Source organism: Rhizobacter sp. P2_G4 (genome assembly GCF_056403575.1).
In genome coordinates this window covers 113,238-336,496 of sequence record NZ_JBFUFG010000007.1, presented here as the reverse complement: position 1 = coordinate 336,496, position 223,259 = coordinate 113,238, and the positions used below count along the sequence as shown (strand labels likewise).

The window sequence follows — 223,259 nt, the reverse complement described above, 5'->3', positions numbered from 1 at the left end:
GTGTTCTCCAGCGTGTTGGCGGCCAGGGTCAGGTCGGCGTCGGAGACGGCTTCGTCTGAGTAGAAGGCGAAGTGGGCGGATTCCTTGACGAGCCTGAAGCCGGATTGCTCGGGGTTGGGGCCGGCTGCGCGCCAGGTGCCGGGGGTCACGGTGGGCTTGGTGGGGGTGCCGGTGGCCCAGGTGGTCAGGCTGGTGCCTTGGTCGACCACTGGGGCGGGTGCGGGTGCGGGAGCAGGAGCAGGAGCAGGAGCAGGAGCAGGAGCAGGAGCAGGAGCAGGTGCTGGAGCAGGTGCTGGAGCAGGAGCAGGAGCAGGTGCTGGAGCTGGAGTTGGAGTTGGAGTTGGAGCTGGAGCTGGAGCTGGAGCTGGTGCCGGTGCCGGTGCCGGTGCCGGTGCCGGTGCCGGTGCAGGCGTGCCACCGACAGGCGCGCCGGACTTCTGGTCGTCGGCACCGCCGCACGCCGCCAATGCGAGCGACATCCACAGTGCGCTGGCTGTGTGCAGGCGCCTCGATCCCTTGTTCATGTTCATCCTCCCTGTGTTGTTTTGGTCCGCGTCAGCCGGGTGGGTCACTTCGCGACGTACACCTTCGGCTGCGCGGGTTTGGTCATGCCTGCGCCGAGAAAGAAGCTTGTGTTGGGCGGCTGGTTGTAGGCTGAGTTCTGGTTGGCGATGGCCGAGCGGTATTGCGTGTCGTGCATCAGCGTGCGCAGGCGCTCCGTGGTCGGGATCGTGGTCGTGAAGATCAGCAGCTCGGTGTTGTTGCCGTTGCGCCAGATCACTTCTTCGCGCCAGTCGCCGAAAAGGTCTGCCGACAGGTTCGGCGTGGCCTTGGTCGTGTTGTTGGAAGCTGCGCCGAAGTCGTAGGCCGTCAACAGCCGTTCGAGCTTTTCCGTGGCGGGGTTCCACTTGTCGATGGTCGTGCCGTCGAGCAGCTCGCGCAGCAGGTCGCCGTCCCAGTACACGCCGAAGTTCACGCGCGACGGGCGCTTCGCCGAGATGGACTCACCCTTTGCGCTGGTCAGACCGCCGACGGTCGCCCAGCTCTCGGCGCCCGGGTAGCGCGCATCGATGTCCATCACCACGCCGCGGCCCACGTCGGCACCGCCGCCCGGCAGGCTCCACAAGATCTTGCCGGTGACCGCGTCGTGCATCTCCACGCCATGTGCGCCGTAGGACCCGGGCTCTTCGTGAACCATCATCACCTCCTTGCCGGGGTGGTTCGGGTCGAAGTCGGACACATGCAGCGCGTCCCCGTGGCCGAGGCCGGTGGAGTAGAGGCCCTTGCCGCTGGAATCGATGGTCGCCGCACCGAAGACGATGTCGTCCTTGCCATCGCCGTTCACATCGGAGATGACCAGGCTGTGTGCGCCCTGGCCGCGATAAGCCGAGTTGCCACTGGTGTTCGAGTCGAAGGTCCAGCGAGGGGTGAGTTGGCCGTCACGCCAGTCCCACGCTGCGATCACTGCTCGCGTGTAGTAGCCGCGGCTCATGACCAGGCTCGGGCGCTGACCGTCGAGGTAAGCCACGCCTGCGAGGAAGCGGTCGACACGGTTGCCGTAGCTGTCGCCCCAGGCCGATACCGTGCCACGTGCGGGCACGTAGGCCGTGGTGGCCATGGCCTTGCCGGTCAAGCCGTTGAACACCGTCAGGTACTCGGGGCCGCTCAGGATGTAGCCGGTGCTGTTGCGGTGGTCGGCGGTGGCATTGCCGATCACGGTGCCGGCGCCGTCGATCGTGCCATCGCCGGTCTTCATTGCGAGTTCGGCCTTGCCGTCGCCATCGAGGTCGTACACGATGAACTGGGTGTAGTGGGCCCCGGCTCGGATGTTTCTGCCGAGGTCGACGCGCCACAGCCGTGTGCCGTCGAGCCTGTACGCGTCGACGAACACATTGCCGGTGTAGCCCGATTGGGAGTTGTCCTTCGAGTTGGACGGATCCCACTTGACGAACAGCTCATAGCTGCCGTCACCATCGACGTCTCCCACGCTGACGTCGTTCGGGCTGTAGTCGTAGGCCACGCCGTCGGGCGTCGTGCCGCCGGCAGGGCGCTGCAGCTTGACGGTGAGGTACTGCTGTGCCCACACGGCGCTGGCGCTGCTCAATGGTTGTTCGACACCGCCGACGACAGCGGCCACGCTGTACGTGGCGGTGGCGTTGCCCGCCGTGTCGATGTAGTTGGTGCTGTTGGCAATCGGGCTGGCGGTGAGCTTGATGCCGTTGCGGTAGACGTTGTAGGTGACGTTGTCTGCCTCGATGCCGAGCATGCGCCAGCTGACGAACGCGCCGTTGCTGGTAGCAACAGCGACCACGCCACGGTCCAGGAACTCGATCTGGCGTGAACCGGCGACAGGAGCAGGAGCAGGAGCGGGAGCGGGAGCGGGAGCAGGGCTGGGAGCTGGTGCTGGTGCTGGTGCTGGTGCTGGTGCTGGGCTCGGCTTACCAGACAAAGGCGTGGACGCTGCGTCGTCGGATGAGCCGCCGCAGGCCGTCAGCAACAACGACATCAGCAATGTGCCGACCGCACGCGATCGGATGGACCCCTTCCCCTGGTTCATTCTTTTCTTTCATCTTGTGAGGCATCGCGAGGCGGCGCTGATGGCCCGTGCCGTGTCTTTTGGCTGCTAGCTGGCGAGCCGATTTCGCACCGTAGCACGGCGCCGACAGGTGTCGGTGTCCAATGATTACAAGACGGGAGGCGGATTCACGCCTTCACGGGGGCGCGCGTCCTGTGCGGGCATGACTCTGTGGAGGCGGCCTCTGCGACGAGGCTGAGAGATGCAACCGGCTACATCTGGTTCGCGGCATCCGAGCGGCCGGGGTGCGCCAAGCGTTGACGCACGGCCGAGTCGCATTTACCGGCGATTGCAAATTGGTGAGACGAACGCGCGAGCGCCCGCTGCTGGCTGTTGAACGCCGGCCAGTGCGATGAATGTCATGCGATGGATGCGAGGCGTCAGCGCTCCTTCTTGGGTTCCGCAGGCTTGCAGGCACCTGGCTTCAAGGTCCAGTCGACGGCATCCTTGGCCGTCTCGATTCGTTTCTCGGCGGCCATGGCCGCGGTCGGTGAAATGGGATCGCTGGCAGGGAAGGTCTGGTCGAGGGCGTCATCGAGCAGTTCCTGGTAGGTGGGTACTTTCTCTGCGGCGTCTGCGGCTTTGCCGTCGAGCCGTTCCTCCACTTTCTTGACGGAACGCGGGTCCTTGCGGGCGGTTGGTTTGGAAGAAGAACTGGTAGTGCGACGTGCGGTCATGGCAGAACTCCATGCTGTATGGGTTGCTTGCTGCGCTGGTCCACTCGCGCGAGGGCGAGGAAGGTCCAGTGCAGTCCTTGCTCGGGCAGCAGCTTGCTGAGAACCCCGGCATATCGATAACTCAATGCAGCAACCGGCGTGCCCGTGGAGTCGACCGCCGGCGGAAGGCCATGCCGTCAGCAGCGCGCTTCGCGCACAGGCGTCACCGGGGCAGGATGTCGGGCACCAGCGGCCGTTGCAGCCGCGTACGCCACCACTTGAGTGCCTCGCCGGTCTGCGCTGTTCTCCACGCCAGCCAGAAAGGCTCATCGGGCCGGGGCTCTTCCGAGGGCAGCTCGATCAGCGTGCCACGCTTCAATTCCGTTTGCACGCAGGCCCGTGGCAGGAAGCCGTGGCCGAGGCCCGCGACCTGGCAGGCGATCTTCGCGGCCATCGACGGCACCGTGATGCGCTTCTGGCCGGCCAGCAGGCCGATGGTGCGCTCGGTCAACAGCCGGGCGCCATCGCCGACCACCACGGCCGTGTGCTCGAGCAGGTCGCCGCGCGTCAGGGGCCGCTGCAGCCTGGCGAGCGGGTGCGTCGGTGCGACGCAGAACACGAACTCGAGGCTGCCCACCGCCACCGCCTTGTAGCCACCGCCGGCAGGTCCGTCGCTCGCGGCGACGGCCAGGTCGGCACGGCCGTCGCGCAAGGCCTCCCAGGTACCCGTCATGGTCTCGCAGGAGATGCGCAGCCGCGTGCCGCAGTTCAGGTCTTCGAAGGCCCGGATGTCGTCGGTGAACGCGCTGGTCGGAATGAGCGAGTCGTGCACGAAGCGCAGCTCGGACTCGAAGCCGGTGGCGATCTGGCGCATGCGCGATTCGAGGTCACTGGCGGCGGTCAGGAGCCAGCGGCCTTCCTTCAGCATCTCCTCGCCGGCCGGCGTGAGGCTCACCCGCGGGCCCTGGCGTGTGAACAGGGCGAGGCCGAGTTGCTCTTCGAGCTTGCCCACTGCGTAGGAGATGGTGGACGGCACCTTGTTCAGGCGTTCGGAGGCGGCCGCGAAGGAGCCGTGGCGCGCGATCGCGTCCACGAGTTCGATGGCTTCGAGCGTCAGCTTCAGCACCTTGGCGGCTCCTTCGAAAGAATCATCGAAATATTCGATCGAAGCGGCCCAAAACGTTCAATCTGAAGGGTGGCGAGATGGCGGAAACTTCTTTCACGCCGCCGAACGTACCTATGAAGAGAATGGCTCATGAGGACGATTGTGGCGCACGAGTTGATTGTGAATTCGGTCGAAAGACCCGCAACAGGAAAGGACCACACCATGATCGAAATCCGCAAGGCTGACCAGCGCGGCGTCGCCAACCACGGTTGGCTCAAATCCCGCCACACGTTCTCGTTCGGTCACTACCACGACGCCAAGCAGCAGGGCTTCTCTGACCTGCTCGTCATCAACGACGACCGTGTCGACCCCGGCATGGGCTTCGGCACGCACCCGCACCGCGACATGGAGATCTTTTCGTACGTGCTCGAAGGTGCACTGGAGCACAGCGACTCGATGGGCACCGGCTCGGTCATCCGCCCGGGCGACGTGCAGATGATGAGCGCCGGTACCGGCGTGCGCCACAGCGAGTTCAACCACTCCAAGAGCGAGCTCGTGCACTTCCTGCAGATCTGGATCGTGCCCGATGTGCGCGGCGCCGCACCGCGCTACCAGCAGGTGCACTTCACCGAGGCCGAGAAGCGCGGGCGCTTTCGCTTGATCGTCTCGCCGAAGGGCACCGACGGATCACTCGCGGTGCACCAGAACGCGAGCATCTACGCCGGGCTGTTCGACGGCGCCGAAACTGCGACGCTGGATGTCGGTGCCGACCGCTTCGTCTACGTTCACGTTGCGCGCGGCAAGATCGAGGTCAATGGCCAACGCCTCGGGGAGGGCGATGGTGCGCGCATCCGCAACGAGCAGCGGCTCGAGTTCGCCAAGGGCGACGGCGCGGAAGTGCTGGTGTTCGATCTGCGTCCGCACGAGCTTCCGTCCATGTGAGGCGTGCGGGCACACGCCCTCGCCGTGACACCACAGAAAAATCGGCGCTAAATCGTTCAAGCCAGATGGGAAGGGGCTGCTGTGCCCTTGCCCAGGCTCCGTCATCACCACAGAAAGGAAAACGATCCATGAGCACCAGCACCATCACCACCAAGGACGGCACGCAGATCTTTTACAAGGACTGGGGCCCGAAGACGGCACAGGCCATCGTGTTCCACCACGGCTGGCCGCTGAGCGCGGACGACTGGGACGCGCAGATGCTGTTCTTCGCGGCGCAGGGCTTTCGCGTCATCGCGCACGACCGGCGCGGTCACGGCCGCTCGTCGCAGACGGCCACCGGGAACGAGATGGACACCTACGCGGCCGACGTTGCCGCGCTCACGAGCCACCTCGAACTGAAGCACGCCTTCCACGTCGGCCACTCGACTGGCGGCGGCGAGGTGGCACGCTACGCCGCGCTGCACGGCGATCGCGTTGCCAAGGCGGTGCTGATCGGTGCCGTGCCACCGATCATGCTGAAGACGGCGGCCAACCCCGGTGGCTTGCCGATGGAGGTGTTCGACGGCTTCCGTGCCCAGCTGCTGGCCAATCGTGCGCAGTTCTACAAAGAGGTGCCCACACCGTTCTACGGCTACAACCGGCCAGGCGCGAAGGTCTCCGAAGGCGCCAAGGACAACTGGTGGCGCCAGGGGATGATGGGCGGCAGCCAGGCGCAGTACGACTGCATCAAGGCCTTTTCTGAAACTGACTTCACCGAAGACCTGAAGAAGATCGACGTGCCCACGCTCGTGATGCACGGCGACGATGACCAGATCGTGCCGATTGCCGACTCGGCACTGCTGTCTGCCAAGCTGCTGAAGAAGGCCACGCTGAAGGTCTACCCAGGCCTGCCGCACGGCATGTGCACGACGAACCCGGACGTGATCAACGCGGATCTGCTCGCGTTCTTCAAGGCGTGAATCTCAAAGAGTAAGCACGGGTGAATCGGCTCCTGCCTGGCGCGCCAGGCAGGGCCTTCGTTTGCAGCTCGTGCTCAGTGCACCTTCACTGACACCTGCCGGCGCCGCGCGCTTTCGGCCTTGGGCAGTTCGATGCGCAGCACGCCATCGCGGTAGCTTGCGCGTGCCTTGTCGACCCGAACCGCCGACGGCAGTGCCACGTTGCGCTGGAACGTGCCGTAGGCGCATTGCACGAGCGCGTAGCCACCGCGCTTTGTTTCCCGGTCGAAGCGCTTCTCGCCGCGGATGCTGAGCGTGCCGCCGAGCACTTCGATGTCGAAGTCCTCGCGGCGCATGCCGGGTGCCTCCAGCCGCACGATCACGCGATTGTCGTCGTCGATGACGTCTGCGGCCATGAAGGCCCAGCGGCTCATGCTCGAGGGCTCGAATGCCGTCACGTCGCCGCTGCTGCTGCGCCTGTCACTGAAGCGAAAGCGCGTGAGCGCCTCGTCCGCACGCGACCTGAGTTCGCGCCACCCGTCGGAGAGCGACTCGATCGCATGCCCGACCCCTTGCTTCAACTGTTGTGTCACGCTGTTCATGTCTTCTCCTTTCCGAAGTTGACTGTGCGTTCGCTGCTGCACAAGAGCGACGAACTCATCCCTCTCGTCATCGCCTTCGCCCAGCAGAGAACTGCCACGGTTTGCGCACCGAATTGGTGGTCGCACTCGGGTTTTCATGCACCTGGCGAACGGAACATCGACCGCGAAGATGGCTCTAAAACCGCGTCCTGTAGCGTCATTTCTCTGAAGAAAGGAGGTACACCATGACGCGATTCAAACGTTGGCAAGACGTGGTGAACGCCGTGCTCGGTCTCTGGCTCCTGGTTTCGCCTTGGGTCATTGGCTACGACGACGGCAGCACAGCCATGTGGAATGGGGTTGTCTCTGGTGTGGTGCTGGCTGCTCTGGCACTCGGCGCTGTGTTCATCCCCCGGGCCTGGGAAGAGTGGGCGCAGGGTGCGATCGGCGCTTGGCTCATCGCCTCGCCGTGGGCGCTCGGCTTTGCCAACCGCGAAGCCCCGATGCTGAACGCCATGTGGGTCGGCATCGCGGTGGTCGCACTGGCCCTGTGGACGCTGTTGGCCGACAAGGAAGAAAGCGCCGCTGCGCGAGGTCGCGAGACCACAGCGGTGCATTGACGATCGGCGGGGTCAGCCTCCGCCGATGCCGAGGTTGACCTTGCCTGTGCCTCCACATTCGGGACACGCTCCCGAATCAATGCGGCCCGTTCCGCCGCACTCCGGGCAGACAGCCTCTCCGGTCCCTGGCGTTCCCGGTGGCGCTTCGTCACCGGGAGCTGCCGGGATGTTGCTGGAGGCCAGCTTGTCGACCGGCTTGCCGGCTGAATGGCTTCCTGCATCACCACGTCCCGCCGGCTGACCGGAGGTTCCTGCGCCGGCGGGCGGGTCGAGCGAGAGATCCGCCGAAGCGCCCGGGTCTTCCTCGCCTGCCACCGATTCGCTCGCCAGATCAACGCGCGGTGATTGCGGCTGCGTGGGTTCAGGTTTGTGCATGTCCATCTCCTTGTGGCCTCGCGTGCGGGCTTGGGTTCGCCAAGAATCGATGTCGGTCCTGCGACTAAATCGGCAAGCCACATGCCGCGGGAGCGACGCTCATTGCACGGACGCGCGCAACGCCAGCAGGTTCTCACGCCGGCTGTTCGCCGCTGCCATGCATTGCTGGATCACTTCCTTCACGCGGTCGGGCAAGCCTTCCACCCGCAAGGCGTCTTGGCAACGGGCGGCGTTTGCTTCTCCCTCGGCGATGCAGGCCTCGAGAAGTTCGCGGTCGTCCTGGCCTTCGACCGGCGGCGAGAACCAGAGTGGGTCGGCCAGGACGGCGGTCGTCTCGCCCGAATGCGGCGTGCCGCGAAGCTCGACCACGAGGTGATGAAGCCGCTCCGACTCAGCCTTGTGTTCGGCGCCGCGCAAGACCAGTTCGGCACGCAGCTGCGGCGTGCGGGCCAGCGCGGCGGCCACGGTGCACCGGCGCTCACCGGCTCGTTCCAGGTCCATCAGATCATTGACAAGCTGGCTCACATCCATGGTTGCATTCAAAGCAGTGCAGGCGCACAGCCGCCAACGTGGCAAGTGGCGTTCCGCACCACGAAGCCGCGGTGCCGCCGAGGGACAGCCGAGGAAAAACTTGCGGCAGTGAGCGTCGTGCGCCGCATGCGCAATGACGTTCACCTCGCATCAGTCCTCGCCCGCGGGGCCCGTGCCGCTGACGCCCAGAAGTGGCACGCCGTTTGCCCACTCTCAGTCGCCTCAGCTTCGGGAGTGGACATGAATGGCGGCGGTAGCAAAGGCGATGGACAGGATTGGGGGCGAATCAACGTCCAGGATTACTACGAATTGTTTTACTGGGCGACCGAGTTCGGGGTCACTGCAGACCAGATCCAGCAGGCGGTCGCGAGGGTGGGAAACAGCGTCGCCGAAGTGCATCACTACCTGCGCCAATCCGGCACCTTGCTGCATGACGACCCCGAGACCGTGCCGGCGTTCTGGAACCCGAGGCCGGGTTGACGGTGCGGCAGGCAGACACCTTGCGTTCGTTCTCGCCATCGTCGAGGGTCCCTGCGTGAGGACGGGCCAAGACTTGCCCCCGCATCTGCTCGATGCCACCATGTTCTGGAATCCCTCCGGCGGCGTGCACCGCTACCTGTGCGCCAAGCGCCGCTGGCTTCGGCAAAACACGAATTGGCGCCACACCGTGGCCTCACCGATGCAGGACGAGGTCAGCACCTTGCGGCTGCCTTCATTGCCGCTGCCGGGCAGCCGCGGTGACTACCGGTTTCCCTGGGCACGCCGCCGTCTGGCGCAGATGCTGCGCGACAGCCGGCCCAGCGTGATCGAGTCCGCCGATCCGTACCGGCTTGCGTGGGCGGTGCTCGACGCCGCACGCGAGCTCGGCATCGGCAGCATCGCTTTCTGCCATTCGAACCTCGCGCAGATGGCGCGGCTCGGCGCCGGCCCCTTGCTCGGATCGCCAGCGTCTGCCGCAGCGCGGCGCTATGCCGTTCGCCTTTACCGCCAGTTCGACTTGGTCCTGGCGCCCAGCCGTGCCATGGTCGCGCACCTGCATGACTGGGGTGTCTTGTCCGCGGTGCACCAGCCGCTGGGAGTCGACACCAGCGTCTTCCATCCCACGCGCCGCAGCATGGCGTGGCGAGCCAGCCTGGGGTTGCCACCGTCGGCACGGCTGCTCATCTATGCAGGCCGCTTCGCGCCCGAAAAGCACCTGTCCACGCTGGTCGATGCGGTCAACCGGCTGGACGCTCGTCATTGGCTGGTTGCGCTCGGGTCAGGCCCCATGCCGCCGAGCGGGCCGCGGGTGAAGGTGCTGCCGCCTTGCCGCAACGCGATCGACGTGGCCACCGCACTCGCGAGCTGCGATGTTTTCGTCCACGCGGGTCGGCAGGAAACGTTCGGACTGTCGGCGCTCGAAGCGCTGGCCTGCGGCCTGCCGGTTGTCGCGCAAGGCTGCGAAGGGCTGGCCGAGCTGGTCGACGATCGCGTTGGCCAACGCGTCATGAAAACCGGTGCGCGCGATTTCGCAGACGCCATCACCGATGTCTTCGAGAGCGACAGAGACGCGCTGACAGTCGCTGCCCGGCAACGTGCTGAAGAAAGCGACTGGAGCCGTGTGCTGCCGCAGTTGCGAGCGCGCTATGAACGGCTGATGCGCGGTGAACGACAGGGGGAGGTCTGCGATGTCGCCTAGGTCGATCCACATCGTGTTGCACGACGTGGCGCCGGCCACGCGGTCCGCGTGTCAGCGGGTGCTCGATGCACTGGATCAGGTCGGGTCGTTTCCGCTCACGCTGCTCGCAGTGCCTCACTACCGTGGTGCTGGTCGTAACAGCGCTTTCGAACGCTGGCTGGTGGACCGCGCCGAGCAGGGCGACGAAGTGGCGCTGCACGGCTACACCCACCAGGACGCCGGTCGACCCCGTGGCCCGAGGGACTGGGTGCTGCGCCGTCTCTATACGCGGGCTGAAGGGGAGTTCTTCGACATCGGCCGCGACGAAGCGCTGAGCCGGGTCGACGCCGGTCTGGCCTGGCTGCGCGATCTGTCACTGGAGCCGGCGGGCTTCGTGGCGCCGGCCTGGCTGATGGGCGAGAACGCGTGGAGCGCCGTGCATGAGCGCGGCTTCGTCTACACCTGCACGCTGCGCCGCCTGCATCTGCTGCGGGTGAAGAGCAGCGTGGATTGCCAAAGCCAGGTCTTCAGCACGTCGTCTGCGTGGCGCCGGCGCATGTCGACCCATTGGAACGAGACCTTGGCGCGCATGCAGCAGGCCGAGCCGATCGTTCGCCTGGAGCTGCACCCATTCGACGCCGACCACTCTGCGGTGCGCACATGCTGGCAGCAGCTGGCGCGGCAGCAAGCGCGTGACCGCGAGGCGACGACTCTGTCGGTGCTGGCGTCGCGGCTCGAGGCGCTGAGAATGCCGTCGATCGGTGCGCCAACCGGGTAGTGCCGCTTCAGCCGTCACGCCGCGTACTGAGCGGCGGGGCGGTGGCTTTCCTGTGCGTCGCAGGCCTCCAGCAAGTGCTGTTCGAACTGCGCCAACACGCGGCTCCATGTGGCCGCCAGCGCCGCTTGCCGCGCCCGCAAGCGCATGCCGTACGCCGTGACCTCGTCGAGCCCGGCCAGATGGCAGGTGGCCCGCACGAAGGCAGCGCTGTCGTTGGGCGAGATCAGGTGCCCGTCGACGCCGTCTCGCATGTGCTCAGCGGCCGCGGCACGGTTGAAGGCCACCACCGGCAGGCCGCTGGCCAGCGCTTCGAGCGTGACGTTGCCAAAGGTGTCCGACAGGCTGGGGAACATGAACACATCGGCACTCGCATAGCAGGCCGCGAGTGCATCGCCCGTTTGCATGCCGAGGAACAAGGCTTGTGGAAACTGGCGTTGCAAGGCGCTGCGCATCGGCCCGTCGCCCACGACCACCGCTTTCGTTCCCGGCACCCGCGCGGCAGCGGCGGCCGCGGCACGCAGTGCCAAGGCGACGTTCTTTTCGGCGGCCAGCCGGCCGACGTGCAGCAGGATGGGCCCGCCCGCCGAGTTCCACCGCTCTCGCAGCGCTGGGTCCCGGCGGTTCGGGCTGAAGTGATCCACGTCGACGCCGCGGCCCACCACCGCGAGACGTTCGAAGCCTTGCTGCGCCAGCCGCTGCCGGCAGAGTTCGGTGGGCACGAAACTGCGCTCGGTGCGGTTGTGAAACCAGCGCAGGTAGCGGGCGACGGAGTTGCCCAGCCAGCCGAGGTGATAGTGGCCAGCGTAGTCGCCGAAGTCGGTGCGGTAGTCGGAGGTCGTCACGATGCTCAGTTGCCGGGCGAGCGAAACCGCCGCGAGGCACAGCGGCCCGGGTGTGGCCACATGGACGAGCTGCGGCCGCGTGGCCCTCAATCGCGCGGCGACGGCCGACACGCTGGGCCAGCCGAAGCGCACCTCGGGGTACATGGGGAGCGAGCTGCCGGCGACGCGAAGCTCGTCTGCATCGCCACCGCTCGACTCGTCGGTGCGGCGCGGGCGGATCAGGTCCACCGTGTGACCTTGCTGGCGCAGGTACGCCACCGCGCGAGCCACCGTGAGTGCCACGCCGTTGATCTCGGGCGGGTAGGTCTCGGTGACGTAGGCGATGCGCATGCTGCCTTGAGGCAAGCGGCATTCCCTGTTTTGCACAGAGGCGCTGCGAGCGCGGCATGTCGCTTGCTGAAAAGTTGGCCGACATCGCCGGCGCCACCGAGATTCGATGCCATGCCTCCGCCCGGCGCGAGCCGAGAACGACCTGCATCCGCTCGGGCTTCGGCGCCTTCCAGCCGGGCCGAGTTCAGGTCTGCGGCGGGCAGCCGCGTGGCGGGTCTGCCGATGCCCTGGCTGCAGCGCATGCTGCTCTGGGTCGGCTTGCTGGTTTGCCTGCGATTGACGGCAGCATTTACGGCAGCGATGGTGGTCACGGCGTTACTGGTGTTGCTGTTGGGGCCAGCCGCTGAAGCGCTGCAACGGCGGGGTGTTCCAGCGCTGCTGGCTGCCGCGACGGTGGTGTTTTTGCCGGTGGCCGCATCGGCCGGGCTGCTCTTCGTCTGGGCGCCTTCCGCGCTGCGGTGGCTCGACGGCGTTTCACAGGCGGTCGACCACCTGCGGCTCACCGTTCAGGGCCTGGCCACGCAACACGATCCCATCGGCCGCGTGGCCGGCCTGGCCGAACACGGTTTGCAAGGTTGGCGCCCTGATGTCGCCGACTGGCTCGCGGCCGAGGGGCTTGGCGCGGCGCTTGTCGTGGCGTCGGTGCTGATGCTGACCTTCTTCCTGTTGCTGGGCCAGCGCTCGTTGTGGGCCAGGCTCCTGCAGGCCATGCCGCAGCGGCGCTCGCGCTCGCGCTTGCGGTTGGTGCTGGCGCTGGAAGCATCACGCCGCGGCGTCGTGAGGTACCTGGTGACGATGGCGGTCATCAACGCGGGGCTCGGTATCGCAACCGCCTTGGTGCTGTGGGGGCTGTGGGGGCTGGCCCTGCCGGCCGTGGTCACCTGGGCCGCAGTGATCACGCTGCTCTTGTTCGTGCCTTACCTCGGCCCAATCGCGATTGCTGCTTTGCTGGCCACTGCCGGCCACGCCATTCCAGGGGCGTTTGCCAATGGCCTGGTTGCGCCGCTTGCGTTCCTGTTGCTGCACGCGATCGAGGCCCACTTCATCAGCCCCTGGGCCACGGCCTCGCAGTTGCGCCTGGGCCGCTCAGCGTTGCTGGCTGCAGTGATCGCAGGCTCGTGGGCCTGGGGCATCACCGGCGGCCTGCTTGCGGTGCCTCTGTTGATTGCTTACCGTGCGGCCTTGCGCGGCGCTGGTGGCCATCGCATCGCGAGGGCAGTGATTGCGGCCGAGGATGGCAACGCGCCGAGCTTGGCCGAATCGACCGCGGCAGCGCTGGCCCGGGACAACGGGCCGTCGGACGCTGGCTCTGACGAGGACCCTCCATCGGCGATGGCCCGACTGCGCCCTGTCGGCTCGTCCCACGAGCCGCCTGTGCAGCAACCGGCCGTTGCTCGTCCTCGAGCGCGGAACCGCACGTTCTCATGAACTAACGATTGCCCGGCATCCACTCCGTGGTGTCTTCCGCACCCGGCCCGCCCGGCACGTAAGCGTCGACATGGAAGGCAACCACGAGTGGAGATGGTTCCATCTCAGTGGGCAGTTTCGGTCGAGCTGCCTGCAAGACAGCTGCCGTTGATGGGCTGCTTGTTTGCCACGAGAAGACTGGCGCCGCAAAGCATCCAACGGCAAAGCCCACGGCGATCCAACAAGGGGGCGAAGCCAGGCGAAGTACCTTGAGCCGAGCCGTCGAAATGGATGAGGTGCTTGGTTTCATTCATCCAGTGTGGCCACGGCGTGTATTACTTTGATTTCGTCTGGATGGATTCCGTGTTTCGTCTGTTGCGAGGGGAGGTTCTCCGCGCTGAGGCTCGCCGATCGAGTCGATCAGTGCCCCTGTTTCTTGGTGGGCTGCAGGTAGTCGGTCAGACCTTGGAACCACATCACTTCGACGAAGTCGCCCTTGATGACGAGGTCTTGGTCGTGCAACGCACCCATGAACGCTTCCTTGCCATCCTTGGCGGAAAGGGTTGCAAACCCCCTGGCGGCGTCTCTGAAGGTCATGGTGAACTGGGGCGACTGAGTGAGCCCGCCGGCCGACTTGATCTTGCCGTTCTTGATGGTGAAATGACGACCGATTCCGCCACGGGTCTGGATCTGGAAGATCAGTTCCTTACCTTTCACATACGCTGCACATGCAGGGTTGTTGTTGATGGCCCGCTGCAACAGCTTCGTCAAGGCCCAGAGCAAGAGTTTGAACTTCAGCATGGTCGTTCCTTCTGTGCGGTCAATGAGTGTTCAGAAAATCCACACGTCGCCAGACTCACTCGGCGAGGAACTGAACGGCATGCTTCAGGAAGCGCTCGGGGAACTGGAACTGAGCCGCGTGGCCGGCATCCGGATAGATGAAGAGCTGCGCATTCGGGATGTTCTGGCCCAGGTACCAGGAGTTGATGGTGGCGATCATCACGTCGTTGACGCCATTCAAAACGAACGTCGGTTGCTCGATCCCTCGCAGGTAAGCAAACGGGTCCTTGGGATCGAGCTTCGGCAGGTAGTGCATGTGAGCCTCGATCTGAGCCTGGATCACTTCTCGCGAGCTCGGCGGATCTTGGTCCACGCGCTGATGACGGCGGTCCCAGAAATCTCGGCCCGCTTGTTGCGCGGCCTCAGAGCGGCCGAAGAACAGGAACAGGAAGTCGTCCAAGACCGGAACAGGGCGCGGTGCCCGCTCCAACACGCCGGGATCGGAGTCGGAATTTCCGCCACGCGGCCCGGTGCCCAGGAGCATGAGCTTGCGAACAAGGTCAGGATGGCGCCAGGTCAGGTCCAGGGCCACGAAGCCGCCGATCGAGAAGCCCAGCACGTCGACCTTCTCGAGCCCCAGTGCGCGAATCACCGCTGCTGCGTCGTCGGCCCACAGCTCGATCCGCGCGCGCGGTTTGCCCGAGGATGACGCAATGCCACGCCCGTTGTAGAGAATGACTTCGCGGCCTGCGGCCAGGCCGTCTGTCATCAGCGGGTCCCAGTGATCCATGCCGCCGCGGAAGTGCTGGATGAAGAACAGCGGCGGCTGGTCAGACGTGCTGTTGCCCCATCGGCGATAGGCGAAGCTGTCGCCATCGACTTCCACGAAGCAAGTGGGAGCGGTGAGGTGCGTAGGGGTCATGATCTGGTCTTCTTGCATCAGGCCTAGCGAGCGAGGAAGTCGAGGGCTTGAGGCACGAAGTCGGCGTGGAACTGGAACACGCCACCGTGGCCGGCATCGGGGTAGATGGTGAGGGTGCTGTTGGGGAGGCGCCGCGCCAGGTCGTATGAGTTCTTCGTCGGGACCATCCGGTCATCGTCACCGTTGGCGACGAACACGGGCTGCTTGATCACTGAAAGATCAGCCGGCCGTTTCTGGCCCCATGCGCTCAGGGCATGCAACTGCGCGACGTACGCGCTCACGCTGATGTCCTTGTCGCGGTTCGCCGAGCGTTCAGCCAATCGCTTCAAGTACGCCTTGCCGGCCTCGATGCTGTTGGGCGTGCGTGTGAAGAACAGGAACTGCTTCGGGTCCTGTCCGCTGAGTGAGGCACGAATGAGGTCGTAGTTCGCGACGCCAGCCACCGTGCTGATGCCATCGCCACCAGCAGGGCCGGTGCCCGCGAGGATCATCTTGCGCACGAGCTGCGGCTCGTTCAGAACGATCTCCTGGGAAATCATTCCGCCCATCGAGAAGCCGAAGAGGTCAACCTGTTTGAAGCCCATCCCCTTGATGAAGGTGATGGCGTCGTCTGCCATTTGCTCCATCGAATTTGCGGGCGAACCGGTGGACGCGCCGATGCCACGGTTGTCGAACACGATCACGTGGTGCTTGGCCGCAATGCCGTCGACGACGCGAGGATCCCAGTTGTCCAGCACGGCGGCCAGGTGGCCCAGAAACACCACGGGTGTTCCGCCGTTGCGCTGGCCCAGCTCGCGATAAGCGAAGTTGACTCCGCCTGCGGAGAGGGACTTCGTTGGAGCGCTTGTCCAGTTGATGTTCGCTGCCTGCTCCACCGACGGTGCGCTGGGCTTGGGCGATGCATCGCTTGGGCCTGCTGCCAGTGAAATGAACGGTGCAGCCAGGGCGAAAGCCAGGACGCCTGCTTTCAGTGAGTGATGCATTGCATGAATCTCCAGGGATAAAACTTCTCGATGGGAGCTGAGCCGATCAGGCCGCCTGAGGCAGGTAGCTGGGCCGCGTTGCGGTCATCCCGCTCTTGATCTGCCGCGTGATTTCGTCGGCGAGCACTTCATCGAGGCCCGATTCGAGTCCGTCAAGCGCATGCCCGACGATCTGTTCGGGGCTGGACTTCGGGACATCGAAGCCGCGTGTCAGGTCAGTATCGACATAGCCCATGTGCAGCCCCAGCACCTGGGTCTTCTGTGCTGCGAGTTCGCTGCGTAGCGCGTTGGTGAGCGACCAGGCTGCGGACTTGCTGGCCGAATAGGCCGCCAACTCGCCGCCGTTCACCCACGAAGCCACCGACAGCACATTGAGCAACGCACCACCGCCGTTGGCTTTGAGAACCGGCGCGAAGGCCTTGCTCACGCGCAGCACGGCGAAGAAGTTGGTCTCGAAGATGCGCCTGGAGACCTCTTCGCTGTCGGCTGCGAGAAAGCCACCGGGCTGTGCAATGCCGGCGTTGTTGATTACCAGCGTCACGTCCGATGCCAGTGCGGCAGCAGCAGCCACGTCTTCAGGCTTGGTGACGTCGAGCCGGAGCGCCTGAACGCCTGCTTGGGTGATCGTCGCCGGGTCGCGGGCGCCGACGTAGACCTTGCGGGCACCTCGTGCGAGCAGCTCACGAGCGAATGCCAGGCCGATGCCGCGGTTGGCGCCCGTGACGAGGGCAACGGAATTTTCAATCTTCATGGTGATCTCCAAAGAGGGATGAACAGAATCAGCTGCCGGCTTCGAGGGCTTGCGGCAGCGCCGAAATGAACGAGCTCACTTGACCTTGATGACGACCTTGCCCTTGGCGCGGCCTGCTTCGACGTAGGCCAGCGCGTCGTTGGTCGATTCGAAGGGGAAGACACGGTCCACCACTGGGCGGATGAGGCCGGCCTCGAAGAGACGGGCGATCTCGCCCAGCTGGCCGCCATTCGCCTTCATGAAGAGGAACGAGTAGCTCACGCCGCGGCTCTTTGCCCTTCTCCTGACGCCTGAGCTGAGCAGCCGCATGACCAGCTTCACGAAGGCGGGGGCCTTGGCCTCGTTGCCGAATTCAGGATCGGGCGGGCCGGAGATGGAGATGAGCTTCCCGCCAGCCTTGAGTACGCGAAGGGACTTCTCGAGCGTCTTGCCGTCCTGGCTGTTGAGGACCACGTCGTAGTCGCGCAAGACGTCTTCGAAGTCCTGTGTCTTGTAGTCGATGACGACATCTGCGCCCAGGCTCTTCACCAGTGCCACATTGGCGGCGCTCGTCGTCGTGGCGACGGTCGCGCCCAAGTGCTTGGCCAACTGGATGGCAAACGTGCCCACGCCGCCGGAGCCAGCCTGAATGAAAACCTTCTGGCCCTTCTTCAGATTGGCCTTCTCGACCAGCGCCTGCCAGGCCGTCAAAGCCACCAGGGGAATGGAGGCGGCTTCTTCCATCGAGAGGCCTTTGGGCTTGAGCGCCAGCGAGGCTTCCTTGACGGGGACAAACTCGGCGAAGGTGCCGATGCGGAAATCATCCGGCCGTGCATAGACCTCGTCGCCCGGCTTGAACTGCCGCACGCGGGGGCCCACCTTGACGACCACCCCAGCCACGTCGTGGCCCAGGATGAGGGGCATGCGATAGGGGAGGATGAGCTTGAACTCTCCGTTTCGAATCTTGGCGTCAATCAGGTTCACGCCAGCAGCATGGACCTGCACCAGCACCTCGTCGTCGCGCAGCTCGGGCGTCGGCATGTCTGCCAAACGCAATGCGCGCTTCTTGCCGTATCCCTCGAGAACAAAAGCTTTCATGGTTTTTCCTTGTTCCTGGTCTGCCCAGGGTTGCGAACGGCCCAGCATCGACAGGTTGCGTTCATTTCGCATGATGACTGTCATATGTGAAGGCAAAAAAATAGGTGGACTTGGGTGTGGGGCTTGTCGGTGGATTCAGGCCGGGGCCAGGTGCTTCAGCGCAGCCTCGCACAGGCTCTTCGACAGCGCCGGCTCGTCGACCGCGCGAGCCAACAGCAGGGTGCCCACCATGGTGGCGACGGTCACGAGCGCTCGTTCGTGGGCGCCGGGCTGCCCCCAGTCCGGCGACTGGCGGGCGAAAAGATCGATCGTTTCCTTGATGTGCCGCGTGGTTGCCCGGCGTACTTCGGGTGTTTGGCGCGGCGTCTCGGAGGCGAGCGCGGCCAAAGGGCACCCCATCTCCACCTGCTTCACGTGCTCCTGCGACAGGTAGCTGTGAAGCATCGATGTCAGAGCCTGCTCGGGAGGCACGGTGGCGACCAACTGCGCCGCTGCAGCCGCGGACTCAGCACACGCGCGGCTTGCCGCCTCGGCCAACATGGCCTCGCGCGATTCGAAGTGGGCGTAAAAGGCGCCATGGGTGAGGCCGGCCTCCTTCATGATGTCGGCCACGCCGGTACCGTCGTAGCCGCTGCGGCGGATCGCCCGCGCTGCCACCGACACGATTCGCTCGTGTGAGGCTTCTTTGGCTGCTGCTCTGGTATTGGTTTTTGCGTTTCGCATGATGCTTATCATACATCACTTGCGAAGCAGGAGCATGTTTTATTGGCTGATCGAATCGGAAACGGGCCGGGCCGTGAACAAGTTGCGCCAGCAACCAGCGCGGGCGCCGGCCTCGCTTCTATCCGCGAGTTCGCTTCGACGCCCATCCAATCACGCCCAATCCGGCCAGCATCAGCAAAAGGCTCTGGGCCTCTGGCACGGCGGGCACCACCGAAAGCAGGTAGGCGTACCGCGTGCCGAGGGAGTCGTTGTAGGCCGAGCCGGTGATCCAGCCATGGTCGTTGATGGCGTTGGCGCTCTGGAGTGACCAGCCGGTTGCCAGATCGGCTTGACTGAGAAAGCTGTTGAGGTCGATGGCCGTGCCGTCGGACCACAAGGTGGCTCGACTGTTCGCCCACTCGGACTGCGGGTCAGTGAAACTGCCGACCACCTGGCCCACGTTGTTGATGTCGCTGGCCGCGCTCCCCGGTGCACCGATGAGTGACAAGGCGCCGGCCGTCCACACCGCAGCGCGAGAACCCGCCTGGCCTGCGATCTGTCCCGATTCGTTGATGCCGTATGCGTAGCTGCTCTCGCCGGATGGCGAGGCGAGGGCGGTAACCGTGCCATCGCGCCACAGGGACGCCCTGAACGAATCACTTCCCGCCAACTGGCTGGCTCCGACCACCCAGCCGCTGCCGTTGATGTCATAGGCCGCGCTGTACGAACCTCCCAACGTTCCCAGGTCGATGGCCGAGCCGTTTTGCCAGAGTGTTGCCCGTCCCGTGCTGTCGAAATTGCCGGTAAAGCCCACGACCTGTCCAGCATCGTTGATGCCGAGGGCCGTGGATTGCGTACTGCCCGCCGACGGCAACATGATCGCCGTTTGACTCGTCCAAACTGCAGCTTGGTAAGTGTCTTCACCAGCTACCTGGCCGAAGCTGTTCACTGCATGAGCCCATGTTTCCGTGTAGGTACAGCACAAACTTGAGTAAAGCGGAGTGGGCGACTTGTTGTTCCAGATGATGGCCAAGGGGTCGTGCGTGTTGCCCGTCGTGCCGACGACCTGGCCAGCGTTGTTGATGTCGCTTCCGCTGCCGAAACGTTCCCCCGTCCCAAACAAGATGTCGAGGTGATAAGCCGGCACGCTTATCGCCGGCGACGCGGCACATATCAACGACAGCGACACCAGGACACGGCGTGCTGTGGAGTGGAGTGACGAGGTCGAGGTGGCATTCATCACCTCAACTTAGGCGATGCATGGTTCCTCGTCAAACCAATGCGCAGACGAGGTCGGAGAACCGTTTTGGTTCGCCACGAATTCGCCTCGGAGCCTACGGCGCCCAGGGTTTATGGCGCTCGCTCAGTGAGCGCCGCCCACACTCACATTGCTGGGCATCTGTGGAGGGCTGAGCTTGTGGATGCGCTGCGCCAGACCCGGCTCTATCTTGCTGGAGTAGATGGTGAGTCGGGCGGTCTCGTCACCGCTTGCCGCCAGATCGGCACGTGTGCCCGACGCCTTGGTGCCCCACGAAGCCGATTGGCCTCGACGAGCATTCGGAGCGCCATAGGAACGCGCGAAGTCGGCGATGAACGTCTTCGACGGAACGGGTGCATCAAGCATCACCACGAACAACCGGTCTTGATGAAAGCAATAGCGAACGGCATTCAATGCGATGTCGCCAAACAGCATGTTCTCCCGCTCGCGCAGGTAGCAGGTTGCGTCACCCACGGTCTGCACCACCGTGGCGGCGCCCAGCGCATCTGCACCTTCGCCCCAAGACACGCCGCGGAAGCCACGGAGCTCGAAGGCTTGTGCTCCGACAGTGGTCAGGCCCATGCAGCACACGGCAAACAACCTGGCGGCGGTGCTGAGGGGGGTCTTCATGGCAGTTTGTTTTGAGATTGAGCGAAGTGGCGAAAGTGTGTCCGCAGTTGCCAAACTGCGTCAATTCACAAACCGCTGAGAAGCAATGCGAAGGGGCACAAAGTCGCGCTTGCTCCAAACGATTGATGAGAGCGCGTGTTGAACACAGACCGCGTGGTTGCAACCAGTGTGCAGCGAAGTATCAATTCGTAGCAAAGCATCAAGCTACCGGCTGCAACGGCCGAAGATAGACCACCCCCGTCAGCAGGAGCAATCACATGAAGCGCAGACACCTTGTACTCAGCGGCCCCGCGGCACTCGCCGCCAACATGATGAGCAGCTTTCCCAGCAGGGCGACCTCACCGGGCAACGTGATCAAGTTTGGCCAGTCGGCTGCGCTCACGGGCGCCCAGGCGAACTACGGGCGAGACATTCGCGACGGCATCATGGCTGCCTTTACTGCAGCGTCTGCGGCCAGTGCAAGCACGGGCGGTCCACGCTTCGAGCTGGTAACGCTGGATGACGGAGGCGTGAGGAGCCGTTGTTCCGAAAACGTCTCTACGCTGGTCGAAGGCGGCGTGTCGGCGATCGTGGGGTTGACCAATGGTGTCGCCGCCGAAGCGTGCATACCGCTGATGAACAACAACCAGATGGCGCTCTTGGGTACGGCCAGCGGCAACATGGGCATTCGCAATGCCGCCTCTGGTGGGGGAGCCTTCCATGTGCGCGCTGGGTACGACCTCGAATACAAGCGCATGGCGAACTACATCAAAGATTTCGGCATGCGCCGTATCGGCTACGTGTACCTGAGGGACACGTCGCCTGCCAATCTCGCCGCCATGTCGCAGGCCTTGAGCGCTTTGTCGATCGTGCCGGTGGAAACGATCGCGGTGGACCGCAACGCAACGTCGTTCAGCGATGTCAGCACCAAACTGCTCGATGCCAAGCTCGACTGCGTGCTGTTCTCCGTCAACTCAGGGCCGACCGCGACGATCATCAACGAGATGTCTACTGCGCACTACGCGGGCCTGTTCTATGCCTCGTCGTACGCGGGCCAGGACTTGATGGACGCGCTCACCACCAGAAAGCAGAGCTGCATCATGAGCATGGTGGTGCCACGCCCGAATTCGGGTAGCGCGAATGTGGTCTCCCGTTGCCGCCAGGATCTGGCGGCCCTCGGGCCGGACGTGAAGCTCGGCATGACCACGCTGGAAGGCTACATCGCCGGGCGCATTGCCGTCGAGGCTGCACGGGCCGCGCTCAAGGTGGGTGGTGGTGAGCGTGTCAGCCGCAGCCGCTTGAAGGAATCACTCGCTGCGTTGCGTACCGATCTCGGCGGCTACCGCGTGGAGTTCGCGCCCGGCGTGACTCAAGGTTCTCAGTACGTCGACCTGATCGCCATCGACCGCTACGGCCGACTCGTCGGTTGAGTCAAAAGCCGAGGCCGATGCTTTCATCGCCTCGGTTGACCTGACGAGCTCGACGACGGGCTGTGAAGCTTCGTCGTCGCGGCTGCTGGTTTGGCGTGAGAGACGCGTTCACGCAGCCTTTGCTTCGCTTCGAGAGCTAACGAAGTCAGGCAATTCTCGTTGCTGGGGGACCGCCGCGGTGGCGTGAGTCGCGAATCAAGTACTCAGAGCCACAGCGCGCTGACCGCAGGTCAGGAACACCAGACCCTGCGGCTCGACTCAGAAATCAAGAACTTAACTGCGCGCCTGCGGTGAGCCTCGATATCGAGGCGTGCATTTCGCAGTGACTCGAACGATCAACGGCGGAAGGTGCCGTCGGCCGAAATGATCGAAATGTCGACGTAGTCCAAGCCAGAGTGGTCAGACGAGCTGTAGCTCAACTCCGTGCCTCCAAGACCACCACCGATATCGAGGTGGTTGAAGGATTCAAGGGCACGCTTGATGGAAAGGCGTGTGACTCCCTCTTTGGAGCTAGCCGCTCTCTTCAAGGCAGCGACAAGAACCTTGGAAGCGGCGAATCCTTCGATCATGGCCGGGGTGAGCTGCTTGATGCCTTTGGCGTTCGCCAGCCGTGCGGCTTCAGCGATCATGGGTGAGGCAAGCCGGCGTTCACCCGGAAAGACTTGGCTGACGATGACACCCGCCTTGTTCTCGCCAAGCGCGTCGATGAAACCTTGGGCGGCGTTGTTCGACAGCGTGGCGACCGTCGTAAGCGAACCTGCAGCTCGCAATGCCTTCACGCCCGCAGAGACGGAGACAGGTGTGCCGATGAGCAGAAGCCCCAGCGGCTTGGCCGCAAGTGTCTTGGCGACGCACTGCGAATAGTCGGGCTTGAACTTGTCGATAGGCTCGCTGAGCGCTGGCGTCTTTCGGTCGGCAGCGTCGGGCTTGCTACCTGACTCCACGTACGGCTTCAACGCGCCCTGCAGCCCATCCAAGCCGAAGGAATCGTCGACGTAACAGATGCCCACCCGCTCGAGCCCGCCCATGCCGAGATGCCGCACGACGTGCTCTGCTTCGCGCTGATAGGTCGCTCGGACGTTGAACACCCAGGGGTTGACTGGCTTGTGCAAAGCCATGGCACCGGTTGACGGAGCCAAGAGGACGATGCGACCTTCCTCCAGCAACTTGAGCATGGCCTGCGCGTGAGGCGTTCCCCGATTGAGGAAGAGTGCCATCACCTTGGGGTCGTCGATCAGCTTCTTGGCATTCTGCGCAGTGACAGGTGCCTGGTTCTGGTCATCCAGTGTCACCAGCTCGATCTGCTGGCCCGCTATGCCCCCGTCGGAGTTGACGGAGTCGAGGTACAGAGTGGCGCCTTGGTTGATTTCCTTGACGGCTGCAGCAACGGGCCCCGTGATACCGGTCGTTTGACCGATCCGGATCTGCGCTGATGCGGCGCCAACCGCAAACAGGTTGATGAGTGCTGCGGAGAGCAGTGCGCGCGCTGTGAACTTAAGCATCAAATGTCCCTGCATTGCAAAATGTGTGACCCCTTGGTCTTGCGATCGCTAGCCAATATTGGTATGGCGCGATTCCACACTCAGTTTAGCCCCCGAGTCAGGGGGGCGAACTGAGCGTTTGCCTGGTTTTGGGCATAAGTGCGCAGCAACGCTACTTTTCCAACAGAGGTCCGCTTGACGTCTCGGATGCAGTGGTGTCGCCTGTCGGGGCCGCATTGCTTTCGGCTTTGATCTCGGAAGCCTCAGGAAGCGACTTGCGTACTGCGGCGATACAGGCAACGGACCCGAGCAAAGCGACGGCACTTACAACGAACAACGGACGGTATGAGTCGACGTAGATGACCGCGCTGGCCATGAAAAAGCCGCCCACTCCCTGCGCAAGTGAAAAGCTGAAGGTCGCCTTGCCCCAGACTTGTCTGTTCATGGCCGGGCCCACAACCTCGAGCGTGTAAGCCGATACCAGCGCCAGGACTCCAGGCGTGCAGATGCCCATCAGCAGGGACGAGACGAAGAGCGCAGGGGCGTTGCTCGCCCACACAGGCAACATCGCAGCGAGCGCCTTGAGCGCAAAGCCAATGAGCAAGCAACGTCGCGTGCCGTACGCGTCGGCCAGCTTGCCGGTAAGAAGCGGACCGACAGCGGCCCCGAGGCCAAACACCGACCAGTAGAAGCCGCCGCTGGCGAGCGACATTCCCATCTCGCGCACCAGGTAGTCCACCCAGAACATCGTGTGCGCCAGGTAGCCGACAGCGTTGAGTCCGTGAGCGACAAGAATGAGCCATACGGTCCGGCTGACTGCACTGTCAGCCTGCTCGACTTGCTCGACAGTCGGTGTTGCCTGCTCGGTGGTGACGGCCGGGGCATGTTGTGTCGACCACTGACGCCACGAGGCCAAGGTGAGCAGCAGGCACACCGTGCCCAGCCCCAACCATGCCCCCTGCACGCCGCTGAAGGCCAGCGGATGGATCTCGCCACCATAAATGGCGGCGATGCCCAATCCGGCAACCAACGCTGGCACCAACAGGCCTGACACGATCGCGCCCAACCCGACCCCTGAGAACACGATGCCGCTGACTTGCCCGCGGATGGCGGAATCATGTTGCGGAACGACGAGGGGGGCCGGCAGAACCATGAGCACGGCACCACAGGCGCCAGCAAGAACTCGCCAAAAGTAGTACCAAGCAATTGGCCACTCGCTGATGGCCGATGCAAAGAAACTGATCGATATCAGCAACATGCACCAGCGGATCAGCGTGGTGGGCGAGTACCGATGCGCAAGCCAATCTGAACGCCAGGCACCGACCACGTAGCCAAGCAATGTGGCCACGCTGAGCTGGGACGCCTCACCCTTCGTGAACCAGGCCGCGTCGATCAACGCAGGCATGAGCGCGATGAAGGCAAAACGCCCGATGCCGTTCCCTACCAGGGTCGCCGAGAGGCCGGCAAAGCTCAGGCGGTTCAGCGCGCCTTGAAGCATCGCGTCATTTCGAAGGGCGCATTCAAGTCATCCAGACGACTACGACAGCGCGCCATAGAGCGATGCGAAGGCGGAAGCATATTCAGCGGTTGGAACATCCGCACTGAGGACTTCGGTAGGCTCAACGGCGTGGCCACCGATCATCGAAAGCATCTTGGTGACAGCGCGGCCAGCGTCGACAAGGGCTGTCGAGTTGACGCCCGATCTCGGCACCACAAAGGTATAGAACTTGACGCCCTCCGTTGGGATGCCGAGCGCCCAAGCGTTTTCGACCGCGGAGCCGTCTTCCGAGACCCAGTTGAAGTTGCGGTTGACCTCGATCCCACCGGGATGAAAGGCGCCGTTGTGGAACAGGCGCACGTGGCCATCATCGAGCAGGCCCAACAGCAACGGTGAAGCATCCTCTGCCGGGCTATGCATCGAGATCCTTGCGTGGACCAGCACATCGACCTCAATCCCCCGCTCGGGCCATTTCGAGGACGCGATGCGCATCCTCTTGCCGGCCTCTGCCACTTTGCAGGTAGCACCGGGGCCAAAGCCAAAGTCGAGGACGCCTGCCTCAACGAGGGCAAGCAGCTCGGCTATTCGTGATGCGGGCGGGCCGACAGCGATGCGGTTCATGATCGGCGCGAATTCGGAGAGGACCCAGCGGTGGGATTCCTCGGTGAGGCCTCCGAAATCAATGGCAGCACGCAAGTTGTCGCGAAGATCTCGAACGACGTCGCAAGCAGCTTTCAGCGGCCCGTCAACGTTGCCCCTTTTCGCTTCGATCAGATCCTGGCGCAAGTGCTCGGTCATCCACGTCTGGAAGGACAGCGCCGACGCCAGTGCTGCCGGAGGGATTGGATCGATCAGGCTGTCCCACGAGAAGCGGTCTTGTGCCGGGATGTACTGCGTGACCAACGCTTCTCGCTCAGCAACGTCTGCACACAAAAATTGGTTGCAAAAGAGCATTGCTGTAACAGGATCGCGGCGATTGCGAAGGTAGGCCTCGTAGTAAGCGAACTGCATGTCAGCCAGCAACAACGGAAAGACATCGGACTGAAAGTCCAGCTTCCGCGTCGCGCGGAGCGCCCGAATCTTGTCGGCCACCAGAAACTTGGCGCGGTACTGAATGCTCACGCCTTTCTGGTTTGCGGCACGCGCTGTCAGGGGGAGGCCGGAGCGCGAAAACGCGGCGATGCGCGGCTCGCGCCCGGAGGCGATGTACTGTTTTGCCCCCGATGGCAGATCAACAAACCGCCCACCGCGACCGACCGTGAGGGTGGCCAATATGTCAAAGGTCGTGAGCCCCATACCTTCAATACCCACCGTCATTTCCGGCGTGATGAAAGAAAGCTGCTGGCGAACCGGGTATGGGTCGGTGACCGTAATCGTTTCCAAGCCCGGTTTCCCCACATGCCGCTGGGCAGGTTTCTGCGACGAAGGCTTGGTATGCCCGGACGTCAGGTAGAGATAGTCGACGCAGAATGGACTCTTCTGGGTGGCGAGGACCCAGCAATCATTGGCACCACGTTCTGCGCTCAGGACAGAATCTCGAACGAGTCGAATTTGCACGTGGGCTGGGGCGAGGGCCACCAGGTAGTGATAAACCCAATGCAGGTAGCGTCCGAACAACGCGCGAGAGTAGTAGCCATCGCGGTCGATCGTTTTTTCACCTTGGCGCTCGCCACGCCTGCTGAAGTTGGCGTTCTCCAGCCATTCATGAAACGAAGGGCCCTCCAGTATGGGGCCTGCTCCCAGCAGTGACTGATCGGAAAATTGCGTGATTTGCCCGGCAACGGTATTTACCAGTAGGTAGTCTTCCTGCTCCGGGTCGTGGCATCCGACACCTGCGGGATTAGGATCGAACAGATATATCTCAAAATTGGCAGATTGTCTGACGCGCTCGTTGGCCACGATGCGCTCGAGAACTGTGAGGCCGCGCGGGCCCATCCCAACTATACCGACTTTAATATTCTTCATTTGATCCCTGCCCTGTAGAGATACTCTGGCGGAGTATCGTTGCCGATAAAAAGGTTGGTACTTCTTCTTGTCGCCTCGCCAACTCTCTAACTGCACTCCTTACCCAGGAGTTCACGATTTAAGTGGTCGCACCCCCTTGAACAGGGGATTGACTCAACATCGACATGATCTATGGCAACTGAAGTTGCGTGTGTGTCTTCGTGTAACCGCGAACCATCGGAACATGCGATCACTTGTTTGAGGCTGGTCGCGGTCGATGCGGCACCGTCAATGAGCTCGGTGCGTGAGCGATCGACCGCCGATGCACTTGCAACGCACGTGCGCCATGCAATCCGCCTCAGTCACTTAAGTGGGCGCGCTGGCGCCCGTACGCATGCGCGCCGCATGAGGCTGCGCGCCTTTGCAAGCGTGTGTGATCGCGGCGTGCTTCCGTCCGTGCGCGGCTAATCTCTGCTTAGCAGGAGTTGCTCGCGGGACGCCGTTGGTTGTAGTCGCGGATGAAAGAACCGAAGGGCAACTTACGCCGTACTGCGTCGCGCGACATCGCAGGATCCTGCGTCCGAGAACTCAGACGATCCAGGAATGCGCTGCGGAAATGAAAAAGCGTTAGCAGATGAATACCTGCTAACGCTTGTCATTGGTGGCTCCTCGACCTGGGCTCGAACCAGGGACCTACGGATTAACAGTCCGGCGCTCTACCGACTGAGCTATCGAGGAACAGCCTCGCATTATAGCGGGAGTTTTTGGTCGTCTTAAAGGCTGGCTTCCACAGAAAGTCGGAAGGTGCGTGCTGCCAGTGGGTACAAGTACACATGGCCGAACTGGAAGGGCGATTCGCGCCATGCGCGGCGGTCGAAAAGGTTGTCGACGCCAGCGCGCCAAGTCAGTGTGCTGCCTGCGAGTTTTTGTTCGTAGCGGGCGGACAGATCGAACTGCGCATAGCCGGGGATGCGCGCGCTGTTGTCTTCGAGCACCATGCGGTCACTGACACCCAAGGCATCAGCTTGCACACTGAGGCCCGGTACGATGGCGACCTGGTAGCGGGTCTGCAGCTTGAGGGTGCGATCGGGGACGTTGGTGGGGCGCCTGCCATTGATCTCAGGCTTGGCGCTGCTGTCGCGGCGGCGAGCTTGCAACGCCTGTACACCGCCTTGGAACGACCAAGCGCCAGCGCGCCACGCCGCATTTGCTTCGACGCCTCGGTGTCGTGCATCCCCGTCTTCGACACGCGTGCAGCTGTCGCGCGCGACGCAGGCACCAACGTTGGACCAGGTCGGACGCACGATGTCGAACACGGCCAAACCCCACGCAGCGTTGGCGGTTGCAACCTTGAGGCCAAGTTCGATCTGCCTGCTCTTGCTGGCCGGCAACGCTTGCCCCGCATTCGTGAAACGCTTGGTCCCGACGTCCACCAGGCCCGAGCTGTCGAGGCCAGGCAGGTTTGGAGCCACATCGCTCTCCACACCGCGCCCCCAGCTTGCATAAAGCATCTGCTCAGGCGCGAAGACGTAGCTGATGGCCAGTGAGGGTGTCGAGAACGATTGGCTGTAATTGGTGGCCTCGCTGCCATCGGTCTGAACAGCATCGCGTTGCAAACGYGTGTGGCGCAAGCCGACCCAGGCTGTCACGCTCTCGTTCAGCTTGACGGCGTCGTTGACGAACAACTCGGTCGAGTCCTCGTCGCGGTTGGTGTTGGTGGCGTTCTGTGTGTTCTTGGGCGGCGTGAACAACGTGCCTTCCACGTTGCCTGTGCCGGCAAAGTCGAAGGTCTGCGGCCCGAAGCGGTTCTTCACCTTGCTGCGCAGTGCACCGACAGCCCAACCGTGTTGCACGGACCCGGTGGCCGTCTCGCCGCGCGCGGCAAGCTCGAGCGCGTCAGTGCGCCGTCGCTCGCCTTCGCTGCGGAAGTCCCACAGGTCATACGTGCCGTCACTGCAGTAGCGGTCGTAGTTGCCTTCTGCATCGCAGCCGTAAGGAAAGGCGAGGCGGTCGTCTGTGCGCAAGCGCTGGGTGGCGGCGTGCGCTGTGAGCCGCCAGCTGCCCATGTTGTGGGTGGCGCGGACTGAGGCGGTGTTCGCGTCCATCACCACAGGCTGCGACCAGGGCTGGTTGTTGAGGTTGATGCGCGGATCGACCGGCGCCGGCACCGTGGAGCCGAGCATGCTGAAGCCCGGCTGGCTCAGCTGCGAGCGATGGCTCGTCTCGAACTCGGCTTCGAGCAGCGTGCTCGGGCTGATGCGCCAGTCGCCTGCCACCGACATCAGGTTGCGTTCGCCCTTGGCATCACGCAGCCGAGGGTCGATGTGTTCATAGGCTGCATTCACCCGCACGCCGAACACCTGCTGCTCGCCGAACCGCTGGCTGATGTCGACGGCACCCAGCACCGAGCCGTGCTCGCGCCAGCCGAGTTGCACGTTGCGCAGCGGCGCGTCGGTAGGGCGCTTGACCACGAGGTTCACCAGCCCGCCCGGCGAACTGGTGCCGGCCTGGATGCCACTCGTGCCCTTGAGTATCTCGATGCGGTCCTTGTTCTCGAGCGGGATCGAGGTTTCCGCGTTGATGGGCAAGCCATCGCGCCGGTAGTTGAAACGGTTGTCGAGCACAAAACCGCGGACGGCAAGGAAGTCCCAGTAGCCCTCGGAGTTATAGGCGTCGCTGACGGACGGGTCGATCTTCACGACATCGGCCAGGCGCAGTGCGCCGCGGTCACTCAGCTGTTCAGCGGTGAGGACGGTGGCCTGTAGCGGCGTCTGCGACAAGGGCACATTGCCCCAGCCCGAAACGCCGGCCGCAGGGTCGGCCCTGCCCGTGACAGTGACAGGCGCAAGCGTCGTCGTCTGTGCATGGACGACCGTGGCGAGCAACAAGGCCGCAGCAGCAATGGGAGAGCGTGAAAAGCGGAACGAGCGATTGGTTGCCATCGTGATGTCCATAGATCGATGGCAGGTCGGCTGACACGGGCCACGGATCCGTGAACACGGCCGGGCTTTTGTGCATGCTTCCCTGCGCGAGGATTACCTCAATCAGGTTCAAAGGGACTTTCTCAGTCGACCGCTGCTCTGCCTTCAGAACGAGCGTTCAACACCCCTAGCGAGTGCTGCGCAGAGCGCGCAGCGAGCGGATTATCAACCGATTCAGAGATCGGGAAGTTGCGTACTGCTATGCGCTGCGCCTCGAGACCTCAGCACGAACGGTGCTGAGCAGACAAACAGCACGAGCGAAGCGAAGTGCCTCATCAAGCCACGCCCGCGGAACCGGCTTTGCCGGGCCGCCAGGCGGCGCCCCTTGGGGGCAGGAGCGCAGCGACTGGGGGGCTCAATCAAACGTCGGCGTCTCGACGCCAAGCACCTTGTGCAACTTCGGGCTGGTGGTCGTGTACTGCAGGTGAATGCGCTTCTCCGGAAAGATGTATGGCGCCGCGCCAAAAGCAGCGAGCGCCGCTTCGTGGAAGCCCGACAGGATCAGCTTCTTCTTGCCCGGATAGGTGTTGACGTCGCCCACGGCAAAGATGCCCGGCGTGTTGGTCTCGAACTTCTCGGTGTCGACGACGATCTGCTTGCGCTCGAGGTTCAGGCCCCACTCGGCAATCGGGCCGAGCTTGGGGCTCAGCCCGAAGAAAACCATCAGCACATCGAGCGGCACCACGCGGGTGATGCCGTCGCTGCCGGTGACCTTCACGCTGGTGAGCCGACCATCGGTCTCTTCGATACCGGTGATCTGGCCGATGAGGAACTGCATCTCATACGCGTCGCACAGTTCCTTCATCTTCGCAACGCTGGCCGGCGCGGCCTTGAAGCCGTCACGGCGGTGCAGCAGGATCACGCTCTCCGCCTTGTGCGGGCCTTCCTGCACGAAGTTAAGTGTCCAGTCGAGGGCCGAGTCACCGCCGCCGACGATCACGAGGTTCTTGCCCGCGAACTGGGCTGGGTTCTTCACGCGGTAGAACACCTGCGACTCGTTGTGCTTGTCGAGCCCGTCGACCTTCAGCAGGCGCGGCTGGAAGGAGCCGACGCCGCCAGCGATGAAGATGGTCTTGGTGAGGAAACGCGTGCCCTTGCTGGTCTCGACGTAGAAGCGGCCGTCGTCTTGCTTCTGCACGACAGTCACTTCTTGTCCGAGGTGGAAGGTCGCACCAAAGGGCTCGATCTGCTTCAGCAAGTTATCGGTCAACTCCTTGCCTGTGCACACGGGCACGGCAGGGATGTCGTAGATGGGCTTGTCGGGGTACAGCTCGATGCACTGGCCGCCGGGGTAGGCAAGCGAATCGATGATGTGGGCCTTGATCTCCAGCAGGCCGAGCTCGAACACCTGGAACAGGCCAACCGGACCCGCGCCCACGATGACCGCATCGGTCTCGATCGGGCCCTCGTGCGAGTTGGCGGTTTTGGAGATCTCCACGTTGACGTTCAATTCCATGGTGTTGCGTTGACTACTACTTGATCAGTTCGGACAGCTTGCCGGTCTTGTCTTTCCAGTCGTCGGCATCGGGCAAGGGCGCCTTGCGTTTGGTGATGCTGGGCCAGCCGCTCTTGGCCAGGTCGGCGTTGATCTTGATCATGTGCTGCTGGTCGCCGGGCACGTCTTCCTCCGGCATGATGGCGTTGACCGGACACTCGGGGATGCAGACTGCGCAGTCGATGCACTCGTCGGGGTCGATGGTCAGGAAGTTCGGGCCTTCGCGGAAGCAATCGACGGGACAGACGTCCACGCAGTCGGTGTATTTGCAGCGGATGCAGGCTTCGGTGACGACGTGGGTCATGGCTCTGGCTTTGAAGTGGCAGTTGGACGGGCATCGCCGACAGGCGAAGCCATTGATTTTAAAGGCTCGCCGCAGGTCGCGACGGATGGCTCTGTTGGCAAAGGGCTGTTCAGCGCACGTGCTCCGGCCCCGACTGTCACGATGGTCGGCCTGCCTGCGTGCAGCACGCCTGCTTCGGCCAGCGTGCGCACGGTGTGGTCGCTGTGCAAGGCGTCGGGCCAGCCGGCTCGCGACACCACGCTCACCGGCGTCTCCGCAGGCCAGGTGGCGGACATGAGTTGGCGAGACAACGAGGCCAGTTGCTTGCCGGCCATGTAGAAGACTTCGGTGTCGGCTGTGCGGGTGGCGTTCAGATCGCCGCTGCGCGTCATCGCGGTGGCGAGGCTGACGCTGCGGCCGGTGCCGCGGCGTGTCAGCGGCCGCTGGCTGCTGGCTGCCGCCGCGATGGCCGCCGTGACGCCGGGCACCACTTCGCAGGCGATGCCGGCTTCGGCGAGCGCATGAAGCTCCTCTTCCAGCCGACCGAACACGCTGGGGTCGCCACCTTTGAGGCGAACCACGGTGCCGCCTTCCCGAGCGCACTTCACGAGCAAGGCATTGATGGCGGTCTGGCCGGTGCTGTCGCAGAAGCCGCGCTTGCCGACATCGAGCCAACGGGCGCGCGGTACGAAGTCGCGCAGGGCAGGGTCGGTGAGGGCGTCGAACAACACGACATCGGCCTGCGCGAGCAAGCGTGCCCCGCGCAAGGTGATCAGGTCGGCGGCCCCAGGGCCAGCACCGATGAAGATCACGCGTCCGGCCATGATCAGGCGGCACCCTTCACGAGCAGCGCACCGCTGGTGCGGTTGCTGGCGGGGTCGACGATGATGAGCGAGCCGCCCACGCGGTTGGATTCATACGATTCCACTGGCAACGCCTGCTGCGTTTCGATGATCACGTGGCCGATCTCGTTGACCGCGAGCTGGTTGGCCTCGATCGCTTCGAGCGTGTGGATGTCGAGCCGGCTTTCGATGCTGGCGATGCGTGCCTGCACCCAGCGGTTGCCATGGCGCACCCAGTACTTGCGGCCCACCACGGCAGGCTCGGTGTCGAGCCAGGCGAGGGTGGCCGAGAAGCGCTGAGCTTCATGGATGGTCTGCGGCGTGGCGATCCAGTCGCCGCGCGACACGTCGAGCTGGCGATCGAGCACCACGCCGGCGGATTGGCCGGCCTCGACCACGTCGACCACCTCGCCGGCGAGCCGCACTTCGGCCACCGTGGCGATCTGGTTGCTCGGGAAGAGCTGCACCGTGTCGCCGGCCTTCACGCGGCCGTGGGCCACGCGGCCGTACAGCGAGCGCGGCTGGTTGCCGGTGCCTTCGCCTTCGCGGCTGACGTATTGCACGGGGATCAGCAGATCGCCGTCCTTGCGTTCCTGCAGCGCGGGCAGCGATTCCAGCAACTGCAGCAGCGACGGGCCGTTGTACCAAGTGGCGTCCAGCGGCTGGGTCACGTTGTCGCCCCGCAGCGCAGAGACCGGGATGATGCCGGCGATTTCGATGCCAGCCTGCTTGGCGAAGTCGCGCAACGCGATGCTGACGGCCTCGAAGGCCTGCGCCGGGTCGCTCACCGCGTCGAGCTTGTTCACCGCGAAGACGATGCTGGGCACACGCAGCAGATGGGCCAGCAGTGCATGACGGCGCGTCTGCGGCAGGAGTGGCACGGGCACGGCATGCGTATCGAGCTTGGTGATGTCGACAAGCACCACGGCGGCATCGCTGCCGGCTGCGGCCGTCACCATGTTGCGGGTGTACTGCTCGTGGCCAGGCGCATCGGCAATGATGAACTTGCGCTCCTTGGTCGCGAAGTAGCGGTAGGCCACATCGATGGTGATGCCCTGCTCGCGCTCGGCCTCCAAGCCGTCGGTCAGCAGCGAGAGGTCGATGGGCGCGCCCGCGGCACGCTTCTCCAGCGTGTCGAGCTGGTCCGCGAGGATGGCGCGGCTGTCGAACAGCAGGCGGCCGATCAGCGTGCTCTTGCCGTCGTCAACGCTGCCGGCGGTGAGGAAGCGCAGTGCGCGGTGGTCTTTGATTGCTTGCGTGGTCATCTCATTCTCAATTGCTTTTGATCCAGCGGCCGCCGTGGAACTGGCTTTGCCAGGCCACCGGCGGCGCCCCCTTGAGGGGGAGGCGCGCAGCGCTTCGGGGGTGGGTCAGAAATAGCCTTCTTTCTTGCGACGTTCCATCGACGCGTCGGAGGTGCGATCGTCCATGCGGGTTGCTCCGCGCTCGCTGACGGTGACCTTCAGCGTCTCGGCGACGATCTCGGTGGCGTTGGTGGCCGGGCTTTCAACTGGGCAGGTGCAGGTCATGTCGCCCACGGTGCGAAAGCGCACCTCGGCCGTTTCGACCGTCTCACCGGCTTCGGGTGGCGTGACCTCGGTCAAGGGCACCAGCAGACCCTTGCGGCGAATCACCTGGCGTTCGTGCTTGTAGTACAGGCTCGGCAGCGGGATGTTCTCGCGAGCGATGTACAGCCACACGTCGAGCTCGGTCCAGTTGCTGATCGGGAAGGCGCGCATGTGCTCGCCCGGCTTGATGCGGGTGTTGAACAACGTCCACAGCTCAGGGCGTTGTTCCTTCGGCTGCCACTGGCCGAAGCTGTCGCGGTGGCTGAAGATGCGCTCCTTGGCGCGGGCCTTCTCTTCGTCGCGGCGGGCGCCGCCCATCAGCACATCGAAGCGGTGTTCTTCGATGGCTTCGAGCAGTGCGACGGTCTGGTGGCCGTTGCGCGACTCCAGCGGGTGCGACAGGCGCACGGTGCCGCGCTTGATGGAATCTTCAAGGTGGCCGACGACCAGGCGCTCGCCCATCTCGGCGACGCGGCGGTCGCGGAACTCGATCACTTCGGGGAAGTTGTGGCCTGTGTCGACGTGCAGCAGCGGGAAGGGCAGGCGGCCCTTGTATTCGCCGTCTTTGCTTTTCGACTTGAAGGCCTTCTCGGCCAGGCGCAGCACGACGCACGAGTCTTTTCCGCCGGAGAACAACAGGGCAGGGCGCTCGAAGGCGGCGACCGTTTCACGCAGGATGAAGATGGCCTCTTCTTCCAGCCAGTCGAGATGGGTGTGGTCGAGGGCGGGGAGCAATTGCTCCACCGTCAGCGGGGCGTTCATTTGTGTTCTCCGATCATCGATACAGCAGCCGCGTTGGCGTCGTCAGCAGCGCCATGCACGTGCAGGCCACACTCCTTGGCCTTCTCGTCTTCCCACCACCAGCGGCCGGCGCGAAAGTCTTCTCCCACGGCGATGGCACGCGTGCAGGGCTCGCAGCCGATGCTCGGCATGAACTCATCATGCAGCGGGTTGTAGGGAACGTCGTGCGCGGCGATGTAGTGCCACACGTCGTTCCAGCTCCAGTCGGCCAGCGCGTTGAACTTGATGCGGCCTTTGTCGTCCGGCTCGCTGAACGGCACGTCGCCGCGGTTGTTGCTTTGCTCGCGTCGGAGGCCGGTGACCCAGGCCGTGCGGCTGGCAAGCATGCGCGACAGCGGTTCAAGCTTGCGGATGCCGCAGCAGCCTTTGCGCAGATCGATGCTGTCGTACATCGCGCGCTCACCGTAGTTCTTCACGAAGTGGATCACGGCCTCGGCCTCGGGGCGGTAGACCTCCACCTTCAGGCCGTAGCGCTCTTCGATGCGCGGGATCAGTGCCACCGTCTGCGGGTGCAGCTTGCCGGTCTCCAGCGTGCCGATGGCGATGTCGATCTTGTGGCGCGCGATCAGGTCGGTCAGCACCATGTCTTCGGCGCCCAGGCTGGTGGCCTGCACGACCTTGCCGGGGTGCTCGGCCGCGGCCTGCTTCAGCACCTCGACCGCATGCGCAACGCGCGCATCGAAATCCGGCGTCAGCCGGTCATACAGCGTGATGGCGCTCATATGGCCGACCCTGCCTGGTTGAAATCTTCGACGTTGGAATACGCTTCTTCGGGTGGGCGCGCGAACAGCGGGCGATGCTCGTTGACGTCTGCCTGGTAGTGGCCAGGGAAGAAGCGCAGCGCTCGCTCAGCAGCGTCGAGCGACTGGTCGTGGCGCAGCACCGTGGCATCGAAGCCGGTGCGCTTGAGCAGCGGCACCATGTCGACGAGCACCTCGCCGACGGCGCGCACTTCGCCGGCAAAGCGAAAGCGCGAGCGCAGCAGGCGGGCCTGGCTGTAGGCACGGCCGTCAGTCCACTTCGGAAACTGCAACGCCACCAGGCTCAGGCGAGGGAGGTCGTCGACCAGGTCTTCGATGTCGGCATCGTTGGGGAAGATCACCCCGACCGGCATGTCAGCGGGCCACGAGTTGCGTATGCCGTTCCATTGGATCAGGGTTAGCAAGCTATGGGCCGTGGGGGTAAGCGTGACCATGGGGCCGTCTTCACCGGTGATGGTGTGCCAGCGGTCGCGTGAGGTGTCGATGAACTTCATGAATGGCTCCTCAAGCGTGCTGGGCCGTGGTGCGGCGCTGCGCATTGGCGGCGGTCTTGAACGGGTCGAGCCCGACGCGCTTGACGGTGTCGATGAAGCGCTCGGCAGCGGTGGTGCGTTGCGCGCGGTAGGTGTCGATCACGGCTTCGACGACGTCGGCCACTTCGTCGGCAGAGAACGACGGGCCGATCACCTTGCCGGGCGTGGAGGCGTTGCCGCTGATGGCGGAGCCATCGAGCCCGCCGAGCGACACCTGGTACCACTCCTTGCCGTCCTTGTCGACGCCTAGGATGCCGATGTGCCCGCTGTGGTGGTGGCCGCAGGAGTTGATACAGCCGCTGATGTGCATGTCGATGTCGCCGATGTCGTAGAGCTCGTCGATGTCGTCGAAGCGGGCGGTGAGGTCGGCGGCAATGGGGATGGAGCGCGCATTGGCCAGCGCGCAGAAGTCGCCGCCGGGGCAGGCGATCATGTCGGTCAGCAGGCCAATGTTGGGCGTGGCGAAACTGGCGGCGCGGGCGGCTTCCCAGAGCGCGAACAAGTCGCTTTCCTTGACCCACGGCAGCACGAGGTTCTGGTCGTGCGAGACGCGCAGTTCACCGTGACTGAACTTGTCGGCCAGGTCGGCGGCCAGCTCCATTTGCGAGTCGGTGGCGTCGCCAGGGGCTTGGCCGGTGCGCTTCAGGGACAAGGTGACCGCGCGGTAGCCGGCGATCTGGTGCGCATGCACGTTGCGCTCGGTCCAGCGCTTGAATGAGTCCGGCGCGTCGGCGGGCACCTGCAGCGTGCTGCCGGAGATCGGCGCCACGCCTTCGGGCAGCTTGAAACATGCCGCCACGCGGTCGAACTCGGCCTGCGGAATGATCTGCTCGGTGCCGTCGACGTCGCGCTCGAGGATGTTCTTGAACTCCTCGTTCACGTCGTCGAAGAAGCGCTGGCCCTCGGCCTTCACCAGGATCTTGATGCGCGCCTTGTACATGTTGTCGCGGCGACCGTAGCGGTTGTAGACGCGCACCACGGCTTCGATGAACACCAGGATCTGCTGCCACGGCAGGAAGTCGCGGATCACCGTGCCGACGACGGGCGTGCGGCCCATGCCGCCGCCGACCAGCACCTTGAAGCCGACGTCACCGGATTCGTTCTTCAGCAGCTGCAAACCGATGTCGTGCCATGCAATGGCTGCGCGGTCTTCAATCGCACCGGTCACGGCGATCTTGAACTTGCGCGGCAAGAAGGCGAACTCGGGGTTCAGCGTGCTCCACTGACGCAGGATTTCGCAGTACGGGCGTGGGTCGACGACCTCGTCGGCGGCCACACCGGCGAAGCAGTCGCTCGTGATGTTGCGGATGCAGTTGCCACTGGTCTGGATGCCGTGCATGTCGACGGCGGCCAGGGCCTCCATCACGTCGGCGCTCTTCACCAACGGAATCCAGTTGTATTGCAGGTTCTGGCGCGTGGTGAAGTGGCCATAGCCGCGGTCGAACTCGCGTGCGATGCGCGCCAGTGCGCGCAGCTGTGTGCTGCTCAGCTCGCCATACGGCACGGCCACGCGCAGCATCGGCGCATGGCGTTGCACGTACCAGCCGTTTTGCAGGCGCAGCGGGCGAAAGTCATCGTCGCTCAGGCTGCCGGCGAGGTTGCGCTCCAGCTGGTCGCGGAACTGCGCCGCGCGCTGCTTGACGAACACTTTGTCGAATGAGGTGTACTGATACATCGTTCTGAGGGTCAGGTGAGTGACGAGGTGCAGCGCATGCTGCAGGCAATCGACGATTGTCCTCGGCAAGCAGAAGTGGATTGTGCGAACTGCCTATATATATAGAAAGAACAGTTTAGTAAGTTGTTTATTCGATGCCCGGCTAAGGCGAGGGCCGGCGCAGACCGCCTCCTAGAATTCGGGCCATGCCGAATCAACTGGATTTCTTGCCGCGCGTCAGTCAGGCCCTTCGCCTGTGGGCCACAGCCCTGGCGGTGGCCGTGCTGAGCGCTTGCCAAACCGCGCCTGTCGCGCCGCCGGTCGTCACCCCGCCTGTCGTCATCCCCCTGCCGCCTGACGCAGCGGCGTCCGTGCCGATGGTGGTACCGCCTCGGCCCCCGCGGATCGGGCTGGCGCTCGGCGGGGGCGCCGCCCGTGGTTTTGCCCACATCGGTGTGATCCAGGTGCTGGAAGAGAATGGCATCAAGGTCGATTACGTGACCGGCACATCAGCCGGCAGCCTTGTCGCGGCCCTTTATGCCTCGGGAAAAAGTGGCGTCGCACTGGCCGCGCTGGCCGACAACATGGACGAATCGGCTTTTGCAGACTGGGCGTTTCCCGGGCGCGGCCTGATCCGCGGCGAGGCGCTGGCTAAGTTCGTGCGCGAGAACACCGGTGGGCGTTCCATCGAACAAATGCGGGTGCCCCTTGGCATCGTGGCCACCGACCTCGACAACGGGCAGCCCATCCTGTTCCAGGTCGGCGACCCGGGCATGGCGGTGCGCGCCTCGAGCGCCGTGCCGGCCGTATTCACGCCGGTGCGCATCGGCTCGCGGGAGTATGTGGATGGCGGGCTGGTATCGCCCGTGCCGGTGAGATTTGCCAAGCAGATGGGGGCTGAACTGGTGATCGCCGTCGACATCTCGGCCATCCCCGATGGCAATGCCACCGGCGACCCGATGCGCATGCTGCTGCAGACCTTCGCCATCATGGGCCGCAGCATCAACACCTTCGAGTTGCGGGAGGCCGACATCGTGCTGCGACCGAAGCTGGCCGGCGTGTCGGGGGCCGACTTCTCGGCCAGAAAGCGATCGATCCAGGCGGGCCGTGAGATCGCGACGGCCATGCTGGTCGACCTGAAAGCGCGAATCGCCGCGAAGACACACTGAGGCGGGCTGGAAAGCCGGCGCACAAAACAAAACGGCCCCGGTGTTGCCACCGGGGCCGAAAGGTACCTTGAATGGAGAATTCGCGGGTACCGAGGAGACAACCTTTCAGGGAGACCCGCAAGCACGCTTGCGGAAATCTTCAGATGGAGCGCCTGACTGGAAGTTCAACCCGGTTGCAAAAAACTTCAATTTCAGGCGGCGCGCTTGGTCTTGGTAGCGCTTTGCGTCGCCTTCACAGCGGTGCTGGTCATGGCTTGGAAGTTCGCTTCGGCGACATCAGCGGCTTGCTTGGCGGCCTTGTGGACGCTTTCGTAAGCGTTGTTGGCGGCGGCGACAGCCGATTTCACCAGAGCGACGGCGTTCTCGGTGCCGGCCGGAGCGTTCTTGATCGACGTGTCGACCAGCGCCATGAATTTCTTCTGAGCTTCGGAAGCGGTGGCTTCGGCGACCTTGCCGATGTCAGCATTGGTGCTGGCGGCGATGTCGTACACGTAGCGGCCATAGGCGGCAGCCTTTTCGGCGGCCGGTTGCAGCAGGCCGGCTTGCAGGGCCAGCAGCTCTTGTGCGTCCTTGACGGACATGGCGGCCTTGGCGTTCTCGGCCACTTCGGTCAGGGCGGTCTTGGCGACCTGAAGGTTCAGTTCAACCAGTTTCTCGACGCCTTCGAATGCCTTGCCGGTGAGGCCGAAGAGGGTTTCAATGTTGGCCTTGTGGGCGGCCATGACTTGTTCTGCGGTCAGCATGATGAGTGATCTCCAATGGTTAGATTCGGGGATGACACAGCATTGTTGCGCTGCACCATGACGAGAAGTATACGAACCGATTGCAAGTTTTCAAGTGGTTTTTGCTGCATTGCAGCAATTTAGAACGGCGCTTCTAAATCCTTGTGATGCAAGCCTTTTACGCGACTCATTTCGTTCTGCAGCTGCCTGAGGGACATCGTTTTCCGATGCAGAAGTACCGCCTGCTGCGCGAGCGCGTGGAGGGCGAGTTGCCGGGGATCCTGCTGGATCAGGCCCTGCCGGCCAGCGAAGGCGAACTGGCGCTGGCGCACACGCCGCACTACATCGCCGCGGTGCTGCAAGGCCATTTGAGTAACGCCCAGCAGCGGGAGATCGGCTTCCCGTGGTCGGACCGCATGGCGGAACGCGCGTGCCGATCCGTTGGGGCCACTATTCAGGCGGCCAGAGCGGCTCTGAAGCACGGCGTGGCTGCCAACATGGCTGGGGGTACCCACCACGCCAGCGCCGACAAGGGAGGCGGCTATTGCGTGTTCAACGACGTGGCAGTGGCCGCCAGATTGATGCAAGCCGAGGCGCACCGGCTGCATCGGCGGCTGTTGCGCGTGGCGGTAATCGATCTCGACGTTCACCAGGGCAACGGCACCGCGGCGATCTTTCGTGATGACCCGACGGTGTTCACGCTGTCGCTGCACGGCGAAAAGAATTTTCCGTTTCGCAAAGAGGCGAGCGACCTCGACGTCAACCTGCCCGACGGCTGTGGTGACACCCAATACCTCGCGGCGCTCGACACCGCGCTCGACGAACTGTGGGCACGCCATCGTGATGGGCCGCCCGGCCTGATCTTCTTACTTGCGGGGGCCGACCCGCATGAGAACGATCGCCTGGGCCGCTTGAAGCTCAGCACCGAAGGCCTGGCCGAGCGCGACCGCCGCGTGCTCGCCGCCGCGCGCGAGCGGCGCATCCCGGTCGCCCTGTCGATGGCCGGTGGCTACGGCCGTGACATCGACGCCACCGTGCAGGTCCAGGTCAATACCTTGAGTGCAGCGCTGGACAGTTGGCAGCGGTGGAACAATCAGCCGACATGAGCACACCACGCCTCCAGCCCGATGGCCGCGATGCATACCGCCACTTCACGCCGCTGTCCACGCGCTGGATGGACAACGATTCGTACGGCCACCTGAACAACGTCGTCTACTACAGCCTCTTCGATACCGCGGTGAACCGCTACCTCATCGAGGCCGGCGCACTCGACATCCACCACGGCGAAGTGATCGGCCTGGTGGTCGAGACGCACTGCAACTACTTCGCGTCCATCGAGTTCCCGCAGAGCGTAGAGGCCGGCCTGCGCGTCGCGCACTTGGGCTCATCGAGCGTGCGCTACGAGATCGGCATCTTTGCGGCCGGCGAGCCGCTGGTTGCGGCACGTGGCCATTTCGTTCATGTGTACGTGAACCGTGCGACGCGCCGGCCGGCCACCTTGCCGGACCCCTTGCTTAAGGCGCTGAAGGAGTTGGTCGTTTGAAACCGACAACCGAGCAGACGGCAGCGGCCGATGCGGCTATCACCTCGCGCCACTCGATGCGTGCCTACCTGCCGACGCCCGTGCCGCGAGCGACGATCGAAGACATCCTGCACGTGGCTTCGCGCGCGCCCTCGGGCACCAACACCCAGCCCTGGAAGGTGTACGTGCTGACCGGCGAACCCTTGCGCGAGCTGTCGCGCAAGCTGCTTGCGGTGCACGACGATCCGGCACAGGCCGCCGTCCATCACCAGGAATACGCTTACTACCCGACGCAATGGCAATCGCCCTATGTCGACCGCCGCCGCAAGGTGGGCTGGGACTTGTACGGCCTGCTGGGCATCGGCCGGGACGGCAAAGAGCGCATGCATGTGCAGCACGGTCGCAACTACCTCTTCTTCGATGCACCTGTGGGCCTGATGTTCACCATCGACCGCGTGATGGAGCGGGGCAGCTGGCTCGACTACGGCATGTTCCTGCAAAACATCATGGTCGCTGCGCGCGCCCGTGGGCTCGACACCTGCCCGCAAGCGGCGTTCATACGCTTTCACCAGATCATCATGCCGAGCATTGGCGCGGCTCCTGGCGAAATGCTGGTGTGCGGTATGTCGCTGGGTCATGCCGACCCGGCGGCGATCGAGAATACGCTCGTGACCGAGCGCGAACCCGTCTCCACGTTCACAACTTTTCTGGACTGACATGAAACCTTCCGTGCTGGTGGCAAGAGCCGTGCAACCTGAGGTCGTGGCGCGTCTGCGCAATCACTTCGAGGTCGACGACAACCCGAGTGACCAGGTGCTCAGCAAGGACGAGCTCATCGCTCGGCTGAAAGGCAAGCAGGGCATCTTCGCCACCGGCAGCGAGCGCATCGACGAAGCCGTGCTCGCCGCCAACCCGCAGCTGCGGGCCGTGTGCAACATGGCGGTTGGCTACAACAACATCGACGTGCCCGCCTGCACCGCGCGCGGCGTGGTCTGCACCAACACGCCCGACGTGCTCACCGAGACGACGGCCGACTTCGGCTTCGCATTGATGATGGCCACGGCGCGCCGCATCAGCGAGTCCGAGCACTACCTGCGCCGCGGTGAATGGAAGAAGTGGTCGGTCGACATGTTCGTCGGCGGCGACGTGCACGGCGCCACGCTGGGCATCCTCGGCATGGGCCGCATCGGGCAAGCCATCGCGCGGCGTGGGGCACTCGGTTTCGGCATGCGCGTGATTTATCACAACCGTTCGCGTCTCGATGCAGCCACCGAACAAGAGTGCCGCGCGTCCTATGTCAGCAAGGCGGATCTGCTCGCGCGGGCAGATCACCTGGTGCTGGTCGTGCCGTATTCAGCGGCTTCACACCACACGATCGGGGCAGCCGAACTCGCGCAGATGAAGCCCACCGCCACGCTCACCAACATCGCGCGGGGCGGCATCGTCGACGACGCTGCGCTGGCACATGCGCTGGCCGAGCGGCGCATTGCTGCGGCTGGTCTGGATGTGTTCGAAGGCGAACCCAGCGTGCACCCCGATCTGCTGATCGTTCCCAATGTCGTACTGACACCGCACATCGCTAGCGCATCGGTGGCGACGCGCCTGGCCATGGCCAATCTCGCGGCCGACAACCTGATCGCCGCCCTTGGCCTCGGACCGAGTGCGGGCCAGCCGCCCACGCCCATCAATCCCGAGGTCCTGAAGCCCGCTGCCTGATTGATCGCCTTCACCTTGCCTTCAGGGCAGCGAGTGCGGGGCTGAGACAATCACCGCATGGAGAAACTGTGGTGGTTCGTAGCGGCGCTGGCCGTCGTTAATCTGTTGTTGCTGATCTGGTTGCTGGCGCGTCGACCGCCCGGCGATGACTCGCTGAAGACAGAGGTCAGGAGTGGAGCGGAACGGCTGGAGCGCGAGTTGCGCGACGAACTGGGTCGCAGCGCCCAGGGCACGCGGCAGGAACTGGGCAGCACACTGGCCAACTTTCAGCAGACGCTCACCGGCGCGCAGGCCAGCGTGGCTCGGTTGCAGAACGAGCAGATCGACAGCTTTCGCACGCAGCTCGCAGCCATGCAGCAGGCGGTGAGTGATGCGCTGCAGCTGGCGGCCAGTTCGCAGATTGCACAGGCGATGTTGTCGCGCGAAGCGCAGGACGTGAGCCTCAAGCGCTTCTCGGACACCTTGACCGATCAGCTTCGGGCGCTGTCCGAGGCCAACGAGCGGCGGCTCGGCGAGGTGAGAGCCGTCGTCGAGCAGCGCCTCACCACGCTTCAGCAAGGCAACGAGCAGAAGCTGGAGCAGATGCGCGCCACGGTCGACGAGAAGCTGCATGCCACGCTGGAGCAGCGGCTCGGCGAGAGCTTCAAGCTCGTGGCGGATCGTCTCGACAAGGTTCACGCCGGCCTCGGCGAAATGCAGATGCTGGCCAAGGACGTGGGTTCGCTGAACCGCGTGCTCAACAACGTGAAGACGCGTGGCACCTTCGGCGAGGTGCAACTCGCCGGCCTGCTCGAGCAGGTGTTCACGCCCGACCAGTACGCGAAGAACGTGGAGACCGTGCCGGCCAGTGGCGCGCGCGTGGAGTTCGCCATTCGCCTGCCAGGCCAGCGTACTGACGGTGTGCCGCTCTGGTTGCCGATCGATGCCAAGTTTCCGCGTGAAGATTACGACCGCCTGCTCGACGCGCAAGACCGCGCCGACGCGCCAGCGGCCGAACTGGCCGGCAAGGCCATCGAGCAGCGTCTGCGGCTGGAGGCCCGCGCGATTCGCGACAAGTACGTGGCGCCACCGCACACCACCGACTTCGGCATCCTCTTCGTGCCGACCGAAGGGCTGTATGCCGAGGCCTTGCGGCGTGCCGGCCTGGTCGAATCACTGCAGCGCGAATACCGCGTGATGCTGTGCGGCCCAACCACCTTGCTTGCCACGCTGACCAGTTTGCAGATGGGCTTTCGCACGCTGGCGCTGGAGAAGCGTTCGGTCGAGGTCTGGGAAGTGCTCGGCGCGGTGAAGACCGAGTTCGGCAAGTTCGGCGACGTGCTGGCCAAGACCAAGAAAAAGCTCGATGAAGCGAGCAACGGCATTTTGCAGGCCGAGGTGCGTGCCCGCGCCATGTCACGCGAGCTGCGCTCCGTCGAGGCCTTGCCCGATGCACGCGCGAAACTGATTCTTCCATTGCCCGCCGAAGGAACCACCGGCGACCTGCTGGAGCCCGACTCTTGAAATGACCAAGTTGTCGCGCCCCTTGGTGGCACTGATCATGGGTCAGATCTGCCTGCACTCGTGCATGGCGGGCGTGCGTGTGGCGGCCCCGCTGATGGCATTGCGCGAGGGGCATTCAGCGTGGACGGTCGGGGTTTTGCTGGGCTTGTTCGCGGGCGCGCCCGTGTTGCTGTCGCTGCAGGCCGGGAGGCTGGCCGATCGACACGGCTATCACCGCCCGGTGCACCTGGCGGTCGGCCTGACGGTGGTCGGGGGCGTTTTGGCCATTGCGTCCACGTGGCTCGTGGCCTGGCAGTTTCCGCTGCTGTGCGTGGCGGCCTCGCTGTGCGGCGTGGGAACGAATTTCGGCCTGATTGCCATTCAGCGCACTGCGGGGCGACTGGCCGAAGGCGACCGCGTTGCGCTCACCCGCATCTTCAGCTGGCTGGGTCTTGCGCCTGCACTGTCGAACGTTGTTGGGCCGGTGTTGGCCGGAACCTTGATCGACCTCACCGGGTTTCGGGGTGCCTTCATCGCCCTGGCTTTGCTGCCACTCGCGACGCTGTGGTGGTCACCCCAGGTGCCGGTGGAGGCGCCATCGACTCATGCCAACACGCGCGGCAAGCGCGCGGCCTGGGAGCTGTTTGCGCTGCCGGGGATGCAGCGCCTGCTGCTGGTGAACTTCTTGATGTCGTCGAGCTGGGACTTGCATTCGTTCGTGGTGCCGGTGCTGGGTCACGAGCGCGGCTTCAGTGCTTCGGCCATCGGGCTGATCCTGGGCGCGTTCGCCGCTGCGGTGGCGGGCGTGCGCTTGATCATTCCGTTCCTGTCGCACCGGCTGCGCGAGCATCAGGTGCTGGTCGGCGCCATGCTGCTCACGACGCTGGTGTTCAGCATCTACCCATGGGTGCATGCGCCGTGGTTGATGGCAATGTGCGCCGCAGTGCTGGGTCTTGCGCTCGGCGCAGTCAACCCGATGATCATGACCACCTTGCATCACCTCACGCCGAGCGACCGGCATGGCGAGGCGATTGCGCTGCGTTCGATGACCATCAACTCCAGCAGTGCGCTGATGCCGCTGCTGTTCGGCGCGGCCGGCGCAGCCATCGGCGCCTCGACGCTGTTCTGGGTGATGGGCGCTGCGGTGGGGGCGGGCAGCTGGCAGGCGCGGCAGGTCGGCCGCGCTGCCAAATCAGAAGCGAATGCCTGAAGGCGGAGGCGCCGGTTCTGCCGCCGGTGCAGGTGCCGGGGCGGCTCTTTGCTGCGGCGCAGGCGCCGGCGCGGCCTGGCGTGCTTCGGTCAAAGGCTCCGCCTTGCCCTGCGGAAAGTTGGCGGGCAGGCGCGATTCCTTCGGGTAACCGGCGGCGTCGAGGTAAGACATCCAGTCTTCGCGCTGCCAACCACGCACCACCTGGCCCCCGACGGTCATCGCCGGCAGGCTGGTCGTGCCGGTCAGCCGCTGCAGTGCGTTGCTGTCGTCGGCGGTGGTGACGAGCTTCTCGGCGAACGGAATGCCGCGCTGACGCAGCAGCTGCTTCCCCGCATCGCATGGCGAGCAGTCGGGCGCTACATACAGCGTGACCGGGTAGCGTTGGGTGGCCTGGCGCAATTCGAAGGGCAGGGCGGCGACGTCATTGGCGACCGACCCGCGCGCCCCGACGGACTGCACCTTGCCTTCGGGAGCGACCGAGGGCTGGTCGGTGTAGGTGACCTTGCCGTCAGGCCCGACCACCTTGTACAGCGCCTGGGCGGGCACCGAGGTGAACGTGGCGACCGATGCCACCGAAATGGCCAGACTGAGAAGGGTGCGGGAAGGGCGGGTCATGTCGGTACTCCAGTGACATCGATGCTGACAGCACCGTAAATTTTATGCATCAGGCCATGCCTTGGTGCCGCAAAAGTGCATCAATTCGTGGTTCGCGGCCGCGGAAAGCCTTGAAGCTCTCCATCGCCGGCCGGCTGCCGCCCGATTCGAGGATGGCTTCGCGGTAGCGGCGGCCCGTCTCGGGGTTGAGCGTGCCGGTCTCTTCGAACGCACTCCAGGCGTCGGCGCTCAGCACTTCGGCCCACTTGTAGCTGTAGTAGCCCGCTGCATAGCCGCCCGCAAAGATGTGCGAGAACGAATGCTGGAAGCGGTTGAACGCCGGTGGCGCGAACACCGCGACCTCGCGGCGAACCTCGTCGACGACTTGCTGGATGTGCTCTTCGCTGCCCGGCTCGGCGTGCAGCCGCATGTCGAACAGCGAGAACTCCACCTGCCGCAACGTCTGCAGCCCGCTCTGGAAGTTCTTGGCGGCCAGCATCTTGTCGTAGAGCGCGCGCGGCAGCGGCTCGCCGGTGTCGACATGGGCCGTCAGGTGCTTGAGCACCTCCCACTCCCAGCAGAAGTTCTCCATGAACTGGCTCGGCAGTTCGACGGCATCCCACTCCACGCCGGAGATGCCGGCCACGCCGACGTCGTTCACCTGCGTCAGCATGTGCTGCAGGCCATGGCCGAATTCGTGGAAGAGGGTGGTGACTTCATCGTGCGTCAGCAGCGCCGGCTTGCCGTCTGCGGGCGGCGTGAAGTTGCAGACGAGGTGTGCGACCGGCGTCTGCGTACTGCCTTCGGGGCGGGCCCAGCGGCCGCGCACGTCGTCCATCCACGCACCCGGGCGCTTGCCGGTGCGAGCGTAGGGGTCGAGGTAGAACTGGCCGACGAGCTTTCCTTGCCGTTCGATGCGGAAGAAGCGGACGGTGGGGTGCCACACCTGCGCCGTGTCCGGCGAGATGCTGACCTCGAACAGCGTCTCGATGATGCGGAACAGGCCGCTCAGCACCTTGGTCTCGGTGAAATAGGGCTTCACCTCCTGATCGCTGAAGGCATAACGCGCTTCCTTCAGCTTTTCACTGGCGAAAGCCAGGTCCCAGGATTGGAGATCGGGCAGGCCCAGTTCGCTGCTGGCGAACTCGCGCAGCTCGGCCAGGTCTTTCTCGGCATAAGGATGAGCCCGGCGTGCGAGGTCTCGCAGAAAGTCGAGCACCTGCTGAGGCGAATCGGCCATCTTGGGCACCATCGACACCTCGGCGAAGCTGCGGTAGCCCAGCAGCTGCGCCTCTTCCTGGCGCAGCGCCAGGATCTCGCGCATCGCTGCGCTGTTGTCGTGTTCGGGCTGGCCAAGCTCGCTCGCGCGGGTAGCGTAGGCGGTGTAGAGCCGCTCGCGCAGCGCGCGGTTCTCGCCGTACTGCATCACCGGGAAGTAGCTCGGGAAGTGCAGCGTGAGCTTGTAGTCGGGCTTGCCGTCGGCCTCGGCGGCAGCGCGAGCAGCTTCTTTCGAATCGGCCGGCACGCCTGCGAGGTCTTGCTCGGTCACGTAGAGCGCGAAGCTATCTGTCGCGTCCATCACGTGTTCGGAGTAGGACTGCGACAACGCCGCCTGCCGCTCCTGGATCTGCGCGTAGCGTTCGCGGGCGGCGCCTTGCAGTTCGGCACCCGAGAGCACGAAGTCGCGCATCGCATTCGACAAGGCCTGGCGCCGCGCTGCATTCAGCGTGGCTGCCGCGGGGCTGTTGGCGATGGCCTTGTACTTGGCGTAGAGGCGTTCGTCCGCGCCGAGTCGGGTGTGGAATTCAGTGACACGCGGCAGGCTCTCGTTGTAGGCCGCACGCAGCTCGGGGTTGTCGGCCACATGGTTCAGGTGGGCCACGGCACCCCACGCACTGCCCAGCCGTTCGGTGGCCACGTCGAGCACGGCCGACATGGCGTCGTAGTCGGCCGGCACCTCATCGCTCGTGACTTCTTCGAGGGCCTGGTCGGCCTCGGTCAGCAGCTGCGTGATGGCTGGGGCAACGTGCTCCGGGCGAATGTCCGCGAAGCGCGGCAGACCGGAATGATCGAGAAGTGGATTGCTCATGGCGTTTCGACTCAGTGAGTTGCTTTGCGTTCCGCGGCCTCAATGGTGTTGACGAGAAGCATGGCACGGGTCATCGGGCCAACCCCTCCCGGCACGGGAGTGATCCAGCCGGCGACTTGTGCCACGCCATCGAAATCGACATCGCCGCACAACTTGCCATCGTCCTTGCGGTTCATGCCGACGTCGATGATGACCGCGCCCGGCTTCACCATGTCGGCCGTCAGTGTGTTGCGCCGTCCAACCGCGGCCACTACCACGTCGGCCTGGCGTGTGTGGTGGCCGAGATCAGCCGTCGCACTGTGGCAGATGGTGACGGTGGCATTGGCTTGCAAGAGCAGCTGCGCCATGGGCTTGCCGACGGTGTTGCTGCGGCCGATCACCACCGCATGCTTGCCTCGCAGGTCGATGCCGGTGGTTTCGATCAGCTTCATGCAACCGTAGGGTGTGCAGGGGCGGAAGCCCGGCAGGCCGCTGGCCAGTTCGCCTGCGCTGAGTACCGAGAAGCCGTCAACGTCTTTCGTGGTGGCGATGGCAGCAATCACCTTCTGCGGATCGATGTGCTTGGGCAGCGGCATCTGCACCAGGATGCCGTGGATGCTGGCATCGCGGTTGAGCGCATCGATGCGCTTCAGCAGATCGGCTTCGCTCATCGTCGCGGGGTAGCGGTCGAGCACCGAGCGAACGCCGCTGCTTTCGCAGTCCTTCACCTTGTGGCTCACATAGACCTGGCTAGCCGGGTCTTCGCCAACGAGGATCACGGCCAGGCCCGGTTGCTCGCCCTTGGCAGTGAGGGCAGCGGCGCGCTCGGCCACTTCGGCGCGGATCTTCTTGGCCAATGCGTTGCCGTCGATGAGTTGTGCGGTCATGGATGAAAGATGAAGTTGGGATTCAAAGCAAAAAGGGCCGCTGCGAGCGGCCCTTTTCGGGGAGGTAGAGGCTTATGTCTTGGACTGGGCGCCGAGTGCAATCTTCAAGAGATCAGCCACCGTGTTGGCGTTCAGCTTCTCCATGATGTTGGCGCGGTGCGCCTCCACCGTCTTGATGCTGATGCCCAGGTCGTCGGCGATCTGCTTGTTCAGCCGGCCGGCGACGATGCGCTCGAGCACCTGCGATTCGCGTGTGGTTAGGCGCGACAGCAGCGCGTCGCGGCTGGCGGCTTCCTGGTGGTGCGAGAAGGCGCTGCGGGCCTGGTCGAGCATGCGCTCGACGAGACCGAGCAACTCTTCTTCCTTGAAAGGCTTCTCGATGAAGTCCATCGCGCCCTTCTTCATCGTGGTGACCGCCATCGGCACGTCGCCGTGGCCGGTGATGAAGACGACCGGCAGCGGCGACTTGCGCTCCAGCAAACGGTCTTGCAGCTCAAGGCCGCTCATGCCGTCCATGCGGATGTCTGCGATCAGGCAAGCCACTTCGCGGGGGTCGAAACGCGAGAGGAAGGACTCGGATGAGTCAAAGCACTTGACCCGGTAGTCCTTGCCTTCGAGCAGCCACTGCAGCGAATCTCGCACGGCCTCATCGTCATCGACAACGTAGACCGTTCCTTTTTTCGGAATCAAGCTCATGGATGCTGTCTCATGTCATGGCCGGTTCAAGGCCTGGTGATTTGGCGGTTTCGACCGGCAGCGTAAAGGTAAAACGGCAGCCGACAGCGAGGTCGCCATTGTATAAGTTCTGGGCACCGATCCGGCCGCGGTGGCTCTCGATGATCGAGCGGCAAAGGCTGAGGCCGATGCCCAGGCCTTCGACCTTGGTCGAGAAGAAGGCTTCGTACAGCCGGGCGATCACTTCGTCTTTCAAGCCCGGGCCGGTGTCGGTGACGCTGAACTCGATCACGCCACCTTCCTCGGGCGTGTGCTTCGGCACGACGCGCAGCTCGATGTTGCGGCGGGCCCGCGGCATCTGTGCCATGTCGATGGCCTCCGCTGAATTCTTCAGCAGGTTGAGTACCACCTGCTCGATCAGGATCGGGTCGACCATCAATGTAGGCAGTCGCTGCGCCACATACACGTGGATGGAGACATTGCGCCGCCGCAGCTCGATGCCGGCCAGGTCGACCGCATCGTCGACGATGGTGCGGGCCTGTGCGGCCTGGCGCTGCGGCTCGCTGCGCTTCACGAAAGCGCGGATGCGGCGAATGATCTGGCCGGCCCGCTCGGCCTGGCGTGCGGTCTTTTCAAGCGCGGCGATCAGGTCGCCTTTCTCGATGGCGTCGCCCTTCACGCGCGAGACCATGCCGTTGCAGTAATTGGTGATAGCAGTGAGCGGCTGGTTCAGCTCGTGGGCGACCGATGACGCCATCTCGCCCATGGTGACGAGGCGGCTCGTCACCTGAGCCTTTTCGGCTTGCTGTGCCGCCTGCGTTTCAGCTTGTCGGCGTCCGGTCACGTCGGTGGCGATCAGCATCTGCGCCAATCGCCCGTCCGTCCACTGCAGGTAGCGGGCGCGGACGTCGAACCACTTCTGCAACTGGTCGACGAACACCTCGCGGGGGTCGGAGCCGGCCTCGGTGAGCTCTTGCGTCGGCAGCCCGCCAAAGCTGTCGACCGAGTCGCCGATGTCGCCAATCATCGGCAGGCCCGGTTCACCGCCCGCCAGCAAGCCATGGCCGCGTGAATCGGCGCCGAACCACACGCGGTAGGAGCGGTTGGCGAACAGCAGTTCGCCCTGCTGCACCGAGAGCACCGACACCGCAGCGTCCAGCCCCTCCAGCACGGTGGTGAAGCGCTCGTGCGAGGCCGAGAGTTGGTCGCGCACGCGCTTGGCCTCGGTGATGTTGGTCATCGAGGTCATCCAGCCGGTCTGCATGCCCTTCGGGTCGATCAGCGGCGAGACGTACATGCGCGCGTCGAACAGCGTGCCGTCCTTGCGCATGGCCTTCACCTCGATGCCGCCAGCCGGGCTGCGGCCCTGCAGCTCCTGCTGCAACAGGCGGTTGTTTTCGTCGTAACGGTCGGGTGGCCAGTGCGGGAAGGGCGGCATGCGGCCGATCAGCTCCGACTCGTTGAACCCTGTCATCGCACAGAAGGCCGGGTTCACGTAGGTGATGCGGCCTTCGATGTCCATCGCGCGCATGCCGGTGAGCATGGAGTTTTCCATCGCGCGGCGGAAGTTGGTTTCCGACATCAGCGCGCTCTGCATCTGCATGCGCCGGCGCATGTGGCGCCAAGTGCCGAGCAGCATCCACACGGTGAGCACGCTCAAGGCCAGCACCATCCAAAACAGCGTGTTGCTGATCAGGCCGATCGAGGTGCGGTAGCCCTGGCCGCGCAGTACCAGCCCGTTGCCGGCGGGCGCGAGGGGTACGTCGTAGACGATTGAAGCAGGTTTGGAAGTCTGGCCCGGCGTGATGCCGAGCGTGCTCGCCACCACCTTGCCCTGCGCGTCGACCAGCGTCATCGTGTGACGGCGAGACACCTCGGAGGGAATGAAGTAGCGCACCAGCGCGTCGATGGAATATTCGGCGATCAAGGTGCCGGAGAACGCGCTGCGGTCCAGCAGCGGCACATGCACCTGGAACACGGCATTGCCGTACGAGCCCGCGAACGCCCGCGAGTACACCGGCAGCCGCAGTTCGCGCGCGGCCTTGAAGGCGTCGTCGGTTTCAGGGTTGCGCGCGTCGGGCAGCGAGCGGCCGACCTCGGCGATGGGCACGCCCAGTTCGGTGTGCTCGGTGAGCGTGGAGTAGCTGGCGCGGCGCGTGCGCGAACCATTGACCCAGATCAGGTTGGTGATCTCCGGGCGCTCACGCGTGAAGCTCGCCGCCTGGCCGAGAAATTCGTCCTGGTCGATGGTGCGCGTGACGATCTCGCGCGCAATGCGCACCAGCTGTTCCTGGTTCTCGATCAGGCGCAGGCGGATCTGCTGCTGGGCGATCTCGGTGTCGCGCTTGACGGACTCTTGCTCTCGCTCGAATTCCTCATTGCGCAGGTACCAGAACGCGGAAATGATGGCCGCGAGAAACAGCAGCACCGAGACCAACGGGCCGAGGGTGGCGTAGCGGTCCTGGCGCGCGGGCGACTGGCGGCGCCACCAGCTCCCGAGCAGCCGCTCGACCCAGGCAGTGGCAGGGCGGCGGGCGGAAACGGGTGCAACTGGGGGCAATGACATGGAGTGAATTATCGAACGGGAGGCCAATCCGACATGGACGGTGACTTCCCGCAGCACGACCGCCGACATGAACGGAGACTCTTCGATATCACATCATGAAAATGATTCGCGCTATTTGAAAAATAGAAAAGCTTGTGGGAAACTTCGTGACCAGTTCCACAGCAACAAAACAGGAGACAAAGCATGTCAGCTATGCCTGAAGCTTTTCTGGGCGCAGCGGCGAATGACGCCGACTCGCAAGAAACCCGTGAGTGGCTCGACGCGCTCTCAGCCGTCATCGAAGCCGAAGGTGGCGAACGCGCCCACTTTCTGCTGGAAGAGCTGATCAATCACGCTCGGCAGGCCGGCATCGACCTGCCGTTCTCGGCCACCACCGCCTACGTCAACACCATTCCTGCCGACCAGGAAGAGCGCAGCCCGGGCAACATCGACATCGAAGAACGCCTTCGCACCTTCATGCGCTGGAATGCGATGGCGATGGTCGTCAAGGCGAACCGCCTCCACCCCGCCGACGGCGGCGATCTCGGTGGTCACATCTCGAGCTTCGCGTCGCTGGCCACGATGTTCGGCACCGGCTTCAACCACTTCTGGCACGCCGAGAGCGAAGGCCATGGCGGTGATTTGCTGTACATCCAGGGCCACTCGTCGCCTGGCGTCTACGCACGGGCCTACATGGAAGGCCGGCTGACGGAAGAGCAGCTGAACAACTTCCGCCAGGAGGTCGACGGCAAGGGCATCTCGAGCTACCCGCACCCGAAGCTGATGCCCGACTTCTGGCAGTTCCCGACGGTGTCGATGGGCCTCGGCCCGCTGATGGCGATCTACCAGGCGCGATTCCTCAAGTACCTGCATGCCCGTGGCATTGCCAACACCGAAAACCGCAAGGTCTGGGTTTTCTGCGGCGACGGCGAAATGGACGAGCCGGAGTCTCTGGGCGCCATTGGCCTCGCCGCACGCGAGAAGCTCGACAACCTGATCTTCGTCGTCAACTGCAACCTGCAGCGCCTGGACGGCCCGGTGCGCGGCAACGGCAAGATCATCCAGGAGCTCGAAGGCGAATTCCGCGGCGCAGGCTGGAACGTGATCAAGCTGCTGTGGGGCAGCTACTGGGACCCGCTCTTGGCCCGCGACAAGGAAGAGATCCTGCGCAAGGTCATGATGGACACGGTCGATGGCGACTACCAGGCCTTCAAGGCCAACGACGGCGCTTTCGTCCGCAAGAACTTCTTCGGCAAGCACCCCAAGCTGCTCGAGATGGTCGCGAAGATGAGCGACGACGACATCTGGCGCCTGCAGCGTGGCGGCCACGATCCGCAGAAGGTCTACGCCGCCTTCCACAAGGCGAACAACCACAAGGGCCAGCCGACGGTGCTTCTGATCAAGACCGTCAAGGGCTTCGGCATGGGCAAGAGCGGCGAGGGCAAGAACACCGCACACCAGACCAAGAAGCTGGTCGACGAGGATGTGAAGCTGTTCCGCGACCGCTTCAACATCCCTGTCACCGACGAGCAGCTCGTCGACATTCCATTCCTGAAGCCGTCGGACGACACGCCCGAAATGAAGTACCTGCACGAGCGCCGCAAGGCCCTCGGCGGTTATCTGCCTCATCGCCGTACCAAGGCCGACGAAAGCCTCACCGTGCCGCCGCTCGAGACCTTCAAGGCAGTGCTCGAGCCCACCGCCGAAGGCCGCGAGATCTCGACCACGCAAGCCTACGTGCGCTTCCTGACGCAGCTGCTGCGCGACAAGGAAGTCGGCCCGCGCGCGGTGCCCATCCTCGTCGACGAGGCTCGCACCTTCGGCATGGAAGGCCTGTTCCGCCAGATCGGTATCTACAACCCTGCAGGTCAGAACTACACGCCGGTCGACAAGGACCAGGTGATGTACTACCGCGAGGCCACCGACGGGCAGATCCTTCAGGAAGGCATCAACGAAGCCGGCGGTATGAGCAGCTGGATCGCTGCGGCCACTTCGTACAGCACGAACAACCGCATCATGGTGCCGTTCTACGTGTACTACTCGATGTTCGGCTTCCAGCGCATCGGTGACCTGGCCTGGGCGGCTGGCGACATGCAGGCACGTGGCTTCTTGTTGGGCGGCACCTCGGGCCGCACCACGCTGAACGGCGAAGGCCTGCAGCACGAAGACGGCCACAGCCACATCCTGGCTGGCACCATCCCGAATTGCATCAGCTACGACCCGACCTTCGCACACGAGGTGGGTGTGATCCTGCACCACGGCCTGAAGCGCATGGTCGAGAAGCAGGACAACGTCTACTACTACCTGACCCTGCTCAACGAGAACTACCCGATGCCCGGCCTCAAGCCCGGCACCGAAGAGCAGATCATCAAGGGCATGTACCTGCTCGAAGAAGGCGCGAAGAAGACGCCGCGCGTCAACCTGCTGGGCTCGGGCACGATTCTTCGCGAGTCGATCGCGGCCAAGGAACTGCTCGCCAAGGAGTGGGGCGTCTCGGCCAATGTGTGGAGCTGCCCGAGCTTCAACGAACTGGCCCGCGACGGCCAGGACGTGGAGCGCTGGAACCTGCTGCACCCGACCGAGACTCCGCGCGTGCCCTTCGTGTCGCAACAGCTCGACAAGTACGCCGGCCCGGTGATCGCATCGACTGACTACATGAAGAACTACGCCGAGCAGATCCGCGGTTTCCTGCCCAAAGGCCGCACGTTCAAGGTGCTCGGCACCGACGGCTTCGGCCGCAGCGATTTCCGCAGCAAGCTGCGCGAGCACTTCGAAGTCAACCGCCACTACATCGTGGTTGCTGCCTTGAAGTGCCTGGCCGATGAAGGTACCGTGCCTGCAGCGAAGGTGGCTGAAGCGATCCAGAAGTATGGGATCAATGTCGACAAGGTGAATCCGCTCTACGCTTGAGCGTTCCGACCCACTACAACGAGACAACAACATGGCCCTGGTGGAAGTGAAAGTCCCCGACATCGGCGACTTCAAGGACGTAGAGATCATCGAACTGCTGGTCAAACCAGGCGACACGGTGAAGGTAGAACAGTCGCTTGTGACGGTTGAGAGCGACAAGGCGTCGATGGAGATCCCGTCGACGAAGGCTGGCGTGGTCAAGGAGCTGAAGGTCAAGCTCGGCGACAAGATCAGCGAAGGCTCGGTGCTGCTGATGATCGAAGCAGCAGGTGATGCATCGGCTGCGGCACCGGCGGCGGCGGCGCCCGCTCCGGCCCCCGCCGCTGCGGCACCGGCCCCAGCAGCGGCATCCGCCGCGGTGCCTGTGCCTGCGGCTGCACCGGCGACCGCTTCGGCCCCGGCCGAGCGCGTCGTGCCCACGGCTGCCCTGCCGGCGCACGAACCCACCGTGCCGCAGGGTCACCTGCCGCATGCCTCGCCAACCATCCGCAAGCTGGCGCGCGAACTTGGCGTGCCGCTCGACGAGGTGAAGGGCTCGGGCCCGAAGGGCCGCATCACGCACGACGACGTGCATGGCTTCGTCAAGAACGTGATGGCTGGCGACACGCGCACCAAGGCGCAGACGAGCAAGGGCGCTGGTGCGTCGGCTGCGGCCGGTGGCGGCAACTTCCCCGGCTTGCCGGCGTGGCCGCAGGTCGACTTTGCCAAGTTCGGCCCGGTCGAGCGCAAGGACCTCTCGCGCATCAAGAAGATCAGCGGCGCGGCATTGCACCGCAACTGGGTGATGATTCCGCACGTCACCAACCACGACAACGCCGACATCACCGAGCTCGAGGCCCTGCGCGTTCAGCTCAACAAGGAAAACGAGAAGGCCGGCATCAAGGTCACGATGCTCGCCTTCGTCATCAAGGCTGTCGTCGCGGCGCTGAAGAAGTTCCCCGAGTTCAACGCCTCGCTCGATGGTGACCAGCTCGTGCTGAAGCAGTACTTCCACATCGGCTTTGCCGCCGACACGCCGAATGGCCTGGTGGTGCCGGTGCTGAAGGATGCGGACAAGAAAGGCATTCTCCAGATCACCAAAGAGATGGGCGAACTCGCCGCCAAGGCGCGCGACGGCAAGCTCGGCCCGGCCGACATGAGCGGCGGCTGCTTCTCGATCAGCTCGCTGGGTGGCATCGGCGGGCGCTACTTCTCGCCCATCATCAATGCGCCTGAGGTCGCCATCCTGGGGCTGAGCCGCTCTGTGATGGAGCCGGTGTGGGACGGCAAGGCCTTCCAGCCGACATTGATGCTGCCGATGAGCCTGAGCTACGACCACCGCGTGATCGACGGTGCTGCGGCCGCGCGCTTCAACGCCTATCTCGGCCAAGTGCTCGCCGACTTCCGAAGGGTGCTGCTGTGAAGCCCCCACGTCGCTTCGCTCCTGCCCCCCGAGGGGGCGCAGCCCTCCTTGGGGCGGCCCGGCGGAGGGCCGTGTCTTGACGACTGTCGTCGTCGTTCGCAAAGCCGGGCAAGTAGCGATCGCGGGTGACAGTCTGGTCACCTTCGGTGACACCCGCCTGCCGCATGGCTACGAAGACAACGACAAGCTGTTCAAGGTCGGCACCTCGTGGATCGGCATGGCCGGGACCACGGCGCACTTTCCGGTGCTGCGCCGTGCGCTGAACTGGCTGCCGCCGGAAGAGCTGAAGCTGGACTCGCGCGACGAGGTGTTCGACACCTTTCTGAAGATCCACCCGAAACTGAAGGAAGTTTTCTACCTGAACCCGAAGGAAGAAGACGCCGACCCGTACGAGAGCTCGCAGTTCACTGCGCTGATTGCCAATGCGAGCGGCATCTACGGCGTGTATTCGTATCGCGAGGTGTTTGAGTTCGACCGCTTCTGGGCCATCGGCTCGGGCCGCGGTTTCGCGCTCGGTGCGATGTACGCCGCCTTCGACCGCGCCAAGACGGCGCGTGAGGTGGCCGAGATCGGCGTGAGCGCCGGCTGCGAGTTCGACAAGAACTCCGCCACGCCGGTGAAGATCCAGACGATCAAACTAAAGACGAAAGAGTGAGCATGGCCACGATCGATATCAAGGTGCCCGACATCGGTGACTTCAAGGACGTCGCCATCATCGAACTGCTGGTGAAGCCGGGCGACACCATCGCCAAGGAGCAGTCGCTGGTCACGGTCGAGAGCGACAAGGCCTCGATGGAAATCCCGTCGTCGCACGCCGGCGTCGTCAAGGACCTGAAGGTCAAGCTCGGCGACACGATCAGCGAAGGCTCTTTGCTGCTGACGCTGGAAGTGGCCGGGGCAGAAGCTGCTGCGCCTGCTCCTGCCGCGAAGCCCGCCGCCGCTGCGCCTGCTGCGGCGGCGGCGGCCTCAGCGCCCGCACCCGTCGCTGCCAGCCACGCGGGCGGCTCCGACCTCGAGTGCGACATGCTCGTGCTCGGCGCGGGCCCCGGCGGCTATTCGGCCGCATTCCGCGCTGCCGACCTCGGCATGAAGACGGTGTTGATCGAGCGCTACGCCACGCTGGGCGGCGTCTGTCTCAACGTGGGTTGCATCCCGTCCAAGGCCTTGCTGCACGTGGCCTCGGTGATGGACGAAGTGAAGCACTTCGACTCGCTCGGCATCAGCTTCGGCGCACCCAAGGTCGACCTCGCCAAGCTGCGCACGCACAAAGAGAAGGTGGTCGGCAAGCTGACCGGCGGCCTCACGGCCATGGCCAAGATGCGCAAGGTCACGGTGGTGCAGGGCGTGGGCGAGTTCCTTGACCCGTATCACATCGGCGTCACCAAGCCCGATGGCAGCAAGCAGGTCATCAAGTTCAAGCAGGCGATCATTGCGGCCGGGTCCGAGGCAGTGAAGCTGCCTTTCATGCCGAAAGACGACCCGCGCATCGTCACCTCGACCGGCGCGCTCGAGTTGCGTGACAGCCCGAAGCGCATGCTCGTCATCGGCGGCGGCATCATCGGCCTGGAAATGGGCACGGTCTACAGCACGCTGGGCGCACGCCTCGACGTGGTGGAAATGCTCGACGGCCTGATGCAGGGCGCCGACCGCGACCTGGTGAAGGTGTGGCAGAAGATGAACGCGCCGCGCTTCGACAACATCATGCTCAAGACCAAGACGGTCGGGGCCGAGGCCACGAAGAAGGGCATCCTCGTGAAGTTCGAAGGCGAGGGCGCACCCAAAGAGCCGCAGCTTTACGACATGGTGCTGCAGGCCGTCGGCCGCATTCCCAATGGCAAGCGCATCGGTGCCGACAAGGCGGGCGTGGCCGTCACCGACCGCGGCTTCATTCCGGTGGACATCCAGATGCGGACCAACGTGCCGCACATCTTCGCCATCGGCGACGTGGTCGGCCAGCCGATGCTCGCGCACAAGGCCACGCACGAAGGCCATGTGGCGGCCGAAGTGGCTGCCGGTGACTCGCATGCGGTTTTTGATGCACGCGTGATCCCGAGCGTGGCCTACACCGACCCAGAGGTCGCATGGGTCGGCGTCACCGAAGACGAAGCGAAAGCACGCGGTCTGAAGGTGAAGAAGGGCCTGTTCCCCTGGAACGCATCGGGTCGCGCGATCGCCAACAACCGCGATGAGGGTTTCACCAAGCTGCTGTTCGACGAAGAGTCGCACGCCATCGTCGGTGGCGGCATCGTCGGCACCCATGCCGGCGACATGATCGGCGAGATCGCTTTGGCCATCGAGATGGGGGCCGACGCCGTCGACATCGGCAAGACCATCCACCCGCACCCGACGCTGGGCGAGAGCATCGGTCTTGCGGCCGAGGCCTTCGAAGGGGCTTGCACCGACCTGCCGCCAGTCAAGCGCTAACGAATAGCTCGTCTTTACCGGAACAAAGAAAACGGCACCCGCGGGGTGCCGTTTTTCATGGGGGTGCCGACGCGTTCAGCGGTTCGATTCCTGGACGATGAACCACTGACACTGTTCGTTGCGTCGTGAAGCGCGCCTCACGCTGATACGACCTGCTTGGCTAGCGAGCGCGCGGCGCGGGGGCCGACGCGGGCGCAGGCACAGCCGGTGCAGCGCCCGGCGTGGTAGCTGTGCTGGCGCGCCTGTCGAGCGCCTGAAGATCGATGCTTTCCATTTCGATTGCGACAGCCGGGCAGCGGGCCGGACCGTCGTCTCCGACGGCCCAATCGCTCATCTCGCCCGGCGCTTGCGGAGCGTCGCTGTCGCGGACGAGGCCGAGCTGCGTGCCCAGCTGGTTCACGGCCGCATGCGTGCGGACATAGGCGATGCCGAGGTCGTATTCGGCATTGGCGTACGAGCGGCGCGCGGTGTAGAGCTCGTTTTCGGAGTTGAGCAAATCCAGCAGGCTGCGCTGTCCGATATCGAACTGCTGGCGGTAGGCGTCTCGCGCCTTTTCAATCGCGAGCGTGTTGCGGTCGAGGTAGAGCAGCTGGTCGTTGAGCTTGCGGGTGTCGTTGAATGCGATGGCGACGACCTGGCGCGCATCACGGCAGGCCTTGTCGCGCAAGTCGGCCGCCTGGTTCAGCAGATTGACCTGCTGCCGCACGCGCGCGCGGTCGGTGCCGCCGTTGAAGAGGTTCCAGTTCAGCACGATCTCGGCAGTGGTGTCGCGGCGTTGGTCGACCACGCCGTCGAAGTTGTTGCCGGCGCCCGAGCGAACGCGCGCCTCGACCTTGGGCTGGTAGGCCGACTCGCGAGCCGAGGCCTGTTCACGGGCGGAGCGCAGCGTTTCGATGCTGGCGCTGATGGCGGCGCTGTGGCGCACGGCCTCGTTGGATGCATCGGTCGCCGATGCAGGAATGCCTTGCTTGAAGAGCGTTGGCATCGGCAGGTTCTTGGGCGGTGCTTCGCCGACGACGCGCTGGTAGCGTGCCGACACGTCGTGCAGGTTCGCGACTTCAGTGCTCAGGTTCGACTCGGCGAGTGCGAGGCGCGCGCCTGCCTGTTCGAGGTCGACTCCGCGGCCCACGCCGGCCTTGAAGCGCGACTGGATCTGGTTGAACGCGCTGCGGTGCGCCACATAGCTGTCTTCAGCCAGTTGCACCAGGCGGCGGTAGCGGATCACGTCGTAATACGCACGTGCGGCTTCGAGCGCCGTTTGCTCGGTCATGTCGAGCACCTCGAAGTAGCGCGCCAGCTTCTCGTGGCCCAGGCGGCCCACTTCCTTCTGCGTGGCGAGACCGTCCCACAGCAGCTGCGTGAGGCTCAGCGCAGCGCCGCTGCGGCTGACCGACTGGCTCTCCGGCGTGCGTGAATTGATGGTGTCGTGATCGCGGCCGACCGAGGCGCTCAGATCCAGGCGCGGGTAGTAGCCGCCGCGTGCGGCGTCGACGGCATCGGCTGCGGCGCGATAGGCGTTGAACCGTGCGGTCACGTCGGGGTTCGCGTTGACGGCCTTCTGCGCTGCGGCCTTCAAAGCCTCGTTGCTTTGGGCGTTGGCTCCGGCAGCACACAACAGAGCAGTTGCAGCAACGATGGCTTGAAACTTGAAACGCATCCGGTGGGGCTTTCTTGAAACTTGAGGCGCGCAGGCAGGTAGTGAGGGATTCCTTCAGCGCGCCGCGAGTTTAGCCGCGGCCTCCCGCCACAAGACCCTCGGTTCACCCCAGGCGCCAGGGACTATTTCACGCATGCCGATGACGCGATGAAGGTTCTCCCGCAAACCGGCAATTTGTCGATTGCGAACGGGGATGGAGCGCCCAGCCGCGCGGCGGCTCAAGTCGGCACGCCGGGTGACGACAACAAGCGTTAGACCTGCATCCCGTCCAGACCAGCCAACGCTGCCAGTTCGTGCCCGACGCCCTTTTGACAATCCGCTGCAACGGCGCTCCGCAGGCGCGGGCAGCGTTCGTGCGTTTGCACGTTCACGGGGTCATGCGCACCTGGCTGTGGATCGGCTTCATCGTCGTCGGCCTGTTGTGCCCGGGCATGCCGCCCCTGGCGTGGGACAGCGAACGCATGACGCTTGCTGCCAAGAAACTCTCTCCGCGCGCCATGGCGGGCGTTCATGCCCTGCAGCCGGTGCTGGCACAGGCGCTGGACATGAGCGAGCCGAACCAGCTACAAGCCGTCAACGCCTTCTTCAACCAACGCATCCTGTTTCGGGACGACACCGAGGTCTGGGGCCAGGTCGACTACTGGGCCAGCCCGCTTGAGACGCTGGACAAGGGGGCCGGCGATTGCGAGGACTACGCCATCGCCAAGTACTTCAGTCTGCTCGCAGTGGGCGTGCCCGTCTCCAAGCTGCGCCTGGTCTACGTGCGAGCGCAGATCGGCGGACCGCAGGGCGCACTGGTGGCCCACATGGTGCTGGCCTACTATGCGGCACCGGGCGCCGAGCCGACGATTCTGGACAACCTGATCACCGAGCTGCGGCCCGCATCGCGCCGGCCCGACCTGGTGCCGGTGTTCAGCTTCAACAGCGAAGGCCTGTGGCAAGGTGTGGGGCCGCAAGCCGCGGCCGGCGACCCGACGGCGCGCTTGTCTCGCTGGCGGGAAGTGCTTGCGAAGGCCCACGCGGAAGGGTTCCAATGACGGACTTTTGTCAGTGCCTCCAAGGTTCGCCGCGCTGCTGTGGCGAACCGCCGCGCGAGGGGAGCAAGGAAACATGGGAACGGCCCGGCGTTTCCTTGAAAGGAAGAATGAATGTCGTTGATTCGCCAGATCTGGTTGTTGATGCTGGGCACGGTGCTGCTGGCGTTTGCCGGCAGCGTGACAGTCGCGGTGGAGTCGGCTCGCGGCTACCTGCAGACGCAGCTGCGCCTGAAGAACGCCGACAACGCCACCTCGCTGGCGCTCGCCCTGTCGCAGCAGAAGGGTGACAAGGAGCTGATGGCCTTGCTGATGTCGGCGCAGTTCGACACCGGCTTCTATCGCCGCATCCGATTCAGCAACGCCGATAGCAGCCTCGGCTTCGTGCGCGAAGCGCAGGCCACGCCCACCGCGGCCCCGGCCTGGTTCGTGAACCTGGCTCCCATCGAGTCCGAACCGGGCGTGGCCCAGGTGTCGGACGGCTGGCGCGCACTCGGCAAGGTCGAGGTCGTGAGCCACACCTACTTCGCCTATGACGAGCTGTGGGCGGGCAGCCTGCGCTCGGCCTTTGCGCTCGGCGTGGTCGGCCTGATCGCGGGTGGCGTCGGCACGCTGGTGGTGAGGCGCATCCGCAAGCCCCTCGACTCCACGGTCGAGCAGGCGCACGCGCTGGTGGCCGGCGAATTCCGCACCGTGCCGGAGCCCCGCGTGCCCGAACTGCAGCGCCTCACGCGTGCGATGAACACCATGGTCAGCCGACTGCGCGTGACCTTCCAGGCGCAGGCCGAGCAGCTCGATACCTTGCACAAGCAGGCCAACTGCGACCGCCTCACCGGCCTGTCGAACCGCACGCACTTTCTCGGGCAGTTGACGGCCTCCTTGCAGCGCGAAGACGGCACGGCCGAAGGCGGCCTGGTGCTGTTGCGCGTGTTCGACCTCGCAGGCGTCAACCGCAACCTCGGCCATTCGGCGGCCGACCGCGTCATCATTACCATCGCGCAGGCCCTGCGGCCGTATTCGGAGCGCGCCAAGGGCTGCTTTCTCGGCCGCTTGAACGGCTCCGACTTCGCCCTGTGCCTGCCGGTGCCCAACATCGCCCGCGAAACCGCGCAGGCCCTGTCGGACGCGCTCAGCGTGCTGCTGCCCAGCCTGGGCAGTGGCGTCTCCGTAGGCCTGGGCGCCGTCGAGCTGCGTCGCGACATGACACCCGGCCAGGTGATGAGCGCGGCCGATGCGGCGCTGGCCCGTGCAGAGAGCCGAGGCCCGTTCGCTGTGGAGCTCGGCAACGAGCCGGCCAACAGCGTCGCGATGCTGGGTGAGGGCGCCTGGCGGCAAAGCATCCGCGACGCGCTGGTGCAGGGGCGTGTGCACCTGGTCAACTTCCCGGTCGTCAACGCGCGCCGGGAACTGATTCACCTCGAATGCCCGTTGCGCCTGCAGCTCGAGGAGCAGGGCGCTTTCGAACCGGCGGCCCGCTGGTTGCCACTGGCGGTGCGCAGCCGGCTCACGGTCGACGTGGACGAACGCGCGCTGGCCCTGGCGCTGGCCGAAGCCAGCAGCGATGGCCAGGCCCGTTGTGTGAACCTGTCGCCGGCGTCGCTCACCGACAGCGGTTTTGCCGCACGCCTGCGTGCGTTGCTGTGGGATTCACCGCGCGTCGCCCGCCTCATCTGGCTCGAGGTGGCCGAGATCGCCGCCGTCGAGCATTTCGATCTGCTGCAGGAGCTGAGCCGCCAGCTGAGGCCGACCGGCGTGCACCTCGGACTCGAGCATGCCGGCGAGCGCCTGGGCATGATCCCGCGCCTGTTCGAGGCCGGGCTCGATTACATCAAGCTCGACGCCGCCATGGTCACCGGCGTCGGCAGCGACGAACACCGCCGGACCTTCGTGCGTGGCACGGTGACGCTGTTGCATGGCTTGTCGCTGCAGGTGTATGCCGAGGGCGTCAGCAACGATGTCGATGCCACGGCGCTGTGGGAATGCGGCATCGACGGTGCCACTGGCCCCTGGATCAGCGCAGACCAAGGGTCGCCGGCTGCCTGAAGGCCATGCGCGCGCCGCCTGATCACCGCTGCCAGCTCATCGGCACACCTTGGCAGGGCGTGTTCGGCACGCGCATCGAGAGTGCACGCCACTATGGCCGGCACTGGCATGCGACCCACGGCGTGGGCCTGGTCGAACACGGCGCGCAACGGTCGGCCAGCGGCCGCGGCATGGTCGAGGCCCAGGCCGGCGACCTCATCACCACCAACCCCGGCGAAGTGCATGACGGCCAGCCGCTCGGCGGCGCTTCGCGGCGCTGGCGCATGGTCTATTTCGAGCCGGGCGTTCTGGCAGCGATGGTGGGCGACGCGTCGGCGGCTACCGATGTGGAGATCACCCGGCCGGTGATTCAAGACGGGGTTCTGAGCCAGGCGCTGCAGCAGCTGTTCGATCGCCTCGATGAGTGGGGCGCTGGGTCGTCCACGTGCGGCATCGATGCGCTGGCGTGTGACGAGTCGCTGGCCGAGGTGTGTGCCCTGCTGGCACATCGTCATTCGACTTGCGCGCCGCTGCATGATGCCGCTGCCGACGTGAAGCGGGTGCGCGACCGACTCGCCGACGAGTTGCTGGACCCGCCATCGCTCGATGAACTGGCCACGATGGTCGGCCTGAGCAAGTACCAGGTGCTGCGCCGCTTCGAGAAGACCTATGGTGTGCCGCCGCATGCGTGGCTGCTGCAGCAGCGTGCGGAGCAGGCCCGTGCCTTGATTCGCCGTGGCGACAGCCTCGTCGATGCGGCGAGCAGCAGCGGCTTTGCCGACCAGAGCCACATGACGCGTGTGTTCACGCGCCAGTTCGGCTTCACGCCAGGTGCCTGGCAGCGCGCCGGCGGGCGCTGAACTGCAATAACGTTCAAGACGCTGGCTCGCGTGCGCCCGAAACTGGGTGCCATGAACTACGTCCACGGCTACGACCCCCGCGAAACCGAGCGCTTGCAAGACCAGGCGGGCACGCTGGTTGAGCTGCTTCACAACGACACGACTTACCCCGAGGGCAGCACCGTGCTCGAAGCCGGCTGCGGCGTCGGCGCGCAGACGCTCACGCTCGCGCAGCGCAGCCCGGGTGCGCGCTTCACATCGATCGACATCTCCGCCGAGTCCGTCGTCGAGGCGAAGCGGCGGGCCGATGCGATAGGCCTCGGCAATGTGCAATTCCAGCAGGCCGATCTCTTCGACTTGCACTTGGCACCCGAGTCCTTCGACCACGTGTTCGTCTGCTTCGTGCTCGAACACCTCTCGCGGCCCGTTGAGGCGCTGGCGATCCTGCGCCGCGTGCTCAAGCCTGGCGGCAGCATCACGGTGATTGAAGGCGACCACGGCTTGACCTGCTTCCACCCTGACAGCGCAGCAGCCCGGGCCGCGATTCAATGCCAGGTCACCTTGCAGGCCCAGTCGGGTGGCAACGCGCTGATCGGCCGGCAGCTGTACCCACTGATGGCGGAAGCTGGCTTTGGCGACGTCCATGTGTCGCCGCGCATGGTGTACGTCGACGCCAGCCGCCCGCAATGGGTTGACGGTTTCACCCGCAAGACCTTCACCGCAATGATCGAAGGCGTGCGTGAAGCCTCCATCGCCGCTGGCTTGATCGATGCAGCCCGCTTCGACGATGGCGTGCGAGACCTCTACCGCACCGCCGAAGCCGATGGCGTGTTCTGCTACACCTTCTTCAAGGGTGTTGGCGTGAAGCGGTAGGCGTCCTCGGACCGCCCTGGGTCACAGCGTCAATGGCCGTGATGCGAGGCCGTGCTCCCTCCGGCCCCGCCGAGCGTGCGCCGGACCAGTTTGCCGATGGTCAGCCCCTGCCCGAGGATCGAGAAGGCCACCACGCAGTAGGTGAGAGCCAACACCACGTCCCGCTCGTGGCCAGTGGGCAGAGACAGCGCCAGCGCCACCGAAATGCCGCCGCGCAAGCCGCCCCAGGTGAGTACCTTGCCCGAGCCGGCCGGTAGCCTGAAGTACTGGCAGAGCGCGCCCACCGGAAGCCCGACGGTGATCCACCGCGCGACCAGCGTCACGACCACTGCAGCGGAGCCGGCCAGCAGCAGCGGGACGTTGAAGGTGATGAGCAACACCTCCATGCCGATCAGCACGAAGAGCACCGCGTTAAGCATTTCGTCGAGCAACTCCCAGAACATGTCGACGTAGCGGCGAGTGGTATCCGACATCGCGAGCGCCCGGCCGTTGTTGCCGATCATCAGACCGGTGACGACCATGGCCAGCGGGCCGGAGACGTGCAAGTGCGTGGCCAGCGCGTAGCCGCCCGTCACCGCGGCGAGCGTGAGCATCACTTCCACTTGGTATTGGTCGACGCTCTTGAGCAGCCGATAGGTCACGTAGCCCAGCACCAGCCCGTAGACGATGCCGCCGCCGGCCTCACGCAGCAGCAGTTCGATCGCGACGCCGGCAGTCGGCGTGCCTGTGGTTCCCAGCATGCCCACGAGCAGCGCGAAGATCACGACACCGACACCGTCATTGAACAGGGACTCGCCAGCGATGACCAGTTCCAGATTTTTCGGGGCACCGGCTGACTTAAGGATGCCCATCACCGCAATGGGATCGGTGGGCGAAATGAGGGCACCGAAGATCAAGCAATAGAGCAGCGGCAGTTCGATGCCGATCAGCGGCAGCACGAGGGAGATACCAAACCCCACCACCAAGGTCGACGCCAATGTGCCGATGAGCGCGAGCGCACCAACCTGCCAGCGGTAGGCCTTCAACTCGCTCAGGTCGACATGCAGTGCGCCGGCGAACAGCAACAGCGACAGCATGCCCTGCATCAACACTGCGGAGAAGTCGATCGAACGAAGGAAAGACTCTTCGTGTTCACGCAAGCCGAAGTCGAGGCCCACCGAGTCCAGGCCGACGATGCACAGCGACAGCCCCAGTGCGATCACCATCACGCCGATGGCGGTCGGAAGCCGGATGAACTGGTGGTTCAGGTAGGCGAAGAGGGCCGTGACGACCAAGCAGATGGCGGCGATGTCAAGCATGCGAAGGCGCGGCGGCAGAGAGGCGGGACGGGCATTCTCCTGCATCGCCGCGGCGCCTTCGGCCTCCGAAGCTGCACGCGATCAGGTTCCGTCGACGAGCAGCTTCGACTTGGTCAGCGAACCGCTGCATGGCAATGTTGGCTGAGCTACCGTGCCGTTGGCTGGCGGTGCCGAGCTTGACGCTAACGTCGCATTTCAAACAGCACGTCCGGGGAGTGTTCTTCGTTCGCTTGGCCATCGGTGAACTCGATGGCCGTGAAGCCGTGGCGCTCATAAAACCTGCGCGCGCCGACATTGGCCTGGAACGTATACAGGCGAAGAGGTGGAGCCAACGTGCGCATGGCGTGCGTCATCAGCGCCGACCCGAGGCCCTGGCCAACCAACGACGGATCAACCGCCATCTGCGTGATCCACGAGACTTCCCCAATTCGCTCCGTGGCCATGGTTCCCATGACGCGTCCATCGACTATGGCGACGGTCACGCCACCTGTCGGAACCAAGAGACTGGCCACCCAATCGCGGACCTCTGTCTCGGTGTGGGCCGATGGCGCGTACGGTATGAACGCCAATCGCGTGTCGATCAGCAGGCTTGCGACACGTGATGCATCCGCGGCGGTAGCGGGGCGCAACGTGGCTTTCACCGGTTCACGTGCAGGTAAGGCATGAACCAATTTACTCGGAGACAAGTTCTCCCCGATTTGGCCTGACGAAGCCGAGCCCCGAAGGGCCTGGCGTTCGGCGCGACTCGATCAGGTTCCGTCGCCTCCGGCGACTGGTGCCACCCAGCGGCCCGGCAAAGCCGGTTCCACGGGCGTGGCCCGGTTGGTCGCTCGTTGCGCTTGCTCTGAGCGCGATCAGCCGCCGTCGGTGATCAGCTTTCCGCGCTGTAGCAGATCGTTGATGATCTGCGTGTCGGTGGTGAATCCGCTCGTCAGGTTCACCCCTTGCAGGACGATGGTCTGATCGATGGTGTTGGCTCCCACCGAGCCATTGACCACCCCGCTGCCGGCGAAAGCGCCGGCCGAACTGATCTGGATCGTCGTGTTGCCACCGCTGTACGTGAAGTGCAGGTAGTGGTCGAGGTTGCCGTTGTAGGAACTGCTGGTGCCGGTCATCGAGTAGGTCTCGCCCTGCAGCAGGTCGCGCAGGTCCAGCGTGTCGCCGCGGCCGGTGGTGTTGTCGAAGTCGGTGACCGTGTCGGTCGCGGGCGTGGTGGTGGTGCCCTTGTCAGCAAGGTTCCAGACGAAGACGTCGGTCATGTTGTCGGCGCCAGAGCCGGTGCCGCCGGTCAGGGTGTCGTTGCCGGCACCCCCGACGATGCGGTCTCGGCCGGCGCCGCCGACGATCGTGTCGTTGCCGGCTTCGCCTAACAGCACATCGTTGCCGTTGCCGCCGTTGATGTTGTCGTTGCCGGCGCGACCGTAGATCAGGTCGTTGCCGTCGCCGCCACCCAGCGTGTTGGCGCCGGAACCGCCGACGATGTAGTCGTCGGCGCCTGAGCCCGAGGAGGTCCCGCTGTTCGAGGTGGTGGTCGAGGTGGTCGTGGAGTCGGCGAACAGCGTCACTGTCGACGAGGTCGTCGCGGTGTCTCCGCCCACCGATTCGGTCGCGATGGCCGTGATGGTCAGTGTCGTGCCGGTGGTGGCATCACTGCTGTAACCCGAAGGCAGCGTGATTGTCAGGTCGTGCAGGTCGCTGGAGGCGACCGTCCAGACGCCGCTGCTCGAGGTGCCATGGTTCAGCGTTGCGCCGGTGGGCAAGCCGCTGACCTGCACGGTGAGCGTTTCCGAACCGTCGGTGTCGCGCAGCGCGGCCAGGACCGGCAGCTCCACGGTGTAGGCAGCGGTGCCCTGGCCAACGGCGATGAGGGTGCTCGGCAAGGACAGCGCTGGCGTGTCGGCCGCCGGGTTGACCTGCACTGAGATCGTGTCGGTGGTCGTGGCCGTGACGCCACCGGTTTCGGTGGCGATGGCGGTGACCGTCATCGCGTAGGTGCCGCTGGCGCTGGCCGGCGGCGTGAGTGTCAGCGTGTTCAGGTTCCAGCCGGTGACCGACGTGCTGCTGGTCGCGGCGGTCGCGGTGAAGCTGTTCGTGCCGTCGCTCAGCGTGGCGCCCACCGGGATCGATGAGATCGACACGGCCAGCGACTCGGATCCGTCGGTGTCGCGCAGCGTGGCCGTGACCGGGTTCAGCGCGATGGCCTCGGTGGCGGTGCCGCTGGCGACCACGGCGTAGTAACCGCCGTCGCCGTTGACCACCAGGCTGCCCGCCACCGTGTTGCTGGCCAGGACGGACGCGCTGCTCGCGTACAGGTTGAAGTTGGCGCCGCTCAGGTCGCGCGCCGCGCCGCCGTTGACCGAGATATTGAGATCGAGGTTGCCGACGCCGTCGCCGTTGTAGGCAATGATCTCCAGGCTGTAGTAGCCAGATACCGTTGGCGAGAAGGTGGTGGCGGTGAAGTTGCCGAAGTTGTTGTAGCCGACGCTGTAGACCGAGCTTCCGCCCAGCTTCACCATCAGGGTGTCGTCACGCGAGCCGGTGACGGTGTAGGTGCTGCCGGCGGCCAGGTAGATGAAGCCGGTGTAGCGGTAGGCGTCGTCCGTCGAGACGTCGGCAATGTCCACCGAGCCCGTCTTGATGGTGGTCGACGTGGCGGTGGTCGCCTCGACGTTGGTCTCGACGGTGGCGATGTCGCCCGCGTTGTTGCTGCCGACCGTCGCAACGTTGTCGTAGAACTGCTGGGTCAGCCCGGTGCTGGCTGGCGGCGTGAAGTTGGCGCTGCCCGGCGTGGCACCGATCGTCAGCGCCGGCGTGTCGGTCACCGGCGTGATGTCGATGCGCACGGTGGCGGCGCTGCCATCGGTCGTGCCATCGTTGGGCTTGACGGTGAAGCTGGCGTAGTCGGACTGCTTGTTGCCCGTGCTGGTACCGCCGTAGGCATCGGAACCCGATTCGTTGCTGTCCGGCACGAAGCGGAATGAGCCTGCGTCCACCGTGGCCTTGGTGATGGTCTGGCCGGCGCTCACGTTGACCCACGAGCTGCCGTTGAAGGTCTGCAGCGTGCCGTCGCCGGGCAGCGTGGCGACCTTGATGCTCAGCGAGCTCGACGCGGTGTCCACATCGGTCACGCCGAAGTTGGCCCAGGTCAGCACCAGGGGAGTGTCTTCGGTGCCCGTGATCGCCGAGCCGGTGGCGACCGGGGCGTCGTTGGTGCCGTTGATGTTGACCACGACCGACGATGCAGTGCCCTCGACGCTGACAACCGAGAAGGTTTCCGTGAGCGTCTGACCCGCGGCGAGTGCCTGGACCGTGGCGTTGCCGTTGGCGGCCGCGTAAGTCCACGCACCGTTTGCGGCGAGCGTGAACGTGCCGTAGGTGCCGGCGGTGCTGGCTTGTGCCTGGAAGGCGGCTTGGCCGGCATCCACGTCGCTCACCGTGAGCGTGCCGCCCGTGGCGAGGTTGCCCGAGCCGTTGACGGCCACGTCTTCAGTGACAGAGCCCGTGGCCGTGCCACCGATCACGGCCGTGTCGTTCGTGCCGGTGACGGTGACGTCGATGACCTTGGTGGTGCTGCCGTCGCTGCTGCTGACGGTGAGGGTGTCGTGCACGGTCTGGCCAGCGGTCAGCGCCTGCGTGGCGGCGCTGCTGTTGTTCAGCGCGTAGGTCCACGCGCCGCTGCTGGCGTTGAAGGTGAACGTGCCGTAGGTGCCGTTCAGGCTCGCCGCGGCGGGCGCCTGGAACACGGCTTGGCCGGTGTCGACGTCGGTGACGGTCAGCGTGCCCGATGCGTTCGGCGTGCCGGCGGTGGCGTTGTTCAGGCCACCGGCTTCGGTGACGGCGCCGGTCCCGGTGCCGCCGATCGTGGCGTTGTCGTTGGCGCCATTGACGGTGACATCGATCACCTGCGTGGCCGTGCCGTCGCTGCTGGTCACCGTCAGCGTGTCGTGCACGGTCTGGCCGGCCGTCAGCACTTGTGTCGCGCTGCGGGTGTTGTCGAGCGTGTAGTTCCACGCGCCGGTGCCGGTGTTGAAAGTGAACGTGCCGTAGGTGCCGTTCAGGCTCGCCGCGGAGGGTGCCTGGAAGGTAGCCTGGCCAGCATCCACGTCAGCAACGGTCAGCGTGCCGGTGGCGGTCGGCGTGCCTGCGCTGGCGTTGTTCAGCCCGCCGGCTTCGGTCACGGTCCCGGTGGCCGTACCGCTGATGGCTGCGTTGTCGTTCGTGCCGTTGACGGTCACGTCGATGATCTTCGTGGCCGAGCCGTCGGCGCTCGTCACGGTGAGCGTGTCGTGCGCGGTCTGGCCGACATTCAGCGCTTGCGTGGCCGCGAGGGCATTGTTGAGCGCGTAGGTCCACGCGCCGGTGCTGGCATTGAAGCTGAAGGTGCCGTACGTGCCGTTCAGACTGGCCGCGGTGGGCGCCTGGAACACAGCCTGGCCGCTGTCCACATCGGTGATCGTCAGCGTGCCCGATGCGTTCGGCGTACCGGCGGCGGCGTTGTTCACGCCACCCGCTTCGGTGATGGTCCCCGTGGCAGCGCCGCCGATGGTCGCCGCGTCGTTGGCGCCGTTGACGGTGACGTCGATCGCCTGCGTGGCGGTGCTGTCGCTGCTGGTGACGATCAGCGTGTCGTGCACGGCCTGGCCGGCGGTCAGCGCCTGCGTGGCAGCGCGGGTATCGTCGAGCGTGTAGGTCCACGCGCCGGTCGTCGCGTTGAAGGTGAAGGTGCCGTAAGTGCCGTTCAGGCTGGCGGGCGTCTGGAAGCTTGCCTGGCTGGTGTCGACGTCGGTCACGCTCAGCGCGCCCGATGCGTTCGGTGTGCCGGCCGTGCCGTTGTTGATGCCACCGGCTTCGGTGACGCTGCCTGTCGCGGTGCCGGTGATGGCGGCGTTGTCGTTGGCACCGGTCACGGTCACGTCGATCACCTGCGTGGCGCTGCCGTCGCTGCTCTTCACGCTGAGCGTGTCGTGCACCGTCTGGCCGGCGGTCAGGGCCTGCGTGGCGGCGCTGCCGTTGTTCAGTGCGTAGGTCCAGGCACCGGTTGTGGTGTTGAAGGTGAACGTGCCGTAGGTGCCTGCGAGGCTGGCCGGCGTCTGGAAGCTCGCCTGGCCGGCGTCGACGTCGGTCACGGTCAGCGTGCCCGCTGCGTTCGGCGTGCCGGCCGTGCCGTTGCTCACGCCACCGGCTTCGGTGACAGCACCGGTGGCGGTGCCGCTGATGGCCGCGGTGTCGTTGGAGCCGGTGACGGTGACGTCGATGATCTGCGAAGCCGAGCCATCGGCGCTGGTCACGGTCAGCATGTCATGTGCCGTCTGGCCTGTGATGAGTGCTTGCGTGGCCGCGCTGCTGTTGTTCAGCGTGTAGTTCCACGCACCGGTGGTGGCATTGAACGTGAAGGTGCCGTAGGTGCCGTTGAGGCTTGCAGCGGCAGGCGCTTGGAAGACGGCCTGGCCGTTGTCCACGTCAGTGACGCTCAGCGTCCCGGCGGCCGTGGGTGTGCCCGCGGTGCCGTTGTTCACGCCACCCGCTTCGGTGACAGCACCAGCGGCAGTGCCGCCAATGGTGGCGGTGTCGTTGCTGCCGTTCACGCTCACGTCGATCACCTGCGAGGCGCTGCCGTCGCTGCTGGTCACGGTGAGCGTGTCGTGCACGGTCTGGCCGGCCGTCAGTGCTTGCGTGGCGGTGCGGGTGTTGTCGAGCGTGTAGTTCCACGCGCCGGTGGCGGTGTTGAAGGTGAACGTGCCGTAGGTGCCGTTCAGGCTGGCGGCAGCCGGTGCCTGGAACACCGCCTGGCCGTTGTCCACATCGGTGACGTTCAACGTGCCGGCGGCTGTGGGTGTGCCCGCGGTGCCGTTGTTGATGCCACCGGCTTCGGTGACGCTGCCTGTCGCGGTGCCGGTGATGGCGGCGTTGTCGTTCGTGCCGGTGACCGTCACGTCGATGATCTGCGTGGCGGTGCCGTCGGCGCTCTTCACGGTGAGCGTGTCATGCGCGGTCTGGCCGGCGATCAGTGCCTGCGTGGCGGCGCTGTTGTTGTTCAGCGTGTAGTTCCACACACCGGTCGTCGTGTTGAAGGTGAAGGTGCCGTAGGTTCCTGCGAGGCTGGCTGGCGCCTGGAAGACGGCCTGGCCGTTGTCCACATCGGTGACGGTCAGTGTGCCGCCCGCCGTCGGTGTGCCGGCAGTGCCGTTGTTCACGCCACCGGCTTCGGTGACGGTGCCTGTGGCGGTTCCGGTGATCGCGGCGTTGTCGTTCGTGCCGTTGACGGTCACGTCGATGAGTTGCGTGGCCGTGCCGTCGGTGCTCGTCACGCTCAGCGTGTCGTGCACGGTCTGGCCGGCGTTCAGGGCCTGGGTGGCTGCGCGCGTGTCGTCGAGCGCGTAGGTCCACGCACCGCTCGTCGCATTGAAGGTGAAGGTGCCGTAGGTACCGTTCAAGCTGGCCGGCGTCTGGAAGGCGGCTTGGCCGGCGTCCGCGTCGGTCACGGTCAGCGTGCCCGATGCGTTCGGTGTGCCGGCCGTGCCGTTGGCGGCGCCGCCGGCTTCGGTGACGGTGCCGGTGGCGGTGCCACCGACGGTCGCGGTGTCGTTCGAGCCGTTGACGCTGACGTCGATCACCTTGGTGGCGGTGCCGTCGGCGCTCGTCACGGTCAGTGTGTCGTGCACGGTCTGGCCAGCGGTGAGGGCCTGCGTGGCCGCACGCGTGTCGTCGAGCGCGTAGTTCCACGCACCGGTGCTGGCGTTGAAGGTGAAGGTGCCGTAGGTGCCGTTGAGGTTGGCTGCGGTCGGCGTCTGGAAGATGGCCTGGCTGGCGTCGACATCGGTGACGGTGAGCGTGCCGCTTGCGGTCGGCGTGCCGGCGGTGCTGTTGCTCGTGCCACCCGCTTCGACCACGGTGCCCGTAGCGGTGCCGCCGATCGTGGCGTTGTCGTTCGTGCCGTTGACGGTCACGTCGATGATCTTCGAGACACTGCCGTCGGTGCTGGTCACGGTGAGCGTGTCATGCGCAACCTGGCTGGCCGAGAGGGCCTGGGTGGCGGCACGGGTGTCGTCGAGCACATACGTCCACGCGCCGGTAGAGGCGTTGAACGTGAAGCTGCCGTAGCTGCCGTTGAGCGCGGCGGGAGCCGGCGTCTGGAAGCTTGCCTGGCTGGCGTCGACATCGGTCACGGTGAGCGTGCCCGAGGTGTTCGGCGTGCCGGCGGTGCCGTTGTTCACGCCGCCGGCTTCGGTGACGCTGCCGGTGGCCGCACCGCCGACGACGGCGGTGTCGTTCGAACCGGTGACGGTGATGTCAATGATCTGTGAGGCCGAGCCGTCCGAGCTCGTCACGGTCAGCGTGTCGTGCACGGTCTGGCCGGCTGTCAGCGCTTGCGTGGCCGTGCTGCTGTTGTTCAGCGTGTAGTTCCACGCGCCGGTGCTGGCGTTGAAGGTGAACGTGCCATAGGTGCCGTTGAGGCTGGCCGGCGTCTGGAACACAGCTTGACCAGCATCGACGTCGGTCACGGCGAGCGTGCCGCTTGCTGTCGGTGTGCCTGCGGTGGCGTTGTTCGCGCCGCCGGCTTCGACCACGTTGCCGGATGTGGTGCCGCTGATGGCAGCGGTGTCGTTCGAGCCGGTGAGGGTGACGTCGATCAGCTGGCTGGCGGAGCCGTCAGCGCTCGTGACGGTGAGCGTGTCGTGCACGTTCTGGCCGGCGGCGAGCGCTTGCGTGGCAGCGCGGGTGTCGTCGAGCGTGTAGTTCCACACACCGGTGCTGGTGTTGAACGTGAACGTGCCGTAGGTGCCTGCAAGGCTGGCTGGCGTCTGGAACACGGCCTGGGTGGCGTCGACGTCCGTTACGGTCAGCGTGCCCGATGCGTTCGGCGTGCCGGCGGTGCCGTTGTTCACGCCGCCGGCTTCGGTGACGCTGCCGGTCGCGGTGCCGGTGATGGCGGCGTTGTCGTTTGCGCCGGTGACCGTCACGTCGATGACTTGCGTGGCGGTGCCGTCAGCGCTCTTCACGCTGAGGGTGTCGTGCACGGTCTGGCCGGCGACGAGCGCCTGCGTGGCGGCGCTGTTGTTGTTCAGCGCATATGTCCAGGCGCCGGTCGTAGCGTTGAAGGTGAAGCTGCCGTAGGCACCGGCCAGGCTCGCAGGAGCCTGGAAGCCGCTGTTGTCCACGTCGGTGACGGTCAGCGTGCCCGATGCGTTCGGCGTACCCGCCGTGCCGTTGCTCGTGCCACCTGCTTCGGTGACGGTGCCCGTGGCGGTGCCGCCGATGGTGGCGTTGTCGTTCGAGCCGTTGACGGTGACGTCGATGATCTGCGTGGCGCTGCCGTCGCTGCTCTTGACGCTGAGCGTGTCGTGCGCGGTCTGGCCGTTGTTCAGTGCCTGGGTGGCTGCGCGCGTGTCGTCGAGCGCGTAGGTCCACGCGCCGGTGCTGGCATTGAACGTGAAGGTGCCGTAGGTGCCTGCCAAGCTGGAAGGGGTCTGGAACACGGCCTGGCTGGCGTCGACATCAGCCACGGTCAGCGTGCCGGACGCGCTCGACGTGCCGGCCGTGCCGTTGTTCGCGCCACCGGCTTCGGTGACGTTGCCGGTGCTGGTGCCACCGATGGTGGCGTTGTCGTTGGTGCCGTTGACGGTGACGTCGACCACCTTGGTGGCCGAGCCGTCGGTGCTGGCGACCGTCAACGTGTCGTGCACGATCTGGCCGGCGGTGAGGCCTTGTGTTGCGGCACGGGTGTTGTCGAGCGCGTAGGTCCACGCGCCGTTGGCAGCGTTGAAGGTGAACGTGCCGTAGGTGCCGTTCAGGCTGGCCGGCGTCTGGAACGCGGCTTGGCCGGCGTCGACGTCGGTGACGGTCAGCGTGCCCGAGGCGTTCGGCGTGCCGGTCGTGCCATTGGACACACCACCGGCTTCGGTGACCGTGCCCGTGGCCGAGCCACCGATGGTGGCGGTGTCGTTCGAGCCGTTGACGGTGACGTCGATGATCTGCGTAGCGGTGCCATCGGCGCTGGTCACGGTGATGGCGTCGTGCGCGGTCTGGCCGGCATTGAGTGCCTGCGTGGCTGCGCGCGTGTCGTCGAGAGCGTAGGTCCAGGCACCCGTCGTGGTGTTGAACGTGAAGGTGCCGTAGGTGCCGTTGAGGCTGGCCGGCGTCTGGAATGCAGCCTGGCCGGCGTCGACGTCGGCAACCGTCAGCGTGCCCGAGGCGTTCGGGCTGCCGGCGGTGCCGTTGTTCAGCCCGCCCGCTTCGGTTACCGCGCCAGTGGCGGTGCCGCCGATCGATGCGTCGTCGTTGGAGCCGTTGACGGTGACGTTGATGATCTGCGAGGCGCTGCCATCCGTGCTGGTGACGGTGAGCGTGTCGTGCACGGTCTGACCAGCGACCAGCGCCTGCGTGGCAGGGCGGGTATTGTCGAGTGCATACGTCCAGGCGCCGGTGGAGGCGTTGAACGTGAAGCTGCCATAGGTGCCTGCCAAGCTAGCCGGCGTCTGGAAGCCGGCCTGGCCTGCGTCGACATCGCTGACTGCGAGCGTGCCGGATGCATTGGACGTGCCCGCTGTGCCGTTGCTTGCGCCACCGGCTTCGGTGACGGTGCCCGTCGCGGTGCCGGCGATGGCGGCCGCGTCGTTCGAGCCGTTCACTGTCACGTCGATGATCTGCGTGGCGGTGCCGTCGCTGCTCTTCACGCTGAGCGTGTCGTGCACGGTCTGGCCCGCGGTCAGCGCTTGCGTGGTGGCGCTGCTGTTGTCGAGCGCGTACGTCCACGCGCCGTTGCTGGTGTTGAACGTGAAGGTGCCGTAGGTGCCTGCGAGGCTGGCCGGTGCCTGGAACGCGGCCTGGCCGGCATCGACATCGGTCACGGTCAGCGTGCCCGATGCGCTTGGCGTGCCTGTGGTGCCGTTGTTCACGCCGCCCGCTTCGGTGACGCTGCCGATGGCGGTGCCGCCGATGGCCGCGGTGTCGTTCGAGCCATTGACGGTGACGTCAATGACCTGCGTGGCAGTGCCATCGGCGCTCGTCACGGTGAGCGCGTCATGCGCGACCTGGCCTGCAGTCAGCGCCTGCGTGGCGCTGCGGGTGTTGTCCAGCGTGTAGTTCCACGCACCGGTCGATGCGTTGAACGTGAAGCTGCCGTAGGTGCCGTTGAGGCTTGCAGCAGTCGGCGCCTGGAAGACGGCCTGGCCGGCGTCCACGTCGGTCACGGTGAGCGTGCCTGAGGCGGTGGGCGTGCCGGCGGTGCCATTGTTCACGCCACCGGCTTCGGTGACCGTGCCGGTGGCCGAGCCGCTGATGGTGGCGTTGTCGTTGCTGCCGTTGACGGTGACGTCGATCACGCGTGTGGTGCTGCCGTCGGTGCTCGTCACCGTGAGCGTGTCGTGCACCGTCTGGCCGGCGTTGAGGCCTTGCGTGGCGGCGCGGGCATTGTCGAGCGCGTAGGTCCACGCGCCGGTGCTGGCGTTGAAGCTGAAGCTGCCGTAGGTGCCGTTCAGGTCGGCGGCGGTCGGCGCCTGGAAGGTCGATTGGCTGGCGTCGACATCGGCCGCGCTGAGCGTGCCCGATGCGTTTGGCGTGCCGGCGATGGCGTTGTTCGCGCCACCGGCTTCGGTCACGGTGCCGGCCGAGTTGCCGGAGATCACGGGCACGTCGTTGGTGCCGTTGATCGTGACAACGACGGACGAAGCTGTGCCGTCAGCGCTCTTGACGCTGAAGGTCTCGGTGAGCGACTGCCCGGCGCCGAGCGCCTGGATCGCGGCGTTGTTGTTGGCGGCGGTATAGGCCCACGTGCCGTTCGCGGCCAGCGTGAAGCTGCCGTAGGTGCCTACGGTGCCGGTCTGTGCCTCGAAGTTGGCCTGGCCGGCATCGGTGTCGGTGACGGTCAGCGTGCCACCGGTGGTGATGTTGCCCGCGCCGTTGACGTTGGTGTCTTCGGTGACGCTGCCCGTGCCGGCCGAGATCACGGCGACGTCGTTCGCGCCGTTGATCGTGACGACGACGGTGGAGCTGGTGCCATCGGCGCTCTTGACCGTGAAGGTCTCGGTCAAGCTCTGGCCCGTGCCGAGTGCCTGGATGGTCGCGTTGTTGTTCGCAGCCGTGTAGGTCCACGCGCCGTTGGTGCCCAGCGTGAAGGTGCCGTAGGCGCCTGCGGTTCCGGCTTGTGCTTGGAAGGTCGCCTGGCCGGTGTCGGCGTCGCTGACGGTCAGCGTGCCGCCGGTCGTGAGGTTGCCTGCGCCGTTGACGGCGGTGTCTTCAGTGACGCCTCCCGTGCCCGAGGAAATGACGGCGGCGTCATTCGTTCCGTTGATCGTGACGACGACGGACGAGCTGGTGCCGTCGGCGCTCTTGACGCTGAAGGTCTCGGTCAGCGTCTGGCCTGTGCCGAGCGCCTGGATGCTGGCGTTGTTGTTCGCCGCGGTATAGGTCCACGCGCCATTGGCGTCGAGCGTGAAGGTGCCGTAGGCGCCAGCGGTCGATGGCTGTGCCTGGAATGCCGCCTGGCCCGCGTCGACATCAGTGACGGTCAAGGTGCCGGAGGTCGCGATGTTCCCGCCGACCACGTTGGCATCTTCGGTGACTGCGCCGGTACCCGAGGAGATGACGGCCACGTCGTTGCTGCCGTTGATCGTGACGACGACGGACGAGCTGGTGCCATCAGCGCTCTTGACCGTGAAAGTCTCGGTGAGCGTCTGGCCGGCGCCAAGGGCCTGGATGCTTGCGTTGTTGTTTGCCGCGGTATACGTCCACGCACCATTGGTGCCGAGCGTGAACGTGCCATAGGTGCCAGCGGTTCCAGGCTGTGCCTGGAACGTCGCTTGGCCGGCGTCGACGTCGGTGACGGTCAAGGTGCCGGAGGTGGCGATGTTGCCACCGATCACGTTGGCGTCTTCGGTGACGGTACCGGTGCCCGACGAGATGACGGCCGCATCGTTCGTGCCGTTGATGGTGACGACAACGGACGAGCTGGTACCGTCAGCGCTCTGCACGCTGAAGGTCTCGGTCAGTGTCTGGCCCGTGCCGAGCGCCTGGATCACCGGGTTGGCGTTGTTGGCGGTGTAGGTCCACGCGCCGTTCGCGTCGAGCGTGAAGCTGCCGTACGCGCCAGAGGTCGAAGTCTGGGCCTGGAAGCCGGCTTGGCCCGCATCCGCATCCGTCACGGTGAGCGTGCCGGAGGTGGCGATGTTCCCGCCGACCACGCCGGTGTCTTCGGTGACTGCACCGGTACCCGCAGAGATGACGGCGACATCGTTGGTGCCGTTGATGGTGACAACGACGGATGAGCTGGTGCCGTCGACGCTCTTGACCGTGAAGGTCTCGGTCAGCGTCTGGCCGGTGCCGAGCGACTGGATCGCTGCGCTGTTGTTTGCGGCGGAATATGTCCAGGCGCCATTGGCGTCCAGCGTGAAGCTGCCRTAGGCGCCAGCGGTCGAAGTCTGGGCCTGGAAGCTCGCCTGCGCGGTGTCCGCATCGGTGACCGTGAGCGTGCCGCTGGTCGAGATGTTGCCGCCGACCACGCCGACGTCTTCGGTCACGCTGCCGGTGCCGGAAGAGATCACGGCGACATCGTTGGTGCCGTTGATCGTGACGACGACGGAGGAATTGGTGCCGTCAGCGCTCTTGACCGTGAAGGTCTCGGTGAGCGTCTGGCCGGCGCCGAGCGCCTGGATGGCGGGGTTGCCGTTGTTGGCGGTGTAGGTCCACGCGCCAGCGGCGTTGAGGGTGAAGCTGCCGTAGGCGCCGGTCGTCGAGGGTTGGGCCTGGAAAGTCGATTCGCCTATGTCGGTGTCGGTGACCGTCAAGGTGCCGTTGGTCGAGATGTTGCCGCCGAGCACGCCGACGTCTTCGGTGACGCTGCCCGTGCCGGAAGAAATGACAGCGACATCGTTGGTGCCGTTGATGGTGACGATGACGTTCGACGAGGTGCCATCGACGCTCTTGACGCTGAAGGTCTCGGTGAGCGTCTGGCCCGAGCCCAGGGCTTGGATAGCGGCGTTGCTGTTGGCCGCCATGTACGTCCACGCCCCGTTGGTGCCCAGCGTGAAGGTGCCGTAGGCGCCGGCAGTACCGGTCTGTGCCTGGAAGGTGGATTGGCCTGCGTCGACATCGGTGACCGTCAGCGTGCCGCCTGTGGTGATGTCGCCCGCGCCATTGACGGCGGTGTCTTCGGAGACGCTGCCGGTGCCCGAGGAGATGACGGCGACGTCATTGGTGCCGTTGATGGTGACAACGACGGACGAGCTGGTGCCATCGGTGCTCTTGGCCGTGAAGGTCTCAGTCAGCGTCTGCCCGGTGCCGAGTGCCTGGATGGAGGCGTTGTTGTTCGCAGCCGTGTAGGTCCATGCGCCGTTGGCGCCCAACGTGAACGTGCCGTAGGCGCCAGCGGTCGAGGGCTGGGCCTGGAAGCTGGCTTCGCCTGCATCCGTATCCGTCACGGTGAGCGTGCCGCCGGTGGCGAGCTGGCCTGCACCGTCGATGGCAGTGTCTTCGGTCACGCTGCCGGTGCCGGCAGAGATCACGGCGACATCGTTAGTACCGTTGATGGTGACGATGACGTTCGATGAGGTGCCGTCGGCGCTCTTCACCGCGAAGGTCTCGGTGAGCGTCTGGCCCGCGCCGAGTGCCTGGATCGCAGCGTTGTTGTTGGCTGCGGTGTAGGTCCACGCGCCGTTCGCGCCGAGCGTGAAGTTGCCGTAGGTGCCTGCGGTCGCGGCCTGCGCCTGGAACGTGGCTTCGCCGGTGTCGACATCGGTGACCGTGAGCGTGCCGCCGGTGGACAGGGTGCCGCCGACCACGCCCACGTCTTCGGTGATGCTGCCCGTGCCGGCGGAAATCACAGCGGCATCGTTGGTGCCGTTGATCGTCACGATGACGCTCGACGTCGTGCCGTCGACGCTGCGAACCGTGAAGGTCTCGGTCAGGGTCTGGCCGGTGCCAAGGGCCTGGATCGCGGGGCTGTTGTTTGCCGCTGCGTACGACCAGGCGCCGTTCGCCCCGAGCGTGAAGCTGCCATAGCTGCCGGCCGTCGAGGCCTGCGGCTGGAACGCGGCTTCGCCTGCGTCCGGGTCGGTGACGGAGAGCGTGCCGGCGGTCGTGAGTTGGCCGGCACCGTTGACGGCGCTGTCTTCGGTGACGGCACCGGAGCCTGCGGTGATGACGGCGGTGTCGCCGACCGGCGTCACGTTGAAGCTCAGCGCGTTGGGTGCGGTGTCAAAGGCGCCGGCGCTGTCTTGCACGCTGAAGTTGACGCTGGCGTAGTTGGTGCCGTTGGCATCGGCTGCGGGAGTGAATACCAGGTGGCCGGCGTTGATCTCGGCGACCGAGATCACCTGGCCGGCAACCACCGGGCTGCCGTTGAGCAGCAGCGTGCCCACAGCGGGCACGGCGTCGATGCGCACGTTGATCAGCGTCTGGCCGGCGTCGGTGTCGGCAAAGCCGAAGTCGTTGGACTGCACCGTGTAGCTGGTGTCTTCGGCGATCGTGCGTGCGGCATCGGCGCCGGTGGGCGCCGTGTTGGTGCCGACGTTGACAGTCAGCGTTGCGGTGTCACTCAGGCCGCTCGGGTCGGTGACGGTGTAGGTGATCTGCACCGCGCCGCTGAAGTTGTTGGCGGGTGTGAAGACGAGGTGGCCGGTGGCGTCGACCGTCACCGTGCCCTGGGCCGGGTTCACCAGCAGCGGGTTGCTGACGGTCAGCGTGTCGTGGTCGCCGTCGGTGTCGTTGTTGCGCACGTCGACCGTGATCGGCGTGTTGATGGAGGTCGAGGCCGTGTCGTCGTTGGCAACGGGCACGTCGGCAACCGGTGTCACGCTCAGCGCGAGCGTGGCGGTGGTGTTCACTTGGCCGTCGGTCAGCGTGTAGGTGGCCACCGGCACGGGGCCGTTGTAGTTGGCCGCCGGCGTGAAGGTGTAGTCGCCGTTGGTCGCGATGGTCAGCGTGCCTTGCGGCAGCGTGGCGGTCAGGCCGGCGGCATAGGTGTTGCCGTTGATCACGAACTGCGTGACCGTCAGCGTATCGCCGTCGACATCGTTGTCGTTCGTAGCGACGTTGCCGGTGTTGACGGTGTCTTCGTTCAACGTGGCGCTGTCGTTCTGGGCGACGGGGGCGTCGTTCACCGCAGTCACTGCGAGCGTGAGCGCGCCGGTGCTTGTCGTCGTCCCGTCGCTCAGCGTGTAGGTGGCCACCGGCACGGTGCCGTTGTAGTTGGCGGCGGGCGTGAAGGTGTAGCTGCCGTTGGCGCCGATCGTCAGGTTACCCTGCAGCAGCGCTGCCGTCTGGCCCGCGTTGTAGGTGGTGCCGTTGACGACGAACTGAGTCACCGCGAGGGCGCTGCCGGTGTCGACGTCGCTGTCGTTGGCGAGCACGCTGCCGGTCAGCGGCGTGTCTTCGGTGGCGGTGCCGGTGTCGGCCACGGCCACGGGGGCGTCGTTCGTGCCGTTGACGGTCACGACCACGCTGCGCGTACTGCCGTCGGCGGTTGTGATGGAGAAGGTCTCGTCAACGCTGGTGCCGCCGGCCAGTGCCTGCACATTGGCGGCAGCGTTGTTGAGCGAATACGTCCAGGTGCCGGTGCTGGTCAGCGTGAAGCTGCCGTAGGTTCCGGGCGTGCCGTTCTGTGCTATGAAGCTCGATTCGGCAGGGCCGTCCGCATCGGTGACGGTGAGCGTGCCGGTGCTGGTCAGCGTGCCGTCTTCGGTGACGGAGCCCGTGAGCGGGCCAGTGACAACTGCCGCGTCGGGCGTGGCTGCGACGTTGACGGTGATGGTCGAGGTGACCGGCGTGGAGCCGTCGCTCACGGTGTAGGGAATCGAAACCGGGCCGTTGAAGTCGGCTGCCGGTGTGAAGGTCAGCGTGCCGTCAGCGTTCAGCGAGACCGTGCCTTGCGACAGGGTGACGGGCGAGCCGATGGCGATGGGCTGGCCGGCGATCTGGGTGATCGTCAGTGCGGGGCCATCGACGTCGGTGTCGTTGACGCGCGGGTCGAAGGTGACGGGCTGGTCTTCGATCGCAGTCACGGTGTCAGCACTGGCCACCGGGGCGTCGTTCACCGGCGCCACGTTGACCGTGATGTTCGCCGTGGACGTGGATGAGCCGTCGGTCACGGTGTACGGGAAGTTCACCGGCCCGTTGAAATTGGACGCCGGTGTGAAGGTCAGCGTGCCGTCTGCGTTCAGCGAGACCGTGCCTTGCGGCAGCACGACGGGCGTGCCCACGGCAATGGGCTGGCCTGCGACCTGGGTGATCGTCAGGGTCTGGAACTCGACGTCGGTGTCGTTGAGGCGTGGGTCGAAGGTGACCGCCGTGTCTTCGACGGCATTGACGGTGTCGGGGTTGGTGATCGGTGTGTCGTCGACCGGCGCGACGTAAAGCGTGAGCGTGTTGGGCGCTGCACTGAAGCCGCCGGCGCTGTCCTGCACGCTGAAGGTGAAGCTGCCGTAGGGCGCGCCGTTCTCGTTGGGACCCGGCACCATTTGCAGATGGCCCGCGGCCACTTCGGCGGCGGAGATCACGGCGCCTGCAGCGACCGGGTTGCCGTTGAGTTGCAGCTGTCCGTAGGGCGGCAGGCTGTCGATGCGCACGGCGGCCAGGGTCTGGCCGGCGTCGGCATCGGTGAAGCCGAAGTCGGCGGTGGACACGGTGTAGCTCGTGTCCTCGGTGATGGTGTGCACCGAGTCGGCACCGGTCGGCGGCGTGTTGCTGCCCACGTTGACGGTGACCGTGGCGGTGTCGCTGAGGCCCGAGGGGTCGGTCAGCGTGTAGGTGATGGTCACCGGCCCGCTCACGTTGGTGGCGGGGGTGAACAGCAGCTGGCCCGACGCGTCGACGGTGACGGTGCCCTTGCTCGGGTCGATGGTGGGGCTGGAGACGGTCAGCTGCGCAGCGGCGTCGTCCGGGTCCGTGTCGTTGGCTTTGACGTCGATCAGCACCGCGTTGTTGATCGCGGTCGAAGCCAGGTCGTCGTTCGCGACCGGTGCATCGTTGACCGGCGTGACGTTGAAGCCGATGGTGTTGGGCGCCGGGTCGAAGGCACCCGCGCTGTCTTGCACGCTGAAGCCGATGCCGGCATAGGCAGCGCCGTTGCCGTTGGGAGCCGGCGTGAAGACGAGGTGGCCAGCCGCGATGTCGGCGGCCGAAACCACGGTGCCGGCCGCGACCGGTGTGCCGTTCAGTGTCAGCGTGCCCGCGGTGGGCGGCGTGTCGATGCGCACGCCGGCGAAGCCTTGGCCGGCATCGCCGTCGCTGAAGCCGAAGTCGGCGGTCTGCAGGGTGTAGGCGGTGTCTTCGCTGATCGTGTGCGTGCCGTCGGCACCGGCCGGCGGCGTGTTGGCGCCGACGTTCACGGTGACGGTGGCGGTGGTGCTCGCGCCGGACGGGTCGGTCACGGTGTAGGTGATGACCACCGGGCCGGTCACGTTGGTGGCTGGCGTGTAAACGAGCTGGCCGTTCGAGTCGAAGCTGGCGGTGCCCTGCGCCGGGTTGGCCAGCACGGGGTTGCTCGGAGTCAGCAGGTCGCCGTCGACATCGCTGTCGTTGCCGCGCACGTCGATGCTCACCTGCGTGTTGATCGGGGTCGAGATGGTGTCGTCGTTCGCGACAGGTGCATCGTTGACCGGTGCCACGTTGATGGTGATGGTCGACGAAGACAGCGTGCTGCCGTCGCTCACCGTGTAGGGCACGTTCACCGGGCCGTTGAAGTTCGGCGCCGGGGTGAAGGTGAGGGTGCCGTCTGCGTTGAGCGAGACGGTGCCTTGCGGCAGCACGACGGGCGTGCCAACGGCGATGGGCTGGCCACCGACCGAGACGATGCCGAGCGTCTGGCCATCGGCATCGGTGTCGTTGACGCGCGGGTCGAAGTTGATCGGCGAGTCTTCGGGTGTGTTGACCACGTCGGCCGTTGCCACCGGGGCGTCGCTGACCGGCGTCACGTTGAAGCTCAGCGTGTTGGACGCAGTGTCGAAAGCGCCGGCGCTGTCTTGCACCGAGAAGCTCAGGCTGGTGAGTGGCGCGCCGTTGGCATCGGCCGCTGGCGTGAACACGAGGTGGCCAGCGGTGATCTCGGCGATGGAGATCACTTGGCCCGCGACGACTTGGTTGCCGTTCAACGTCAGGCTGCCGGCGGGCAACGTGTCGATGCGCACATTGGCGAAGGTCTGGCCGGCGTCGGCGTCGGCAAAGCCGAATTCGCTGGCCAAAACGGTGTGCGAGCCGTCTTCGGCAAGCGTCTGGGTGCTGTCGGTGCCGGTGGGTGGCGTGTTGCTGCCCACGTTGATGGTGACGTTCGCAGTGTCTGCCGCGCCCGACGGGTCGGTGACGGTGTAGGTGATGCTGACCGGCCCGGTGAAGTTGTTCGCCGGGGTGAACAGGAGCTGGCCATTCGTATCAAGCGAGACCGTGCCTTGCGCGGGGTTGGCCAGCACCGGGTTGCTGACGGTGAGCGCGTCGCCGTCGGCATCGGTGTCGTTGGCTCGCACGTCGATGGTGACCGGCGTGTTGATGGCGGTGGAAGCCACGTCGTCGACGGCGACCGGGGCGTCGTTGACCGCGCCGACGTTGATCGACAGCGTGGAGGTGGACGCGGCGCTGCCGTCGCTCACCGTGTAGGTGGTGGCCGGCACCGGGCCGTTGTAGTTGGCGGCCGGCGTGAAGACGTAGCTGCCGTCGCTGTTGATCAGGAGCGTGCCGATGCCCGGCAGGGCCGTGGCCGTGCCGGTCGCGTGGGCCACGCCGTTGATGCTGTATTGGGTGACGCTGAGAGCCGGGCCGTCGACATCGGTGTCGTTGGCCAGCAGGTTGCCGTTGAGCGCGGTGTCTTCAGGCGTGGTCGCGAGGTCGACCTGGCCGACCGGTGGGTCGTTGACCGGGGTGACGTTGATCTGCAGCGAAGCCGGTGCAGAGACGCCGCCGTCGTTGTCGATCACGACGAAGCTCAGTGCGCCGCCGCCGTTGAAATCGGGCGCTGGCTGGTACAGCAGCGTGGCAGCCTGGCCGGGGGTGAGCGTCTGGCCGGCGGTGACGACGGTCGTGCCGTCGGCCAGCAGCACGGTGGCGCCGGCGGGGATGCTGGTGATGCGAACGCCGGTGATGGAGCCGTCTGAATCGGTGCCGCCAAGCGAGATCGGCAGCGTGCTGTCTTCGGCACCGGTGGCAGTGCCGGCGGTGGCGTCGGGCAGGTCGTTGACGGTCGACAGCGCAATCGTCGTGGTGCCCGTGGTCGTGCTGTTGCCGTTGGTGACGGTGTAGCTGAAGTCGCCGACCGGCGCGGTGCCGTTGTAGTCGGCCGGCGGCACGTAGTGCAGGCCGGGCAGGTCAGAGGGCTGCAGCGTGGTGCCGGGCGTGACGACGGTGCCGTCGGCTTTGACGATGGTGCCGATGAGCGGCACGTCTTTCACCACGATGGTGATGGCGCCATTGCCGGTGGGTTGCCTCAGGCCCAGGCTGACCGGGGCACCTTCCTCGGCGGCGGCGATGTCGCTGGAATTGGCCAGCGCGGGAGCAGACTGGTTGAGCTTGTCTTCTGGGACGGCGGTGCGTTCGACGAAGGCCGTGCGCTGAAGCGTGTCGGCCGTTTCGGTGAACTGGGCTGCGCTCACCGATTCAGAGATGCGGCCGACGCGCAGGCCGGGGGTGAGGCCTCCGCTGTCGCCACCGTTCAAACCGGCGGCCGGGGCGGTGAGGGCGTCAGGCTGGTTCAGCTCGGCGATTACGCGATCGATGTCGGTGTCGGCGCTGCCTGGTTTGGCGGCTTCGGCAACACGCGGGGCGTCGGCATCGCCCGTCAGCATCACGATGCCGTCCTGGGTGGTCAGGATCACGTCGCCCTTGTTGACTTCGTCTCCCATCTTCAAGGCCAAGAGCTTTCCGGTGGGCGTGCGACGCAAGGCCGAGCCCCAAAGTCCGGTGACTTTGCCGTTGATGGTTTGAATGATGGTGGGCATGTGCAAAACCTTGGTCGGAATACCACTCAGAGTGCCAAGGAGGATACGGGAGGACGTACTCCTTAAGTCATCTGGAAGCTCGGTCTTGTGTGAACTGAGTCACCGTACGGGCCCACTTGATGTGGAATAAGGGGCTGGCTCGGGAGCTTGAAAGCGCGGTACGGAATCCGCCTGAAACTGTTATCGGCGGGTTTTTCTGAAACTTGAGGCCGCCGTTTCGGCTGCTGTTGCCTGAAACGATCGGAAACAGATGGTGCATGCGTGCCAAGTTGCCGCGTCGAATTACGCGTCATGCAGAGGTCGAACTGCGGCCCGCGTGGGCTTGTAGGTGCCTGGAGGCGGATGGGCTGCCCTGGCGGCAGGGCGCCCGGGCTCAGCGCTCCCGCAGCGCGTAGGCCTTGACCTTGAGCACTGGCTTCAGCAGGTAGGTCAGCACCGTCTTCTGCCCGGTGAGCACATCGACCTCGGCGGTCATGCCCGGGATGATCGGCAGCTTCTCGCTGAAGTTGGCGTGCGTGGTGCGCACCCGCACGAGGTAGAAGGCATTGCCGCGCTCGTCGACGACGGTGTCGGGGCTGATGTTTTCCACCTTGGCATCGAGCCCTCCGTAGATGGAGAAGTCGTAGGCGGTGAACTTGACGGTGGCGTTCTGGTCGGGGCGGATGAAGGCGATGTCTTTCGGCGCCATGCGCGCTTCGACCACCAGCTGGTCGTCGAGCGGCACGATCTCGACGATGTCCTTGCCGGGCTGCACCACGCCGCCCACAGTGTTGGCCAGCAGGCGCTGCACGCGGCCGCGCACCGGTGATTTCACCTGCGATTTGGTCACCTTGTCGGTCAGCGCGACCTGGCCTTCGTTCAGTGCGTTCAGCTTGCCGACCACCTCGGCCAGCTCCTTGCGGGCCTCATTGCGGAACGCGATCTCGGTCTCCTGGATCTTGCGCTGGGCTTCGCCGATGGCGGCCTGCACGCGGGCGATCTGGGCACTGGCCTGCTCGGACTCGCCACGGCTGCGCGATGTCTCGCGCTCGAGCCGCAGGATGTCGACCTCGCTCACCGCGCCGGAGGCCAGCAGCGGTTTGGTCTTGGCAAGTTCTTGCAGGCCGAGGTCGAGCGCGCGCTCGGCCGACGATTTGCGCGAGCGCATCTCGGCCAGCTCTTGCTCGCGTTGACGCAGCTGCTGGTTGTTGATCGACAGCATGGTCGACAACTCGGACTGCCGGGCTTGGTACAGCGCCAGCTCGCCCTGCAGGATGCGCGCTTCCTCGGGATCGCTGCCCATCGCCGGCGGCTGGAAAGCAGCGCCGTCAGCCAGCGCCCTCAGCCGCGCCTGCCGGGCGCGCAGTGCAAAGCCTTGCGCTGCGCTCTCGCGCACACCTGACGTGGCGCGCGTCTCGTCGACCTTCAGCAGCAACTGGCCGGCCTCGACGACCTCGCCTTCGCGAACCAGGATCTCGGAGACCACGCCGCCGTCCAGCGACTGCAGCACCTGCAGCTGCCGCGAGGGAATGACTTTGCCTTCGCCGCGCGTTACCTCGTCCACATGCGCAAGCCCGGCCCACACGATGAGCAGCACGAGGATCAACACCGAGGCGCGCACGATCTTCTGCGCGCGCTGGGTCTGGTTGCGCGTCATCACCTCTTCGGCTTCTTGCTCGAAGCTGCGGAAGCCCGCCTGGTTGGCCTGCGCGTCGGTGGCCGCACTGCCGAGCAGGCGGTTGGAGATGGGAGCCAGCAACAGGCGCAGCTTCTCCAGCACCGCGAGGATGCGGCGACCCGCGGCGAACAGCAAGCCGTGCGTGCGGCCCTCGGGCTGGCTGTTGGTGGGTTTGACTTCGGCGTCCATGTCAGGCGGCTCGGGCAATGCGGCCCGTTGACAGAGCTTCCATGATGCGGTCCCGCGGGCCGTCGGCCACGATCTTGCCGCCGTCGATCACGATCACGCGCGTCACCATGGCCAGCAGCGAGGTGCGGTGGGTCACCAGCACCACCGTCTTGTTGTGCGCGAAGTGGGTGATGTTCTGCGTGATCTGCGCTTCGGTGGAGAAGTCCATCGCGCTGGTGGGTTCGTCCAGCAGCAGGATGGGGGCGTTGTGCAGCACCGCCCGGGCGAGGCCGATGCCCTGGCGCTGGCCGCCCGAGAGCGATTCGCCGCGCTCGCCCACCGGCATGTCGAAGCCGCGTGGGTGGCGGTTGATGAAGCCCGTCATGCCGGCCAGTTCGGCGGAGGCCACCACCGCGGAGTCGTCGGCATAGGGCAGGCCGAAGGTGATGTTCTCGCGCAGCGTGCCGTAGAAGAGCGTCACGTCCTGCGACACGTAGCCCAGGTTGCGGCGCACGTCGGCTGGGTCCAACTGGCGCAGGTCGATGCCATCGAGCAGCACGGCGCCGTCGGTGGGCTGGTACAGGCCCATGATGAGCCGCTCGACCGTTGACTTGCCCGAGCCCACCTTGCCGATGAGCGCCACGCGCTCGCCGGCATTGATCTTGAAGCTGAGGCCGTCGAGCGCCACGTCTTGCCGGTTGGGGTAGGCGAATTTGACGTTGCGGAATTCGATGTCGCCGCGCAGCACCGGGCGGTGAATGAGGCTCTCGCCGACCGGCCGCTCGACCGGTTTTTCCATGATCTTGTTGAGCGACTCCATCGCCGTGCGTGCACCCTGGTACTGCATCAGCAGGCCGACGATCTGCCCGGCCGGCCCCAGCGCGCGACCTGCCAGCATGCTCGAGGCGATCAGCGCGCCCATGGTCAGCTCGCGCTGGCTGATGAGGTAGACGCCGATGACGATCATCGAGACCGTGACCGCCTGCGTCAGCCAGCCGGTGAGGTAGGTGGCCGACGACGACAGCGCACGCATGCGCACGCTGGTGCGCGAGAGGAACAGGTTGGCCCGCTCCCAGCGCGCCTGGATCACGCTCTCGGCGCCCAGCGACTTGATGGTCTCGATGCCGGTCAGGCTTTCGATCAGCGTGGCGTTGCGCTGTGCCGAGGCCTGGTAGGTGGTCTGCGACAGCTCGTGCAGGCGAAACTGCAGCACGTAGCCCATCACCAGGATGACGGCGAACACCACCACCACCGGCACAGCGAGCCAGGGCGAGATCCACGCCAGCACGACGACGAAGATCAGCGCGAAAGGCAGGTCGATCAGCGCGGTGACGGTGCTCGAGGCGATGAAGTCGCGCACCTGCTCGAAGCCGCGCAGGTTGGAGGCGAACGAGCCCACCGACTCGGGCCGGTTCTCGAGCTTCATGCCGAGCACCTTCTCCATCAGCGTGGCCGAGATCTGCACGTCGATGCGTGCGCTGGCCTCGTCGACGAAGTGGCTGCGCAGCTGGCGCATGAACACGTCGGCGCACATGATGATGAAGACGCCGACCGACAGCGCCCACAGCGTCTCGGTGGCGTTGTTGGGCACCACGCGGTCGTAGACGTTCATGCTGAACATCGGGAAGGCGAGGGCGAAGAAGTTGATCAGCAGCGCAGCCCACAGCACGTCGCGGTAGACGAAGCGCTGCTCCAGCAGGGCACTCCAGAACCAGTGCCTTGCCGCGACGCTGCGCACTTCGGGTGTGCGCGCATCGAAGCGGAAATGCGGGCGCACGAACAGCGCCACGCCGGTGTAGCGCGCTTCGAGATCGGCGCGCGGCATGCTGATGGAGCCTTGCGCGGTCTCGGGCAGCAGCACGCGGGCGGTGGTGCCGGCCGCGTCCCAGCCCATCAGCACGCAGGCGTGGTTGTCTTTCAGGATCAGGATGGCCGGCAACGCGGCGTTGTCGACACGCGCGAGCGGCAGGCGCTGCAGCTTTGCCGACAGGCCTGCACGCGCGGCGGCGCGCTCGGCGAGGTCGAGCGTGAGCAGTGCCTTGCCGCCCAGCTTGCCGTCCTTGCCCAGTGGCAGGCCGGCCGACAGTGAAGCGCGCGACGCTGCCTGGCCGTGCAGCCGGCACACCTCGACCAGGCAGTCGAGCAGCGGGTCGGGGTTGATCAGGTCTTCGCGCAGGTGCGTGGTCGCGCCCGTTGCGGCGGGGCGCGCTGCGGCCGGAGGAGCAGGTGGCGTGGCGGGCGGGACTTGAGCGGTGTCGGACATGTGCGAGGCGCAGCTTCAGGAATGAGGCTGGTCAGCCAATATCGGCGCAATGTAGTCCGAATTGACCTCGTTGCCTGTCTTCGAAGAAGCGTTTCAGGGTTTCCCTCACGGTGCGGAAGGCAAGGTCGTCCCAGGGAATTTCGTGTTCGGCAAACAGCTGGGCCTCGATGCTCTCCGGGCCGGGCGCGAAGTCGGTGTCGAGCAGGCGCGCCCGATAGAACAAGTGCAGTTGGCCGACCCGCACCACGTTGAGCAGCGTGTAGAGGCCTTGCAGCTCGACGCGCGCACCAGCTTCTTCGACGGTTTCGCGGATGGCGCCTTGCTCGGTGGTTTCGCCGAGCTCCATGAAGCCGGCGGGCAGCGTCCAGAAGCCGTAGCGCGGCTCGATGTTGCGGCGGCAGAGCAGCACCTTGTCTTGCCACACCGGCAGAGTGCCCACCACGTTCAGCGGGTTTTCGTAATGAATGGTCGTGCAGACGGTGCAAGTCGCGCGATCTCGGTTGTCGTCTGCAGGGGTTGAGTACACCACCGGTGACCCACAGGCCCTGCAATGCTTGATGCTGCGCGGCTGAAACATGGACATGGCGGGCAGTTTAGGGCCAGTCGCCGGGCACCCATGCGAATCCATGTTCGCAAGCTCCGGCTCAACATTTCACATGGCCGCGTGGCATCATCGAACGCATCCCTTGACCTTTGCCATGGAGCGTTTTTCGATGAGCTACGTCGTGCCTGTTCCCCGCGTTCCCGCCGTGCCCGTGGTGGGCGCTGAACCTGGGGCGGTGTTCCCCGTGCACCGCATCTATTGCGTGGGTCGCAACTACGTCGACCACGCCATCGAGATGGGCCACAGCGGTCGTGAGCCGCCGTTCTTCTTCATGAAGCCGGCCGATGCGATCCTCCCGGTGACCGAAGACCAGGTCGGCGAGATGCGCTACCCGAGCCTCACGCGCGATCTGCACCATGAAGTGGAGCTCGTCGTGGCCATCGGCAAGGGCGGCAGCGACATCAAGGCCGCCGATGCGATGAGCCATGTGTACGGCTATGCCGTGGGGCTCGATATGACGCGTCGGGACATCCAGGGCGAAGCCAAGAAGCAGGGCCGGCCCTGGGATGCTGGTAAAGGCTTCGAGCAGTCGGCACCGATCGGCGCCATCCGTCCGGCGGCCCAGTGCTACATCAACGCGGCGACACGCATTTCGCTCGACGTGAATGGCGCGAAGCGCCAGCACAGTGTGATCGGCAAGCTGATCTGGAGCGTGCCCGAAGTGATCGAGCAGCTCTCGACTGCATGGGACCTGCAACCCGGCGACCTGATCTACAGCGGCACACCGGAGGGCGTTGCGGCCGTGCTCGAAGGCGACTCGCTGCATGCACAGATCGACGGCGTAGGGTCCATGCGCGTGAAGATCGTCGGCGGGTGATGACAGCCCCTCGTCCGCAGAGTACTGCAGCCGCCCCCCCAAGAGGGTACGGGCCGGCTTGGGAGCGGCCCGGCGCTCGGCCCGTGTCTTCATGATGGAGCTGTACAGCTACTTCCGATCGTCGGCCTCATACCGGGTGCGCATCGCGCTCGGTTTGAAAGGCCTGCCCTACGACTACCGCCCGATTCACCTGGTGAAGGGGGAGCAGGTGCAGGCGCCGTTCAGTGACCTATCTGCTACGCGGCTGGTGCCGTTGCTCAAGGATGGCGACGCGCTCATTTCGCAGTCGCTGGCCATCATCGAGTACCTGGAAGAGACCTACCCGGAGCCGCCGTTGCTGCCGGCCGACGCCTTGGGCCGCGCGCGGGTGCGGGCGATCGCGCTCGACATCGCCTGCGAGATCCACCCGCTCAACAACCTGCGTGTGCTGCGCTACCTGGTCGACGAGATGAAGGTCAGCGAAGACGAAAAGATGCGCTGGCTGCGGCACTGGGTGGAGGACGGGCTTGCCACGGTGGAGCGGCAGCTTGCGGGCAACCCCGCCACCGGCCGCTTCTGCCATGGCGATGCGCCGACGCTGGCCGACGCGGTGCTGGTGCCGCAGATCTTCAACGCCCAGCGGTTCTCCTGCCGACTCGACCATGTGCCCGAGGTGATGCGCATCTTCGGCGAGTGCTCGGCGCTGCCGGCCTTCGCCAATGCGCACCCTGCGGCCTGCCCGGATGCCGATGCACGCTGACTGGCTGCAAGCCCACTGGAACGTGCCTGGCGTGGCCAGTGTGATGAGCACGCGCGCCGGGGGCACGAGCCCCGCGCCCTGGGACAGCTTCAATCTCGGCATCGCGGTCAACGACGACCCGCAACGCGTGGCACGTCATCGCGAGCTGTTCCAGCAGGCACTCGGTGCCGCGCCGGTGTTCATGAAGCAGGTGCATGGCACGCGCGTGCTGCGTCTGACGAGGGAGCACCTGACTTTGCCGACGGCCGAAGCCGATGCCTGCGTCACGACGGAGCGCGGCATTGCCTGCACCGTGCAGGTGGCCGATTGCCTGCCCATCCTGTTTGCTGCACCGGGCGCGGTCGGCGCCGCGCACGCCGGCTGGCGTGGCTTGGCGGGCGGCGTGGCCGAAGCGACGCTGCGCGGCGTCTGCGAAGCCGCGGCCTGCGAGCCGGCGCAAGTTCAGTGCTGGCTCGGGGCCTGCATCGGCCCGAATGCGTTCGAGGTGGGTGCCGATGTGCTCGAGGGCTTCGGTGTCGACCCTGCGCTGGCCGACCCGCTGCGCTTCAGGCCACTCCGGCCGGGGAAGTGGCTGGCCAACCTGCCGCTGCTGGCGCGCGACCGCCTGGCTGCGGCGGGCGTTCTGAGCGTGGGCGGTGGCACGTGGTGCACCGTCGAAGACCGGTCACGGTTCTTTTCGTTCCGCCGCGATGGTGTCACCGGCCGCATGGCCGCTGCCGTCTGGCTGCGCTGATGCCGCGTCTGCGGCCGCCTGCATCTCGGCTGCCAGGCGCGCTCGCCGCCGCAAGGGTGTGCCCATCACGTAGAGCACGATGGACAGCGGCAGCACGCCGTATAGCGCGAGCGTGATCAGCGCGCCCAGCACACTGCCGATCGGGCTCATGGCCTCGGCTGCGGCCATCAATACGACCACAAACATCCAGGCGATCGCGACGAGATACATTTTTATCGATGCATGAGCTTAGTCATGACAATGGTGACATGACAGAGGCACACTTTAGAGACAGGCCGCCCGCGGCAGGTCGGGCCGGCCAGATGGGAGACATATGAAAAACAGGACATCGACGCCGAAATCGGCGACCGAGGCATTCGCCGCCAACACCGAGGCCGCCCAAGCCTACGGCGCCACGGTCGGCGAGCTCGTCAAGTCGCTGTCGAGCTTGAACGTGCCGCTGCCGGCGCTCGACGCCTTGCAGAGCGACTACGTGAAGCAGGCCACCGAGCTGTGGAACGGCATGGTGGGCGCTTCGGCCGACAAGGTGCCTGTGGCGCTGAATGACAAGCGCTTCGCCGACCCCTCGTGGACCAAGAATCCGTCTGCCGCCTTCATGGCGCAGCTTTACCTCTTGAACGCCCGCACGCTGGCGAAGATGGCCGACAGCGTTCAAGGCGATGAGAAGACCCGCGAGCGCCTGCGCTTTGCCGTGCAGCAATGGGTGGCTGCCGCGGCCCCGAGCAACTACCTGCCGCTCAACCCCGAAGCGATGGAACTGGCGCTGAAGACCAAGGGCGAGAGCATCAGCCAAGGCCTGCAGCACCTTTTGGGCGACCTGCGGCAGGGCCACATGTCGCAGACCGACGAAACGGTCTTTGAAGTGGGGCGCAACGTGGCCACTACCGAAGGCAGCGTGGTGTTCGAGAACGAGCTGTTCCAGCTGCTCGAATACAAGCCGCTCACTAAGACCGTGTTCGAGCGGCCGCTGCTGATGGTGCCGCCGTGCATCAACAAGTACTACATCCTCGACCTGCAGCCCGAGAACTCGCTGATCCGGCACGCGGTGTCGCAGGGGCACCGGGTGTTCGTGGTGAGCTGGCGCAATGCCGACGAAGAAGTGGCGCAGAAGACCTGGGACGACTACATCGAGGATGCCGCCATCAAGGCGATCGGCCTGGTGCAGCAGATCACCGGCACCAAGACGATCAACACCCTCGGTTTCTGCGTGGGCGGCACCATTCTTGCCACCGCGCTGGCGATATTGGCGGCGCGTGGCGAGAAGCCAGCCGCCAGCATGACACTGCTGACCACCTTCCTCGACTTCGCCAACACCGGGGTGCTCGATCTCTTCGTCGATGAAGCCATGGTCCAGATGCGCGAGGTGACCCTCGGCCCTGACAGCCCGAACGGCGGCAGCCTGCTGAAGGGCCAGGAACTGGCGTCCACCTTCAGCGCCCTGCGGCCGAACGAGCTGGTGTGGAACTACGTGGTCGGCAATTACCTGAAGGGCGAGACGCCGCCGCCTTTCGACCTGCTGTACTGGAACAGCGACAGCACCAACCTGCCTGGGCCGATGTACTGCTGGTACCTGCGCAACACCTACCTCGAGAACAACCTCGTCAAGCCGGGCAAGATGACCGTCTGCGGCGAGAAGGTCGACCTCGGGCTGATCGACGTGCCGACCTATGTGTACGGCTCGAAGGAAGACCACATCGTTCCGTGGGACGGCGCCTACCGCAACACCCAGGTGCTCAAGGGCGCCAAATGCCGGTTCGTGCTGGGCGCCTCGGGCCACATCGCCGGCGTGATCAACCCGCCCGCCAAGAAGAAGCGCAGCTACTGGACCGGCGCCACCGCGGCACTGCCCGCAACTGCGCAAGCTTGGTTCGACAAGGCCATAGAGCACCCCGGCAGCTGGTGGACCGACTGGGATGCCTGGCTGAAGAGCCAGGGCGGCAAGCAGATTGCCGCCCCCAAGACACCGGGAAACCGCCAATACAGACCCATCGAACCCGCACCCGGCCGCTACGTCAAACAGAAGGCTTGACGCAGCGGCATGCGTGAGAACACATTCGTCAAACCCGCCGTCATCACAGGAGAATCCACATGACCGACATCGTGATCGTTGCAGCCGCCCGTACCGCCGTAGGCAAGTTCGGCGGAAGCCTTGCCAAGGTTCCCGCCCCAGAACTCGGCGCCGCGGTCATCGTTGACCTGCTCAAGCGTGCCAAGCTCACCGGGGACCAGATCAACGAGGTCATCCTTGGCCAGGTGCTCACGGCCGCCTCGGGCCAGAACCCGGCGCGCCAGTCGGTCATCAAGAGCGGGTTGCCGCAATCGGTGCCGGCGCTGACCATCAACGCCGTGTGCGGCTCCGGCCTCAAGGCGGTGATGCTGGCAGCGCAATCCATTCGTGATGGCGACTCCGAGATCGTCATCGCCGGTGGGCAAGAGAGCATGAGCATGGCGCCCCACGTGCTGCCGAATTCGCGTGACGGCCAGCGCATGGGTGATTGGAAGCTCGTCGACTCGATGATCGTCGACGGCTTGCTCGATGTGTACAACCAGTACCACATGGGCATCACTGCCGAGAACGTGGCCAAGAAGTACAGCATCAGCCGCGAAGCGCAAGACGCACTGGCCCTGGCATCGCAGCAGAAGGCTGCGGCTGCGCAAGATGCCGGCAAGTTCAAGGACGAGATCGTTCCCTTCAGCATCGCGCAGAAGAAGGGCGACCCGATCGTCTTTGCGGCCGACGAATACATCAACCGCAAGACCAGCGCCGAAGCCCTGGCCGGCCTGCGCCCCGCATTCGACAAGGCCGGTGGCGTGACGGCTGGCAACGCTTCTGGCCTGAACGACGGCGCGGCCGGGGTGGTGGTGATGACGGCCAAGAAAGCCGACCAGCTGGGCCTCACGCCGCTGGCACGCATCAAGAGCTACGCCACGGTGGCACTCGATCCGTCGATCATGGGCATGGGCCCTGTGCCAGCCTCGCAGAAAGCACTGCAACGCGCCGGCTGGAAGGCGAGCGATCTCGACCTGCTCGAGATCAACGAAGCCTTTGCATCGCAGGCCTGTGCAGTCAACAACGAGATGGGTTGGGACACCAGCAAGGTGAACGTGAACGGTGGTGCGATTGCCATCGGGCACCCCATCGGTGCGTCGGGTTGCCGCATCCTGGTGACGCTGTTGCACGAGATGCAGCGTCGCAATGCCAAGAAGGGCATTGCCAGCCTGTGCATCGGCGGTGGCATGGGCGTTGCACTGACGGTAGAGCGCTGAAAGAACAAGACCACAAGGCTGTCGCGCTTTGCGACAGCCGCCCCTCGAAGGGAGCAAAGAAAACTTGGGGTGGCCCGGTGTTTTCTTCTCAGTTTGGGGGGAACCCGGTTGACCGGTGTGGCTTGGCGAGAGACGCTAGACCATCACTAAACCCAAGGAGAAAAAAACAATGAGCAAGAAGATCGCGTACGTCACCGGGGGCATGGGTGGCATCGGAACCACCATGTGCCAGCGTCTGCACAAAGACGGTTTTACTGTCATTGCAGGCTGCGGCCCGAGCCGCGACTTCAAGAAGTGGCTCGACGAACAGAAGGCCCTGGGCTACGACTTCCACGCGTCGGTGGGCAATGTGGGCGACTGGGACTCCACCGTCGCCGCGTTCCAGAAGACCAAGTCAGAGATCGGCCCGATCGACGTGCTGGTCAACAACGCTGGCATCACACGCGACGGCATGTTCCGCAAGATGAGCCGTGCCGACTGGGACGCGGTCATCGAGACCAACCTCACGAGCCTGTTCAACGTGACCAAGCAGGTCATCGACGACATGCTGGAGCGGGGCTGGGGCCGCATCATCAACATCAGCTCGGTGAATGGCGAGAAAGGCCAGTTCGGCCAGACCAACTACTCGGCCGCCAAAGCTGGCATGCACGGCTTCACGATGGCGCTGGCACAAGAGGTGGCCAACAAGGGCGTGACGGTCAACACCGTGAGCCCCGGCTACATCGCGACCGACATGGTCAAGGCCATCCGGCAGGATGTGCTCGACAAGATCGTCGCCGGCATCCCGGTCAAGCGCCTGGGCACGCCGGACGACATCGCATCCATCGTGGCGTGGGTGGCGTCGGATGAATCCGGCTTCGCGACCGGGGCCGATTTCTCGGTCAACGGCGGGTTGCACATGGGGTAGCAAGCGGAGCGAAGGGCGAGGGGCCCCGCTCGCGGGGATCGACCAGCGCAGCGCAGCGGCGAACAAGCCGGGCTCGATGCCCGGTTTGTGAGTGCCGGCAAGGGCCTGAGCTTGCGACAATCGCGTCTTCATGACGCCCCCCATCTTCCACATCTCCTTCTACAAGTTCGTTCCACTGCATGATCCTCATGCGGTCGCAGCCCAGCTGCGCCTGCTCGCCGCCAATCTGCTGGGCAGCGTGCTGGTCGCCGAAGAAGGCGTCAATGGCGTGCTCGCCGGCCATGCCGATGCGTTGGACGCGTTCGAGGCGGCCTTGCAGGAAGACGAGCGCCTGGCCGGCATCGTCTTCAAGCGCAGCGCCTGCAAGACACCGCCCTTCGCGCGCCTGAAGGTCCATGTGAAGCCCGAGATCGTGTCGGTGGGCGTAGCGGGTGGCGGAGCCGCCAGCGACACGCGGGTCACCCCTGAAGAGTGGCGAGAACTGATCGCACGAGACGACGTGGTCTTGCTCGACAACCGCAACAGCTTCGAATACCGGCTCGGCCGCTTCAGGAATGCGATCGACCCCGGTGTCACGAACTTTCGTGACTTCCCGCGTTATGTCGAAGCGCACGCCGACGAATGGAAGGCTGCAGGCAAGACGGTGGCGATGTACTGCACCGGGGGCATCCGCTGCGAAAAGACGAGTGCTTGGATGCGTGACCTGGGCCTGCGGGTCCGCGAACTCGAAGGCGGCATCCTGAATTACTTTCTGACCCTGCCGGACGCCGAACGCGAGTGGCAAGGTGAGTGCTTCGTGTTCGACAACCGCGTGGCACTCGACACCCGGCTGCAAGAGACGGAGACCACCGCCGAGCAGGTCTACGCCGACGAGCCCGATGGCGAATGGCGGCTGCAGCGGGCCAGGCGTCTCGATGCTGCTCGCTGAGAGCTTGTCGGTACGCGAGGGCGTGGGCCGCAGCTGCGTCGCCTTGCCCGAGGGGCCTTGGACGACCTTGATTGCCTTCTTCGTGCAACGCTTTCCATCGATCCCGCGCGAAGAATGGCTCGCCAGAATGCAACGAGGCGAGGTGACCGATGAGCAGGGCGCTGCTGTCGGGCCGGACACGGCTTTCACGCCGCACACGAGGCTCTTCTATTACCGCAGCCTGCACGACGAGCCGCGCATTCCCTTCGACGAGGCGGTGCTGTACCAGGACGATGCGATCGTCGTCGCCGACAAGCCCCACTTCCTGCCGGTGACGCCATCGGGTCGTTATCTGCAGGAGACCCTGCTGGTGCGCCTGAAGCGAAAGCTCGGCATCGACACGCTGGCCCCAGTGCATCGCATCGACCGCGAAACCGCGGGCCTGGTGCTGTTCACCGTGCGGCCATGTGCGCGTGGCGCATACCAGGCGCTGTTTCGGGACCGTGCCGTGGAGAAGCGCTACGAGGCCATCGCGCCGATCCGGGCCGATCTGGCCCTGCCGTTGATTCATGCCAGCCGCTTGGAAGAGGGCAACTCATTCATGACGACGCATGAAGTCGTCGGCCAACCGAACGCCGAGACACACATCGAGCTGCTGGATTCGGCCAATGGGCTGGGCCGTTATGGACTGCGCCCGAAGACGGGCAAACGTCACCAGCTGCGCGCCCATATGGCGGCCCTGGGCATTCCCATCGTCAACGATGCCCTGTACCCGACGCTGCTTCCATACGATGCCGCGCCGGACTATCGGCGGCCCTTGCAGCTGCTGGCCCGGTCATTGGACTTCACGGACCCGATCACCGGGCGCCTGCACCGCTTCGAGAGCCGTCACCGGCTCAGGCTCGATCAGGCGTAGTTCGCCATCGGTTCACCCATGCGGATGGCGCCACCGGGCTGCCACGACGGGTTGAACTGCAACGACGCCTTCGGGAACAGCATCACCACCGTCGAGCCGAGCAGAAAGCGCCCCATCTCCTCGCCGCGCTTCAGTGCGACAGGCTTGCCGCCGGTCGCTTCAGGGTAGTGCCACTCGCGAACTTTCTTGACCCGGGGCGGATTGACCACCCCGTGCCAGACGGTCGCCATGCTGCCGACGATGGTGGCTCCGACGAGCACCAGCACGAAAGGGCCGCGCGGCGTCGCGAACACGCAGACCACGCGCTCGTTGCGGGCAAACAGGCCCGGCACGCCGCGCGCCGTGGTCGGGTTGACCGAGAACAGGTCGCCCGGCACGTGAATCATTCGCGTGAGCTCGCCATCACAGGGCATGTGGATGCGGTGGTAGTCCTTGGGGCTCAGGTACAGCGTGGCGAAGCTGCCGTGATCGAAGCGCGCCGCCAAGGTGGCATCGCCGCCCACCAGGGCGGCGGTCGAGTAGTTGTGGCCTTTGGCCTGGAATATCTGGTCGTGCTCGATGGGCCCGAACTGGCTGATCGCGCCATCGACCGGGGATATCAGATCGGCAGCCGCCAGCGGCCGCGCACCCGGTTTCAGCGCACGGGTGAAGAACTCGTTGAAGCTCGGGTAGCTGGCGATGTCCGGATTGGCGGCCTCGCTCATGTCCACCTTGTAGCGGCGCACGAACCATTCGACAAAACCGGTGGTCAGTCGGCCGGCGCGCGCCGAGGCGCCCACGCCAGCCAAGGCGGTCAAGGCCTGCTTGGGCATCAGGTACTGCGGCAGAACGGCAAGGCGGTCGGACAAGGCAATCCTCAGGTCAGAAGGCGAGGCGTGGATTTTAGGAGACCCTTACCGGCCGAGCGGGGTGAGCGCTCTCGACAAAGGCCGTACTGCGAGAGGGTCCGCGACGGAATCATCGATAGATATAATCAATCGATCGCCTTTGTTCAATTCATCATGACAATGCTGCGTTGCACCTAAGATTCACTTCGGTTCGTTGCTCAGGCTGCTTTCGCTACCCAGGCAACGCCGTTTTTGTAGCTCATCCATCAACTCAAAGGGGTCCCCATGTCCATCATCAACACGCAAGTTCAACCCTTCAAGGTCCAAGCCTTCCACAACGGCAAGTTCATCGAAGTCACGGAACAGTCTCTGAAGGGCAAGTGGTCGACGCTGATCTTCATGCCGGCAGCCTTCACCTTCAACTGCCCGACCGAAGTCGAGGATGCAGCCGACAACTACGCCGAGTTCCAGAAGCTGGAAACCGAGGTCTACATCGTCACGACCGACACCCACTTCGCCCACAAGGTGTGGCACGAGACCTCGCCGGCTGTCGGCAAGGCCAAGTTCCCCCTGATCGGTGACCCGACACACCAGTTGACCCGCGCTTTCGGCGTGCACATCGAAGAAGAAGGCCTGGCCCTTCGCGGTACCTTCGTGATCGACCCTTCGGGCCTGGTCAAGACCGCCGAAGTGCATGACAACGCGATCGCTCGTGACGTGAAGGAAACGCTGCGCAAGGTCAAGGCTGCCCAGTACGTGGCCAAGAACCCTGGCCAAGTCTGCCCGGCCAAGTGGAACGACGGTGCCAAGACGATCACCCCGTCGCTGGACCTGGTCGGCAAGATCTAAGCCTTCTCAAGGCCACAGGCCTTCGGGCCTGTTTTCCCCAAGTTGTACCGAGCCCGCCCCCGCCGCCGCATGCGGTAGGCAGGGACGGGCTCGTCCCAAATTCAAGTTCCAGGAGATCCCATCATGTTGGACACCAACCTCACGGGCCAGTTGAAGGCGTACCTCGAGCGCGTGCGAGAGCCGTTCGAGATGGTGGCCTCTCTGGACGACAGTCCCAGTGCGCACGAGATGCGCGAGCTGCTCGAAGAGGTCGCGGCGCTGTCGCCGCTGATCACGCTGCGCACCGATGGGAACGACGCCCGCAAACCGTCGTTCAGCTTGAACCGCATTGGCTCGGACATGAGCCTGCGTTTCGCGGCCATCCCCCTCGGCCATGAGTTCACCTCGCTGGTGTTGGCGCTGCTGTGGGTCGGCGGTCACCCGCCGAAGGCCGAGCCCGAGGTGATCGAGCAGATCAAGGGCCTCGACGGCGACTACCTCTTCGAGGTCTACATGTCGCTGACCTGCCACAACTGCCCGGACGTCGTGCAGGCGCTCAACCTGATGGCGGTGCTGAACCCCAAGGTGCGCGTCGTCACCATCGATGGCGGCTTGTTCCAGAAGGAAGTGGACGATCGCCAGGTGATGGCCGTGCCCATGGTCTATCTGAACGGCGAAGTGTTTGCCTCGGGCCGCATGACGGTCGAAGAGATCGTGGCCAAGCTCGACACCAAGACGGGCGAACGCGAAGCCGCCAAGCTGGATGCTCGCGAACCCTATGACGTGCTCGTCGTCGGTGGTGGCCCGGCTGGTGCCGCGGCGGCTGTGTATGCAGCGCGCAAGGGCATCCGCACCGGCGTGGCGGCCGAGCGCTTCGGCGGCCAGGTGAACGACACGCTGGCGATCGAGAACTACATCTCGGTGCTCGAGACCGACGGTCCGAAGTTCGCGACCTCGCTCGAACAGCATGTGAAGGCCTACGACGTCGACGTGGTGAACCTGCAGCGTGCCGACAAGCTCGTGCCGCCGTCCACGCCGGGCGGGCTGGTCGAGGTGAGGTTCGCCAGCGGCGGCTCGCTCAAGAGCAAGACCGTGATCCTGTCGACCGGTGCGCGCTGGCGCGAGGTCAACGTGCCGGGCGAGAAGGAATACAAGAACAAGGGCGTGGCCTATTGCCCGCACTGCGACGGCCCGCTGTTCAAGGGCAAGCGCGTGGCAGTGATCGGCGGCGGAAACTCCGGCGTCGAGGCGGCCATCGACCTCGCCGGCGTGGTGGCCCACGTGACGCTGTTCGAGTTCGCCGACAAGCTGCGTGCCGACGCGGTGCTGGTGAAGAAGCTCAACAGCCTGCCCAACGTGGTGGTGCACGTCAACGCGCAGACCACCCAGATCACGGGCGACGGCCAGAAGGTCAACGGCCTGGGCTACATCGACCGCGCCACGGGCGAGTCGCGCCATGTCGAGCTGGAAGGCGTCTTCGTGCAGATCGGCCTGGTGCCCAACACAGAATGGCTCAAGGGCACGCTTGAGCTCAGCCGACACGGCGAGATCGTGGTCGACCCCAAGGGCGCGACCTCGATTCCCGGCGTGTTCGCGGCGGGCGACGTGACCACGGTGCCGTTCAAGCAGATCATCATCGCGGCCGGTGATGGCGCGAAGGCAGCTCTGGGTGCCTTTGACCACCTGATGCGTTCCTGATCTCGGGGCACTGAACGAAAAAGGCGGCGCATCAGCGCCGCCTTTTTTCTTGGGCCGTTGCCAAGACCAAGCTCAGGGCGAAATCGCGTCGAGCAACTCGGTTTCGATCTCGATCTGCAACCGGTTCTGCTGCAGTGCCGAGCCGTCGATCAGGAAGGTGTCCTCGACCCGCTCGCCCAGCGTGGTGATCTTGGCGAGCTGCAGATTGATGTGGTGCTGCGCGAGCACACGGGCGATTGAATAGAGCAGGCCGGAGCGGTCGCTCGTGGACACGCCGAGCAGCCAGCGCTGGCCGCGTTCATCAGGGCGCAGCGTGACGCGCGGCGTGATCGGGAATGACTTCACGCGCCGCGACAAGCGCCCGCGCGATGGCTCGGGCAGCGGGCCTTCGGCCTTCAAGGCGAGCGTGGCCTGCGTTTCCACCAGCGAGATCAGGTCGCGGTAATGCTGGTCGAGCTGCGGGCTGATCACCTGGAAGGTGTCGAGCGCATAGCCGGCACGCGTGGTGTGGATCTTGGCGTCCAGAATGTTGAAACCCGCGCTGTCGAAGTAACCGCAGATGCGCGCGAAGAGATCGGGCCGGTCGGGTGCGTACACCAGCACCTGCAAGCCTTCGCCGAGGGACGACAGCCTCGCACGGACCACCGGCTCGTTCGAGTCCACGTGTCGAAACAGCGAGCGCGCATGCCAGGCGATGTCGCCCGCATCGTGGCGCACGAAGTAGCTCAGCTCCAGCGTGTTCCACAGCGGCACCTCGGTGCCGGGCAGCAGCGAATACAGGTTGAGCGTGTGCCGCGCTTCCTGCTTGCGCGACTCGATCTCAGCGTCCATGTTGGGCCGTGCGCCACCGAGCGCGCGCAGCGTCAGGCGGTACAGGTCTTCGAGCAGCTTGCCCTTCCAGGCGTTCCAGACCTTGGGGCTCGTGCCGCGGATGTCGGCCACCGTCAGCAGGTAGAGGGCCGTCAGCCGGCGCTCGTTGACGACGAGCTTGGCGAAGGACTCGATCACCTCGGGGTCGCTCAGGTCTTCTTTCTGCGCGATGCGAGACATCGTCAAGTGGCCCTTGACCAGAAACTCGATCAACGAAGCGTGTTCCTTGCTGATGCCGTGATCGCGGCAGAAGCGGCGAGCCTCGGTGGCGCCGAGGTCGGAGTGATCCCCTCCGCGGCCCTTGGCCACGTCGTGGAAGAGGGCGGCCACGCAGAGCACCCACGGATCGTCGAAGGTCGACGCGAGCTGTGAGCAGAACGGGTACTCGTGCGCATGCTCCGGAATGAAGAAGCGCCGCACATTGCGCAGCACCATCAGGATGTGCTGGTCCACCGTGTAGACGTGGAACAGGTCATGCTGCATCTGCCCGACGATGCGGCGGAACACCCACAGGTAGCGGCCCAGCACGCTGGTCTGGTTCATCAGCCGGAAGGCATGCGTCTGGCCCTCGGGTGACTGCAGCATCTGCATGAAGATCCCGCGGTTCACCGGGTCGCGGCGGAACTCGCCGTCCATCACCTCGCGGGCGTTGTAGAGCGCCCGCAATGTGCGCGCCGACAAGCCCTTGATGCCGGGCGTCTGCTGGTAGATCAGAAAGGTCTCGAGGATGGCGTGCGGCTCGCGCTCGTAGAGGTCGTCGCTGACCACTTCGAGCATGCCGGCGCGGTCGAGGAAGCGCTCGTTGAGCGGGCGCATCGGCGCGTTCTGCGAGCCGTTGATGCGCTCCTCGATGTTGAGCATCAGGATCTGGTTGAGCTGCGCCACCGCCTTGGCCGCCCAGTAGTAGCGCCGCATCAGCACTTCGGACACGCGCTGCCCCTTCGGCGCCTTGTAGCCGAAGCTCTCTGCCACGGCGGTCTGCAGGTCGAACACCAGCCGGTCTTCGCGCCGGCCGGCGACCATGTGCAGCCGTGCACGGATCAGCCGAAGCAGCCCTTCGTTGCGCTGCAGCTGCTTCACTTCGAAGGGTGTGACCAAGCCCTTAGCCGATAGCTCCGCCCAGCTCTTGCCGAGGCTCGCGGCGCGCGCCACCCAGATCAGCACCTGCAGATCGCGCAGGCCACCGGGGCTTTCCTTGCAGTTGGGTTCCAGCGAGTAGGGCGTGTCTTCGTACTTCAGGTGGCGCTGATGCATCTCGAACATCTTCGCGCGCAGAAAGGCCTTCGGGTCCATGGCCGCGGCATGCGCGCGGCGGAAGGAATTGAACACGCGCTTGGAGCCGCACAGGTAGCGCGATTCGAGCAGCGCGGTCTGCACCGTCACGTCGTTCTCGCTTTCGGCGATGCATTCGTCCACTGTGCGCACGCTGGAGCCGATCTCGAGGCCGATGTCCCAGCAGGCGGTGATGAAGCCTTCGACCGACGATTTGAGCGCGTCGTTCGGCGAGCCGGCGAGACGGGCCGTGGCCAGCTCGTCGCCGGGTGGCAGCAACACCAGCACGTCGACGTCGGAATGCGGGTACAGCTCGGCACGGCCATAGCCGCCAACGGCCACCAAGGCGGCGCCGGGCGGCATCATCGCGTGCTCCCACAGCTCGAGCAGCGTCTGGTCGACATGGCGTGCCAAGGCGCGCACCAGCCGTGTGGCAGCCGGCGCGGTGGCGCGCGATTCGCGAAAGTGCGACAACAGCGCCGCCTTGCCCTCGCGGAACTGCGTGCGCTGCTCGCTGATGCTGCGAGCGCCCATGGGCGCTCTGGTGGATTCAGCCACGACCGCCATGGGCGGCTCCCTCAAACGGTTGTCAGGCGGTGGCAGTCGCCGGTGCGGTGACGAAAGCCGGCGGCGGCGGGCTGCCGGCCGACAGCGTCAACACCTCGTAGCCTGTTTCGGTGACCAGCACCGTGTGCTCCCATTGCGCCGACAGGGAACGATCGCGGGTGACGATCGTCCAGCCATCGCCGGCTTCGCGGATGTCGCGCTTGCCAGCGTTGATCATGGGTTCGATGGTGAACACCATGCCCTGGACCAGTTCTTCGAGCGTGCCTGGGCGGCCGTAGTGCAGCACCTGGGGCTCTTCGTGAAACTTCTTGCCGATGCCGTGGCCGCAGAACTCGCGCACGATCGAGAAACCGGCGTTCTCGGCAAAGGTCTGGATGGCATGGCCGATGTCTCCCAGGCGTGCACCTGGCTTCACCTTCATGATGCCCTTCCACATGGCGTCATAGGTGAACGAGCACAGGCGCTTGGCGGCGATCGAGCCTTCACCGACGATGAACATGCGGCTCGTGTCGCCATGCCAGCCATCCTTGATGACCGTGACGTCGATGTTGACGATGTCGCCGTTCTTCAGCGGCCGGTCGTTCGGGATGCCGTGGCACACCTGATGGTTGATCGATGTGCAGATGGACTTGGGGTAGGGCGTGTAGCCCGGTGGCTGGTAGTGCAGCGGCGCGGGGATGGCGCCTTGCACGTTCACGATGTGGTCGTGCGCCAGGCGGTCCAGCTCTTCGGTGCTGACACCCGCCTTCACGTGAGGCATGAGCATGTCCAGCACTTCAGAGGCAAGCCGGCCGGCGATGCGCATGCCCTCGACATCGGCGGCGGTTTTGATCGTGATCGTCATGGTGTGAATTATGGCTTTGGCCGGCGCTGTCGCGCCTTAACTTCACTGCGTGAAGTTAGCCTCCGCCGCAATGATCCAGTCGGTCATTGTGTCACTCGACCCGTAAAATGCCCGGTTTCCACCGGCCAGCCCTACACCCGGGCGGGCCACACACCCCGCACCGAGCCTCAGCGTGACTTCCACACCCAAGCATTTGCTGCACTTCGAGGGCGGCAACGCCTTGTCCGCATTCCGCGCCCAGGCCCTGTTGCCGAGGCTTCAGACGGTCAATTCCCGCATCACCGGTGTTCACGCGCGGCACGTGCACTGGGTCTGGAGCGACAAGCCGCTGGCCGCCGAGGCCGTGAACAAGGTCGAAGCCTTGCTTCGCTACGGCGACGCTTATGCCGGCCCAAGCGATGGCGCGTTGATTGTCGTGGCGCCGCGGCTGGGCACCGTGTCGCCCTGGGCCTCCAAGGCCACCGATATTGCCCACAACTGCGGCCTCGCGATCAAGCGTGTGGAGCGCGTCACCGAATTTCGCGTGACCCTCAAGAGCGGCCTTCTAGGAGGCACGAAAGCGCTGACCGGTGAAGAGCTGCAAGCCGCCGCTGCGTTGCTGCACGACCGCATGACCGAGAGCGTGCTGCTCGCGCGCGAGAACGCGTCTCACCTCTTCGACGAACAGCCCGGCAAGCCGATGGCGCATGTGGATGTGCTGGGCAGCGGGCGCGCGGCGCTGGAGTCCGCCAACACCGAGTTCGGCCTGGCCCTGAGTGGTGACGAAATCGAGTACCTCGTTACCGCCTTCACTGCCCTCAAGCGCAACCCCACCGACGTCGAACTGATGATGTTCGCGCAGGCCAACAGTGAGCACTGCCGCCACAAGATATTCAACGCGCAGTTCACCATCGATGGCGTGCCGCAGGAACGATCGATGTTCCAGATGATCCGCAACACGCACACGCTGGCGCCTCAGCACACCGTCATCGCCTACAGCGACAACGCCTCGGTGATGGAGGGCGGCGCGATCGAACGCTGGCTGCCGCAGGGCTACACCAACGCGCCGCAATACACGGCCCGAAACGAGACGGTGCATGTGCTGATGAAGGTGGAGACGCACAACCACCCGACGGCGATCTCGCCGTTCCCTGGCGCCTCCACCGGTGCCGGTGGCGAGATCCGCGACGAAGGCGCGACCGGCCGCGGCTCAAAGCCCAAGGCGGGCCTGACCGGCTTCACGGTCTCCAACCTGCACCTGCCCGGCACCAGCGAGCCGTGGGAGCAGTCGCCCTATGGCAAGCCGGAGCACATCGCCAGCCCCTTGCAGATCATGACCGAGGGGCCGCTGGGCGGCGCGGCGTTCAACAACGAGTTCGGCCGGCCGAACCTGGGTGGCTACTTCCGCGTTTACGAACAAACGGTAGGCGCCGGTGAAAACGCGCAACGCCGCGGTTACCACAAACCCATCATGATCGCGGGCGGCCTGGGTTCGATCTCCGCATCGCAGACGACGAAGATCGAGTTCCCTGCCGGCACGCTGTTGATCCAGCTGGGCGGCCCCGGCATGCGCATCGGCATGGGCGGCAGCGCTGCGAGTTCGATGGCCGCAGGGGCCAATGCGGCCGAGCTCGATTTCGACTCGGTGCAGCGTGGCAACCCCGAGATCCAGCGCCGTGCGCAAGAGGTCATCAACCACTGCTGGGCGCTGGGAGATGTGAACCCGATCCTCGCCATCCACGACGTGGGAGCGGGCGGCATCTCAAACGCCTTTCCCGAACTGGTGGACGGTGCGGGCCGCGGTGCGCGCTTCGACCTGAGCCAGGTGCCGCTGGAAGAGACCGGCCTGGCGCCCAAAGAAATCTGGTGCAACGAAAGCCAGGAGCGCTATGTGATGGCGGTGTCGCCCGAGGCGCTGCCGATCTTCAAGGCCATGTGCGAGCGTGAGCGCTGCCCGTTCGCGGTGGTAGGCGTCACCACCGGCGAGAAGGAGCTGGTGCTAGAAGACGGCCCGGGCGGCGAGCAGGCCATTTACATGCCAATGGAGGTGCTGCTGGGCAAGCCGCCCAAGATGCACCGCGACGTGCAGCGTATCGAGCGCCAGTTCGCACCGCTGAACCTCGATGACGTGTCGCTCGACAAGGTCGCCTTCGATGTGCTGCGCCACCCTACCGTTGCGAGCAAGCGGTTCCTCATCACCATTGGCGACCGCACGGTGGGCGGCTTGAACAGCCGCGACCAGATGGTCGGCCCGTGGCAGGTGCCTGTCGCCGACGTGGCCGTCACGCTGGCCGACTACAGCGGCTTCCGCGGCGAGGCGATGAGCATGGGCGAGCGCACGCCGCTGGCCGCGCTCGACGCGCCGGCTTCGGGCCGCATGGCCGTCGGCGAGGCCATCACCAACCTGCTGGCCGCGCCGTTCGAATTGCCGCGCGTCAAGCTGAGCTGCAACTGGATGGCTGCGTGCGGTGAGCCAGGTGAAGACGCTGCGCTCTACGACACGGTGAAAGCCGTCGGCATGGAGCTGTGCCCGGCGCTCGGCATCAGCGTACCTGTCGGCAAGGACAGCCTCTCGATGCGCACGCGCTGGAGTGAAGGCGCGGGTGACAAAAAAGAGGCGAAGCAAGTCACCGCGCCGGTGAGCTTGATCGTCACCGCATTCGCGACCATCGCCGACGTGCGACCGACGCTCACGCCGCAGCTGCAGGCCGGCGACACCACGCTGATCCTCATCGACCTCGGCAACGGCCAGAACCGCATGGCCGGCTCGATGCTGGCGCAGGTGCTGAACCAGTTCGGCGACGCGGTGCCCGACCTCGACGAACCGGCGCGGTTGAAGGCGTTGGTCAACGCGATCAATCAGCTGCGCAGCGAGGGGAAGCTGCTCGCCTACCACGACCGCAGCGACGGCGGGCTGTGGGCAGCCGCGTGCGAGATGGCCTTCGCCGGCCACCTGGGCGTGAGCCTCAACATCGACATGCTGGTCACCGAAGGCGACGGCATCAGCGACAGCCGTGCCGATTTCGGGGACTCCAAGAACTGGGCTGGCCAGGTGAGCGGTCGCCGCCAGGAGTTGACGCTGCGCGCGCTGTTCAACGAAGAACTGGGTGCCGTGATTCAGGTGCCGACCGCCGTGCGCAACGAGGTGATGCAGGTCTTGCGCGAGCACGGCCTGAGCAAGCACAGCCACTTCATCGGCAAGCCGAACGACCGTGGCGTGATGGAAGTCTGGCGCGATGCCAAGGCCGTGTTCAGCGCACCGTTGCGCGACCTGCATCAGGCCTGGGACGACGTGAGCTGGCGCATTGGCAAGCTGCGCGACAACCCGGTCTGCGCCGATGCCGAGCACGAGGCCGCGGGGCGTGCAGACGACCCGGGTCTGCACGTCCACCTCACGTTCACACCCGAAGCGGCTTCAATCAAGAAGACGCGCCCCAAGCTCGCCATCCTGCGCGAGCAGGGCGTCAACAGCCACATCGAGATGAGCTACTCGATGGACCAGGCCGGGTTCGACACCTTCGACGTGCACATGAGCGACCTGCAGACCGGCCGGGCACGGCTCGATCAGTTCCAGGGCTTCGTCGCCTGCGGCGGCTTCAGCTACGGCGACACGCTGGGTGCCGGCGAGGGCTGGGCCCGTTCGGTGATGTTCAACCCGGTGCTGGCCGACCAGTTCGCCGCCTTCTTCCAACGCAAGGACACCTTTGCGCTGGGCGTGTGCAACGGCTGCCAGATGATGGCCGCGCTGTCGCCCATCATCCCCGGCGCTCAGGCGTGGCCGAAGTTCGTGCGCAACAAGAGCGAGCAGTTCGAAGCGCGTCTGAGCCTGGTCGAAGTGCTCGAGAGCCCGTCGATCTTCTTCAAGGGCATGGCAGGCAGCCGCCTGCCCATCGCCGTGGCGCACGGCGAAGGTTTCGCCGATTTCTCGCAACGAGGCGATGCGAAAGCCGTGCACCGCGCGATGCGCTTCGTAGACAACACCGGCGCAGCCACCGAGGCCTATCCGTTCAACCCTAACGGCAGCCCGGAGGGGCTCACCTCGGTCACCACGCCCGATGGCCGCTTCACCGTGCTGATGCCGCACCCCGAGCGCGTGTTCCGCAACGTGCTGATGAGCTGGACCTCGGGCGACAAGAGCGCGCACAGTCCGTGGATGCAGATGTTCCACAACGCACGCCGCTGGGCCGATTGACGGCACGCCAAGAGCCACCAGGAGCCGCCATGCACAAGACGCCCGTCAAGTATCTCGTGCTGATCGAGTCCGATGGTGCGATGGTGGCCAAGCTCTACGACAGCCAGTTCGTTCACGTGAACGACATCGATGCCTCGTCCGAAGAGGTGGCGGTGATGACGAGAGGCCTCACGCCTGAGCGTGGTGCCAACGACACCGCATGGGCTCAGGTGCTGGTCGGGCATGGCGAACCCGAGCGTCGCGCTGCGCTCGTCTTTACGCTCGACGTCTGATCTCGTGACCGCGTCGGCCGGCGCAGCTACCTCGTGCCGTCGACCACCGCGCGCACGAAGAGGGCCGTGGTGTCGGTGAGCGAGGTGAGTTCACCGATGCGGTCCTGCTCGATCATCTCGAGCACCAGCTCGTTGATGCCGCCCACGATGCTCATCGCCAGGGCCGGCGGGAGCGGCTTGCGCTTCTTCTCGCCCGGGCGGTTGATGAGTTCGAGGATCAGGTCGGCCAGGTGCTGGTTCACCCGCCTGCGCGCCTGCAGGCCCGCGTCGCCCAGCCCCAGGATGGCAATGAACAAGGTCTTCAGCAGCACCGGGTTGCTGGCCATGGTGGCGAGGTAGGCGCCGAGGGCGCGCTCGGCCTGGGTCAGCGGGTCGTGCGCCGGGTCGATGGCGTCGCGCAGCACGCCAAGGGCCTGGCGGCTGGCGGCTTCGTAGAGGGCGATCAGGCACTCTTCCTTGCTGCTGAAGTGCTCGTAGAAGGTCCGCCGCGAGACACGTGCGCGAGCGGCCAGGTCAGCGATGGTGGTGTCCGCATAGCCCTTGTGCGCCACGGCATCGGCCATGGCGTCGAGCAAGCGACGACGATGTTCGTTGCGGTTATCGGCAGGAGCGGGCATGCGAAATGGCGGCTGAGGGTGAGACTGGTACTTGACAGTACCACATGCTCTTGGCACATTGACCGTCACTGGTACTTGATCGTACCAACGCATTCTCCAGAGGAACAAGACATGACCGAACTCGTCGTACGCCGCTTGCTGATCGACCTCGAAACGCCGATCCAGCGCCGCTGGGTGGCCGGCGACGCCTTTCGCAGCGCCTTGTTCAACGCCTTGTCGATGAGCTTCCCGGTGGGCGAGCAATTCTTCATCGACTCACTGCGTGCTGGCCTGAAGCAGCTGCCTGAAGACCAGCGCGAGCGCTACGCGACAGAGGTGCAGGGCTTCATCGGCCAGGAGGCCACCCACCGGCGCATCCATTCGCTCTTCAACGGGCATCTCGAGAAGCTCGGCTACCCGAACACCTGGGAAGAGCGCATCACACGCCGTACACCGTTGTTCGACCAGGTCGATGCACGCCATGTGGTGGCCGTGACGGCTGCAACCGAACATTTCACCGCCATCCTGGCCGAGTGGATGCTGGGTCATCCTGAGGCGCTCGACGGCGCCGAGCAACGGCTGCGCACGATGTGGATGTGGCATTGCTCCGAAGAGTCGGAGCACCGCAGCACCGCCTTCGACATCTACCAGGCGCTCGGCGGCAACCACGCCTGGCGGGTGAAGTGGTTCCGCCGCGTGACGATGCTGTTCCTGACCGACGTGCTGCGCCAGACAGCGCGCAACCTCTGGCACGACGGTGACTTGTTCCGCTTCAGCACCTGGCGCAGCGCGGCGCATCACCTCTTCGGCAAGCAGGGCCTGGTGCGTTGCGCGTACAAGCCATGGCGTGCCTACTTCAAGGCCGACTTCCATCCACGCCAGCAAGACGACGCGTTGTCGCGCGACTGGTTGCGCGACAACACCGCCCAGTTCGCCGAAGTAGGGCGCTGACCGCGTTCACGCGACCGCGGTGACCTGAACCGCCACGCCACCGAGCACAGCATTGCCCGACAGCGGATCGCGCAAATCTTCGTCGAGCACATCGTTCAGATTCGCCCCCGGCCGCTCCGCCGCCACCGACAGGTGCGCACCGGGCAATGCATGGCCCCAGCCATGCGGCAGGCTGATCACACCTTGCATGATCTCGTCGCTGATCTCGACCTGCGCTTCGATGTGCCGGCCGCTGCTGCCGCGTGCGATGCGCGCCAGTGCACCGTCGGCCAAGCCCAGGCGCTGAGCGTCTGCCGGGTTCACCAGCGCCGTGCAACGGAACGGGCCCTTTGCCAGGGTCGGAAGGTTGTGCATCCAGCTGTTGTTCGAGCGCACCTGGCGTCGCCCCACGATCACCATCTCGGGCGCCGGCTGCTGCAGCGCCGTGGCGGCACGCTTCACGTCGTCGATCAACGAAGGCGGAGCCAGCTCGATCTTGCCGGACGGTGTGCGCAGCATCTCGGGCACGCGTGGCTTCAATGGGCCGAGGTCGATGCCATCGGGCGAGTCCATCAGCTTGGCGAGCGTCAGGCCGCCGGGGTTCTTGCCGAACGCATCGCCGTAGGCGCCCATGCGCAGCGCGAGGTCGAGGCGGCGCTCCGGGCCGGTGTGGCGCGAGAGTGCGGCCATCACCGCATCGGTCTGGTCACCGAACTGGCGTTGCAGATCGGCCCGCAGAAGCTCGGTGTCGAAGGTCTGCACGTCGATGCCGGCGCCTTTGCCCTGGGCGATCGCAATCAGGCGGACCATGCTTTCCCACTCGCGCGGGTGGCCGGCCGGCGGGGGCAGCGCCGCGGGGCTGTAGCGCGCGGCATTGCGGTAGGCGAGCTGCGGCAGCGCCACGTCGTAGTGCGTGTCTTCCAATGGCGACAGGCCGGGCAGGATCACGTCGGCATGCCGCGTGGTCTCGTTGAGGTAGATGTCCAGGCTCAGCATGAAGTCGAGCTGGTCGAGCGCCGCGGCGAGCCGCGCGCCGTTGGGTGACGACATCACCGGGTTGCTGGCGATCGTGATGAAGGCCTTGATCTGACCTTCACCCGGAGTCTCGATCTCTTCGGCCAGGCAGCCGGTGGGCAACTCGCCGAACACCTCGGGCGCGCCGCTCACCCGCGAGCGGTGCCGGCCGGTGACGACGCCGCGGCCGATGCCCGGTTTGCCTTCGGTGTTGACCGAGAACGCCGGCGACTTGGGGAACATCGCGCAGCCGGGTTCGTCCAGGTGGCCGGTGAGCACGTTCAGCACGTCGATCAGCCAGCTGCTCAGCGAGCCATATTCCTGCGTGCAGGTGCCCAGGCGGCCGTAGACCGCAGCGCGTTCTGCAGCGGCCAGTTCACGCGCCAGTCCGCGAATGGTCTGCGCCTCGATGCCGCAGCGCGCGGCCACGGCTTCCGGCGTGAACGGCTGCACGGCGGCCTGTACCTCGGCCACGCCAGCCACATGCTCGTCGATGCGGCCCAGGCGCACCAGCCCTTCGGCGAACAGCGTGTTCACCATGCCGAGCAGCAGGAAGGCGTCGCCACCGGGGCGGATGGGCACGTGGCGGTCGGCGATGTCGGCTGTCTCGTTGCGCCGCGGGTCGACCACGACGATCTTGCCGCCGCGCTCGCGCATGGCCTTGGCCTTGCCGCGAAAGTCGGGCACCGTCCACAGGCTGCCGTTGCTGGCCATCGGGTTGGCGCCGAGGATCAGCAGGTGATCACAGCGCTCGATGTCGGGCACCGGGATCGACAACCACGCGCCGAACATCAGCCCGCTGCTCAGCTGCTTGGGCATCTGGTCGAGCGTGGAGGCCGAGAACACGTTGCGCGAGCCGAGCGCCTTGAGCAGGCGGCCGAAATACAGGATCAAACCGAACTTGTGCCCCGATGGGTTGCCGGCCGACACGGCCACCGCATTCGCACCGTGCTGCGTGCGCACGGCGGTGAGCCGGCGCTCGATCTCGGCGAAGGCCTCATCCCAGCTGGCTTCGACGAACTCGCCGTTGCGCTTGATCAGTGGCGTGCGAAGGCGGTCGGGATCTTCGTGCAGGTCTTTCAGCGCGACGCCCTTAGGGCACAGATAGCCTGCGCTGAACACATCGGTCTTTTGGCCGCGGATGGCGATGACCTTGCCGCTCTCGATCTGCACATCGAGTCCGCAGCATGCTTCGCACAAAGGGCAGATCTTGTGGGCTATGGTGGTCATGCTCGTCTCCAGTGTTGTGGCACCGGTTATGGCCGATGCGCAGGCCCCTGTCCGTCACTCATGTGACGCAGCGCCTGCGCCGTGGCCGCATCGGCGGGAAAGAAGGTTTCGACGGCCAGCTCCGACAGGGTGATGTCGACCGGCGTGCCGAACACGGTGATGGTGCTGATGAACGACAGCACGCCGGACGCCGTGCGCATCTGCAGCGGCACCGCCACGGCGCTCACATCAATGGCGTCGTGCGAATCTGCATCGGGCGGCGCCGGGTAGCCTTGCAGCTCCTCCAGCAACGCGGCCAGCACCGGGTCGGCGCTGACGGCAATCTGGTGGCGCAGCCGTTCGAAAAGGTGAGTACGCCAGGCCGTCAGGTTGACGATCTTCGGCGCCAGCCCCTGCGGATGCAGGCTCAGCCGCAACACGTTCAAGGGCGGCTGCAGCAGCTCGGGTGGAACGCCTTGCAGGAGCAGCAGCACCTGCTGGTTGTGCGAGATCATGTTCCAGTGCCGATCGACCGCCAGCGCCGGGTTGGGCTCGTGTGCGCGCAGCACCAGTTCCACGGCCTCGCGTGCGGCCTGGAGTGCAGGGTCGTCGAGGCTTCGCTCGCGGTAGATGGGCGCATAGCCGGCTGCCGCGAGCAGCGTGTTGCGCTCCCGCAAAGGCACCTCGAGCTGCTCGGCCAGGTGCAGCACCATGGCGCGGCTGGGCGTGGCTCGCCCGGTCTCGACGTAGCTCAGGTGGCGCGTGGAGATGCTGGCATCGAGCGCCAAGTCGAGCTGGCTCAGGCGGCGCCGCTGCCGCCATTCGCGCAACAGGGTGCCCACGGGTCGGGCCGATGAAGCAGAGGCGATTTGCATGTTGCAACCATAGCGCAGCGCCGGCCGAAGTCACATGACCTCGCAGGTCATGGACGATGTGCAGGCCCGCGTCAGCCGCCGGCTTCCTTGGCGATCCGCGGGTGGTCGATGCACCACCGCCATGACCCGTCGGGTTGCTGGCGTGCCACCTCGGCGGTCACCACGCCATTGGCCAGCCGAGACGACGTGAGCGCCAGGCCACCGTTCAGCAAGGTGGGCTGCTGCTCGTTCGGCTCCAGGTGAGGCCGCTTTTCCAGCAGCGACGCATAGAAGCGCCTGATGGCCTCGGCGCCCCGCGCCACCTCGCCCTTGCCGGTGGAAAGCACTGCATCGGGTTCGTACAACGCGACCAAGCCGTCGACGTCGCCGTCGTTGGCTCGGCTCACGAAAAACTTTGCCAGGTCTTCGGGGGCCTGGGCGGGTTGATGGCGACTGCTCATGGCGACACCTCCAGTGTTCACATGACGTTCAAACGACCGTGTCCCACGGCGCGGACAAGCGCACCGCACCGTTGATCACGCCGACCATGGAATAGGTCTGCGGGAAATTGCCCCACAGCTCGCCGCTGCTGGTGTGCAGGTCTTCGGACAGCAAGCCCAGGTGGTTGCGGCTCGCGAGCAGGGCTTCGAAGATTTCGCGCGCCTGCGCCGTGCGGCCGATGCGCGCGAGGGCATCGATGCGCCAGAACGAGCAGACGTTGAATGCTGTCTCCGGCAGGCCAAAGTCATCGGGCGCTTCGTAGCGGCGCATGAAAGGGCCATCGCACAGCGAGGCTTCGAGCGCTTCGACGGTGCTGACGAAGCGCGGGTCGCGCGGGTCGATGAAGCCCACCTCGGCCATCAGCAGCACGCTCGCGTCGAGGTCCTTGCCGCCGAAGCTCTCGACGAAGGCCCTGCGCTCGTCGCTCCACGCGTTGGCGAGGATGGTGTCGCGGATGGTGGTCGCGCGCTGGCCCCAGAAGTCTGCGCGGTCCGTGCTGCCCAGCGTGCGTGCGATCTTGGCGAGCCGGTCACAGGCGGCCCAGCACATCAGCGACGACGAGGTGTGGATGCGCGAGCGCGTGCGCAGCTCCCACATGCCGGCATCGGGCTGGTTGTGCAGCAGCCAGGCTTGCTCGCCCATGCTTTCGAGCAGCACGAAGTCGCTTGCATCAGCGCGCCTGAAGAGACGGTGGTCGTGGAAGGCCTGTGCTGCGCCGAGCACGATGTTGCCGTACACGTCGTGCTGGAAGTGCTCAGCCGCCTGGTTGCCCACGCGCACCGGTCCCATGCCGCGGTAGCCCGCGAGATGCGTGAGCACGCTCTCGGGCAACTCGCGCTCTAGGCCGATGCCATAGAGCGGCTGCACGTGGCCACCACCCGCACCGCGCATCACGTCGTTGAGCCAGCGCAGGTAGTCTTCCATCGTGCCCACTTCAGACAGGCTGTTGAGCGCACGCACGACGAAGAAGGCATCACGCAGCCAGCAGTAGCGGTAGTCCCAGTTGCGCTGGCTGTTCGGCGCTTCGGGGATGCTGGTGGTCATGGCGGCGATGATGGCGCCGGTGTCTTCGAACTGGCACAGCTTGAGCGTGATGGCCGCGCGGATCACCGCGTCTTGCCACTCGAGAGGCAATGCGAGGCGGCGCGTCCACGTGCGCCAGTACAGCGAAGTCTGCTCCTCGAAATCGCGCGCGGTTTCTTCGATGCCGCCGCCCAGCGTTTCATCGGGGCCGAACAGCAAGCTGACGGGCGTGTGCAGCGCGAACCAGCTCTGCTTGTCGAGGTAGGTGATGGGCGCGTTGGTGGTCAGGCGAAAGGTCTGGTCGGGTCCGACGAAACGCACATGGTTGCTGCCATGCGTGAGTACGGGCGTGACCGTGCCCCAGCGCCCGAGCGGCTGAACGGCGACGCGAATGCGTGGGGTACCCTGCAGCACGCGAACGCGGCGTACGATCTGCGCAGGACGAAAGATGCGGTCGCGGTTGAAGAAGCGCGGCGCGAAGTCGGTGATCTCGATCGAGGTACCGTCGGTGCTGAACAGCCGCGTTCGCAGAATGGCTGTACAAGGGTCGTAGGCTTGCTCGCTGTGCGAGAAGTTCTCGATCTCGATGGCGAAGCTGCCCGCGTCGGGCACGCCGTCGGCCGAGTTGAGCAGGGCGTGGAATACCGGGTCACTGTCGAACCGGGGCATGCAACACCAGACGATGCTGCCGACTTTGTCGACCAGTGCGCTGATGCCGCAGTTGCCGATGGCGCCGAGTTCGAGCGATGCGGTTTTTTTCATGGGAATAGGAATTGCATTCCGTGGGCTGAGTTTCTGAACAAAATTGTGGAGGGCCGTTCTGCTGAGCGATTTATTCTCATTGAAAACGCTGCGTCTGCAGCTGCGATTTTTGGTACCGCTGCTGCTCACGCTGACCGCCGCCGCCTACATCGCGCTGCCCCTGATGGACCGGCTCACGCTGCGCTGGTTTGCGCGAGATCTCAACATGCGCGGCTCGCTCGTGGCCAACGCACTCACCGAGTCGATCGACGACGCCCTGCAACAAGGGCGTGACAACCGCATCCAGGCGCTGCTGAACCGCGCCGTGCAAGACGAGCGCCTTGTGGCCATCGGCCTGTGCAGTGAAGACGGCCGGCTGATGCAGCACACCACGGGCTTCCCCAAGACGCTGGAATGCAAGGAAGCCCAGCAGATTGCCGAGGCAAGAGACCCCTTGCTGCACGTCTCGGGCGGTGCCATTCAGGTGGGTCTCTATCCCGTGGACAGCCAGGGCCGGCACATCGGCAACCTGATCCTGCTGCACGACCTGAGCTTCATCGACCGGCGCAGCCAGGACACACGGCAGTACCTGATGATCCTCATCGGCGTGATCGGCCTCACGATGGCGCTCATCACGATGATCGTCGCGCAGGTGAGCTGGCACGGCTGGGTGAAGGGGGTGCGAGGCATCTTGCGTGGGGAAGGTCTGCTGCGGCCAATGGCCTACGAAGCGCCCCCCGAGCTGGCACCGCTGGCAGCCGATTTGAGATCGCGCTTGCGCGATCTCGAAGACCAGTACCGCCGTGCGCTGGGCTCCGAAGAAGAATGGAATCCTGACCGATTGCGGTCATTGTTGCAGTCGCAATTGCGGGGTGACCAGGTGATCGTGGTGTCCAACCGCGAGCCCTACATCCACAAGAACACACCCAACGGCGTAGTGGTCGAGCAGCCGGCGAGCGGCCTCGTGACGGCGGTGGAGCCGGTGATGCGCGCCTGCTCGGGCACCTGGATCGCCCACGGCAGCGGCGATGCCGACCGCAGCATGGTCGACGAGCACGATCGCGTCAGCGTGCCGCCAGGTCATGCCGAGTACCTGCTGCGCCGCATCTGGATCACGCCGGAAGAAGAGAAGGGCTATTACTACGGCTTCGCGAACGAAGGGCTCTGGCCGCTGTGCCACGTGGCCCACGTGCGCCCGGTGTTTCGCGAGTCAGACTGGAAGCGCTATCGCGAGATCAACCAGCGCTTCGCCGACGCGGTGGTGGCCGAAGCGCGTGGCGAAGACCCGATCGTGCTGGTGCAGGACTATCACTTCGCGCTCTTGCCCGCGATGGTCCGCGCGAAGCTGCCGCGCGCCACCATCATCACCTTCTGGCACATCCCCTGGCCCAACCCCGAGTCGTTCAGCATCTGCCCGTGGCGGCAAGAGCTCCTGCAGGGCATGTTGGGCAGCAACATCCTCGGCTTCCACACACGCTTTCACTGCAAGAACTTCATCGAGACGGTCGATCGCAATCTCGAGGCACGCATCGAGCACGAGCACTCGACCATCTCGTACCAGGCCGACGAAACGCTGATCGAGAGCTACCCGATCTCGATCGCGTGGCCGAGCCCGGAGGAAACGCGCAACTGGCCCTCGGTGGCCGAGTGCCGCGAGCGCGCGTTCGGCCGGCTCGGTCTCACGCCGAAGATGAAGCTTGCCGTCGGTGTGGACCGTTTCGACTACACCAAGGGCATTCTCGAGCGCCTGCATGCGGTGGAGCACCTGCTCGATCGGCACCCCGATCTCGTGGGTTCGTTCTGCTTCGTGCAGATTGCGGCGCCCACGAGGTCGTCGCTTGACGAGTACCGCGTGTTCCAGGAGCGCATCCACCTCGTCACGCAGCGCATCAACGACCGCTTCGGCGGCGAGGGCTACCAGCCGGTGCACCTGCTGGCCAAGCACCACGACCACCATGCGCTGAACGAGCTGTACCGTGCGGCCGACGTGTGCGTGGTGACCAGCCTGCACGACGGCATGAACCTCGTTTGCAAGGAGTTCGTGGCGGCACGCGACGACGAGCAGGGCGTGCTGGTGCTGAGCCGCTTTGCCGGTGCTGCACGTGAACTCGGCGAGGCGCTCATCGTCAACCCGTACCACGTGGAGGAGACGGCAGACGCGCTCTACCGCGGCATCACCATGCCGCCGGCCGAGCAGCGCGAACGCATGGCGAACCTGCGCATGACGGTGCGCGAGTTCAACGTGTTCCGCTGGGCTGGCCGCATGCTCGCGCATGCCGCACGTCTGCGCTTGCGCAGACGCGTGGAAGCACGCGTTCAACTACATCAGGCAGACTGGGATGAATGAGATAACGCCTCTCTTTTCCGCCGCAGGCCAGAGTGCGTTGGTCTCGGTGATGCAGCGCAAGCCGCTGCTGGCATTCGACTTCGACGGCACGCTGGCGCCGATCGTCGAACACCCCGACGACGCGCGCGTTCCCGCGCCGTGGGCGCCAGTGCTGAAGGAGCTGGCGAGTCTGGTGCCGGTGGCCATCGTCACCGGCCGCTCGGTGGCAGACGTCACGGCGCGGCTGCCGTTCGAGCCGCGCTACATCCTCGGCAACCACGGTGCGGAAGACCCCGCCGGCGCCCTGCCTACCGGCTCGATCGACCGGCTGAACGAGATTCGCCGCAAGCTGTCGCGCAACAAGGGCGTGTTGTCGCTGCTGGGCATCGAACTGGAAGACAAGCGCTATTCGCTGGCCTTGCACTACCGGCTCGCGCCCGACATGCTGGCTGCGCAGCGCTGCATCGACGACATGCTGGCCGGCGAACAGGCGGGCCTGCACCTCTTCCAGGGCAAGTGCGTGATGAACATCGCGCCTGATGACGCTGCCGACAAGGCCGATGCGGTGATGTCTTTGGTGGGCCGTGCGGGTGCGGAGTCAGCGCTGTTCGCGGGCGACGACGTCAACGACGAGCCGGTGTTCGAGCGCGTGCCGGCCGACTGGCTCACGCTGAAGGTGGGCCGTGATGGGCCACCCAGCAGCGCGCGGTTCATCATCGATACCCACGAAGAAATCGGCAGCCTGCTGCAAGAACTGCTGCAGATGGCCAAGGGAACGGCCGGCAGGCCTTCTCAGTCTTCGTAGGCGGCCAGCGGCACGCAGCTGCAGAACAGGTTGCGGTCGCCATAGACGTTGTCCACCCGGCCTACTGGTGACCAGTATTTCTGCTGGCGCAGGCTCTTGAGCGGGTAGGCCGCTTCTTCGCGTGAATACGGGTGCGGCCAGTCGGCGGTGAGCAAGGCTGCGGTCGTGTGCGGCGCCGCTTTCAGTGGGTTGTCTTCGCGCGGCCAGGCACCTTGCTCCACTTTGCGGATCTCTTCTCGGATGGTGATCATCGCGTCGCAGAAGCGGTCGAGCTCACTCAGCGGCTCGCTCTCCGTCGGCTCCACCATCAGCGTGCCGGCCACCGGGAAGCTCAGCGTCGGCGCATGGRAGCCGTAGTCGATCAAGCGCTTGGCGACGTCTTCGGCGCTGATGCCGGAGCTGTCTTTCAGCGGCCGCAGGTCGAGGATGCACTCATGCGCCACGCCACCACCCTTCACGCCAGCGATGTTGCCGCTGTAGTGGATGTCGTAGTGATCGGCCAGCCGCGCGGCGATGTAGTTGGCGCTCAAGATCGCGGTTTCGGTCGCGGTCTTCAAACCGTCGGAGCCCATCATGCGAACGTACATCCAGCTGATGGGCAGCACCGCGGCGTTGCCGAGCGGGGCTGCGCTGACGGCGCCCACTTGCTGGGGAGTGCCGATACCTGCAGATCGGTGTGCCGGCAAGTAAGGCACGAGGTCGGCCACCACGCACACCGGCCCAACACCTGGGCCGCCGCCGCCGTGCGGGATGCAGAAGGTCTTGTGCAGGTTGAGGTGGCTCACGTCGCCGCCGAACTCGCCCGGCGCGGCCACGCCGACCAGTGCGTTCATGTTGGCCCCGTCGACGTAGACGCGCCCGCCATGCTGGTGGACCAGCGCGCACAGCTCTTTCACGCGCGTCTCGAACACGCCGTAGGTGGAGGGGTAGGTGATCATCACGCACGCGAGTTGCGCGCTGTGCTTTTCACATTTGGCCTTCAGGTCGGTGAGATCGACGTTGCCATCGGCATCGCATTTCGTCACCACCACCTGCAGGCCAGCCATCTGTGCGCTGGCCGGGTTGGTGCCGTGGGCCGACTCGGGGATCAGGCAGATGTTGCGATGCCCTTCGCCGCGTGCCTCGTGGTATGCCTTGATGACGAGCAGGCCGGCGTATTCGCCCTGCGAGCCGGCATTGGGCTGCAGGCTGATGCCGGCATAACCGGTGGCCTGGCACAGCCAGTCGCGCAGCTGCTGGTCGAGCTCGTCGTAGCCCTTCAGTTGCTCGCGTGGCGCGAAGGGGTGCACGTTGGCGAACTCGTTCCAGGTGATGGGAATCATCTCGCTGGTGGCGTTGAGCTTCATCGTGCACGAGCCCAGCGGGATCATGCTGCGGTCGAGCGCAAGGTCCTTGTCCGACAGGCTGCGGATGTAGCGCAGCATCTCGGTCTCGGAATGGTGGCTGTTGAACACCGGGTGCGTGAGGAACGCACTGTTACGCAGCAACCCATCGGGAATCAGTGGCGCGATGCCTTTCTCGTATTTCTCGAACGACGAGGCGGCCTTGCCGAACAACTCCCACAGCGCGCGGATGTCGTCACGTGTGGTGGTCTCGTCGAGCGTGATGCCGACTGACTCGGCCGACGCGCGGCGCAGGTTGAAGCCGGCTTCGCTTGCCGCGATCAGCACCTGCTCGGTCTTGTCACCGGTGCTCACCTCTAGCGTGTCGAATCGCCCGCCCTTGGCGAGCGGCGCGCCGATCTCTTGCAGCCCTGCAGCCAGCACCGCGGTGTAGCTCGCCACGCGCTGCGCAATGCGCTTGAGCCCCTGGGGGCCGTGGTACACGGCGTACATGCTGGCGATCACCGCGGGCAGCACCTGCGCCGTGCAGATGTTGGAGGTGGCTTTCTCGCGGCGGATGTGCTGCTCGCGCGTCTGCAGCGCGAGGCGGTAGGCGGGGTTGCCGTGCACGTCGACGCTCACGCCGACCAGGCGGCCGGGCATGGAGCGCTTGAACTCGTCTTTCGTGGCCATGTAGGCCGCGTGCGGGCCGCCATTGCCCATCGGCATGCCGAAGCGCTGCGTGTTGCCGACGGCGATGTCGGCGCCCATCTCGCCGGGGGAGGTGAGCAGCGTCAGCGCCAGCAGGTCGGCGGCCACGATGGCGAGGCCCCCGGCCGCGTGCACGGCAGCGATGACGGGCTCGAGGTTGCGCACCACGCCATTCACGCCGGGGTACTGGAACAGCGCCGCGAAGGCCTGTGCCTCCGCGGCCGCATCGGCCGGGCCGGTGACGACGGTGATGCCGAGCGGACGAGCCCGCGTCTGCACCACCTCAAGCGTCTGCGGCAGCACGTCGTCGGCGACGAAGAAGGTGGGGGACTTGCTCCTGCCCACGCGCATCGCGAGCGTCATGGCCTCGGCGGCGGCGGTCGCTTCGTCGAGCATCGAGGAACCGGCAATCGCCAGGCCGGTGAGGTCGCACACCATGGTCTGGAAGTTGATCAGCGCCTCCATGCGGCCCTGAGATATCTCGGCCTGGTAAGGCGTGTAGGCGGTGTACCAGGCCGGGTTCTCGAGGATGTTGCGCAGGATGACGCCTGGCGTGTGCGTGCCGTGGTAGCCCTGCCCGATGAAGCTCTTGAGCACCCTGTTCTTGGCGGCGATGGCCTTCAGCTCGGCCAGCGCCTGAGCTTCTGTCAGCGGCGCGGGCAGCGCCATCGGCACCGGCCGCGCGATGGTGCGCGGCACGATGGATTCGATCAGCGCACGTCGCGATGCGGCGCCGATGACCGACAGCATCTGCGTCTCATCGCTGGCTGCGATGCCGATGTGGCGCGCCACGAATTCAGACGGGTTCTCGAGTTCGCCGAGGGACTTGTGGGCGTGCATCAACATGACGGTTCCAGCGGAAAGAAAAGGCTCAGAGGTTCTTGACGAGTTGGTCGTAGGCGGGTGCGTCCATCAGGTGTTCGAACTCGGCCATGTCGGCCACGCGAACCTTGAAGAACCAGCCGTTGCCGAGCGGATCGCTGTTGGCAAGCGACGGGTCGGCGCGCAAGGCTTCGTTCACCTCGACGATCTCGCCGCTGACCGGCATGTACAGGTCGGCGGCGGCTTTCACTGACTCCACCACGCCGGCGACTTCGCCTTTCTTGAACGTGCGGCCCAGCTCGGGCAGGTCGACGAAGACCACGTCGCCCAGCGCGTCTTGCGCATGCAGCGTGATGCCCACGGTCGCGGCTTCATGGTCTTCGATGTTGATCCACTCGTGATCGGGGGTGTACATGGTCGTCATGAAAGGCTCCTGGTTTGTCTTGGGTTCGGAAAAAGGTCAGCCGCGGAAGTAGCGGTGCGGCGCAAACGGCATCGGGGTCACACGCATCGGCTGGCGCTTGCCGCGTACTTCGGCATACACCTCGTGGTGCGGCTGCGCATGGTTGGTGGCCAGGTAGGCCATGGCGATGGGCTGGTTGACGGTCGGCGACAGCGTGCCGCTCGTCACATGGCCGAGCTTGTGGCCCTTGGCATCGACGATGGTCGCGCCTTCACGCACCGGCACCCGCTCGAGCCCGAGCAGGCCCACGCGCTTGTTGCTCGCGCCGTGGGCGAGTTGCGACTCGATGGTGCTCGCGCCGGGGTAACCGCTGGCACGCGCGCCGCCCGGGCGCCGCACCTTCTGAATGGCCCAGGTCAGGCCGGCCTCGACCGGTGTGGTCGCTTCGTTGATGTCATGGCCGTAGAGGCACAGGCCGGCTTCCAGGCGCAGGGTGTCGCGGGCGCCCAGGCCGGCAGGTTTGACCTCGGGCTGGGAGAGCAGGGCGCGAGCCAAGGCTTCGGCCTGTTCGGCCGGGACCGAGATCTCGAAGCCATCTTCGCCGGTGTAGCCCGAGCGGGTGATGAAGCAGTCGGCACCGGCGATGGCGGCGCTCATGCCGGTCATGAAGGTGAGCTTGGCGATGTCGGCATTCAAGGCGCGAAGCGCCTGAACGGCCTTCGGCCCCTGCAGCGCGAGCAGTGCGCGATCGGGCAGCGGCTGTACGGCGCAGCGGTGCCCGATGTGGGTGACGAGGTGCTTGATGTCGGCGCTCTTGCAGGCGGCGTTGACGATCACGAAGAGATCGTTCTCACGCCGCGTGATCATCAGGTCGTCGAGGATGCCACCGCTGGTGTTGGTGAGCAGTGCGTAGCGCTGCTTGCCGACGGCGAGGTCGGCCACGTCGACCGGCACCAGCGACTCGAGCGCCTTGGCAGCATCGCCGCCGACCAGGCGCAGCTGGCCCATGTGGGAGACATCGAAGAGCGCCGCCGACTCGCGGCAGTGCTTGTGCTCCGCAATGATGCCGCTGGGGTAACTGACCGGCATCTCATAGCCGGCAAACGCGACCATCTTGGCGCCGAGTTCGAGGTGGAGTGCGTGCAGCGGTGTCTTGAGCAGGGGGTCGGTAGCGGACATGCATTTCTCCGAGGGCATTTGTGGGAGCAAGTATTCATCACCGAGGCGATGAATACTTGCAATGCCCTCTCTGTCCGCTCTACCTGAGAGATTGGCGGGGCCGGATCACGACACACGCTTGCCCCTTCGGTGGACCCACTCAAGGTGGGCCTCTCTCCAGCGAGGAACGCCTCATTTCTGAGACGCTTGCCAGTCCTTTTGCCTGAGCGTTCGAGCCTCACATTTCTGTGGGGTCCTGCGCCTTCGGCGGCTTCACGTGGAAGCTCTCTCCTGACCCGCCGGAGTTTAGCTGCCTTCGGAACCTGTCCTGAAATTAGTCTGAACGAAGAGGTTCGTGAACGTACTTGGGTCCAACGGATGAGACAAGTAAACGAGCGCCGACAGACTCACCCAATCGGCAACGCCGCCCGATTCCGCCCCACCCATTGCTCAAACGTCAGCAGCCCCGCATGCAACCTGCGCGAATGCGCCACCGACCGAGCCTCACAAAAATCGGCGTTGAAGTCATGCTTGAACTGAAACATGTTCCCCAGATCCTCGGCTCCGGGAAACCCCAACCCGCGGTACACCTCGAACGGCACCGCCTCATAGCGCACCGGCTCGCCCAAAGCGCGCGATAACGCATCTGCCATCTCGACACCGGTGAGGTGCTGACCAGCAATCCCCACCGTCTTCCCGATGTAGTCAGCCCCATGCTGGAACACGCCGAGCGCGCACTGCCCGATGTCGGCTGCCGCGATGCCGGGCAGCTTCTTCATCCCCATCGGTAGCGCGAACACCAGTCCGCCATCAGCGCCGCGCCGAGGTCCCATGCCGAAGTGGATGAGGTTCTCCCAGAAGAAGGATGTGCGCAGCGCCGTCGTGGGCACACCGGAGGCGATGAACACCTCGTCGGCCCGGCCCTTGGCGTCCATATGAGGCACGTTGTACTTGCCCATCAGTACCGGCATGCGACCGCTGCCCACGAGCAGCCGCTGCCGCGTGTCTTCCAACGTCGACCAGACGAAGTGCTTGATGCCCGCCGCGGCGGCGGCAGCCGCCATCGCGTGGGCCTGGGCGAGTTCACGCTCGGGGGAGTGATGCTCCCAGTACGCCGTGACGCCGAACACGCCATGCGCGCCATCGAAGGCACGGCGCAGGCTTTCGGGGTCGTCGAGATTGGCTTCGACTGTTTCGACGCCCAGCGAACGCGCGGCTTCACTGGCCGGGTTTCGCGTGAGGGCGCGTGCGACGAAGCTGCGGCTCGGGTCGTTGCGGATCGCGCGGACGAGGCCGCCGCCTTGTGCGCCGGTGGCGCCGATCACGGCGATGATCTTTGGGGTGCTCATGACTTTCCTTTCCGCTTCAGAAGCGCTTGTTGCGAGCACCCTGCGCCGGTGCTTTGGCGGCGCCCACGCGGGTGCGCTGGATGGAAGGAGACGCAGCAGTGAAGCCGGGCGGTGCCGAGAGGATGTCGATCGCGAAGCTGCCGCTGGTTGCGCTGATGCGTGCCATCGGCTGGCCGTTGGCGCTGATCGTGACCGTGCCGCTGCCGCTGCTCAGTCGGCCCTGGTCGTCGAAGTCGAACTGCACGAAACCGTCGCTCATATACGCCACGCCGCCGCGCGTGAAGCTCAGCTGCGCGTACTCCTGGCGCGACAGCTGCGGGCGCAGGCCGGCGGCGGTCTCGACGGTCACGCTGTGCACGAGCACGTTGCCGCTGCTGAACACGGCCGCGGTGTTGCTGGCCACGTCGGTCAGTGACAAGCCAGCCGCAGGCGTGAAGCGCAGGCGCTGGGTTTCGGCGTTGCCGTTGATGCTGCCCTCGGCATCCACCTTGGCGCTGCCGTTCACGCGGGTCGATACGGGGTCGCCCTGATCGTCGACGTCGCTGTAGACGAAGTTCGTGATCGTGGACTGCGCCGTGCCTGTCAGGTTCGACGGGTCGGTGAAGTTGTAGGCCACGCTGCTGCGGCCGTCGTAGCCGATGCCGTAGTCGCCGGTGCAGGCCGCGAACTGCGCTGCCAGCGTGTGCTGCCCCAGCGGCAGGCTTTGGCCGACGGCCGGCGCAGCGGCGCCGTCCAGCGTGAGCGTCGCGTTGCCACCGAGGCATACCTCGTTGACGGGCTTGACACGGAGGTCGTCGTCGGCAAATTGCAGCGGCGCGCTGGCGGCGGTGAGGCCGTCGCTCCACAGCAGCATGAGCTTGAGTGCCTGTGCTTGCTGGTCTTCGTTGCCGCTGGCCACGATGAGCGTGGCGGCGTCGCTGGTCGTGCTGCCCTGGGCGTTGCTGACCACCACGCGCAGCTGCGCACCGTTGTCGGCTTCGCTCACGGCGTTGAGCATGAGGGTGGCTGCGGTGGCGCCCGCGATGTTGGCGCCGTTGCGCTGCCATTGGTAGCTGAGGGTGCCGCTGCCGGTGGCCGCCACGGCGAAGCTCGCGCTGCTGCCGACGCTCGCCACGACGCTGCTGGGTTGGGTCGTGATCACCGGTGCCGCTTGCGGCGACACCACGGTGAGCGTGGCGGCCTGGCTCGTCACGCTGTCCACGGCGTTGCTCACACGCACGCTGTAGAGCGCGGCGTTGTCGGCCTGGGCCGCGATCAATTGGTAGATGGCTTCGGTGGCTCCCGTGATGGGCGTGCCGTTGCGCAGCCACTGGTAGGCGAGCGGGCCGCTGCCTTGCGCCGCCACCGCGAAGGTGGCGGTCTCGCCAGCTACTGCGGTAACGCTGATAGGCTGGGTGGCGATGGTCGGCGCCATCGGCGTGCTGGTTACGTTCAGCCGCGCGATGGCGCTGGTCACGCTGCCGGCGGCGTTGGTCGCCGTCACGGTGAAGGTGGCGCCATCGTCGGCGGGCGTGGTGTTGAACACCCACAGCGCGCTGGTGTTGCTGTTGGCGATCACCTGGCCGTTGCGGCTCCAGCTGTAGGTCATGGGTTGCGTGCCCTCGGCCACGGTCTGCAGCAGCGCAGGCTGGCCGGCTTCGACCGTGGTGTTGCGCGGGTTCTGCATGATGCGCGGCGAGAGCTTGCCGGGGATTGGCGAGGTCGAGGCATCGAGCTTCATGCAGCTGCCGGCAATGCCACCACCCGTGTCGCCGACGGTCACCTCGGTGACGGGCGTGACCTGTGTGTCGGTCGCGGCCCAGATGCTGGTGACCGCGTTCTTGCGCACCGACATCACGAAGCGGCCTTCGTTGTTGGTGATGGCCGAGGTGCGGCCCGAGTAGTCGACACCGCTGCCGCTCACGATCACGCCCGCGGCGGGTGAACCGTCGGCCTTGGAGATGCAGCCTTCCACCTCCACCGTCTCGTTCACCTGGTCGGCGTTCCAGTAGCTGTAATGCGTCACGTCACCCTGGTAGAAGCGCTCGCCGTTGGCGGCGGTACGCAGCAGGGCTTCGCCTTCTTGCGTCCAGCGGCCGGTGGCTTCGTCGAAGTGGAACAGGGGCACCGAGGCCGGCGGATTCAACGAGCGCGTCGACAGCGGGATGCGAATGCGTGCATCGGTGCCCGGTGCAAGCTGCAGGCGTCGGCCAGTGGCGTCGCGCAGGTCGACCTTGATGGCGCCGAAGCTCTCGATGGCGCGCACCTCGCCTGACTGCAGCGTGGTGTAGCCGCCGGGCATGCGCTCGGGGTCGCGCGCCGGGTCGACATTGGTCACGCTGGCCGTCACGGGGCCGATGACCGCCGCGCCCGTCTCGGCGTCGACCAGCGAGCCGGCCGGCACCTGGGCCTGCGCCGTGCTGCCAGGGATGACGAGCGTGGCGCCGGTTTCGGCGTTGAAGGTCTGCGCCGCCCCGAGCTTGAGCAGGCGCACGCGGATCGTGGCCTGGCTGTCGGCGGGCAGCTTGACGATGGCGACGTTGCCGCCATGGCTGGTGGCTTCCACCTTCACGGGCAGGCGCTCGCTCGCGTCCAGCCCGGTGAGGGTGAAGCGGCCGTCGTTGCCGCTTTGCGTGCCGCGCCCACCGGCGCTGATGCGGGCGCCTGCGATGGGCAGGTCGCTGTCCATGTCGACCACGACGCCGGAGACGCGGGCACCCGTCGCCGGTGGATCGTTCTTGTCGGTCTCGCCACCGCCACCACAGGCGATGAGTGCGACGGTGCTGGCCAAGGCCGCCAGCCAGGCGTTGATTCTTTTCATGGGCTTGTTCTCGACTTGATTGAGGGAGCAGGTGCTGCGCTTGCGCAGACCGTGGAACAGATGGCTGATGTCGCCATTCAGCGGTTGCCCGCGGCGAAGGCCGGCAGGCTCTTCAAGTGCAGGTACACGGCCTGCACATCGGTGTCGTTCATTTCCTTCAGCGACAGGAATGGCATGACCTTGCTGACCTCGGTGCCGTCGGGGCGCTTGCCGGTCTTGAACATGGCGGCAAACGACTCGGGCGTGGCGTAGCGCGTCATCGCGCTGCCTTCGCCGGGTGTGAGGTTGGCGGCGGCCGGCCAGCCCGGCGGCGTGCCGGGAATCTTGCCGCCCGACAAGTGCGCGCCGTGGCAGCCGATGCACGAGTTGACGACGTAGGCACCGTGTTGTGTGCTCACCGTCTCGGCGACCGGCTGTGAAGGCGGCTGGCTGTGGTCGATGACTTCGGCGGCGTCGTGCATCACGCCGGCGGCGTACAGCGCCTTCACCATCGCAGGCATCTGCAGCACCGCGCCTTCGCCGTCGACGGCAGGCATCTGCCGCACGTAGGCGACCAGCGAGGCCAGGTCGTCGTCGGTGAAGCGCGCGTAGTCTTCGCTCGGCATCACGATGGCGGGCTTGCCGTTCGGCTTGATGCCGTGCCGCAGCGTGCGCACCCAGTCGTCGGCCTTGTAGCCTGCAACGGCGCTGCCTTTTCCGGGCGTGATGTTAGGCGCGCGGATGTGCATGCCCTTGCCGTCGTTGATGACGTCTTTGCCGGCACCGTTGACGGCGTGGCACTCGGTGCAGCCGCGCGACAGGTACAGGTAGCGTCCGCGCTCGATGCTCGCCGCGTCGCTGCGCAAGGCCACCGGCTGGATATTCACGTCGACGCTGCGCTGCATCTTGCGTTCGCCCAGCTGGGCGCCGACCGCGAGGGCCGCGGCGGCCAGCGCCGCCAGGCTCAGGAGGCCGATGCCGCCTCGCTTCAACCACTTGTTCACGTGCTTCTCCTTGTTATCGATGGAAGCCGGGTCAGGCGAAGTTCGCGAGACCGGCTTGCTGAGGCACGCCGACGGCGCGCGCGAGCTTGTTCCAGTCGCGGCTGTCGAGGTGCGGGCGCACGACGTCGATCACCGCGTCGAAGACGAAGGCCGGGGCCTCCTTCTTCATTTCAGCCAGCAGCCCGGCGCGTTGCACCGGGTTCAGTGCAGGCACCACCCAGCGCATCACTTCCATCGTGTCTTCGGGGGACACCGTGGCCAGCAGGCGGTTGTGGATGTCGGCCAACTCGGCGTCGCTGTAATGCGCCCACAGCGCGGCGTTGTTGGACGTTTCCTCGATGTGCATGTGCTGGAAGTTCTCGGCCACGAACAGCGCCAGGTGGCGGTACACGCGCAACGCCCTGGCCATGCGCTCGTCGCCGTCGACCGCCATCAGGGAACGTGCTTCGAGGCGCAGCGCTTCGATGCTTTGCAGGTGCTCCACGTGGTCGGCGATGGTGCGGCTGGCGGCGGCCGGCTGGCGTGCCTGGATGGCGGTGTGCAGGAACTCGTTTTCGTGGGCGACGTGCTTGACGCAGAAATTCAGCAGCGCCTCGAGCTGGCCCAGCGTGCGGGCCAGGTCTTCCACGTCGTACACGTCGACCCGGCCGATGCGCGACAGCGTGTCGCTCATGAAGGCGCGCAGGCCCTTGTGGATGGGCTGGTACATGTCGTAGCGCGGGCCGGCCGGGCTGGTGGCTTGCATGGCGGCGGCCGGGCGGGTCAGGGTCGATGTATTCATGGTGTTCCTTGGCGGTTGGCTTGTTGTGCAGCCGAACGAGCTTCGGCATGGGTTGGCAGTGTTCCGGGAAGGGGCGGGCCAGGCATCGCCTGAAGGAGCCATTGGCCCGTCTGGCGACGGGCCACCCCGAAAGGGGGATGCACGCCCTTTCGGGCGGGCCGTTCAGATCACCGGCCGCGGGGCTCGGCGGTGAACACGCTGGCCAGCAGCAGCGGCACGGCAGCGTTGTTGACGAACTGGAAGTCGGCCCCCGGCGGCACGACGAGCGTGCAGGGCGACTGGAAGCGCAGCGGCCCGCCGTCGACCAGCAGCTTGCCGCTGCCGGCCAGCACCAGCGCGGCAAAGGTGCCCTGGTGCTGCTGCACCGGCGTGTGAGCGCCGGGCGGCAAGGTGTGCATCCAGACCTGGAAGGCGTTCACGCCACACGCGGGGCCGATGGCACAGAAGCGTTGTTCACCGGCCTGCAAGGGGGGCTCGGTGTGTGCCGCCTGGTCGATCAGGTGGGCATGGTGGATAACGAACATGCGGCGCAGTGTGGGCAAGCCGGGCCGGTACGGCATCGCCCAAAAGAGCCATTCGGGCGTTGGTTTTGCGCAGTCAGCCGTGTTCCCGGTACCAGGCCGCGGCCTGGCCGCGCGAACTCAAGCCCAGCTTGTCGAGCACGTTGGCCACGTGGCGCTTGACGGTGTGCGGGCTCAGGTCGAACGCGCGGGCGATCAGCTTGTTGCTGTCGCCGGCGGCAATGCGCTTCAGCACCTCGAGTTCGCGTTCGCTGAGCTTGTCGCCGATCGGCGAGGGCGCAGGCAGGCCGACTTCGGCCGGCACGCTGCTCTGCAGCGACTGGGCGCGGTGCTGCCATTGCGCCAGCCGATCGCGCAGGGCTGCGGGCGCGGCGGCGCCCAGGAGCGAGAGGTCGGACAGCACCTGCACGCCGGCCATCAGCGGCGCACATTCCTGGTCGCCTTGGGCCGCCTGCAACAGCGGCATCAGCGCGGTCACGGCCTGTGCCGACCGGCCCTGTGCCAGCTGCGCGTGGGCAAGGCGCAGGCGCACCTCGATGTGCTGGCCGAAGAGCTGCAACTGGTTCTCGTGCGCCAGGGCCTGTTCGTAGCCGCTGCAGGCGTCGGCCCAGCGCTTCTCGGCCCAGGCCAGGTGCGGTGCAAGTGTGATGCGCTGCCGTGCCAGCAGGGCGGGCTCCCGCGCGCCACGCTGCAGCGGCACGCGTTGCTGCAGCTGGCGCAGCAGGCCGACCTCGCCGACCAGCAGCGCAATGCGCGCCTGGAACAGTTGGTAGTAGCCACGCCACACCGCCCGCCGGTCGCGGCTCAGCGGGTCGTCCAGGTCGTCGAGCAGGCCTTGCGCCGCCGCCAGCGCCGGTTCGCGTTCGCCGCGCCAGGCGTGCCAGAGCGCTCGCGTGGTGCGTGTGAAGGCGGCCACCACGAGGGGCGCGCCCAGCCAGCGCAGGTCTTCTTCGGCGGCTTCGAGCGCATGCAGCGCGGCGGGGAATTCGCCTTGCCACAGCAACGCGCACGCCTGCTCGGCCAGCACGCCGGCGCGCAGGCTGGTCGGCTGTTCGCTCACATGGCGCCGCGCACCGCGGGCGAAGCGCTTGAGCGTGGGCGCCATGCCGGGCAAGCTGATGAAGGGCGGCAAGGTGCGGCCACGGCTCCAGACCTCGGGGCGGTCGGCCCGCTCGAGGGCATCGACGCACAGGGCGTAGGTGGCAGGCACGGTGTCGACGGCACCGTTCTCCAGCACGTGCCAGGTCTGCAGCATGCGCACCAGGGCCAGCAGGTCGTCGGGCAGGGCTTGCTGCAGCAGCGGGCCGATCTGCTGCGCGGACTCTTCCATCCGGCCTTGGCCGCACAGGGCGACGGCGTGGTACGCGAGGCTGCGTTGCGCCGCGGTCTCGTCGCCTGCGAGGCGGTAGGCGTTCTCTGCACGCCGCATGGCGTCGGCCATGCGGGCGAAGCTCCAGTGCGCCCAGCAGGCCACGCCTTCGGCGAAATCGAGCGCCGGGGCCTGTTGCCGCCAGGCCGCAGGAAACTGGTCGAGCAAGCGCAACACGCTGTCGATCGCACCTTCGCCGATCAGGCCGGGAGCGGCTTCTTCGAGCACGGCCTGGGCGAGGCCGTATTCGCCCGCGCGCAGCAGGTAGCCGATGCGGCGCTGCGTGTCGGGCTCGGTGTCCGCGGCGCGGCGCAGCAGCTGCGGCAGTTCGCCGGGCGATTCGCGGGCGAGGCGGTCTTCGAGGCAGTCACGGAACAGCGCGTGTAGCGCGAGCGTGACCTCGCCGTCGTTCGCACCCGCGCCCTCCAGCACCGAGACGAAGAGACCGCGGGCCTCCGTGTCTTCGAGCAAAGCCTGCGCGTTGGCCTGGCCGGTGACGGCGGCGCAGCGCCTGGCCGACAACTCGGGCAGCACCGAGGAGCGCAGCAGGAACGACCGCAGCTCGGCAGGCAGCGCGTCCAGCACCTCGCTCACCAGGTAGTCGAATGCGTGGCGATCGGCAGCACCGCGGGTGCCTTGGCCGCCCGCGTTGMGGGCCAGCCGCAGGCCGGCAGCCCAACCTTGGGTGCGCTCCCACAGCGGCTCGATGCTCGCGCCGGGTTGATGCGCTTCGGCCAAGGCACGTGCCTCGTCGGGCGTGAAGCGCAGGTCTTCGGTGCGGAACTCGGCCAGCTCGCCCAGCGCGCGCAGGCGCGGCAGTGCAAGCGGCGGGTCGGTGCGGCTGGTGATCACGACCGTCCAGTGATCGGGCAGGCGCTCCAGCAGCAGATCGCACCAGGCGAAGACGGCAGGGTCGCCGATGCGGTGCGCGTCTTCGAGCACGATGAGGCCCGGTGCCTCGCTGCCGGCCAGCGCGTTGAGCACCGCATCGGCGGTGCGGCGCAAGGCATCGCGTTGCGGGCCGGCACCGCTCACGATGGCGTCGGGCGCCACGCGCCAGGGCAAGTCGAAGGGCTCGAGGGCCATGCACAGGCAGTCGAGCACGCGGTGCAGGTCGTCGTCTTCATCGGCCGACACCCAGGCCAGCGGCAGCGCTTCGGCCCGGCTGGCCATCGCACGGGTGAGCAGGGCGGTCTTGCCGAAGCCGGCTGGTGTGCACAGCAGCACCAGGCGTGCTCCGCTCAGGGAGGCAGTCAGCCGCTGTTCCAGTCCGGGCCGTGCGATCAAACCGCGGCGTGGCCGCGGCGGCTGGATCTTTGTGAGCGCGAAGCGGGTGGTTTGCATGGCCGGCGGCAGTTTATCGAAGGCGGCTTGGGCGGCAGAATGCTGGGATGCAAGCAACGATCCCGGCCCCGTCGTTCGCGCTCGCCAAGATCCAGCCGCCACGACCGCGGGCCAACCTGGTGGCGCGGCCGGTGCTGGAGCAGGCGCTGGGTCTCGCGCTGATGCAGCAGCGCCTGACGATGCTGCTCGCCCCGGCAGGCTATGGCAAGACCTCGGCCCTGACGCGCCAGCTCCGTCAATTGCCCGAGAGTTGCCTGCTGACCTGGGTGTCGGCCGACGAAGACGATCAGCTGCCGCGCTTTCTGGCGTGCCTGGCCAGCGCGCTCGAACCCTTCGACTTGCCCTGGCGCGTGGCCCCCGAGGCGCTGGCCTTGCTGTCGCAGGCTGAGCACGGGCTGCGCGACGTGGTGGCGGAGCTGGTCAACGCGCTGGCCGGTGCCGAGGTGGAGCGGGGGCTGATCGTGCTCGACGACGTGCACCGCCTGAGCGACCCGCGGATCTTCGACCTGTTGCAGGCGCTGCTGGGCCGGCTGCCATCACCCTGGGGCATCGTGATCGCGAGCCGCACGGAACCGCGCCTGAACCTGGCGCGCCTGCGGGCCGAGGGCGAGCTGGCCGAGTTCCGCCAGTTCGACCTGAGGTTCGGTCAAACTGAAGTCGAGGCCTTGCTGGCCTCGGCGGGCGATGCAAGTTCGCCCTCGGCGAGTGAGCTGCTGGAGCGCACCGATGGCTGGCCTGCGGGCGTGCGCCTGAGCTTGTCGGCCAAGGCGGGTGCGATGCGCGCCAACGCGCCCACGCAGCGGCACCTGTTCGACTACCTGGCGGCCGAGGTGCTGGACGACCTGCCCACGGAGTTACGCGGCTTCCTGTTGCGCTCGTCGGTACTGCCGGAGCTGACGGCAACGCGCTGCGCCCACCTGACCGGCGTGGCCGATGCGGCGCGCTTGCTCGAAGACATCGAACGCCGAGGCCTGTTTGCCAGCGTGATGGAAACCGACGTGTTCACCCTGCGTCTGCATGACCTCTTTCGCGACTTTCTGGAAGATCGGTTGCAGCGGGAACACGCCGACGAGTTGCCGCTGTTGCTGCGGCGTGCCGCCGAACACGAAACCGATCTGTCGCGAGCGGTGGGCTACCTGGCACGCGCCGGCGCGTGGGGTGACGCCACGACGGTGCTGGTCAAGCGTGCGCAAGAGCAGTTGAGCGTGGGAGCTGGTGCCACGCTCGAGCAACTGTTGATGCTCTTCCCGGCGACCGAGCTGGCATCGAGACCCGATCTGCAACTGGTGCGGGGCTTGGCGGCGTGGCCGCATTTCGACTGGGCAACGCTGCTCGATGCCATGCAGCGCGCCGCCGAGGGCTACGCTCGCGCGGGTCGCCATCGCGACGCGGTTTTGACGCGCACCAACCTGTGTTCGGGCTTGCAGCATGCCGGGCGGCTGGCCGAAGGCACGAAAGAGCTGGCGCATTTGCGTGCCCTCGAGCTGGACGATGCGGCCCGAGCCTTCGTTTGCTACACCAGCGCCTGGGACGCATTTGCCAACGCGCGCACTGAAGAGGTGGCGCCGATGTTCGGCGAGATGCTGGCCGCGCTCGAACGCACGCCGGCACCCATGCTGTGGAGCCAGTTCGCCACGCACGGCGTGTTCGTGGGCTTGCCCGGCATGCGGCCGCTGTCGACCGTTTTGCCATGGTGGCGACGCGCGTCTGCGGCGATGCGCCCACGCAGCTCCGGGCGGCGGTGATGCACATTCGCGCCTGGCTGGCGCTGGGCGCGGGGCGCCTGGACGAAACCGGGCAGTGGCTGGCGCGTGCCGAAGAAGATTGCCGCTGGCTGGGCATGCCGCGTATCGTGGTCACCGAGCACCGGCTGGCGCGCATGGTGTGGCTCGCGTTGCGTGGCGAGCGCGATGCGTCTCACGCCGTGGCGCGCGAGCTGACTGACGATCTGCGTTTTCACAGCCCGCTCAGCCACCGCCAGGTGCACGAGTCGGAGGTCTTGTTCGTGCACGCGCGCGCATGCTGGATATTGCAAGACCACGAGGCTTTGCGTGCGCTCGATGTCGAGCTGGAGCGTGCCGGCAATGCCTTTGAGTGGACGGCTGCGCCGAGCAACCGCGTGTTGGTCAAGGCCTTCGTCGCGCTGATCGATGGCCGGCTGGCCGAGTCGCAGGCCTTGCTGGAGCCGTTGGCGAACGACATCAACCGCTCGCTCTTCTACCCTGCCACGCAGGCGCGCCTGATGCTTGCCGATGTGCAGCTGCAGCGAAGTCAGATGGACGCGGCTGCTTCGAATCTGAAGACTTGGTTCGACGAGGTTCGTGCAGGCCAGGAGATCGGTGGCGCATTGCTCGCCGGTCCGCAGGTTCTTGGCCGTTTGCAATCAGCGCTGTGGGCAGGGCGCCTGGACAGCGAAGACGTGGCGCTGTTGTCACGGCTGGCCGGGATGCTGGCGCGGGGCTCTGCGGTCAATGCGCCACCGGTCAAGTCAGCAGGGATCGCTGGGCTAAGCGAGCGTGAGACCGAGGTGCTTGCGCGCATCGCCGCGGGCGACAGCAACAAGCTCATCGCCCGCGCCTTCGACTTGAGCCCGCACACGGTGAAGCGGCATGTCGCCAACATCCTGGGCAAGCTGGGTGTGGAAACGCGCGGCCAAGCGGCGGCGCGCTGGCGGCAGCACAGCCATTAGCGTCGGCGAAGGTGTTGTTCCCGGCGCGGCGACCGGTGAAGAACGATGGCGCGATCAAGCGTGGTCGCGAGCCCAGCCTGCGGCTTGGCCGCGCGTCGCGACGCCGAGTTTGTCGAGGATGTTGGCCACGTGGCGCTTTACCGTGTGCGGGCTCAAGTCGAAGGCACGGGCGATGAGCTTGTTGCTGTCGCCCGCGGCAATGCGTTGCAGCACTTCGAATTCGCGCGGGGTGATCTGCAGCTGGGTTGCGCTGGGGGTGGACAGGGCGCTGCTTGCCGTCGCGGTCGGGAGATGGCTGTGCAGGGCCTGCGCTGCGGCCAGCCATCGGCGCAGCAAGGCTTGCTCGTCCGCGTTGAACAAGGCGCTCCAGCGGGCACCGGCGAGTTGCTCCAATGCGCGCTGGCCGGCGGTGGCGGCCATGCCGAATTCGGCGCTGTCTTGCAGCCGCGCCAGGACAGGTCGAAGCACCCGCGCGGAGTCGTCGAGACGATGGGCTTCGGCAAGCGCACTCGCCAGGCGCAGGCGTGTCTCGACCGCCTGACCGTAGAGCTCGACGCTGATTTCGCATTCCAGCACCTGGGTCCACGCCGCGCATGCATCGGCCATGCGGCCCTCGGCGACGGCGATGTAAGCATCTGCCGCCGCGCGTGGGCCCCGTGGCAGAGCCCATCGCGGATCGTGGCGCGTGGCTTCCAGTTGCTGGTTCATCTCGCGCAAGGTGGCTTCATCGCCTGCAATGGTGGCGATGCGCTGCGCGTAGTGCACCGCCCGCGCCAGGTAGCTGGTGTGCCGGCCGCTCAGGGTTCGGGCCATGTCGATCAGCACCCTGGCCGCGGCGCATGCGCCTGCGGCGTCGCCTTGCAGCGCGAGCAGCATCGCGCTGAGCACATGCAGCTGCCAGCGCAGGTTGTTGGGTTGGCTCAGCCAGCGGCAGTCGGACTCGGCGCGCGCAAGGGTGTCCGACACATCGGACCAGCGCGCCGACCACAGGTGCAGCCAACCTTGCGTGACCTGCGTCATGCCGCTCAACGGGATAGGTTGTTCCGGCAAGCGCCGCTGCACGCCTGCCACGTAGCGCAGCATGGACTGGCGCATACCCGGCAGTCCGACGTAGCCGGGGACGGGAGAGCACTCGTACCAGAGCTGCAGGCTGTCCATGCGCTCGAGTGCGTCCACCATGCGGGTCCAGCTCTCGGCCAGCCGGTGGAGGTCGCGCGGTTGCGCGAACAGGCTCGCCACCAGCAGCGTGCGGCACAGCGTGTCTTGTTCGAGGGGCAAGGCCAGCAGGGCGTCGACGTGTTGTTGCGCCTGCTCGTCTTCGTCGTTGCCGCCGTAGGCGACGCAGACGTAGCTGAGCGCGCGTTGGCGCATGGGTTCGTCACCCAGGGCTGCGAAGCCATCAACGGCTTTCAGCGCGGCTTCACGCATGGACGGCCAGTCCCACTGCGCCCAGGCGGTGATGCAACGCGAAAGTTGCAGCTGCGGCGAGCTGGCGCGGAATGCCGCCGGGAACTGGCCCCACAGGCGCAGCACCAGGTTGATTTCGCCGCGCACCAGCAGCTCGGGTGTGAGGCTGCTCAACTCGCGTTCGGCAGCGTGCCAATCGCCGGCGCGCAGCAGGTAGCCCATGCGGCGTACCGGGTCGCTCTCGCTCTGCGCCGCGCGGACGAGCAGCTCGGGCAACTCGCCGGGGCTTTCGCGGCGCAGCCGGTCGTCGAGGCAGTCGCGAAACAAGTCGTGCAGGCGCAGCGTGTACACCTCGCTGTCGAGCACGCTGGCGAAGAGGCCGCGGCGTTCGATCTCTTCGAGCCAGTGCGCTGGGCGCTCGCTGCCGCTGACGATCTTGCATCGCTCGGCGGTGAGTTCCGGCAGCACCGAGCAACGCAGCAAGAACTGGCGCAGCTCGTCGGGCAGGTCGTCGAGCACCTCGCTGGCCAGGTAGTCGAACACGTGTCGATCTCGCAGGCTGCCGGCCCGTGGAGCGCCATGCCGGCCCGAATCGCTGAGCACGAGGCCCAGCCCGGCTGGCCAGCCTTGCGTGCGCTCGTGCACGGCACGAACGAGTTCGTCGGACGAGTCGGCTTGGCGCAGTTGCATGAGCGAGCGCACGTCGTCCGGGCTGAAGCCGAGCTCGTCCTGGCGCAGTTCGACACAGTCGCCTTGGGCACGCAGCCTGGCCAGCGCCAGGGGCGGGTCGGTGCGGCTGGCCACCACGAGGCCCCAGTGCGCGGGCAGGCGTTCGAGCATGGCGTCGATCACGTCGAACAGGGTTGGGTCGGTGATGCGGTGCATGTCGTCGAGCACCAGCAGGCCGCGCGCTACGTCGGTCGCCGCGAGGGCGTTCACCAGCGCGACGACGAAGGCCTGGCGGCTGCTGCGCTGGCCGTCTTGCATGGCGGCGATGAGCGCGTCGGGCGACGAGCGCCATGGCAGGTCGAAAGGTTCCAGCGCCGCAACGATGCAATGCGCCACGCGGCTCAGGTCGTCGTCCTCATCGAGCGCCACCCAGGCGGCCACGGTGCCTTCGGGCAGGTGGCCGAGCTGTCGCGTGAGGGCCGCTGTCTTGCCATAGCCCGCCGGCGCGCTGATGAGGGTGAGACGGGCGCTCGCGAGCGCGTCGCCGAGGCGGTGTTCGAGCCCGGGCCTTGCGATCAGTGCAGACCGCAGCCGCGGCGGCTGGATCTTGGTGAGCGCGAAGGTCTGGGCGGACACGTTACGACAAGGAGCCGCAGGGCCGTCCCGAAGCTCACTTAGCCCCGTGGAGGGCGGTTTCCCCGTGCGGAGTCCTGCGGGCTGGGTGCATCAGGCAGATCGGCCTTGCGGATGCGCACGGCCTTTCTTTTCTCCGGTTCGGCCACCGGCGGCGCAGCGTGCGTGGCAATGAGCGCTTCTTCAGGGGTCAGCAAGGCGCCTTCGGAGTGAACGGGCGCCGTGCCTTCCTTGATGACGTGGGTGTAGGGCGCGAGGATGCTTACCATCTGCGCGTACACCTTGGGGTTGCCGGCCACCACCTCGCGCTGGTACATGAAGTCGGACTCGCCGGTGAAGTTGCCGATCAGGCCACCGGCCTCAGTGATCATCAGCGACGCGGCAGCGATGTCCCAGGGGTTGAGGCCGGTCTCGAAGAAGCCATCGTAGTAGCCGGCAGCGACGTAGCAGAGGTCGAGCGCGGCCGCGCCGGGGCGGCGCACGCCGGCGCAGTTCTGCATGATCTCGCTGAACATCTTCACGTAGCGCTGGAAGTTGTCGCCCTTGCGGAACGGAAAGCCGGTGCCGATGAGCGAATCGGACATGCGTGTGCGCTTGGAGACGCGCAGGCGCTTGTCGTTCAGGAAGGCGCCGCGGCCCTTGGAGGCATAGAACAGGTCATTGCGCGTCGGGTCGTACACCACCGCTTGCTGGATCTGGTCGCGGAAGGCGAGGGCGATGGACACCGCGTACACCGGGAAGCCGTGGATGAAATTGGTGGTGCCGTCGAGCGGATCGATGATCCACACGTATTCGCTGTTCTTCGCGCCGTGCGTGCGGCCCGACTCTTCGGCAAGGATGCCATGGCCGGGGTAGGCGGTGAGCAGCGTTTCGATGATGACCTCTTCGGCCTTCTGGTCCACCTCGGTCACGAAGTCGTTGGCCGACTTGGTGCTCACCTTGACTTGTTCGATGTCGAGCGAAGCGCGGTTGATGATGTTCCCCGCCTTTCGTGCCGCGATGATGGCGACGTTGAGCATGGGATGGAGCGCTTGCGACATGGGAAGTCCTGGAAAAGGGAAGAGGTGGGCCGACAGTGAGGAAAGAGCGACGCGACTGACGGCCCCAAGGCCGACGCATTGCGTCGGCCGCCCCCCGAGGGGAGTTAAGGAAACTTGGGGCGGCCCAGCGTTTCCTTGGAAAAGTCAGCACGGATAATTGAATTTTAACCGGCCGCCCATGGACGACACCCGCTTCATCCTCTTGAACACCAGCCACCCCGGCAACGTGGGCGCGACGGCGCGGGCGATGAAGGTCATGGGCTTTCGCGACCTGGTGCTGGTGGCACCGCGCTTTGCCGATGTGCTGGTGCAGGAGGAGACGGTGGCCATGGCCAGCGGTGCCGCCGACATCCTCGTGCGTGCCCGGGTGGTCGGCACGCTGGCCGAGGCGCTCGATGGCGTGACGTTCGCCTGCGCCACCGCCATGACGCCGCGCGATTTCGGCCCGCCGACGCACGCGCCGCGCGAGCTGTTCGCGACGCTGGCGAGCACTGACCACCGTGTCGGCTTCGTCTTCGGCTCCGAGCGCTTCGGCATGAGCAACGACGACGTGTACCGCTGCCACGCCTGCCTGAGCATCCCCACGCACCCCGACTACGGCTCGCTCAACCTTGCACAGGCGGTGCAGTTGCTGGCCTACGACTGGCGGCAGGCATTGGGCGGCTTCGGTGTCGCGCCGCGCACCGCCGAAGCGACTGCGGCCGATGCGGCCGCCGTTCAGGGCCTGCTCGACCATTGGCAGCAGGCGCTCGCCGCCATCGGCTTTCTCGACCCGGCCTCGCCGAAGAAGCTGATGCCGCGGCTGAACCAGCTGTTCAACCGTGCGCAGCTCAGCGACGACGAGGTGCACATCCTGCGCGGCGTGGCGCGCGCCATGGAGCGGTCCGCCGAAAAGCCCCAGCTGCCTCGCGGCCAGCAGGAATGAAGGTGCGCCGCTAAACTGGCTCGCCCGACACACTCGGTTCCACCATGTTCCAGCGCCTACGAGAAGACATCGCCTGCATCCTGGAGCGCGACCCTGCCGCGCACTCCGCCTTCACGGTGCTGACGTGTTACCCCGGCCTGCATGCGCTGGTGATGCACCGCTGGGCGCACGCCTGCTGGACAGGTGGCTGGCGCTGGCTCGGGCGCTTCATTTCGCACCTGGCGCGCTTCTTCACCGGCATCGAGATCCACCCCGCCGCGGTGGTGGGCCGCCGTGTGTTCATCGACCACGGCATGGGCGTGGTGGTGGGTGAAACCGCCGAGATCGGTGACGAATGCACCATCTACCAAGGCGTCACCCTCGGCGGCACCAGCTTGTACAAGGGCAGCAAACGCCACCCGACGCTGGGCCGTGGCGTGGTGGTGAGCGCCGGTGCCAAGGTGCTGGGCGGTTTCACGGTCGGCGACGGCGCTACCGTGGGCTCCAACGCCGTGGTGCTGAAGCCGGTGCCTGCCGGTGCGACGGCCGTCGGCATCCCGGCTCGCATCATCGAGAAGCGCGCGGATGCCCTGCGTGAAGAAGTCTCGGCACGCATGGGTTTCTCAGCCTACGGGGTGACGCAGGGCGACGACCCGGTGGCGCTCGCGATGAAGGGCCTGATCGACAACGCATCGGGCAATGCCCACCAGATCGCGATGCTGTGGGCCGCCATCGAGAAGCTGTCGTCGATCAAGGACGACTGTGTGCCGAACGATGCGCAGAAGACGGAAGCCTTCGACGCCGAGAGCCTCACTCAGCTGATGAAGTAGCGATTGCCAGGGCCGGGGTGTTCTTGCGCAGCAGCGCCGCGAACTCCTCGGCCACGATCGGCTTGCTGAAGTAATAGCCCTGCATCTCGTCACAGGCCTGGTTGCGCAGGAAGGTCTGCTGCTCGATGGTTTCTACGCCTTCGGCCACCACGGTAAGGCTCAGCGTCTTGCCCATCGCAATGATGGCGCTCGTGATGGCGCGGTCTTCTGAATTGGTAGCCAGGTCGCGGATGAAGGATCGGTCGACCTTCAGCGTGTCGATCGGGAAGGTCTTCAGCTGGCCGAGCGACGAATAGCCCGTGCCGAAATCGTCGATCGCCAGTCTCACGCCCATCTGCTTGATGGCGGTGAGCAGCTTGATCGCCCGCTCGATGTTGTGGATCAGCATGCCCTCGGTGATCTCGAGTTCCAGCAGGCCCGGCGCCATGCCGGTTTCGCGCAGGATGGTGGCGATGTCGTCGAGCAGGCTTTCGTCGGCGAACTGGCGCACCGACAGGTTTACCGCCATGTTGATCGGCGGCAATCCCTGGCGCTGCCAGGCCACGTTCTGCTCGCAGGCGGTTCGTAACACCCAGCGGCCGATGTGAACGATGAGGCCCGTCTCCTCGGCGATCGGGATGAACTTGATGGGCGAGACCGAGCCCAGCTCGGCGCTCTGCCAGCGCAGCAGGGCCTCGACGCCGGTGATCGCGCCGGTCTTGAGGTCAAGCTTGGCCTGGTAGTTGAGCGAGAGTTCTCTGCGGTCCATGGCGCGGCGCAGATGGGTCTCGATGGTCAGGCGCTCCATCGTCGCCGAGCTGATCTCGCGCGAGTAGAACTGGAAGTTGTTCTTGCCTTCTTCCTTGGCGAAGTACATCGCGCTGTCGGCGTTCTTCATCAGCGTCTGCTCGTCTTCGCCATCGCTCGGGAAGAGGGCGACGCCGATGCTGGCCGTGACCCGACATTCCTGGCCGGCCAGCACCATCGGCTTGATGGCCGCTGACAGCATCTTGCGCGCGACGGTGGCCGCATGCTCGCGGTCGCTGATCTCCTGCACCAGCACCACGAACTCGTCGCCGCCCAGGCGCGCGATCACGTCGCTCGCGCGCAGCGCCTGCTTGAAGCGCGCGGTGATCTCTTTCAGCATGGCATCGCCCGCCTCGTGGCCGAGCGTGTCGTTGATGAACTTGAAGCGGTCGAGGTCGATGAACATCACCGCGAAGTCGCGCTTGTAGCGTGCCGCGGTGGGGATGGCCATGTTCAGAAGGCTGCTGAACATCATGCGGTTGGGCAGGCCGGTGAGGCTGTCGTGGCGCGCCATGTGGTGGATGTGTTCTTCGGCCACCTTCTGCTCGGTGATCTCGCGCGAGATGCCGCGGTAGCCGGTGAAGTTGCCGGCTGCGTCGAACACCGGCTCGCCGCTCATGCTGATGTAGTAGGCGCGGCGGCCCGGCGCCACGCGTTGCATGATCACGTCGCGAAACGACTGGCGTGCCCCCAGTTGGTCGCGAAACGCATCCCAGCCGCCGGCTTCCTGCACCTGCAGCGTGCTTTCCCAGATGCGCCGGCCCATCAGCGGGTTGGGCCGGCCGTCTTCGCTGGCGTGGCGGCTTTCGAGGCGCGTGAAGCGATGCTCGGTGTCCCACTCCCAGTACCAGTCGGACGAGAGATTGGTCATCGCACGGAAGCGCGATTCGCTGTCGCGCAAGGCCTGGTCGATCTTGTGGCGCTCGGTGACGTTGCGCAGGATGCCGCGAAAGCCGGTGGGCTTGCCGTGCTCGTCCTTCACCAGCAGCACCGAGCCTTCGACGTCGATCACGCTGCCGTCCTTGTGCAGGTACTGCCACGACTGGCCCGACTTGGAGACGCCGGTGCGATAGACCTCGTTGAAGGCGCTGAACACCACCGCCGCCATCTCGGGCGTCTGCCGGTTGCGATTGTCTTCACCGACGCGGTAGTCGTACTCATAGCCCAGCATCTGCGAGAACGCCGCGTTGTGATAGACCGGCTTGCCGCGGGTGTCGACCTCGTAGTAAGCGTCGTCCAGGCTCTCGAGGATGTTGCGGAACTTCTCTTCGCTGCGGCGCAAGGCCTCTTCGGCGCGCTGGCGCTCGGTCTCGCGCTCGAAGTTCTTCAGCGCGAAGACGATGTTGCGTGCCATGCGCTCGAGCAGCGCGACGATGTCGTCGCTGAAGGCATTGAGTTCACGCGAATAGAACAGCATGACGCCGAAGGCATGGTCGTCGAGCGTGATCGGAATCGCTGCACCTGCGGCAACGCCAGCCTTTTGCGCGGATTCGTGCCACGGTTTCGTGCGCTCGTCGCGCACGAAGTCATTGCTGATTGCAGAGCGGCGCAGGCGATAGGCCTCGCCGACCAGGCCGCGGCCTTCGGGCGTCGCCTCGTCGACCGAGATGCGCACTTCGCGCAGTTGCTGCGCGGCCACGCCGGATGCCGCCTCGACCTTCAGCCATGCGGTCCCGACATCGGGCGAGGTGACGGCCGCGGTCGGGAACTTTCGCCCATCGACGGCCGCGTCGCAGACGCGCTGGAACAGTTCGGCCGGCGTCTTGGCGTAGAGCAAGGCCTCGTTGGTGGCCCCGAGCACGGCGTACATCGAGGCCAGGCGTTGGTCGGCGGTCTCGACAGGATTCATCGCCGTGTCTCCAGAATTTTTTCTAGGGTCGCGGCGTGCGTTGCGCCGATTTGGGCCTGAAGGCTTTGCAGACCTTGTCGTCGGTTTCGAGGTAAGGCCCGCCGATCAGGTCGATGCAGTAGGGCACCGCGGCAAAGATGCCGGGTGCGGGCGGCTGCGCTTGCGGCAGCCCTTCCAGCGTTTCGGCAATGGCCTTGGGCTGGCCGGGCAGGTTGATGATGAGCGCGTGCCCGCGGATCACCGCCACCTGCCGCGAGAGGATGGCCGTGGGCACGAAGCGCAGGCTGATCTGGCGCATCTGCTCGCCGAAGCCCGGCATTTCCTTGTGGGCCACGGCCAGTGTGGCTTCGGGCGTCACGTCGCGCAGGGCCGGGCCGGTGCCACCGGTGGTGAGCACGAGGTCGCAGAGAGCCGTGTCGACCAGCTCGCACAAGGTGGCGCTGATCGTGGGCTGCTCGTCGGGGATGAGCCGGGTTTCCCACTCGATGGGGTTGCGCAATGCGCGCGACAGCCAGTCTTGCAGGGCGGGAATCCCCTTGTCCTCGTACACGCCAGCCGACGCGCGGTCGCTGATCGACACCAGGCCTATCCGCACGCGGTCAGGCACGCTGCCGATTGGCGGGCTGTCACTCATCGTCGACGGCCTGCGCCTTGATGAACTGGAACAGCTCGCGGTAGGCGCGCCCGCTGCGCTGCTCGGGCGCGGCTGCGGCGTCCTTGCGAGCGGCGCGAATGAGGCTGCGCAGCTGCTGCAGGTCGCTCGCGGGGTGCTCTGCCGTCCAGCGGGTGAGCGCGTCGTCGCTGGCCAGCAACTCCACGCGCCAGCGCTCGGTTTCGTGCAGGGCAAGCGAGTCTTTCGCGCGGCCGAGTTGCATGGCGGCCACGGCTTCGCGAATGGGCTCGACGTCGTCCTTGCGCATCAGCTTGCCGATGTACTGCATCTGCCGGCGCTTGCCCTCGTGCGTCTTCGTGCGCTTGTATTCGGTCACTGCGTCGCGCAGGCGCTCGGAGATGGGCAGGTCGACCACGCGGTTGTCGGGCAGGGCCACCAGCGCTTCGCCCAGGGCCTGCAACTCGTGGCTGTCCTTCTTGAGCTGCGTCTTGCTCGGGCGGTCGTAGAACTCGCCGTCGTCGCTGTCGGCAGGAGGGGGAAGTGAGGATGGGGTCGGCATAGGTCGCAGCTATGATAGCCGCGGCCCTTGTTCGAGAGGGCTCTACACGGGTCGCCGACGCGTGTACTACACCACTGAACGCAGCTGCGCATGACCCCATCCCAGTCTTCCCACTCCGGTTTTTCGTACACCCGCGAAGCCTTCCAGCAACTCGTCGAAGACGCGTTGTCGATGGCCAAGTCACTGGGGGCCAGCGACGCGGGAGTCGAGGTGTCGGAGGGAGCAGGGCTGTCGGTGTCGGTGCGCAAGGGCGAGATCGAGAACGTCGAGCGCAACCGGGACAAGTCGATGGGCGTCACCGTCTACATCGGCCAGCGCCGCGGCAACGCGAGCACGTCCGATTTCTCGCGCGTGGCGCTCGAGCAAACGGTGCGCGCGGCCTATGACATCGCCCGCTTCACCGCCGAAGACCCGGCCGCGGGCCTGCCCGACGAGGCCGACATCGCGCTCGGCGAGGCGGCCACGCTCGATCTCGATCTGTTCCACCCCTGGGGCATCAACGCAGCCGAGGCGGCCGAGTTGGCCATGCGCTGCGAATCGGCGGCGCTGACCGTCGATAGGCGCATCACCAATTCCGAAGGCGCGGGCGTATCGGCGCAGCAGTCGCATTTCTTCGCCGGCAACACCCGTGGCTTTCGCGGTGGGTACCCGAGTTCACGGCATTCGCTGTCGGTGGCGCCGATTGCTTCCTTGCCGGGCAAGGGCGGCGACGACATGCAGCGCGATGCCTGGTACAGCTCGATGCGCTCGCCCGACGAACTGGCAGCGCCCGAGGCCGTGGGCCGCTACGCCGCCGAGCGCGCGTTGTCCCGATTGAAGTCGCGCAAGATCAAGACCTGCGAAGTGCCGGTGCTGTTCGAGTCGACGCTGGCTGCCGGTTTGTTGGGCGCCTACGTGCAGGCCACCAGCGGCGGCTCGCTGTACCGCAAGTCCTCCTTCCTGCTCGACAGCCTGGGTCAGCAGGTGCTGCCCGAGCACATCGACATCCATGAAGACCCGCACGTGCGTGGCGCCAAGGGCAGCGCGCCTTTCGACGACGAGGGCGTGACGACCAAGGTGCGCGACGTGGTGAAGGGCGGCGTGGTGCAGGGCTACTTCCTGTCGAGCTACTCGGCGCGCAAGCTCGGCATGCGCACCACCGGCCATGCCGGTGGCTCGCAGAACCTGAAGCTCACGAGCCGCCTCACGCAAGTCGGCGACGACCTGGAGGCGATGCTGCGCAAGCTCGACCGTGGGCTCTTCGTCATCGAACTGATGGGCCAGGGCGTGAACTACGTGACCGGCGACTATTCGCGTGGCGCGGCCGGCTTCTGGGTGGAGAAGGGACGCATCGCCTGCCCTGTGCACGAGATCACCATTGCCGGCAACCTGCGTGACATGTTCAAGCACATCACCGCGGTGGGCGCCGATGCCTACACCATGGGCACCAAGTCCATCGGCTCGGTGCTCATCGAGCGGATGAAGATCGCCGGTTCTTGAACCCGGCGGCTCCCGGGAGCCTGGTCGGGCATTGGGCTTCTACTTAGAGGCGCCCGCTCGCGGCGCCCTAAAATCGCCGGCTTCCTGGGCTGGCAATGCACGATCGCCGGTCTGACAAGAACACCCCGCAGACTCTGGAGACGTCAGATGAAGTTCCGCATGATCCGCACACAACAACTCGTGGCAGCGATGCTCGTCGCCGGCGCTTTCGGCGCGGCAACGGCTGCCGATATCAAGATCGGCGCGGCCGAGGCCTTGTCCGGCGCGGCCGGCCAGTACGGTGCTTCCATCCGCAACGGCTTCGAACTGGCGGTCGAAGAGATCAACGCTGCCGGCGGCGTCAAAGGCAACAAGATCGCGCTGCAGATCGAAGACGAGCAGACCAAGAAAGAGCAGGCCATCGACGTCTTCAAGAAGCTGATCTTCCAGGACAAGGTGCTGATGCTCTTCGGGCCGACGCTCTCCAACTCGGCGCAGGCTGCCGACCCGATCGCCCAGGCCGCCAAGATCGTCGTGTTCGGCACCTCGAACACGGCCGACGGCATCACCTCGATCGGTGACTATGTGTTCCGCAATTCGGTTACCGAAGCCGACGTGCTGCCCGAGACGCTGCGCGTGGCCGTCAAGCACACCGGCCTGAAGAAGGTCGCCATCCTGTATGGCAACGACGACGTGTTCACCAAGAGCGGCTACGACGCCTTCAAGAAGGCGCTCGACGACCTGAAGATCCCCGTCACCACGACCGAGAACTTCGCCAAGGGCGACGTCGACTTCAAGGCCCAGCTCACCAAGATCAAGGCCAGCGGTGCCGATGCGATCGTGCTGTCGGCGCTGATCGCCGAAGGCGCACCGATCATGGTGCAGGCGCGCCAGCTCGGCATCGATCTGCCGGTGATCGGCGGCAACGGCATGAACTCCGTCAAGATCTTCGATCTGGCCAAGGAAAAGTCGGACAACCTGTGGGTCGGTAGCCCCTGGTCGCTGAACAACCAGACCAAGGAGAACCAGCACTTCGTGGTGGCGTACACGCAGAAGTACAAGTCGGCCCCCGATCAGTTCGCTGCACAGGCCTATGACGCGATGAACATCGCTGCGCAGGCCATCGGCAAGGTCAAGCTCACGGGTAAGCTCGAAGCCGATCGCACGGCGTTGCGCGACGCGCTGCCCTCGGTGACGTGGACGGGTGCCACCGGCCCCTTCAAGTTCCGCCAGGCGAAGACGAAGGACGGCAAGCCCGCCGGCTACGACGCGCAGCAGGCGGCCATCGTCAGCGTCACCAAGGGTGGCAAGTACTCTATCGAGAAGTGACGGCCTCTCGGCCGACGAGTACGTCGGCCGATCCTCAATGCCGCCCGGCTTGGGGCGGCCCGGCGCTCAGTCGGCTCGCGCTTGTACCCAGTTCTAGAAGTCCCGAGATCGCCTGAATGCTCGAACAACAACTCGTCAATGCCTTGTCGCTCGGGAGCGTGTATGCGCTCTTCGCGCTGGGCTTCACGCTGATCTTCGGCGTGCTCGGCGTGATCAACCTGTCGCACGGCGCGGTGTTCATGCTGGGTGCCTATGCGGCGCTGCAGGCGGTGGTGAAGCTGCACCTGCCGCTGTGGGCGGCGCTGATTGCCGCGCTGTTGTTCAGCGGCGTGGTGGGCATGCTGATCGACGTGCTGGTGCTGCGGCCGCTGCGCAAGCGCAACGCGCCGCACCTCATCCCGATGATTGCGACCATCGGCATCGGCATCTTCTTCAACAACGCGGTGCAGGGCATCTTCAGCGCCGACAACCAACGGTTTCCGTCCGATCTGTTGCCAGACCAGCAGGTGTACTTCGCGGGCGTGCAGGTCAGCGTGCTCGAGATCGCGATCATCGTGCTCTCGTTCGCGCTGATGGGCGCGCTGTTCTTCATCATGAACCGTACGCAGATCGGGCGGGCGCTGCGTGCCATCGCTGAATCGCCGAAGGCGGCGGCGCTGCTCGGCATCAATGTCGAAGGGCTGTTCCTGCTGACCTCGTTCACCGCAGCGGCGCTGGGCGGTGTGGCGGGGGTGCTGATTGCGCTGTACTCCAACGCGGTGTTCCCGCTGATGGGCCAGCCCATCCTGCACAAGGGCATCGCGGTGATCATCCTGGGCGGCATGGGAGACATCCGCGGCGCGTTGGTGGGGGCGATGTTTCTGGGCTTTGCCGAAGTGCTGTCGGTGGCCTACATCGGCTCGACGATGCGTGATGCGGTGGGTTTTGGCCTGCTCTTCCTTGTGTTGTTGCTGCGTCCACAGGGACTCTTCGGCAAGGTGCTTGAGCGCAAAGCATGACCGAGTCCTTCGACAACTTCTGGGCCATCTACAGCAACCTGGTGCTGACCATCGGCATCAACGGCTTGCTGGCGCTGTCGATCTATCTCACGCTGTCGTGCGGCCTGCTCGCGATGGCGAACGCAGCGTTCATGGGCATCGGCGCCTACACCGCGTCGCTGCTGACGATGAATGCCGGCGCGCCGTTCAGCGTGGCGCTGCTGGGCGGCATGGCGGCGCCCACGCTCGTGGCGCTGGTCATCGGTGCCCCCACGCTGCGTCTGTCGGGCGTCTACCTCGCGATGGCGACCCTCGGCTTCGGCGAGGTGGTGCGCGTGGCCATCCTCAACGCGGAGTCGTGGACGGGTGGGGCGCTCGGGCTCAACGGCATTCCGCAGTCCACGCAGTGGTGGCATGTGGTTGCCTCGCTGGTGATCGTGCTGCTGGCGCTTTGGCGCCTGCGCCGCTCGCGCATCGGCCGCGCTTTCGAGGCGATCAAGGAAGACGGCGTGGCCGCATCGCTGATGGGCATTGGCGTGCTGTCGCACAAGATGCTGGCGTTCACGCTGGGCGCGGCCATCGCCGGGCTGGCCGGTGCGTTGAATGCGCACCTCACCTTCTTCATCGGGCCGAGCGAGTTCGGTTTCGATCGAGGGGTGGACATCCTCACGATGACGATCTTGGGTGGCACCGGCGGGTTGACCGGCCCGGTGCTGGGAGCGGCCATCATCACGCTGCTGCCTGAGCTGCTGCGCTCGCTGAAAGACTTCCGCACGATGGTGAACGGGATCATCCTGGTGGTGATCGTGCTGTTCCTGCCGCGCGGGTTGTGGGATCCGCTGCGGTTCAAGCAGTGGTGGGCTCGGCGCAAGGCCGTGGCTGCATCAGGAGAGAAGCGCTGATGCTCAAGCTCTCTAACGTGTCGAAGAAGTTCGGCGGCTTGTCGGTGCTGCAGGACGTGAGCTTCGAGGTGCCGGCCGGCAAGGTGTTCGGCCTGATCGGCCCGAACGGTGCCGGCAAGACGACGGTGTTCAATCTCGTCACCGGGCTGGTGGCGCCCACCGGCGGCGGCATCCACTTCGAAAGGCAAAGCCTGCCCGGCATGAAGCCGCACCAGATCACGCGCCTGGGGCTGGGCCGTACCTTCCAGAACATCCGCATCTTCAAGGAGATGACGCTGCTCGACAACGTGATCGTCGGCATGCATGCGCATCTGAACTACGGTGTGCCGGCCTTCATGCTTTCGCTGCCTGGCTTTCGAAAGCAGGAACAGCAGGCGCGCGACAAGGCGCATGAATTGCTGTCGTGGATGGGCCTCACCCACAAGGCCGATGACATTGCCGACAACCTCTCGTACGGCGAACAGCGCAAGCTCGAACTCGCTCGTGCCTTGGCCACCGAGCCCAAGATGCTGCTGCTCGACGAGCCGGTGGCCGGCATGAACGCCAGCGAAAAGACCGAGCTGATGGCCGAGATCCAGCAGATCAAGAAGCGTGGCTACACCATCTTCATGATCGAGCACGACATGCGCTTCGTGATGGGCCTGTGCGAAGAGATCGCGGTGCTCAACTTCGGCCGCATCATTGCGCAGGGCACTCCGGACGAGATCAAGAACAACCCAGATGTGATCGAGGCCTACCTTGGGCGCGAAGATGATGAGCCGGTGACTGGGGTGATCACATGATGCATCCCCGTTGCTGCGCGGCCGGAGCGCCGGGCCGCCCCAAGCCTGGCCGCATCCCCCTGGGGGATCGTCGAACGTACCCGTTGGACGAGGGGCTGTCATGACTGCGCTGCTCGAAGTTTCGAACCTGCAGGTGGCGTACGGCCACATCGAAGCGGTGCAGGGCATCGACTTCCAGGTGGAGGCGGGCGAAATCTGCTCGCTCGTCGGCGCGAATGGCGCCGGCAAGTCGACCACGCTGCTGGCACTCTCGGGGCTGGTCAAGCCCAAGGCCGGCACGATCCGTTTCGAGGGCGAAGACCTGGCAAGGCTGAAGACGCACCAGATCGTCGAGCGCGGTCTCGTGCAGGTGGCCGAGGGCAGGGCGATCCTCACGACTCTGACCGTGCGCGAGAACCTGGAACTCGGTGCCTATCGTCGCAAGGACAAGGCGGCCGTCGCGTCCGACCTGGAACGCGTGCTGACGCTGTTCCCCCGGCTCGAAGAGCGCCTGGGTGGTGTGGCCGGCAACCTGTCGGGTGGTGAGCAGCAGATGCTTGCCATCGGCCGTGCACTGCTGGCCAAGCCGCGCCTGCTGCTGCTCGACGAGCCGTCGATGGGCCTTGCGCCGATCATCGTGCAGGACATCTTCCGCAAGCTGCGTGAGATCAACAGCGAAGGGCTGACGATCTTCCTGGTCGAGCAGAACGTGCGCCAGGCACTGAAGATTGCCCGGCACGGCTACGTGCTGGAGAACGGGCGGATCGTGTTGCAAGACACGGGTGCGAAGCTGCTGCACGATCCCAAGGTGCTGGCGGCTTACCTCGGCGGCTAACGGTGCCGCTTTAGTCGCGCCGATGAACCCGACGACCGTTCAGATCGCCGCGGCGGTGTTGTTTGCGCTGGCGCTGCTGCATACCTTTTCGACGTCCATCTTCGTGCGCTTGGCGCGGCGCTATCCGCGGCACGAAGGCAGCTTCCATCTGCTGGGCGAGGTGGAGGTCGTGTTCGGGTTCTGGGCGCTCGTGCTGGTGCTGTTCATCTTTGCGGCGGAAGGCTCCCAGAAGGCCACGGCTTATCTGGATGGCTGCAATTTCACCGAGCCCCTGTTCGTGTTCGCGATCATGGTGGTGGCCGGGAGCCGGCCGATCCTTCGGTTGGTGGGACTGTGCGTGGATGTCGTCGCGGCGGTGATGCCGATCCCCCGCTCCCTGGCGGTGTACTTTCTGGCGTTGTCGCTAATCCCCTTGCTGGGTTCCTTCGTTACCGAGCCAGCGGCGATGACGTTGGCCGCCCTGATGTTGCGCGACCGCGTGTTCAGCGGTGCGCTGCCGCAGCGCGTGAAGTACGCAAGCCTGGGAGTGCTGTTCGTCAACGTGTCGATCGGCGGCACGCTGACCTCGTTTGCGGCGCCGCCGGTGCTGATGGTCGCAAGCAAATGGGGTTGGGACAGCGCCTTCATGCTGTCCACCTTCGGTTGGAAAGCGGCGCTCGCCGTGCTGGTGAATGCAGCCGGGGTCTCGCTGCTTTTCGGGCGCCACGTCGTGCGCAGTCAGCCGGCACCGACTACCGCACCACTGGAGATTCGGCCGATCGCGCCGATGCTGGTGTGCTCGCTCTTCCTGGTCGGCATCGTGATGTTTGCGCATCACCCGCCGGTGTTCCTGGGGCTGCTGCTGTTCTTCCTGGGGTACAGCGCTGCCTATCCGCGTCACCACGACGCGTTGATTCTGCGCGAAGCCTTGCTGGTCGCCTTCTTCTTGGCCGGTTTGGTGGTGCTGGGCGGGTTGCAGCAATGGTGGCTGCAGCCCTTGCTCGTCAGCATGAGCCCAAAAGCGGTGTACTACGGCGCCACCGCGCTGACGGCCGTGACGGACAACGCCGCGCTGACTTACCTCGGTTCGATGGCCGAAGGGCTGAGTGACGAGTTCCGCTATTCGCTGGTGGCCGGGGCGGTCACCGGTGGCGGGTTGACGGTCATTGCCAACGCACCCAACCCTGCCGGGTTCTCCATCCTGCGCCATGCGTGTGATGGGGGCACGATCGACGCGAGGTGGCTGTTCATTGCTGCGTTGGCACCGACGCTGGTGGCCATCGCAGCGTTCCGCCTGCTCTGAAGGCGGTTGCGGTGGCTCAGCTACCGGTGGCTGCGTGGTACAGCTTGCCCGAGCGCGCACCGCTGCGGCAAAACGCGAGGATCGGCCGAGGCAACTGGCTCAGCAGCTCACCAAAGCGTGCAATTTCTTCGGGTGACTGGTAGGCGCCATTCACTGGCAGGAAGGCATAGCTCAGGCCGGCGGCCTGAGCTGCTGCCTCGATCTGCGCGCTGGTGGGCTGGGAGGGGCCGCCTTCGAAGTCCGGGCGGTTGTTGATCACACTCTTGAAGCCGTTTTGCGCAGCCCAGGCCATGGCGGCCGGTTCAAGTTGGGGCGCCACGCAGACATCGGGGCTGAGTTGCTGAACTTGCGGTGCAGTCATGGAATGTTCCTCAGCGGGTCAGGGCTTGTTTGACGGCAGCCGACACCATGCCCATGTCGGCCTTGCCTGCGAGTTGGGCCTTCACGGCGCCCATCACCTTGCCCATGTCGCCGGGGCCGGTGGCGCCAACGTTGGCGACGATCTTGGCCACTTCGGCCGCAACTTCTTCGGCGCTCAGCCGCTTGGGCAAATAGCCTTCGAGCACGGTCAGTTCGGCGGTTTCCTTCTCGACCAGGTCGGGGCGGTTGCCGGCGGTGAACTGGGTGATCGAATCGCGGCGCTGCTTGATGAGTTTGTCGATGATCGCGATCACTGCGGCGTCGTCGAGTGCCACGCGCTCGTCCACTTCCTTCTGCTTGAGGGCAGCGAGCAGGCCGCGGATGGTCAGCAAGCGCGCTGCATCCTTGGCGCGCATGGCGGTCTTCATGTCTTCTGTGATCTGGTCTTTGAGGCTCATCGTGTGCTCCGCTGAGGGTAGAAACGACAAAGCCCGCAGGGCGCGGGCTTCGGATGCTTGAGCGCCGGGGGGCGTTCAGTACATGCGCTTGGGCAGTTGCATGCTGCGAATGCGCTTGAAATGGCGCTTCACTGCTGCAGCCTTCTTGCGCTTGCGCTCGGCCGTGGGCTTCTCGTAGAACTCGCGGGCGCGCAAGTCAGTCAGCAGGCCCAGCTTTTCAATCGTGCGCTTGAAACGGCGCAGAGCCACGTCGAACGGCTCATTCTCTTTGACGCGAATAGAAGTCATAGATCCAGAAGTTGATGCGCTCGGTGTTCGCCCGGTGTCTCTGGTCGGAGGTTCCGGAATCCAGCCTGAGGCTTGGACGAATCGCAGCGCGGGGTTTTGCCAGCAAAGACAATGATTATAAGCAGACCGCGGAGCGGGTGCAAGCAAGACGTTAGTGACTGCTCAAAGCCCTCGAAGTCGCCATGGCACGTGCGCAGGCTGCGGCACTCGCCCAGGCCCACTGAAAATTGTAACCACCGAGCCAGCCGGTGACATCGACCACCTCGCCAATGAAGTGCAGCCGTGGGACGCGGGTGCTTTCCATCGACTGGGAACTGAGTTCGCGGGTGTCCACACCGCCGGCCGTGACTTCGGCCTTGCGGTAGCCCTCGGTGCCGGCCGGGGTGAGCTCCCAAGCTTTCAGCCCTTGGGCAAGTTGTTGCAGGTCTCGGTCGCGTGCTTCGGCCAACAGTCGGTCGCTCAAGCCGGGCTGGCGGCTCAGCCAGCTTTCTGCGAGCCGGGCGGGCAGCAGCGAAGCCAGTTCGTTGCCCAGCTTGCGTTTGGAACCGACCTTGCTGCGCGCCAGGTGATCAGCCAGATCGATGTCGGGCGCGAGATCAATCTGCAAGGGTGTACCTGGCCGCCAGAAGCTCGAAATCTGCAGGACGGCGGGGCCGCTCAGCCCCCGATGGGTGAAGAGCAGGTCCTCCAGGAAGCTGCCGCCTTTGGGCGGACCGGTGCGGATGCCCACCGGCAAGGACAGCCCCGCCAGTGCCACAAAAGGCGCCCAGGCGGTGGCATCAAACGTCAGAGGCACCAGCGCCGGCCTTGTCTCGATGAGGTGGTGGCCGAATTGCTTGGCAATGCGGTAGCCAAAGTCAGTCGCTCCAATCTTGGGAATGGACAAGCCGCCGGTGGCGATGACCACACGCCGCGAGCGCACGGGGCCGCGATCAGTGTCGAGCTCGAATCCGTCTGCAGCCTGGCGCACGGCCTGAACGCTACAGGGCTGCCAGCGCGTCACGTTGCCTTGCTCGCATTCACGCAGCAGCATGCCGATGATGTCTTCGGCCGACTCGTCGCAGAAGAGCTGGCCCTTGTGCTTCTCATGCCAGGGGATTCGGTGACGCTGCACCAGGGAGATGAAGTCCTGCGGCGTATAGCGGGCCAGCGCCGAGCGGCAGAAATGTGGATTGGCGGACAGAAAGTTGGCGGGGCCTGCATCGCGGTTGGTGAAGTTGCAGCGGCCGCCGCCGGAGATGCGGATCTTCTCGGCCACCTTGGCCCCATGGTCAATCAACAATGCTCTGAGACCCAGTTGCCCCGCCATGCCGGCGCAAAAGAGGCCGGCGGCTCCGGCGCCGATCACCACCACATCGAAACTTTGCATCGGCGGATTATCGCGAGGGCAGAATCGCCGGCTTTGCGCTTGGCGGCACCAAAAGCCTTGAAAGGCTAGCCCTTCCAGGTGAACGGAAACTTCAGCTGTTTCCAGAACCCATTGGGCACGTAGTCGCCCACGACGCCGTAGTCAGCCGGCCAAGGACGGTCTGACTTCACTGCCGTACCGAAGAGGTAGTCGATGAAAGCGAAGTGCGCCGCATAGTTCTTGTCGATGGCCTCGTCGTCCTGCGAGTGATGCCAGTGGTGAAAGTTGGGCGTGACGATGACGTAGCGCAGCGGCCCCAGGCGCACGCTCACGTTGGCATGGTTGAAGACCGCCTGGAAGCCAACGACGACGATGTAGGCGTCGATGACCTCCTTGCTGAAGCCAAACACGTAGATCGGCGCCAGCACCAGCGTGCGGGTGATCAGCAGCTCGAGGATGTGCTGGCGCGAGCCCGCCAGCCAGTCCATGCTCTTCACGCTGTGGTGCACGGCGTGCAGGCGCCACAGCAGCGRCACCTCGTGGTAGCCGCGGTGCGTCCAGTACTGCACCATGTCGGCCACCAGGATGATCAGCAGCAGGGCGACCCAGAAGTTCAGCCCGGCCACCCAACCGCGGATGCCGTCGTTTGCCGCCCAGCCGAAGAGCTTGTGCACCAGCAGGTTGGTCGCGAGCAAGATGAAGCCAACCACCATGTGGTTGACGATGAAGTGGTGGAAGTCGGTCTGCCACTCCGCGCGGAACACCGGCTGGTCGCGCCGCAGAGCGAACAGCTTTTCGATGAAGATGAAGATCAGCGTGGAGCCGAGCAGATCGAGGATGAACCAGTCGAGCCCGATGTAAGGCGTGTTGTCGGCAAAGTCGTTGACAGGAACCTTGTGGCCACCGAGCGCAAGCGTGAGGCCGATCACCACGAAGGCCGATGCAGACAGCCAACGCACTCGGCCTCGGATGATGTTCAGCAGAGACAGCGCGCCCGCCAGCACCAGCGCCGCCAGCATGATCTTGCGGATGATGTCGACGTTGTACGACTTGCGCAGCTCGGGCGTCGTCAGGTACTCGGGGAAATGGAACGCGATCACACCGAGGAAGCACAGGATCGCGAGCGACAGCGCGATCACGCCGCTCACCATGCCATGGCCCGGCCGTAGCGCCCCGTGCGACTCGGTCAGCTGATTGAGTTTGTTGAGTTCCAGCACGAGCATTCCCCCCCTTTTTTTGGCTCGGCCGATTATCGGCCCGAGCTGGGGAATCAGGCCGCTCGTTCCGCCCCTGAAACGAGTGAAACAGAAGCCAGGCCCTTGAGCACATCGCCAACCACGATGATGGCCGGACTGCCCAGACCTTCGCGCACGATCAGGCCCGTTAGATCGCCCAGTGTGCCGACGGCACGGCGCTGGTGAGGCAGGCTTGCGTGCTGCACCACCGCCACCGGCGTGGCGCGTCCCAGACCCTGGAGCAGGCCGTCTTGCAAGTTGCCTGCTTGCGACACGCCCATGTAGATCACCAGCGTGAGGCCTTGTGCTGCTGCAGCAGCCAGCGTGGGCCAGTCGAGCGCGCTGTCTTTCCCTTTGGCATGGCCGGTGACGAAGATGACACCGTGCGCGTGGTCGCGGTGCGTCAGCGGCACGCCCAATGACGTGACGGCGGCCAGGCCCGAAGTGATGCCGTTGACCACATCGACTTCGATGCCAAGGGCACGGAGGTGCTCCACCTCTTCGCCGCCGCGGCCAAACACGAACGGGTCGCCGCCCTTGAGGCGCACGACACGTTCGCCCTTGAGTGCCTCGGCGGCCATCAGCTTCTCGATGAAGGCCTGTGGCGTGCTGGCGCAGCCGCCGCGCTTGCCGACTTGAACGATGCGCGTGGAGCGCCGTGCGTAACGCAGCACCTGCTCGCCTACCAGATCGTCGACCAGCAGCACCGTGGCCGAGCGGATGGCACGCACCGCCTTGATGGTCAGCAACTCGGGATCGCCCGGGCCGGCGCCCACGAGCGTGACACGGGGCAGGGGGCTGCGGGTCATGCCGACTTCTCCTGTGGATGGGCGTAGGCCAGCGCGGCCAGTGAAGCGAGCAGGCAGTCCACCTGCTGAGTCAACGGCGCCGGAGCCGGCTTTTCCCCGCTGATGACCGACTGGATGTACATCGCCGTGGTGGCTGCATCAAAGGTGCGGGGCAACACTGGCAACTCGCGCAGCACACCTTCGTGGGCGGCCACCGAGAGGTCGGTGCGCAAGAAGCCGTCGATGAAGACATCGAGCTTGGGCAGGCGCCGCGGGTCGGCCACTGGCTCGCCTTCGGTCCCGCGCATCAGCATGGCATTGCCGACGGTGTGCTGCAGAAACTCGGTAAGCATGGCGCCGTACTCGGGATGGGTGAAATTCACCACGCGCAGCGCCGTGCCGGCTGCGCAGGGGTCGAGCAGCTTGGCGATGGTGTGGCCCGAATTGCGCAGGCCGATGGTCCAGCGTGCATCGAGCAAGCGCGCGAGCGGTGGGCACAGCAGGTCGGTGCGGATGTAGACCGGTTCGCGGCGCTGCCATGCTGAGCGAACGTCGTCGGTATCGCGTGCGATGGGCAGGCCCAGGTCGTGAAAGATCTCGGCGGTGGTGACCCGGCCCGGGTCTTCGGGCATGCCGTGCACCAGCACCGGCACGTCTTCCTGCGCGAGCAGCAAAGCGAGCAAGGGGGTGAGGTTCGGCAGTTTGCGGGCGCCGTTGTAGGACGGCAGCACGACGACCGGCTGCGTGGTGGCAATCGGCTTGCAGCGGGCCACGGCAGCCTGAAGAAAGCCAGCGGTTTCTTCTATCGTCTCGCCCTTGATGCGCATGGCCATCGCGAAGGCGCCAAGCTCGAGATCGGTGACTTGGCCGTCGAGCACCTGGCTCATCAAATCATGTGCTTGCTCGCTGTTGAGCGATCGCGCACCCTCTTTGCCGCGGCCTATTTCCTTGATGTATTGGCTGATGCTCATGTTGAATCCCTGAGTGTGAATCGCAATTCCCGGGCCATGTGTTCATGGCGCAAGAGCGACGCGACAGAAGGGTTTTTCGACGTCAAGCCACACGCATCTGGTTGCGCACCAGACGCTTGAGTTCAGGGATGCACGATCCGCAATTGGTGCCGCACTTCAGCGTGTTCTGCAACTGCGCCAGCTGCTGTTCCGGCGTGCCATTGCAAGACTGGAGGGTCGAGACGATCTCGGGTTCCGCCACGTTGAAACAGGTGCAGACCTGCTTGCCTCGCGCTTGCACCGCAACCGGTGCGCGTGCACCAGGCACCAGCAGCAGGCGACCATACGTTTGTGCCGGCAACTCGTCTTGCAACAGCGGCTTGATCCATGCCTCTGCGCTGATGTCGCCTGCCAGCACAAAGCCTTCCAGCTGCGTTTTACCGGCGACATCCGCCAGCCGCATGGTCCGGCGCTGGCCGCGGCGCCTGTCGGCGTAGTGCAGCACTTCTTTCCCACCCAAGCCCAGCACGCCTTCAATGCGCGCCACCAATTCGTCAGGCGCCGCTTCATAGGCGGCCGCACGGAACAGCACGCCGCTGCGCTCGCGGCCGAAAGGCACGCAGCTCGCGAAGGCGAACGCACTCATCAGCGCCTTGAGTTGCTCACGTGCCAGCACGGCCTTGTCGTCCGGCAACCACGCCACCCCAAGCAACCGCCAGGGCAGCTCGGCTTTCAGCACCTTGACGGCTGTGTGCTTCAGTTCGGGTTGCTTCGACGTAGGGCAGAAGGTGGGCGTCGTCAGCGCGTTGACGCCGGTGATGCGCGCCCCGGTGCCGGTGCTGCCGGACACGTATTCCTCGCCCCAGTGCATCGCGATGAAGGCCTGGGTGGTAGCGACCTGTTCGCTGGCCTGCACCGGCAGCACCAGCATGCCGCGGCGCGACGTCACGTGCACCAGGTCGCCTTCGGCGAGCTTCATGCGGACGAGGTCTTGCGGGTTCATCTCGATGCTGGGTTCCGGCACGTGGCCGAACAGGCGGCCCACCGTGCCGGTACGGCTCATGCCATGCCATTGGTCTCGCAAGCGGCCGGTGGTGAGCGAGACCGGGTAGCGTGCATCGCGAGGCTCGGAAACCTTGTCGTACGGCACATCGGCAAACTGCGCTCGGCCACTCGCGGTGGGGAAGATGCCGTCTTCATAGAGGCGCTCGCGACCGCTGGCGGCGCCCTGCGGGAAGGGCCATTGCGCAGGCGCCACGTCGAGCTGTGCATAGCTCAGGCCGGTGATGTCGAGGTCGCGCCCGCGGGTGCTTTCGCGGTGCTCGTTCCACACCGATTCGGGTGAAGCATAGGGAAAGAGCGTCGGCAAGCCTGGGCGCAGGCGCTTCTCCAGCCGCTGGGCAAAGTCGACCACGGTCTGCCAGTCGTGGCGGGTTTCGCCCGGGCTGGGAATGGCGGGGCGCACTCTGCTGATGCGGCGCTCGCTGTTGGTGACCGTGCCGTCTTTCTCGCCCCAGGTGGTGGCAGGCAGCAGCAGGTCGGCGTATTCGCAGGTGGTGGTGGTACCGAAGGCTTCCTGCACGACCACGAACTCCGCGCGCTCCAGGGCGCGGCGCACCATGGTCTGGTCGGGCATCGACTGGGCGGGGTTGGTGCACGAGATCCAGAGGGCGCGAATCTGGCCGTCGGCCGCGGCCTCGAACATCTCGACCGCCGTCTTGCCTGGCTTCGCTGGCACGTCGGCCACACCCCACAGCTGCGCCACCTCGGCGCGGTGCTCGGGCTTGGACAAATCGCGGTGAGCGCTCAGCAGGTTGGCCATGCCGCCGACCTCGCGCCCGCCCATGGCGTTGGGCTGGCCTGTGAGCGAGAACGGTCCCGCGCCTGGCTTGCCGATCTGGCCCGTGGCCAGGTGCAGGTTGATCAGCGCAGCGTTCTTCGCTGTGCCGCTGCTGCTCTGGTTCAGACCCTGGCAGTAGAGCGACAAGGTGCGGCCATTGGCGCCACCGAACCAGCGTGCAGCCTGCAGCAGCGCGTCTTCGCTGATGCCGCACAGCTTGGCCACGTCTTTGGGCGCGTAGTCGCGCACGCGGTTGCGCAATGCCTCGAAGCCTTGCGTGTGTGCGGCGATGTAGGCGGCGTCGGTCAAGCCCTCCCACAGCATGACGTGCAGCATGCCGTGATACAGCGCCACATCGGTTCCCGGCAAGATGGGCAGGTGAAGGTCGGCCGATTCAGCCGTCTCGGTGCGGCGCGGGTCGGCCACGATGATCTTCATCGCCGGGTTGGCGCGTTTTGCGTCCTCGATGCGGCGGTAGAGGATGGGGTGGGCGTAGGCCGTGTTCGAGCCGGTGATGAAGAGCGTGCTCGCGTGGTTCAGGTCGTCGTAGCAGGCGGGCGGGGCGTCAGCGCCCAGTGTCGTCTTGTAGCCCGCCACCGCGCTGCTCATGCAAAGGCGCGAGTTGGTGTCGACGTTGTTGGTGCCGATGAGGCCCTTGGCCAGCTTGTTGAAGACGTAGTAGTCCTCGGTCAGCAGCTGGCCCGAGATGTAGAAGCCCACGGCGTCAGGCCCATGGTCATCGACGATCTGACCGAATTTGTCGACGGCCAAGTCCAGCGCGGAATCCCACGACAGGGCTTGAGGCGCGCTCTGCCGCGAGAAGCGGTGCATCGGGTTGAGCAGGCGTGCCTGCAGCGTGATGGGCCTCGCTGCCGTGTGGTGCAGCGTGCTGCCCTTGGTGCACAGGCGGCCGAAGTTGGCCGGGTGATCCGGATCGCCGCGCACACCGGTGATCTGGTCACCTTGCGACTCGATGATCACCCCGCAGCCAACCCCGCAGTACGGGCAAGTGGAGCGAGTGTCTGTCACGGTTGAAGTGCGCCGTGGCGGTTGGGTAGTGCCGGCAGGCGAGGGCGCTTCACGGGGTGTGAGGCGCCTGCACGTCGAAGGTCCGGTCGCCGAGCGCGCCGGTCGAGGCTCCAGGCCCTGCCTTCGGCAGCGGTACGTTGATGGCCAGGGTGGCCAGCTCGTCGGCGTTCAGGTGCACGGTGCCGTTGTCGATCTTGATCTGGAAAGGCTGGGTGCAGCCTTCGTCGGCGCCTTTGGCGCAGCCGTCATCCAGGCCGATGGTCCAGTTGTGCAGCGGGCAGGCGACGCTCTCGCCGAACACGATGCCCTGGCTGAGCGGGCCGCCTTTGTGCGGGCAGCGGTCGAGCAGCGCGAACACCTTGTTCTCGGCGTTGCGAAAGATCGCGACGGGGCCGCCCTGCGCACGCTCGATGCGGCGTGCACCCAGCACGGGGATGTCGTCAACCTTGCAGATTTCTTTCCAGTTGCTCATAGCGTTCAGCTCAGTTTGGAATACATGCCAGTCACGCCATCCATCACTTGCAGGATGCGCTCGCTGGTGGTGAAGACATTCGTCATCTGGGTCGTGTCAGCTGCGCCCGGGCGAAGCGCGCGCAAGGCGGCGTCGAAGAAGCTGAACTGGGTCTCGGCGAGTTCGAGTTCGGCCTTGATCGCCGCTGTGGCTTCGGGTGCCTTCTTCAGCACATCGTGCGCGGCGATGAACTCGTCGCGCGCCTTGTTCATCTCGGTGGTCGAGGTCGCCGCCTGAACGCCCCAGCTGGTGCTTAGGTAGAACGTGGCCATGCGCTGGCTCAGCATGCGCTGGCGGCCCGAGACGTTGACCAGGTGGCCGACCGATTTGCCCGACACCTTCTCGAGCTGCACCGTGCCCTGGTTGGCGAGCGCGAGCACCTTGCCTGCCAGCTCGAGCACGGTCTCGGCCTGCGCCTTGACGGGATTGCTTCCGGTCAACGCAGCCTTGTACTCGCCCCACACGCCGTCGAGCTTGCCGTATGTCAACTTGATCTCGGGCTGCGGTGCAAATGCCTTCAGCTCGACGAGTTGGCGATCGAACAGCGCCATCGAGGCTGTCAGCGTGCGGCGAGCCAGCTCGGGTACCACACCTTCACCTTCAGCGAGGTAGCTCTTGGCCATGCGCTGGCTGAGCATGCGCTGGCGGCCCGCCTTGTTGATCGCGTCGTTGAGGTCGGTGACCTGCGCCTGCGAGGTGGCGGGCAGCAGCGCAGCCGCGCTGCCCAGCGCCGCCGCGGCGGCGAAGCAGCGGCGTTTCATGCCGCGGCGACCGGGTTGAACTGGCGGGTGTCGACCGCGGCCTTGTCAAATTCAAACCACGGATCGGGCTCGCCGTCGAGCGAGAACTGCAAGCGCTCCCACAGCGCCTTGCGGCCCGCAGCATCGTCGAGGATCTTCTTCTTCACGTGGTCGAGGCCCACGCGGTTCACGTAGTGCACCGTGCGCTCCAGGTACCAACCTTCCTCGCGGTAGAGCTGGCAGAAGGCGCCGGTGTACTCGAGCACCTCTTCGGCGGTCTTGAGCTTGACGAAGAAGTGAGCCACCTCGGTTTTGATGCCACCGTTGCCGGCAACGTACAGCTCCCAGCCCGAATCGACGCCGATGATGCCCACGTCCTTGATGCCGGCCTCGGCGCAATTGCGCGGGCAGCCGCTGACCGCGAACTTCACCTTGTGCGGCGCGTACATGCGCCACATCGCGCGCTCCAGGTCCTTGCCCATCTGGGTGCTGTCTTGCGTGCCGAAGCGGCACCACTCGCTGCCCACGCAGGTCTTCACCGTGCGCAGCGCCTTTGCATAAGCATGGCCGCTGGGCATGCCGATGTCTTTCCAGACATTGACGAGGTCTTCCTTCTTCACGCCGAGCAGGTCGATGCGCTGGCCGCCCGTGACCTTGACGGTGGGAATCTTGTACTTGTCGACCGCGTCGGCAATGCGGCGCAACTCATCGGCCGTGGTCTCGCCGCCCCACATGCGCGGGATGACCGAGTACGTGCCGTCCTTCTGGATGTTGGCGTGGCTGCGCTCGTTGATGAATCGCGATTGCGGGTCGTCCTTGGCTTCCTTCGGCCAGGTGCTGATGAGGTAGTAGTTGACGGCCGGGCGGCAGCTTGAGCAGCCGTTGGGCGTACGCCACTCCAGCGCCTTGTAGGTGGCGTCGATGGTCAGGAGCTTCTGCTCCTTGATGGCGTCGCGCACTTCCTGGTGGCTGCGGTCGGTGCAACCGCACATGGCCTTCTTCTTCGGCGTGGCCGAGTAGTCGCCGCCGGCGGTGAACATCAGCAACTGCTCGACCAGCCCCGTGCAGGAGCCGCACGACGCGCTGGCCTTCGTGTGCTTGCGGACCTCTTCCAGCGTGAACAGTCCCTTTTCCTTGATGGCCTTGCAGATGGCGCCCTTGTTGACGCCATTGCAGCCGCAGACTTCGTCACTGTCGGCCATGGCGGCGGCCTTGCTGTGGCCCTCGTGGCCCACGTCGCCGATGTTGGATTCGCCGAACATCAGCTTGTCGCGGATGTCGCCGATCGACCGGCCTTCGCGAAGGAGTTTGAAATACCAACTGCCGTCGATGGTGTCGCCGTACATGCAGGCGCCGATCAGCTTGTCATCCTTGATGACGAGCTTCTTGTAGACACCGCCGTAGGGGTCGCTCATGACGATCTCTTCGCAGCCTTCGCCGCCCATGAAATCGCCGGCAGAGAACAGGTCGATGCCGGTGACCTTGAGCTTGGTCGAGGTCTGCGAACCTTGATATCGGCCGATGCCGAATTCGGCGAGGTGCGTGGCGCACACCTTGCCCTGCTCGAACAGCGGGGCGACGAGGCCGTAGGCGATGCCACGGTGCGCTGCGCATTCACCGACTGAGTAGATGCGCGGGTCGGTGATGGTCTGCATCGTGTCGTTCACGACGATGCCGCCTCTTCCGTCATTGAAGCAATGCAGGCCGATCTTCAGGGCCAGCTCGGTGTTGGGGCGAATGCCCGCTGCCATCACCACCAAGTCAGCGGGGACCTCGGTGCCGTCCTTGAACTGAACGGCCATCACGCGGCCGCTCTTGCCACCTTCCTTGTCGCCGATCAGCTGCTGCGTTTGCGCGCCGATCATGAACTTGAGGCCGCGCGATTCGAGCGATTTCTGCAGCAGCTTGCCGGCAGTGTCGTCGAGCTGGCGCTCCATCAGCCACGGCATGATGTGCACCACGGTCACCTGCATGCCGCGAAGCATCAGGCCGTTGGCGGCTTCCAGGCCGAGCAGGCCACCGCCGATGACGACCGCATGCTTGTACTTGGACGCGGCGTCGATCATCGTGTTGGTGTCAGCGATATCGCGGTAGGCGATCACGCCTTCGAGATCTTTGCCAGGCACCGGAAGGATGAACGGGTTGGAGCCGGTGGCGATGAGCAGCCGGTCGTACGGCTCTTCGGTGCCATCACTCGACTTGACAATGCGCTTGTTGCGATCGACGTCGACGACCTTCTTGCCCAGGTGCAGCTTGACGCCGTTTTCTTCGTACCAGCTCAGGGGGTTGAGCACGATCTCGTCGAGCGTCTGTTCGCCCGCCAGCACGGGTGACAACAGAATGCGGTTGTAGTTGGGGTGCGGCTCGGCACCGAAGACGGTGACGTCGTACAGATCGGGTGAAATCTTCAACAGTTCTTCCAGGGTGCGAACCCCGGCCATGCCGTTGCCGACCATCACCAGCTTCATCTTCTTCATTCGGCGATTCCCATTCAATCTCTGGCCTCAGTGCCCTGAAAGGTAGCAAGGTGGGTGCCAATGAACTGCCAGCGATTGGCTGCAAATTGGTGCTTTCTGCACTGTTGGTGGGCAAGCGTCTTGCTTTCATCCGCACGAAAACATTCGTCGCCCTGTATGAGTGCGGCCATGATCCAACATGAGCTTTGACATCGATCTGGGTCACGTGAGTGAGCGTGGCCCCCGGCCAGAAAACGAAGACTTCGCCGCAAGCATGCGGCCCGCCGCGCATGAAGAAGCGCTGGGCTTCATCGCGGCGATTGCCGACGGTGTGTCGAAGGGGGGCGAGGGGCGCATGGCGGCGCAGACCAGTGTGATGTCGCTGCTGGAAGACTACTTTGGCGCCCCGCCAACCTGGGACACCAGTGTGGTGCTGGACCGCATCATCGGTGCGCAGAACAGCTGGCTGGCGGCACACAACYGGCGCCATGTCGGTGCTGCCATGAGCACGCTGACGGCCCTGGCCCTGCGTGGCCAGACCTGGACGATCGCGCACGTTGGCGATACACGTGCCTATCTGGTGCGTGGGGATGAGTGCAGGCGGCTGACGCAAGACCACTGCATCGACCACCCTGATCTGCGCAGCCAGCTCACTCGTGCAATGGGACAGGACGACGCCATACGCGTCGACTACCTGCAAGGTGAACTGCAGTTGGGAGACGTCTTCTTGCTGGTCTCGGACGGGGTCCACGGCAGGCTCAGCCAGCAGCGCATGCTGAGCCTGCTGCGCACTGGGTCCGCGCAGGAGGCCAGTGCTGCGATCGTGCAGGCTGCGTTGTCGGAAGGTTCGCCAGACAACGCCACGGCGCTCGTGGTCCGTGTACTGGGCTTGGCGCGATCGCGCCTGGAAGACGCCTTGGTTCGTAGCCGTGTGCTGCCGATGCCGCCTCGCCTCAAGGTGGGTGACAAGATCGATGGACATGTGGTCACCGCACTGGTCGCCGATACCGACGTGCACCTGCTTTATCAGGTGCGCCACGTGGAATCAGGCGCGCTGCGCGTCTTGAAGGCACTGCACCCGTCCAGGGCCAGCGACCCGCAAGAGCTGGCCATGCTGGCGCATGAAGCCTGGCTGGGGTCGCGGGTCAGCGAACGGGCCGATGCTGGCTTCGTTCACCTTCATGAGCTGCAGGACGCGAGTGCGTTCTACCTGTTGTTCGACTGGCACCCCGGTCGCACGCTGGAGCAGTTGGCCGCCCGAGACAGGCCCTCCGTCCGCGATGTGGTGAGCTGGGGCCTGGCCGCGTCAAAGGCCATTGGCAAACTGCATCGCCTGGGGGTGGTTCACCGAGACATCAAGCCTGGCAACCTGCACCTTGGCGACGACGGCCAATTGCGTGTGCTGGATCTCGGTGTTGCGGTCTCCGGCAACGAGCCGGTGGAGCAGCGCAGCCTGCATGCGGGCACTCCCAGCTACATGAACCCGGAGCTCTGGAACGATGAGCCCGTCGACGCACAAAGCGACCTTTTTTCGCTGGGGGTCACGATGTACCAGCTGCTCACCGGGCACCTGCCGTTCGGCGACATCGAGCCGTATCAAACGATGCGCTATCGCCGTGAACCCAAGCCGCCTTCGAGGGTACGCCCCGACGTGCCGATCTGGCTCGATCACATCGTGCTGAAAGCGATTGCCTTCGACAAGAAGCAGCGCTTCGAGACTGCCGAGGAGCTGCAGCTTGCGCTCGAGCGTGGGGCTTCACGGCCTCTCTCGGCGCAGCCCGCCAGCCCTCTGCTGGCGCGCGACCCGGCTTTGCTGTGGAAGGTCGGGTTCGCCTTGTCGGTGCTCTTCAACCTGCTGTTGATCTACTGGCTCTTGTTCTTGCCGCGCTAGGCATAGCCAGCTATGCCGGCACCACCCGGGCCCGGCCACCTTTTTCGGCCCAGGTGCGCGTCCACCGAAGCTGCATCTTGCGCATCATCAAGAGCACGATCAGCGCGAGGACGGCGAACAGCACAAAGCCCCAGAGGTAGCTGCCGGTGTATTGCTTGGACAAACCCATGGCATTGGGCACCAGCCCGCCGCCCAGCGCGCCGATCTCGCCGATCATCGAGCCGGCCACGGCGGTGCTGAGCGGCCAGCGCAGCGGCACCAGCTGGAACAGCGCGCCGTTGCCGGCACCCAGCGCGGCGAAGCACACCATGAAAAGCAGCGTCGAAGCGGCCAGCGAGCTGTCGGCCAGCCCGCAGGCCAGTAGCGAGATCATCACCGTCACCAGCACGGTGGTCAGGGTGTTGATGCCGCCCCACCGGTCGGAAATCCAACCACCGAACACGCGCACCGTAGCGCCCATGAAGGCAGCCAGCATGGTGAGCTGGCCCGCCTGCACCTTGCTCACGTGGAATTGGTCGAAGTAGTAGGTAGGCAAGAAGGTGGCCAGCCCGATGAAGCCGCCGAAAGTGATGCCGTAGATCAGGCTGAAGGCCCAGCCGTCTTTCTCGAATAGGCAGGCCACGTGTTCACGGAAGGTGGCATGGGCATCGAGGTCCGGCGGCTCCTTGGCAAGGAAGATCATCACCAGCATGGGGATGGCGATCGCTGCGGCGGCGAAGCCGTATACCGATTGCCAGCCGAACGCCTGCGCCAATGGCGGCGCGATCAACACCGAAAGAGCCGTGCCGACGTTGCCTGCACCCACCAGGCCCATGGCCAAGCCCTTGTGTCGTGGCGGAAACGAGCCCGAGCCCAGCGACAGCGCCACACCGAAGCTGGCTCCGGCAATGCCGAGCAGCACACCCATGGCCAGCAGATCGTTGAAGCTCTTCACGAAGAAGAAGCCGAACATCATGGCCACGGCGATGAGTCCCATCTCGACCAGAGTGGCGTTCTTGCGGCCGATGTACTGCGCCAGCACGCCCAGCGGGAAGCGCATCAGCGCGCCGGCGATGATCGGCACCGACAGCATCAGCCCTTTTTGCGCTGGCGAGAGCTGGAAGGTTTCGCTGATGAAGGGCGCCATCGCGCCGTTCAGAACCCAGATGCAGCAGGAGAAACAGAAGTACAGGAAGGCGGCGAACAAGGTCGGGGCATGCCCCGTCTTCAGGAAGCTCTTGAAACCAGACACGTGGGGAATCCTCGGTGGCATCGCCCCATTTGCGGGCGCATCTCATTGTTTGCCTGCGATGGAAAGCGAATCCCGTGCCAGATCGGTGCGGAAGGCGGGGGCATGTCGGCGAGCCGCCCCAATCCCTGTCATTCAGCACAAATGCGCCCGCGTTTTGTGCGAAATCTTCACGCCCCGCACATCCGGTGGGCGGTCGGCCGAACAAAACGCTGCCGCTATGATCAACCTAGGGGTTTGCAGGCGGCCAGCCGGATGCATTAATGCATTGGCACGGGGGCTCCCACCGTCAATCGGCAGCCTGTGGAAACACACGAGACATAGGAATGACGGAATCCATCCAGCAGGCTCTGTCCGCACGCGCCGACCAGTCGCAGGCGTTGCTGCACGCGTTCGGCTTGGCGCCCGAGGCGTTGGGCGTTGTTGCGCTGACCTTGCTGGACCGGGTCGAAGCCATGCTGGCGATCAAGGAGATCGCCACCGGCCGTTACGTCTACGCTAATCCCCGCATGGCCTCTTTGTTCGGGCGGCCTGCCGAGGGGCTCGCCGACGAAGACTGGCTTGAACCTGAGGCGTGTGCTGCCTTGCGTGTAGCCGACCAATCGGCCATGGTGCAGACGGTGCCGCAGGTGAGCGAGCACCGCATCGATCAAGCGGGTGTGCGCCGTGAATTCACCGTGACGCGTTTGCCGCTGGCCGCCGCCGATGGTGGCGCCGCGCGCTATCTGTGCTGCGTGTGGATCGACGTCACGGCCCAGCGCCATGGCGAAGCGCAGCTGCAATTGGCCCTGCGCCAACTCGAAGAGCAGCAAACGGCCAACGAGGCCTTGCGCCGCGACATGAAGGATCAGGGTCTGCGCGACAGCGTGACCGGCCTGTATCAACGCGGCCACTTCGACGATCAACTGCGGCGCGAAGTCGATTTGTCGTCCCGCGAACACCGCGAGTTCGCCCTGGTTTCGGTCGCCCTGGACCCAATCAGCGAAGCCGCTCGCGCCGCCGGGCCTGCCGCGCGAACCCGCGTTCTGGAAGCGCTGGGTCGCCTTCTGCGCAGCGGTACGCGGGCGATGGACGCTTCATGCCGACTCGATGAAGATCATTTCGCGGTGCTGCTTTCCGGTGTGGGGCTCGCGACTGCTCATGCGCGAATGGAAGGTTTGCGCCGCCAATGCGCAACGCAGATCGTGATGCTGAATGGCCAGGATCTCGGCTTCACCGTGTCGATGGGTGTGGCGAGCTTTCCGCACACCGCCCACACACAGGAAGAGTTGCTGCACGCGGCCGACACGGCTCTGTCGCAAGCGCAGAAGCGCGGCGGCAATCACGTCACGCTGGCCAGCATCCGCTTCGAAGCGAGCTGATCGACACGCCAGACAACTGGCGCGGTGCCAGAGTCAGAGCAGCTTGACGACGGCGTTCCATTCGGCTGCCGTTACCGGCGTGATCGAGAGCCGGTTGCCTGGCTTCAGCACCACCATGCTTGCCAACGCCGGCGTTTCACGCATCTCGGCAAGGGACAGCAAGCGTGTCTTGCGATCCAGCTTCACGTCGACCAAGCTCCAGCGCGGGTTGTCACGCGTCGACTTGGCGTCGAAGTAGTGACTCTTGGAGTCGAACTGCGTGTCGTCAGGGTAGGGCGTGCTGGCGACGGTCGCCAAACCGGCAATGCCCGGTTCAGGGCACGACGAGTGATAGAACAGCACGCCATCACCCACGCGCATCTGGTCGCGCATGTAGTTGCGCGCCTGGTAGTTGCGAACTCCAAACCAGGGAACCGCTTTCTTCGGTGCGGCAGCGAGATCGTCGATCGAGCACTCGGTGGGCTCGCTCTTCATCAACCAGAACTGTTGTGGCATGTGAACCTTCGGCCCTCATCGACGCAGGCTGCTCGGGCGCTTGCGCCGGGTGCCAGTGAATAAGGTGTCCGTCGCGAACCGTGAGCCGCATTCCTGAACCCAGGCAGTTCAGGTGGGCGAGGTCAGCTGGGTTTCGGGTTCATCTGACGCGAGACGATCACACCTACCGAGCGATGTTCCAAGCCCTTGCTCTTGCGAGCATCGGTTCAAGGAAATATAAGACTCACGCGAACGCAACGGACGATTTCATTCTACGCGCGCGCCCCTCGCCAAGGCGATGGATTAAAGCAATTGCCCGTCTGCGCCGAGGGCTTGATCGAGACGCTGGATCAACGCGTCGATGTCGACGTCGGGTCCACCGTTCGATGGCGCTTTCGCCGCGGGACGCTCAGCCAGCGCGTACGCCAGATTCAATGCGGCCAGTACGGCAATTCGCTCGCGGGCCTTGACACGGCCGCCATCGCGGATAGCGATCATTTCGCGGTCGACACTGCTCACCGCTTCGAGCAACGACGTCTCGCCGCCTTCGGGGCAACCGAGGATGTAGCTCTGTCCCATGATCGTCACTTCCATCTGCTTCATCGTCACGGCGCGTCCCCTTCGCTGCGGCTGCTCACGGGTGAGTCGACCGGCAGGCGCTCCAGCAAGGCATCGATGCGGCTGCGCGCAGCATTGAGACGCGAGCGCAGGTTGTCGCGCTCTTGCGTCAAGGCAGTCAATTGCTGCTCGAGCAATTCGTTGGTGCGCTTGAGCTCTTCATGCCGCAGCAGCAAGCGCTCTACGCGATCCGCGAGTTCTTGGGTCTTCGACATGACGCCCTGGTGGGTTGCGAATGATTCATTGTAGAGGGGCGTGTGTCGCCTGCTTACAATCCAGACCGTTGGTGCCCGTGCCGGTTTTCACACCGGCACAGTTAAACGGGAAGCAGAGGTCGTTCAGCCACCACGGCTGAAAACCCACCTGCGCTGCCCCCGCAACGGTAAGCAGACGAGAGCGTCATGCCCTCGCTCATGTGCATACACCACTGGAGTCTCGCGGCTCTGGGAAGGTTCACCTGGGTTGTCTGCCAGCCCGGATACCGGCCAACAGGGGGTGTGCGGCGTGCCGCATGCCATGAGGCGTGTGCTGGCGGGGAAGCCGGCGTGCGCGACTTCGTTGGTGACTTTTCAAATGTTTTCTCTTGCTTCGGGCCCGTTGCGGCTTCGCCTTGCTCTGCCTTCTGCAGGGCGTACTGCTCTGCCCCTGTTTGCCTTGTCGACCCTGTCCGCGGCGATGTCAGTCCATGCGCAAACACAAGCGCCGAACACCATGCTGCCGCCTGTGGTCGTCACGGCCACGCGCTTCGCCGAAGACGCGGCCAGTCTGCCATTCGGGGTCAGCGTGCTGACGGCCGACGACATTCGCAATGCCGGCGCCTCCACCGTCAACGAGGCCATGATGAAGCTGCTCGGCGTGCCAGGCCGCCTTGATTTCTACGGCGGTGGTGATTACGCGCTCGACTTGCGCGGCTTCGGCGTCACGGCGGACAGCAACCAGGTCGTCTTCGTGGACGGTGTTCGCCTGAGTGAAGCCGATCTGGGGGGCACACGGCTTGCCGGCATTCCCATCGACTCGATCGATCGCATCGAAGTCATTCGCGGTAGCGCTGCTGTGCGCTACGGCGAGGGTGCCACCGCCGGCGCCATCATCATCACCACCAAGGCCGCGAGCGGCAAAGCCCGCCAAAGCTCTGGTCAGGGCTATGTGGCCATGGGAAGCAACGGCCTGCTTGATACGCGGGCGGGGGCCAGCTTGATCGGCGGCGGGTTTTCGCTGGATGTGTCCGGCAACAAGCGCGAGAGCGATGGACATCGAGACAACTTCAAATCCGATATCGAAGGCCTCTCATTGACCGGCCAGTGGCGCAATGACTGGCTTCGCGTTGGCGTTCGCCATGGGCAAGACGAGTTGCACACTGGCTTGCCTGGTTCGCTGACCGCGCTTCAGTACGAGAACAACCCACGGCAGACCAATGACCCGACAGACCGTGTCGACATCGACAACCAACACGACGGGATCTTCACTGGCCTCACGCTCGGCAACTGGCAGGTCGATGCGAACGTCGACAAGCGCGAGAAGACGCTGGAAAGCTACTCGTCCTTCAACTACGCCTACGACATCGATGTGCGCAGCAAGGGCATTCACGCTCGCCACAGCGCGCCATTCGGCGCATTCAACAATGCCTTCGTGATCGGTTTCGAGCGAGACGACTGGACGCGCACCGTGCGCGGAGACTTCGGGGCCACGTTCGAGCAGGTTTCCAAAGCGGTTTATGTGACGGACGACTTCACGCTGCCCGGCGGCACCCGCCTGAGCGCCGGGATACGCCATACGCGTGCGGACAAGACCAGCACCGACACGTCGGTCGTGCCGATCGACGAGCGCTTCAACTCATGGGAGCTCGGGCTGGTGCAACCGATCGTTCAAAGCGTCGCAGTATTCGCCAAGCTCGCCCGCAGCTTCCGCTTTGGCAATGCCGACGAGATCGGATTCACTTCGTTCGGCGGCGCGCTGCGCCCGCAGACATCACGTGACCTTGACGTCGGTGCGCGCTGGAACTACAGCACAGGCCGCGCCGAGCTGCGCTTCTACCTCAATGCCTTGCACAACGAGATTGGCTACAACCCGGACGCGCCCAACACCTTCGGTCCCGGCGCGAACATCAACCTCGACCCCACTGTGCACCACGGCGTCGAACTGGAGGCCTTGCACGTCTTGAACCGTGCCGTGCAGCTGCGCCTGAACGCCGCTCTGCGCAACGCCAAGTTCACCGAGGGCGTTTACGATGGCAAAGACCTTGCGTTGACGCCGAGGCGGAGCATCTCCCTCGGTGCAGACTGGAACATCGGCAGCGGCCACAAGCTCAACGGACGCATCAACACTGTGTCATCGCAATACGCGACCTTCTCCAATGCCTGCAGTATGCCGTCATACACCACGGCCGACGCAAAGTACGCGTTCCAGACGCCGAACATCGAGTTGGCGCTTGGCGTGACCAACCTGGCCGACAAGAAGTACTACACGCAGGCCTTCAGCTGCGCGAACGGGGCTCCCAGCTCAATCTACCCTGAGGCTGGACGCAGCCTCGTCGCGTCGATTCGCGTCGGCTTCTGATCGTGATCACCGGCACAGAACTCATCCTCGGCGGCCAGCGCAGCGGCAAGTCGCGCTGCGCCGAGCGGCGCGCTGCCATCTGGCTCTCGAAGCCGGGCCGGCGAGCGGTGATGCTGGCCACGGCGCTGCCGCATGACGACGAGATGCGCCAGCGCATCGAGCGTCATCGTGCAGACCGCTCGGCGCGCTTGCCGGGCATGGCCACGCAAGAGGTGCCGCGCGACCTGGCTGCGGCGCTGCGCCGGCACAGTAGCCCGCTGTGCCTGGTCGTCATCGACTGCCTCACCTTGTGGCTCACCAACCTGCTGATGCCGATGGACGACGCGGCGCTGGACGATGCGATATGGCAGGTCTGCTGCGCTGACTTCTGCGCGGCGCTGCAGGCGGCGTCCGGGCCGGTGGTGCTGGTGTCGAACGAAGTCGGCCTGGGCGTGTCGCCGTTGTCGCGCGAGGCCAGGCGTTTCATCGACGAGCTCGGGCGCCTGCACCAGGAGGTCGCTGCGCGTTGCACGCAAGTGACCTTGATGGTGGCCGGCCTTGAGATGCCCGTGAAGCGAGGCACGCCGTGATGCGCCTTTGGCTGATCTGGCTGGCGCTGTTGTGCCTGCCGCTCCACGCGCTGGCCGAGATCCGCCTGCGCGACGATCGCGGTGCCACCTTGGTGCTCGCGCAAACCCCGCAACGCATCGTGACGCTGCTGCCTTCGCTGACAGAATGTGTCTGTGCACTGGGTGGTTGCGATCGGCTGGTGGGCACCGACCGCTTCTCCAACTCGCCGGCGCGTGTGCTCTCGTTGCCCAAGCTCGGTGGGCTTGAAGACGCGCAGATCGAGCGCATCGTTTCGATGAAACCGGATGTGGTGCTGGCCGGGCCGTCCGCTCGTGTCATCGATCGGCTCGAATCGCTGGGCCTGAAAGTGCTGGTGCTCGAGTCCAAGACCCATGCCGACGTGAAGCGCACCTTGCATGCGCTGGGTCAGTTGCTGGACTCGCCTGCCGCGGCCGATGCCGTCTGGGATCGCATCGAAAGCGCGATGGCAGACGCCACCCGCCGCGTGCCCACAGCGATGCGCGGCAAGCGCGTCTACTTCGAGGTCGACGCCACGCCGTACGCGGCAGGCGCCGGCTCCTTCATCGGCGAGACGCTGGCGCGACTGGGCGTGGCCAACATCATCGCGCCGGAGCTCGGCCCGTTTCCGCGGCTGAACCCTGAGTTCGTGGTGAAGGCGCGGCCCGACATCATCATCGCGGCGCAGAGCAATCTCGCTGACATGCCCAAGCGCCCCGGCTGGAACGCGCTCGCGGCTCTGCAGCAGCACCGCAGCTGCGGCTTCGACGTTGAACACTACGAGCTGCTGATCCGTCCGGGCCCGCGCATGGGTGAGGCGGCGCTGTTGTTGGCCGAGTGCCTGGCCAAACTGCCGGAGCGTCGCTGATGTCCGAAGCGGAACATCGAGCCCGCCGGCACTTGGCCATCGGCCTGTGCGCGCTTACGCTGCTGCTCGCGTTGGCCGGTTTGGCGGCGGGCAGCGAAGGCTGGTCCATCTCGCAGACGCTGGCGCTGCTCAACGGCCCCGATGGCTCGCTGGTCGTGGGCCAGATCCGCGCACCGCGCACGCTCGGCGCCTGGCTCACGGGCGCCTTGCTCGGCCTTGCCGGTGCCGTGGCGCAAGGGCTGTTTCGCAACCCCCTGGCCGACCCGTACCTGCTGGGTTCTGCCTCGGGTGCGGTGTTGGGTGTCGTGCTGGTGTTGGCCGCAACGATGCTGACAGGCCACGGCATCAGCCTCGCCACCGCTGACACCATTGCCCGCATCGGCCTCGTCGGCGCGGCCTTCGCCGGTGCCTTGCTCGGCGTGACGCTTACGCTCGCCCTGGCGCGTGGCGCGCACGAAACGACGCGCCTGCTCCTGGCCGGCGTGGTGGTGGGTGTGCTGCTCGGCGCTGTCATCGACATGGTGACGACCGTGGCCCCCGATGCGCTGCGCGGCAAGCAGGCCTTTCTGCTCGGCTCCACCGGGTTCCTGGGCTGGGGCAGTTGCGGCCTGATGGCTGCGGGCGTTGCGATGGCGTTGCCGCTGGCGTGGCGGCTCTCGCGGATGCTGGACGCGCTGACGCTGGGTGAGGAAAGCGCGATGAGCCTTGGCCTCGCGCTGCCGCGCCTGCGCATGGCGATGGTCGCCGCGCTCGCACTGGCCACCGGCATGGCGGTGTCGCAGGCCGGCTTGATCGCCTTCGTAGGCCTCGTGTCGCCGCACCTGGTGCGGCGCTTCGCACCGGCTGCGCATGGCTTCACGCTCGTGGCCAGCGCGGCGACAGGCGGTGTGTTGCTGCTCGCGGCCGACGTGCTGGCGCGCAGCCTGGTGGCACCGCAAGAGTTGCCGGTTGGCGTGCTCACAGCCGTGCTGGGTGGCGGTTATCTGCTGTGGCTTTTGCACCGGCGCAAGATTTCATGAGCGCGGCTTTGCAGGCACAGAACGTCTCGGTGTCGCTGGGCGGCAACCGGGTGCTCAACGACGTGTCGCTGGCGTTGCGACCCGGGTGGACGGTGATCGTCGGCCCCAACGGTGCGGGCAAATCGACGCTGCTGCGCGGCCTGGCCGGTCTGCAGCCGCTCGAAGCAGGCCGCGTGCTGCTGCGCGGCAGGCCACTCACCGCGTGGTCGGTGCGCGAGCGGGCGCAGCAGATCGCCTGGCTGGCACAGCAGGGCAGTGCGACGGGTGAACTCACCGTCCGCCAGATCGTGCAGCTCGGTCGCCTGCCCAAGCTCGGCCTGTTCGCAGAGCCCGATGCGCGCGACCAGGCCCTGGTGCAGTTGGCCATGGTTGCGGCCGAGTGCGATGCCTGGCCGCACCGCCGGCTGCACGAACTCTCGGGCGGCGAGCGCCAGCGCGTGCTCCTCGCGCGTGCGCTGGCCGTCGATGCGCCCTTGCTGCTGCTCGACGAACCCACGACCCACCTCGACCCGCCGCATCAGGTCGCACTGGTGCGCTTGTTCAAACGGCTGGCGCGAGACCGCACCGTGGTCAGCGTGCTGCACGACGTGCCGCTGGCGCTGCAGGCCAATCGGCTCGTGGTCATGCAAGCCGGCCGCATCGTGTCCGAAGGCGCGGTCGACGATCCGGCGGTGCACGCCTCGTTGACAGCAGTGTTCGACCACGCCATCCGGATCGAGCGCTTCGGCGACCGCTTCATGGCACTTCCCAACTTGGACTAAAGGATGAAACAGCCCCAAGCTCGCTCCGCTCACGGCCCCCGAGGGGCCCGTCAGCACCTTCGGGCGGCCGGGCGGTACTGACATGGAAATCGAAACACCCCCCACCGAACGACGCAGCGAAAAGCCGGAGGGCGAGCGCCGCGGCCTCGTGCTCATCCACACCGGCGACGGCAAGGGCAAAAGCACGGCGGCCTTCGGCCTCGCGCTGCGCGCCCACGGCCGTGGCAAAGCCGTCAAGATCTACCAGTTCATGAAGGTGCCGTCGGCGCGCTTCGGCGAGCACCGCGTGTTCGCGGAACTGGGCGTTCCCATCGAAGGCTTGGGTGACGGCTTCAGCTGGAAGAGCCGCGACCTGGAACGCTCGGCGCAATGCGCGCGCGACGGCTGGGTGCGCGCCGAGGCCACAATCCGCGCCGGGGAGCATTTCCTTGTCGTGCTGGACGAAGTGACCTATCCGCTGCGCTACGGCTGGCTGCCGCTCGAACCGGTGCTCGCCTGCCTGCGCGAGCGCCCGCCGCATGTGCACGTGGTGCTCACCGGCCGCAACGCGCCGCAAGAGCTGATCGACCTGGCCGACACAGTCACCGAGATGACGCTCGTGAAGCACCACTACCAGGCGGGTGTGCCCGCTCAGCGCGGCATCGAGGACTGATCCACCCGATGCCCGTCGCCCCCTCACACGCGCTTGTGCTGGCCCTGGCCTTGCTGCTGGCCTGGGTGCTCGATGCCGCGTTCGGTGAACCGCGCAATGCGCTGCACCCGGTGGCATGGCTGGGCAAGCTGCTGTGGCCGCTGGGCTGCCGCCTGAGGCTGATGCCGCCGAACAAGGCGTTCTGGTGTGGGGCGCTTTCGTGGCTGCTGCTGGCAGGCAGCTTGGGTGCGTTGTCGTGGTGGCTTCAGTGGCGTCTGCTGACGCTGCCCGCTTGGTGGGCCGTGCCAGTGCTGGCCGTGTTGCTCAAGCCCATGTTGGCCTGGCGCATGCTGCGCGATGAAGTGCTGGCCGTCGAAGAAGCGCTCGCGATCGGAATCGAACCTGGGCGCGAGCGCTTGTCGCATCTGGTAAGCCGCGACCTGAGCGAGTTCGGCGAAGAAGAGTTGCGCGAGACCGCCATCGAAACGTTGGCTGAGAACCTCAATGATTCGGTGGTTGCACCGCTCTTCTGGTTTGCCGTGTTCGGTTTGCCAGGCGCCGTGATCTACCGCTTTGCGAACACGGCCGATGCCATGTGGGGCTACCGCGGGGTCTGGGAATGGGCCGGCAAATGGGCGGCCCGCGCAGACGACGTGCTCTCGTGGGTGCCCGCGCGAATCACCGCGCTGGGCCTGTACCCGGCCTGGCGAAGCAACGCGTGGCGCTCTTTGCGGCGGCAGGCAGGTCGCACGCCATCGCCCAACGGCGGCTGGGCCATGGGCGCGATGGCGTTGCGCCTTGGCGTGCGGTTGACGAAGCCGGGCGTCTATGTGCTCAACGAAACGGGGGCAGCGCCGTCATCGCGCAACATGGCGCAGGCCCTGAAGCATGCCGCCGTGGCCGCTTGGGCCGTCATGCTGTTGGCCGTCTTGTCATGGCTGGTCAGAGCGCTGTGAGCGGCGCCCATGGCGGGCCCGACGCAGCCGGAGTGCCGCGTTGGGATTTCTCGACCAACGCCAACGCCTGCGGGCCGGCGCCCGGCGTGTTGCAGGCCGTGCAACAGGCCGACGTCACGCGCTATCCCGACCCGAACTACGCGGCTCTGCGTGATCAGCTCGCAACCTTCCACACCGTGTCGGCTGATCGCATCGTCATTGCAGCCAGCGCCAGCGAGTTCATCTTCCGGATGACGGCTGCCGTGGCGCGGCTCTGGCCTGGAGCCAGCGTGCATGCACCGCAGCCCGGCTATGCCGACTACGGCCGCGCGGCGCAGGCGTTTGGGTTGCGGCAGGTGAACCTGGCTGGCGATGCGCTGCTGTCGTGGCACACCGAACCTGGTAGCCCCGATGGCGCGTCGCGGCACCCACCGACCACGCGCGAAGGCGCGGTGCAGGTGGTCGATGGCGCATACGAGCCGTTGCGCCTCGACGGTGAACGCAGCGTTCTGCCATCTCATGCTTGGCAGCTGATGTCGCCCAACAAGGCGCTCGGTCTCACGGGCGTGCGCGGCGCCTATTCGATTGCGCCTCTAGAGTCCGAGGCGTTGTGTGCCACGTTGGATGCGCTGGCGCCCTCATGGCCGGTCGGTGCTCAGGGCGTTGCGATGTTGTCGAGCTGGGTCACCGGCGACACCCAGGCATGGCTCGCCGACTGCCTGCCCGTGCTGCGCGAATGGAAACGCCAGCAACTCGCTTTGTGCACCGAGCTCGGCTGGGCGTGCCTCGATGGCGTCACACCGTTCTACCTCGTGCGGTGGCCCGACGCGCAGCTGCTGCCTCGCCTGCGTGCCCTTGGCGTCAAGCTGCGTGATACCTCGACCATGGGCCTGCCTGGACACGTGCGGCTCAGCGTTCAACCGCCGCAGGCTCAGCAGGCCTTGCGCGATGCGTGGCGCGAGGTGTCGGCATGACAGCTCGCGCGGTGATGGTGCTCGGCACCACCAGCGGTGCGGGCAAAAGCTGGCTCGCCACGGCGCTGTGCCGCTGGTACGAGCGCCGCGGCTTGAAGGTGGCGCCGTTCAAGGCGCAGAACATGAGCAACAACGCGCGCGTGGTGCCGGGTGTCGACGGCCGGCTCGGCGAGATCGGCAGCGCGCAGTACTTTCAGGCGCTGGCAGCGCGGCGCACCCCGGACGTTCGCATGAACCCGGTGCTGCTCAAGCCCGAGCGCGATACCGCCAGCCAGGTGGTCGTGATGGGCGAGGTGCGGCCCGACCTGGCTGCGGTGCCCTGGCGCGAACGCAGCGAAGCGCTGTGGCCGTTTGCGCGCGACGCCTTGCAGGGTTTGATGCACGACAACGACCTCGTTGTGATCGAGGGCGCCGGCTCACCGGCCGAGATCAACCTGCATGCGAGCGACTACGTGAACATGCGCACGGCGCTGGCGGCGCAAGCGGCCTGCCTACTCGTCACGGACATCGACCGCGGTGGCGCGTTCGCCCATCTCTACGGCACGCATCAGCTGCTGCCCGAGGCCGAGCGCCGCTTGCTGCGCGGCTTCGTCCTCAACCGATTTCGCGGTGATGCATCGCTGCTGCCGCCCGGCCCACAGCAACTGCAGCAACTCACCGGCGTGCCGACGCTGGCGGTGCTGCCGATGTGGCGTGGCCATGGCTTGCCAGAGGAAGACGGCGTGTTCGACGATGCGCCCACCGGCAAAGGCTTGCGCATCGCCGTCGTGGCCTACCCGCGCATCAGCAACCTCGATGAGTTTCAGCCCTTGCGCAGCCTGCCCGGCGTCCGCTTGAGCTGGGCGCGCGAGCCGGGCGACCTCGCCGATGCCGATTGGGTCATCCTGCCGGGCTCCAAGCACACGAGCGGCGACCTGGCCTGGTTGCGCTCGCAAGGGCTGGATGTGGCGATCGCGCTGCACGCCTCGACCGGCCGCCGTGTGCTTGGCTTGTGCGGCGGGTTGCAGATGCTTGGCGATGACCTGATCGACCCCCACGGCGTGGATGGCGAAGGGCCGGGCCTCGGCCTGCTGCCGCTGGTGACCCGCTTCGACCTACACAAACACCTCGCCGCCGCCACGATGCGCTTCGGGGCGGTGCAGGGGGCGTGGTCCGCGTTGTCGAACGTCGAAGCCCACGGCTATGAAATTCGGCACGGCCGCACCGAACTCTCTTCCGGAGCCTCGGCCAGCGCAGTGCTGACGAACGGGCAGGGCGAGACCATCGGTTGGCAGCGTGGCAACGTGCTGGGCCTGTATGCCCACGGCCTGTTCGAATCCGCGCCGGTGCTGCGGGCACTGTTCGGCGCAGAGATCAAACCGCTGGACGCTGTCTTCGATGGCCTGGCCGACTTCATCGATCTGCATTTCGAACCCAATTCCTTGATGGATTTGCTGAGACCTACCCCATGACCTTGACGCTTCCCGACATCGCCGACATCCAGCACCCCGTGCTCGCACAGCGTTTACAGCAGCGCCTGGACCGCAAGACCAAGCCGTTGGGGTCACTCGGCCGCCTTGAATCGCTGGCGCTGCAGATCGGCTTGATCCAGCAGACCGAGACGCCCGTGTGGCGCGAACCGCAGCTACTGGTGTTCGCCGGTGACCACGGGCTAGCGGCGCGCGGCGTGTCGGCCTACCCGAGCGACGTGACCTGGCAGATGGTGGAGAACTTTCTAGCCGGCGGCGCGGCGGTGAGCGTGCTGGCGCGCCAGCATGGCATCGCGCTGACGGTGGTCGATGCCGGGGTGAAGCACAGCTTCGCGCCGCGTGCGGATTTGCTCGATCGCAAGATCGCTTTCGGCACCGCCGACGCATCGACCGAACCTGCCATGACCGAGGCGCAGTGCGAGCAAGCCATCACCGCCGGGCGCGATGTGGTGCGTCAGTTGCCCGGCAACGCCGTGCTGTTGGGTGAGATGGGCATCGGCAACAGTTCGAGCTCGTCGCTGCTGCTCGCACGCCTGACGGGCGAAGACCTGACGCGTTGTGTGGGCCGAGGCACCGGGCTGGACGACGAAGGGCTGGCGCGCAAGCTCGGTGTGCTGAATGCGGTGCTGCAGCGGCACCCCGCGGCCACGTCGCCGCTCGCGGCTCTGGCCGCTATGGGCGGCTTCGAGATCGCGATGCTGGTGGGGGCTGTATTGCAGGCAGCGGCCGAGCGCCGCACCATCGTCGTCGACGGGTTCATCGCGGGCGCAAGCGTGCTGGTGGCCTCTCGGCTGGTGCCTACGGTGCTGGGCTATTGCGTGCTCTCGCACCGTTCGGCCGAGTCGGGTCATGCGCTGCTGATCCAGCACCTGGGAGGCGAGCCCTTGCTCGACCTCGGCCTGCGGCTGGGCGAGGCCTCGGGTGCGGCGCTCGCGTGGCCTTTGCTCGACAGCGCTGTGCGCATACTGAACGAGATGGCGAGCTTCGAATCGGCCGGTGTGTCGGACCGCACGGACGCATGATCCTGCACGAGCTGCGCCTGTTCCTGATCGCGCTGCAGTTCCTCACGCGGCTGCCGGTGCCGGCGCGCGTCGGGTTCGATCCGCAGTGGCTCAATGAGAGTGCGCGGCACTTTCCCTTGGTCGGCGCATGCGTGGGCGTGGTCGCAGCCGGCGTGTTGTGGGCCGCTGGTTGGGTGTTCCCGGTCGGCGTGGCCGTGGGTCTGTCAATGGCGGCTACCGTGCTGCTCACCGGCGCTTTCCATGAAGACGGCCTGGCCGACACCTGCGACGCGCTGGGTGGCGCGGTGAGCCGCCAGCGGGCGCTCGAGATCATGAAAGACTCGCGCATCGGCACCTACGGCGCCGTGGGCTTGCTGCTGGTGCTGGGCCTGAAGGCGATGACGGTTGCCGCCTTGCCGCTGTGGTGGGCGGTGCCGGCACTGGTGCTTGGCCACACCGCTTCACGTGCGGCCGCGGTCTCGCTGATTCGGTTCATGCCTTATGCCGGCGATGTGGACCAGGCCAAGGCCAAGCCACTCGCACGGCGCATCTCGACAGCAGGCTTGTTGGTCGCGTTGGGATGGATTGCGCTGGTGTGCGCATTGATCGTCGTGTGTTCGCCGAGCACGTGGGTCGCCGTGCTGCTCGCTTTGGCGTTGGCGGCTACAGGGACGGTGGCCTGCGGACTCTGGTTTCATCGCCGCCTCGGCGGCATCACCGGCGACACCTTGGGTGCCACGCAGCAGCTCACCGAGTTGCTGATGCTGCTGGGCTGGCTGGCATGGGCGGGCCGCTGACCGTCTGGCGACACCCGCGGCCTGTGGATGTCGCGGGCCGTTGCATCGGCAGCACCGATGTGCCGGTGGATCGCCGCAAAGCCAAGCGCCTCGCCCACCGCATCCGCCAACAGGCAAGGCGAGGGCGGGGGCCTCACGTCGTGTTCACTTCGCCGTTGTGCCGCAGCGCGAGCGTCGGTGAATGGCTCGCGCGCTGGGGCTGGCGGCACGTCATCGATGTCCGTTTGGCCGAGCTGGATTTTGGCGAGTGGGACGGCCGGCTTTGGCACGACGTCGACGTCGCCAAAATCGAAGCCTGGACGAATTCGTTCGCGGACCATCGGCCTGGCGGCGGCGAGTCGGTGAGGCAGTTGATGCTTCGCTGCGCCGACTTCATCGCAAGCCGTGGGGACGAGCCGGCGTGCGTCGTCGGCCATGCAGGCTGGATCAACGCGCTGCGCTGGATCGCTGCGGGCCGAACCGAACCCGGCGAAGCGATCGACTGGCCGGTGGCCGCGCGCTACGGCGCGGGCGAAAGGTTCTTCAGCAACTCCGGCGGTGCCGAGTCGCAGTAGCGCAGCACCTTGCACTGCTCGCACAAGGGCCGGCGCGCCTGGCACACGTAGCGGCCATGCAAGATCAGCCAGTGGTGGGCATGCTTCATGTACTTGGGTGGCACCCGCTTGAGCAGGCCCATTTCCACCTCGAGCGGGTTCTTGCCTGGTGCCAGACCCGTGCGGTTGCTGACACGGAAGATGTGCGTGTCCACCGCCATGGTCTCTTCGCCGAACACCACGTTGAGCACCACGTTGGCCGTCTTGCGGCCCACGCCCGGCAAGGCCTCCAGCGCTTCGCGGCTGCGCGGCACCTTGCCGCCGTGCTGTTCGATCAGGATGCGGCTGGTCTCGACAAGGTTCTTGGCCTTGTTGCGGTACAGGCCGATGGTCTTGATGTACTGGCTGACGCCTTCGACGCCGAGTTCCAGCATCTTCTGCGGCGTGTGGGCCACGGCGAAGAGTTTGCGCGTGGCCTTGTTGACGCCCACGTCGGTGGCCTGGGCCGACAAAAGAACGGCAGCCAACAGCTCGAAGGCGTTGGTGTATTCGAGCTCGGTGACGGGGTGGGGGTTCGCGGCCTCGAGGGTGGCGAAGAAGGGCTCGATCGATGACGTCTTCATGGACGCCAATTGTCGCAGCGCTCGTTTTGGCGAATATTCAGCAGTTCAGCGCTGATCGGCAGAGTGCTGCAGCGAAGAGGCTTGCGCGATGGGCTTCGGTGGGTCGGTGGGCTTGGACGGCTTGGGATCGCACGCGAGCGTCACACACACGGTGGCGGCCGCGGCGATCCAGATGCCGGGTCTGCTCATGCGGAGCCGCTCAATAGCGCGACTGCAGCTCGCGGATCTGCTGACGGGCTTCGTCTTGGCGAATGCCGTAGGTGCGCTGCATCTTGCCCGATGCGTGCTCGCGCTCGCCGCGCTCCACCTGGTGTTCGTCTCCGGTCCAGCGGCCCCAGCCCTTGCGGACGTTGCCCTTGAGTTGTTTCAACTGGCCTGCCATGCGATCTCGATTCATTTCAGCTCCTGATTGAATGAAGACATCGGGCCGAAAGATGTCGAACCCGTGCATGCAGGTTATGGGCTGCCTTTCAGGGTGGTCGTCAGCGTCGTGCAGAGACGGGCGTCGGAAGTCGACGCAACACGCTGTAGGAGGATGCTTACAGCGCTGGCGTGATGCTTCAGGTGGGCTTGCGCTGCAGTGCGCGCGCCGCCAAGCGCTCGTTCCGCTCCTGTTCGTCACGCGCTTTGCGGAGGCGATGGAAGGCGTAGCGGTCGGCCGCTTCGTCGGCCTGCTCGGGGCTCCAGGCCTGCCAGCCGGTCTGCGTGCCGGTGACGTTGGTGAGCGAAATGCAATCGACCGGACACACCGGAATGCACAACTCGCAGCCGGTGCACTGTGGGTCGATCACCGTGTGCATGCGCTTGGGGCCGCCGACGATTGCATCGACTGGGCAGGCATCAAGGCAGAGCGTGCAGCCGATGCACCAAGCCTCGTCGATCACGGCGAGCTGCCGCGGCCCTTCGTGCCCATTGGCGGGGTTGAGCGGCAGCTCAGGCTGGCCGGTGATGCGGGCCAGCCGCGCGATGCCTTCGGCACCGCCGGGTGGGCACTGGTTGATAGGGGCCGAGCCCTCGGCCATGGCCTGCGCATAGGCGCGGCAATCCGCATAGCCGCAGCGCGTGCACTGCGTTTGGGGCAATGCGGCGTTCAGGGCTTCGGCAAGATCGGCAGGGGTCACACCAAGAGCTTAGCGGGCCTTGCTGCGCGCGGTGGCAGTCTTGGTCTTCTTCGCCAGCGCGGCCTTCTTGGCGGCTGCGGGCCGCGCGCGATGGGCTGCGCCTGCCGATTGGTGCTGGGCGATGAACTCGCGCAGTTCGGGGTAGACCTTCTCGCGCCAGCGGCGGCCCGAGAAGATGCCGTAGTGGCCTGCACCTTCCACGTCGTAGTGGAACTGGCGCGATTTGGGGATGCCGGTGCAGAGGTCGTGGGCGGCTTTGGTCTGGCCCGCGCCGGAGATGTCGTCGAGCTCGCCTTCGATGGTCAGCAGGGCCGATGTCTTGATGTCCTGCGGGCGCACCAGCTGGCCGTCGACTTCCCAGGTGCCGTTGACCAGTGCGAAGTCCTGGAACACCGTCTTGATGGTGTCGAGGTAGTACTCGGCCGGCATGTCGAGCACGGCGTTGTACTCGTCATAGAACGCGCGGTGAAATTCGGCACTCTCATCTTCGCCGCGCATCAGGTCCATGAAGTAGTCGTAGTGCGACTTCAGGTGGCGGTCGGGGTTCATGGCGATGAAGCCGCTGTGCTGCAGAAAGCCCGGGTACACGCGACGGCCGTTTCCTGGGTAGTTGACGGGCACGCGGTAGATCACGTTGTACTCGAACCACTCGTAGCTCTTGTTCATCGCCAGGTTGTTCACGGCGGTGGGCGATTTGCGTGCGTCGATCGGGCCGCCCATCATCGTCAGCGTGCGGGGCGTGAACTCACCCTTGCTGGCCATCAGCGAGACGGCTGCGAGAACCGGCACGGTGGGCTGGCACACCGAGATCACGTTCACCTCGGGGCCGATGTGGCGGATGAACTCCTGCACGTAGAAGATGTAGTCGTCGAGGTGGAACGGGCCGGCCTCGAGGGGCACCATGCGCGCGTCGGTCCAGTCGGTGATGAAGACCTTGTGGTCGACCAGCAGTGCGCGCACGGTTTCGCGCAGCAGCGTGGAATGGTGGCCCGAGAGCGGCGCCACGACGAGCACCGTGGGCTGTTCCTTCATCGTCGACAACAGCGGCAGGTCGTCGGTAAAGCGCTTGAAGCGCAGCAGTCGGCAGAAGGGCTTTTCGATTGCCACCTGCTCTTGCACCGCCACGTCGGTACCTTGTACCTGGACTGTGGTGATGTTGAATTCGGGTTTCTCGTATTCCTTCGACAGCCGGTGCATCAGGTCGAGCCCGGCAGACACGCGGTGCGCCAGGGGCGTGTGCGTGAAGGGCGAGAGCGGGTGGCTGTAGAGCTTGGCCGAGGCGCTGGCGAACTCGGAAAACGGGCTCAGGAGAGCGCGCTGGGATTCGTAGAGCTGATACAGCATGGTGGTTCCTCACGAGACCGGGTGGGTCTGCTGGTGCAGCACAATTTGCGCGTTGCAGCATTCTAGGCAGGTGCCCAGAATCGTGCGGTTTGGCGCGCGGGTGAAAACCCCGAAAAGAGCGGGTATTCGCACCAAATGTGAGCTTTGTGAGGTGTCGCCAGAGCGACACCTTGGTGCGCAGCTCAGCTGACCTTGACGATGGCGCTGACGACTGCGTCGATGTTCTTGCTGTTCAGCGCAGCCACGCAGATGCGCCCGGAGTCGACGCCGTAGATACCGAATTCGCTGCGCAGCCGCTGCATCTGCTCCTTGTTCAACCCGGAGTAGCTGAACATGCCTTTTTGCTTCGTGATGAAGCTCATGTCCTGCTTGACGCCGGCGGCCTGGAGCTTCTCGAGCAAGGCGGTGCGCATCTGCTTGATGCGAACGCGCATGCCGGCGAGTTCGTCTTCCCACATCGCGCGCAGCGCCGGCGTGTTGAGCACGGTGGCGACGATCTGCGCGCCGTGCGTCGGCGGGTTGGAGTAGTTGGTGCGGATGACGATCTTGAGTTGGCTCAGCACACGGGCCGCTTCGTCCTTGCTTTCGCAGACCACGCTGAGTGCGCCGACGCGTTCGCCGTATAGCGAGAAGCTCTTGGAGAACGAGGTCGAGACGAAGAAGTCGAGGCCCGCACCCATGAACTGCGCGATCACGGCACCGTCTTCGGCAATGCCTTCGCCAAAGCCTTGGTAGGCCATGTCGAGGAAGGGCACCAGGTTCTTCGCCTTGACGGCCTGAACCACCTGATCCCACTGGGCGGGCGTGATGTCGTAGCCGGTCGGGTTGTGGCAGCAGGCGTGCAACACGACGATGGTGCCAGCGGCAGCGCTGTTCAGCGCGCCCAGCATGCCGTCGAAGTTGACCCCGCGCTTGGCGGCGTCGTAGTACGGATAGGTGTCGACCGGGAAGCCGGCATTGGTGAACAGCGCACGGTGGTTTTCCCAGCTCGGGTCGCTGATGAGCACCTTGGCGCTAGGGTTCACCTTCTTCAGGAAGTCGGCGCCGATCTTCAGCCCGCCGGTGCCGCCCAGGCCTTGCACTGTGGCCACGCGGCCGTCTTTCAGCGCGGCGCTGTCGGCGCCGAACACCAGGCCTTGCACGGCCTTGTCGTAGGCGGCGATGCCGTCGATCGGCAGGTAGCCGCGCGCGCTGGCCGCTTCCTGGATCTGCTTCTCGGCCTGCGCCACGCACTTGAGCAGGGGCAACTTACCGTTGTCGTCGTAGTAGACGCCGACGCCGAGGTTCACCTTGGCAGGGTTCGGATCAGCGTTGAACTGTTCGTTGAGGCCGAGGATCGGATCACGGGGTGCCATTTCAACGGCGGCGAACAGCGAGGTCATGGACAGTCCTTGTCTCAAGAAAACAAAGGGCCGCTCCCCGAGTTTCTTGACCCCTCGGGGGCGGGCTCGACTCGACGAGCCATGGGGCTGTCAGTAGAGCGGATGAACGTTTTGGGCTACTCTGGACGATTGCCCAGTGCGCCCCATTAGCGGGGAAACCCGGAGATTTTATCTGCCATGGCCGACCTGTCTGACTCCCCCGTCTTGAATGCACCCGAGCAGGGTGAGTTCGTGAGCTACCCCAATTCGCCGTTCCAGCTGTTCCAGCCCTATCCGCCCGCCGGTGACCAACCCACCGCGATCGGGCAACTGGTGGAAGGCATCAACGATGGCCTCACCTACCAGACCTTGCTGGGTGTGACCGGTTCGGGCAAGACCTTCACCATGGCGAACGTGATCGCGCGCCTGGGCCGCCCGGCCATCGTCTTCGCGCCCAACAAGACGCTGGCCGCGCAGCTCTACAGCGAGTTCCGCGAGTTCTTTCCCAAAAATGCGGTCGAGTACTTCGTGAGTTACTACGATTACTACCAGCCCGAGGCCTACGTGCCTCAGCGCGACCTGTTCATCGAAAAAGACAGCTCGATCAACGAGCACATCGAGCAGATGCGCCTCAGCGCGACCAAGAGCCTGCTGGAACGCCGGGACGTGGTGATCGTGGCGACCGTCTCGGCCATCTACGGCATCGGCAACCCGAGCGACTACCACCGCATGGTGATGACGCTGCGCACGGGCGACAAGATGGGCCAGCGCGACGTGATCGCGCAGCTCATTCGCATGCAATACCAGCGCAACGAGATGGACTTCAGCCGCGGTACCTTCCGCGTGCGGGGTGACACCATCGACGTGTTCCCGGCCGAGCATTCGGAGCTGGCAATCCGCATCGAGCTGTTCGACGATGAGGTGGAGACGCTGCAGCTCTTCGACCCGCTCAGTGGCCGGATCAAACAGAAGATCATCCGCTTCACCGTCTATCCGTCAAGCCACTACGTGACCCCGCGCGACCGCGTGCTGGCAGCCATCGACACCATCAAGCAGGAGCTGCGCGAGCGGCTCGACGAGCTGGTGAAAGGCGGCAAACTGGTCGAGGCCCAGCGCCTGGAGCAGCGCACGCGCTTCGACCTTGAGATGCTGCAGGAGATCGGCCACTGCAAGGGCATTGAGAACTACACACGGCATCTTTCCGGTTCCGCTCCCGGTGATCCGCCATCAACGCTGGTGGACTACCTGCCGAAAGACGCGGTGATGTTTCTCGACGAGTCGCACGTGCTGATCGGCCAGCTGGGCGGCATGTACAACGGCGACCGGGCGCGCAAGACGACGCTCGTGGAGTACGGTTTTCGCCTGCCATCAGCGCTGGACAACCGGCCGCTGAAGTTCGAGGAGTTCGAGAAGAAGATGCGCCAGGTGGTGTTCGTATCGGCCACGCCGGCGGACTTCGAGAAGAAGAATGCCGGTCAGGTCGTTGAGCAGCTGGTGCGACCCACGGGCCTGATCGATCCGCTGGTGGAAGTACGGCCGGCCACGCACCAGGTCGACGACGTGCTGCAGGAGATTCGCGAGCGCGTCGAGATCAACGAGCGCGTGCTGATCACCACGCTGACGAAGCGCATGGCCGAGCAGCTGACCGACTACCTGGCCGACAACGGCGTGAAGGTGCGCTACCTGCACAGCGACATCGACACGGTGGAGCGTGTCGAGATCCTTCGCGACCTGCGGCTGGGCGCGTTCGACGTGCTGGTCGGCATCAACTTGCTGCGCGAAGGCTTGGACATTCCCGAGGTCTCGTTAGTTGCCATCCTCGATGCCGACAAGGAAGGCTTCCTGCGCTCGGAACGCTCGCTGATCCAGACGATCGGCCGCGCGGCTCGCAACCTGAACGGCAAGGCCATCCTCTACGCCGACAGGGTCACCGAATCGATGAAGCTGGCCCTTGGTGAAACCGAACGCCGGCGCGCCAAGCAGATGACCCACAACACCGAGCAGGGCATTACGCCGCGCAGCATCCAGAAGCAGGTGAGGGACCTGATCGACGGCGTCTATTCGGAGAAGACCAAGGGTGAGCACCGCGAAATCGAGGCCGCCGCCATCGAGGCTTTGTCGGAAAAGGACCTGGGCAAGCGCATCAAGCAGCTCGAGAAGCAGATGCTCGACCACGCCCGCAACCTGGAATTTGAGAAAGCCGCCCGTGTGCGCGACCAGTTGGCCATGCTAAGGGAGCAGGCGTTCGGTGCGCCGGGCAAGGACAACATCGTGCCGATGGCGCCCTCCAAATGACGTCGGAGCTGAAGAAACTGAGTGTGCTGATGGTCTGCATGGGCAACATCTGCCGCTCTCCCACGGCCGAGGCGGTGCTGCGGCACAAGCTCCGGGCGGCAGGTTTGGAGCATGCCGTCGACGTCGATTCGGCCGGAACGCTGGCCTGGCACAGCGGCGAGCCGCCGGATGCACGTTCTATGGCCCATGCCAAACGGCGTGGTTACAACTTGGAAGCGCTTCGGGCTCGGCCGGTCGCCACGGCCGATTTCGAGACCTGCGACTTCATCCTGGCCATGGACTGGGAAAACCTGGGGTGGTTGGAAGAACAGTGTCCGCCCCAACATCATTCAAAGTTGGGTCGCCTGACCCAGCACGCCAGTCGGCACCAGGCCGAGGTGGTTCCCGATCCTTATCAAGGCGGTCCGGCGGGTTTTGAGCACGTACTGGACCTCGTTGAAGACGCTTGCGATGGTTTTGTGGCATTTTTGCTGCGACAAAAGCTTGCGCAACGTAGGGGAACTTCCTGACCCAATGTCGACCGAATCAGTAGGTCTCAGCTATACTTGAGTAAACCTGTCGGGAACAGCAATCCGAGGGTTATCCCGCTTACGGCGGGGCTCGACAAAGCGTGAAGCCAACCCTTGATCGCTTTCATTGATTTGTTGTGTCGTTACCGGCACCAGGAGGATTTCATGCGTCTGACCACAAAAGGCCGTTTTGCCGTTACCGCGATGATCGACCTCGCCCTGCGCGAGAACACTGGCCCCGTTGCGCTAGCTGCCATCAGCGCGCGCCAGCAGATTTCTCTTTCTTATCTCGAGCAGCTGTTTGGCAAGCTTCGCCGGCATGAGCTGGTGGAAAGTACCCGTGGCCCTGGCGGCGGCTATTCGCTCGGCCGCAAGTCTGAAGAAATCACCGTCGCCGACATTATCGTTGCAGTCGACGAACCCATTGACGCCACCGGGTGTGGCGGCAAGGAAAACTGCATGGGCGAAGACTCGGGCCGTTGCATGACGCACGACCTGTGGGCGAGCCTCAACTCCAAGATGATCGAGTACCTCGATTCGATTTCGCTGCGCAAGCTGGTGGAAGAGCAGCTCGCCAAGGGAATCTCGATCGAAGAGCACCCCGTCAAGCGCGCCATCTCGACCCAGCCGGTCGTCAAGCCTATCAAGATCACCGCGCCCAATTCGGTGTTCGCGTTGGGCAACGCCTTCAACAAGTAAGTAGCGCCCTCACAAGTATTTCTTTCCTCGCAGTATCGCCATGGACATGACCCCGCATTTCCCGATCTACATGGACTACGGCGCCACCACGCCGGTCGACCAACGCGTGGTGGACGCGATGATTCCGTGGTTGCGCGAACATTTCGGCAACCCGGCATCTCGCAGCCACGCCTGGGGTTGGGAAGCGGAGGCCGCAGTCGAGAAGGCGCGCGAGCAGGTTGCAGCTCTGGTCAATGCTGATCCGCGTGAAATCGTGTGGACGTCGGGTGCGACCGAGTCCATCAACCTTGCCCTGAAGGGGGCGGCGCAGTTCTACAAGACCCGCGGCAAGCACCTCATCACGCTGAAGACCGAGCACAAGGCCGTGCTCGACACGATGCGCGAACTGGAGCGCCAAGGCTTTGACGTCACCTATCTCGACGTGCAGGAAGACGGATTGCTTGACCTTGACAAGCTGAAGGCAGCACTCCGCGAGGACACGATCCTGGTGTCGGTGCTGCTGGTCAACAACGAGATCGGCGTCATCCAGGACATCACGGCCATCGGTTCGATGTGCCGCGAGCGCGGCATCATCTTCCACGTGGACGCTGCCCAGGCCACGGGCAAGGTCGCCATCGATCTCGCCAAGCTGCCGGTCGATCTGATGAGCTTGGCCTCGCACAAGACCTATGGTCCCAAGGGCATCGGCGCTCTGTATGTGCGCCGCAAGCCGCGTGTGCGCATCGAAGCGCAGATGCATGGCGGTGGGCATGAACGCGGCATGCGCTCGGGCACGCTGGCCACGCACCAGATCGTCGGCATGGGCGAGGCGTATCGCCTTGCACGTGAAGAAATGGGCGTGGAGATCGAGCGCATTCGCATGCTGCAGCAGCGCTTGATCAACGGCCTGTCCGACATCGAACAGACCTTCCTGAATGGTCACCCCACGCAGCGCGTTCCGCACAACGTGAACATGTCGTTTAATTTTGTCGAGGGCGAGTCGCTGATCATGGGCATCAAGGGCATTGCCGTGTCGTCGGGCTCGGCCTGCACGTCAGCGAGCTTGGAGCCGAGCTATGTGCTGCGCGCCCTGGGCCGCAGTGATGAACTGGCGCACTCGTCGCTGCGCATGACCATCGGCCGCTTCACGACCGTGGAAGAGATCGACTACGTGATCACCACGCTGAAAGACCGCGTGGCCAAGTTGCGCGAGTTGTCGCCGCTGTGGGAGATGCACAAGGACGGCATCGACATCAGCACGATCCAGTGGTCCGCCCATTGACATCGCCGCATTGAATTCTGGAGAACTGATATGGCATACAGCGAAAAAGTGGTTGAGCATTACGAGAACCCGCGCAACGTGGGTTCGTTCGAAAAGGGTGATGACACCGTGGGTACCGGCATGGTCGGTGCACCGGCCTGTGGCGACGTGATGAAGCTGCAGATCAAAGTCAACCCCGTCACGGGCCTGATCGAAGACGCCAAGTTCAAGACCTACGGGTGCGGCTCGGCCATTGCATCGAGCTCACTGGTGACCGAATGGGTCAAGGGCAAGTCACTCGACGAAGCGCTGACTATCAAGAACACGCACATCGCCGAAGAGCTGGCGCTGCCGCCGGTGAAGATTCACTGCTCCATCCTGGCCGAAGACGCCATCAAGGCGGCCGTGAACGATTACAAGGCCAAGAAAGCTCACTGACATGGCGGTCACGCTGACAGAAGCAGCGGCGCGGCATGTGTCGCGCTACATCACCAAACGCGGCAAGGGCGTCGGTGTGCGCCTGGGCGTGAAGACCACCGGCTGCTCGGGCCTGGCCTACAAGCTGGAGTACGCGGATGACGTGGCGCCCGAAGACGTGGTCTTCGAAGGCCATGGCGTGAAGGTGCTGATCGACCCGAAGAGCTTGCCCTACATCGACGGCACCGAACTCGACTTCGTGCGCGAGGGCTTGAACGAAGGCTTCAAGTTTCACAACCCGCGCGAGAAAGACCGATGCGGGTGCGGTGAATCGTTCCGGGTCTGACCCTCGGCTGACCCATCCAGGCGCGGCTCAGGTCGCGCCTTTGTTTTTTTGACGAATCGAGCGTGTCGTGAAGCTGGACGACGACGACTTCACTCTGTTGGGACTGCCGCCGCGTTTTGCGCAAGACCGCGCAGCCATCGATACGCGTTGGCGTGAGTTACAGGCTCAGGTGCACCCCGATCGCTTTGCTGCGGAGGGTGCCGCCTCGCAGCGCGTGGCGATGCAATGGGCCGTGCGTGCGAACGAGGCTTACCAACGCATGAAAGACCCGCTGAAGCGCGCTGCCTACCTGTGCGAGCTGAACGGTGCCCCTATCGATGCCGAGAACAACACTGCGATGCCTCCCGGATTCCTGATGCAGCAGATGGAGTGGCGCGAAGCGCTGGACGAAGCGGTTTCGCTGCCTGATGTCGAAGCGCTGGCAGACGCCGTGGTGAAGCACCGCGACAAGGCGCTGGTGCAACTGCAGGTCATCCTCGACGACAAGAAAGACTTCGTTGCCGCCGCTCAGGACGTCAGAGCCCTCATGTTCGTTGAGCGCTTTGCCGACGACGTCGATCGGCGCCTGGAAGCGCTGGGACAATAACTGCCATGGCCTTGCTTCAGATTTCAGAACCCGGCGGAAGCCCCGATCCGCATCAACGCCGAATTGCTGTCGGTATCGACCTCGGCACCACGCATTCGCTGGTCGCAGCCGTTCGCAATGGGGTGGCGGAATGCCTGCCTGACGACGCGGGCCGCGTGATCCTGCCCTCAGCCGTGCGTTACCTGGAGCAGGGGCGTCKCCAGATCGGCCACGACGCGTTGATGGAGGCCGCCACCGATCCGCGCAACACCATCGTGTCGGTCAAGCGCTTCATGGGCCGTGGCTTGAGCGACATCGTGCAGCGCGAGAAGCTGCCGTACGACTTTGTCGACGAGCCGGGCATGGTCAAGCTGCGCACGGTCGATGGCGTGAAGTCACCGGTCGAGGTGTCGGCCGAGATTCTGGCGACGCTGCGCTACCGCGCTGAAGACACGTTCGCCGAAGATCTGTTCGGTGCCGTGATCACCGTGCCGGCCTATTTCGACGACGCACAGCGCCAGGCCACGAAAGATGCGGCGCAGCTGGCCGGCCTGAATGTCTTGCGCCTCATCAACGAGCCGACTGCCGCGGCGATCGCCTATGGGCTGGAAAACGGCTCTGAAGGCCTCTACGCGGTTTACGACCTGGGCGGTGGCACCTTCGACATCTCGTTGTTGCGACTGACGCAAGGTGTATTCGAGGTCGTCGCGACAGGCGGCGATTCCGCTTTGGGCGGGGATGACTTCGATCGCCAGCTTGCCGACTGGGCGCTGACCCAAAGCGGCCTGCAGGCCGCGACGCCGCAAGACAAGCGCTCCGTGCTCGTCGCGGCGCGTGCCGCCAAGGAGAAGCTGTCTTCCAGCGACCATGCGACGTTGGCCTGCCCGTTGAGCGGTGGCGAGTTATCGGTGCGGGTGACGCGAGACGAGTTCGACGCCATCACGCAAGACCTGATCGCCCGCACGCTGGGTGCATTGCGCAAGGTGCTTCGCGACGCCAAGGCGGCGAAGGACGATGTGCAAGGTGTCGTGATGGTCGGTGGCTCCACGCGCATGCCCAAGGTGCAGGCGGTGGTGGGCGAGTTCTTCGGCAAGCTGCCACTCACGAACCTGAACCCGGACGAGGTCGTGGGGTTGGGTGCCGCCATTCAGGCCAACGCCTTGGCGGGCAACGCAGGTGCGGACGAACTGCTGTTGCTCGACGTGATTCCCTTGTCCCTGGGGCTCGAAACCATGGGCGGCCTCGTCGAGCGGATCATTCCGCGCAACAGCACCATTCCCACGGCGCGCGCCCAAGACTTCACCACCTTCAAGGACGGCCAGACCGCGATGGCGATCCACGTGGTGCAGGGCGAACGCGAACTGGTGGGCGATTGCCGTTCGCTGGCCCGCTTCGAACTGCGGGGCATTCCGCCCATGGTGGCAGGTGCCGCGCGCATTCGCGTGAGCTTTCAGGTCGATGCCGATGGCTTGCTCGCCGTCAGTGCCCGCGAAGAAGGCTCGGGCGTTGAGGCCACGATCACCGTGAAGCCGAGCTACGGCCTGTCGGACGATGAAGTCGCCCGCATGCTCACCGAAAGCTTCAGTACGGCCGAGGTCGACATGCGTGCTCGCAGCCTGCGCGAATCACGTGTAGAAGCCGAGCGCATGCTGCTGGCAACGCGATCGGCACTCGCAGCCGATGGCGACTTGCTGAGCGATGAAGAACACGGTCGCATCCAGTCCCTGCTGGCAGCGCTAGAAGCCATCCAGAACGGCGATGACCACGCCAAGATCGACACCGCCGTCGAAGCCCTGGCCAAGGGGACCGAAGCCTTTGCGGCCGAGCGCATGAACCGTGGCATTCGCCGCGCGCTGGCGGGCCGCCGCGTCGAAGAAGTCTGAGAACCAGAACATGCCCGTCATCAAGATCCTTCCCCATCCCGAATACTGCCCGCAGGGGGCACAGATCGAGGCGACGCCTGGCACCTCGCTGTGCGAAGCGCTGCTCGAGCACGACATCGAGATCGAGCACGCATGCGAAATGAGTGCAGCCTGCACCACCTGCCACGTGGTTGTCCGCGAGGGCTTCAAGTCGCTCGGCGAGATCGATGAGGTAGAAGAAGACTTGCTCGACCGCGCCTGGGGTTTGGAGCCCACATCGAGGCTGTCATGTCAGGCCATCCTGGCGCAGCAGGACGTGACCATCGAGATCCCCAAGTACTCGATCAACCACGCCAAAGAAAAACACTGAAAGTGTTTTCGGCGAAGGCTCATGTCGCGCAGTGACGTGACGCCGGAGCCAAAAGCACCGAGCGGCGCTGAGCGCGACAAAAGAAAAAGACCTCCCGGCCTTGCGAACCAGGAGGTCGACAAAAAGGGCAACTGCCCCTACTGAGGAGATAGACGACAAACGCAGGAGCGTCCCGCCGCTTGCCTATCAGCAAGCGCCATGCCTGCTTCTCACTCAGGCCGTTCGGCAAGTCAGGCAGCGGCTTTCTCCACGTGGCCGTGACGGGTGTACAGGAAGTCGAGCACCTCCTTGCGGTAGTGCACGTAGCGAGAATCTTCGGCCAGGTCCACACGATTGCGTGGCCGATCCAGTTCGACGGACAGAATCTCGCCGATCGTAGCCGCCGGGCCGTTGGTCATCATCACAATGCGGTCGGACAACAGCACCGCCTCGTCGACATCGTGCGTGACCATCACCACCGTGCTGTGTGTGCGGCCGACGATCTTCAGCAGTTCGTCTTGCAGGTGGGCGCGGGTGAGGGCATCGAGTGCGCCGAACGGCTCGTCCATCAGCAGCACTTTGGGCTCCATGGCCAACGCACGCGCGATGCCCACGCGTTGCTTCATGCCGCCGGAGATCTCATGCGGGCGCTTGTACGCGGCATGGCTCATGTTCACCAGTTCCAGTGCGGCCAACGTCCGCTCTTTCAATCGGGCTTTGGTGTCGCTGTTGCCGAACACGCGTTCGACCGCGAGGTGAACGTTTTCGAAGCAGGTGAGCCACGGCAGAAGCGAGTGGTTCTGGAACACGACGGCGCGCTCCGGCCCCGGCGCGGCGATCTCCCTGTTGTCACAGATCAGCGCGCCGCTGCTCGGCAGCGTGAGCCCGGCGATCAGATTGAGCAGCGTGGATTTGCCACAGCCCGAGTGGCCGATCAGCGTGACGAACTCGCCTTTCTCGACCTTGAGATTGATCTCGCGCAACGCGTGGAAGTGGCCCTTCTTGGTGTTGAAGACCATCTCGGCGTTCTGCACTTCAATGAAGCTTTTCATGGCGTGTTCTCCTCGGTAGATGGTCAGACTTCGTCGTAGGTGAAGCGCTTGGCGATGGAGATCAGCGCCCATTCGAGGAGTAGCCCCACGATGCCGATCACGAAGATCGCGATCAGGATGTGCGTGACGTTGAGGTTGTTCCACTCGTCCCAGACCCAGAAGCCGATGCCTACGCCACCGGTCAGCATCTCGGCGGCCACGATGACGAGCCAAGCGGTGCCGACCGACAGCCGCACGCCGGTCAGCATGTAAGGCAGCACGGCGGGGAAGAGGATCTTGGTGATGACCTTCCACTCCGACAGGTTCAGCACCCGCGCCACGTTGAGGTAGTCGCTGGGCACGCGCTGCACGCCGACGGCGGTGTTGATGATCATCGGCCAGATCGAGCAGATGAAGATTGTCCAGATGGCTGCCGGGTTGGCGGCCTTAAACACCAGCAGCCCGATCGGCAACCAAGCCAACGGCGACACCGGGCGCAGCAGGCTGATCAGCGGCGACACCATGTTGTTGAGGAAGGTGAAGCGGCCAATCATGAAGCCCATTGGGATGCCGACCAGTGCTGCGAGCCCGAAGCCCACGGCCACTCGCTCGAGCGAGAACAGGATGTTCCAGCCGATGCCTTGGTCGTTGGGGCCTTTGCTGTAGAACGGGTCGGAGAACACCTTGACCGCCTCGGTGAAGGTGGCTGCAGGCGTCGGAAAGCTCGTGCTCTTCATCGTGAGCAGCGCCCAGATGCCCACGACCAGCGCAATGCCGATCACAGGCGGCAAGACCTTGAGCCAGACGCCGCGCCAGTCGATCGGCTGCTTCGGTGCCTTGGCCGGCGCGGGTTGCTTGCCGGGCTCGGCCTTGGGGATCGGCTGGGCTTGGTTCTTCTCGGTGGTGGATCCGAGCGGCGAGTGAAAAACGGCGCTGACCATGGTGTTCTCCTGTGTTCGCTGCGTTCAGGCGGCCGATGCCTTGATGGCAAAACCGTCGGCGTACTTTTTCGGGTCCTTGCCGTCCCACACCGTGCCGTCGATCAACTTGCTGGTGCGCAGCACGTCCTTCGGAACGCTGATCTTCATCGCGCTGGCGGCCTCCTTGTAGAGGTCGATCTGGTTGATCTGCTTGGCCACCGCCAGATAGTCCGGATGCTCCTTCAGCAAGCCCCAGCGCTTGTGCTGGGTCAGGAACCACATGCCGTCGGACAGGTAGGGGAAGTTCACCGCGCCATCGTTGAAAAACTTCATGTGGTTCGGGTCGTCCCAGGTCTTGCCCAGGCCATTCTGGTAGCGGCCCAAGATGCGCTGGTTGATGGCGTCGACACCCGTGTTGACATAGGACTTGTCCGCCACGGTCTCGGCCATCTTCATCTTGTTCTGCAGGCTGGCGTCGATCCATCGGCTGGCCTCGAGCACAGCCATCATCACGGCGCGGCAGGTGTTCGGGTTCTTCTTGACGAAGTCGGCCGTGGTGCCGAGTGTCTTTTCAGGGTGGTCTTTCCAGATGTCCTGCGTGGTCACCGCCGTGATGCCGATGTTGTCCATGATGGCGCGGTGGCCCCAGGGTTCGCCGACGCAGAAGCCGTCCATGTTTCCCACGCGCATGTTGGCCACCATTTGGGGCGGCGGCACGGTGATCAGCTTGGCGCCGCTGATGGGGTTGATGCCTGATGCGGCCAGCCAGTAGTGCATCCACATCGCGTGTGTGCCTGTGGGGAAGGTGCCGGCGAAGGTGTACTCGCGCTTCTCCTTGGCCATCACTTTTGCCAAAGAGGCGCCGTCGACCGCGCCTTTGTCTGCCAAGGTCCTGGACAGCGTGATTGCTTGGCCGTTGTTGTTCAGGCTCATCAGCACGGCCATGTCTTTCTTCGGGCCGCTGACGCCGAGGTGCACGCCGTAGATCAGACCGTAGAGGACGTGCGCCATGTCGAGTTCGCCGTTGACCAGCTTGTCGCGTACGCCGGCCCATGAGGCTTCTTTGGACGGGACGATCTTCACGCCGTACTTCTTGTCGAAGCCCAGCACGGAGGCCATGACTACCGATGCGCAATCGGTCAGCGGGATGAAGCCGATCTTGACTTCTTCTTTCTCGGGTTTGTCTGAACCAGCGGCATGGACCGCCGTGTTCAGCCCGGGGACGAGACCCGCTGCACTACCGGCGGCAGCGGCCTTGATGAGTGTTCTGCGGCTCATGAGTGTCTTTCGAGTGAGTTGGCTGTTCATGGCGTGGTCTCGAGTGCGTGGAAGACGAAGGAAGACAAAGGGGAAAGGACAAAACAAAAAGGCGTCCGCACATGGTCGGGATGAGCCCGAGCCTGTGGGGACGCCTTCGTCCCATCGACAGCGCACCGTCTTTGGTGCTTGCCGATGTCTTTAGAAAATCGCCGTTGATCTTCTGCAGCGAAAGAACGCAAAGCCCGTGCCAGCACTTGAAGAGCGCCAATGTGCTGCGCTGCACCAACTCAGTGTTGTTGCAGCGGATTGGCGCACGTGCTTTGTGCGCATCAAGCCAGCAGGTCGCTCACATCGATGAGGCGCTGCGCCACATCGGCGAGCTTCATGCCCTTGTCCATGGCGGTCTTGCGAAGCCGGGCGTACGCGTCTTCTTCACGAAGCCCATGGCGATTGATGAGAATGGCCTTGGCGCGGTCGATGACCTTCCGGTCCGAGAGCTCTGTGCGTGCATCGGCCAGCTCCCGGCGCAAGGCTTCTTCGTGCTGAAAGCGGGCGAGGGCGACATCAAGAACGGGCTTCACGCGCTCGGCAGCGAGTCCGGCCACCACGTAGGCGGTTACGCCGGCTGCAATGGCGTCGCGCACATGCGTGGTGTCTTCGTCCTGGGTGAACAACACGATGGGCCGGCGCGCATCGCGTGTGGCCATCACCACGTGCTCCAGCGTGTCGCGCGCCTGGCTTTCGGCGTCGACGATGATCATGTCCGGCGCGATCTGCGCCAGGCGGTCCGGCAGGAACACGTCGACCGGCAGCACGGCGACGATGTTGTAGCCGTTTTCCAGCAAGCCGATGCGCAGGCTGCGCGAGCGCTCCGCTTCGGTGCCTGCGGGCGTCTCCGTGCCATCGTTCGCCAGCAGATCGGGCGCCACGATGACAATGCGCAGGGCATGGGCGGGACTGGGCGGCGACGGCTTCATGTTCTAGCAAGGTGCAACATCCACGCCAGACATGAACAAGAAAGCCCGCCGAAGCGGGCTTTTTCGAGTGGAGCGGCCGTAATGCTCAGTGATTGCCGGCGGACGTAGCCAGTGCCTTGCGAATCCAGCCGCCAAGAGGGCGCAGGGAGTCGAACACCGAGTCGGCGACGACGGCCTCTCGTTGGTTGAGCAGTCCTTGCGCATCCAGCATGTCCAGAAACTGCTTGACCTCTTGGCGGCGGGTGCCGCTGCAGGCCACCAGTTGAGCCATCGACATGTGCCGGTGAGACAAATCAATCAGCATTCGACGATAAGCCGTGCGGTGATAGGGCGCAGGAAGGTCGGCCCACGCGATGAGACGGTATTCCTTCATGCAGTTCCCCAACGGTTCGTTGTCATTGTTGGCCGTCGCATCAAGGGCGGCGGCTCGGAGGCGCAGGGTAGTGCGCCGAAATGGTGCTGGGAAGAGGCTTCCCTCGTGTTTCAGTGAAAACACCGATTCGAAGCTGTGGGAAAGCACAGCTCCTTCTGATCGAAATGTTGTGCTCGGTACACTCGGCCGATGAAAATTCTGGGTGTTGAGTCTTCTTGCGACGAGACGGGCGTAGCACTTGTGGACGCCGATGCAAGCGGCGTGCCTCGCCTGCTGGCCCATGCATTGCACAGCCAGATCGACATGCACCAGGCCTACGGTGGGGTGGTGCCCGAGTTGGCGTCGCGCGATCACATCCGGCGTGTCTTGCCGCTGACGCAGCAGGTCCTGAGTCAGGCGGCTTGTCGTCTGGACGCCATCGACGTCATTGCCTACACGCGTGGCCCGGGCCTCGCGGGTGCGTTGCTTGTGGGGTCCGGTGTTGCCTGCGCGCTGGGGGCTGCGCTGGGCAAGCCAGTGCTTGGTGTGCATCACCTTGAGGGGCACTTGCTGTCACCGTTCCTGGCAAGCGACCCGCCGGAGTTTCCGTTCGTTGCCTTGCTGGTATCGGGCGGCCACACCCAGCTGATGCGGGTCAACGATGTCGGCCAGTACGAGTTGCTCGGCGAGACCATCGACGATGCGGCCGGAGAAGCCTTCGACAAGTCCGCGAAGATGATGGGCTTGGGTTATCCCGGTGGCCCGGCCTTGGCGCGCCTCGCCGAGTTCGGCGACGCTTCGACCTTCGATCTGCCACGCCCGCTGCTGCACAACGGGACGCTCGATTTCTCTTTTGCGGGTCTCAAGACGGCGGTGCGCACGCAACTACTCAAACTTGGCAACGTGTGCGAGCAAGACAAAGCGCATCTCGCTGCGTCGACGCAGCAGGCGATCGTCGAGGTGCTCGTGAAGAAGTCATTGGCTGCACTCAAGCTCGCAGGCTTGAAGCGGCTGGTGGTGGCCGGCGGTGTCGGCGCCAACGCGCGCTTGCGCGAGATGCTCAATGCCGAATGCGCCAAGCGCCAGTGCAGGGTGCACTACCCCGAACTGGCCTTGTGCACCGACAACGGCGCCATGATTGCGCTCGCCGCCGCCATGCGCCTGCAGCGAGGAATCGCCTCTCTGAGCCGTGACTACGCGTTCGACGTGCGGCCGCGATGGGATCTCGTGGCCGCCTGAAGCGCCCGGTTCTCAGTTGATGCTGATCTGCGTGGCGCCGGTCGGCACCTTCTTCGCAAGCGTCAGGGTCAACACACCGTTCTCGAACTTCGCGCTTGACGTGGACTGATCCACTTCAGCCGGCAGGCTCACGGTACGCGCGTACTTGGCGGCGCTGCGCTCGCGGTACAGAACGCGTTCACCTTCCTTGGCATCGGCATTCGCAGTCGCGGCAGCTTCGATGCTCACGCGGCGGCCCTGCACGGTCACCTTCAGTTGCTCCTTGGTGAGGCCCGGCAGGTCGAAGGAGAGCATGTAGCTGGTGTCGTTCTCGGCCACGTCGAGTGCCGGCACTCGCGATTCTTCCGAGGCGTAGCGCTCGTTGAACAGATGATCGATGGCGCGTGACAGGCTGGCAGGGGCAACACGGCGGGTGGCGGCGACGGAAGTAGGGAACACGAACATGATGGGTAGCTCCAGGTTTCAATCGAGGCCGCTGCACCTTGCTGCGACCCATGCTTCCCCAACTAGGCGCCGCAATTTTGTTTTCAAGGGCCTTGAAATCTCGCCCGCAGCACGGGCTAGCATCGACGCATCATGAGACCCATCATTGCTGATCTACCGGCTTCCAAAATCCGCGAGGTGGCCAATGCCGGCCTCGGTCGGAACGATGTGCTGGCCTTCTGGTTCGGCGAGAGCGACGAGGCGACGCCCGGCGTCGTGAAAGACGCAGCCATCGAATCACTGCGTGCCGGCGAGACCTTCTATTCGCACAACCTCGGCTTGCCCGAGTTGCGAGATGCACTTGCCACGCATCTGAGCGGCCTGCATGGTCACGTGGAGCGCGATTGCATAGCCGTCACGTCGTCGGGCGTGAGCGCGTTGATGATCGCCAGCCAACTGCTCGTCGGCCCAGGCGACGAGGTCGTGGCGGTTGTGCCGGTGTGGCCGAACATCACCGCGCAACCTGCCATCCTCGGCGCCCGGGTGCAACGCGTCTCACTGCGGGTGCAGAACGGGGCGTGGGTGCTGGACATGCCCGCGCTGCTGCAGGCCATCACGCCTCGCACACGGGCCGTGCTCATCAACGCCCCGAACAACCCGACCGGCTGGACCCTGACCCGAGAGGAGCAGCAAACGCTGCTGGCCCATTGCCGAAGCACCGGCACTTGGATCGTGGCCGATGAGGTCTACGAGCGCATTTACTTTGAAGCTGGCCAGGGTGCCGCTCCGAGCTTCCTCGATATAGCCGATGCAAACGATCGCCTCATCGTCGCGCACAGCTTCTCCAAGAGCTTTCTGATGACCGGGTGGCGACTGGGTTGGCTGGTGCTGCCAACAGGCTTGTCCGGGGACGTAGCCAAGCTGGTCGAGTTCAACACGTCCTGTGCGCCGGTCTTCGTGCAGCGGGCCGGGCTTGCGGCCGTGCGCGACGCCGATGCCTTCGTGCCAGGCCTGGTGCAGCGCATGAAATCCTGCCGGGACACCTTGATCCCGCGCTTGGCTAGCCTCCCCGGCGTGAGCGTCGCCATGCCGCGCGGTGGCATGTACGCGTTTTTCCGCGTCGCGGGCCAAGATGACTCGCTGGCCTTTGCCAAGCGCCTGGTCGAAGAAGTCGGGCTCGGGCTGGCCCCCGGCGTCGCGTTTGGCGACGAGGCCGAAGGCTGGCTGCGCTGGTGCTTTGCCTCCCGCGACCCCGCTCGGCTCGTCGATGGGGTGGGCCGCTTGAGCCGTGCCCTTGGGCTATAATCACGGGCTCTGTGCGCTGGTCTTATTCAGGAACGGCGCTCGGAGCACCTAGCACGGCGCGGGAAGGTTTCTCCCGCTACCGCAAGTCGCAACCCCGGAAACCGCAGCACCGATCTTGACGAAGAGAGTCAGTCACCTGCGGCCGGATACCAGGAAACTGAGATGTCTGTCGCTGAACTCAACAAAGCTGAAATCGTCAAGTCCAACGCACGCAGTGCGAACGACACGGGCTCCCCTGAAGTGCAAGTCGCACTGCTCACCGCCCGCATCAACGAACTCACCCCCCACTTCAAGACCCACCTGAAGGACCACCACGGTCGCCGGGGTCTGCTGAAGATGGTCAACACCCGCAAGAGCCTGTTGGCCTACCTGAAGAACACTGACGCGGACCGCTACACCGCGCTGATCCAGAAACTGGGTCTGCGTAAGTAAGTCGCGCGAATGAGTGAAGAGCCTGTCTGGATTCGCCAGCACAGGCTCTTTGCGTTTGGAGCCCAGCACCCAATGATGACGATGTGTCATTCCACCGGCGTTTCGCAAGGAACCTCGCTGGAATGGCATCGCGCCAGGGTGACGCTCCGGGTCTCAAGGCGCCACCCTGAAGGCACCGATATCCAAAGGAGAGACACATGAGCATGTTCAACAAAGCCACCAAGACCTTCCAGTGGGGCCAGCACACCGTCAAGCTCGAGACCGGCGAGATCGCTCGCCAGTCCAGCGGTGCGGTGCTCGTCGACATCGAAGACACCGTGGTGCTTGCCACCGTCGTGGCTGCCAAGAACGCCAAGCCGGGCCAGGACTTCTTCCCGCTGACCGTCGACTACATCGAAAAGACCTATGCCGCCGGCAAGATCCCCGGCAGCTTCTTCAAGCGTGAAGGCCGCCCGAGCGAACTGGAGACGCTGACCTCGCGCCTGATCGACCGCCCGCTGCGCCCGCTGTTCCCTGAAGGCTTCTACAACGAAGTGCAAGTGGTGATCCACGTGCTGTCGCTGAACCCCGAAGTCTCGGCTGACATCGCCGCGCTGATCGGCTCCAGCGCAGCGCTCGCCATTTCGGGCATCCCGTTCAACGGCCCCATCGGTGCCGCGCGCGTGGGCTACATCAACGGCCAATACGTGCTGAACCCGGGCAAGACCCAACTGCTCGAGTCGAAGATGGACCTGGTGGTCGCCGGCACGCAAGCCGCCGTGCTGATGGTTGAATCCGAAGCCCGGCAGCTGAGCGAAGAAGTGATGCTGGGTGGCGTGGTGTTCGGCCACGACCAAGGCAACATCGCCATCGCCGCGATCAATGATTTGGTGCGTGACGCCGGCAAGCCGGCCTGGGACTGGGCCGCTCCCGCCAAGGACGAGACCTTCATCTCCAAGATCGGCGCACTGGCTGAAGAGAAGCTGCGTGCGGCGTATCAGATCCGCTCCAAGCAGGCTCGCACCCAAGCCACCCGCCAGGCGACTGCCGACGTGGTTGCCGCGCTCGAAGCCGAAGGCGCTGCATTCGACAAGGTGAAGGTCGACAACGTGCTGTTCGACATCGAAGCCAAGATCGTGCGCAGCCAGATCCTGTCGGGCGAGCCCCGCATCGACGGCCGCGACACCCGCACGGTGCGCCAGATCGAGATCCGCAACAGCGTGCTGCCGCGCGTTCACGGTTCGGCGCTGTTCACCCGCGGTGAAACGCAAGCCCTCGTTGCTGCCACGCTCGGCACCGACCGTGATTCGCAGAAGATCGATGCACTCGCGGGCGAGTTCAGCGAGCACTTCATGCTTCACTACAACATGCCTCCGTTCGCCACTGGCGAAACCGGCCGCGTCGGCACGCCGAAGCGCCGCGAGATCGGCCACGGCCGCTTGGCCAAGCGGGCACTCGTTGCCGTGCTGCCCGACCGTGTCGACTTTCCGTACTCGATGCGCGTCGTGTCCGAGATCACCGAGTCCAACGGTTCGTCGTCGATGGCGTCCGTCTGCGGCGGCTGCCTGGCGCTGATGGACGCTGGCGTGCCGCTGAAGGCGCACGTCGCCGGCATCGCCATGGGCCTGATCAAGGACGGCAACCGCTTCGCCGTGCTGACCGACATCCTGGGTGACGAAGATCACCTGGGCGACATGGACTTCAAGGTGGCCGGCACGACCACCGGTGTGACCGCGCTGCAGATGGACATCAAGATTCAGGGCATTACCAAGGAAATCATGCAGGTTGCGCTGGCTCAGGCCAAGGAAGCCCGCCTGCACATCCTCGACAAGATGGTCAACGCCATGGGTGAAGCCAAGGCCGAGGTGTCGCAGTTCGCTCCGCGCCTGTACACGATGAAGATCAACCCCGAAAAGATCCGTGACGTGATCGGCAAGGGCGGCGCCACCATCCGTGCGCTGACCGAAGAAACCGGCACCACGATCGACATCGGCGAAGACGGCACCATCACCATCGCCTCGGCCGATGCGGACAAGGCGGCCTACGCCAAGAAGCGCATCGAAGAGATCACCGCCGAAGTCGAAGTGGGCAAGGTCTACGAAGGCCCGATCACCAAGATTCTGGAGTTCGGTGCGCTCGTGAACCTGCTGCCTGGCAAGGACGGTCTGCTGCACATCAGCCAGATCGCTCACCAGCGTGTCGAGAAGGTCACCGACTTCCTGAAGGAAGGCCAGATCGTCAAGGTCAAGGTGCTCGAGACCGACGAGAAGGGTCGCGTCAAGTTGTCGATGAAGGCCTTGATCGATCGCGAAGTCCAGCCCGCGCACGAGTGATGCGCCAGGGCCGCGCATTCGTGCGCGGTCCGTTCCTGGAGCTTCAACACCATGAAAGCCATCGAAATTGCCTCTTACGGCGCACCGGAAGTGCTGCGTCTCGCCGAACGGCCCGCGCCGGTCGCGGGTGCCGGTGAGTTGTTGATCCGCGTGGCGGCGTCGGGCATCAATCGGCCCGACGTGTTGCAGCGCAAAGGTAAATATCCGGTTCCGCCCGGCGCCTCAGACCTGCCGGGGCTCGAGGTGGCGGGCACCATCGTCGACGGTGATCAGGCCGCGATGGCTGCCGCCGGCTTCAAGCCCGGCGACCGTGTATGTGCGCTCGTCGCCGGCGGTGGCTATGCCGAATTGTGTGTGGCACCGGTCGGCTCCTGCCTTCCTGTGCCTGCAGGGCTGACCGATGTCGAGGCAGCGAGCTTGCCCGAGACCTTCTTTACCGTCTGGTCCAACGTGTTCGACCGGGGGCGCTTGCAGCCCGGGGAGACGTTCCTGGTGCAAGGTGGTACCAGCGGCATTGGCGTCACTGCGATCCAGTTGGCGAAGGCCTGGGGCGCAACGGTCATTGCGACGGCCGGGAGCGACGAGAAGTGCGCCGCGTGCGTCTCACTCGGTGCCGACCACGCAATCAACTACCGGAACCAGGACTTCGCTGCCGAGGTGTTGAGCGTCACGAACAAGCGCGGCGCCAATGTCATTCTCGACATGGTGGCTGGCGGCTACGTGGCTCGTGAGTTGACTTGTCTCGCTGACGATGGCCGCCTGGTCATCATCGCGGTGCAAGGTGGCGTCGAAGCGCAGATCGATGCCGGTGCCGTGTTGCGCCGGCGTCTCACCGTCACGGGTTCGACTCTGCGACCTCGGCCGGTGGCCTTCAAGGCGGCCATCGCAACGTCATTGCGTGAGCACGTGTGGCCTTGGCTGGAAGCGCAGCGCGTCAAGCCGGTGATCTTCAAGACCTTCGCTGCCGAGCAAGCGCCTCTAGCGCACGCGCTGATGGAATCGAACGAGCACATCGGCAAGATCGTGCTGACATGGTGAATCGAGGAACCGAATCCATGCGTCGCAAACTGGTGGTGGGCAACTGGAAGATGAACGGCAGCAGGGCGGCCAATGCCGAGTTGTTGGCTGGGCTCAATGCGGCTGGGCCGTGGGACGCGGGTGTAGCGGTGTGCGCGCCGTTCCCGTACCTGGCTGACGTTGCGCTGTCTCTGCAAGGTTCCCGCATTCAGTGGGGCGCCCAGGATTGCTCGGCGCACGAGTCAGGGGCCTACACCGGCGAGGTGGCAGCCGCAATGCTCGCCGAGTTCGGTTGCCACTACGTCATCGTCGGTCACTCGGAGCGCCGCGCCTTCCACGCGGAATCCGATCAACTTGTGGCCGACAAGGCAAAGGCGGCGTTGGCCCACAAGCTCACGCCCATCGTCTGCGTCGGCGAGACCCTGGCCGAGCGTGATGCCGGGCAAACCGATGCTGTGGTGAAGCGTCAGCTGTCGGCGGTGATCCATACCTTGGCGCACTGCATCTCGCAGGTCGTCGTGGCCTACGAACCCGTGTGGGCCATTGGCACGGGCAAGACGGCCTCACCCGAACAGGCGCAGGCGGTGCATGCGTTGTTGCGTGCGCAGTTGCACGCGGCGACGCAGAAGGCCGACGAAATGCTGATCCTCTACGGCGGCAGCGTGAAGGCAGACAACGCCGCGTGGCTGTTTTCGCAAGCAGACATCGATGGCGGGCTCATCGGCGGCGCCTCTCTCAAGGCTGCCGATTTCGCAGCCATCTGCAAGGCCGCCAGCTGAGGCTGGCCCTGAAGAATTTTTTGGAGCAATAAGAATGCAAGTGTTGATGAACGTCGTGGTGGCTGTGCAGATTCTTGCGGCACTGGTGATGATTGGGCTGGTGCTGATCCAGCACGGCAAGGGCGCTGACATGGGCGCGTCTTTCGGCAGTGGTGCGTCGGGCAGCCTCTTCGGCGCCACCGGCAGCGCCAATTTCCTGTCTCGCTCCACGGCGGTCTGCGCCGCGGTGTTCTTCTGCTGCACGCTGGCGTTGGCCTATTCGTCCAACATTCGCGTGAGCACCGAAGGCACCAGCGTGCTTGACCGCGCTGCGGCAGGGTCGGCAAGCGCACCCGCCAGTGGTGCTCTGACGATCCCGGGCGCAGCGAGCGCCGCGTCGGGCGTGGCGTCCACGCCGGCACCCGCTGCCTCTGGTGCAGCGATCCCTGGCAAGTGACGCGAAGCTGAAGCCTCATCACCGATCAAAACCGACTGCTGCGATGCAGCACTTGCGTGAGATCGGGAGACGTTTGAGGTTAGAATTTGCGGCTGTCTGGTGAGCCACTCCTCATGCAATCCAGACCTGCTGCTAGTCAGTGGTAAGCGGTAAAACGTTAGGCCGACGTGGTGAAATTGGTAGACACGCTATCTTGAGGGGGTAGTGGCGAAAGCTGTGCGAGTTCGAGTCTCGCCGTCGGCACCAGATCTATCGGCAGGGCACTTTGCAGTGCCCTGCCTTCAGCCCAAAGCCAACCACGCCCACCATGAATCTTGGTCCATACCTCCCTGTGATCCTGTTCATCCTGGTTGGTGTGGGTGTCGGGGTGGCGCCTCAGGTGCTTGGCTTCCTCTTCGGCCCGCGTCGCCCTGATGCCGCGAAGAATTCCCCCTACGAATGCGGCTTCGAGGCTTTTGAAGACGCACGCATGAAGTTCGATGTGCGCTACTACTTGGTGGCCATCCTCTTCATCCTGTTCGATCTGGAAATTGCGTTCCTCTTCCCGTGGGCGGTCTCGTTGCGCGAGATCGGTGTGGCGGGCTTCTGGGCCATGATGTTGTTCCTGGGCATTCTGGTCGTGGGCTTTGCCTACGAGTGGAAAAAGGGCGCCCTGGACTGGGAATGATCGCAACGCAAACGAGGTAGCAGTATGGGCATCGAAGGCGTTCTCAAAGAAGGTTTCGTCACCACCAGTGTCGACACGCTGATCAACTGGTCCAAGACCGGTTCGTTGTGGCCGATGACGTTTGGCTTGGCCTGTTGTGCGGTCGAGATGATGCACGCCGGCGCGGCACGCTATGACATCGATCGCTTCGGCATGCTGTTCCGTCCCAGCCCACGTCAGAGCGACTTGATGATCGTCGCGGGCACGCTGTGCAACAAGATGGCACCTGCGCTGCGCAAGGTCTACGACCAGATGGCCGAGCCGCGCTGGGTGTTGTCGATGGGCTCTTGCGCCAACGGCGGTGGCTACTACCACTACAGCTATTCGGTTGTTCGCGGTTGCGACCGCATCGTGCCGGTCGACGTCTACGTTCCGGGCTGCCCGCCGACGGCTGAGGCCTTGCTCTACGGCATCTTGCAGCTGCAAGCCAAGATCCGCCGCGAAAACACAATCGCCCGCTGAGCATTCATGAGCAGACTCGACACCCTCCAGGCAACACTGGAATCCGTGCTTGGCGCGCGCATCAAGAAACTGGTGCGCGACCGCGGTGAAATCACGATCACCGTTCCCGCGGCCGACTACATCCCCGCAGCCATGCAACTGCGTGACGATCCATCGCTGCGTTTCGAGCAGCTGGTCGACATCTGTGGCGTCGACTACTCCGCCTACAAGGACGAGCCACAAGAAGGCGCGCGATTCGGCGTGGTGTCGCATCTGCTGTCGCTCACGCACAACTGGCGCGTGCGCCTGAAGGTGTTCTGCCCTGATGACGGCCTGCCTTCGGTCGCGTCGATCACGCCGGTGTGGAATTCGGCCAACTGGTTCGAGCGCGAAGCGTTTGACCTGTACGGCATCCTCTTCGAAGGGCACGCCGATCTGCGCCGCATCCTCACCGACTACGGCTTCATCGGCCACCCCTTCCGCAAGGACTTCCCGACCACCGGCCACGTCGAGATGCGCTACGACCCCGAGCAGAAGCGCGTCATCTACCAGCCGGTGACCATCGAGCCGCGCGAGATCACGCCGCGCATCATTCGCGAAGACAACTACGGCGGGCTGCACTGAGCGCGCGAGCGCGAAGCAACACTCCATGGCAGAGATCAAGAACTACACCCTGAACTTCGGCCCGCAGCACCCTGCAGCCCACGGCGTGCTGCGCCTGGTGCTCGAGCTCGACGGCGAAGTTATCCAGCGCGCCGACCCGCACATCGGCCTGCTGCACCGCGCCACCGAAAAGCTGGCCGAGAGCAAGACCTACATCCAGTCGCTGCCCTACATGGACCGCCTCGACTACGTGTCGATGATGTCCAACGAGCATGCCTATTGCCTGGCCATCGAGCGCCTGCTGGGCATCGACGTGCCTGAGCGTGCGCAGTACATCCGCGTGATGTTCTCCGAACTCACCCGCCTGCTGAACCACCTGTTGTGGTTGGGCGCGCACGGGCTCGACTGCGGTGCGATGAACATCCTCATCTACTGTTTCCGCGAGCGTGAAGACCTGTTCGACATGTACGAGGCTGTCTCGGGCGCCCGGATGCATGCCGCCTACTTCCGTCCGGGTGGCGTGTACCGCGACCTGCCGGACACGATGCCCCAGTACAAGGCGTCGAAGATCCACAACGCCAAGGCCATCTCGAAGCTCAACGAGAACCGCTCGGGTTCGCTGCTCGATTTCATCGAAGATTTTTGCAAGCGCTTTCCGGCCAACGTCGATGACTACGAGACCCTGCTCACCGACAACCGCATCTGGAAGCAGCGCACGGTCGGCATCGGCGTGGTTTCGCCAGAGCGCGCGCTGAATCTGGGCTTCACCGGCCCGATGCTGCGCGGCTCGGGCATCGAGTGGGATCTGCGCAAGAACCAGCCCTACGACGTCTATGACCGCATGGACTTCGACGTCCCCGTGGGTACCAACGGCGATACCTACGACCGCTACCTCGTGCGCGTGCACGAGATGCGCGAGGCCAACCGCATCATCAAGCAGTGCGTCGACTGGCTGCGCAAGAACCCAGGCCCGGTGATCACCGACAACCACAAGGTGGCGCCGCCTTCGCGCGTGGACATGAAGTCCAGCATGGAAGAACTGATCCATCACTTCAAGCTCTTCACTGAAGGCTTCCACGTGCCCGAAGGTGAGGTCTACGCGGCTGTCGAGCACCCGAAAGGCGAGTTCGGCATCTACCTGATCAGCGACGGTGCCAACAAGCCTTACCGCCTGAAGATCCGTCCCCCTGGCTTTTCGCACTTGGCGGCGCTGGACGAAATGTCGCGCGGCCACATGATTGCCGACGCCGTGGCCGTGATCGGCACGATGGACATCGTGTTTGGAGAGATTGACCGGTGAACAAGCCCGAGATGACTTCCAACGCCGTGATTTCCGACGCCACACGCGCTCGCTTCGACAAAGAAGTCGCCAAGTACCCGGCGGAACAGAAACAGTCCGCGGTGATGGCCTGTTTGGCCATCGTGCAGCAGGAGCAAGGCTTCGTGTCGGCCGACAGCGAGCGCCTGGTGGCTGACTACCTCGGCATGCCGCCGATCGCGGTGCACGAGGTCACCACGTTCTACAACATGTACAACCAGCAGCCGCTGGGCACCTTCAAGCTCAATGTCTGCACCAATCTGCCATGCCAGCTGCGCAACGGCCAGTCGGCGCTGAACTACCTGTGCGGCAAGCTCGGTGTGGAAGAGGGCGGCACGACGGCCGATGGCGCGTTAACCATCCAGAAGAGCGAATGCCTGGGCGCCTGCGCCGACGCACCGGTGTTGCTGGTGAATGACCGGCAGATGTGCAGCTTCATGGACGAGCAGCGCCTGGACGAGTTGGTCGGCACGCTGCGTGCAGCGGCAGCTGCAAAGTGAACGGGGCTTTATCCATGTCGCAACCGATCGTCGATCTTTCCAGGTTCCAGGCCACAGGCGCCGAGACCTGCTTCCACGGCCGCCACATCGGCGCACAGATCTATGACGGCCTCGACGGCCGCAACTGGTCGTTGAAGGACTACGAAGCGCGCGGCGGCTACCAGGCCCTGCGCAAGATTCTTAGCGGCAGCAACGGCGCCGAACCGATGACGCCCGAGCAGGTGATCGCCGAGGTCAAGGCCTCAGGCCTGCGTGGCCGCGGCGGCGCCGGTTTCCCGACCGGCCTGAAGTGGAGCTTCATGCCGCGCATGTTCCCCGGCGCAAAGTACCTCGTCTGCAACTCCGACGAAGGCGAACCGGGCACCTGCAAGGACCGCGACATCCTGATGTTCAACCCGCACATCGTCATCGAAGGCATGGCCATCGCCGCCTTTGCGATGGGCATCAGCGTGGGCTACAACTACATCCACGGCGAGATTTTCGAGGTGTACGACCGCTTCGAAGCCGCACTCGAAGAAGCCCGCGCCGCCGGCTATCTTGGTGACAAGATCTTCGGCTCTGCCTTCAGCTTCCAACTGCATGCCTCGCACGGTTTCGGCGCCTACATCTGCGGCGAAGAGACGGCGCTCCTCGAATCGCTGGAAGGCAAGAAGGGCCAGCCGCGCTTCAAGCCGCCTTTCCCGGCCAGCTATGGCCTGTACGGCAAGCCGACCACGATCAATAACACCGAGACCTTTGCCGCGGTGCCGTGGATCATCCGCAACGGCGGTCAGCCATATCTCGAGATCGGCAAGCCGAACAACGGCGGCACCAAGATCTTCTCGGTCGTGGGTGACGTCAACCAGCCTGGCAACTTCGAGATCCCGCTGGGCACGCCGTTTACCAAGCTGCTCGAGCTCGCCGGCGGTGTGCGCACTGGCCGCAAGCTGAAGGCTGTGATCCCCGGCGGCTCGTCGTCCCCGGTGCTGCCTGCAGCCATCATGAACGAGCTGACCATGGACTACGACTCGATCGCCAAGGCCGGCTCCATGCTCGGCTCAGGCGCCGTGATCGTGATGGACGATTCGCGCGACATGGTGAAGAGCCTGCTGCGCCTGTCGTACTTCTACATGCACGAAAGCTGCGGCCAATGCACGCCGTGCCGTGAAGGCACGGGCTGGCTGTACCGCATGGTCGAGCGCATCGCCAATGGCAAGGGCCGCATGGAAGACATCGACCTGCTGAACTCGGTGGCCGACAACATCCAGGGCCGCACCATCTGCGCCTTGGGCGACGCCGCGGCGATGCCGGTGCGCGCCATGATCAAGCACTTCCGCGATGAATTCGTTCATCTCATCGAGCACAAGACCAGCGTGGTCCCGGCTTACGTCTGACCGGGCACCTCAAGGCAACACGACATGATCGAAATCGAACTCGACGGCAAAAAGGTGGAGGTCGCCGAAGGCAGCATGGTGATGCACGCTGCCGACAAGGCCGGCACCTACATCCCGCATTTCTGCTATCACAAGAAGCTGTCCATCGCGGCCAACTGCCGCATGTGCCTGGTCGATGTCGAGAAGGCGCCGAAGCCGATGCCGGCGTGCGCAACGCCTGTCACGCAAGGCATGATCGTTCGCACGAGGAGCGACAAGGCCCTGAAGGCGCAAGCCGGTGTGATGGAGTTCCTGCTCATCAACCACCCGCTCGACTGCCCGATTTGCGACCAAGGCGGCGAATGCCAGCTGCAAGACCTGGCCGTGGGCTACGGCGGCTCGTCCTCGCGCTACACCGAAGAGAAGCGCGTGGTCTTCCACAAGGAAGTGGGCCCGCTCCTCTCGATGGAAGAGATGAGTCGCTGTATCCATTGCACCCGCTGCGTGCGCTTCGGCCAGGAAGTGGCCGGCGTGATGGAGCTGGGCATGATCCATCGCGGCGAACACTCGGAGATCACCACCGTCCTGGGTGACACGGTTGATTCCGAGCTGTCGGGCAACATGATCGACATCTGCCCGGTTGGCGCAATCACCAGCAAGCCTTTCCGCTACAGCGCCCGCACCTGGGAACTGTCTCGCCGCAAGAGCGTGAGCCCGCACGACGGCACCGGCAGCAACCTGATCGTGCAGGTGAAGAGCAACAAGGTCGTGCGCGTCGTCCCACTCGAGAACGAAGACGTCAATGAGTGCTGGCTCGCCGACCGCGACCGTTTCTCGTACGAAGCCGTCAACAGCGACGAGCGACTCAGCGCGCCGATGATCAAGCAGGGCGGCGAGTGGAAGCCTGTCGACTGGACCACCGCGCTCGAATACGTGGCCAAGGGCCTGACCCAGATCAAGGCCGACCACGGTGCCAAGAGCATCGGTGCGCTGGGATCTGCGCATAGCACGACCGAAGAACTGCATCTGCTGGCCAAGCTGGTCCGTGGGCTGGGCAGTGAGAACATCGATTACCGCACCCGCCACGCCGACTTCGGCAATGTGGGTGGCGTCCGTTGGTTGGGCACCTCGGTGGCTTCACTGTCGACGCTGCAAGGCGCATTGGTCGTCGGCTCGTTCCTGCGCAAGGACCACCCGCTGTTCGCGCAACGCATCCGCCAGGCGGCTCGCAAGGGCGCCAAGGTCCACAGCATGCACGCCGTGCAAGACGACTGGCTGATGCCCTTGGCCAATCATCTGTCGGTGGCGCCCAGCCAATGGGTTCAGGCGCTGGCCGAAGTGGCTGCTGCCGTCGCGATGAGCAAGGGTGTTTCGGCGCCTGTTCAAGCCGATCCGCGTGCCGCTGCACAGGCGATTGCTACCTCCTTGCTTGCCGGCGAGCGCAAGGCTGTTTTGCTGGGCAACGCGGCGGCACAGCATCCGCAAGCCAGCCAGTTGCTCTCACTCGCCACGTGGATTGGCGAGCAGACTGGAGCCTCGGTCGGCTATCTGACTGAAGCTGCCAACACCGTCGGCGCACAGCTCGTCAATGCATTGCCTGGCAACGGCGGTCTGAACGCTGGCCAGATGCTCGGCGGTTCTCTGAAGGCCTGCCTGCTGCTGAATGTGGAGCCCGCCTTCGACGCGGCCAACGCCAGTGCGGCCGTCGCTGCCCTGCAGTCAGCCGACATGGTGATCGCGCTCACGCCGTTCAAGACTGCTGCGGTCGATTGCGCCGACGTGCTGCTGCCCATTTCGCCCTTCAGCGAAACCTCCGGGACCTTCGTCAGCGCCGAAGGGCGCGTGCAAAGCTTCCATGGCGTGGTGAAGCCGCTCGGCGACACCCGGCCGGCGTGGAAGGTTCTTCGCGTGCTGGGCAATTTGCTCGGCCTGAGTGGTTTCGACCAGGAGACGTCCGAAGAGGTGAAGGCCGAGGCGCTGGGTGACTTGAGCGCCGTGGCGTCGCGCCTGAGCAACCGCCCGGTTGCTACCTCGGCCGAGGTCAACGCCTCGGGATCGGGCCTGGAGCGCATCGCCGATGTGCCGATCTACGCAGCCGACTCACTGGTGCGTCGCGCCACGTCTCTGCAGCTCACCGCCGATGCCAAGCCGCCGGTCGCAAGCCTGTCTGCGGCGCTGTGGTCGCAACTGGGTCTGGGCGAGGGCGCTTCGGTGAAGGTGTCTCAAGGTACAGCACAAGCCGTGCTGCCCGCGCGTCTCGATGAGACGCTGGCTGCGAACACCGTCCGCGTGCCCGCCGGCCACCCGGCCACCGCGTCCTTGGGCGCCATGTTCGGCGCGATCACCGTCGAGAGGGCCTGAGCATGCTCGACAGCTTCAATGCATTCGGTACCTCGGTGCTCGGCGGAGCCTGGCCGTTGGTCTGGTCGCTGATCAAGATCATCGCCCTCGTCCTGCCGCTGATGGGGTGCGTGGCTTACCTCACGCTGTGGGAACGCAAGGCCATCGGCTGGACGCAGATTCGTCCCGGTCCCAATCGCGTCGGACCCTTCGGCTTGCTGCAGCCGATTGCCGATGCGGTGAAGCTGATCTTCAAGGAGATCATTCTTCCGACGGCGGCCAACCGCAACCTGTTCCTGCTCGGCCCGATCATGACGATCATGCCGGCGCTTGCGGCCTGGGCCGTGGTGCCCTTCGGTCCCGACGCGGCGGTCGCCAACATCAATGCCGGTCTGCTGTTCCTGATGGCCATCACCTCGATGGAGGTCTATGGCGTGATCATCGCCGGCTGGGCCTCGAACTCGAAGTACGCCTTCCTCGGCGCGCTGCGCGCCTCGGCGCAGATGGTCAGCTACGAAATCGCGATGGGTTTTGCACTCGTCGTGGTGCTGATGGTGTCGGCCAGCCTGAACATGACCGACATCGTGGTCGGGCAGGGCAAGGGCATGTTCGCCGACCACGGTGTGAGCTTCCTGTCGTGGAACTGGCTGCCGCTGCTGCCTATCTTCGTCGTGTACTTCATCTCCGGGTTGGCTGAAACCAACCGCCACCCGTTCGACGTGGTCGAAGGCGAATCCGAGATCGTGGCTGGCCACATGATCGAGTACTCGGGCATGGCGTTCGCCATGTTCTTCCTGGCCGAATACGCCAACATGATCCTGGTGTCGGTGCTCGCCGTGACCATGTTCCTGGGGGGCTGGCTGGCTCCGGTGTCGTTTGCTGCGTTCGGCATGCAGACGCCGGCATGGATCGTCAGCACCGCCTGGTTCTGGGACTGGTTCTGGCTCTTCGGTAAGACTTTCGTCGTCGTCACGATGTTCCTCTGGGTGCGGGCCACCTTCCCACGCTTCCGCTACGACCAGATCATGCGTCTGGGCTGGAAGATATTCATTCCCGTCGCTCTGGTGTGGCTGGTGGTGGTCGGCCTGTGGATCCAGTCGCCCTGGAACATCTGGAAGTAATCAAGGATCAAGACCATGGCTGCGATGGCTTCCGTCAAAGACATTTTTTCGAGCTTCATGCTCACCGAGCTCTTCAAGGGCCTCGCGCTGACTGGCCGGCATTTCCTGTCGCGCAAGATCACCGTGCAGTTCCCGGAAGAGAAGACGCCGCAGAGCCCACGCTTTCGCGGCCTGCACGCGTTGCGCCGTTACGAAAACGGAGAAGAGCGCTGCATCGCCTGCAAACTGTGCGAGGCTGTGTGCCCCGCGCTGGCGATCACGATCGAGTCGGACGTGCGTGACGACGGCTCCCGCCGCACCACGCGCTACGACATCGACCTGACCAAATGCATCTTCTGCGGCTTCTGCGAAGAAAGCTGCCCTGTCGACTCGATTGTCGAGACGCACATCCTCGAATACCACGGTGAAAAGCGGGGCGACCTCTACTTCACCAAGGACATGCTGCTCGCCGTCGGCGACCGCTACGAAAAAGAAATCGCCGCCAACAAGGAGGCCGACGCGCGCTACCGCTGAGGTTGTGGCCGGCTGTCTGCCGGCTGCTCGTTGGCGAACTCGCGCTCAAGAACAACATGGATACATCGACCGCGCTCTTCTATCTCTTCTCTGCCGTGATGCTCGGGGCCTCGTTCCGCGTCATCACGGCACGCAGCGCCGTTCATTCCGCGCTGTTTCTGGTGCTGGCGTTCTTTTCGGCTTCCTGCGTGTGGCTCCTGCTGCGTGCCGAGTTTCTGGCCATCTCGCTGGTGCTGGTGTATGTCGGCGCAGTGATGGTGCTCTTCCTGTTCGTCGTGATGATGCTCGACGTCGACGTCGATGCATTGCGCGTGGGTTTCTGGAAGCACTTCCCGGTGGCGGCCGTGGTCGGCGTGATCATCGCGCTGGAAATGGCGCTGGTGCTGATCCCCGGTTTCGACCTGCGCTCCGCGCCCGTGCCCGACGCCAAGGCCATCGAGCTGGGCAACACCAAGCTGCTGGGCATCCAGATCTACACACGCTACCTCTACCCGTTGCAGATCGCGGCCGTGCTGTTGCTGGTCGCCATCATCGCGGCGATTGCGCTCACGCTGCGCCAGCGCAAGGACAGCAAGGCCATCAACGCCTCCGATGCCGTCAAGGTGAAGAAGGGTGACCGGCTGCGCATCGTGAAGATGAAGGCTGTGGTCGAACCACCGCCTGCACCGCCAGAGCCTCCGGTAGCGCCCACGGGAGAAAAGAAATGACCGGTCTGGCCTTGGGCTCCGTATCGCTGGGGCATTACCTGACTGTGGGCGCCATCCTGTTCGCGCTGTCGGTGATCGGCATCTTCCTCAACCGCAAGAACCTGATCGTGCTGCTGATGGCGATCGAGCTGATGCTGCTTGCCGTCAACCTGAACTTCGTAGCCTTCTCGTACTACCTGGGCGACATGGCCGGCCAGGTATTCGTGTTCTTCATCCTCACGGTGGCGGCAGCCGAGTCGGCCATTGGCCTCGCCATTCTGGTGGTGCTGTTCCGCAACCGGTCCAACATCAATGTCGACGAGCTCGACACCCTGAAGGGCTGAGCTCGAATGTCCGCACAACTCTCGCAAAATCTGCTGCTGGCCGTTCCGCTGGCGCCACTGGCCGGCGCCATCATCGCTGGCTTCTTCGGCAAGGCCGTTGGCCGCCGCGGCTCGCACATCGCCACCATCCTGGGCGTGCTGATCGCCTTCATCCTATCGGCGATCACGTTGAAGGCTGTCGCCGTTGACGGCGCACGCTTCAACGCGACCATCTACGAATGGATGACGCTGGGCAGCCTGAAGATGGAAGTCGGCTTCCTGATCGACGGGCTGTCGGCCATGATGATGTGCGTGGTGACTTTCGTGTCGCTGATGGTGCACATCTACACCATCGGCTACATGGAAGAAGACGACGGCTACCAGCGCTTCTTCTCGTACATCTCGCTCTTCACCTTCTCGATGCTGATGCTCGTCATGAGCAACAACTTCCTGCAGCTGTTCTTCGGCTGGGAAGCGGTGGGGCTGGTGTCGTACCTGCTGATCGGCTTCTGGTACACGCGGCCGACGGCGATCTTCGCCAACATGAAGGCGTTCCTGGTGAACCGAGTCGGCGACTTTGGCTTCATCCTGGGCATCGGCCTGGTGGTGGCCTATGCCGGCACGCTGAACTACGCCGAGACTTTCGGCAAGGCCGGTGAACTCGCCAAGCTGACCTTCCCTGGCACCGAGTGGATGCTGATCACAGTCACCTGCATCTGCCTGTTCATCGGCGCGATGGGCAAGAGCGCGCAGTTCCCGCTGCACGTGTGGCTGCCCGATTCGATGGAAGGCCCGACGCCCATCTCCGCGTTGATCCATGCCGCCACCATGGTGACGGCCGGCATTTTCATGGTGGCGCGCATGTCGCCGCTGTTCGAGCTGTCGGACACCGCGCTGAGCTTCATTCTCGTGATCGGTGCCATCACGGCGCTGTTCATGGGCTTCCTCGGCATCATCCAAAACGACATCAAGCGTGTGGTCGCCTATTCCACGCTCTCGCAACTCGGCTACATGACGGTGGCGCTAGGCGCCTCGGCGTACTCGGTGGCGGTGTTCCACCTGATGACGCACGCCTTCTTCAAGGCGCTGCTGTTCCTGGCTGCCGGCTCGGTGATCATCGGCATGCACCACGACCAGGACATCCGCAACATGGGTGGCCTGCGCAAGTACATGAAGATCACCTGGATCACGTCGCTGCTGGGTTCGCTGGCGCTGATCGGCACGCCGCTGTTCTCGGGTTTCTACTCCAAGGACAGCATCATCGAAGCGGTGCACGAGAGCCACCTGTGGGGTTCGGGCTTCGCCTACTTCGCGGTGGTCGCCGGTGTCTTCGTGACGGCCTTCTATTCGTTCCGGATGTACTTCCTGGTTTTCCACGGCAAGGAGCACTTCCACCACAAGCCCTTCCCGGGCGAGCACGACCACCACGACGATGACCACGGACATGGTCACGCGCATGTGCCGCACGAGTCGCCCTGGGTGGTGTGGCTGCCGCTGGTACTGTTGGCCGTCCCCTCGGTGATCATCGGTGGCTTAACCATCGAGCACATGCTCTACGGCGAGTTCTTCAAGGACTCGATCTTTGTCGACGAGAGCCGGCACCACGCGATGAAGGAAATGGCCGAGGCATTCCATGGCGCCGGCGCCATGGCCTTGCACGGGCTGACGTCGCTGCCGTTCTGGCTGGCCCTGGCCGGCGTGGTGACCGCCTATGTGTTCTACATGGTCAAGCCCGAGATCCCGGCGGCCATCAAGGCACGCACCGGCTTCATCAACCGCGTTCTCGAGAACAAGTACTACTTCGACTGGTTCAACGAGAACGTGCTCGCGGCCGGCGCCCGTTTGCTGGGCATGGGGCTGTGGAAGGGCGGTGACGGCGCCTTGATCGACGGTGTGCTCATCAACGGCACGGCGCGTGGCATTGGTGGCATCGCTTCGGTGGTGCGCCTGGTGCAGACCGGCTACCTCTACTGGTACGCGCTGGTGATGATTCTGGGTGTGATCGGGTTGATGACCTGGCAGTTGTGGCCCTACCTCAGCGTGATGCTGGGGCGCTGATCGGTCACGGAGAAAAAGAACATGGGATTGCTGAGCCTCGCCATCTGGTTGCCGATCTTGAGCGGCGTATTGCTGCTCGCCCTGGGGCGTGACGAACACGTCAAAGCCGTGCGTCTGCTGGCCCTCGTGGCGGCCATTGCCAGTTTCGTCGTCACGATTCCGCTGATCACTGGCTTTGACAGCAGCACGGCGGCGATGCAGTTCCAGGAGAACCTGGCCTGGATCGAACGCTTCCACGTGAACTACCACCTGGGCGTCGACGGCATCTCGGTGTGGTTCGTCCTGCTGACGGCCTTCATCACCATCATCGTCGTGATCGCGGCGTGGGAGGTGATCACCGAGCGCGTCAACCAGTACATGGGCGCCTTCCTGATCCTGTCGGGCATCATGGTCGGTGTCTTCTCGGCGCTCGACGGGCTGCTGTTCTACGTGTTCTTCGAGGCGACGCTGATCCCGATGTACATCATCATCGGCGTGTGGGGCGGGCCGCGTCGGGTGTACGCCGCATTCAAGTTCTTCCTCTACACGCTGGGCGGCTCGCTGCTGATGCTGATCGCGCTGATCTTCCTGTACTTCAAGTCGGGCAGCAGCTTCGAGATCCTCACCTGGCATGACGTACCGCTCACGATGAGTGAGCAGACCTTGCTCTTCTTCGCATTCTTCGCGGCCTTTGCCGTCAAGGTGCCGATGTGGCCGGTGCACACCTGGCTGCCTGATGCTCACGTCGAGGCGCCAACGGGCGGCTCTGTGGTGCTGGCCGCCATCATGCTGAAGCTGGGTGCGTACGGCTTCCTTCGCTTCTCGCTGCCCGTGACACCCGACGCAGCCCACCATTGGACCTGGGTGGTCGTGGCCCTTTCGCTGATCGCCGTGGTCTACATCGGCCTGGTGGCGCTGGTGCAGCAAGACATGAAGAAGCTGGTCGCCTATTCGTCGATCGCGCACATGGGCTTCGTCACGCTGGGCTTCTTCCTCTTCAACGAACTCGGCATCGCGGGCGGCCTCGTGCAGATGATTTCGCACGGCTTCGTCTCGGGCGCCATGTTCCTCTGCATCGGCGTGCTCTACGACCGAGTGCACTCGCGCGAGATCTCGAGCTACGGCGGCGTGGTCAACACCATGCCCAAGTTCACTGCCTTCGCTGTCTTCTTCGCGATGGCCAACTGCGGCCTGCCGGGCACCGGCGGTTTCGTCGGCGAGTGGATGGTCATCCTGGGGACGGTGAAGGTCAACTTCTGGCTGGGCGCACTGGCCTCCACCACGCTGGTGTTCGGTGCTGCCTACACGCTGTGGATGGTCAAGCGCGTGTACTTCGGTGCCATCGCGAACGACCATGTGCGTGAACTGAAAGACATCAACGCCCGTGAATACCTGATGCTGGCGATGCTGGCGGTGGCCGTGCTGTGGATGGGCCTGTACCCGAAGCCTTTCACCGACACCATGCACGTCAGCGTGACCGAATTGCTGAAGCACGTTGCAGTGTCGAAGCTGAACTGAGCCCAAGAACATGAACGACATGAACTGGCTGGCCGTCTACCCGGAGATCGTGCTCCTTGGCATGGCCTGCGTGGTGGCGATGGTGGACCTGTGGGTCACCCATCCGCGCCGCACCCCGACCTACCTGTTGACCCAGGCCACGCTCGCTGTCGTGGCCGTGATGCACTGGCTGTACTTCGACGGCGGCTTCACCATCTACGGCATGCAGCACATGGTGGTAACCGACCCGCTCGGCCACTTGCTGGGCGCCTTCGCGGCGGTGACCGTCATGGTGGCGCTGGCCTACGCGCGCCCCTATGCCGAGCACCGCGAGATCCTCAAGGGCGAGCTGTTCACGCTGAGCCTGTTCTCGCTGCTGGGTATTTCGGTGATGCTCGCAGCCAACAACTTCCTGATGATCTACCTGGGCCTGGAGCTGATGTCGCTGTCGCTCTATGCCATGACTGCCATGCGCCGTGACAACATCGAAGCCACCGAGGCCGCGATGAAGTACTTCGTGCTGGGCGCGCTGGCCAGCGGCTTCTTGCTGTACGGGCTGTCGATGATGTACGGCGCCACCGGCTCGCTGGACATCCCCCAGGTGTTCAACGCCATAGCCACCGGCCAGATCAACAAGGCCGTTCTGGTGTTCGGCGTGGTCTTCATCGTTGCAGGCCTCGCCTTCAAGCTCGGCGCCGTGCCGTTCCACATGTGGATCCCCGACGTGTACGTGGGCGCTCCCACGGCCGTCACGCTGCTGATCGCCGGCGCACCCAAGCTGGCGGCCTTCGCCATCACCTTCCGCCTGCTGGTTGAAGGCATGTCGGGTGTCGCGGCCGACTGGCAGCAGATGCT

General features: G+C 65.1%; 183 protein-coding genes, 2 tRNA genes, 1 other RNA gene, 1 pseudogene and 4 riboswitches (1 of these 191 only partly in view). Of the genes and pseudogenes, 94 read left to right on the top strand and 93 right to left on the bottom strand.

Annotation, left to right across the window (positions count from 1 at the left end; genetic code table 11):
- From AC1DYS_RS23965 to AC1DYS_RS23950, 4 genes and pseudogenes are all read right to left on the bottom strand, one after another.
- Positions 1-524, bottom strand: a pseudogene (locus tag AC1DYS_RS23965) (hypothetical protein); the annotation flags it as partial.
- A gap of 44 nt (positions 525-568) precedes the next feature.
- Positions 569-2,557 carry a rhamnogalacturonan lyase gene (locus AC1DYS_RS23960; RefSeq protein WP_477903800.1) on the bottom strand — a complete coding sequence of 663 codons (1,989 nt, stop codon included), beginning with the start codon at positions 2,555-2,557 and terminating at the stop codon, positions 569-571.
- 398 nt (positions 2,558-2,955) lie between these two features.
- A complete protein-coding gene (locus tag AC1DYS_RS23955; protein WP_477903798.1) occupies positions 2,956-3,252 on the bottom strand; it encodes a hypothetical protein in 297 nt (98 codons plus the stop codon).
- 202 nt (positions 3,253-3,454) lie between these two features.
- A complete protein-coding gene (locus AC1DYS_RS23950; protein WP_477903796.1) occupies positions 3,455-4,357 on the bottom strand; it encodes a LysR family transcriptional regulator in 903 nt (300 codons plus the stop codon).
- A gap of 201 nt (positions 4,358-4,558) precedes the next feature.
- Between AC1DYS_RS23950 and AC1DYS_RS23945 the strand changes: the two genes are divergently transcribed.
- Together AC1DYS_RS23945 and AC1DYS_RS23940 are read left to right on the top strand one after the other, a co-directional pair.
- Entirely contained in the window at positions 4,559-5,278 is a 720-nt protein-coding gene (locus AC1DYS_RS23945; protein ID WP_477903794.1) for a pirin family protein, read from the top strand.
- 128 nt (positions 5,279-5,406) lie between these two features.
- Positions 5,407-6,237, top strand: a complete 831-nt coding sequence (locus AC1DYS_RS23940) for an alpha/beta fold hydrolase (protein ID WP_477903792.1) — start codon at positions 5,407-5,409, stop codon at positions 6,235-6,237.
- A 74-nt stretch (positions 6,238-6,311) separates the two neighbouring features.
- On the opposite strand, the gene AC1DYS_RS23935 is transcribed toward AC1DYS_RS23940, so the two are convergent.
- The gene (locus AC1DYS_RS23935; protein ID WP_477903790.1) at positions 6,312-6,818 is read right to left on the bottom strand and encodes an Hsp20/alpha crystallin family protein; all 507 of its coding nucleotides are present in this window, start codon (positions 6,816-6,818) and stop codon (positions 6,312-6,314) included.
- Between the two features lie 224 nt (positions 6,819-7,042).
- Between AC1DYS_RS23935 and AC1DYS_RS23930 the strand changes: the two genes are divergently transcribed.
- Entirely contained in the window at positions 7,043-7,417 is a 375-nt protein-coding gene (locus AC1DYS_RS23930) for an SPW repeat protein (RefSeq protein ID WP_477903788.1), read from the top strand.
- Positions 7,418-7,429: 12 nt separating this feature from the next.
- Here AC1DYS_RS23930 and AC1DYS_RS23925 read toward each other — a convergent pair whose 3' ends face one another.
- Both AC1DYS_RS23925 and AC1DYS_RS23920 read right to left on the bottom strand, forming a co-directional pair.
- Positions 7,430-7,792 carry a hypothetical protein gene (locus tag AC1DYS_RS23925; protein ID WP_477903786.1) on the bottom strand — a complete coding sequence of 121 codons (363 nt, stop codon included), beginning with the start codon at positions 7,790-7,792 and terminating at the stop codon, positions 7,430-7,432.
- A gap of 99 nt (positions 7,793-7,891) precedes the next feature.
- Positions 7,892-8,323 carry a DUF2383 domain-containing protein gene (locus AC1DYS_RS23920; protein WP_477903784.1) on the bottom strand — a complete coding sequence of 144 codons (432 nt, stop codon included), beginning with the start codon at positions 8,321-8,323 and terminating at the stop codon, positions 7,892-7,894.
- A 240-nt stretch (positions 8,324-8,563) separates the two neighbouring features.
- On the opposite strand from AC1DYS_RS23920, the gene AC1DYS_RS23915 reads away from it, so the two are divergent.
- From AC1DYS_RS23915 to AC1DYS_RS23905, 3 genes are all read left to right on the top strand, one after another.
- Positions 8,564-8,803, top strand: a complete 240-nt coding sequence (locus AC1DYS_RS23915) for a DUF3606 domain-containing protein (RefSeq protein ID WP_477903782.1) — start codon at positions 8,564-8,566, stop codon at positions 8,801-8,803.
- A gap of 100 nt (positions 8,804-8,903) precedes the next feature.
- Entirely contained in the window at positions 8,904-10,001 is a 1,098-nt protein-coding gene (locus tag AC1DYS_RS23910; RefSeq protein WP_477903780.1) for a glycosyltransferase, read from the top strand.
- A complete protein-coding gene (locus AC1DYS_RS23905) occupies positions 9,991-10,758 on the top strand; it encodes a DUF2334 domain-containing protein (RefSeq protein ID WP_477903779.1) in 768 nt (255 codons plus the stop codon). Before AC1DYS_RS23910 ends, AC1DYS_RS23905 begins: the two co-directional genes overlap by 11 nt.
- 14 nt (positions 10,759-10,772) lie before the next feature.
- On the opposite strand, the gene AC1DYS_RS23900 is transcribed toward AC1DYS_RS23905, so the two are convergent.
- Complete coding sequence (locus tag AC1DYS_RS23900; protein ID WP_477903777.1) at positions 10,773-11,930, bottom strand: glycosyltransferase family 4 protein; 1,158 nt, start codon at positions 11,928-11,930, stop codon at positions 10,773-10,775.
- Positions 11,931-12,152: 222 nt separating this feature from the next.
- On the opposite strand from AC1DYS_RS23900, the gene AC1DYS_RS23895 reads away from it, so the two are divergent.
- The gene (locus tag AC1DYS_RS23895; RefSeq protein ID WP_477903775.1) at positions 12,153-13,358 is read left to right on the top strand and encodes an AI-2E family transporter; all 1,206 of its coding nucleotides are present in this window, start codon (positions 12,153-12,155) and stop codon (positions 13,356-13,358) included.
- Positions 13,359-13,757: 399 nt separating this feature from the next.
- Here AC1DYS_RS23895 and AC1DYS_RS23890 read toward each other — a convergent pair whose 3' ends face one another.
- The 8 genes from AC1DYS_RS23890 to AC1DYS_RS23855 all read right to left on the bottom strand — a co-directional run bounded on the left by AC1DYS_RS23890 (position 13,758) and on the right by AC1DYS_RS23855 (position 20,440).
- Positions 13,758-14,138, bottom strand: a complete 381-nt coding sequence (locus AC1DYS_RS23890; RefSeq protein WP_477903773.1) for a helicase — start codon at positions 14,136-14,138, stop codon at positions 13,758-13,760.
- Positions 14,139-14,193: 55 nt separating this feature from the next.
- Positions 14,194-15,039, bottom strand: coding sequence for an alpha/beta fold hydrolase (locus AC1DYS_RS23885; protein WP_477903771.1), 846 nt, complete (start codon positions 15,037-15,039; stop codon positions 14,194-14,196).
- A 23-nt stretch (positions 15,040-15,062) separates the two neighbouring features.
- A complete protein-coding gene (locus AC1DYS_RS23880) occupies positions 15,063-16,022 on the bottom strand; it encodes an alpha/beta fold hydrolase (RefSeq protein WP_477903769.1) in 960 nt (319 codons plus the stop codon).
- Between the two features lie 46 nt (positions 16,023-16,068).
- Positions 16,069-16,773 (bottom strand): SDR family oxidoreductase, encoded by a 705-nt coding sequence (locus AC1DYS_RS23875; RefSeq protein WP_477903767.1) that lies wholly within the window; start codon positions 16,771-16,773, stop codon positions 16,069-16,071.
- 75 nt (positions 16,774-16,848) lie between these two features.
- Positions 16,849-17,850, bottom strand: coding sequence for an NADP-dependent oxidoreductase (locus AC1DYS_RS23870; RefSeq protein WP_477903765.1), 1,002 nt, complete (start codon positions 17,848-17,850; stop codon positions 16,849-16,851).
- A 135-nt stretch (positions 17,851-17,985) separates the two neighbouring features.
- On the bottom strand, positions 17,986-18,585 hold the full coding sequence (locus AC1DYS_RS23865) for a TetR/AcrR family transcriptional regulator (RefSeq protein WP_477903763.1): 600 nt from the start codon (positions 18,583-18,585) through the stop codon (positions 17,986-17,988).
- A gap of 106 nt (positions 18,586-18,691) precedes the next feature.
- Positions 18,692-19,792 (bottom strand): hypothetical protein, encoded by a 1,101-nt coding sequence (locus tag AC1DYS_RS23860; protein WP_477903761.1) that lies wholly within the window; start codon positions 19,790-19,792, stop codon positions 18,692-18,694.
- A gap of 123 nt (positions 19,793-19,915) precedes the next feature.
- Positions 19,916-20,440: a hypothetical protein gene (locus AC1DYS_RS23855; protein ID WP_477903759.1), complete on the bottom strand. Its 525-nt coding sequence runs from the start codon at positions 20,438-20,440 to the stop codon at positions 19,916-19,918.
- A gap of 257 nt (positions 20,441-20,697) precedes the next feature.
- Between AC1DYS_RS23855 and AC1DYS_RS23850 the strand changes: the two genes are divergently transcribed.
- Positions 20,698-21,849, top strand: coding sequence for an ABC transporter substrate-binding protein (locus AC1DYS_RS23850; RefSeq protein WP_477903757.1), 1,152 nt, complete (start codon positions 20,698-20,700; stop codon positions 21,847-21,849).
- A gap of 335 nt (positions 21,850-22,184) precedes the next feature.
- On the opposite strand, the gene AC1DYS_RS23845 is transcribed toward AC1DYS_RS23850, so the two are convergent.
- The 13 genes from AC1DYS_RS23845 to AC1DYS_RS23785 all read right to left on the bottom strand — a co-directional run bounded on the left by AC1DYS_RS23845 (position 22,185) and on the right by AC1DYS_RS23785 (position 37,711).
- Positions 22,185-23,351, bottom strand: a complete 1,167-nt coding sequence (locus AC1DYS_RS23845; protein WP_477903755.1) for an ABC transporter substrate-binding protein — start codon at positions 23,349-23,351, stop codon at positions 22,185-22,187.
- A 151-nt stretch (positions 23,352-23,502) separates the two neighbouring features.
- Entirely contained in the window at positions 23,503-24,828 is a 1,326-nt protein-coding gene (locus tag AC1DYS_RS23840) for a YbfB/YjiJ family MFS transporter (RefSeq protein WP_477903753.1), read from the bottom strand.
- 39 nt (positions 24,829-24,867) lie between these two features.
- A complete protein-coding gene (locus tag AC1DYS_RS23835) occupies positions 24,868-26,793 on the bottom strand; it encodes an FAD/NAD(P)-binding protein (protein ID WP_477903751.1) in 1,926 nt (641 codons plus the stop codon).
- Between the two features lie 641 nt (positions 26,794-27,434).
- Positions 27,435-27,510: transfer RNA gene (locus tag AC1DYS_RS23830), tRNA-Asn, on the bottom strand.
- A 35-nt stretch (positions 27,511-27,545) separates the two neighbouring features.
- The gene (locus tag AC1DYS_RS23825) at positions 27,546-29,714 is read right to left on the bottom strand and encodes a TonB-dependent siderophore receptor (protein WP_477903749.1); all 2,169 of its coding nucleotides are present in this window, start codon (positions 29,712-29,714) and stop codon (positions 27,546-27,548) included.
- 62 nt (positions 29,715-29,776) lie between these two features.
- Positions 29,777-29,892, bottom strand: a riboswitch (TPP riboswitch).
- Between the two features lie 216 nt (positions 29,893-30,108).
- Positions 30,109-31,209, bottom strand: a complete 1,101-nt coding sequence (locus AC1DYS_RS23820; protein ID WP_477903747.1) for an NAD(P)/FAD-dependent oxidoreductase — start codon at positions 31,207-31,209, stop codon at positions 30,109-30,111.
- A 16-nt stretch (positions 31,210-31,225) separates the two neighbouring features.
- Positions 31,226-31,552, bottom strand: a complete 327-nt coding sequence (fdxA, locus tag AC1DYS_RS23815) for a ferredoxin FdxA (protein ID WP_477903745.1) — start codon at positions 31,550-31,552, stop codon at positions 31,226-31,228.
- A complete protein-coding gene (gene cobA / locus AC1DYS_RS23810; protein ID WP_477903743.1) occupies positions 31,549-32,355 on the bottom strand; it encodes a uroporphyrinogen-III C-methyltransferase in 807 nt (268 codons plus the stop codon). Before cobA (AC1DYS_RS23810) ends, fdxA begins: the two co-directional genes overlap by 4 nt.
- A 2-nt stretch (positions 32,356-32,357) precedes the next feature.
- Positions 32,358-33,638: a sulfate adenylyltransferase subunit 1 gene (locus AC1DYS_RS23805; protein WP_477903741.1), complete on the bottom strand. Its 1,281-nt coding sequence runs from the start codon at positions 33,636-33,638 to the stop codon at positions 32,358-32,360.
- Between the two features lie 105 nt (positions 33,639-33,743).
- A complete protein-coding gene (gene cysD, locus AC1DYS_RS23800; RefSeq protein ID WP_477903739.1) occupies positions 33,744-34,703 on the bottom strand; it encodes a sulfate adenylyltransferase subunit CysD in 960 nt (319 codons plus the stop codon).
- Positions 34,700-35,464 carry a phosphoadenylyl-sulfate reductase gene (locus AC1DYS_RS23795; RefSeq protein WP_477903737.1) on the bottom strand — a complete coding sequence of 255 codons (765 nt, stop codon included), beginning with the start codon at positions 35,462-35,464 and terminating at the stop codon, positions 34,700-34,702. Before AC1DYS_RS23795 ends, cysD begins: the two co-directional genes overlap by 4 nt.
- A complete protein-coding gene (locus AC1DYS_RS23790; RefSeq protein WP_477903735.1) occupies positions 35,461-35,997 on the bottom strand; it encodes a DUF934 domain-containing protein in 537 nt (178 codons plus the stop codon). Before AC1DYS_RS23790 ends, AC1DYS_RS23795 begins: the two co-directional genes overlap by 4 nt.
- A 10-nt stretch (positions 35,998-36,007) precedes the next feature.
- Positions 36,008-37,711: a nitrite/sulfite reductase gene (locus AC1DYS_RS23785; protein ID WP_477903733.1), complete on the bottom strand. Its 1,704-nt coding sequence runs from the start codon at positions 37,709-37,711 to the stop codon at positions 36,008-36,010.
- Positions 37,712-37,896: 185 nt separating this feature from the next.
- Here AC1DYS_RS23785 and AC1DYS_RS23780 point away from each other — a divergent pair, with 185 nt between their 5' ends.
- On the top strand, positions 37,897-38,859 hold the full coding sequence (locus AC1DYS_RS23780; RefSeq protein WP_477903731.1) for a patatin-like phospholipase family protein: 963 nt from the start codon (positions 37,897-37,899) through the stop codon (positions 38,857-38,859).
- A gap of 191 nt (positions 38,860-39,050) precedes the next feature.
- Here the strand turns inward: AC1DYS_RS23780 and phaP are convergent, their stop codons facing one another.
- A complete protein-coding gene (gene phaP / locus AC1DYS_RS23775) occupies positions 39,051-39,605 on the bottom strand; it encodes a TIGR01841 family phasin (RefSeq protein WP_477903820.1) in 555 nt (184 codons plus the stop codon).
- Between the two features lie 143 nt (positions 39,606-39,748).
- On the opposite strand from phaP, the gene AC1DYS_RS23770 reads away from it, so the two are divergent.
- Genes AC1DYS_RS23770 through AC1DYS_RS23745 form a run of 6 tightly spaced genes read left to right on the top strand, consistent with a single transcriptional unit; the run spans position 39,749 to position 45,511 of the window.
- Positions 39,749-40,687 carry a histone deacetylase family protein gene (locus AC1DYS_RS23770; protein ID WP_477903729.1) on the top strand — a complete coding sequence of 313 codons (939 nt, stop codon included), beginning with the start codon at positions 39,749-39,751 and terminating at the stop codon, positions 40,685-40,687.
- Positions 40,684-41,124: an acyl-CoA thioesterase gene (locus AC1DYS_RS23765; protein WP_477903727.1), complete on the top strand. Its 441-nt coding sequence runs from the start codon at positions 40,684-40,686 to the stop codon at positions 41,122-41,124. Before AC1DYS_RS23770 ends, AC1DYS_RS23765 begins: the two co-directional genes overlap by 4 nt.
- On the top strand, positions 41,121-41,819 hold the full coding sequence (locus tag AC1DYS_RS23760; RefSeq protein WP_477903725.1) for a nitroreductase: 699 nt from the start codon (positions 41,121-41,123) through the stop codon (positions 41,817-41,819). Before AC1DYS_RS23765 ends, AC1DYS_RS23760 begins: the two co-directional genes overlap by 4 nt.
- Position 41,820: 1 nt before the next feature.
- Positions 41,821-42,819, top strand: a complete 999-nt coding sequence (locus AC1DYS_RS23755) for a 2-hydroxyacid dehydrogenase (protein WP_477903723.1) — start codon at positions 41,821-41,823, stop codon at positions 42,817-42,819.
- A 57-nt stretch (positions 42,820-42,876) separates the two neighbouring features.
- Complete coding sequence (locus AC1DYS_RS23750; RefSeq protein WP_477903721.1) at positions 42,877-44,322, top strand: DNA recombination protein RmuC; 1,446 nt, start codon at positions 42,877-42,879, stop codon at positions 44,320-44,322.
- 1 nt (position 44,323) lies between these two features.
- Positions 44,324-45,511, top strand: a complete 1,188-nt coding sequence (locus tag AC1DYS_RS23745; protein WP_477903719.1) for an MFS transporter — start codon at positions 44,324-44,326, stop codon at positions 45,509-45,511.
- On the opposite strand, the gene AC1DYS_RS23740 is transcribed toward AC1DYS_RS23745, so the two are convergent.
- From AC1DYS_RS23740 to AC1DYS_RS23720, 5 genes are all read right to left on the bottom strand, one after another.
- Positions 45,494-46,126 carry a glutaredoxin family protein gene (locus AC1DYS_RS23740; protein ID WP_477903717.1) on the bottom strand — a complete coding sequence of 211 codons (633 nt, stop codon included), beginning with the start codon at positions 46,124-46,126 and terminating at the stop codon, positions 45,494-45,496. The two genes, AC1DYS_RS23745 and AC1DYS_RS23740, sit on opposite strands and share 18 nt — an antisense overlap.
- 49 nt (positions 46,127-46,175) lie before the next feature.
- Positions 46,176-48,194: a M3 family metallopeptidase gene (locus tag AC1DYS_RS23735; RefSeq protein ID WP_477903715.1), complete on the bottom strand. Its 2,019-nt coding sequence runs from the start codon at positions 48,192-48,194 to the stop codon at positions 46,176-46,178.
- Between the two features lie 11 nt (positions 48,195-48,205).
- On the bottom strand, positions 48,206-49,060 hold the full coding sequence (gene folD / locus AC1DYS_RS23730) for a bifunctional methylenetetrahydrofolate dehydrogenase/methenyltetrahydrofolate cyclohydrolase FolD (protein ID WP_477903713.1): 855 nt from the start codon (positions 49,058-49,060) through the stop codon (positions 48,206-48,208).
- Between the two features lie 72 nt (positions 49,061-49,132).
- Positions 49,133-49,756, bottom strand: a complete 624-nt coding sequence (locus AC1DYS_RS23725; protein ID WP_047484287.1) for a response regulator transcription factor — start codon at positions 49,754-49,756, stop codon at positions 49,133-49,135.
- A gap of 10 nt (positions 49,757-49,766) precedes the next feature.
- Positions 49,767-52,301 carry a PAS domain S-box protein gene (locus AC1DYS_RS23720; protein WP_477903711.1) on the bottom strand — a complete coding sequence of 845 codons (2,535 nt, stop codon included), beginning with the start codon at positions 52,299-52,301 and terminating at the stop codon, positions 49,767-49,769.
- 183 nt (positions 52,302-52,484) lie between these two features.
- Between AC1DYS_RS23720 and aceE the strand changes: the two genes are divergently transcribed.
- The 4 genes from aceE (at position 52,485) to lpdA (ending at position 59,016) form a co-directional block, all read left to right on the top strand.
- Positions 52,485-55,190: a pyruvate dehydrogenase (acetyl-transferring), homodimeric type gene (aceE, locus tag AC1DYS_RS23715; RefSeq protein ID WP_477903709.1), complete on the top strand. Its 2,706-nt coding sequence runs from the start codon at positions 52,485-52,487 to the stop codon at positions 55,188-55,190.
- Positions 55,191-55,221: 31 nt separating this feature from the next.
- Positions 55,222-56,592, top strand: a complete 1,371-nt coding sequence (aceF, locus tag AC1DYS_RS23710) for a dihydrolipoyllysine-residue acetyltransferase (RefSeq protein WP_477903707.1) — start codon at positions 55,222-55,224, stop codon at positions 56,590-56,592.
- Positions 56,593-56,668: 76 nt separating this feature from the next.
- A complete protein-coding gene (locus AC1DYS_RS23705; RefSeq protein WP_047484290.1) occupies positions 56,669-57,247 on the top strand; it encodes an Ntn hydrolase family protein in 579 nt (192 codons plus the stop codon).
- Between the two features lie 2 nt (positions 57,248-57,249).
- The gene (gene lpdA, locus AC1DYS_RS23700) at positions 57,250-59,016 is read left to right on the top strand and encodes a dihydrolipoyl dehydrogenase (RefSeq protein ID WP_477903705.1); all 1,767 of its coding nucleotides are present in this window, start codon (positions 57,250-57,252) and stop codon (positions 59,014-59,016) included.
- A 160-nt stretch (positions 59,017-59,176) separates the two neighbouring features.
- Here the strand turns inward: lpdA and AC1DYS_RS23695 are convergent, their stop codons facing one another.
- Positions 59,177-60,673 (bottom strand): TolC family outer membrane protein, encoded by a 1,497-nt coding sequence (locus tag AC1DYS_RS23695; protein WP_477903703.1) that lies wholly within the window; start codon positions 60,671-60,673, stop codon positions 59,177-59,179.
- Positions 60,674-61,050: 377 nt separating this feature from the next.
- Here AC1DYS_RS23695 and AC1DYS_RS23690 point away from each other — a divergent pair, with 377 nt between their 5' ends.
- The 4 genes from AC1DYS_RS23690 (at position 61,051) to AC1DYS_RS23675 (ending at position 65,441) form a co-directional block, all read left to right on the top strand.
- Positions 61,051-61,710 carry a transglutaminase-like cysteine peptidase gene (locus tag AC1DYS_RS23690; protein ID WP_477903701.1) on the top strand — a complete coding sequence of 220 codons (660 nt, stop codon included), beginning with the start codon at positions 61,051-61,053 and terminating at the stop codon, positions 61,708-61,710.
- A 111-nt stretch (positions 61,711-61,821) separates the two neighbouring features.
- Complete coding sequence (locus AC1DYS_RS23685) at positions 61,822-63,750, top strand: bifunctional diguanylate cyclase/phosphodiesterase (protein ID WP_477903699.1); 1,929 nt, start codon at positions 61,822-61,824, stop codon at positions 63,748-63,750.
- Positions 63,751-63,755: 5 nt separating this feature from the next.
- Positions 63,756-64,589 (top strand): AraC family transcriptional regulator, encoded by an 834-nt coding sequence (locus AC1DYS_RS23680; protein WP_477903697.1) that lies wholly within the window; start codon positions 63,756-63,758, stop codon positions 64,587-64,589.
- Between the two features lie 51 nt (positions 64,590-64,640).
- Positions 64,641-65,441: a methyltransferase domain-containing protein gene (locus AC1DYS_RS23675; RefSeq protein WP_477903695.1), complete on the top strand. Its 801-nt coding sequence runs from the start codon at positions 64,641-64,643 to the stop codon at positions 65,439-65,441.
- 29 nt (positions 65,442-65,470) lie between these two features.
- Here the strand turns inward: AC1DYS_RS23675 and AC1DYS_RS23670 are convergent, their stop codons facing one another.
- From AC1DYS_RS23670 to AC1DYS_RS23645, 6 genes are all read right to left on the bottom strand, one after another.
- Positions 65,471-66,739 (bottom strand): cation:proton antiporter, encoded by a 1,269-nt coding sequence (locus AC1DYS_RS23670; protein ID WP_477903693.1) that lies wholly within the window; start codon positions 66,737-66,739, stop codon positions 65,471-65,473.
- A gap of 182 nt (positions 66,740-66,921) precedes the next feature.
- On the bottom strand, positions 66,922-67,380 hold the full coding sequence (locus AC1DYS_RS23665; RefSeq protein WP_477903691.1) for a GNAT family N-acetyltransferase: 459 nt from the start codon (positions 67,378-67,380) through the stop codon (positions 66,922-66,924).
- 213 nt (positions 67,381-67,593) lie between these two features.
- Complete coding sequence (locus AC1DYS_RS23660; RefSeq protein ID WP_477903689.1) at positions 67,594-86,655, bottom strand: beta strand repeat-containing protein; 19,062 nt, start codon at positions 86,653-86,655, stop codon at positions 67,594-67,596.
- A 373-nt stretch (positions 86,656-87,028) separates the two neighbouring features.
- On the bottom strand, positions 87,029-88,501 hold the full coding sequence (locus AC1DYS_RS23655; protein ID WP_477903687.1) for an HlyD family type I secretion periplasmic adaptor subunit: 1,473 nt from the start codon (positions 88,499-88,501) through the stop codon (positions 87,029-87,031).
- 1 nt (position 88,502) lies between these two features.
- A complete protein-coding gene (locus AC1DYS_RS23650; protein ID WP_477903685.1) occupies positions 88,503-90,743 on the bottom strand; it encodes a type I secretion system permease/ATPase in 2,241 nt (746 codons plus the stop codon).
- Positions 90,744-90,774: 31 nt separating this feature from the next.
- Positions 90,775-91,320, bottom strand: coding sequence for an NUDIX hydrolase (locus AC1DYS_RS23645; RefSeq protein WP_082000685.1), 546 nt, complete (start codon positions 91,318-91,320; stop codon positions 90,775-90,777).
- Between the two features lie 136 nt (positions 91,321-91,456).
- On the opposite strand from AC1DYS_RS23645, the gene AC1DYS_RS23640 reads away from it, so the two are divergent.
- The 3 genes from AC1DYS_RS23640 to pgeF all read left to right on the top strand — a co-directional run bounded on the left by AC1DYS_RS23640 (position 91,457) and on the right by pgeF (position 93,636).
- A complete protein-coding gene (locus AC1DYS_RS23640) occupies positions 91,457-92,164 on the top strand; it encodes a fumarylacetoacetate hydrolase family protein (RefSeq protein ID WP_477903683.1) in 708 nt (235 codons plus the stop codon).
- A 94-nt stretch (positions 92,165-92,258) separates the two neighbouring features.
- Entirely contained in the window at positions 92,259-92,903 is a 645-nt protein-coding gene (maiA, locus tag AC1DYS_RS23635) for a maleylacetoacetate isomerase (protein ID WP_477903818.1), read from the top strand.
- Positions 92,893-93,636, top strand: a complete 744-nt coding sequence (pgeF, locus tag AC1DYS_RS23630; protein WP_477903681.1) for a peptidoglycan editing factor PgeF — start codon at positions 92,893-92,895, stop codon at positions 93,634-93,636. Before maiA ends, pgeF begins: the two co-directional genes overlap by 11 nt.
- On the opposite strand, the gene AC1DYS_RS23625 is transcribed toward pgeF, so the two are convergent.
- Complete coding sequence (locus AC1DYS_RS23625) at positions 93,568-93,846, bottom strand: hypothetical protein (protein WP_477903679.1); 279 nt, start codon at positions 93,844-93,846, stop codon at positions 93,568-93,570. The genes pgeF and AC1DYS_RS23625 overlap by 69 nt on opposite strands.
- 103 nt (positions 93,847-93,949) lie before the next feature.
- Here AC1DYS_RS23625 and phaC point away from each other — a divergent pair, with 103 nt between their 5' ends.
- The 5 genes from phaC (at position 93,950) to AC1DYS_RS23600 (ending at position 99,633) form a co-directional block, all read left to right on the top strand.
- Complete coding sequence (phaC, locus tag AC1DYS_RS23620) at positions 93,950-95,665, top strand: class I poly(R)-hydroxyalkanoic acid synthase (RefSeq protein ID WP_477903677.1); 1,716 nt, start codon at positions 93,950-93,952, stop codon at positions 95,663-95,665.
- A 59-nt stretch (positions 95,666-95,724) separates the two neighbouring features.
- Entirely contained in the window at positions 95,725-96,903 is a 1,179-nt protein-coding gene (locus AC1DYS_RS23615; protein ID WP_047484300.1) for an acetyl-CoA C-acetyltransferase, read from the top strand.
- A gap of 169 nt (positions 96,904-97,072) precedes the next feature.
- Entirely contained in the window at positions 97,073-97,810 is a 738-nt protein-coding gene (locus AC1DYS_RS23610) for a 3-ketoacyl-ACP reductase (RefSeq protein ID WP_477903675.1), read from the top strand.
- Between the two features lie 130 nt (positions 97,811-97,940).
- The gene (gene trhO, locus AC1DYS_RS23605; RefSeq protein WP_477903673.1) at positions 97,941-98,738 is read left to right on the top strand and encodes an oxygen-dependent tRNA uridine(34) hydroxylase TrhO; all 798 of its coding nucleotides are present in this window, start codon (positions 97,941-97,943) and stop codon (positions 98,736-98,738) included.
- The gene (locus AC1DYS_RS23600) at positions 98,725-99,633 is read left to right on the top strand and encodes a pseudouridine synthase (RefSeq protein ID WP_477903671.1); all 909 of its coding nucleotides are present in this window, start codon (positions 98,725-98,727) and stop codon (positions 99,631-99,633) included. The genes trhO and AC1DYS_RS23600 overlap by 14 nt, the downstream gene beginning before the upstream one ends.
- On the opposite strand, the gene asd is transcribed toward AC1DYS_RS23600, so the two are convergent.
- The gene (gene asd, locus AC1DYS_RS23595; protein WP_477903669.1) at positions 99,624-100,481 is read right to left on the bottom strand and encodes an archaetidylserine decarboxylase; all 858 of its coding nucleotides are present in this window, start codon (positions 100,479-100,481) and stop codon (positions 99,624-99,626) included. The two genes, AC1DYS_RS23600 and asd, sit on opposite strands and share 10 nt — an antisense overlap.
- A gap of 264 nt (positions 100,482-100,745) precedes the next feature.
- On the opposite strand from asd, the gene ahpC reads away from it, so the two are divergent.
- Together ahpC and ahpF are read left to right on the top strand one after the other, a co-directional pair.
- Positions 100,746-101,309, top strand: coding sequence for an alkyl hydroperoxide reductase subunit C (gene ahpC / locus AC1DYS_RS23590; RefSeq protein WP_047484305.1), 564 nt, complete (start codon positions 100,746-100,748; stop codon positions 101,307-101,309).
- Positions 101,310-101,432: 123 nt separating this feature from the next.
- On the top strand, positions 101,433-102,986 hold the full coding sequence (gene ahpF, locus AC1DYS_RS23585) for an alkyl hydroperoxide reductase subunit F (RefSeq protein ID WP_477903667.1): 1,554 nt from the start codon (positions 101,433-101,435) through the stop codon (positions 102,984-102,986).
- A 72-nt stretch (positions 102,987-103,058) separates the two neighbouring features.
- Here ahpF and AC1DYS_RS23580 read toward each other — a convergent pair whose 3' ends face one another.
- Together AC1DYS_RS23580 and map are read right to left on the bottom strand one after the other, a co-directional pair.
- Positions 103,059-105,695: a [protein-PII] uridylyltransferase gene (locus tag AC1DYS_RS23580; RefSeq protein WP_477903666.1), complete on the bottom strand. Its 2,637-nt coding sequence runs from the start codon at positions 105,693-105,695 to the stop codon at positions 103,059-103,061.
- A gap of 22 nt (positions 105,696-105,717) precedes the next feature.
- Positions 105,718-106,539, bottom strand: a complete 822-nt coding sequence (gene map, locus AC1DYS_RS23575; RefSeq protein WP_477903664.1) for a type I methionyl aminopeptidase — start codon at positions 106,537-106,539, stop codon at positions 105,718-105,720.
- Between the two features lie 172 nt (positions 106,540-106,711).
- On the opposite strand from map, the gene purL reads away from it, so the two are divergent.
- The gene (gene purL, locus AC1DYS_RS23570; protein WP_477903662.1) at positions 106,712-110,710 is read left to right on the top strand and encodes a phosphoribosylformylglycinamidine synthase; all 3,999 of its coding nucleotides are present in this window, start codon (positions 106,712-106,714) and stop codon (positions 110,708-110,710) included.
- Positions 110,711-110,739: 29 nt separating this feature from the next.
- Positions 110,740-110,982, top strand: a complete 243-nt coding sequence (locus AC1DYS_RS23565; protein WP_477903660.1) for a hypothetical protein — start codon at positions 110,740-110,742, stop codon at positions 110,980-110,982.
- A 26-nt stretch (positions 110,983-111,008) separates the two neighbouring features.
- Here the strand turns inward: AC1DYS_RS23565 and AC1DYS_RS23560 are convergent, their stop codons facing one another.
- On the bottom strand, positions 111,009-111,599 hold the full coding sequence (locus tag AC1DYS_RS23560; RefSeq protein ID WP_477903658.1) for a TetR/AcrR family transcriptional regulator: 591 nt from the start codon (positions 111,597-111,599) through the stop codon (positions 111,009-111,011).
- A 111-nt stretch (positions 111,600-111,710) separates the two neighbouring features.
- Between AC1DYS_RS23560 and AC1DYS_RS23555 the strand changes: the two genes are divergently transcribed.
- The gene (locus tag AC1DYS_RS23555) at positions 111,711-112,529 is read left to right on the top strand and encodes a metal-dependent hydrolase (RefSeq protein WP_477903656.1); all 819 of its coding nucleotides are present in this window, start codon (positions 111,711-111,713) and stop codon (positions 112,527-112,529) included.
- 6 nt (positions 112,530-112,535) lie between these two features.
- Here AC1DYS_RS23555 and AC1DYS_RS23550 read toward each other — a convergent pair whose 3' ends face one another.
- From AC1DYS_RS23550 to AC1DYS_RS23535, 4 genes are all read right to left on the bottom strand, one after another.
- Entirely contained in the window at positions 112,536-114,752 is a 2,217-nt protein-coding gene (locus AC1DYS_RS23550; protein ID WP_477903654.1) for a molybdopterin-dependent oxidoreductase, read from the bottom strand.
- 26 nt (positions 114,753-114,778) lie between these two features.
- Entirely contained in the window at positions 114,779-115,606 is an 828-nt protein-coding gene (locus AC1DYS_RS23545; RefSeq protein WP_477903652.1) for a helix-turn-helix domain-containing protein, read from the bottom strand.
- Between the two features lie 71 nt (positions 115,607-115,677).
- Positions 115,678-116,046, bottom strand: coding sequence for a YybH family protein (locus AC1DYS_RS23540; RefSeq protein WP_477903650.1), 369 nt, complete (start codon positions 116,044-116,046; stop codon positions 115,678-115,680).
- 28 nt (positions 116,047-116,074) lie between these two features.
- Entirely contained in the window at positions 116,075-117,871 is a 1,797-nt protein-coding gene (locus AC1DYS_RS23535; RefSeq protein ID WP_477903648.1) for a glycoside hydrolase family 15 protein, read from the bottom strand.
- Between the two features lie 79 nt (positions 117,872-117,950).
- On the opposite strand from AC1DYS_RS23535, the gene AC1DYS_RS23530 reads away from it, so the two are divergent.
- Positions 117,951-120,197 carry an alpha,alpha-trehalose-phosphate synthase (UDP-forming) gene (locus AC1DYS_RS23530; protein ID WP_477903646.1) on the top strand — a complete coding sequence of 749 codons (2,247 nt, stop codon included), beginning with the start codon at positions 117,951-117,953 and terminating at the stop codon, positions 120,195-120,197.
- A complete protein-coding gene (gene otsB, locus AC1DYS_RS23525; protein WP_477903644.1) occupies positions 120,190-120,981 on the top strand; it encodes a trehalose-phosphatase in 792 nt (263 codons plus the stop codon). The genes AC1DYS_RS23530 and otsB overlap by 8 nt, the downstream gene beginning before the upstream one ends.
- Here otsB and gcvP read toward each other — a convergent pair.
- The 9 genes from gcvP to AC1DYS_RS23480 all read right to left on the bottom strand — a co-directional run bounded on the left by gcvP (position 120,969) and on the right by AC1DYS_RS23480 (position 134,544).
- Complete coding sequence (gcvP, locus tag AC1DYS_RS23520) at positions 120,969-123,860, bottom strand: aminomethyl-transferring glycine dehydrogenase (RefSeq protein ID WP_477903642.1); 2,892 nt, start codon at positions 123,858-123,860, stop codon at positions 120,969-120,971. The two genes, otsB and gcvP, sit on opposite strands and share 13 nt — an antisense overlap.
- A gap of 25 nt (positions 123,861-123,885) precedes the next feature.
- A complete protein-coding gene (gene gcvH, locus AC1DYS_RS23515; RefSeq protein WP_477903640.1) occupies positions 123,886-124,260 on the bottom strand; it encodes a glycine cleavage system protein GcvH in 375 nt (124 codons plus the stop codon).
- Positions 124,261-124,296: 36 nt separating this feature from the next.
- The gene (gcvT, locus tag AC1DYS_RS23510) at positions 124,297-125,418 is read right to left on the bottom strand and encodes a glycine cleavage system aminomethyltransferase GcvT (protein WP_477903638.1); all 1,122 of its coding nucleotides are present in this window, start codon (positions 125,416-125,418) and stop codon (positions 124,297-124,299) included.
- Between the two features lie 60 nt (positions 125,419-125,478).
- Positions 125,479-125,588: riboswitch (glycine riboswitch) on the bottom strand.
- A gap of 10 nt (positions 125,589-125,598) precedes the next feature.
- Positions 125,599-125,701, bottom strand: a riboswitch (glycine riboswitch).
- Positions 125,702-125,804: 103 nt separating this feature from the next.
- A complete protein-coding gene (locus AC1DYS_RS23505; protein ID WP_477903636.1) occupies positions 125,805-126,722 on the bottom strand; it encodes an NmrA/HSCARG family protein in 918 nt (305 codons plus the stop codon).
- Between the two features lie 40 nt (positions 126,723-126,762).
- Entirely contained in the window at positions 126,763-129,546 is a 2,784-nt protein-coding gene (locus AC1DYS_RS23500; protein WP_477903634.1) for an immunoglobulin domain-containing protein, read from the bottom strand.
- A 77-nt stretch (positions 129,547-129,623) separates the two neighbouring features.
- Positions 129,624-130,529 (bottom strand): c-type cytochrome, encoded by a 906-nt coding sequence (locus tag AC1DYS_RS23495; RefSeq protein ID WP_477903632.1) that lies wholly within the window; start codon positions 130,527-130,529, stop codon positions 129,624-129,626.
- 31 nt (positions 130,530-130,560) lie between these two features.
- Positions 130,561-131,310 (bottom strand): hemerythrin domain-containing protein, encoded by a 750-nt coding sequence (locus AC1DYS_RS23490; protein ID WP_477903630.1) that lies wholly within the window; start codon positions 131,308-131,310, stop codon positions 130,561-130,563.
- A gap of 167 nt (positions 131,311-131,477) precedes the next feature.
- Positions 131,478-131,870: a cupin domain-containing protein gene (locus tag AC1DYS_RS23485; protein ID WP_477903628.1), complete on the bottom strand. Its 393-nt coding sequence runs from the start codon at positions 131,868-131,870 to the stop codon at positions 131,478-131,480.
- 37 nt (positions 131,871-131,907) lie between these two features.
- Positions 131,908-134,544 (bottom strand): helix-turn-helix transcriptional regulator, encoded by a 2,637-nt coding sequence (locus AC1DYS_RS23480; RefSeq protein WP_477903626.1) that lies wholly within the window; start codon positions 134,542-134,544, stop codon positions 131,908-131,910.
- Positions 134,545-134,591: 47 nt separating this feature from the next.
- Between AC1DYS_RS23480 and AC1DYS_RS23475 the strand changes: the two genes are divergently transcribed.
- Together AC1DYS_RS23475 and AC1DYS_RS23470 are read left to right on the top strand one after the other, a co-directional pair.
- On the top strand, positions 134,592-136,289 hold the full coding sequence (locus AC1DYS_RS23475) for a winged helix-turn-helix domain-containing protein (protein WP_477903624.1): 1,698 nt from the start codon (positions 134,592-134,594) through the stop codon (positions 136,287-136,289).
- The gene (locus tag AC1DYS_RS23470; protein WP_477903622.1) at positions 136,235-137,233 is read left to right on the top strand and encodes a helix-turn-helix transcriptional regulator; all 999 of its coding nucleotides are present in this window, start codon (positions 136,235-136,237) and stop codon (positions 137,231-137,233) included. Before AC1DYS_RS23475 ends, AC1DYS_RS23470 begins: the two co-directional genes overlap by 55 nt.
- A gap of 54 nt (positions 137,234-137,287) precedes the next feature.
- On the opposite strand, the gene AC1DYS_RS23465 is transcribed toward AC1DYS_RS23470, so the two are convergent.
- Together AC1DYS_RS23465 and AC1DYS_RS23460 are read right to left on the bottom strand one after the other, a co-directional pair.
- Entirely contained in the window at positions 137,288-139,945 is a 2,658-nt protein-coding gene (locus AC1DYS_RS23465) for a helix-turn-helix transcriptional regulator (protein WP_477903620.1), read from the bottom strand.
- A gap of 38 nt (positions 139,946-139,983) precedes the next feature.
- Positions 139,984-140,982 carry an inositol monophosphatase family protein gene (locus tag AC1DYS_RS23460; protein WP_477903618.1) on the bottom strand — a complete coding sequence of 333 codons (999 nt, stop codon included), beginning with the start codon at positions 140,980-140,982 and terminating at the stop codon, positions 139,984-139,986.
- Between the two features lie 178 nt (positions 140,983-141,160).
- Here AC1DYS_RS23460 and AC1DYS_RS23455 point away from each other — a divergent pair, with 178 nt between their 5' ends.
- Entirely contained in the window at positions 141,161-141,907 is a 747-nt protein-coding gene (locus tag AC1DYS_RS23455) for an RNA methyltransferase (RefSeq protein WP_477903616.1), read from the top strand.
- Between the two features lie 44 nt (positions 141,908-141,951).
- A complete protein-coding gene (gene cysE / locus AC1DYS_RS23450; RefSeq protein ID WP_477903614.1) occupies positions 141,952-142,716 on the top strand; it encodes a serine O-acetyltransferase in 765 nt (254 codons plus the stop codon).
- Here cysE and AC1DYS_RS23445 read toward each other — a convergent pair.
- Genes AC1DYS_RS23445 through yjgA form a run of 3 tightly spaced genes read right to left on the bottom strand, consistent with a single transcriptional unit; the run spans position 142,697 to position 146,523 of the window.
- The gene (locus tag AC1DYS_RS23445) at positions 142,697-145,351 is read right to left on the bottom strand and encodes a bifunctional diguanylate cyclase/phosphodiesterase (RefSeq protein WP_477903612.1); all 2,655 of its coding nucleotides are present in this window, start codon (positions 145,349-145,351) and stop codon (positions 142,697-142,699) included. The genes cysE and AC1DYS_RS23445 overlap by 20 nt on opposite strands.
- A gap of 22 nt (positions 145,352-145,373) precedes the next feature.
- Positions 145,374-145,985, bottom strand: a complete 612-nt coding sequence (gene mog, locus AC1DYS_RS23440; RefSeq protein WP_477903610.1) for a molybdopterin adenylyltransferase — start codon at positions 145,983-145,985, stop codon at positions 145,374-145,376.
- Positions 145,978-146,523: a ribosome biogenesis factor YjgA gene (yjgA, locus tag AC1DYS_RS23435; RefSeq protein ID WP_477903608.1), complete on the bottom strand. Its 546-nt coding sequence runs from the start codon at positions 146,521-146,523 to the stop codon at positions 145,978-145,980. The genes mog and yjgA overlap by 8 nt, the downstream gene beginning before the upstream one ends.
- A gap of 90 nt (positions 146,524-146,613) precedes the next feature.
- Between yjgA and pmbA the strand changes: the two genes are divergently transcribed.
- The 7 genes from pmbA (at position 146,614) to AC1DYS_RS23400 (ending at position 154,067) form a co-directional block, all read left to right on the top strand.
- Positions 146,614-148,002 carry a metalloprotease PmbA gene (pmbA, locus tag AC1DYS_RS23430; RefSeq protein WP_477903606.1) on the top strand — a complete coding sequence of 463 codons (1,389 nt, stop codon included), beginning with the start codon at positions 146,614-146,616 and terminating at the stop codon, positions 148,000-148,002.
- A gap of 147 nt (positions 148,003-148,149) precedes the next feature.
- Positions 148,150-149,310, top strand: coding sequence for an ABC transporter substrate-binding protein (locus AC1DYS_RS23425; RefSeq protein ID WP_477903604.1), 1,161 nt, complete (start codon positions 148,150-148,152; stop codon positions 149,308-149,310).
- A gap of 116 nt (positions 149,311-149,426) precedes the next feature.
- Complete coding sequence (locus AC1DYS_RS23420; protein ID WP_477903602.1) at positions 149,427-150,308, top strand: branched-chain amino acid ABC transporter permease; 882 nt, start codon at positions 149,427-149,429, stop codon at positions 150,306-150,308.
- A complete protein-coding gene (locus AC1DYS_RS23415) occupies positions 150,305-151,189 on the top strand; it encodes a branched-chain amino acid ABC transporter permease (RefSeq protein WP_477903600.1) in 885 nt (294 codons plus the stop codon). The genes AC1DYS_RS23420 and AC1DYS_RS23415 overlap by 4 nt, the downstream gene beginning before the upstream one ends.
- On the top strand, positions 151,189-151,971 hold the full coding sequence (locus tag AC1DYS_RS23410; RefSeq protein ID WP_477903598.1) for an ABC transporter ATP-binding protein: 783 nt from the start codon (positions 151,189-151,191) through the stop codon (positions 151,969-151,971). Before AC1DYS_RS23415 ends, AC1DYS_RS23410 begins: the two co-directional genes overlap by 1 nt.
- Positions 151,972-152,071: 100 nt before the next feature.
- Positions 152,072-152,785, top strand: coding sequence for an ABC transporter ATP-binding protein (locus AC1DYS_RS23405; protein WP_477903596.1), 714 nt, complete (start codon positions 152,072-152,074; stop codon positions 152,783-152,785).
- Between the two features lie 22 nt (positions 152,786-152,807).
- Entirely contained in the window at positions 152,808-154,067 is a 1,260-nt protein-coding gene (locus AC1DYS_RS23400; protein ID WP_477903816.1) for a putative Na+/H+ antiporter, read from the top strand.
- A gap of 16 nt (positions 154,068-154,083) precedes the next feature.
- Here AC1DYS_RS23400 and AC1DYS_RS23395 read toward each other — a convergent pair whose 3' ends face one another.
- The 11 genes from AC1DYS_RS23395 to nirB all read right to left on the bottom strand — a co-directional run bounded on the left by AC1DYS_RS23395 (position 154,084) and on the right by nirB (position 166,091).
- Positions 154,084-154,428, bottom strand: coding sequence for a protein tyrosine phosphatase family protein (locus AC1DYS_RS23395; protein WP_477903594.1), 345 nt, complete (start codon positions 154,426-154,428; stop codon positions 154,084-154,086).
- A gap of 10 nt (positions 154,429-154,438) precedes the next feature.
- Positions 154,439-154,885 (bottom strand): GatB/YqeY domain-containing protein, encoded by a 447-nt coding sequence (locus AC1DYS_RS23390; protein WP_477903592.1) that lies wholly within the window; start codon positions 154,883-154,885, stop codon positions 154,439-154,441.
- A gap of 75 nt (positions 154,886-154,960) precedes the next feature.
- Entirely contained in the window at positions 154,961-155,173 is a 213-nt protein-coding gene (gene rpsU, locus AC1DYS_RS23385; protein WP_047484337.1) for a 30S ribosomal protein S21, read from the bottom strand.
- Between the two features lie 151 nt (positions 155,174-155,324).
- The gene (locus AC1DYS_RS23380) at positions 155,325-156,542 is read right to left on the bottom strand and encodes a BaiN/RdsA family NAD(P)/FAD-dependent oxidoreductase (RefSeq protein WP_477903589.1); all 1,218 of its coding nucleotides are present in this window, start codon (positions 156,540-156,542) and stop codon (positions 155,325-155,327) included.
- A gap of 65 nt (positions 156,543-156,607) precedes the next feature.
- Entirely contained in the window at positions 156,608-157,744 is a 1,137-nt protein-coding gene (locus AC1DYS_RS23375; RefSeq protein ID WP_477903587.1) for a sterol desaturase family protein, read from the bottom strand.
- Between the two features lie 47 nt (positions 157,745-157,791).
- Positions 157,792-158,565 carry a uroporphyrinogen-III C-methyltransferase gene (gene cobA, locus AC1DYS_RS23370; RefSeq protein ID WP_477903585.1) on the bottom strand — a complete coding sequence of 258 codons (774 nt, stop codon included), beginning with the start codon at positions 158,563-158,565 and terminating at the stop codon, positions 157,792-157,794.
- Entirely contained in the window at positions 158,562-159,515 is a 954-nt protein-coding gene (gene ybiB / locus AC1DYS_RS23365) for a DNA-binding protein YbiB (protein WP_477903583.1), read from the bottom strand. Before ybiB ends, cobA (AC1DYS_RS23370) begins: the two co-directional genes overlap by 4 nt.
- A gap of 82 nt (positions 159,516-159,597) precedes the next feature.
- Positions 159,598-162,363: a nitrate reductase gene (locus AC1DYS_RS23360; RefSeq protein ID WP_477903581.1), complete on the bottom strand. Its 2,766-nt coding sequence runs from the start codon at positions 162,361-162,363 to the stop codon at positions 159,598-159,600.
- 49 nt (positions 162,364-162,412) lie between these two features.
- Positions 162,413-162,835, bottom strand: coding sequence for a nitrite reductase small subunit NirD (gene nirD / locus AC1DYS_RS23355; RefSeq protein WP_477903579.1), 423 nt, complete (start codon positions 162,833-162,835; stop codon positions 162,413-162,415).
- Positions 162,836-162,840: 5 nt separating this feature from the next.
- Positions 162,841-163,635, bottom strand: coding sequence for a type IV pili methyl-accepting chemotaxis transducer N-terminal domain-containing protein (locus tag AC1DYS_RS23350; protein ID WP_477903577.1), 795 nt, complete (start codon positions 163,633-163,635; stop codon positions 162,841-162,843).
- Positions 163,632-166,091 carry a nitrite reductase large subunit NirB gene (gene nirB, locus AC1DYS_RS23345; RefSeq protein WP_477903575.1) on the bottom strand — a complete coding sequence of 820 codons (2,460 nt, stop codon included), beginning with the start codon at positions 166,089-166,091 and terminating at the stop codon, positions 163,632-163,634. The genes AC1DYS_RS23350 and nirB overlap by 4 nt, the downstream gene beginning before the upstream one ends.
- 178 nt (positions 166,092-166,269) lie before the next feature.
- Between nirB and AC1DYS_RS23340 the strand changes: the two genes are divergently transcribed.
- On the top strand, positions 166,270-167,961 hold the full coding sequence (locus AC1DYS_RS23340) for a bifunctional protein-serine/threonine kinase/phosphatase (RefSeq protein WP_477903573.1): 1,692 nt from the start codon (positions 166,270-166,272) through the stop codon (positions 167,959-167,961).
- Between the two features lie 10 nt (positions 167,962-167,971).
- On the opposite strand, the gene AC1DYS_RS23335 is transcribed toward AC1DYS_RS23340, so the two are convergent.
- Positions 167,972-169,192 (bottom strand): MFS transporter, encoded by a 1,221-nt coding sequence (locus AC1DYS_RS23335; protein WP_477903571.1) that lies wholly within the window; start codon positions 169,190-169,192, stop codon positions 167,972-167,974.
- Between the two features lie 323 nt (positions 169,193-169,515).
- Between AC1DYS_RS23335 and AC1DYS_RS23330 the strand changes: the two genes are divergently transcribed.
- Positions 169,516-170,550, top strand: a complete 1,035-nt coding sequence (locus AC1DYS_RS23330; RefSeq protein ID WP_082000690.1) for a sensor domain-containing diguanylate cyclase — start codon at positions 169,516-169,518, stop codon at positions 170,548-170,550.
- A gap of 33 nt (positions 170,551-170,583) precedes the next feature.
- Here the strand turns inward: AC1DYS_RS23330 and AC1DYS_RS23325 are convergent, their stop codons facing one another.
- The 4 genes from AC1DYS_RS23325 to AC1DYS_RS23310 form a co-directional block, all read right to left on the bottom strand.
- The gene (locus tag AC1DYS_RS23325) at positions 170,584-171,045 is read right to left on the bottom strand and encodes an EVE domain-containing protein (RefSeq protein WP_477903569.1); all 462 of its coding nucleotides are present in this window, start codon (positions 171,043-171,045) and stop codon (positions 170,584-170,586) included.
- A gap of 63 nt (positions 171,046-171,108) precedes the next feature.
- Positions 171,109-171,289: non-coding RNA, 6S RNA (ssrS, locus tag AC1DYS_RS23320), on the bottom strand.
- A 38-nt stretch (positions 171,290-171,327) separates the two neighbouring features.
- A complete protein-coding gene (locus AC1DYS_RS23315; RefSeq protein ID WP_477903814.1) occupies positions 171,328-171,627 on the bottom strand; it encodes a cell division protein ZapA in 300 nt (99 codons plus the stop codon).
- Positions 171,628-171,629: 2 nt separating this feature from the next.
- Positions 171,630-171,857, bottom strand: a complete 228-nt coding sequence (locus tag AC1DYS_RS23310) for a cell division protein ZapB (protein WP_477903567.1) — start codon at positions 171,855-171,857, stop codon at positions 171,630-171,632.
- A 52-nt stretch (positions 171,858-171,909) separates the two neighbouring features.
- Positions 171,910-172,146: riboswitch (cobalamin riboswitch) on the top strand.
- A gap of 150 nt (positions 172,147-172,296) precedes the next feature.
- Between AC1DYS_RS23310 and AC1DYS_RS23305 the strand changes: the two genes are divergently transcribed.
- The 12 genes from AC1DYS_RS23305 to AC1DYS_RS23250 all read left to right on the top strand — a co-directional run bounded on the left by AC1DYS_RS23305 (position 172,297) and on the right by AC1DYS_RS23250 (position 183,774).
- The gene (locus tag AC1DYS_RS23305; RefSeq protein WP_477903565.1) at positions 172,297-174,198 is read left to right on the top strand and encodes a TonB-dependent receptor; all 1,902 of its coding nucleotides are present in this window, start codon (positions 172,297-172,299) and stop codon (positions 174,196-174,198) included.
- Positions 174,198-174,767: a bifunctional adenosylcobinamide kinase/adenosylcobinamide-phosphate guanylyltransferase gene (locus AC1DYS_RS23300; RefSeq protein ID WP_477903812.1), complete on the top strand. Its 570-nt coding sequence runs from the start codon at positions 174,198-174,200 to the stop codon at positions 174,765-174,767. Before AC1DYS_RS23305 ends, AC1DYS_RS23300 begins: the two co-directional genes overlap by 1 nt.
- On the top strand, positions 174,767-175,633 hold the full coding sequence (locus tag AC1DYS_RS23295) for an ABC transporter substrate-binding protein (RefSeq protein ID WP_477903563.1): 867 nt from the start codon (positions 174,767-174,769) through the stop codon (positions 175,631-175,633). The genes AC1DYS_RS23300 and AC1DYS_RS23295 overlap by 1 nt, the downstream gene beginning before the upstream one ends.
- Positions 175,633-176,652 carry a FecCD family ABC transporter permease gene (locus AC1DYS_RS23290; RefSeq protein ID WP_477903561.1) on the top strand — a complete coding sequence of 340 codons (1,020 nt, stop codon included), beginning with the start codon at positions 175,633-175,635 and terminating at the stop codon, positions 176,650-176,652. The genes AC1DYS_RS23295 and AC1DYS_RS23290 overlap by 1 nt, the downstream gene beginning before the upstream one ends.
- Positions 176,649-177,413, top strand: a complete 765-nt coding sequence (locus AC1DYS_RS23285) for an ABC transporter ATP-binding protein (RefSeq protein ID WP_477903559.1) — start codon at positions 176,649-176,651, stop codon at positions 177,411-177,413. Before AC1DYS_RS23290 ends, AC1DYS_RS23285 begins: the two co-directional genes overlap by 4 nt.
- A gap of 82 nt (positions 177,414-177,495) precedes the next feature.
- Positions 177,496-178,065: a cob(I)yrinic acid a,c-diamide adenosyltransferase gene (gene cobO / locus AC1DYS_RS23280; protein ID WP_477903557.1), complete on the top strand. Its 570-nt coding sequence runs from the start codon at positions 177,496-177,498 to the stop codon at positions 178,063-178,065.
- An 8-nt stretch (positions 178,066-178,073) separates the two neighbouring features.
- A complete protein-coding gene (cbiB, locus tag AC1DYS_RS23275) occupies positions 178,074-179,000 on the top strand; it encodes an adenosylcobinamide-phosphate synthase CbiB (protein WP_477903555.1) in 927 nt (308 codons plus the stop codon).
- The gene (locus tag AC1DYS_RS23270; RefSeq protein ID WP_477903553.1) at positions 178,979-179,953 is read left to right on the top strand and encodes an aminotransferase class I/II-fold pyridoxal phosphate-dependent enzyme; all 975 of its coding nucleotides are present in this window, start codon (positions 178,979-178,981) and stop codon (positions 179,951-179,953) included. The genes cbiB and AC1DYS_RS23270 overlap by 22 nt, the downstream gene beginning before the upstream one ends.
- Positions 179,950-181,404 carry a cobyric acid synthase gene (locus AC1DYS_RS23265; RefSeq protein ID WP_477903551.1) on the top strand — a complete coding sequence of 485 codons (1,455 nt, stop codon included), beginning with the start codon at positions 179,950-179,952 and terminating at the stop codon, positions 181,402-181,404. Before AC1DYS_RS23270 ends, AC1DYS_RS23265 begins: the two co-directional genes overlap by 4 nt.
- Positions 181,401-182,444, top strand: coding sequence for a nicotinate-nucleotide--dimethylbenzimidazole phosphoribosyltransferase (gene cobT / locus AC1DYS_RS23260; protein ID WP_477903550.1), 1,044 nt, complete (start codon positions 181,401-181,403; stop codon positions 182,442-182,444). The genes AC1DYS_RS23265 and cobT overlap by 4 nt, the downstream gene beginning before the upstream one ends.
- Positions 182,441-183,220, top strand: coding sequence for an adenosylcobinamide-GDP ribazoletransferase (locus tag AC1DYS_RS23255; protein ID WP_477903549.1), 780 nt, complete (start codon positions 182,441-182,443; stop codon positions 183,218-183,220). Before cobT ends, AC1DYS_RS23255 begins: the two co-directional genes overlap by 4 nt.
- Positions 183,205-183,774, top strand: coding sequence for a histidine phosphatase family protein (locus tag AC1DYS_RS23250; RefSeq protein WP_477903547.1), 570 nt, complete (start codon positions 183,205-183,207; stop codon positions 183,772-183,774). Before AC1DYS_RS23255 ends, AC1DYS_RS23250 begins: the two co-directional genes overlap by 16 nt.
- On the opposite strand, the gene nth is transcribed toward AC1DYS_RS23250, so the two are convergent.
- The 6 genes from nth to AC1DYS_RS23220 form a co-directional block, all read right to left on the bottom strand.
- A complete protein-coding gene (nth, locus tag AC1DYS_RS23245; protein ID WP_477903545.1) occupies positions 183,720-184,376 on the bottom strand; it encodes an endonuclease III in 657 nt (218 codons plus the stop codon). The two genes, AC1DYS_RS23250 and nth, sit on opposite strands and share 55 nt — an antisense overlap.
- 45 nt (positions 184,377-184,421) lie before the next feature.
- Positions 184,422-184,565, bottom strand: coding sequence for a hypothetical protein (locus AC1DYS_RS23240; protein ID WP_477903543.1), 144 nt, complete (start codon positions 184,563-184,565; stop codon positions 184,422-184,424).
- Between the two features lie 10 nt (positions 184,566-184,575).
- Complete coding sequence (locus AC1DYS_RS23235; RefSeq protein ID WP_477903541.1) at positions 184,576-184,773, bottom strand: CsbD family protein; 198 nt, start codon at positions 184,771-184,773, stop codon at positions 184,576-184,578.
- A 163-nt stretch (positions 184,774-184,936) separates the two neighbouring features.
- Complete coding sequence (gene rsxB, locus AC1DYS_RS23230; RefSeq protein ID WP_477903539.1) at positions 184,937-185,497, bottom strand: electron transport complex subunit RsxB; 561 nt, start codon at positions 185,495-185,497, stop codon at positions 184,937-184,939.
- 9 nt (positions 185,498-185,506) lie between these two features.
- A complete protein-coding gene (locus AC1DYS_RS23225; protein WP_477903537.1) occupies positions 185,507-186,841 on the bottom strand; it encodes a polyhydroxyalkanoate depolymerase in 1,335 nt (444 codons plus the stop codon).
- 182 nt (positions 186,842-187,023) lie between these two features.
- Positions 187,024-188,223, bottom strand: coding sequence for an amino acid aminotransferase (locus tag AC1DYS_RS23220; protein ID WP_477903535.1), 1,200 nt, complete (start codon positions 188,221-188,223; stop codon positions 187,024-187,026).
- Between the two features lie 177 nt (positions 188,224-188,400).
- Here AC1DYS_RS23220 and uvrB point away from each other — a divergent pair, with 177 nt between their 5' ends.
- From uvrB to fdx, 9 genes are all read left to right on the top strand, one after another.
- Positions 188,401-190,497, top strand: coding sequence for an excinuclease ABC subunit UvrB (uvrB, locus tag AC1DYS_RS23215; RefSeq protein ID WP_477903533.1), 2,097 nt, complete (start codon positions 188,401-188,403; stop codon positions 190,495-190,497).
- Positions 190,494-191,006, top strand: coding sequence for a low molecular weight protein-tyrosine-phosphatase (locus AC1DYS_RS23210; protein WP_477903531.1), 513 nt, complete (start codon positions 190,494-190,496; stop codon positions 191,004-191,006). The genes uvrB and AC1DYS_RS23210 overlap by 4 nt, the downstream gene beginning before the upstream one ends.
- Positions 191,007-191,171: 165 nt before the next feature.
- On the top strand, positions 191,172-191,705 hold the full coding sequence (gene iscR, locus AC1DYS_RS23205; protein WP_047484364.1) for a Fe-S cluster assembly transcriptional regulator IscR: 534 nt from the start codon (positions 191,172-191,174) through the stop codon (positions 191,703-191,705).
- Between the two features lie 46 nt (positions 191,706-191,751).
- Positions 191,752-192,966 (top strand): IscS subfamily cysteine desulfurase, encoded by a 1,215-nt coding sequence (locus AC1DYS_RS23200; RefSeq protein ID WP_477903810.1) that lies wholly within the window; start codon positions 191,752-191,754, stop codon positions 192,964-192,966.
- A 30-nt stretch (positions 192,967-192,996) separates the two neighbouring features.
- The gene (gene iscU, locus AC1DYS_RS23195) at positions 192,997-193,383 is read left to right on the top strand and encodes a Fe-S cluster assembly scaffold IscU (RefSeq protein ID WP_047484366.1); all 387 of its coding nucleotides are present in this window, start codon (positions 192,997-192,999) and stop codon (positions 193,381-193,383) included.
- Between the two features lies 1 nt (position 193,384).
- Positions 193,385-193,708, top strand: a complete 324-nt coding sequence (iscA, locus tag AC1DYS_RS23190; RefSeq protein ID WP_477903529.1) for an iron-sulfur cluster assembly protein IscA — start codon at positions 193,385-193,387, stop codon at positions 193,706-193,708.
- Positions 193,709-193,775: 67 nt separating this feature from the next.
- Positions 193,776-194,294 (top strand): Fe-S protein assembly co-chaperone HscB, encoded by a 519-nt coding sequence (gene hscB / locus AC1DYS_RS23185; protein ID WP_477903527.1) that lies wholly within the window; start codon positions 193,776-193,778, stop codon positions 194,292-194,294.
- Between the two features lie 5 nt (positions 194,295-194,299).
- Positions 194,300-196,156 (top strand): Fe-S protein assembly chaperone HscA, encoded by a 1,857-nt coding sequence (gene hscA / locus AC1DYS_RS23180; protein WP_477903525.1) that lies wholly within the window; start codon positions 194,300-194,302, stop codon positions 196,154-196,156.
- A gap of 10 nt (positions 196,157-196,166) precedes the next feature.
- A complete protein-coding gene (fdx, locus tag AC1DYS_RS23175; protein WP_477903523.1) occupies positions 196,167-196,505 on the top strand; it encodes an ISC system 2Fe-2S type ferredoxin in 339 nt (112 codons plus the stop codon).
- 230 nt (positions 196,506-196,735) lie between these two features.
- Here the strand turns inward: fdx and AC1DYS_RS23170 are convergent, their stop codons facing one another.
- The 5 genes from AC1DYS_RS23170 to AC1DYS_RS23150 all read right to left on the bottom strand — a co-directional run bounded on the left by AC1DYS_RS23170 (position 196,736) and on the right by AC1DYS_RS23150 (position 201,192).
- On the bottom strand, positions 196,736-197,536 hold the full coding sequence (locus AC1DYS_RS23170) for an ABC transporter ATP-binding protein (RefSeq protein WP_477903521.1): 801 nt from the start codon (positions 197,534-197,536) through the stop codon (positions 196,736-196,738).
- 23 nt (positions 197,537-197,559) lie between these two features.
- On the bottom strand, positions 197,560-198,456 hold the full coding sequence (gene ntrB, locus AC1DYS_RS23165) for a nitrate ABC transporter permease (protein WP_477903519.1): 897 nt from the start codon (positions 198,454-198,456) through the stop codon (positions 197,560-197,562).
- 24 nt (positions 198,457-198,480) lie between these two features.
- Entirely contained in the window at positions 198,481-199,713 is a 1,233-nt protein-coding gene (locus tag AC1DYS_RS23160; RefSeq protein WP_477903517.1) for a CmpA/NrtA family ABC transporter substrate-binding protein, read from the bottom strand.
- A gap of 311 nt (positions 199,714-200,024) precedes the next feature.
- Positions 200,025-200,672, bottom strand: coding sequence for an ANTAR domain-containing response regulator (locus AC1DYS_RS23155; RefSeq protein WP_047484374.1), 648 nt, complete (start codon positions 200,670-200,672; stop codon positions 200,025-200,027).
- A gap of 85 nt (positions 200,673-200,757) precedes the next feature.
- Complete coding sequence (locus tag AC1DYS_RS23150; RefSeq protein ID WP_477903515.1) at positions 200,758-201,192, bottom strand: hypothetical protein; 435 nt, start codon at positions 201,190-201,192, stop codon at positions 200,758-200,760.
- Positions 201,193-201,234: 42 nt separating this feature from the next.
- Between AC1DYS_RS23150 and tsaD the strand changes: the two genes are divergently transcribed.
- Positions 201,235-202,263, top strand: coding sequence for a tRNA (adenosine(37)-N6)-threonylcarbamoyltransferase complex transferase subunit TsaD (gene tsaD / locus AC1DYS_RS23145; protein ID WP_477903513.1), 1,029 nt, complete (start codon positions 201,235-201,237; stop codon positions 202,261-202,263).
- Between the two features lie 12 nt (positions 202,264-202,275).
- Here the strand turns inward: tsaD and AC1DYS_RS23140 are convergent, their stop codons facing one another.
- Positions 202,276-202,707 carry an Hsp20/alpha crystallin family protein gene (locus AC1DYS_RS23140; RefSeq protein ID WP_477903511.1) on the bottom strand — a complete coding sequence of 144 codons (432 nt, stop codon included), beginning with the start codon at positions 202,705-202,707 and terminating at the stop codon, positions 202,276-202,278.
- A gap of 132 nt (positions 202,708-202,839) precedes the next feature.
- Here AC1DYS_RS23140 and AC1DYS_RS23135 point away from each other — a divergent pair, with 132 nt between their 5' ends.
- The 21 genes from AC1DYS_RS23135 to nuoN form a co-directional block, all read left to right on the top strand.
- On the top strand, positions 202,840-203,991 hold the full coding sequence (locus AC1DYS_RS23135) for a pyridoxal phosphate-dependent aminotransferase (RefSeq protein WP_477903509.1): 1,152 nt from the start codon (positions 202,840-202,842) through the stop codon (positions 203,989-203,991).
- A gap of 162 nt (positions 203,992-204,153) precedes the next feature.
- A complete protein-coding gene (gene rpsO / locus AC1DYS_RS23130; RefSeq protein WP_047484378.1) occupies positions 204,154-204,423 on the top strand; it encodes a 30S ribosomal protein S15 in 270 nt (89 codons plus the stop codon).
- 197 nt (positions 204,424-204,620) lie between these two features.
- The gene (gene pnp / locus AC1DYS_RS23125) at positions 204,621-206,735 is read left to right on the top strand and encodes a polyribonucleotide nucleotidyltransferase (RefSeq protein WP_477903507.1); all 2,115 of its coding nucleotides are present in this window, start codon (positions 204,621-204,623) and stop codon (positions 206,733-206,735) included.
- Between the two features lie 51 nt (positions 206,736-206,786).
- Positions 206,787-207,773 (top strand): NAD(P)H-quinone oxidoreductase, encoded by a 987-nt coding sequence (locus AC1DYS_RS23120; RefSeq protein WP_477903505.1) that lies wholly within the window; start codon positions 206,787-206,789, stop codon positions 207,771-207,773.
- A 17-nt stretch (positions 207,774-207,790) separates the two neighbouring features.
- Positions 207,791-208,531: a triose-phosphate isomerase gene (gene tpiA / locus AC1DYS_RS23115; RefSeq protein ID WP_477903503.1), complete on the top strand. Its 741-nt coding sequence runs from the start codon at positions 207,791-207,793 to the stop codon at positions 208,529-208,531.
- A gap of 34 nt (positions 208,532-208,565) precedes the next feature.
- A complete protein-coding gene (gene secG, locus AC1DYS_RS23110; RefSeq protein WP_047484382.1) occupies positions 208,566-208,967 on the top strand; it encodes a preprotein translocase subunit SecG in 402 nt (133 codons plus the stop codon).
- A 161-nt stretch (positions 208,968-209,128) separates the two neighbouring features.
- A tRNA-Leu gene (locus AC1DYS_RS23105) sits at positions 209,129-209,213 on the top strand.
- 61 nt (positions 209,214-209,274) lie between these two features.
- Positions 209,275-209,634 carry an NADH-quinone oxidoreductase subunit A gene (locus tag AC1DYS_RS23100; RefSeq protein ID WP_047484383.1) on the top strand — a complete coding sequence of 120 codons (360 nt, stop codon included), beginning with the start codon at positions 209,275-209,277 and terminating at the stop codon, positions 209,632-209,634.
- Positions 209,635-209,658: 24 nt separating this feature from the next.
- Complete coding sequence (locus AC1DYS_RS23095; protein ID WP_047484384.1) at positions 209,659-210,135, top strand: NuoB/complex I 20 kDa subunit family protein; 477 nt, start codon at positions 209,659-209,661, stop codon at positions 210,133-210,135.
- Between the two features lie 6 nt (positions 210,136-210,141).
- Entirely contained in the window at positions 210,142-210,738 is a 597-nt protein-coding gene (locus AC1DYS_RS23090) for an NADH-quinone oxidoreductase subunit C (protein WP_477903500.1), read from the top strand.
- Positions 210,739-210,763: 25 nt separating this feature from the next.
- Positions 210,764-212,017, top strand: coding sequence for an NADH-quinone oxidoreductase subunit D (locus tag AC1DYS_RS23085; RefSeq protein ID WP_047484386.1), 1,254 nt, complete (start codon positions 210,764-210,766; stop codon positions 212,015-212,017).
- Positions 212,018-212,028: 11 nt separating this feature from the next.
- Entirely contained in the window at positions 212,029-212,535 is a 507-nt protein-coding gene (locus tag AC1DYS_RS23080; RefSeq protein WP_477903498.1) for an NADH-quinone oxidoreductase subunit NuoE family protein, read from the top strand.
- A 14-nt stretch (positions 212,536-212,549) separates the two neighbouring features.
- On the top strand, positions 212,550-213,908 hold the full coding sequence (nuoF, locus tag AC1DYS_RS23075) for an NADH-quinone oxidoreductase subunit NuoF (RefSeq protein WP_477903497.1): 1,359 nt from the start codon (positions 212,550-212,552) through the stop codon (positions 213,906-213,908).
- 24 nt (positions 213,909-213,932) lie between these two features.
- Positions 213,933-216,248: an NADH-quinone oxidoreductase subunit NuoG gene (gene nuoG / locus AC1DYS_RS23070; protein ID WP_477903496.1), complete on the top strand. Its 2,316-nt coding sequence runs from the start codon at positions 213,933-213,935 to the stop codon at positions 216,246-216,248.
- A 2-nt stretch (positions 216,249-216,250) separates the two neighbouring features.
- A complete protein-coding gene (gene nuoH, locus AC1DYS_RS23065) occupies positions 216,251-217,348 on the top strand; it encodes an NADH-quinone oxidoreductase subunit NuoH (RefSeq protein ID WP_477903494.1) in 1,098 nt (365 codons plus the stop codon).
- Between the two features lie 15 nt (positions 217,349-217,363).
- Entirely contained in the window at positions 217,364-217,861 is a 498-nt protein-coding gene (gene nuoI, locus AC1DYS_RS23060) for an NADH-quinone oxidoreductase subunit NuoI (RefSeq protein ID WP_477903492.1), read from the top strand.
- A 56-nt stretch (positions 217,862-217,917) separates the two neighbouring features.
- Entirely contained in the window at positions 217,918-218,568 is a 651-nt protein-coding gene (locus AC1DYS_RS23055) for an NADH-quinone oxidoreductase subunit J (protein ID WP_477903490.1), read from the top strand.
- Positions 218,565-218,891 carry an NADH-quinone oxidoreductase subunit NuoK gene (gene nuoK, locus AC1DYS_RS23050; protein WP_047484393.1) on the top strand — a complete coding sequence of 109 codons (327 nt, stop codon included), beginning with the start codon at positions 218,565-218,567 and terminating at the stop codon, positions 218,889-218,891. The genes AC1DYS_RS23055 and nuoK overlap by 4 nt, the downstream gene beginning before the upstream one ends.
- Before the next feature lie 6 nt (positions 218,892-218,897).
- Positions 218,898-220,928 carry an NADH-quinone oxidoreductase subunit L gene (gene nuoL, locus AC1DYS_RS23045; RefSeq protein ID WP_477903488.1) on the top strand — a complete coding sequence of 677 codons (2,031 nt, stop codon included), beginning with the start codon at positions 218,898-218,900 and terminating at the stop codon, positions 220,926-220,928.
- 21 nt (positions 220,929-220,949) lie between these two features.
- Positions 220,950-222,425: an NADH-quinone oxidoreductase subunit M gene (locus AC1DYS_RS23040; protein ID WP_047484397.1), complete on the top strand. Its 1,476-nt coding sequence runs from the start codon at positions 220,950-220,952 to the stop codon at positions 222,423-222,425.
- A gap of 10 nt (positions 222,426-222,435) precedes the next feature.
- Positions 222,436-223,259, top strand: the 5' portion of a protein-coding gene (nuoN, locus tag AC1DYS_RS23035) for an NADH-quinone oxidoreductase subunit NuoN (protein WP_477903486.1). The gene runs 658 nt beyond the window's last position; only the first 824 of its 1,482 coding nucleotides appear in the window; its start codon is at positions 222,436-222,438; the stop codon falls past the right edge of the window.

What these genes read in the sequence shown, in the direction of transcription:
- AC1DYS_RS23960 (WP_477903800.1), bottom strand. Translation starts at nt 2,557, where the DNA reads ATGAACCAGGGGAAGGGGTCCATCCGATCGCGTGCGGTCGGCACATTG.
- AC1DYS_RS23955 (WP_477903798.1), bottom strand. Translation starts at nt 3,252, where the DNA reads ATGACCGCACGTCGCACTACCAGTTCTTCTTCCAAACCAACCGCCCGC.
- AC1DYS_RS23945 (WP_477903794.1), top strand. Translation starts at nt 4,559, where the DNA reads ATGATCGAAATCCGCAAGGCTGACCAGCGCGGCGTCGCCAACCACGGT.
- AC1DYS_RS23940 (WP_477903792.1), top strand. Translation starts at nt 5,407, where the DNA reads ATGAGCACCAGCACCATCACCACCAAGGACGGCACGCAGATCTTTTAC.
- AC1DYS_RS23935 (WP_477903790.1), bottom strand. Translation starts at nt 6,818, where the DNA reads ATGAACAGCGTGACACAACAGTTGAAGCAAGGGGTCGGGCATGCGATC.
- AC1DYS_RS23930 (WP_477903788.1), top strand. Translation starts at nt 7,043, where the DNA reads ATGACGCGATTCAAACGTTGGCAAGACGTGGTGAACGCCGTGCTCGGT.
- AC1DYS_RS23925 (WP_477903786.1), bottom strand. Translation starts at nt 7,792, where the DNA reads ATGCACAAACCTGAACCCACGCAGCCGCAATCACCGCGCGTTGATCTG.
- AC1DYS_RS23920 (WP_477903784.1), bottom strand. Translation starts at nt 8,323, where the DNA reads ATGGATGTGAGCCAGCTTGTCAATGATCTGATGGACCTGGAACGAGCC.
- AC1DYS_RS23915 (WP_477903782.1), top strand. Translation starts at nt 8,564, where the DNA reads ATGAATGGCGGCGGTAGCAAAGGCGATGGACAGGATTGGGGGCGAATC.
- AC1DYS_RS23910 (WP_477903780.1), top strand. Translation starts at nt 8,904, where the DNA reads ATGTTCTGGAATCCCTCCGGCGGCGTGCACCGCTACCTGTGCGCCAAG.
- AC1DYS_RS23905 (WP_477903779.1), top strand. Translation starts at nt 9,991, where the DNA reads ATGTCGCCTAGGTCGATCCACATCGTGTTGCACGACGTGGCGCCGGCC.
- AC1DYS_RS23900 (WP_477903777.1), bottom strand. Translation starts at nt 11,930, where the DNA reads ATGCGCATCGCCTACGTCACCGAGACCTACCCGCCCGAGATCAACGGC.
- AC1DYS_RS23895 (WP_477903775.1), top strand. Translation starts at nt 12,153, where the DNA reads ATGCCCTGGCTGCAGCGCATGCTGCTCTGGGTCGGCTTGCTGGTTTGC.
- AC1DYS_RS23890 (WP_477903773.1), bottom strand. Translation starts at nt 14,138, where the DNA reads ATGCTGAAGTTCAAACTCTTGCTCTGGGCCTTGACGAAGCTGTTGCAG.
- AC1DYS_RS23885 (WP_477903771.1), bottom strand. Translation starts at nt 15,039, where the DNA reads ATGACCCCTACGCACCTCACCGCTCCCACTTGCTTCGTGGAAGTCGAT.
- AC1DYS_RS23880 (WP_477903769.1), bottom strand. Translation starts at nt 16,022, where the DNA reads ATGCATCACTCACTGAAAGCAGGCGTCCTGGCTTTCGCCCTGGCTGCA.
- AC1DYS_RS23875 (WP_477903767.1), bottom strand. Translation starts at nt 16,773, where the DNA reads ATGAAGATTGAAAATTCCGTTGCCCTCGTCACGGGCGCCAACCGCGGC.
- AC1DYS_RS23870 (WP_477903765.1), bottom strand. Translation starts at nt 17,850, where the DNA reads ATGAAAGCTTTTGTTCTCGAGGGATACGGCAAGAAGCGCGCATTGCGT.
- AC1DYS_RS23865 (WP_477903763.1), bottom strand. Translation starts at nt 18,585, where the DNA reads ATGATAAGCATCATGCGAAACGCAAAAACCAATACCAGAGCAGCAGCC.
- AC1DYS_RS23860 (WP_477903761.1), bottom strand. Translation starts at nt 19,792, where the DNA reads ATGAATGCCACCTCGACCTCGTCACTCCACTCCACAGCACGCCGTGTC.
- AC1DYS_RS23855 (WP_477903759.1), bottom strand. Translation starts at nt 20,440, where the DNA reads ATGAAGACCCCCCTCAGCACCGCCGCCAGGTTGTTTGCCGTGTGCTGC.
- AC1DYS_RS23850 (WP_477903757.1), top strand. Translation starts at nt 20,698, where the DNA reads ATGAAGCGCAGACACCTTGTACTCAGCGGCCCCGCGGCACTCGCCGCC.
- AC1DYS_RS23845 (WP_477903755.1), bottom strand. Translation starts at nt 23,351, where the DNA reads ATGCTTAAGTTCACAGCGCGCGCACTGCTCTCCGCAGCACTCATCAAC.
- AC1DYS_RS23840 (WP_477903753.1), bottom strand. Translation starts at nt 24,828, where the DNA reads ATGCTTCAAGGCGCGCTGAACCGCCTGAGCTTTGCCGGCCTCTCGGCG.
- AC1DYS_RS23835 (WP_477903751.1), bottom strand. Translation starts at nt 26,793, where the DNA reads ATGAAGAATATTAAAGTCGGTATAGTTGGGATGGGCCCGCGCGGCCTC.
- AC1DYS_RS23820 (WP_477903747.1), bottom strand. Translation starts at nt 31,209, where the DNA reads ATGGAATTGAACGTCAACGTGGAGATCTCCAAAACCGCCAACTCGCAC.
- fdxA (WP_477903745.1), bottom strand. Translation starts at nt 31,552, where the DNA reads ATGACCCACGTCGTCACCGAAGCCTGCATCCGCTGCAAATACACCGAC.
- cobA (WP_477903743.1), bottom strand. Translation starts at nt 32,355, where the DNA reads ATGGCCGGACGCGTGATCTTCATCGGTGCTGGCCCTGGGGCCGCCGAC.
- AC1DYS_RS23805 (WP_477903741.1), bottom strand. Translation starts at nt 33,638, where the DNA reads ATGACCACGCAAGCAATCAAAGACCACCGCGCACTGCGCTTCCTCACC.
- cysD (WP_477903739.1), bottom strand. Translation starts at nt 34,703, where the DNA reads ATGAACGCCCCGCTGACGGTGGAGCAATTGCTCCCCGCCCTCGACCAC.
- AC1DYS_RS23795 (WP_477903737.1), bottom strand. Translation starts at nt 35,464, where the DNA reads ATGAGCGCCATCACGCTGTATGACCGGCTGACGCCGGATTTCGATGCG.
- AC1DYS_RS23790 (WP_477903735.1), bottom strand. Translation starts at nt 35,997, where the DNA reads ATGAAGTTCATCGACACCTCACGCGACCGCTGGCACACCATCACCGGT.
- AC1DYS_RS23785 (WP_477903733.1), bottom strand. Translation starts at nt 37,711, where the DNA reads ATGTATCAGTACACCTCATTCGACAAAGTGTTCGTCAAGCAGCGCGCG.
- AC1DYS_RS23780 (WP_477903731.1), top strand. Translation starts at nt 37,897, where the DNA reads ATGCCGAATCAACTGGATTTCTTGCCGCGCGTCAGTCAGGCCCTTCGC.
- AC1DYS_RS23770 (WP_477903729.1), top strand. Translation starts at nt 39,749, where the DNA reads ATGCAAGCCTTTTACGCGACTCATTTCGTTCTGCAGCTGCCTGAGGGA.
- AC1DYS_RS23765 (WP_477903727.1), top strand. Translation starts at nt 40,684, where the DNA reads ATGAGCACACCACGCCTCCAGCCCGATGGCCGCGATGCATACCGCCAC.
- AC1DYS_RS23755 (WP_477903723.1), top strand. Translation starts at nt 41,821, where the DNA reads ATGAAACCTTCCGTGCTGGTGGCAAGAGCCGTGCAACCTGAGGTCGTG.
- AC1DYS_RS23750 (WP_477903721.1), top strand. Translation starts at nt 42,877, where the DNA reads ATGGAGAAACTGTGGTGGTTCGTAGCGGCGCTGGCCGTCGTTAATCTG.
- AC1DYS_RS23745 (WP_477903719.1), top strand. Translation starts at nt 44,324, where the DNA reads ATGACCAAGTTGTCGCGCCCCTTGGTGGCACTGATCATGGGTCAGATC.
- AC1DYS_RS23740 (WP_477903717.1), bottom strand. Translation starts at nt 46,126, where the DNA reads ATGACCCGCCCTTCCCGCACCCTTCTCAGTCTGGCCATTTCGGTGGCA.
- AC1DYS_RS23735 (WP_477903715.1), bottom strand. Translation starts at nt 48,194, where the DNA reads ATGAGCAATCCACTTCTCGATCATTCCGGTCTGCCGCGCTTCGCGGAC.
- folD (WP_477903713.1), bottom strand. Translation starts at nt 49,060, where the DNA reads ATGACCGCACAACTCATCGACGGCAACGCATTGGCCAAGAAGATCCGC.
- AC1DYS_RS23725 (WP_047484287.1), bottom strand. Translation starts at nt 49,756, where the DNA reads ATGAGCTTGATTCCGAAAAAAGGAACGGTCTACGTTGTCGATGACGAT.
- AC1DYS_RS23720 (WP_477903711.1), bottom strand. Translation starts at nt 52,301, where the DNA reads ATGTCATTGCCCCCAGTTGCACCCGTTTCCGCCCGCCGCCCTGCCACT.
- aceE (WP_477903709.1), top strand. Translation starts at nt 52,485, where the DNA reads ATGTCAGCTATGCCTGAAGCTTTTCTGGGCGCAGCGGCGAATGACGCC.
- aceF (WP_477903707.1), top strand. Translation starts at nt 55,222, where the DNA reads ATGGCCCTGGTGGAAGTGAAAGTCCCCGACATCGGCGACTTCAAGGAC.
- lpdA (WP_477903705.1), top strand. Translation starts at nt 57,250, where the DNA reads ATGGCCACGATCGATATCAAGGTGCCCGACATCGGTGACTTCAAGGAC.
- AC1DYS_RS23695 (WP_477903703.1), bottom strand. Translation starts at nt 60,673, where the DNA reads ATGCGTTTCAAGTTTCAAGCCATCGTTGCTGCAACTGCTCTGTTGTGT.
- AC1DYS_RS23690 (WP_477903701.1), top strand. Translation starts at nt 61,051, where the DNA reads ATGCGCACCTGGCTGTGGATCGGCTTCATCGTCGTCGGCCTGTTGTGC.
- AC1DYS_RS23685 (WP_477903699.1), top strand. Translation starts at nt 61,822, where the DNA reads ATGTCGTTGATTCGCCAGATCTGGTTGTTGATGCTGGGCACGGTGCTG.
- AC1DYS_RS23680 (WP_477903697.1), top strand. Translation starts at nt 63,756, where the DNA reads ATGCGCGCGCCGCCTGATCACCGCTGCCAGCTCATCGGCACACCTTGG.
- AC1DYS_RS23675 (WP_477903695.1), top strand. Translation starts at nt 64,641, where the DNA reads ATGAACTACGTCCACGGCTACGACCCCCGCGAAACCGAGCGCTTGCAA.
- AC1DYS_RS23670 (WP_477903693.1), bottom strand. Translation starts at nt 66,739, where the DNA reads ATGCTTGACATCGCCGCCATCTGCTTGGTCGTCACGGCCCTCTTCGCC.
- AC1DYS_RS23655 (WP_477903687.1), bottom strand. Translation starts at nt 88,501, where the DNA reads ATGGACGCCGAAGTCAAACCCACCAACAGCCAGCCCGAGGGCCGCACG.
- AC1DYS_RS23650 (WP_477903685.1), bottom strand. Translation starts at nt 90,743, where the DNA reads ATGTCCGACACCGCTCAAGTCCCGCCCGCCACGCCACCTGCTCCTCCG.
- AC1DYS_RS23645 (WP_082000685.1), bottom strand. Translation starts at nt 91,320, where the DNA reads ATGTTTCAGCCGCGCAGCATCAAGCATTGCAGGGCCTGTGGGTCACCG.
- AC1DYS_RS23640 (WP_477903683.1), top strand. Translation starts at nt 91,457, where the DNA reads ATGAGCTACGTCGTGCCTGTTCCCCGCGTTCCCGCCGTGCCCGTGGTG.
- maiA (WP_477903818.1), top strand. Translation starts at nt 92,259, where the DNA reads ATGGAGCTGTACAGCTACTTCCGATCGTCGGCCTCATACCGGGTGCGC.
- pgeF (WP_477903681.1), top strand. Translation starts at nt 92,893, where the DNA reads ATGCACGCTGACTGGCTGCAAGCCCACTGGAACGTGCCTGGCGTGGCC.
- AC1DYS_RS23625 (WP_477903679.1), bottom strand. Translation starts at nt 93,846, where the DNA reads ATGTATCTCGTCGCGATCGCCTGGATGTTTGTGGTCGTATTGATGGCC.
- phaC (WP_477903677.1), top strand. Translation starts at nt 93,950, where the DNA reads ATGAAAAACAGGACATCGACGCCGAAATCGGCGACCGAGGCATTCGCC.
- AC1DYS_RS23615 (WP_047484300.1), top strand. Translation starts at nt 95,725, where the DNA reads ATGACCGACATCGTGATCGTTGCAGCCGCCCGTACCGCCGTAGGCAAG.
- AC1DYS_RS23610 (WP_477903675.1), top strand. Translation starts at nt 97,073, where the DNA reads ATGAGCAAGAAGATCGCGTACGTCACCGGGGGCATGGGTGGCATCGGA.
- trhO (WP_477903673.1), top strand. Translation starts at nt 97,941, where the DNA reads ATGACGCCCCCCATCTTCCACATCTCCTTCTACAAGTTCGTTCCACTG.
- AC1DYS_RS23600 (WP_477903671.1), top strand. Translation starts at nt 98,725, where the DNA reads ATGCTGCTCGCTGAGAGCTTGTCGGTACGCGAGGGCGTGGGCCGCAGC.
- ahpC (WP_047484305.1), top strand. Translation starts at nt 100,746, where the DNA reads ATGTCCATCATCAACACGCAAGTTCAACCCTTCAAGGTCCAAGCCTTC.
- ahpF (WP_477903667.1), top strand. Translation starts at nt 101,433, where the DNA reads ATGTTGGACACCAACCTCACGGGCCAGTTGAAGGCGTACCTCGAGCGC.
- AC1DYS_RS23580 (WP_477903666.1), bottom strand. Translation starts at nt 105,695, where the DNA reads ATGGCGGTCGTGGCTGAATCCACCAGAGCGCCCATGGGCGCTCGCAGC.
- map (WP_477903664.1), bottom strand. Translation starts at nt 106,539, where the DNA reads ATGACGATCACGATCAAAACCGCCGCCGATGTCGAGGGCATGCGCATC.
- AC1DYS_RS23565 (WP_477903660.1), top strand. Translation starts at nt 110,740, where the DNA reads ATGCACAAGACGCCCGTCAAGTATCTCGTGCTGATCGAGTCCGATGGT.
- AC1DYS_RS23560 (WP_477903658.1), bottom strand. Translation starts at nt 111,599, where the DNA reads ATGCCCGCTCCTGCCGATAACCGCAACGAACATCGTCGTCGCTTGCTC.
- AC1DYS_RS23555 (WP_477903656.1), top strand. Translation starts at nt 111,711, where the DNA reads ATGACCGAACTCGTCGTACGCCGCTTGCTGATCGACCTCGAAACGCCG.
- AC1DYS_RS23550 (WP_477903654.1), bottom strand. Translation starts at nt 114,752, where the DNA reads ATGACCACCATAGCCCACAAGATCTGCCCTTTGTGCGAAGCATGCTGC.
- AC1DYS_RS23545 (WP_477903652.1), bottom strand. Translation starts at nt 115,606, where the DNA reads ATGCAAATCGCCTCTGCTTCATCGGCCCGACCCGTGGGCACCCTGTTG.
- AC1DYS_RS23540 (WP_477903650.1), bottom strand. Translation starts at nt 116,046, where the DNA reads ATGAGCAGTCGCCATCAACCCGCCCAGGCCCCCGAAGACCTGGCAAAG.
- AC1DYS_RS23535 (WP_477903648.1), bottom strand. Translation starts at nt 117,871, where the DNA reads ATGAAAAAAACCGCATCGCTCGAACTCGGCGCCATCGGCAACTGCGGC.
- otsB (WP_477903644.1), top strand. Translation starts at nt 120,190, where the DNA reads ATGAATGAGATAACGCCTCTCTTTTCCGCCGCAGGCCAGAGTGCGTTG.
- gcvH (WP_477903640.1), bottom strand. Translation starts at nt 124,260, where the DNA reads ATGACGACCATGTACACCCCCGATCACGAGTGGATCAACATCGAAGAC.
- gcvT (WP_477903638.1), bottom strand. Translation starts at nt 125,418, where the DNA reads ATGTCCGCTACCGACCCCCTGCTCAAGACACCGCTGCACGCACTCCAC.
- AC1DYS_RS23500 (WP_477903634.1), bottom strand. Translation starts at nt 129,546, where the DNA reads ATGAAAAGAATCAACGCCTGGCTGGCGGCCTTGGCCAGCACCGTCGCA.
- AC1DYS_RS23490 (WP_477903630.1), bottom strand. Translation starts at nt 131,310, where the DNA reads ATGAATACATCGACCCTGACCCGCCCGGCCGCCGCCATGCAAGCCACC.
- AC1DYS_RS23485 (WP_477903628.1), bottom strand. Translation starts at nt 131,870, where the DNA reads ATGCCGTACCGGCCCGGCTTGCCCACACTGCGCCGCATGTTCGTTATC.
- AC1DYS_RS23475 (WP_477903624.1), top strand. Translation starts at nt 134,592, where the DNA reads ATGCAAGCAACGATCCCGGCCCCGTCGTTCGCGCTCGCCAAGATCCAG.
- AC1DYS_RS23470 (WP_477903622.1), top strand. Translation starts at nt 136,235, where the DNA reads ATGGTGGCGACGCGCGTCTGCGGCGATGCGCCCACGCAGCTCCGGGCG.
- AC1DYS_RS23460 (WP_477903618.1), bottom strand. Translation starts at nt 140,982, where the DNA reads ATGTCGCAAGCGCTCCATCCCATGCTCAACGTCGCCATCATCGCGGCA.
- AC1DYS_RS23455 (WP_477903616.1), top strand. Translation starts at nt 141,161, where the DNA reads ATGGACGACACCCGCTTCATCCTCTTGAACACCAGCCACCCCGGCAAC.
- cysE (WP_477903614.1), top strand. Translation starts at nt 141,952, where the DNA reads ATGTTCCAGCGCCTACGAGAAGACATCGCCTGCATCCTGGAGCGCGAC.
- AC1DYS_RS23445 (WP_477903612.1), bottom strand. Translation starts at nt 145,351, where the DNA reads ATGAATCCTGTCGAGACCGCCGACCAACGCCTGGCCTCGATGTACGCC.
- mog (WP_477903610.1), bottom strand. Translation starts at nt 145,985, where the DNA reads ATGAGTGACAGCCCGCCAATCGGCAGCGTGCCTGACCGCGTGCGGATA.
- yjgA (WP_477903608.1), bottom strand. Translation starts at nt 146,523, where the DNA reads ATGCCGACCCCATCCTCACTTCCCCCTCCTGCCGACAGCGACGACGGC.
- pmbA (WP_477903606.1), top strand. Translation starts at nt 146,614, where the DNA reads ATGACCCCATCCCAGTCTTCCCACTCCGGTTTTTCGTACACCCGCGAA.
- AC1DYS_RS23425 (WP_477903604.1), top strand. Translation starts at nt 148,150, where the DNA reads ATGAAGTTCCGCATGATCCGCACACAACAACTCGTGGCAGCGATGCTC.
- AC1DYS_RS23420 (WP_477903602.1), top strand. Translation starts at nt 149,427, where the DNA reads ATGCTCGAACAACAACTCGTCAATGCCTTGTCGCTCGGGAGCGTGTAT.
- AC1DYS_RS23415 (WP_477903600.1), top strand. Translation starts at nt 150,305, where the DNA reads ATGACCGAGTCCTTCGACAACTTCTGGGCCATCTACAGCAACCTGGTG.
- AC1DYS_RS23410 (WP_477903598.1), top strand. Translation starts at nt 151,189, where the DNA reads ATGCTCAAGCTCTCTAACGTGTCGAAGAAGTTCGGCGGCTTGTCGGTG.
- AC1DYS_RS23405 (WP_477903596.1), top strand. Translation starts at nt 152,072, where the DNA reads ATGACTGCGCTGCTCGAAGTTTCGAACCTGCAGGTGGCGTACGGCCAC.
- AC1DYS_RS23400 (WP_477903816.1), top strand. Translation starts at nt 152,808, where the DNA reads ATGAACCCGACGACCGTTCAGATCGCCGCGGCGGTGTTGTTTGCGCTG.
- AC1DYS_RS23395 (WP_477903594.1), bottom strand. Translation starts at nt 154,428, where the DNA reads ATGACTGCACCGCAAGTTCAGCAACTCAGCCCCGATGTCTGCGTGGCG.
- AC1DYS_RS23390 (WP_477903592.1), bottom strand. Translation starts at nt 154,885, where the DNA reads ATGAGCCTCAAAGACCAGATCACAGAAGACATGAAGACCGCCATGCGC.
- rpsU (WP_047484337.1), bottom strand. Translation starts at nt 155,173, where the DNA reads ATGACTTCTATTCGCGTCAAAGAGAATGAGCCGTTCGACGTGGCTCTG.
- AC1DYS_RS23380 (WP_477903589.1), bottom strand. Translation starts at nt 156,542, where the DNA reads ATGCAAAGTTTCGATGTGGTGGTGATCGGCGCCGGAGCCGCCGGCCTC.
- cobA (WP_477903585.1), bottom strand. Translation starts at nt 158,565, where the DNA reads ATGACCCGCAGCCCCCTGCCCCGTGTCACGCTCGTGGGCGCCGGCCCG.
- ybiB (WP_477903583.1), bottom strand. Translation starts at nt 159,515, where the DNA reads ATGAGCATCAGCCAATACATCAAGGAAATAGGCCGCGGCAAAGAGGGT.
- nirD (WP_477903579.1), bottom strand. Translation starts at nt 162,835, where the DNA reads ATGAGCAACTGGAAAGAAATCTGCAAGGTTGACGACATCCCCGTGCTG.
- AC1DYS_RS23350 (WP_477903577.1), bottom strand. Translation starts at nt 163,635, where the DNA reads ATGAAACGCCGCTGCTTCGCCGCCGCGGCGGCGCTGGGCAGCGCGGCT.
- nirB (WP_477903575.1), bottom strand. Translation starts at nt 166,091, where the DNA reads ATGAAGAAGATGAAGCTGGTGATGGTCGGCAACGGCATGGCCGGGGTT.
- AC1DYS_RS23330 (WP_082000690.1), top strand. Translation starts at nt 169,516, where the DNA reads ATGACGGAATCCATCCAGCAGGCTCTGTCCGCACGCGCCGACCAGTCG.
- AC1DYS_RS23325 (WP_477903569.1), bottom strand. Translation starts at nt 171,045, where the DNA reads ATGCCACAACAGTTCTGGTTGATGAAGAGCGAGCCCACCGAGTGCTCG.
- AC1DYS_RS23315 (WP_477903814.1), bottom strand. Translation starts at nt 171,627, where the DNA reads ATGAAGCAGATGGAAGTGACGATCATGGGACAGAGCTACATCCTCGGT.
- AC1DYS_RS23310 (WP_477903567.1), bottom strand. Translation starts at nt 171,857, where the DNA reads ATGTCGAAGACCCAAGAACTCGCGGATCGCGTAGAGCGCTTGCTGCTG.
- AC1DYS_RS23295 (WP_477903563.1), top strand. Translation starts at nt 174,767, where the DNA reads ATGCGCCTTTGGCTGATCTGGCTGGCGCTGTTGTGCCTGCCGCTCCAC.
- AC1DYS_RS23290 (WP_477903561.1), top strand. Translation starts at nt 175,633, where the DNA reads ATGTCCGAAGCGGAACATCGAGCCCGCCGGCACTTGGCCATCGGCCTG.
- AC1DYS_RS23285 (WP_477903559.1), top strand. Translation starts at nt 176,649, where the DNA reads ATGAGCGCGGCTTTGCAGGCACAGAACGTCTCGGTGTCGCTGGGCGGC.
- cobO (WP_477903557.1), top strand. Translation starts at nt 177,496, where the DNA reads ATGGAAATCGAAACACCCCCCACCGAACGACGCAGCGAAAAGCCGGAG.
- cbiB (WP_477903555.1), top strand. Translation starts at nt 178,074, where the DNA reads ATGCCCGTCGCCCCCTCACACGCGCTTGTGCTGGCCCTGGCCTTGCTG.
- AC1DYS_RS23270 (WP_477903553.1), top strand. Translation starts at nt 178,979, where the DNA reads ATGGCTGGTCAGAGCGCTGTGAGCGGCGCCCATGGCGGGCCCGACGCA.
- AC1DYS_RS23265 (WP_477903551.1), top strand. Translation starts at nt 179,950, where the DNA reads ATGACAGCTCGCGCGGTGATGGTGCTCGGCACCACCAGCGGTGCGGGC.
- cobT (WP_477903550.1), top strand. Translation starts at nt 181,401, where the DNA reads ATGACCTTGACGCTTCCCGACATCGCCGACATCCAGCACCCCGTGCTC.
- AC1DYS_RS23255 (WP_477903549.1), top strand. Translation starts at nt 182,441, where the DNA reads ATGATCCTGCACGAGCTGCGCCTGTTCCTGATCGCGCTGCAGTTCCTC.
- AC1DYS_RS23250 (WP_477903547.1), top strand. Translation starts at nt 183,205, where the DNA reads ATGGGCGGGCCGCTGACCGTCTGGCGACACCCGCGGCCTGTGGATGTC.
- nth (WP_477903545.1), bottom strand. Translation starts at nt 184,376, where the DNA reads ATGAAGACGTCATCGATCGAGCCCTTCTTCGCCACCCTCGAGGCCGCG.
- AC1DYS_RS23240 (WP_477903543.1), bottom strand. Translation starts at nt 184,565, where the DNA reads ATGAGCAGACCCGGCATCTGGATCGCCGCGGCCGCCACCGTGTGTGTG.
- AC1DYS_RS23235 (WP_477903541.1), bottom strand. Translation starts at nt 184,773, where the DNA reads ATGAATCGAGATCGCATGGCAGGCCAGTTGAAACAACTCAAGGGCAAC.
- AC1DYS_RS23225 (WP_477903537.1), bottom strand. Translation starts at nt 186,841, where the DNA reads ATGCTGTATCAGCTCTACGAATCCCAGCGCGCTCTCCTGAGCCCGTTT.
- AC1DYS_RS23220 (WP_477903535.1), bottom strand. Translation starts at nt 188,223, where the DNA reads ATGACCTCGCTGTTCGCCGCCGTTGAAATGGCACCCCGTGATCCGATC.
- uvrB (WP_477903533.1), top strand. Translation starts at nt 188,401, where the DNA reads ATGGCCGACCTGTCTGACTCCCCCGTCTTGAATGCACCCGAGCAGGGT.
- AC1DYS_RS23210 (WP_477903531.1), top strand. Translation starts at nt 190,494, where the DNA reads ATGACGTCGGAGCTGAAGAAACTGAGTGTGCTGATGGTCTGCATGGGC.
- iscR (WP_047484364.1), top strand. Translation starts at nt 191,172, where the DNA reads ATGCGTCTGACCACAAAAGGCCGTTTTGCCGTTACCGCGATGATCGAC.
- AC1DYS_RS23200 (WP_477903810.1), top strand. Translation starts at nt 191,752, where the DNA reads ATGACCCCGCATTTCCCGATCTACATGGACTACGGCGCCACCACGCCG.
- iscU (WP_047484366.1), top strand. Translation starts at nt 192,997, where the DNA reads ATGGCATACAGCGAAAAAGTGGTTGAGCATTACGAGAACCCGCGCAAC.
- iscA (WP_477903529.1), top strand. Translation starts at nt 193,385, where the DNA reads ATGGCGGTCACGCTGACAGAAGCAGCGGCGCGGCATGTGTCGCGCTAC.
- fdx (WP_477903523.1), top strand. Translation starts at nt 196,167, where the DNA reads ATGCCCGTCATCAAGATCCTTCCCCATCCCGAATACTGCCCGCAGGGG.
- AC1DYS_RS23170 (WP_477903521.1), bottom strand. Translation starts at nt 197,536, where the DNA reads ATGAAAAGCTTCATTGAAGTGCAGAACGCCGAGATGGTCTTCAACACC.
- ntrB (WP_477903519.1), bottom strand. Translation starts at nt 198,456, where the DNA reads ATGGTCAGCGCCGTTTTTCACTCGCCGCTCGGATCCACCACCGAGAAG.
- AC1DYS_RS23160 (WP_477903517.1), bottom strand. Translation starts at nt 199,713, where the DNA reads ATGAGCCGCAGAACACTCATCAAGGCCGCTGCCGCCGGTAGTGCAGCG.
- AC1DYS_RS23155 (WP_047484374.1), bottom strand. Translation starts at nt 200,672, where the DNA reads ATGAAGCCGTCGCCGCCCAGTCCCGCCCATGCCCTGCGCATTGTCATC.
- tsaD (WP_477903513.1), top strand. Translation starts at nt 201,235, where the DNA reads ATGAAAATTCTGGGTGTTGAGTCTTCTTGCGACGAGACGGGCGTAGCA.
- AC1DYS_RS23140 (WP_477903511.1), bottom strand. Translation starts at nt 202,707, where the DNA reads ATGTTCGTGTTCCCTACTTCCGTCGCCGCCACCCGCCGTGTTGCCCCT.
- AC1DYS_RS23135 (WP_477903509.1), top strand. Translation starts at nt 202,840, where the DNA reads ATGAGACCCATCATTGCTGATCTACCGGCTTCCAAAATCCGCGAGGTG.
- rpsO (WP_047484378.1), top strand. Translation starts at nt 204,154, where the DNA reads ATGTCTGTCGCTGAACTCAACAAAGCTGAAATCGTCAAGTCCAACGCA.
- pnp (WP_477903507.1), top strand. Translation starts at nt 204,621, where the DNA reads ATGAGCATGTTCAACAAAGCCACCAAGACCTTCCAGTGGGGCCAGCAC.
- AC1DYS_RS23120 (WP_477903505.1), top strand. Translation starts at nt 206,787, where the DNA reads ATGAAAGCCATCGAAATTGCCTCTTACGGCGCACCGGAAGTGCTGCGT.
- tpiA (WP_477903503.1), top strand. Translation starts at nt 207,791, where the DNA reads ATGCGTCGCAAACTGGTGGTGGGCAACTGGAAGATGAACGGCAGCAGG.
- secG (WP_047484382.1), top strand. Translation starts at nt 208,566, where the DNA reads ATGCAAGTGTTGATGAACGTCGTGGTGGCTGTGCAGATTCTTGCGGCA.
- AC1DYS_RS23100 (WP_047484383.1), top strand. Translation starts at nt 209,275, where the DNA reads ATGAATCTTGGTCCATACCTCCCTGTGATCCTGTTCATCCTGGTTGGT.
- AC1DYS_RS23095 (WP_047484384.1), top strand. Translation starts at nt 209,659, where the DNA reads ATGGGCATCGAAGGCGTTCTCAAAGAAGGTTTCGTCACCACCAGTGTC.
- AC1DYS_RS23090 (WP_477903500.1), top strand. Translation starts at nt 210,142, where the DNA reads ATGAGCAGACTCGACACCCTCCAGGCAACACTGGAATCCGTGCTTGGC.
- AC1DYS_RS23085 (WP_047484386.1), top strand. Translation starts at nt 210,764, where the DNA reads ATGGCAGAGATCAAGAACTACACCCTGAACTTCGGCCCGCAGCACCCT.
- AC1DYS_RS23080 (WP_477903498.1), top strand. Translation starts at nt 212,029, where the DNA reads ATGACTTCCAACGCCGTGATTTCCGACGCCACACGCGCTCGCTTCGAC.
- nuoF (WP_477903497.1), top strand. Translation starts at nt 212,550, where the DNA reads ATGTCGCAACCGATCGTCGATCTTTCCAGGTTCCAGGCCACAGGCGCC.
- nuoG (WP_477903496.1), top strand. Translation starts at nt 213,933, where the DNA reads ATGATCGAAATCGAACTCGACGGCAAAAAGGTGGAGGTCGCCGAAGGC.
- nuoH (WP_477903494.1), top strand. Translation starts at nt 216,251, where the DNA reads ATGCTCGACAGCTTCAATGCATTCGGTACCTCGGTGCTCGGCGGAGCC.
- nuoI (WP_477903492.1), top strand. Translation starts at nt 217,364, where the DNA reads ATGGCTGCGATGGCTTCCGTCAAAGACATTTTTTCGAGCTTCATGCTC.
- AC1DYS_RS23055 (WP_477903490.1), top strand. Translation starts at nt 217,918, where the DNA reads ATGGATACATCGACCGCGCTCTTCTATCTCTTCTCTGCCGTGATGCTC.
- nuoK (WP_047484393.1), top strand. Translation starts at nt 218,565, where the DNA reads ATGACCGGTCTGGCCTTGGGCTCCGTATCGCTGGGGCATTACCTGACT.
- nuoL (WP_477903488.1), top strand. Translation starts at nt 218,898, where the DNA reads ATGTCCGCACAACTCTCGCAAAATCTGCTGCTGGCCGTTCCGCTGGCG.
- AC1DYS_RS23040 (WP_047484397.1), top strand. Translation starts at nt 220,950, where the DNA reads ATGGGATTGCTGAGCCTCGCCATCTGGTTGCCGATCTTGAGCGGCGTA.